The sequence below is a fragment of the Cohnella sp. LGH genome, assembly GCF_017671885.1.
GTDB classification, from domain to species: Bacteria; Bacillota; Bacilli; order Paenibacillales; family Paenibacillaceae; genus Cohnella; species Cohnella phaseoli.
Window position 1 is genome coordinate 3,684,162 of sequence record NZ_CP072117.1, and the last position, 230,686, is coordinate 3,914,847.

General features: G+C 53.5%; 229 protein-coding genes and 4 pseudogenes (2 of these 233 only partly in view). 69 read left to right on the top strand and 164 right to left on the bottom strand.

Annotated elements, in window-relative coordinates; translation table 11 throughout:
* Positions 1-179 carry the 5' portion of a peptide-methionine (S)-S-oxide reductase MsrA gene (gene msrA / locus J4772_RS15650; RefSeq protein ID WP_209076013.1) on the bottom strand. Its footprint begins 799 nt before the window's first position, so only the first 179 of its 978 coding nucleotides appear in the window; its start codon is at positions 177-179; the stop codon falls past the left edge of the window.
* A gap of 187 nt (positions 180-366) precedes the next feature.
* Here msrA and J4772_RS15655 point away from each other — a divergent pair, with 187 nt between their 5' ends.
* Positions 367-1,212 (top strand): alpha/beta hydrolase, encoded by an 846-nt coding sequence (locus J4772_RS15655; RefSeq protein WP_209076015.1) that lies wholly within the window; start codon positions 367-369, stop codon positions 1,210-1,212.
* A gap of 53 nt (positions 1,213-1,265) precedes the next feature.
* Here the strand turns inward: J4772_RS15655 and J4772_RS15660 are convergent, their stop codons facing one another.
* The 12 genes from J4772_RS15660 to J4772_RS15715 form a co-directional block, all read right to left on the bottom strand.
* Positions 1,266-2,864: a family 10 glycosylhydrolase gene (locus J4772_RS15660; protein WP_209076017.1), complete on the bottom strand. Its 1,599-nt coding sequence runs from the start codon at positions 2,862-2,864 to the stop codon at positions 1,266-1,268.
* 534 nt (positions 2,865-3,398) lie between these two features.
* A complete protein-coding gene (locus J4772_RS15665) occupies positions 3,399-3,911 on the bottom strand; it encodes a hypothetical protein (protein WP_116059698.1) in 513 nt (170 codons plus the stop codon).
* 299 nt (positions 3,912-4,210) lie between these two features.
* The gene (locus J4772_RS15670) at positions 4,211-5,032 is read right to left on the bottom strand and encodes a GNAT family N-acetyltransferase (RefSeq protein WP_209076018.1); all 822 of its coding nucleotides are present in this window, start codon (positions 5,030-5,032) and stop codon (positions 4,211-4,213) included.
* A 69-nt stretch (positions 5,033-5,101) separates the two neighbouring features.
* Positions 5,102-5,413, bottom strand: a complete 312-nt coding sequence (locus J4772_RS15675) for a DUF4870 domain-containing protein (protein WP_116059696.1) — start codon at positions 5,411-5,413, stop codon at positions 5,102-5,104.
* Between the two features lie 437 nt (positions 5,414-5,850).
* Positions 5,851-6,027 carry a hypothetical protein gene (locus J4772_RS15680; RefSeq protein ID WP_209076020.1) on the bottom strand — a complete coding sequence of 59 codons (177 nt, stop codon included), beginning with the start codon at positions 6,025-6,027 and terminating at the stop codon, positions 5,851-5,853.
* Positions 6,028-6,155: 128 nt separating this feature from the next.
* Positions 6,156-8,114, bottom strand: coding sequence for a heavy metal translocating P-type ATPase (locus J4772_RS15685; protein WP_209076021.1), 1,959 nt, complete (start codon positions 8,112-8,114; stop codon positions 6,156-6,158).
* Positions 8,115-8,378: 264 nt separating this feature from the next.
* On the bottom strand, positions 8,379-8,804 hold the full coding sequence (locus J4772_RS15690) for a GNAT family N-acetyltransferase (protein WP_209076023.1): 426 nt from the start codon (positions 8,802-8,804) through the stop codon (positions 8,379-8,381).
* A gap of 51 nt (positions 8,805-8,855) precedes the next feature.
* Positions 8,856-9,326, bottom strand: a complete 471-nt coding sequence (locus J4772_RS15695) for a GNAT family N-acetyltransferase (protein WP_247741113.1) — start codon at positions 9,324-9,326, stop codon at positions 8,856-8,858.
* 74 nt (positions 9,327-9,400) lie between these two features.
* Positions 9,401-9,679: a zinc ribbon domain-containing protein gene (locus tag J4772_RS15700; RefSeq protein WP_209076025.1), complete on the bottom strand. Its 279-nt coding sequence runs from the start codon at positions 9,677-9,679 to the stop codon at positions 9,401-9,403.
* Between the two features lie 66 nt (positions 9,680-9,745).
* On the bottom strand, positions 9,746-10,165 hold the full coding sequence (locus J4772_RS15705) for a hypothetical protein (protein ID WP_209076027.1): 420 nt from the start codon (positions 10,163-10,165) through the stop codon (positions 9,746-9,748).
* Positions 10,162-10,722 (bottom strand): GNAT family N-acetyltransferase, encoded by a 561-nt coding sequence (locus J4772_RS15710; RefSeq protein ID WP_209076028.1) that lies wholly within the window; start codon positions 10,720-10,722, stop codon positions 10,162-10,164. Before J4772_RS15710 ends, J4772_RS15705 begins: the two co-directional genes overlap by 4 nt.
* Entirely contained in the window at positions 10,719-10,940 is a 222-nt protein-coding gene (locus tag J4772_RS15715; RefSeq protein ID WP_181917508.1) for a DNA-directed RNA polymerase subunit alpha C-terminal domain-containing protein, read from the bottom strand. The genes J4772_RS15710 and J4772_RS15715 overlap by 4 nt, the downstream gene beginning before the upstream one ends.
* 217 nt (positions 10,941-11,157) lie before the next feature.
* On the opposite strand from J4772_RS15715, the gene J4772_RS15720 reads away from it, so the two are divergent.
* Entirely contained in the window at positions 11,158-11,583 is a 426-nt protein-coding gene (locus tag J4772_RS15720; RefSeq protein ID WP_116059690.1) for a PH domain-containing protein, read from the top strand.
* Between the two features lie 159 nt (positions 11,584-11,742).
* Here the strand turns inward: J4772_RS15720 and J4772_RS15725 are convergent, their stop codons facing one another.
* From J4772_RS15725 to J4772_RS15740, 4 genes are all read right to left on the bottom strand, one after another.
* Positions 11,743-12,297, bottom strand: a complete 555-nt coding sequence (locus J4772_RS15725) for an HAD family hydrolase (RefSeq protein ID WP_371822902.1) — start codon at positions 12,295-12,297, stop codon at positions 11,743-11,745.
* Between the two features lie 21 nt (positions 12,298-12,318).
* A complete protein-coding gene (locus tag J4772_RS15730; RefSeq protein WP_209071836.1) occupies positions 12,319-13,677 on the bottom strand; it encodes an IS4 family transposase in 1,359 nt (452 codons plus the stop codon).
* 600 nt (positions 13,678-14,277) lie between these two features.
* A complete protein-coding gene (locus J4772_RS15735; RefSeq protein ID WP_209076032.1) occupies positions 14,278-16,035 on the bottom strand; it encodes an S-layer homology domain-containing protein in 1,758 nt (585 codons plus the stop codon).
* Positions 15,995-16,693 (bottom strand): leucine-rich repeat domain-containing protein, encoded by a 699-nt coding sequence (locus J4772_RS15740; protein ID WP_209076034.1) that lies wholly within the window; start codon positions 16,691-16,693, stop codon positions 15,995-15,997. Before J4772_RS15740 ends, J4772_RS15735 begins: the two co-directional genes overlap by 41 nt.
* Before the next feature lie 144 nt (positions 16,694-16,837).
* Here J4772_RS15740 and J4772_RS15745 point away from each other — a divergent pair, with 144 nt between their 5' ends.
* The 16 genes from J4772_RS15745 (at position 16,838) to J4772_RS15820 (ending at position 29,838) form a co-directional block, all read left to right on the top strand.
* Positions 16,838-17,461, top strand: a complete 624-nt coding sequence (locus J4772_RS15745; RefSeq protein WP_209076035.1) for a carbon-nitrogen hydrolase family protein — start codon at positions 16,838-16,840, stop codon at positions 17,459-17,461.
* A gap of 78 nt (positions 17,462-17,539) precedes the next feature.
* Positions 17,540-18,097: a hypothetical protein gene (locus J4772_RS15750; protein ID WP_209076037.1), complete on the top strand. Its 558-nt coding sequence runs from the start codon at positions 17,540-17,542 to the stop codon at positions 18,095-18,097.
* Between the two features lie 26 nt (positions 18,098-18,123).
* Positions 18,124-18,543: a hypothetical protein gene (locus J4772_RS15755; RefSeq protein ID WP_116059627.1), complete on the top strand. Its 420-nt coding sequence runs from the start codon at positions 18,124-18,126 to the stop codon at positions 18,541-18,543.
* A 92-nt stretch (positions 18,544-18,635) separates the two neighbouring features.
* Entirely contained in the window at positions 18,636-19,094 is a 459-nt protein-coding gene (locus J4772_RS15760; RefSeq protein WP_209076039.1) for a RidA family protein, read from the top strand.
* A 41-nt stretch (positions 19,095-19,135) separates the two neighbouring features.
* A complete protein-coding gene (locus J4772_RS15765) occupies positions 19,136-19,681 on the top strand; it encodes a GNAT family N-acetyltransferase (RefSeq protein ID WP_209076041.1) in 546 nt (181 codons plus the stop codon).
* An 8-nt stretch (positions 19,682-19,689) separates the two neighbouring features.
* Positions 19,690-20,121: a DUF4362 domain-containing protein gene (locus tag J4772_RS15770; protein ID WP_209076043.1), complete on the top strand. Its 432-nt coding sequence runs from the start codon at positions 19,690-19,692 to the stop codon at positions 20,119-20,121.
* Between the two features lie 30 nt (positions 20,122-20,151).
* Positions 20,152-20,634, top strand: coding sequence for a GNAT family N-acetyltransferase (locus J4772_RS15775; protein ID WP_209076044.1), 483 nt, complete (start codon positions 20,152-20,154; stop codon positions 20,632-20,634).
* Positions 20,635-20,837: 203 nt separating this feature from the next.
* Entirely contained in the window at positions 20,838-21,713 is an 876-nt protein-coding gene (locus J4772_RS15780) for an ABC transporter ATP-binding protein (protein ID WP_209076046.1), read from the top strand.
* Positions 21,706-23,595, top strand: a complete 1,890-nt coding sequence (locus J4772_RS15785; protein WP_209076047.1) for a hypothetical protein — start codon at positions 21,706-21,708, stop codon at positions 23,593-23,595. The genes J4772_RS15780 and J4772_RS15785 overlap by 8 nt, the downstream gene beginning before the upstream one ends.
* Positions 23,592-24,248: a hypothetical protein gene (locus tag J4772_RS15790; protein WP_209076049.1), complete on the top strand. Its 657-nt coding sequence runs from the start codon at positions 23,592-23,594 to the stop codon at positions 24,246-24,248. The genes J4772_RS15785 and J4772_RS15790 overlap by 4 nt, the downstream gene beginning before the upstream one ends.
* Before the next feature lie 32 nt (positions 24,249-24,280).
* Positions 24,281-24,871, top strand: coding sequence for an RNA polymerase sigma factor (locus J4772_RS15795; RefSeq protein ID WP_116059635.1), 591 nt, complete (start codon positions 24,281-24,283; stop codon positions 24,869-24,871).
* Positions 24,868-25,695: a hypothetical protein gene (locus J4772_RS15800; protein WP_116059636.1), complete on the top strand. Its 828-nt coding sequence runs from the start codon at positions 24,868-24,870 to the stop codon at positions 25,693-25,695. Before J4772_RS15795 ends, J4772_RS15800 begins: the two co-directional genes overlap by 4 nt.
* A complete protein-coding gene (locus J4772_RS15805; RefSeq protein WP_209076051.1) occupies positions 25,685-26,332 on the top strand; it encodes an ATP-binding cassette domain-containing protein in 648 nt (215 codons plus the stop codon). Before J4772_RS15800 ends, J4772_RS15805 begins: the two co-directional genes overlap by 11 nt.
* Before the next feature lie 29 nt (positions 26,333-26,361).
* A complete protein-coding gene (locus J4772_RS15810) occupies positions 26,362-26,943 on the top strand; it encodes a DJ-1/PfpI family protein (RefSeq protein ID WP_209076052.1) in 582 nt (193 codons plus the stop codon).
* 50 nt (positions 26,944-26,993) lie between these two features.
* Complete coding sequence (locus tag J4772_RS15815; RefSeq protein WP_209076054.1) at positions 26,994-28,754, top strand: sensor histidine kinase; 1,761 nt, start codon at positions 26,994-26,996, stop codon at positions 28,752-28,754.
* A complete protein-coding gene (locus J4772_RS15820; RefSeq protein ID WP_209076056.1) occupies positions 28,729-29,838 on the top strand; it encodes a response regulator in 1,110 nt (369 codons plus the stop codon). Before J4772_RS15815 ends, J4772_RS15820 begins: the two co-directional genes overlap by 26 nt.
* Here J4772_RS15820 and J4772_RS15825 read toward each other — a convergent pair.
* Entirely contained in the window at positions 29,825-30,391 is a 567-nt protein-coding gene (locus J4772_RS15825; RefSeq protein ID WP_209076057.1) for a TlpA family protein disulfide reductase, read from the bottom strand. The two genes, J4772_RS15820 and J4772_RS15825, sit on opposite strands and share 14 nt — an antisense overlap.
* A 127-nt stretch (positions 30,392-30,518) precedes the next feature.
* On the opposite strand from J4772_RS15825, the gene J4772_RS15830 reads away from it, so the two are divergent.
* The 19 genes and pseudogenes from J4772_RS15830 to J4772_RS15920 all read left to right on the top strand — a co-directional run bounded on the left by J4772_RS15830 (position 30,519) and on the right by J4772_RS15920 (position 63,408).
* Positions 30,519-31,214: a 4'-phosphopantetheinyl transferase family protein gene (locus tag J4772_RS15830; RefSeq protein ID WP_209076059.1), complete on the top strand. Its 696-nt coding sequence runs from the start codon at positions 30,519-30,521 to the stop codon at positions 31,212-31,214.
* A gap of 359 nt (positions 31,215-31,573) precedes the next feature.
* Positions 31,574-43,609 carry a non-ribosomal peptide synthetase gene (locus J4772_RS15835; RefSeq protein WP_209076061.1) on the top strand — a complete coding sequence of 4,012 codons (12,036 nt, stop codon included), beginning with the start codon at positions 31,574-31,576 and terminating at the stop codon, positions 43,607-43,609.
* A complete protein-coding gene (locus J4772_RS15840) occupies positions 43,606-44,418 on the top strand; it encodes a CPBP family intramembrane glutamic endopeptidase (RefSeq protein WP_181917505.1) in 813 nt (270 codons plus the stop codon). The genes J4772_RS15835 and J4772_RS15840 overlap by 4 nt, the downstream gene beginning before the upstream one ends.
* Complete coding sequence (locus J4772_RS15845) at positions 44,415-45,185, top strand: CPBP family intramembrane glutamic endopeptidase (RefSeq protein WP_209076063.1); 771 nt, start codon at positions 44,415-44,417, stop codon at positions 45,183-45,185. The genes J4772_RS15840 and J4772_RS15845 overlap by 4 nt, the downstream gene beginning before the upstream one ends.
* Entirely contained in the window at positions 45,182-46,399 is a 1,218-nt protein-coding gene (gene fabD / locus J4772_RS15850; RefSeq protein WP_209076065.1) for an ACP S-malonyltransferase, read from the top strand. The genes J4772_RS15845 and fabD overlap by 4 nt, the downstream gene beginning before the upstream one ends.
* 14 nt (positions 46,400-46,413) lie before the next feature.
* The gene (locus J4772_RS15855; RefSeq protein WP_209076067.1) at positions 46,414-47,226 is read left to right on the top strand and encodes a CPBP family intramembrane glutamic endopeptidase; all 813 of its coding nucleotides are present in this window, start codon (positions 46,414-46,416) and stop codon (positions 47,224-47,226) included.
* 15 nt (positions 47,227-47,241) lie between these two features.
* Positions 47,242-52,674: a non-ribosomal peptide synthetase gene (locus tag J4772_RS15860; RefSeq protein ID WP_209076068.1), complete on the top strand. Its 5,433-nt coding sequence runs from the start codon at positions 47,242-47,244 to the stop codon at positions 52,672-52,674.
* Entirely contained in the window at positions 52,655-52,981 is a 327-nt protein-coding gene (locus tag J4772_RS15865) for a hypothetical protein (RefSeq protein ID WP_116059649.1), read from the top strand. Before J4772_RS15860 ends, J4772_RS15865 begins: the two co-directional genes overlap by 20 nt.
* Positions 52,978-53,676, top strand: coding sequence for an SDR family NAD(P)-dependent oxidoreductase (locus J4772_RS15870; RefSeq protein WP_209076070.1), 699 nt, complete (start codon positions 52,978-52,980; stop codon positions 53,674-53,676). Before J4772_RS15865 ends, J4772_RS15870 begins: the two co-directional genes overlap by 4 nt.
* A 2-nt stretch (positions 53,677-53,678) precedes the next feature.
* Entirely contained in the window at positions 53,679-55,025 is a 1,347-nt protein-coding gene (locus J4772_RS15875) for an ANL family adenylate-forming protein (protein ID WP_209076072.1), read from the top strand.
* Between the two features lie 14 nt (positions 55,026-55,039).
* On the top strand, positions 55,040-56,050 hold the full coding sequence (locus tag J4772_RS15880) for a hypothetical protein (protein ID WP_209076074.1): 1,011 nt from the start codon (positions 55,040-55,042) through the stop codon (positions 56,048-56,050).
* On the top strand, positions 56,020-56,994 hold the full coding sequence (locus J4772_RS15885; protein WP_209076076.1) for a 3-oxoacyl-[acyl-carrier-protein] synthase III C-terminal domain-containing protein: 975 nt from the start codon (positions 56,020-56,022) through the stop codon (positions 56,992-56,994). The genes J4772_RS15880 and J4772_RS15885 overlap by 31 nt, the downstream gene beginning before the upstream one ends.
* A 29-nt stretch (positions 56,995-57,023) precedes the next feature.
* Positions 57,024-57,983, top strand: coding sequence for a beta-ketoacyl-[acyl-carrier-protein] synthase family protein (locus J4772_RS15890; RefSeq protein WP_116059654.1), 960 nt, complete (start codon positions 57,024-57,026; stop codon positions 57,981-57,983).
* Between the two features lie 21 nt (positions 57,984-58,004).
* A complete protein-coding gene (locus tag J4772_RS15895; protein ID WP_209076078.1) occupies positions 58,005-59,306 on the top strand; it encodes a M20/M25/M40 family metallo-hydrolase in 1,302 nt (433 codons plus the stop codon).
* 17 nt (positions 59,307-59,323) lie between these two features.
* Positions 59,324-60,580, top strand: coding sequence for an MFS transporter (locus J4772_RS15900; protein ID WP_209076079.1), 1,257 nt, complete (start codon positions 59,324-59,326; stop codon positions 60,578-60,580).
* The gene (locus J4772_RS15905) at positions 60,581-61,318 is read left to right on the top strand and encodes a thioesterase II family protein (RefSeq protein WP_209076080.1); all 738 of its coding nucleotides are present in this window, start codon (positions 60,581-60,583) and stop codon (positions 61,316-61,318) included.
* A 70-nt stretch (positions 61,319-61,388) separates the two neighbouring features.
* The gene (locus tag J4772_RS15910) at positions 61,389-62,327 is read left to right on the top strand and encodes a hypothetical protein (RefSeq protein WP_209076081.1); all 939 of its coding nucleotides are present in this window, start codon (positions 61,389-61,391) and stop codon (positions 62,325-62,327) included.
* A 165-nt stretch (positions 62,328-62,492) separates the two neighbouring features.
* Complete coding sequence (locus J4772_RS15915) at positions 62,493-62,999, top strand: GNAT family N-acetyltransferase (RefSeq protein WP_209076082.1); 507 nt, start codon at positions 62,493-62,495, stop codon at positions 62,997-62,999.
* Positions 62,996-63,408: pseudogene (locus J4772_RS15920) on the top strand (VOC family protein). Before J4772_RS15915 ends, J4772_RS15920 begins: the two are co-directional and overlap by 4 nt.
* Positions 63,409-63,483: 75 nt before the next feature.
* Here the strand turns inward: J4772_RS15920 and J4772_RS15925 are convergent.
* Entirely contained in the window at positions 63,484-63,735 is a 252-nt protein-coding gene (locus J4772_RS15925; RefSeq protein ID WP_116059661.1) for a hypothetical protein, read from the bottom strand.
* A 188-nt stretch (positions 63,736-63,923) separates the two neighbouring features.
* Between J4772_RS15925 and J4772_RS37025 the strand changes: the two genes are divergently transcribed.
* From J4772_RS37025 to J4772_RS15945, 5 genes are all read left to right on the top strand, one after another.
* The gene (locus J4772_RS37025) at positions 63,924-64,352 is read left to right on the top strand and encodes a hypothetical protein (protein WP_247741115.1); all 429 of its coding nucleotides are present in this window, start codon (positions 63,924-63,926) and stop codon (positions 64,350-64,352) included.
* A 20-nt stretch (positions 64,353-64,372) separates the two neighbouring features.
* The gene (locus J4772_RS15930) at positions 64,373-64,864 is read left to right on the top strand and encodes a DUF4275 family protein (RefSeq protein WP_247741116.1); all 492 of its coding nucleotides are present in this window, start codon (positions 64,373-64,375) and stop codon (positions 64,862-64,864) included.
* A gap of 12 nt (positions 64,865-64,876) precedes the next feature.
* Positions 64,877-65,128: a Nif3-like dinuclear metal center hexameric protein gene (locus tag J4772_RS15935; protein ID WP_209076086.1), complete on the top strand. Its 252-nt coding sequence runs from the start codon at positions 64,877-64,879 to the stop codon at positions 65,126-65,128.
* Between the two features lie 196 nt (positions 65,129-65,324).
* Entirely contained in the window at positions 65,325-65,786 is a 462-nt protein-coding gene (locus tag J4772_RS15940; RefSeq protein WP_209076088.1) for an SRPBCC family protein, read from the top strand.
* Between the two features lie 496 nt (positions 65,787-66,282).
* Positions 66,283-66,483, top strand: a complete 201-nt coding sequence (locus J4772_RS15945; RefSeq protein ID WP_116059671.1) for a hypothetical protein — start codon at positions 66,283-66,285, stop codon at positions 66,481-66,483.
* Positions 66,484-66,575: 92 nt separating this feature from the next.
* Here J4772_RS15945 and J4772_RS15950 read toward each other — a convergent pair whose 3' ends face one another.
* Positions 66,576-68,015, bottom strand: coding sequence for a MocR-like pyridoxine biosynthesis transcription factor PdxR (locus J4772_RS15950; protein WP_209076090.1), 1,440 nt, complete (start codon positions 68,013-68,015; stop codon positions 66,576-66,578).
* Between the two features lie 222 nt (positions 68,016-68,237).
* Between J4772_RS15950 and J4772_RS15955 the strand changes: the two genes are divergently transcribed.
* The 7 genes and pseudogenes from J4772_RS15955 (at position 68,238) to J4772_RS15990 (ending at position 72,166) form a co-directional block, all read left to right on the top strand.
* Complete coding sequence (locus tag J4772_RS15955) at positions 68,238-69,203, top strand: carbon-nitrogen hydrolase family protein (RefSeq protein ID WP_209076091.1); 966 nt, start codon at positions 68,238-68,240, stop codon at positions 69,201-69,203.
* A 116-nt stretch (positions 69,204-69,319) separates the two neighbouring features.
* Positions 69,320-69,775: a GNAT family N-acetyltransferase gene (locus J4772_RS15960; RefSeq protein ID WP_209076094.1), complete on the top strand. Its 456-nt coding sequence runs from the start codon at positions 69,320-69,322 to the stop codon at positions 69,773-69,775.
* A gap of 12 nt (positions 69,776-69,787) precedes the next feature.
* Positions 69,788-70,506: pseudogene (locus tag J4772_RS37030) on the top strand (class I SAM-dependent methyltransferase).
* A 19-nt stretch (positions 70,507-70,525) separates the two neighbouring features.
* A complete protein-coding gene (locus J4772_RS15975) occupies positions 70,526-70,819 on the top strand; it encodes a hypothetical protein (RefSeq protein ID WP_209076101.1) in 294 nt (97 codons plus the stop codon).
* 49 nt (positions 70,820-70,868) lie between these two features.
* Positions 70,869-71,315: a GNAT family N-acetyltransferase gene (locus tag J4772_RS15980; protein WP_209076103.1), complete on the top strand. Its 447-nt coding sequence runs from the start codon at positions 70,869-70,871 to the stop codon at positions 71,313-71,315.
* A gap of 19 nt (positions 71,316-71,334) precedes the next feature.
* A complete protein-coding gene (locus J4772_RS15985) occupies positions 71,335-71,883 on the top strand; it encodes an NUDIX hydrolase (RefSeq protein WP_209076104.1) in 549 nt (182 codons plus the stop codon).
* Positions 71,884-71,974: 91 nt separating this feature from the next.
* Entirely contained in the window at positions 71,975-72,166 is a 192-nt protein-coding gene (locus J4772_RS15990; protein WP_116059680.1) for a hypothetical protein, read from the top strand.
* A gap of 34 nt (positions 72,167-72,200) precedes the next feature.
* Here J4772_RS15990 and J4772_RS15995 read toward each other — a convergent pair whose 3' ends face one another.
* Complete coding sequence (locus tag J4772_RS15995; RefSeq protein WP_209076106.1) at positions 72,201-73,106, bottom strand: LysR family transcriptional regulator; 906 nt, start codon at positions 73,104-73,106, stop codon at positions 72,201-72,203.
* 174 nt (positions 73,107-73,280) lie between these two features.
* On the opposite strand from J4772_RS15995, the gene J4772_RS16000 reads away from it, so the two are divergent.
* From J4772_RS16000 to J4772_RS16035, 10 genes are all read left to right on the top strand, one after another.
* Positions 73,281-74,411, top strand: a complete 1,131-nt coding sequence (locus J4772_RS16000; RefSeq protein WP_209076108.1) for an extracellular solute-binding protein — start codon at positions 73,281-73,283, stop codon at positions 74,409-74,411.
* Positions 74,412-74,414: 3 nt separating this feature from the next.
* On the top strand, positions 74,415-76,103 hold the full coding sequence (locus J4772_RS16005) for an ABC transporter permease (RefSeq protein ID WP_209076110.1): 1,689 nt from the start codon (positions 74,415-74,417) through the stop codon (positions 76,101-76,103).
* Positions 76,100-77,260 (top strand): ABC transporter ATP-binding protein, encoded by a 1,161-nt coding sequence (locus tag J4772_RS16010; protein ID WP_209076111.1) that lies wholly within the window; start codon positions 76,100-76,102, stop codon positions 77,258-77,260. The genes J4772_RS16005 and J4772_RS16010 overlap by 4 nt, the downstream gene beginning before the upstream one ends.
* A 4-nt stretch (positions 77,261-77,264) precedes the next feature.
* Positions 77,265-77,912: a metallophosphoesterase gene (locus J4772_RS16015; RefSeq protein ID WP_209076113.1), complete on the top strand. Its 648-nt coding sequence runs from the start codon at positions 77,265-77,267 to the stop codon at positions 77,910-77,912.
* Positions 77,913-77,987: 75 nt separating this feature from the next.
* Positions 77,988-78,680 carry an HAD family hydrolase gene (locus J4772_RS16020; RefSeq protein WP_209076115.1) on the top strand — a complete coding sequence of 231 codons (693 nt, stop codon included), beginning with the start codon at positions 77,988-77,990 and terminating at the stop codon, positions 78,678-78,680.
* Positions 78,681-78,726: 46 nt separating this feature from the next.
* Positions 78,727-79,188 (top strand): SDR family NAD(P)-dependent oxidoreductase, encoded by a 462-nt coding sequence (locus J4772_RS16025; RefSeq protein WP_247741117.1) that lies wholly within the window; start codon positions 78,727-78,729, stop codon positions 79,186-79,188.
* Positions 79,181-79,369 (top strand): Rossmann-fold NAD(P)-binding domain-containing protein, encoded by a 189-nt coding sequence (locus tag J4772_RS37035; protein WP_246016430.1) that lies wholly within the window; start codon positions 79,181-79,183, stop codon positions 79,367-79,369. Before J4772_RS16025 ends, J4772_RS37035 begins: the two co-directional genes overlap by 8 nt.
* 92 nt (positions 79,370-79,461) lie before the next feature.
* On the top strand, positions 79,462-80,016 hold the full coding sequence (locus tag J4772_RS16030) for a GNAT family N-acetyltransferase (protein WP_209076117.1): 555 nt from the start codon (positions 79,462-79,464) through the stop codon (positions 80,014-80,016).
* Positions 80,017-80,059: 43 nt separating this feature from the next.
* Positions 80,060-80,185 carry a hypothetical protein gene (locus tag J4772_RS37350; protein WP_256442720.1) on the top strand — a complete coding sequence of 42 codons (126 nt, stop codon included), beginning with the start codon at positions 80,060-80,062 and terminating at the stop codon, positions 80,183-80,185.
* A gap of 122 nt (positions 80,186-80,307) precedes the next feature.
* Positions 80,308-81,666, top strand: a complete 1,359-nt coding sequence (locus J4772_RS16035; RefSeq protein ID WP_209071836.1) for an IS4 family transposase — start codon at positions 80,308-80,310, stop codon at positions 81,664-81,666.
* Here J4772_RS16035 and J4772_RS37040 read toward each other — a convergent pair.
* The 26 genes and pseudogenes from J4772_RS37040 to J4772_RS16160 all read right to left on the bottom strand — a co-directional run.
* Positions 81,667-81,894, bottom strand: a pseudogene (locus J4772_RS37040) (shikimate kinase); the annotation flags it as partial.
* A gap of 45 nt (positions 81,895-81,939) precedes the next feature.
* A complete protein-coding gene (locus J4772_RS16040) occupies positions 81,940-82,410 on the bottom strand; it encodes an NUDIX domain-containing protein (protein WP_209076118.1) in 471 nt (156 codons plus the stop codon).
* 53 nt (positions 82,411-82,463) lie between these two features.
* On the bottom strand, positions 82,464-83,045 hold the full coding sequence (locus J4772_RS16045; protein WP_209076120.1) for a hypothetical protein: 582 nt from the start codon (positions 83,043-83,045) through the stop codon (positions 82,464-82,466).
* Positions 83,046-83,130: 85 nt separating this feature from the next.
* Positions 83,131-83,688, bottom strand: coding sequence for a histidine phosphatase family protein (locus tag J4772_RS16050; protein WP_116059727.1), 558 nt, complete (start codon positions 83,686-83,688; stop codon positions 83,131-83,133).
* A 107-nt stretch (positions 83,689-83,795) separates the two neighbouring features.
* The gene (locus J4772_RS16055) at positions 83,796-84,215 is read right to left on the bottom strand and encodes a GNAT family N-acetyltransferase (RefSeq protein WP_209076122.1); all 420 of its coding nucleotides are present in this window, start codon (positions 84,213-84,215) and stop codon (positions 83,796-83,798) included.
* 34 nt (positions 84,216-84,249) lie between these two features.
* Entirely contained in the window at positions 84,250-84,771 is a 522-nt protein-coding gene (locus J4772_RS16060) for a GNAT family N-acetyltransferase (protein ID WP_209077203.1), read from the bottom strand.
* A 173-nt stretch (positions 84,772-84,944) separates the two neighbouring features.
* Positions 84,945-85,256: a GNAT family N-acetyltransferase gene (locus J4772_RS37560; protein WP_209076124.1), complete on the bottom strand. Its 312-nt coding sequence runs from the start codon at positions 85,254-85,256 to the stop codon at positions 84,945-84,947.
* 421 nt (positions 85,257-85,677) lie between these two features.
* The gene (locus J4772_RS16070; RefSeq protein ID WP_247741118.1) at positions 85,678-86,001 is read right to left on the bottom strand and encodes a DUF3024 domain-containing protein; all 324 of its coding nucleotides are present in this window, start codon (positions 85,999-86,001) and stop codon (positions 85,678-85,680) included.
* A gap of 74 nt (positions 86,002-86,075) precedes the next feature.
* A complete protein-coding gene (locus J4772_RS16075) occupies positions 86,076-87,011 on the bottom strand; it encodes an ADP-ribosylglycohydrolase family protein (RefSeq protein WP_247741119.1) in 936 nt (311 codons plus the stop codon).
* 51 nt (positions 87,012-87,062) lie between these two features.
* A pseudogene (locus J4772_RS16080) lies at positions 87,063-87,488 on the bottom strand (GNAT family N-acetyltransferase).
* 2 nt (positions 87,489-87,490) lie between these two features.
* Positions 87,491-88,288, bottom strand: coding sequence for a class I SAM-dependent methyltransferase (locus J4772_RS16085; protein WP_209076125.1), 798 nt, complete (start codon positions 88,286-88,288; stop codon positions 87,491-87,493).
* Between the two features lie 132 nt (positions 88,289-88,420).
* Positions 88,421-89,056 (bottom strand): histidine phosphatase family protein, encoded by a 636-nt coding sequence (locus J4772_RS16090; RefSeq protein WP_209076127.1) that lies wholly within the window; start codon positions 89,054-89,056, stop codon positions 88,421-88,423.
* A 247-nt stretch (positions 89,057-89,303) separates the two neighbouring features.
* Complete coding sequence (locus tag J4772_RS16095) at positions 89,304-89,654, bottom strand: hypothetical protein (RefSeq protein ID WP_209076129.1); 351 nt, start codon at positions 89,652-89,654, stop codon at positions 89,304-89,306.
* Positions 89,655-89,787: 133 nt separating this feature from the next.
* On the bottom strand, positions 89,788-90,765 hold the full coding sequence (locus J4772_RS16100) for a phosphotransferase (protein WP_209076131.1): 978 nt from the start codon (positions 90,763-90,765) through the stop codon (positions 89,788-89,790).
* A 36-nt stretch (positions 90,766-90,801) separates the two neighbouring features.
* Positions 90,802-91,335: a hypothetical protein gene (locus tag J4772_RS16105; protein WP_116059616.1), complete on the bottom strand. Its 534-nt coding sequence runs from the start codon at positions 91,333-91,335 to the stop codon at positions 90,802-90,804.
* Entirely contained in the window at positions 91,332-91,670 is a 339-nt protein-coding gene (locus J4772_RS16110; protein ID WP_209076133.1) for a hypothetical protein, read from the bottom strand. The genes J4772_RS16105 and J4772_RS16110 overlap by 4 nt, the downstream gene beginning before the upstream one ends.
* 26 nt (positions 91,671-91,696) lie before the next feature.
* Positions 91,697-93,181 carry an amidase family protein gene (locus J4772_RS16115; RefSeq protein ID WP_209076135.1) on the bottom strand — a complete coding sequence of 495 codons (1,485 nt, stop codon included), beginning with the start codon at positions 93,179-93,181 and terminating at the stop codon, positions 91,697-91,699.
* Between the two features lie 240 nt (positions 93,182-93,421).
* Positions 93,422-93,970, bottom strand: a complete 549-nt coding sequence (locus tag J4772_RS16120) for a hypothetical protein (RefSeq protein WP_209076137.1) — start codon at positions 93,968-93,970, stop codon at positions 93,422-93,424.
* Positions 93,971-93,992: 22 nt separating this feature from the next.
* On the bottom strand, positions 93,993-94,583 hold the full coding sequence (locus J4772_RS16125; RefSeq protein ID WP_209076139.1) for a hypothetical protein: 591 nt from the start codon (positions 94,581-94,583) through the stop codon (positions 93,993-93,995).
* A 38-nt stretch (positions 94,584-94,621) separates the two neighbouring features.
* Positions 94,622-95,263 carry a hypothetical protein gene (locus J4772_RS16130; protein WP_116059610.1) on the bottom strand — a complete coding sequence of 214 codons (642 nt, stop codon included), beginning with the start codon at positions 95,261-95,263 and terminating at the stop codon, positions 94,622-94,624.
* 547 nt (positions 95,264-95,810) lie between these two features.
* A complete protein-coding gene (locus J4772_RS16135) occupies positions 95,811-96,152 on the bottom strand; it encodes a DUF4288 domain-containing protein (RefSeq protein WP_181917503.1) in 342 nt (113 codons plus the stop codon).
* A gap of 97 nt (positions 96,153-96,249) precedes the next feature.
* Positions 96,250-96,675: an NUDIX hydrolase gene (locus J4772_RS16140; protein WP_209076141.1), complete on the bottom strand. Its 426-nt coding sequence runs from the start codon at positions 96,673-96,675 to the stop codon at positions 96,250-96,252.
* A gap of 14 nt (positions 96,676-96,689) precedes the next feature.
* Positions 96,690-97,268, bottom strand: a complete 579-nt coding sequence (locus tag J4772_RS16145; protein ID WP_209076143.1) for a hypothetical protein — start codon at positions 97,266-97,268, stop codon at positions 96,690-96,692.
* A gap of 218 nt (positions 97,269-97,486) precedes the next feature.
* Positions 97,487-98,242, bottom strand: a complete 756-nt coding sequence (locus J4772_RS16150) for a DUF3891 family protein (protein ID WP_209076145.1) — start codon at positions 98,240-98,242, stop codon at positions 97,487-97,489.
* A 45-nt stretch (positions 98,243-98,287) separates the two neighbouring features.
* The gene (locus tag J4772_RS16155) at positions 98,288-98,767 is read right to left on the bottom strand and encodes a GyrI-like domain-containing protein (RefSeq protein WP_209076147.1); all 480 of its coding nucleotides are present in this window, start codon (positions 98,765-98,767) and stop codon (positions 98,288-98,290) included.
* A 109-nt stretch (positions 98,768-98,876) separates the two neighbouring features.
* Entirely contained in the window at positions 98,877-99,386 is a 510-nt protein-coding gene (locus J4772_RS16160) for a DUF1572 family protein (RefSeq protein WP_209076149.1), read from the bottom strand.
* 243 nt (positions 99,387-99,629) lie between these two features.
* On the opposite strand from J4772_RS16160, the gene J4772_RS16165 reads away from it, so the two are divergent.
* The gene (locus tag J4772_RS16165; protein ID WP_209076151.1) at positions 99,630-100,853 is read left to right on the top strand and encodes an MFS transporter; all 1,224 of its coding nucleotides are present in this window, start codon (positions 99,630-99,632) and stop codon (positions 100,851-100,853) included.
* A gap of 19 nt (positions 100,854-100,872) precedes the next feature.
* Here the strand turns inward: J4772_RS16165 and J4772_RS16170 are convergent, their stop codons facing one another.
* The 3 genes from J4772_RS16170 to J4772_RS16180 form a co-directional block, all read right to left on the bottom strand.
* On the bottom strand, positions 100,873-102,087 hold the full coding sequence (locus J4772_RS16170) for a TerD family protein (RefSeq protein WP_209076152.1): 1,215 nt from the start codon (positions 102,085-102,087) through the stop codon (positions 100,873-100,875).
* Positions 102,088-102,254: 167 nt separating this feature from the next.
* Positions 102,255-103,949 carry an ATP-binding cassette domain-containing protein gene (locus J4772_RS16175; RefSeq protein ID WP_209076154.1) on the bottom strand — a complete coding sequence of 565 codons (1,695 nt, stop codon included), beginning with the start codon at positions 103,947-103,949 and terminating at the stop codon, positions 102,255-102,257.
* Positions 103,942-104,967, bottom strand: coding sequence for an energy-coupling factor ABC transporter ATP-binding protein (locus tag J4772_RS16180; RefSeq protein ID WP_209076156.1), 1,026 nt, complete (start codon positions 104,965-104,967; stop codon positions 103,942-103,944). The genes J4772_RS16175 and J4772_RS16180 overlap by 8 nt, the downstream gene beginning before the upstream one ends.
* 98 nt (positions 104,968-105,065) lie before the next feature.
* Between J4772_RS16180 and J4772_RS16185 the strand changes: the two genes are divergently transcribed.
* Together J4772_RS16185 and J4772_RS16190 are read left to right on the top strand one after the other, a co-directional pair.
* On the top strand, positions 105,066-105,728 hold the full coding sequence (locus tag J4772_RS16185; RefSeq protein WP_209076158.1) for a biotin transporter BioY: 663 nt from the start codon (positions 105,066-105,068) through the stop codon (positions 105,726-105,728).
* 146 nt (positions 105,729-105,874) lie between these two features.
* Positions 105,875-106,483, top strand: coding sequence for a hypothetical protein (locus tag J4772_RS16190; protein ID WP_209076159.1), 609 nt, complete (start codon positions 105,875-105,877; stop codon positions 106,481-106,483).
* Between the two features lie 165 nt (positions 106,484-106,648).
* Here J4772_RS16190 and J4772_RS16195 read toward each other — a convergent pair whose 3' ends face one another.
* From J4772_RS16195 to sucC, 99 genes are all read right to left on the bottom strand, one after another.
* Entirely contained in the window at positions 106,649-107,134 is a 486-nt protein-coding gene (locus J4772_RS16195) for a YlbF/YmcA family competence regulator (RefSeq protein ID WP_209076161.1), read from the bottom strand.
* Between the two features lie 59 nt (positions 107,135-107,193).
* The gene (gene miaB, locus J4772_RS16200; protein WP_116059593.1) at positions 107,194-108,786 is read right to left on the bottom strand and encodes a tRNA (N6-isopentenyl adenosine(37)-C2)-methylthiotransferase MiaB; all 1,593 of its coding nucleotides are present in this window, start codon (positions 108,784-108,786) and stop codon (positions 107,194-107,196) included.
* A 231-nt stretch (positions 108,787-109,017) separates the two neighbouring features.
* Positions 109,018-109,602, bottom strand: a complete 585-nt coding sequence (locus J4772_RS16205; protein WP_209076163.1) for a phosphate propanoyltransferase — start codon at positions 109,600-109,602, stop codon at positions 109,018-109,020.
* A 102-nt stretch (positions 109,603-109,704) separates the two neighbouring features.
* On the bottom strand, positions 109,705-110,571 hold the full coding sequence (locus J4772_RS16210) for a 2-oxoacid:ferredoxin oxidoreductase subunit beta (RefSeq protein ID WP_116059592.1): 867 nt from the start codon (positions 110,569-110,571) through the stop codon (positions 109,705-109,707).
* 1 nt (position 110,572) lies between these two features.
* Positions 110,573-112,309, bottom strand: coding sequence for a 2-oxoacid:acceptor oxidoreductase subunit alpha (locus tag J4772_RS16215; RefSeq protein WP_116059591.1), 1,737 nt, complete (start codon positions 112,307-112,309; stop codon positions 110,573-110,575).
* 182 nt (positions 112,310-112,491) lie between these two features.
* Positions 112,492-113,436, bottom strand: coding sequence for a dipeptidase (locus J4772_RS16220; RefSeq protein WP_209076165.1), 945 nt, complete (start codon positions 113,434-113,436; stop codon positions 112,492-112,494).
* A 144-nt stretch (positions 113,437-113,580) separates the two neighbouring features.
* Positions 113,581-113,841, bottom strand: a complete 261-nt coding sequence (gene spoVS, locus J4772_RS16225) for a stage V sporulation protein SpoVS (protein WP_027084382.1) — start codon at positions 113,839-113,841, stop codon at positions 113,581-113,583.
* Between the two features lie 173 nt (positions 113,842-114,014).
* Positions 114,015-114,809, bottom strand: coding sequence for a TIGR00282 family metallophosphoesterase (locus tag J4772_RS16230; RefSeq protein ID WP_209076167.1), 795 nt, complete (start codon positions 114,807-114,809; stop codon positions 114,015-114,017).
* Positions 114,810-114,905: 96 nt separating this feature from the next.
* Positions 114,906-116,447 (bottom strand): ribonuclease Y, encoded by a 1,542-nt coding sequence (gene rny, locus J4772_RS16235; protein ID WP_116059723.1) that lies wholly within the window; start codon positions 116,445-116,447, stop codon positions 114,906-114,908.
* Between the two features lie 267 nt (positions 116,448-116,714).
* Entirely contained in the window at positions 116,715-117,659 is a 945-nt protein-coding gene (locus J4772_RS16240) for a regulatory protein RecX (protein ID WP_209076169.1), read from the bottom strand.
* An 81-nt stretch (positions 117,660-117,740) separates the two neighbouring features.
* Positions 117,741-118,805 (bottom strand): recombinase RecA, encoded by a 1,065-nt coding sequence (gene recA, locus J4772_RS16245; protein WP_116059588.1) that lies wholly within the window; start codon positions 118,803-118,805, stop codon positions 117,741-117,743.
* A gap of 765 nt (positions 118,806-119,570) precedes the next feature.
* Positions 119,571-120,830 (bottom strand): competence/damage-inducible protein A, encoded by a 1,260-nt coding sequence (locus tag J4772_RS16250; protein WP_209076171.1) that lies wholly within the window; start codon positions 120,828-120,830, stop codon positions 119,571-119,573.
* Positions 120,831-120,895: 65 nt separating this feature from the next.
* On the bottom strand, positions 120,896-121,474 hold the full coding sequence (gene pgsA, locus J4772_RS16255; RefSeq protein WP_116059586.1) for a CDP-diacylglycerol--glycerol-3-phosphate 3-phosphatidyltransferase: 579 nt from the start codon (positions 121,472-121,474) through the stop codon (positions 120,896-120,898).
* Positions 121,471-122,799: a 30S ribosomal protein S12 methylthiotransferase RimO gene (gene rimO, locus J4772_RS16260; protein ID WP_116059585.1), complete on the bottom strand. Its 1,329-nt coding sequence runs from the start codon at positions 122,797-122,799 to the stop codon at positions 121,471-121,473. Before rimO ends, pgsA begins: the two co-directional genes overlap by 4 nt.
* An 85-nt stretch (positions 122,800-122,884) precedes the next feature.
* Positions 122,885-123,376 (bottom strand): YajQ family cyclic di-GMP-binding protein, encoded by a 492-nt coding sequence (locus tag J4772_RS16265; RefSeq protein ID WP_116059584.1) that lies wholly within the window; start codon positions 123,374-123,376, stop codon positions 122,885-122,887.
* 104 nt (positions 123,377-123,480) lie between these two features.
* Entirely contained in the window at positions 123,481-124,347 is an 867-nt protein-coding gene (locus J4772_RS16270; protein WP_209076173.1) for a helix-turn-helix domain-containing protein, read from the bottom strand.
* A gap of 30 nt (positions 124,348-124,377) precedes the next feature.
* Complete coding sequence (locus J4772_RS16275; protein WP_116059582.1) at positions 124,378-125,148, bottom strand: DUF3388 domain-containing protein; 771 nt, start codon at positions 125,146-125,148, stop codon at positions 124,378-124,380.
* A gap of 226 nt (positions 125,149-125,374) precedes the next feature.
* Complete coding sequence (locus J4772_RS16280) at positions 125,375-125,629, bottom strand: DUF3243 domain-containing protein (protein ID WP_116059581.1); 255 nt, start codon at positions 125,627-125,629, stop codon at positions 125,375-125,377.
* Between the two features lie 119 nt (positions 125,630-125,748).
* Positions 125,749-126,483 carry an elongation factor P 5-aminopentanone reductase gene (gene ymfI, locus J4772_RS16285; RefSeq protein ID WP_209076174.1) on the bottom strand — a complete coding sequence of 245 codons (735 nt, stop codon included), beginning with the start codon at positions 126,481-126,483 and terminating at the stop codon, positions 125,749-125,751.
* Entirely contained in the window at positions 126,480-127,760 is a 1,281-nt protein-coding gene (gene yfmH, locus J4772_RS16290) for an EF-P 5-aminopentanol modification-associated protein YfmH (RefSeq protein ID WP_209076176.1), read from the bottom strand. Before yfmH ends, ymfI begins: the two co-directional genes overlap by 4 nt.
* 2 nt (positions 127,761-127,762) lie before the next feature.
* Entirely contained in the window at positions 127,763-129,046 is a 1,284-nt protein-coding gene (gene yfmF, locus J4772_RS16295) for an EF-P 5-aminopentanol modification-associated protein YfmF (protein WP_209076178.1), read from the bottom strand.
* A gap of 182 nt (positions 129,047-129,228) precedes the next feature.
* Positions 129,229-130,014 carry a spore cortex-lytic enzyme gene (gene sleB / locus J4772_RS16300; protein ID WP_116059577.1) on the bottom strand — a complete coding sequence of 262 codons (786 nt, stop codon included), beginning with the start codon at positions 130,012-130,014 and terminating at the stop codon, positions 129,229-129,231.
* Positions 130,015-130,112: 98 nt separating this feature from the next.
* On the bottom strand, positions 130,113-132,932 hold the full coding sequence (locus J4772_RS16305) for an FtsK/SpoIIIE family DNA translocase (RefSeq protein ID WP_209076179.1): 2,820 nt from the start codon (positions 132,930-132,932) through the stop codon (positions 130,113-130,115).
* Positions 132,933-132,972: 40 nt separating this feature from the next.
* Positions 132,973-133,272: a YlzJ-like family protein gene (locus J4772_RS16310; RefSeq protein ID WP_209076181.1), complete on the bottom strand. Its 300-nt coding sequence runs from the start codon at positions 133,270-133,272 to the stop codon at positions 132,973-132,975.
* Positions 133,269-134,018, bottom strand: coding sequence for a ClpP family protease (locus J4772_RS16315; RefSeq protein ID WP_116059574.1), 750 nt, complete (start codon positions 134,016-134,018; stop codon positions 133,269-133,271). The genes J4772_RS16310 and J4772_RS16315 overlap by 4 nt, the downstream gene beginning before the upstream one ends.
* 120 nt (positions 134,019-134,138) lie before the next feature.
* Positions 134,139-135,818, bottom strand: coding sequence for a ribonuclease J (locus J4772_RS16320; protein WP_116059573.1), 1,680 nt, complete (start codon positions 135,816-135,818; stop codon positions 134,139-134,141).
* A gap of 199 nt (positions 135,819-136,017) precedes the next feature.
* Positions 136,018-136,896, bottom strand: coding sequence for a 4-hydroxy-tetrahydrodipicolinate synthase (gene dapA / locus J4772_RS16325; RefSeq protein ID WP_116059572.1), 879 nt, complete (start codon positions 136,894-136,896; stop codon positions 136,018-136,020).
* A gap of 15 nt (positions 136,897-136,911) precedes the next feature.
* Positions 136,912-138,144, bottom strand: coding sequence for an aspartate kinase (gene dapG / locus J4772_RS16330; protein ID WP_209076183.1), 1,233 nt, complete (start codon positions 138,142-138,144; stop codon positions 136,912-136,914).
* A gap of 40 nt (positions 138,145-138,184) precedes the next feature.
* Positions 138,185-138,781, bottom strand: a complete 597-nt coding sequence (locus tag J4772_RS16335) for a dipicolinate synthase subunit B (RefSeq protein ID WP_116059570.1) — start codon at positions 138,779-138,781, stop codon at positions 138,185-138,187.
* The gene (dpsA, locus tag J4772_RS16340) at positions 138,778-139,677 is read right to left on the bottom strand and encodes a dipicolinate synthase subunit DpsA (RefSeq protein WP_116059722.1); all 900 of its coding nucleotides are present in this window, start codon (positions 139,675-139,677) and stop codon (positions 138,778-138,780) included. Before dpsA ends, J4772_RS16335 begins: the two co-directional genes overlap by 4 nt.
* Positions 139,678-140,061: 384 nt before the next feature.
* Positions 140,062-140,505: a dUTP diphosphatase gene (dut, locus tag J4772_RS16345; protein WP_116059569.1), complete on the bottom strand. Its 444-nt coding sequence runs from the start codon at positions 140,503-140,505 to the stop codon at positions 140,062-140,064.
* Complete coding sequence (locus J4772_RS16350; protein ID WP_116059568.1) at positions 140,468-141,748, bottom strand: M16 family metallopeptidase; 1,281 nt, start codon at positions 141,746-141,748, stop codon at positions 140,468-140,470. The genes dut and J4772_RS16350 overlap by 38 nt, the downstream gene beginning before the upstream one ends.
* A gap of 65 nt (positions 141,749-141,813) precedes the next feature.
* Positions 141,814-142,806, bottom strand: a complete 993-nt coding sequence (locus J4772_RS16355) for a polysaccharide deacetylase family protein (protein WP_247741120.1) — start codon at positions 142,804-142,806, stop codon at positions 141,814-141,816.
* Positions 142,807-142,967: 161 nt separating this feature from the next.
* Positions 142,968-145,067, bottom strand: a complete 2,100-nt coding sequence (locus J4772_RS16360; RefSeq protein WP_116059566.1) for a polyribonucleotide nucleotidyltransferase — start codon at positions 145,065-145,067, stop codon at positions 142,968-142,970.
* 221 nt (positions 145,068-145,288) lie between these two features.
* Positions 145,289-145,558, bottom strand: a complete 270-nt coding sequence (rpsO, locus tag J4772_RS16365) for a 30S ribosomal protein S15 (RefSeq protein WP_116059565.1) — start codon at positions 145,556-145,558, stop codon at positions 145,289-145,291.
* 161 nt (positions 145,559-145,719) lie between these two features.
* The gene (locus tag J4772_RS16370; protein WP_209076186.1) at positions 145,720-146,694 is read right to left on the bottom strand and encodes a bifunctional riboflavin kinase/FAD synthetase; all 975 of its coding nucleotides are present in this window, start codon (positions 146,692-146,694) and stop codon (positions 145,720-145,722) included.
* A gap of 15 nt (positions 146,695-146,709) precedes the next feature.
* The gene (gene truB, locus J4772_RS16375; protein WP_209076188.1) at positions 146,710-147,669 is read right to left on the bottom strand and encodes a tRNA pseudouridine(55) synthase TruB; all 960 of its coding nucleotides are present in this window, start codon (positions 147,667-147,669) and stop codon (positions 146,710-146,712) included.
* A complete protein-coding gene (locus tag J4772_RS16380) occupies positions 147,666-148,664 on the bottom strand; it encodes a DHH family phosphoesterase (RefSeq protein ID WP_209076189.1) in 999 nt (332 codons plus the stop codon). Before J4772_RS16380 ends, truB begins: the two co-directional genes overlap by 4 nt.
* Before the next feature lie 21 nt (positions 148,665-148,685).
* Positions 148,686-149,042 (bottom strand): 30S ribosome-binding factor RbfA, encoded by a 357-nt coding sequence (gene rbfA, locus J4772_RS16385; RefSeq protein WP_116059561.1) that lies wholly within the window; start codon positions 149,040-149,042, stop codon positions 148,686-148,688.
* A 29-nt stretch (positions 149,043-149,071) separates the two neighbouring features.
* Positions 149,072-152,266 (bottom strand): translation initiation factor IF-2, encoded by a 3,195-nt coding sequence (gene infB, locus J4772_RS16390; RefSeq protein WP_209076191.1) that lies wholly within the window; start codon positions 152,264-152,266, stop codon positions 149,072-149,074.
* Complete coding sequence (locus J4772_RS16395) at positions 152,259-152,591, bottom strand: YlxQ family RNA-binding protein (RefSeq protein WP_116059559.1); 333 nt, start codon at positions 152,589-152,591, stop codon at positions 152,259-152,261. The genes infB and J4772_RS16395 overlap by 8 nt, the downstream gene beginning before the upstream one ends.
* Entirely contained in the window at positions 152,575-152,895 is a 321-nt protein-coding gene (gene rnpM, locus J4772_RS16400; RefSeq protein WP_116059558.1) for an RNase P modulator RnpM, read from the bottom strand. Before rnpM ends, J4772_RS16395 begins: the two co-directional genes overlap by 17 nt.
* 11 nt (positions 152,896-152,906) lie before the next feature.
* Complete coding sequence (nusA, locus tag J4772_RS16405; RefSeq protein ID WP_116059557.1) at positions 152,907-154,004, bottom strand: transcription termination factor NusA; 1,098 nt, start codon at positions 154,002-154,004, stop codon at positions 152,907-152,909.
* 71 nt (positions 154,005-154,075) lie between these two features.
* Entirely contained in the window at positions 154,076-154,537 is a 462-nt protein-coding gene (gene rimP / locus J4772_RS16410; RefSeq protein ID WP_116059556.1) for a ribosome maturation factor RimP, read from the bottom strand.
* A 204-nt stretch (positions 154,538-154,741) separates the two neighbouring features.
* Entirely contained in the window at positions 154,742-159,055 is a 4,314-nt protein-coding gene (locus J4772_RS16415; RefSeq protein ID WP_209076193.1) for a PolC-type DNA polymerase III, read from the bottom strand.
* A gap of 306 nt (positions 159,056-159,361) precedes the next feature.
* Positions 159,362-160,810 (bottom strand): proline--tRNA ligase, encoded by a 1,449-nt coding sequence (gene proS, locus J4772_RS16420; RefSeq protein ID WP_209076194.1) that lies wholly within the window; start codon positions 160,808-160,810, stop codon positions 159,362-159,364.
* 47 nt (positions 160,811-160,857) lie between these two features.
* A complete protein-coding gene (gene rseP / locus J4772_RS16425; protein WP_209076196.1) occupies positions 160,858-162,120 on the bottom strand; it encodes an RIP metalloprotease RseP in 1,263 nt (420 codons plus the stop codon).
* Between the two features lie 110 nt (positions 162,121-162,230).
* Complete coding sequence (locus J4772_RS16430; RefSeq protein WP_209076198.1) at positions 162,231-163,373, bottom strand: 1-deoxy-D-xylulose-5-phosphate reductoisomerase; 1,143 nt, start codon at positions 163,371-163,373, stop codon at positions 162,231-162,233.
* A gap of 47 nt (positions 163,374-163,420) precedes the next feature.
* Positions 163,421-164,212: a phosphatidate cytidylyltransferase gene (locus tag J4772_RS16435; RefSeq protein WP_209076200.1), complete on the bottom strand. Its 792-nt coding sequence runs from the start codon at positions 164,210-164,212 to the stop codon at positions 163,421-163,423.
* 4 nt (positions 164,213-164,216) lie between these two features.
* Complete coding sequence (locus J4772_RS16440; protein WP_116059550.1) at positions 164,217-165,020, bottom strand: undecaprenyl pyrophosphate synthase; 804 nt, start codon at positions 165,018-165,020, stop codon at positions 164,217-164,219.
* Positions 165,021-165,110: 90 nt separating this feature from the next.
* Entirely contained in the window at positions 165,111-165,665 is a 555-nt protein-coding gene (gene frr / locus J4772_RS16445; protein WP_209076202.1) for a ribosome recycling factor, read from the bottom strand.
* The gene (gene pyrH / locus J4772_RS16450) at positions 165,665-166,393 is read right to left on the bottom strand and encodes a UMP kinase (RefSeq protein ID WP_116059548.1); all 729 of its coding nucleotides are present in this window, start codon (positions 166,391-166,393) and stop codon (positions 165,665-165,667) included. Before pyrH ends, frr begins: the two co-directional genes overlap by 1 nt.
* Positions 166,394-166,460: 67 nt before the next feature.
* Positions 166,461-167,111, bottom strand: a complete 651-nt coding sequence (gene tsf, locus J4772_RS16455; protein WP_116059547.1) for a translation elongation factor Ts — start codon at positions 167,109-167,111, stop codon at positions 166,461-166,463.
* 144 nt (positions 167,112-167,255) lie between these two features.
* Positions 167,256-167,954, bottom strand: a complete 699-nt coding sequence (gene rpsB / locus J4772_RS16460) for a 30S ribosomal protein S2 (RefSeq protein ID WP_116059546.1) — start codon at positions 167,952-167,954, stop codon at positions 167,256-167,258.
* Between the two features lie 356 nt (positions 167,955-168,310).
* A complete protein-coding gene (locus tag J4772_RS16465; RefSeq protein ID WP_209076203.1) occupies positions 168,311-168,901 on the bottom strand; it encodes a hypothetical protein in 591 nt (196 codons plus the stop codon).
* Positions 168,894-169,556 (bottom strand): hypothetical protein, encoded by a 663-nt coding sequence (locus J4772_RS16470; RefSeq protein ID WP_209076205.1) that lies wholly within the window; start codon positions 169,554-169,556, stop codon positions 168,894-168,896. The genes J4772_RS16465 and J4772_RS16470 overlap by 8 nt, the downstream gene beginning before the upstream one ends.
* Positions 169,540-169,860: a hypothetical protein gene (locus J4772_RS16475; protein WP_116059543.1), complete on the bottom strand. Its 321-nt coding sequence runs from the start codon at positions 169,858-169,860 to the stop codon at positions 169,540-169,542. Before J4772_RS16475 ends, J4772_RS16470 begins: the two co-directional genes overlap by 17 nt.
* Before the next feature lie 22 nt (positions 169,861-169,882).
* Positions 169,883-171,298, bottom strand: coding sequence for a flagellar assembly protein A (locus tag J4772_RS16480; RefSeq protein ID WP_209076207.1), 1,416 nt, complete (start codon positions 171,296-171,298; stop codon positions 169,883-169,885).
* A gap of 15 nt (positions 171,299-171,313) precedes the next feature.
* Positions 171,314-172,102, bottom strand: coding sequence for a FliA/WhiG family RNA polymerase sigma factor (locus J4772_RS16485; protein WP_116059541.1), 789 nt, complete (start codon positions 172,100-172,102; stop codon positions 171,314-171,316).
* Positions 172,103-172,118: 16 nt separating this feature from the next.
* The gene (locus tag J4772_RS16490; RefSeq protein ID WP_209076209.1) at positions 172,119-172,547 is read right to left on the bottom strand and encodes a hypothetical protein; all 429 of its coding nucleotides are present in this window, start codon (positions 172,545-172,547) and stop codon (positions 172,119-172,121) included.
* Positions 172,548-172,549: 2 nt separating this feature from the next.
* Positions 172,550-173,044, bottom strand: coding sequence for a chemotaxis protein CheD (locus J4772_RS16495; RefSeq protein WP_116059539.1), 495 nt, complete (start codon positions 173,042-173,044; stop codon positions 172,550-172,552).
* Positions 173,044-173,661, bottom strand: a complete 618-nt coding sequence (locus tag J4772_RS16500) for a chemotaxis protein CheC (RefSeq protein WP_116059538.1) — start codon at positions 173,659-173,661, stop codon at positions 173,044-173,046. Before J4772_RS16500 ends, J4772_RS16495 begins: the two co-directional genes overlap by 1 nt.
* Positions 173,662-173,664: 3 nt before the next feature.
* Positions 173,665-174,126 (bottom strand): chemotaxis protein CheW, encoded by a 462-nt coding sequence (locus J4772_RS16505; RefSeq protein ID WP_116059537.1) that lies wholly within the window; start codon positions 174,124-174,126, stop codon positions 173,665-173,667.
* 28 nt (positions 174,127-174,154) lie between these two features.
* Positions 174,155-176,242 (bottom strand): chemotaxis protein CheA, encoded by a 2,088-nt coding sequence (locus tag J4772_RS16510; RefSeq protein ID WP_209076210.1) that lies wholly within the window; start codon positions 176,240-176,242, stop codon positions 174,155-174,157.
* Positions 176,243-176,279: 37 nt separating this feature from the next.
* On the bottom strand, positions 176,280-177,803 hold the full coding sequence (locus tag J4772_RS16515) for a protein-glutamate methylesterase/protein-glutamine glutaminase (RefSeq protein ID WP_209076212.1): 1,524 nt from the start codon (positions 177,801-177,803) through the stop codon (positions 176,280-176,282).
* Positions 177,804-177,871: 68 nt separating this feature from the next.
* The gene (locus J4772_RS16520; RefSeq protein ID WP_209076214.1) at positions 177,872-178,744 is read right to left on the bottom strand and encodes a MinD/ParA family protein; all 873 of its coding nucleotides are present in this window, start codon (positions 178,742-178,744) and stop codon (positions 177,872-177,874) included.
* Complete coding sequence (gene flhF / locus J4772_RS16525) at positions 178,737-180,176, bottom strand: flagellar biosynthesis GTPase FlhF (protein ID WP_209076215.1); 1,440 nt, start codon at positions 180,174-180,176, stop codon at positions 178,737-178,739. Before flhF ends, J4772_RS16520 begins: the two co-directional genes overlap by 8 nt.
* Positions 180,173-182,206, bottom strand: a complete 2,034-nt coding sequence (gene flhA / locus J4772_RS16530) for a flagellar biosynthesis protein FlhA (protein ID WP_209076217.1) — start codon at positions 182,204-182,206, stop codon at positions 180,173-180,175. The genes flhF and flhA overlap by 4 nt, the downstream gene beginning before the upstream one ends.
* A 120-nt stretch (positions 182,207-182,326) precedes the next feature.
* The gene (gene flhB / locus J4772_RS16535) at positions 182,327-183,415 is read right to left on the bottom strand and encodes a flagellar biosynthesis protein FlhB (RefSeq protein ID WP_209076219.1); all 1,089 of its coding nucleotides are present in this window, start codon (positions 183,413-183,415) and stop codon (positions 182,327-182,329) included.
* A 31-nt stretch (positions 183,416-183,446) separates the two neighbouring features.
* Positions 183,447-184,232 (bottom strand): flagellar biosynthetic protein FliR, encoded by a 786-nt coding sequence (fliR, locus tag J4772_RS16540; RefSeq protein ID WP_116059530.1) that lies wholly within the window; start codon positions 184,230-184,232, stop codon positions 183,447-183,449.
* A 6-nt stretch (positions 184,233-184,238) separates the two neighbouring features.
* Entirely contained in the window at positions 184,239-184,508 is a 270-nt protein-coding gene (gene fliQ, locus J4772_RS16545; protein WP_116059529.1) for a flagellar biosynthesis protein FliQ, read from the bottom strand.
* Positions 184,509-184,539: 31 nt separating this feature from the next.
* Positions 184,540-185,286, bottom strand: coding sequence for a flagellar type III secretion system pore protein FliP (gene fliP / locus J4772_RS16550; protein WP_116059528.1), 747 nt, complete (start codon positions 185,284-185,286; stop codon positions 184,540-184,542).
* Entirely contained in the window at positions 185,283-185,825 is a 543-nt protein-coding gene (locus J4772_RS16555; protein WP_116059527.1) for a flagellar biosynthetic protein FliO, read from the bottom strand. Before J4772_RS16555 ends, fliP begins: the two co-directional genes overlap by 4 nt.
* A 24-nt stretch (positions 185,826-185,849) precedes the next feature.
* Positions 185,850-186,212: a response regulator gene (locus tag J4772_RS16560; protein WP_116059526.1), complete on the bottom strand. Its 363-nt coding sequence runs from the start codon at positions 186,210-186,212 to the stop codon at positions 185,850-185,852.
* A gap of 21 nt (positions 186,213-186,233) precedes the next feature.
* On the bottom strand, positions 186,234-187,469 hold the full coding sequence (gene fliY, locus J4772_RS16565; RefSeq protein WP_209076221.1) for a flagellar motor switch phosphatase FliY: 1,236 nt from the start codon (positions 187,467-187,469) through the stop codon (positions 186,234-186,236).
* Positions 187,459-188,460 (bottom strand): flagellar motor switch protein FliM, encoded by a 1,002-nt coding sequence (gene fliM, locus J4772_RS16570; RefSeq protein WP_116059721.1) that lies wholly within the window; start codon positions 188,458-188,460, stop codon positions 187,459-187,461. The genes fliY and fliM overlap by 11 nt, the downstream gene beginning before the upstream one ends.
* 80 nt (positions 188,461-188,540) lie before the next feature.
* Positions 188,541-189,020, bottom strand: coding sequence for a flagellar basal body-associated FliL family protein (locus J4772_RS16575; protein ID WP_116059524.1), 480 nt, complete (start codon positions 189,018-189,020; stop codon positions 188,541-188,543).
* Positions 189,017-189,250: a flagellar FlbD family protein gene (locus J4772_RS16580; protein ID WP_116059523.1), complete on the bottom strand. Its 234-nt coding sequence runs from the start codon at positions 189,248-189,250 to the stop codon at positions 189,017-189,019. Before J4772_RS16580 ends, J4772_RS16575 begins: the two co-directional genes overlap by 4 nt.
* A gap of 61 nt (positions 189,251-189,311) precedes the next feature.
* A complete protein-coding gene (gene flgG, locus J4772_RS16585) occupies positions 189,312-190,136 on the bottom strand; it encodes a flagellar basal body rod protein FlgG (RefSeq protein WP_209076223.1) in 825 nt (274 codons plus the stop codon).
* Between the two features lie 88 nt (positions 190,137-190,224).
* Positions 190,225-190,611: a TIGR02530 family flagellar biosynthesis protein gene (locus tag J4772_RS16590; protein WP_116059521.1), complete on the bottom strand. Its 387-nt coding sequence runs from the start codon at positions 190,609-190,611 to the stop codon at positions 190,225-190,227.
* Positions 190,604-191,107, bottom strand: a complete 504-nt coding sequence (locus tag J4772_RS16595) for a flagellar hook capping FlgD N-terminal domain-containing protein (protein ID WP_116059520.1) — start codon at positions 191,105-191,107, stop codon at positions 190,604-190,606. Before J4772_RS16595 ends, J4772_RS16590 begins: the two co-directional genes overlap by 8 nt.
* Positions 191,108-191,133: 26 nt before the next feature.
* On the bottom strand, positions 191,134-192,564 hold the full coding sequence (locus tag J4772_RS16600; protein WP_209076224.1) for a flagellar hook-length control protein FliK: 1,431 nt from the start codon (positions 192,562-192,564) through the stop codon (positions 191,134-191,136).
* 31 nt (positions 192,565-192,595) lie between these two features.
* Positions 192,596-193,507 carry a MotE family protein gene (locus J4772_RS16605; protein WP_209076226.1) on the bottom strand — a complete coding sequence of 304 codons (912 nt, stop codon included), beginning with the start codon at positions 193,505-193,507 and terminating at the stop codon, positions 192,596-192,598.
* 42 nt (positions 193,508-193,549) lie between these two features.
* Complete coding sequence (fliJ, locus tag J4772_RS16610; protein ID WP_209076228.1) at positions 193,550-193,999, bottom strand: flagellar export protein FliJ; 450 nt, start codon at positions 193,997-193,999, stop codon at positions 193,550-193,552.
* A 12-nt stretch (positions 194,000-194,011) separates the two neighbouring features.
* On the bottom strand, positions 194,012-195,331 hold the full coding sequence (fliI, locus tag J4772_RS16615; RefSeq protein WP_116059516.1) for a flagellar protein export ATPase FliI: 1,320 nt from the start codon (positions 195,329-195,331) through the stop codon (positions 194,012-194,014).
* Complete coding sequence (fliH, locus tag J4772_RS16620; RefSeq protein WP_209076230.1) at positions 195,318-196,160, bottom strand: flagellar assembly protein FliH; 843 nt, start codon at positions 196,158-196,160, stop codon at positions 195,318-195,320. Before fliH ends, fliI begins: the two co-directional genes overlap by 14 nt.
* Complete coding sequence (fliG, locus tag J4772_RS16625; protein WP_116059720.1) at positions 196,153-197,163, bottom strand: flagellar motor switch protein FliG; 1,011 nt, start codon at positions 197,161-197,163, stop codon at positions 196,153-196,155. The genes fliH and fliG overlap by 8 nt, the downstream gene beginning before the upstream one ends.
* 11 nt (positions 197,164-197,174) lie before the next feature.
* Entirely contained in the window at positions 197,175-198,743 is a 1,569-nt protein-coding gene (gene fliF / locus J4772_RS16630; RefSeq protein ID WP_209076232.1) for a flagellar basal-body MS-ring/collar protein FliF, read from the bottom strand.
* A 97-nt stretch (positions 198,744-198,840) separates the two neighbouring features.
* Positions 198,841-199,143 (bottom strand): flagellar hook-basal body complex protein FliE, encoded by a 303-nt coding sequence (gene fliE / locus J4772_RS16635; RefSeq protein ID WP_371822868.1) that lies wholly within the window; start codon positions 199,141-199,143, stop codon positions 198,841-198,843.
* A 54-nt stretch (positions 199,144-199,197) separates the two neighbouring features.
* Positions 199,198-199,644: a flagellar basal body rod protein FlgC gene (gene flgC, locus J4772_RS16640; protein ID WP_209076234.1), complete on the bottom strand. Its 447-nt coding sequence runs from the start codon at positions 199,642-199,644 to the stop codon at positions 199,198-199,200.
* A 3-nt stretch (positions 199,645-199,647) separates the two neighbouring features.
* Positions 199,648-200,064, bottom strand: a complete 417-nt coding sequence (flgB, locus tag J4772_RS16645) for a flagellar basal body rod protein FlgB (protein ID WP_342772460.1) — start codon at positions 200,062-200,064, stop codon at positions 199,648-199,650.
* Positions 200,065-200,331: 267 nt separating this feature from the next.
* Positions 200,332-201,105: a GTP-sensing pleiotropic transcriptional regulator CodY gene (gene codY / locus J4772_RS16650; protein ID WP_209076236.1), complete on the bottom strand. Its 774-nt coding sequence runs from the start codon at positions 201,103-201,105 to the stop codon at positions 200,332-200,334.
* Between the two features lie 82 nt (positions 201,106-201,187).
* On the bottom strand, positions 201,188-202,576 hold the full coding sequence (hslU, locus tag J4772_RS16655; RefSeq protein WP_209076238.1) for an ATP-dependent protease ATPase subunit HslU: 1,389 nt from the start codon (positions 202,574-202,576) through the stop codon (positions 201,188-201,190).
* Between the two features lie 32 nt (positions 202,577-202,608).
* Positions 202,609-203,154, bottom strand: a complete 546-nt coding sequence (gene hslV, locus J4772_RS16660) for an ATP-dependent protease subunit HslV (protein WP_116059510.1) — start codon at positions 203,152-203,154, stop codon at positions 202,609-202,611.
* A 108-nt stretch (positions 203,155-203,262) separates the two neighbouring features.
* Entirely contained in the window at positions 203,263-204,594 is a 1,332-nt protein-coding gene (gene trmFO / locus J4772_RS16665; protein WP_209076240.1) for an FADH(2)-oxidizing methylenetetrahydrofolate--tRNA-(uracil(54)-C(5))-methyltransferase TrmFO, read from the bottom strand.
* Between the two features lie 88 nt (positions 204,595-204,682).
* Complete coding sequence (topA, locus tag J4772_RS16670; RefSeq protein ID WP_209076241.1) at positions 204,683-206,779, bottom strand: type I DNA topoisomerase; 2,097 nt, start codon at positions 206,777-206,779, stop codon at positions 204,683-204,685.
* 59 nt (positions 206,780-206,838) lie between these two features.
* Complete coding sequence (gene dprA, locus J4772_RS16675; protein WP_247741121.1) at positions 206,839-208,032, bottom strand: DNA-processing protein DprA; 1,194 nt, start codon at positions 208,030-208,032, stop codon at positions 206,839-206,841.
* 140 nt (positions 208,033-208,172) lie between these two features.
* Positions 208,173-209,099, bottom strand: a complete 927-nt coding sequence (gene sucD / locus J4772_RS16680; protein ID WP_209076243.1) for a succinate--CoA ligase subunit alpha — start codon at positions 209,097-209,099, stop codon at positions 208,173-208,175.
* 31 nt (positions 209,100-209,130) lie between these two features.
* Entirely contained in the window at positions 209,131-210,291 is a 1,161-nt protein-coding gene (gene sucC, locus J4772_RS16685; RefSeq protein ID WP_209076245.1) for an ADP-forming succinate--CoA ligase subunit beta, read from the bottom strand.
* Between the two features lie 595 nt (positions 210,292-210,886).
* Here sucC and J4772_RS16690 point away from each other — a divergent pair.
* The 4 genes from J4772_RS16690 to J4772_RS16705 all read left to right on the top strand — a co-directional run bounded on the left by J4772_RS16690 (position 210,887) and on the right by J4772_RS16705 (position 215,958).
* Complete coding sequence (locus tag J4772_RS16690; RefSeq protein WP_209076247.1) at positions 210,887-211,888, top strand: ABC transporter substrate-binding protein; 1,002 nt, start codon at positions 210,887-210,889, stop codon at positions 211,886-211,888.
* Positions 211,889-212,005: 117 nt separating this feature from the next.
* The gene (locus J4772_RS16695) at positions 212,006-213,673 is read left to right on the top strand and encodes an ABC transporter substrate-binding protein (protein WP_247741122.1); all 1,668 of its coding nucleotides are present in this window, start codon (positions 212,006-212,008) and stop codon (positions 213,671-213,673) included.
* A gap of 142 nt (positions 213,674-213,815) precedes the next feature.
* Positions 213,816-215,375 carry a YifB family Mg chelatase-like AAA ATPase gene (locus tag J4772_RS16700; RefSeq protein WP_209076248.1) on the top strand — a complete coding sequence of 520 codons (1,560 nt, stop codon included), beginning with the start codon at positions 213,816-213,818 and terminating at the stop codon, positions 215,373-215,375.
* 133 nt (positions 215,376-215,508) lie between these two features.
* Positions 215,509-215,958 carry a hypothetical protein gene (locus J4772_RS16705; protein WP_209076251.1) on the top strand — a complete coding sequence of 150 codons (450 nt, stop codon included), beginning with the start codon at positions 215,509-215,511 and terminating at the stop codon, positions 215,956-215,958.
* A gap of 198 nt (positions 215,959-216,156) precedes the next feature.
* On the opposite strand, the gene J4772_RS16710 is transcribed toward J4772_RS16705, so the two are convergent.
* From J4772_RS16710 to J4772_RS16765, 12 genes are all read right to left on the bottom strand, one after another.
* A complete protein-coding gene (locus tag J4772_RS16710; protein ID WP_209076253.1) occupies positions 216,157-216,501 on the bottom strand; it encodes a YhjD family protein in 345 nt (114 codons plus the stop codon).
* Positions 216,502-216,738: 237 nt separating this feature from the next.
* Complete coding sequence (locus J4772_RS16715) at positions 216,739-217,005, bottom strand: YolD-like family protein (RefSeq protein WP_209076254.1); 267 nt, start codon at positions 217,003-217,005, stop codon at positions 216,739-216,741.
* Positions 217,006-217,010: 5 nt separating this feature from the next.
* A complete protein-coding gene (locus tag J4772_RS16720; RefSeq protein ID WP_209076256.1) occupies positions 217,011-217,472 on the bottom strand; it encodes a YhjD family protein in 462 nt (153 codons plus the stop codon).
* Positions 217,469-218,728, bottom strand: coding sequence for a DNA polymerase IV (locus tag J4772_RS16725; protein WP_209076257.1), 1,260 nt, complete (start codon positions 218,726-218,728; stop codon positions 217,469-217,471). Before J4772_RS16725 ends, J4772_RS16720 begins: the two co-directional genes overlap by 4 nt.
* Positions 218,718-218,918 (bottom strand): hypothetical protein, encoded by a 201-nt coding sequence (locus J4772_RS16730; protein ID WP_209076259.1) that lies wholly within the window; start codon positions 218,916-218,918, stop codon positions 218,718-218,720. Before J4772_RS16730 ends, J4772_RS16725 begins: the two co-directional genes overlap by 11 nt.
* 428 nt (positions 218,919-219,346) lie before the next feature.
* Complete coding sequence (locus J4772_RS16735; RefSeq protein WP_247741123.1) at positions 219,347-220,045, bottom strand: GTP pyrophosphokinase; 699 nt, start codon at positions 220,043-220,045, stop codon at positions 219,347-219,349.
* 145 nt (positions 220,046-220,190) lie between these two features.
* Positions 220,191-221,057: a protease modulator HflC gene (hflC, locus tag J4772_RS16740; protein ID WP_209076263.1), complete on the bottom strand. Its 867-nt coding sequence runs from the start codon at positions 221,055-221,057 to the stop codon at positions 220,191-220,193.
* Entirely contained in the window at positions 221,054-222,085 is a 1,032-nt protein-coding gene (gene hflK / locus J4772_RS16745) for an FtsH protease activity modulator HflK (RefSeq protein ID WP_209076265.1), read from the bottom strand. Before hflK ends, hflC begins: the two co-directional genes overlap by 4 nt.
* A gap of 156 nt (positions 222,086-222,241) precedes the next feature.
* Entirely contained in the window at positions 222,242-222,628 is a 387-nt protein-coding gene (locus J4772_RS16750) for a YraN family protein (protein ID WP_209076267.1), read from the bottom strand.
* A complete protein-coding gene (locus tag J4772_RS16755; protein ID WP_116059497.1) occupies positions 222,625-222,948 on the bottom strand; it encodes an EscU/YscU/HrcU family type III secretion system export apparatus switch protein in 324 nt (107 codons plus the stop codon). The genes J4772_RS16750 and J4772_RS16755 overlap by 4 nt, the downstream gene beginning before the upstream one ends.
* Positions 222,945-224,798: a hypothetical protein gene (locus J4772_RS16760; RefSeq protein WP_209076269.1), complete on the bottom strand. Its 1,854-nt coding sequence runs from the start codon at positions 224,796-224,798 to the stop codon at positions 222,945-222,947. The genes J4772_RS16755 and J4772_RS16760 overlap by 4 nt, the downstream gene beginning before the upstream one ends.
* Positions 224,799-224,927: 129 nt before the next feature.
* Positions 224,928-225,554 carry a ribonuclease HII gene (locus J4772_RS16765; protein WP_246016422.1) on the bottom strand — a complete coding sequence of 209 codons (627 nt, stop codon included), beginning with the start codon at positions 225,552-225,554 and terminating at the stop codon, positions 224,928-224,930.
* Positions 225,555-225,778: 224 nt separating this feature from the next.
* On the opposite strand from J4772_RS16765, the gene J4772_RS16770 reads away from it, so the two are divergent.
* A complete protein-coding gene (locus tag J4772_RS16770) occupies positions 225,779-226,153 on the top strand; it encodes a hypothetical protein (protein WP_209077681.1) in 375 nt (124 codons plus the stop codon).
* 57 nt (positions 226,154-226,210) lie between these two features.
* Here J4772_RS16770 and J4772_RS16775 read toward each other — a convergent pair whose 3' ends face one another.
* Complete coding sequence (locus tag J4772_RS16775; RefSeq protein WP_209076270.1) at positions 226,211-226,630, bottom strand: thiol-disulfide oxidoreductase DCC family protein; 420 nt, start codon at positions 226,628-226,630, stop codon at positions 226,211-226,213.
* Between the two features lie 275 nt (positions 226,631-226,905).
* On the bottom strand, positions 226,906-227,670 hold the full coding sequence (locus J4772_RS16780; protein ID WP_209076272.1) for a YheC/YheD family protein: 765 nt from the start codon (positions 227,668-227,670) through the stop codon (positions 226,906-226,908).
* A 204-nt stretch (positions 227,671-227,874) separates the two neighbouring features.
* Here J4772_RS16780 and J4772_RS16785 point away from each other — a divergent pair, with 204 nt between their 5' ends.
* Both J4772_RS16785 and J4772_RS16790 read left to right on the top strand, forming a co-directional pair.
* Positions 227,875-229,056 (top strand): acyl-CoA dehydrogenase family protein, encoded by a 1,182-nt coding sequence (locus J4772_RS16785; protein ID WP_116059491.1) that lies wholly within the window; start codon positions 227,875-227,877, stop codon positions 229,054-229,056.
* Positions 229,057-229,144: 88 nt separating this feature from the next.
* Positions 229,145-229,570, top strand: a complete 426-nt coding sequence (locus J4772_RS16790) for a VOC family protein (RefSeq protein WP_116059490.1) — start codon at positions 229,145-229,147, stop codon at positions 229,568-229,570.
* Between the two features lie 170 nt (positions 229,571-229,740).
* Here the strand turns inward: J4772_RS16790 and J4772_RS16795 are convergent, their stop codons facing one another.
* Positions 229,741-230,686, bottom strand: partial view of a discoidin domain-containing protein gene (locus J4772_RS16795; RefSeq protein WP_371822903.1) — the end only. 2,360 nt of this gene lie beyond the right edge of the window; 946 of the gene's 3,306 nt are visible here — the last part of the coding sequence; its start codon lies beyond the right edge, outside the window; the stop codon is at positions 229,741-229,743.

Sequence of the window (230,686 nt, forward strand, 5' to 3'; positions counted from 1 at the left end):
GTATGTCCGGTCGTCTCGGAGCATACTTCTTCATAGGTGGGATTGGCGACATGCCCGCCTGTATAACCGGATACGATGCCGTGAATACCCGGCAGCTCCTCGAACGGCGTCACCATGCACCAGAAGCACCCGCCGGCGAAAGTCGCTTTATGGAGCTGCGATTGCGCGTTATTTTCCATGTTGATACTCCTCCCGTTCCTTCTGTCGCTTAGGTTCTGTCTCTATTGTAATCAATATCGATGCGCGATTCCAATCCTTCCGCCTGAGGTGTAATTCTCTCGCCGATTCGCTCGATTTCGGATATGATTAACGTATAAGAACAACCCCTAGAAGGAAAAAACTTCTCTAAAGGAGGAGGCAAGGCGGATGGGCATGAACATCATGGAATGGCGGTGCAAGGATCAGACTCGTATGCACGCATACGAGTGGAGTCCGGATACTACTAACGGCAGCCCCCGGGCGGTCGTCGGTCTCGTCCACGGCATGGGCGAGCATATGGGCCGCTACGCTCATCTGGCGGAAATGCTGAACGAAGAAGGCTACGCCGTGCTGGGATTCGATCAGAGAGGTCACGGCAAGACGGAGGGCAAGCGCGGCCACGCGCCGACCTACGAAGCCCTGCTGGAGGGCGTCGATCTGCTGCTGGACGAGGCGCAGAGGAAATATACGGGATTGCCGATCTTTCTGTACGGTCACAGCATGGGCGGCAATGTCACGCTTAATTATTTGCTGCGGCGGCAGCCAGCCATTCGCGGAGCAGTCGTGACGGGACCGTGGCTGAAGCTGGCGTTTAAGCCGCCTTCGCTGCAAGCGATCGTGGGCAAAGTCGTCGAGCGGGTATATCCGTCCTACACGAATAACCGCCCGATGGTCGCGGAGCATCTGACCAGCGATCCGGCGATGATCGAACGGTACGTGAACGATCCGCTCGGACACGGGCAGATTACGGCGCGCTTCTTCTTCGGCGTGCAGAAGGCCGGACTGTGGGCGCTCAACCACGCCTACATGCTGCAGGTTCCGCTGCTGCTCATGCACGGCGGCGATGACAAGGTCACCTCGCTCCAAGCGAGCAAAGCGTTCGCAAGTCAAGCCGGCAGGAGCGTCGATTGGCGGGAATGGCCGGATTTCAAGCACGAGCTGCACAACGAGTCGCGGCGCGAGGAAGTGTTCGCCGTCATTCGCCAATGGCTGGCTCGACAATTGGGCGGATGACACAGAAGAGGCTGCATCGGGATCTTAATCGATCTCGTGCAGCCTCTTACTTCTTACTGTTGATAATATTGTTGCAGAAGCGGGATGAGTCCAAGCGGATTTCTCCGCAAATCTTTGGCGCTGAAGAAAATGTCTCCTTGCACCTCGACGACATTCTTATTGTAGATCAACTGGTTGATAATCTCTTGAGCGGTGCTCCAGCCGGCTTCTTTCGTGCCCAACTTGTAAGGCGCGTGTCCTATCAGCAATTTGACGTTCGTCCCTCTCACTTCGTTCGCCCACCAGCTGACCAATTTGTCGTAGCGGGCAACTTCAAACGATAAGCTCCAATAGATCTGCGGAACGACGTAATCGATCCAGCCCTGCTGAATCCACGTGCGAACGTCGGCATACATGCTGTCGTACGTCGTAACGCCGGCTTTCGTATCCGATCCGGTCGGGTCGTCGGCAATGTTGCGCCAGACGCCGAACGGGCTGATTCCGTAGCTTAGCTGCGGCTTCACCAGATGGATCGATTCGCCCAGTTCCTTGACGAACCGGTTAATGTTATCGCGCCGCCAGTCGGCTTTGGCGCTAAGCAAGTCCGTATTGTAGGCCGCATACGTCGCATCGTCGGGGAACGAGCCGGACGGGTAGAAGTAATCGTCCAGATGAACGCCGTCGATATCGTAGCCTCGTACGACTTCCATAATCGCATCGATAATATGCTGCCTCGCCTCGGGGATGCCCGGATTGATGTAATACTTCTTATTAAATAGGACGACCCACTCGGGATGGGTTATCGCGATATGGTTCGCAGCCAATCCCTCCTTCTTCTCGTCGACCGTCGCGCGGAACGGATTGAACCACGCATGGAATTCCATGCCCCGCTTATGCGTCTCCTCGATCATGAAGGCCAGCGGATCATAGCCAGGATCGGTTCCCTGCTTGCCCGACAAATATCGCGACCACGGAACAAGTGCGGAAGGATAGAAGCTGTCTGCAGACGGACGCACCTGCACGAATGCGGCGTTCAGCCCCATTCCCTGCAAATCGTCCAACAGCTTTATGTAATCCTGCTTCTGCTGCTCCGGTTTCCCGTAAGATTTGTCCGTTGGCCAGTCCAGATTGTACACCGTCGATACCCAGGCGCCTCTCAGAGTTTCGCTATTGCCGGAGCCGGGACCAGGACCGGGACCAGGACCGGGGCCGACCTCTCCGCCTTCCTGAGACTGGAGCAAAATCGTCCGCGTAGCCTGCTGCCAAGTTACGAGCAGTTGCAGCTGCGTGCCTACGAACCGAAGCGGCACCATAACGCGTCCGCTCACCACTTGAACGGTCGTCTCCAGGTCCGTACGTTGACCGTTAACGAGCGCGAACTTCTGGCCCATCGTCATGTCTAGGACAAGACCTTCGTGCCGAATCGTCGCCGTTTTCGTCGCTTGCGACCAACTGACGTTTGCTCCCAAGCTTTTGCTGATAACGCTCAGCGGCACCATCGTCACGTTCGTCTTCGCCGTGATGAACGGCGGAACGTCCGTCACGATCTTCTTCCCATCCAGATAAATGCCGATCTGCGGCGGCGCTTCCGCGGAAGCAGAGTGCCCCGCGATCGGGACGAGAAGGAACAAGCACAGCAAAAACAAGGCATAGCGGCGATTACGAAAAAGCATGAATCCATCCTCCGGTAAAATTTACTCATGTCGTATAGAACATTGTATCCTATTAGACGCGTTCGAAAGGATAGAGTTGCTAGTGAAGGAAAAGAATTGGACGCTAAAGCGGAAAACATGACAATGAGGCCGTCACATAAGCGACTCATAAGCGACTTATGAGCACCCTTGCTTTAAGGGTAAACTCGTTACAACGAGATCTCACGATTCCAAAGGCAAACGCTTAGCTCCTCCAGGAGATCATCCCACTGTTGTCAGGTTAGGCGAACTATGAGCGACCGCCGCAGCCATTGGGTGAGCATTAAGGCACTTTTTTGGCCTCCGCCCCCGGGCTCGGGTCAGGTCGAGGCACTTTTTTGGAATACACTCTCCGGTTCGGGTCGGGTCAAGGCACTTTTTTGGCCTACACTCTCCGGCTCGGGCCAGGTCAAGGCACTTTTTTGGCCTACACTCTCCGGCTCGGGTCGGGTCGGACTCGCGCAAAAAAACGTCTCCCGATTTTGCGGGAGACGTTCGTCGTTCGATTCATCTGACTTATGGAATAAACTGCTGAACAATCTTCGTGATGACGCCGTCTTCTATCGTCAAATGATACGGATAATCTCTCAGGTTCATTTCCCCGTTATCCGTCATCAAAGAGATGAATTTATCTAACGCGATTTGCTCGTTCCATACGACATCCGCTTCGGCTATATCGTCCGTCCGGTCGTAAATCTGCATCAGCACCTTCACGTCAGGCGCAAGCTTCAGCCGCTCGATCGCTTGGTCGTCATTCACGATGTAGTAGCCGTCCGGAGCTTCGTCCATGCCCGAATCCGCTTCTCTCTCGCGAAATATCCGGTTGGCCGCTTCCCCTTCGTACCACTCTATGAAATCCGCGTCTATATAGCAATCGCCGTCCGCCCGATAGATTGCGTCAACATATGCGACACGCGTGCTCTCGTCCACGGGAACAGGCGTGTATTCGCCGGTATTCGCTGTAATGGAACCGAACGACATGATACCGAACAACACGGCGACTATGCTGATAAGCAGTTTGTTGACCATTATGCAATCTCTCCTTCAGGGCTCGTAACCGCAGCCTTTGCTTTCCTATTACCTATTAAACGGATTAGGACAACATAAGGTTACAAATCCACGCCAAAAAAATTAAAATTTTCTCATCCCAAATTGTGCCTATACGTCAGGTTATGCCGGAGAGAAGATTTTAGTCTGGATGGACTCGTCGTAGAAGAAGAAAATTGCGTTCGGGCTGTACCTTGTTATCCGAAAGACCGGCGAGCAGGCCAGGAGCCCTGCAGCTTGCGCAAAAATAGTGGAAAGCGTAACGATTCCACCGGCCCTTCTTACCGTTCACTCCATGAAGCTCTGACATAACCGACGCTCATCCCGATACGCTCCATATTGCGATGGCTCTGCGAGCCGAAAGCGCATTGTCCGACGACCAGTTCGCAGTCGTCCGCGAACGCCTCTCCGACCCTTGTCCGCAGCAGCGCAGCATGAATGCCAAGCCCGCGATAGTCCGGCAGCGTCGCCGCGAACGTCAGCGAAGCTATCTCTCCGTTTCGATGAGATACGGCCGCTCCGGCGAGCTGACCCTCCCATAGCGCCAAATAAAACTTCCATCCCGGACGGTCATACAGCACCCGATTGTTCGCGGCCACAGGAGGAATGCCGTCGTCCGGCAAGCCGAAGCTGCGGCAGTGGACGGTCGCGTACAGCTCGAATTCATCCTCGCACAACGAGCGTATTTCCAGCTTGTCCGCCAGTGGCGCGGAATGAAGCGCAGCTCCAACTCCCGTTGTCATAGCCAACGACGTATGGAAGCCCGTCTGGCTGAAGCCAAGCGCAGTCAGCCGCTTCATCAGCTCTTGATCCACCACTCCGGGCACAAGCTCAAACAACGGCTTTCGTCCGCGGGCGCGGAAGAACTCGATAATCTCTTCAAGAGTATCCGCATCGCTGCTTCTTAAACCTTTGACTGTGTTAAATCCCGGCCAAGGCATCGTTCTGCTGTAGATGCATATCGCTCCGCCAACTCGCAGAATCTCGATTCCTTCCGGATTGCCGGGACGATCCCGAATCGCCTCCATACGATCGAGCGTATAGGCAATCTCCGAACGTTCAATCGCTTCCGTGCGTTCCGCCAATCGATTCCTCTCACTCATGACGATCCCTCCACATGCGACAGCCCCCGAACTCCGCTAGGGCTCGGGGGCTGGTCGGTTATCCTGCAATTACTTCAAAATCTCATACTTCCCGATCAGAGGAAGCGGCTTCACTTGGCCGTTCGCCGCGGCAAGAATGCCGATAATGACAAGCGCCAAAATTCCTAAGTTGACCAGCGGAAGCAACAACCATCCGATGATCGGAATAATGCTCAGTACGACGTTGGCTATTAGCGCCAGCAGGAACAGATTCAAGCCTTGTCTGGCGTGATACTGCGCAAAAGGAGACTCCTTAGCCGCAAGCAATGGAACGAAAAACAAAATGTAAGCCACTATAGCCATGCCTTTATTCTGCTGAATGTCGGATTCAGTCGGAACCATCGGTCAAACCCCTCTCCTAAATGGAATAATCCGTTCTAAATGTACCGAATTCACGACCGGTGCGCTAGCTACTTTAGTCGTATTTTTTGTCAGATTAGTCAAGGAACGGACAACCAAGCCCAGTCATTCCTCCAGTCAACCCTGACTTCGGTCTCAAAAAAGGCCGAAAATACCTTCGTGATCAGCGTCACTCGCGTCGCTCCCTGCTCGAATATCTGCCCCTTGCCTAGTTAACAGGGACCTGCTGAATACGGGCAGCACCTCCTCAATAGGGTGCGTGAGAGCAGGATGGATAGGTCCTGTTGTACAAATGTATGCACGCTAGCTCCTGTATAAGCCTCCGGGCCGTCTCGAAATCTGCCTTCGTGGGCATCTTGCGCGTAGGTAGCAACAGAGCCGCCGGGATTTCCTCCCGACGGCTCCGTATTGTCCGAACGTTATTCTCTTGACTTCCAGGCCAGGCTCGAAGCCGCCATCCTGCCCGCCGAGCGGCTATCGGAGATACTCGCCTTCCGGCCCAACCGCGCACGATCCGCATTGGACATTGCCGCAAATAGGCAAAGAGCGCCGCAAGCGATCAGCAGAATGGTCATGATCGGAAACAGCAGGTTCATCCTCGAATCTCCTCCGCAGCATAATAACGAGAATCATTATCATCATTATAGCGGTTTCGAGGGCAAAATCAAGAGGGCGGGAAGAAACGCAGCCGCAATTCGCCCGTTTCTTCCCGCCCTCTTGCCGATTAGTCGATCGCCCGGTAGCCCAGCAGTCTTAAACCGTTCAGTATGACCAGAATCGTGCTGCCTTCATGTCCAACGACGCCAAGTGGCAGTGCAATCCCCTGCGTGAAGTTGGCGACAATCAGAAGTACGATGACGCTTAACGCAAACGTCATATTTTGCTTGATCACCGTTTTCGCTTGTTTGCCAAGCACGATTGCATCCGCAATCCGGCCGATATCGTCATTCATCAGCACGACGTCCGCCGTTTCCAGCGCCGCGTCGCTGCCGGCGGCTCCCATTGCAATGCCAACGCCTGCCGTCGCCAACGCGGGAGCGTCGTTCACTCCGTCCCCGACCATTGCCACCGTGCCGTATTCGTCCTTCAGCTCTTTAATCCTCGTCACTTTGTCCTCGGGCAACAGATCGGCATAAACCCGGTCGATTCCGAGTTCGTCGGCTATCGCACGCGCGGTTTGTCCTTGGTCGCCGGTCAGCATGACGGTTTGCACGCCCAGCTTCTTTAATCTGGCGATCGCACGGGCGGCTTCCGGCCGAATCTGATCGCGCAGGGCGAATACGGCTGCCGCTCCCTGCCCGTTCATCAGCACAGATACCGTCTTGCCTTCCCCTTCCAGCCGATCGATCGTTTCCGCGATCCGTCCAAACCGCTCATGCTCTCTCAGCATAGACGCTTTGCCGATCGTCCATAGCTCGCCGCCGAGCTTCGCCTGAATGCCGCGGCCCGTCAGCGCTCCAAAATCGGAAGGCCGCTCCGGCGTCAGCCCCCGCTCTTGCGCGGCGCTAACGATCGCTTTAGCTAGCGGATGTCCGGAAAAACTCTCGAGCGAAGCCGCGATGAAGAGCGCATCGTTCTCGTCATAGTGCTGGAAAGCAGCGATATCGGTCACGACCGGCCTGCCTTGCGTTAGCGTGCCGGTCTTGTCGAAAGCGACCGCCTTCACATTCGCGAGATTTTCCAGATGCGCTCCCCCCTTGAACAGCACACCTTTCCTTGCGCCGCTCGAAATCGCCGACAGCATTGCGGGCATAATTGAAGCAACCAGCGCGCAAGGAGACGCCACCACCAGAAACACCATCGCTTTATAGAAAGCCTGCTCCCACGCAACCTGCAGCACCAGCGGAGGAACCGCGATGAGCAACGCGGACACGAGCAGAATCGCTCGCGCATAAATGCGTTCGAAGCGTTCCATAAACCTCTGCGAGGCAGGCTTCTCGCTCTGCGCTTCCTGCACGAGGCGGATAATTTTGGCGAAGAGCGTCGATTCGCTCGTCTGTCCGACCTCTACGTACAGCGCGCCTTCTCCGTTCAACGTGCCGGCATAGACGACGTCTCCCGGGGTTTTATCAACCGGAATCGATTCCCCTGTGATGGACGCCTGATTCACGTCGGATGCGCCTTCGGTCACGACGCCGTCGGACGGAATTCGCTCGCCCGGCTTAACTAGAACGAGATCTCCTGCCGTCAGCTCCTCAATCGGAACAATGCGTTCGATACCGTCGCGAATCAACGTGCCCGTCTCGGGCTTCTGGTCCATTAGCGACGAGATGTCCCTGCTGCTGCGATCCATCGTGTAGGTCTCTAACGCACCGCTGAGAGAGAAAATAAAGATCAGCACGGCGCCCTCCGTCCAGTAACCGATGCTTGCGGCTCCGATCGCCGCAACGATCATCAGCAGGTTGACGTCAAGGTCGCGCTCCCGGACAAGCGTGCTTATTCCTTCCTTCGCTTTGGCGAACCCGCCGACCGCGAATGCAGTAATATATAGGGCGACGGCCCAAGGATACGACGTCTGCTCCAGCATGTAGGCCACGGCGAGGATCAGCCCGCTCCCCAAAGCGGCCATGCCCTCCCCGTACCGGCTCAGCCAGCCGGCGGCTGCGCCTTCGGCTCGATGCTGCCGAAGCTCGCCGCGCTCGCTATGTTCCTGTCCCTTCATCGAATGTATCGCTTGGCTCATTGTAATCTCTCCCTCTCCGTTGAGAATGACTCCCATTATTACACCCCTTAAAATGACACATGCTGCTCCGATAGGGAGCAGCATGTTAAGCGAGAATAACGACTCGCCTTTGTTTATTCATTTGTGAGGTTGTTCTAAATTACGGGAGCTTCATTATTCCTTATTTATAATTATTATAATCTAAAGAACAATAAAAGTGAAGAGGAATGGACAATTTAAACACTTCGGGCATTGCCACCGTTCTTAGATTCGCTTATTTCGCGTTTAGTCCGGCTCCACGACGTAGACGCACTTGAAGCGCTCCACGCCCGGGTAAGACTCGCCTAAGCTTTCGATCTCGAACCCGATATTGCGGTAGAAATCCACCGCCTCTTCATCGGTCTCGGCAATCAGTTTTGCAGGGCTTTTCCGCTCGATCGTCTCAAGCACCAGCCCTCGCCCGTAACCAAGCCCGCGAAAATCCGGAGCTATCGCAATATGCTCGATCTTTAATTCGCCGCTCTCGTTCATACGTATGCCGATAATGCCGATGAGTTCCCCTTCGGCTTCATACCCGTATATTTCGAGCCGGTCATCCGATTTGTAAGCATCGATCGTTCTATCCAGCTTGTCAGGATCGGGGTAAACGCTGTATCCCACAATATCGCGCACGGACGGATCGTCCAGATTGTCTCTAATAGCAACTAGCATGCTCTGCCACTTCCGTTTCGTAATTGGGTCATCGCTTCAATGTATCGACATTCAATTTATGTCGTGTAGATCTAATCTCAATCTTATCATATCCAGTACGCGAATGCCGTTCTCCCAGATCGGCTCCGGGTAATGTCGAACGAAGAAGCCGGCATCCACGCCGACGATCCGAAAGCCGCATTTCTGGTACAATCGAAGCTGGTCGAAACTGGAATTGGCCGTGCCGATCTCCAGCACCACGGCTCCTGCTTCCCGAGCGGTCTCAATGGCCTTAAAAACTAGCGCTTTGCCGATGCCTTGCCCCTGACGGGACTCGTGGACGGCGACATTAACGATTTCGAGCGTGCGCGGATGCGTCGCAATAAGAACGAATTGTCCGACAAGCTCGCCGTCCTCATAGGCTAGGTAGCAATCCCCTCTAACGATATAATCGTCAACCATCTCCCGAGAAGGATCGGCGAGCAGCAGCAGTTCGTAAGGTATCTCGTCTTCGCTCGACCTTTTCCTGAAGCTTAGCTTCACTTCTTCACAGTCCTCCCTTATGCTCAATAACTTCTTCTAAGCTGTCTCTCCTCGTACGAACCGCGGGCAGCCCGTCAAGTCAGGCTCAGTCCGCACTCCGGACAAATGGGATGATGCGCTTGAACGGCATGGCCGCAGCCCGGGCAGCGGTCGTAAGCTTCCCTAATGTCCTCGAAGTCCCGTGGAGCCGGCGGAGGAGGTGTCGGACGGCTCGCGGCCTGTTCTCTCAGCAGTTGCTTGATCTCGGATAAATCCTTCGCCATCTCCGACGTGTTCAGCGCGTGCTGAATGACATTGTACAGAATAAAAAAGAATATAAACATGCCGACAAACCAAAACACGACAACAATCATCTGATATCCCCTCCGCGCGAAGATTTGATCTATTGCGCCTCTTGAACCGTTTATAATCGTTCATCCTTACGTCTGCGCATCGTTAGCTTTTCTATATTTGCTTTCGATGCGGGATAAGAGCTGGTCCAGGGCCAAATAGCCGTAGATCAACACTAATCCGCAGAGCGCCAGTTGACTGCTCGCTTTCCCTCCGATCGAAACCAGCACGCCGAGCGCAATCCCAAGCGAAGCCGCGACCAGCAATACGTTGCCGAACGCCTGCAGTGCCGGAGATCGGCCGGATCGAGCCAGCTTATCGATAAGCAGGGAGACCGGAAAAACGATGATAACAATAAAAGCGTACGCAATGAAAAAAACGGCAATAAGCTGCAGCCCTAAATTCTCTCTTATAACGGGGAAAAACACAGCGATATAGACGGCAAACAGTATGGACGCTGTAAAGGCGCCGATCATTTTGCTGGCGAGGCTGCGTTCGGTTCGCTTCATAAATCCAGCGCCTCGTTAATCAAGGTCATGTGAATGTGATCCTCCCATTTCCCGTTGATTTTCAAGTACTTGCGGGCCAGCCCCTCAGGCTGGAAATTAAGCTTCTCGACGAGACGAAGCGAAGCTCCGTTACGCGGCATAATATTCGCCTCAATGCGATGAAGCCGGAGCTCCTCGAAGGCAATCGACACAACCGTTCGAAGCGCCTCTTCCATATAGCCTCGGTTAACCTCTTCGCCATCCAGCTTATAACCCAAATGACAGGACTGAAAAGCGCCCCTAACGATGTTGCTTAAAGCGATCGAGCCGATGATTCGGTTCGGCTCTGCTTGCTTGAACAGCCAAACTTTGAGCAGTTGTTCCAGTGCCATGCTCGACTGATCGAAACGCAGCAGCTCCCGCTGCCTTTCCAACGTATAATAATCCGGCGTTCGCAGCGGCTCCCAAGGAAACAGAAACTGCTCGTTGCGCACCACGTAGTCCAGAACCTGCGGGGCATCTTTCTCGTCGAGCGTTCTTAGCTTCAGCCGGGAGGTGACATATTGTTTGACGATCATTGCTTTCTCCCTTTTTCCGCAAACGTCAATCCGATCTCCTCAAGCGCAGGATGAAGCAAACGAATCGACTTCGGCCCGAAGCCGTGCAGCTTAAGCAGCTCCGCCTTGCTATGTCCGGCCACCTGTTCCAACGTCGTTATTCCGGCACCCTCCAGCGCTCGAAGAGCCGGACGGGACATGCCGGACGGGAACGGATGGCCCTCTCTCGCTTCAGTCATCTTCATACCTCCTGAGTTTGAGCTTTTTTCCACTCTTTGTATTGTACCATAGTTCACCCTGAGACGGCCGCGAGACGCCCCGCCCCTTCGGCGTTCCTCAGCAGAACGGAATAAATATTCTATACTATTTCTCTCGGGAGGGGAATATCTTCTAGTTGTAGAATGGAGGAAATTCGATTGCAAGCTCATGAGACAGACAAAACGGGGAGGAATTTCAATGTCCTTATTCGGCGGCATACTCGGCAACTATTCGGAAGTATCGGTGCAAGAGCTGCAAAATCAATACGGCGCTTATCTCATGCCGGACGAGCACATCCACATGGGATTTAAACTCGTTCGGGACGCATTTATTTTCACCGACGACCGCTTGATCTTGATTGACCACCAAGGCGTGACCGGCCGGAAAACTAGAGTAGCGTCCATTCACTTGAATTCGATCTACGAGGTGTCGATGGAGACGGCCGGGACCGGCTTCGACGACAGCGAGATCGTGATCCACTATATTACTTCGCCGTACCATAGAGCGAATAACGTTCAGACCGCCAGCTACAAGTTCGAATTCGGCAAAAAAATGAGCGTTCAACCGATTTATGTCACGTTGATGACGATTGCTTCTCAGAACAGCAAACGGTTGAATTCATGAAAATGCGACTGTCTCATAAATAAAAGCTTCGCGGGGCATTCAAGCTCGATTCCCCCCGGAAATGTAGAAGCTTCTGTTGTCGATATACAGATTTTGGGCATCCATGTTCGCGTAATTCAGCAGCATTTTCGCTTCCTCCCGCTTTCGGAATTCCATCAATTAAAGCAGCGTCAACAGCTCTTCCAACTGACGAATCGTGTGCAAGGGACGTGCGGAAAGCTCCTCTCTCCACGGCTGATTTACCTTCATCCATATTCCGCCGATGCCGATTTGAGACGCTCCTTCCATATCGTTGACAGGATGATCGCCTACGTAGACGCACTCTTCAGGCTGAAGCCGAAGGCGCTCGAGCGCCAGCTCGAATATTCGCGGATCGGGTTTCTTGATCCCCGCCTCTTCCGATACCAGAATGAGGTCGAAGTCGTCCCTAATGCCGAGCCGATCGATTTTGCCGTATTGGATGGCCGTTTTGCCGTTTGTGATCAGACCGGTTTTGTACCGTTTTTTGAGCTCGAGCACTACTTCTCTTGCCCGATTCATAGGAATAGCGTTCCCGACATACTCTGCACCGTAAAAGCTCATCAGTTCTTCCAGTCGGGGTCTAGCTTGCCAAGGCAGAAGGTCGATCAGTTCCGCAAACAATTCGTTCTTGTCCTTATAGCCGTCCTGATCCCGTTCGATGATCGTCTCGTATATCGACTGCGGGAACTCTATGTGTCGGAAGTAGTTAGAAACTCAACTTTCGCAGCATGAAATTGGCAAACAAGCCTTGATGTAGCTGGGCAGACTGGCAATCCATTGCTGAAGTTGACGCTGAATCAAAACTGAAAGCCTCTTTCCTGCTTTCGTGGCGATTTCGCTGACAAGATCGAGCAATTGTTGTAAGGCGACTGTCCAATCCAGTGTGCCGACTTCGTCGCATAGCACATAAAACAAACCGCCGAACGTACGTGCATCAGTGCTTTGCCGATGCTGCCAGGCTAGTAGAAGGTAGCGTGAGAAGACAATTGTCGTATGGCTGATCAGCAAATCATAAGAGCGGCCTTGAAACTCCTTTTGCAAACGAAGCAGCGACTTGGTGCATTTGAAGAAAACCTCAATGTCCCAGCGAATGGCGTAAATTCGGATGACGTCCTCTACACAGAGCGTCAAATCGGTCGTCAAAACGGCGAGCCAATCATTTTTCTTCGAGCGGTTGCGAACAAACACCACATGCACCGGCGTACCGCAAGCCAGCTCCGTTCGGATCGAGCGGAGAATACTGCGCTTCTGGCTCGCTACAGGTGCGGCTGCTAAGTAAAGCTCTTTAAGCGACAGCTTCTGGCCTTGCACAAGGAATCGTTTATTGTCGTTCTTGACCATGCCGATCACATCGAGTCCGCGGGAGACGACTTCGCGAATGAGCGGCGCGTGCGTGAACCAACTGTCCATCAAGACATAAGAGGCGGTTGCTCCGGCTGCCAAGGCGCGATCCAGCATGGACGCAACGACTTGAGGAGCCGACAGAAGTGCTTCCTTCCGGCGCTTGTAACCATGTGTTCGTTTGTCGATGGATTCGCTCATGCCGGTGATTGCCGACTTGCTAGAGCTTAGCAGCGCAAAGTCCATGGGTAAGAACGTATGACCATCCGACCACCCCATCGTCAGCATGCGGAAACCTTTGTAATACGCACCCGTGGCATGATCTTTGAACCTGGCGAGCAACTCAACGGCTTTACTGCGATTGCGTTCGAACATCGAATCGTCGACGATGAAGACGACATCCCGATCCGCAGACGTCAGCGCATCCACTTTCTTCACGGTAGCCACGCTAAGCGAAGTCAGAAATCGGCGCCATGCAAAGCCGGCATGATTGAGAAAGCGATAAACCGCATCTTTGCCAGGCATGGAATCGTCCTTGCGGCTCTCAAGCAGGCGAAACCAGTTTTTCTGATGGAACAACAAAACGAAAACAAGTTGGAATAGTCGGGCACAGCTAAAGCCAAAGCGTTTACGAAATCCAGCTTGTTGCAGATGCTGCATGACTTTCAGTTCTTGGAACGCTGGTTTTAGTTCGTTAGGCAGTTGATTCAATTCGGATGGTTGGGCTATCATTAGGGTAGACACCTCTTCGGTTGAAGTGATTGCTCGACACTCTCACTTTAGCAAACGAAGCGGTGTTTTTCTATTTACAAGCCCAATACCTGATCACCTTGAAAGACTACAACGACATGCTCTCAAGATGATTTGTGCTCTGCGAAAGTTGAGTTACTTATGTATGGGGATTTGATCTTCAAGCGGATTGGGATTTTGTAAAACAAACCTGCGACATTTTCGAATCCAAAGGCGCCGAAGTTTATTATGTTGAATTGGAAGCCGATATCGATGAAAGATTACGGAGAAATAATACGCCATTTAGAATGGATCAAAAACCAACGAAAAGAAATGTGGAACAGTCGGAAGCGGATTTAATACAGACCACGGAAAGACACAGACTCAATTCTAATCCAGGGGAGATTTTAAGAGGAAATTACTTGAGAATTAATAATACAAATTTAAGTCCGGTTGAAGTCGCAAACCTTATTAAGGATGAGTTTAATTTGTAAGAGGGTTAATGAGTTAGTAGTAACTGCGATTATACGATGGGCCACTTGTAACATTTACTCAGGTGGAAGGCGTTAAGGTATTGCCCCCGCCTTCCACTCCGTTAAAATATTACTTCATCTTACTTATGCGAAGCAGCATTAAAGCTGCTTCCGCGCGGGTGGCTGCCCCATCCGGAGCGAAGCTGGTGTTGCCGCGGCCGTTGACAATGCCTAGTCGACGAAGCGACTCTACGACATTTTTCGCCCAATCCGGGATGTCTGTATCATCATTGAAACCCGTTGTCGAATAAGTATCCGTTGGCAGGTCAATCGTCTTGGCAAGCATGTAGGCCATCTCGACCCGGCTGATTGCCTTATCCGGTTGGAAGCGGCCATCCGGATAACCGGATACTAGGCCGGCTGCTGCCGCTTGCGCGATCGCTTGTTTCGCCCAATGCTCTTTGTTCGCCAGGTCGCTGAACGTAGGAGATGCCGCCGCGTCTTTCTTCGGGAAAAATCCTGTCAGCATTACGGTGAATTCAGCCCGGGTGATGATGCGGTCTGGCTTGAAGCTTCCGTCTGGATACCCTTGAATGATCTTTTTGCAGCTTGCTTCGATGATGGAGGCCTCTCCCCAATGCCTGGCAATATCCGTGAAAGGAGAAGACTTGGAGCATGCCGCCTCTGACGGAAGGTGTTCGGCATTCTCGCTTTCCACATTGCCTCTTTGTAGCATGACATGGTATGTTTGCTTGGTTCCATCTTCCGCAGTAACTACGATTTCTAACTGTTTGATATCGGATTCCAGTAAGATGTCTTGCTTCACTCTGCCTGATCCGAGTGCTTGTCCACCCAGTGATGTCGAGGCTTGTCCATGTTCCGGCAACAGGGTAGCGGTGAGGCTTTGCAATTCGGGACTGATGCGCAACGTATATTGCGTCACATCCTGGGAAAACATCGGAGTGAGCGCCCCGCCCGAGAAGAGAAGTTCCTTTAGCTTAGCATTGCTGGATTTCTCATAAAGAGTTGAGCCCGATGGAGAGCTGCTACTGTTGCTGCTGATGTTGATCTTAATAATGCGCTGCTCCGTGGCGGATACATTCCCCGCTTGATCGATTGCCGTGATTTTCAGTTGGTAGGTGCCATTGGCACCGAGTGAAATGGAATGCGTATTTCCTGGATAGGCCGCCACTGAGCTCCGTGAGTCATGTCCCATCTCAACCACAATTTCACGGATTTCGCCGAACGGATCGGAGGCGGTTGCATTTACGGTGACAGGGGCTGCGCTCCATGTATCGTTCGTATAGGGAGATAGACCAGTCATCATTGTAATGTCCAGCGTCGGCGGCGTCCTGTCGACCCGGAAGCGCTCGGAATGCCAGGAGCCTGCTCGATCTAACAGGGATCCTTGAACATGCAAGAACCAATCTCCTTCAGCGGTCTGTTCGATCTTGTCGCCCAGACCCCATAAACGCCATCCCACTTCCGGGCCGGGCTCCGTGACTGTATTCGACCAGGCATACTTCAGATTAAAGATGTTGTAGGTGGCTCCTGTCACCGTCACTTCAGCGGACTGCGACCAGTCCTGGCTGTTCGGAGAAAACTGAATATCGGGCAACGGAATCGTTGCGGCATCCATAAAAGGATAGTTGTAGGTTGTTGCAAAATGGTGCGCGGGTGAACCGGGCGATCCGATGATCGTAAAGTCGGGCGGATTGGAACCGAACGAATTGGGCTCAATCGTGTTCACGCTTGGAGGAATCACCGCAAACGCAAGCTTATTGCTATAGAACGCATCGCCATAAATCTTATTTACCGTAGACGGAATCACGATGCTGGTCAGCTCGTTATAATCGAACCGAATACCAGATAGTTTCCAAACCTTCATGTAACGTTACCCTGTTGAGCTTATTATCCCGAAATGCAAAACGCTCGATGGTTTTTACGGTTGACGGAATCTCGACTTCGGTCAGTTTATTATGCTGAAATATACCGTATCCGACTTCGGGAAGACCTTCATTCAACTTCAGCTTTGTCAGCCCGATTTCATTCAAGGCGTTCATCTCCATAAACTGCACGGTAGATGGTATTTCAATTTCTGATATGACACTCCCCTGAAATACGGCCGCACCGAGGGTCTGCAAGCCCTCATGCAAGGTCACTTTGGTCAGAGCATTATTCCTGAATGCAAAATGTCCGATGGAGGTTACGCTGGCGGGAATCTCGATTTCGGTTAGAGAGTTGGAATCAAATGCAAATTCTTCGATCGTTTCTAGGCGCTCAGGAAAAGTCACTTTCGTTAAATCCTTTGCCCGTAAAGCACGTTTGCCGATCGACGTTACGGGGAGCCCGCGCGATGTTTCCGGAATCACAATCTCCGTATCCTCTCCGCCATAATCTATAACCTCGGCATGATCCGCATAATGACTGAAATAAAAATCCGAAAGCGCCGTATCCGCTCTGGTCGTGTTCTCTAAAACGAACCACATAGAACCTGCTACACCTAAAGTTAGCGACAGTCTCTTCCAGTCGAATCCTCGCAACATGGCTCTAATCCTCCCAGCTTCCTCAGAATTTCGTTATAAGTGTATCAAAAGGCAGTGAAAGAATTATGAAAGCCTTAAGAAGTGGTAACTAGTTTGGTAAAATGAAAGATAGGGGCGTCAGTCAGCCCAGATCGGAGAGATAATATGAAGCTTCTAATTGCGCAACCTCGATTAGAGAAGGAGCTACGACAGCTGGAGCTTGAAATGATGAATCATCCAGAAGCAGATGTTATCATTTTTCCGGAAGGGTACATCAACCACAATATAGATTGCGCATGCGAGTTGGCTAGAAAATATTCAAAGATCATTATATCGGGGTACAAGAAACCAAAAGATAGGGCGGTCGTGATAGATCGTGATGGGAAGCTGCTGCTCGATCGCGCCAAGTACGAGGATACTAAACTCGTTGGGGTTGAAGGGAACGTTATTGGTGTAATGTTGTGCGATGAACTGGTCCTCCAAGGGATGAGCAATCTACAACCAACGAACATCCTATTCATTGTTCATCCTATTGGAGTGGGAATGTTTAGCGAAGAACAGTTCGCTGAATGGGTAGGGGAAGCCAGGAAGTATGCCATACAATATAAAACGGTCATCATTGGGACCAGCCATGCAGACGGATCGTTCAGAGACAGCGAAGTTTCTATCCCCATCGCCTATTGCATGGATGAAGAGGGCACGGACATCTTTATTTCCAAGAACGATACTAAGACAAGAATCGTAACTCTTGAAACAAGGCCGGGCTGCTCCGTGATTAATCTGGCTTAGGAACAGCGACAGGGAATAGTTCACCTATCATTCTTGCGGATGCGTTGGAGAATTGTACGCGAAAGGACTGACAAGCGATTGAAATATAAAAAGAGATATAAAATCTGTGTGACAATAGCTTTGGTTATTTGCGTATTATTTGTCTCTACGCGATATATAAAACCATACTATACCTATAAAGTTGAAGATGATGAAAATGCCATTGCCCAATCCATAAGCCAAATGGTGAAGTTGCCTGTTCAGATCAGGCTAATGGAAGATGCAGACGACAAGAAAATCGTTCTTTTTACAATTGAGTCACAATTTGGCGAAGCGGAGCTTACAAAGGGCCCTAACCATAAATACAAACTTGATTTCACGGGGCATGGAACAAATGAGATCCGACCTAGAATTATGGAAACGGGTAAGGGACAGTATGTTAGAATTCTGGGCCGGAATACGGAAGGGATTTCTAAGATACTTACGTTGATTGATGGCGAAAAATATGAATTGCCGGTGCAGGAGGGAGACTTCTTTATTGCCATTTCTCCGTTAACCGGGAGTACGGAAAGTAAATTCCCCTCAGGATCAGTATTGTACGACAGCCAAGGCAATGAAATCAGAAGAATAGGGATATCTGAAGATTATATTTTATGAACAAATTACTCTGGGAGGCAAACTCAATGTCCAAAAGTATGAGATTAATGCTGGCGTTTCTATTAATTACAGTTTTCTTAGGGCAATCCGTATCTGCTGCAACTGCGAAGACGACCAAAATAAAGGTAACCCTTGTCAGTGTTGAATTAGTGGAAAATAACCATGTCGGTAATGAATGGTATACCGCAGGCTATGTTAACGGTAAAGAAATTAAAGAAGGCTCGACAGTCACTTTAAACTTAAAATCATCGGAGAGTGTAAAATTAAAAGCATACGCAGAAGAGCAGGATAAGATTCCCGATGTAGGAACAGCCAATTTGTCCATTAAAGCATCCTCGATTTCTAAAACTATGAATAAATCGCTTACAGTAAAGGTCAAAGAAAATCGCGGCAGATATTCGGGCAACACGGCAGAATGGAAGTTTACATTTAAGATTCAAAAGTAAGACTGGGCTTGTAATAGATCGAATTATTCATTGACCTTTCAAGTTAATAGGAGTACAATCTTCCCAATATTTATGATATTGGGGGTTTTTGTATGTCGGGAAATTCGATTGAAGAACGATTGCAAGCACTAAACGTTCTGCTTCCTTCTGCAAGTCAGCCGGCTGCAAAGTATGCAAATTACGTGATCGTCAATGATATGATTTATGTTTCAGGTAAAGGTCCTTCCGGAAACCCCACAGGAAAATTAGGACTAGATTTCTCGACTGAAGAAGGCTACGCTTTCGCAAGATCGACCGCGGTTGAAGTGCTTGCCGTATTGAAATCTGCTTTAGGATCTTTAGACAAAGTGAAAAGAGCTGTGAAGGTACAGGGATTCGTGAATGCAAGCGCCGACTTTGAAGAGCATCATAAAGTGCTGAATGGATTTTCTGACTTGTTGGTCGAAGTGTTTGAGGATAAAGGGAGCCACGCTCGTTCTGTTTTCGGGGCGGTCTCCGTAAGAGATAACTTGCCAATCATTGTGGATTCCATTTTTCAAATAGAGGTATAAAAGCGAAATAAATGATATCATGCAGGAGGCTAACGTGCTCTATGATACTTGTTAATAAAGATGAAATTCGGTTGCGGACACTGGAGTCGGAAGATTCCTATTTATTAGTGAAGTGGCTTTCGAATCCAGTAGTGTTGGAGTTTTACGAAGGCCGCGATCGACCGCATGATCTGGAGCTTGTAAACAAGCATTTTTATGAAGATAGAGAAAACATAACGCAATGTATAATCGAATATAAGGCCCAAGCAATCGGGTATTTGCAATTTTATGAGATAGATGATGAAGAACTCGAGGTGTACGAACTTAAAGAGTTTACCGGAGTCGTTTATGGAATGGATCAATTCATTGGCGAACCGGACTATTGGAATCGCGGGATCGGGACGAGAATCATTCAAGAGACTGTAAATTACTTGGCGGAACACAGAAAGGCAAGCAAAATCGTTATGGACCCGCAAACATGGAATACCAGGGCATTAAGAGTGTATGAAAAGCTAGGATTTACGAAGAAGAAGTTATTAGAGAAACAGGAGTGGCATGAGGGCGAATATAGAGACTGCTGGCTTATTGAATACGAAGTCAAATCTTGAGGTACATCATGAAAAACTTCACATTTATAATTATTCTATTCCTAGTTATTGTAGTATCGGCATGTGGCTCCGAACCGTACAGCTTTGATACGGCGATGGAAAACGGCGACGTTGTAGACTTACATGGCAACGTGAAGAACGCGGAACGACTCGAGGCATTTTATCAGAACTCATTAACGAAAACGGAAGATAAAATTAGAATTACCAGGTTTACGATAGAAGGAGATCCGATATTTTACGACCTAGTATTTAACGGAGCGGAAGTACAATTTAAGTATGACAATTCTAAAGATAAACATGGAACAACCAACATAAGAACCGCGAGCTGTAAAACCCTAACTCTTAATACGGTTGAAAATGGAAAGGAATATGAGCTTCAAGGATGTTACGGGAAAAATAAGGAGCTGGGAGACGGCTTTAAATTTGAAGTCAGGAACTAGTAGGTGTTTTATGAAGGAGGGGGCGACCCATTGAATATTTCTTTACTCAAATCGGATCTGAGTCAGGCATCGCTCATCTACGAAATGCAAATTAAAGCATTTACGCCTCTGTTTAATAAATACCAAGATCACACAACCAGCCCTGCTAATGAATCTATAGAACGAATAATAGATCGATTAAATGAATCATCTACGGATTACTATATTATAAAAGATTTCGAGGTCCACGTAGGTGCGATTAGGATTGTAAGGAAAGAGAATAAAGTGTATCGCGTCAGTCCGGTATTTATTGTACCCGAGCACCAGGGAAAAGGGATTGCTCAAAAGGTATTCGCTATTATCGAAGATAAATATAAGGATGCATTAATTTGGGAGCTGGACACCATATTGCAAGAGCAGGGCAATTGTTACCTCTATGAGAAGCTAGGCTATCGAAAGACGGGGCAAACCAAACAAATTAACGATAAAATGACAATTGTGTTTTATGAGAAACGTATGACGCCTAGCAAATGAACGCGACATAATTACTTTCAATCAAATAAATAAAGCCGTTCCAGACAGTATAGGGACGGCTTTGTTCTAGTTCCATACACTTCGGAGGAAATTTTGCTCGTGGAACCGAGATACGGCGCATAAGTCTTTTTTTATTTTTCGACCAAACTTTTTGCGGACATGGCCGTCATACTCCGTAAATCAAGCTTTTAGGCGGTGAAGACATGAACATTCAGATTCAAGCTTTAAGCAAAACTTACAATGGAAACAAACAAGCGTTACGCGAAATCGATCTATCAATCGGCTCGGGAATGTTCGGGTTGCTCGGTCCGAATGGGGCGGGCAAAAGCACGCTAATGCAAATTCTGGCGACTCTTATTCCGCCGACCGGCGGCAAAGTACAAGTCGGTCCTTACGTGTTAGGCAAGGATGATCACTGTATTCGGCAGTGCCTGGGCTATTTGCCTCAAGCGTCAAGGTTTTACGATAAATTAACCGGGGAAGAATTTCTTCATTATGTCGCGGCCATTAAAGGAATGAAATCGGCGAAGGAACGTCGCGCAGCAGTAGCTACCCTTTTGGAAAAGGTGAACCTTCAGCATCACGCCAAGCGCAAGCTTAAAACATACTCCGGCGGCATGAAGCAGCGGATTGGCATTGCTCAGGCGCTAATCGGCGATCCCCGTGTATTAATTGTAGACGAGCCGACGGCCGGACTTGATCCGGAGGAGCGGATCCGGTTTCGCGAGCTGCTGGAGGAGTTGGGACAGGAACGAATTATTGTGTTATCGACTCATATCGTAGCGGATATTGAAGCGAGCTGCCGTTCGTTGGCCATTTTGGATCAAGGAAGTATGAGGTATCACGGAACGATGGCCGATCTTCTGGCTAAGGTGCAAGGTCGTGTGTGGACAACGTATGTTCATGAACGAGATCTGCACAGGCTGACAGGGGAGTCCGTTATTCGTCGGCGGAAAACAATTGAAGGCTACGAGCTGAGGATGATCTCCAGCACTTGTCCATTGCCGGATGCGGTTCCCGCATCTCCCAGCCTGGAGGATGCTTATTTGCATTTAACGAGAGGTGAATCCGATGAGTGAATGGCGAGCGCATTTTGCAACGGAATGGAAGCTTCTCCTGCGTGGGGCTCACTTTCGGATTCTGATGCTGGTCGGTGTTGTTCATGCTTGGCTTGTTCATAGGGCAAACGAATGGACGGAGCATGCCGGCTACTATCTTCATCAATTTGAATTTATGTACTTGGGCGCGATTACGATATTGGCCATTTTGTCAGGGGTATACGGAGCAAGAAGCCGCCAAGCTGCCGGGGAAGCGCAATTGATCGGGAGCCTCCCCTATCGTTCGATACGGCGATGGTCGGCGCAACTGACCGTTTTTTTGCTTCCCTTTTTCATTTTCACATGTGTTCCGGTTTTCATTTACCTTTGGTTGCGAGAGACGATGTACCCGGGGGCAAGCTTGTATCCGGCCTGGTTTTTATTGTCCACGTTTATTCCGATGCTGTATGCGATGATTCTGGGCTGGCTATTGGGCGGGTTGTTTAAGAGCAAAATAGGCTATGCGGCAGGGTTTTTGCTGTTTTTTCTTCATATTTATGGCGGACTCTTATTGCTCACGCCCCGTCTTCCGATGCCCACCCGACTTCTTCCCAACTTTTTATTATTCGACTTCAAGTCGATGGGATATTTTGACGACCAGTTTGGATTTTCGCGCGAAATGTCTTTTTGGACGCATCGCGGGTTTTATCTCTTTTTGGCTTTTGCTTTATTTATTTTGTTTATTTACATCAAAGCCAAAGCCAGAAGAGAGCCGGGAGTCCGAATGCAGGCGACAGGTCTTATTCTTGCCGCCTGCTTGGCAGCCGGATTGCTTGCGGGTCATGTATCGCAGAAAACCGTTCAGATGAATCAAGTGGCGATTAGGGAAATCTCGAATCTGGAGTCCGTCAAGCCAGCCAGACTATCCGGATTGAGCTATGACCTGGATATGAGGCCATACAAAGACGGCGGGCTCGCTGTAAAAGCAACAATTCAGTTCACGAATGAAGAAGCGGCGACACTCCCTCTTGCTTTTACGCTGAATGAAAGATTCGAGATGACCGAAGCGCGTCTCAATTCGGAGTCGGTTCGCTTCAGCAGGGACGGGAATCAGATTCAGATCGAGACGGGAGACATACGTCCGGTCACCTTGGTTTTGCACTATCGAGGAAAAATAGCCGACCATAAAGTGACGGAGGAGGGGACGATGACAGCCGTTCATATGGCCGATCGCTGGAACGTGAACCTCCCTATGGAATTAGCCTGGCTCCCGCAGCCTCTGTTCACAGAAGGCGCTGCGCCAAGCCGAGTCACCGTTCGTTATCCCGATACGATCCGGCTGTACAGCAACTACCGCACACTCGAAAAAACGACAAATGCCGGCGTACAGACGATTCAATTCGAAGCGTCCAATGAAGCCGAGTCCGGTTTCAATTTATGGGGCGGATCGTTAAAAGAAGTCGCGGCGGAAACCGGCGGAATGACAACGAAAGCCATCGTTAACGAATTGTTCAATGACGACTACGTTTCGCGATGGGTCGCATTATTTCATGAAGGAAAACGGCTGATGCTTCAATTGAATCCGGAAGTCCAAGTTCGTGAAGCCGATACGCTGATCGCTATGGACAGAATTCGTTTCAATCAACGGGAAATAGCTAAAACAGGCAGCGGGATTATACAAGTGCCGTCCTACTTCTTCCAAGGGCTGTACGACGATGAAGAGGTGGTTGAGCAAATAGCCGAGTTTTGGTTTGATTCCTCGGGAGCGAAGGGGGAACGGGCCGATCCGGGCAAACGGAAGCAGTTCATAAGAGAACTTTCCGCTTATCTGATTAAGCTGGATAATAAGAAGCTGCTAGCGGCGAATGCTGGCGATAGGCACGTTCAAGAGCTGCGGGATAACGATTTAGGGGAGGCGTCATGAACAGGCTGTGGCTAAGCTTGAAGCTCGTTTGGTCGTCTTTCGTGTGGGCCGCTTTGGGGGTGACGGTACTGCAGGTCGCGGCAGTCGCCGTGCTTCAGCCGTGGCACTTCGTTGAGAAAATCGAGTTGATTCATATTCAAGTCCTATATGAATATACATTGCCGTTTATCGCCAGTTTGATCATGTGCCAGCTTTTTGTGGCGGAGCTGGATAAGGAAACGAGCGGTTGGTTTATGTCGCTTCCGTTTCGAAGTCCGCTTTTCTTCGGTACAAGGTGGTTGTTGGGCACAGCAACGATATTTATACTTTATTTAATGGGAATTGCCGCCATTCACCTGTTAGTTCTTCCCATTCCGCTGCGGACTTTTTCCTATCATGTGCTTCCGCCTGCGTTATGGCTAGGTCACCTTGCGCTGCTTGGCAGCTTGATTGGAAGAACCTATATCGCGGGAATTTCGGTTTCCTTATTTTATTGGGTGATGGAATCCTTAACGAACGGGGCGATTACGGACAGGCTTTACTTGTTTTCGGGAAGCCTGCAGGAGGGGGCGGAGCTGGTCTGGAATCGCAATGCCTTGCTGCTCGGCAGCCTCCTTGCTTTTATACTCTGTATATTCGTATTTGGACGACGCACATTTTTTGTTAATAGATAGTTAAGGATGATTCTACCGGAAGGGAGAAGCGAATGACCGACGAACAATTAATGCGGCAATTCGCCGACGGAAACGCCTCTGCTTTGGAAACTCTCACCTATCGTTATCATGCGGCTATTCATAAATATATTCATCGCATGATGCAATCGCGAGTGCTGGCTGAGGATTTAACGCAGGAATGCTTCGTGCGTGTCATGCTTTCTGCGCGGGAGGGGCGCTATCCGCAATCCTTTCGGCCATGGCTGTACAAAATAGCGACGAATCTGTGCCGAGACCATTGGCGCCGATCGCACGTCTGGGCGAAAGCGGTCCCGGATCTGGAACGGAATGCCGCCGCCGCTTCGGATAACGTGTCGCAAATTTACGAGAAACAGGAAGAACGGGCGCTTGTTGTGCAGGCGCTGAATCAGCTGTCTGCCATCCGCAAGGAAGTCATTATTCTTCGTTTCTACCAGGAGCTGCGGCTGGATGAAATTTCCGATGTTCTGGATATTCCATTGAGCACCGTCAAGAGCAGATTATATGAAGCAATCCGTGTGTTAAACGGACTTTTAAGCGCTGGAGGAATTAAGGGAGAGACGGAAAGACGGGCTGCAGCTCGTAAAGGAGGGAGGGAAATATGATGGGCGAAAATGGAAATCGGCAAAGTAATAAGCAGGATTTGGCTGAGGAAGAGGCGAAATTAAAGGAGTATTTGGGTCGGTATACCGTGGAGGAACCTTCGCTCAAGGATACGGCTCAATTCGCCGCCATGCTGACTCGTCAATGGGAAGAGTCGCAAGCCGCTCCGCCGCATCGGAAGGAACGGGCGGTTCAACTGCTTATTCCGCTTATTCGGTCGCATCTACGATTGTTTAATTGGAAATATGTGCTGCTGTCCTTGGCGCTATCCGCTTTGGCCTTTGTGGCCGAGTTCATCATTGCGGATGAAGTGGCCATACGGCCTTTCCTATTTACCGCTCCGCTGCTTGCCGCATTAACGGTTTGTTTGGGCTTTCGCTCCTACGGAACGCCGATGTTCGAGTTGGAGCTTTCTATGCCCGCGAATCCATTATTATTGATCTTTAGCAGATTAACGTTGATCGTCGCCTATTACCTCGTTTTGGGCAGCGTTCTTACCGTGCTTCTGCCTGATTTGCAGCATCGCATGGGGGCGCATATGATCAGTTGGTTGATCCCATTGGGGATTTTCAGCTTGGTCGCCGCCTTGCTGCTCTTTTATTTCGGTGTGTTTGCGGGGCTGTACGGATCGGTCGTTTGTTGGATCGTCCAGCTTTTGCTTAACAAGCATTTAGGAATTTTATTTTGGTTTAGCGAAGTAACGAGCCCTCAGCGGCAGCAAAGCCAAATGGTCGGCTTAGTTTTCATTCTGCTGCTTTCCCTGTTGTTGATCCATCGGGTCCGGAGGATGAGCGGCCGAAGAGGATGGCTGCGTTATGAGAATTAGAATTCGATCGGCGACGGTATTCGGCGACTCGGGACAGGCGCTCGGCCCGCTCAGCTTGGAGCTGTACCCGGGCTTGATCGGCTTGATCGGTCCTAACGGATCGGGCAAAAGCAGATTGATTAAATTGCTTGCGCATGTCGTTCCTCTTAACTCGGGCAGTATTGGATATGAGCTTGACGGAGTTTCTCTGTCGCCCATCCAGGCAAGAAAGGAAAGCGGGTATGTGCCGCAGGAGATTGCCATTTACGAGCGATTTACAGTGCGGGAATACTTGGCTTACATTGCCGGAATAAAGTTTCTTGGGAGCGAGGAGGCCGATAACACGGTGGCGGAGCTGGGCGGTTTTATGGAAATTGCCCCGTTGCTGGACAGAAAAATGGGAGAGCTATCCGTAGGCCAGCAGCGTCTTGCGATGATCGCGCAAAGTATGATTGGCTCGCCGAAGTTTTTGTTTCTCGACGAGCCGTTCAACAATCTCGACGTTCGACAACGCGACCGCTTGCTGGAGCTTCTCTCCGTCGTATCGCGCCAAGCGATCGTGCTTGTATCGAATCATATTGTGGAAGAGATGAGCGGGTACAACCAGACGATTGCCATGCGAGACGGCATGATTGCCGAGATTTCTCCCTATGTCTGAAAAGGGCAAACGAAACGGAGGGCATTGCGATGAAGATCGGGTTTGTCGTGTTTAACGGGATTACTTTTCTGGATTTGATCGGTTTTTACGATGTGATCTACCGTTTGAATTTGTTCGAACAGACAAAAGGGACGACATGGGACTTCTGCGGACTATCCGAGGAAATTACCGATGAATTGGGATTAACGATAAAAGTGAACAAGATCAGACCGGAACTCTCGGCCTATGATCTTATTTTTGTTCCCGGCGGAATGGGGACGAGGAAGCTGAGGTTTAAAGAAAATTTCATCGGATGGCTTCGTCAAGCCGCCGATGTGCGCTATATCGTATCTGTCTGTACCGGATCGTTGTTAATCGGAGCAGCGGGATTTCTGACGGGGAAAAAAGCAACGACGCATCCCAGTGCATATGAGCTGCTGGAACCCTATTGTCAAGAAGTAATGAATGCTAGAATTGTGAAAGACGGCAATTTGATTACGGCCGGAGGCGTTTCGACATCAATCGACCTGGCTTTGTATCTTGTCGAGCTTTTTGTGAATAAAGAGGCCGTCGAGACGGTCAAGAAACAAATTGACTATCCGTACGAAATACAAGGAATTGTTGAAGTGTAGCTTCCTTACGAGAATAGACGAAATCGCATGCAGAAAGGGTACATAGCCGGATGAACGCAGCATTATTCTACACAGGCATGGTCGTGGCCGCTATTCTGATGGGAGTTTCGTTGATATACGCTGTCATTTATCGGCGCGAGCGTGCAGTTCGTTATTTCGTTTGGCTAATGGCCTGCCGATTGATTTATGCAGGTGGAGTCATTATGGAGCTGCAGGCGGACGCTCTGCCGGGCAAAGAATGGTTTCGCAGCATTCAGCAGATTGCGCTCGTACTCAGCGTGCCATTATTTATTCTGTTTGTGTTGGACTTGTACAACAGGGATAAGTGGCGTAGGTTTTCCTCTCATCTGATCATTTTCGGTCCGTTTGTCGGATGGGCGATCGTCGTCGCGACCGATTTTCGAACAGGGCTTATCTATGCCAGCAAGCAGCTCGTTAACGGACATTTGGAGACGGTCAGAACACCGCTTGCGCTGAGCGTTAATCTGCTTTGTTTTACGATTATCGCGACAGGTCTCGTATTCGTCGTTCGATATATTCGCAGCGCTCGGCCCGAGGTGCGCAAAGCAGGCATGTGGGTGCTCGTCTTATGCTGTATTCCCGTTCTGTTTGAGCTGGCCAAGCTCACCGTTCCCGACTTGCAGGTTTGGCTGCTGCCGATTTCGGTATATACCGGCTTCCTCGGCATGATTATGCTGTGGTTGGTCGTTCGCAATCGACTCTTCTCGATCGTTCCTATGGCGAGGCAGCAGATCATCGACACTCAGCGGGAAGGCTTTCTGATTGCCGATCACAACGGGCGCATCGTCGATCATAACGGTTACGTTCAGCCCTTGCTTCTCGATTCGGAGGACGGCTCGCTTATCGGACTGTACATCAACGATGTGCTGAGCGGTTGGCCGGAGTGGAAGGAAGCTTGCTTACAGATGCGGACGGAGAGAATGGAGATTCGCGGCGGCGGCCGTCTTCCCGATCGCGTCTTTATTCTGGACGTATACCCGCTGCTCTCTCAGAGAGGACGCAAGCACGGCACAGTCAGCGTCCTCTTCGACATTACGGAGAAGCAGCGGCATCTTGAACAGATCGCCTCGCTTAATCAGCTTAAGGATCAGCTGTTCACCGTCGTCTCGCACGACATTCGCGATCCGCTGGCTCTTCAGGTCAGCTTGATCGAGCTGTTGGAGGAATCCCGCCACTCGCTGCAGTCGGACCAACGGGAACTGGTGGATACATTAAGCGAGCAAATTCGCAATACGTATACGATGGCCGAAAATTTGCTGGAATGGTTCCGCGTGCAGAAGGAAGGTTTCTCTCTTCGCGCCGACGGATTCGACCTGTCGCAGATCGTGCGCGAAGCTTGTCGATCCTTGACGCTGCGCAGCGAAGTCAAGCAGGTTCGTCTAGTTAACGAAGTACCCGACCATTTCCGAATTCATGCGGACAGGGAAGCGATTCTGCTGATCGTGCGCAATCTGCTCTCGAATGCGATCAAGTTTTCGCGCAGAGGCGGTACAGTGCTCATCCGCGCACAGGAGGAAAAGCGCGAATGGCTGCTGGCCGTGCGCGACGACGGGATCGGGATGGACGATACGCAGCTGCGCCTTCTGTTCGACGATGCCAGCTTGGATACTCTTCCGGGCACCGAAGGAGAGAAGGGAGCCGGTCTGGGGCTGATGGTCAGCCGCCGGTTTCTACAACTGAGCGGCGGGCGTCTGCGCGTCGAAAGCGCGCCCGGGAAGGGCAGCACGTTTTATATCCATCTGCCGAAGGAGGGGGGTCGAAGCAATGAAGGTGCTGATCCTGGACGATGAACGAGCGATGCACACGATTATGAAGCAGATGCTGGCTCGAGTAGAGGGGATTGAACGAGTCGAATGCTTTTTGGAGCCGGCAGAAGCAGTGGAGTATGCACGCAAGGAGGCCGTCGATGTCGCCTTTATCGATATTAAGATCGGGAGAGAGAACGGCTTGCAGGCAGCCGCGCAGCTGCGCGCGCTTGCGGGCGGACTGGACATCGTCTTTGTCACCTCCCATAAGGAATATGCGTTGGAATCGTTTGAGACTTATCCGCTCGACTACATCGTCAAACCGATCTCGCGCAGCCGCCTGGAGCAGACTATTGCCCGGGCATTCGAGCGAAGAGCGCAAAACGCTGCAGACAAGCAAGCAGAACCGCGCTTACAGGTTCGCGCTTTGGGCGGGTTGGAGATATCCGGGGTGCAAGGCGGACGCGTGCGTTGGATTTCGCGCAAGAGCGCCGAGCTGTTCGCTTATCTGCTTCTCTGTCGGGGACAATTTGTCGCTAAAGGTCGAATTATCGAAGATATTTTCTTGGAAATGCCGATCAAGAATGCCGAAATTTATATGAATACGGCGGTTTATCAGCTTCGCAAGGCGCTCACGCCGCTGGGGATGAAGGCGATTGTGCAATCCGCCAATGAGCAGTACCGTCTGGAAATGAGAGAGGTAGCCGTAGATTTTGTGCATTTTGAGGAGCAGGTCAATCAATGGAACAGGGGAGCGGATTCCAGGGCCGAGCTGGACGAAGGCATTGCTTTGGAGCAGCAATATACAGGGGCTCTGTTTGAGGATAACGCCTACCAATGGTGCGCCGCGGAGCAGTACAGGCTGGAACAGCTGTATATGAGCTTCGCCAAGCGTCTCGCCCGCGAGTTGGCCGAGCATCGAAGATACGAGCAGGCTGTTATCGTGCTCAGGCGGATTTTGGCGCTGGCCGAGCTGGACGAGGAAGCGAACTTACTGCTGCTGCACGCCTATCGGGAGCAGAAGGATCGACTTGCGCTCCAAGCCCATCTCCGCCATTACGCCGACCTGTATGAGCAGCAGCTTGGCCTGCCCCTGCCGGTCGAAGCCACTTCTTTTATGATCCTTTAATATTTTTGAACGCCTCTTCGATCAGCTCGATATCGGCGGAGCCCACGATCGCATCGGCTACTTCCCCGCGTTCGTTAAAGAAATAGAGCGAAGGAAAACCGACGCCTCCGAACTTGTTGTAGATATCGCCGGCTTCGTCCAAAAGAACGGGATATTCAATATGATGCCGCTGCACATAATCTCGCACATCCTCCAGGTTGTCGCGAGCGGCAACATTGATGCCGTACACATTAATCTTGTCCTTGTACTTCTTTTCCAATTGGACAATTTTCGGCGCATCCTCATTGCAGTACGGACACCAAGAAGTAAAGAACAGCAGCACGGTCGGCTTTTCGGCAAAATGAACGTCAACCGCAGCGGTCGCCTCCGACAAACTGTTTAAAGTGAAATCGTTGGAGGTTTGTCGCATCTTGTCGACCGAAGCGTCGGATAAAGATGTCTCATTCGTGGCCGTATGTCTCGGCTTTTCCTCGCGATTTGCCAATAGATAGACAATGAGGATGGCAGAAACAACCAGAAGAAGGCTCGTAACCGCAACCTTTAATTTATTCATCGTATCCCCCTAACTTTCCAATTCGTTACAGCGATGATATTCTATTTTCAATAAAAAATAAAGAAAATATACGCTATTGAAGTTGGGCATTTGGTTCAGCTTGCATAGCTCATAAGGGGACGGAGATTTGAACGAAATCCGGCTGTATGTCGTTTCAGTCAAAGACGGATTCGAGCTCAGCAGGCTCGATCGGGGGCTTGCCTTGTTGGATGAAGAGGAACTGCAGGTCTACCGCCGCTATCAGGTCGACTTCAAGAAAGTGGAGTTCGCCATTGGTCGCATCTTGTTAAAGACGCAGCTGGCGCAGCGAATCGGGGCCGACCCGCGATCGATCCGATTTCGCAAAAATCAGTACGGCAAGCTCTACCTTTCGGAACAAAACATGGGAACAACGAGCGAACAAGTCTTTTTCAATCTGTCTCACACGGATAAATTAATCGTTTGCGCCATGACGACATTAGGCGACATCGGCGTGGACGTTGAGCATATCGCCCGGGATCATTTGACTATTATGCCTCGCGTTTTTAACGAATCGGAGATCGAGTACGTAAACGCACATCAGGGCGAGGAGGAAAAACTAGCGGCATTCTATATGATTTGGACGAGGAAGGAAGCGTATATGAAGGCCAAGGGAATGGGCTTTTCTCTACCGCCTTTGTCGTTTGCCGTTCCTGTTCGGCCTGGTCGAGCGACGCATGGGGAATGGGAGTATAACACCTGCCGTCTTCTTGAGAAATATATGCTCTCGACCGCGCTGCATAATCCGACAGGATACGACATTCATTACCGCATTCAAGAAATAGATTGCGAGCAGCTCGAGTAATTGTCTCGGCCAATCCCCTCCGGCAAGGCCGATAACCTGACCCGAAATCCGCAAACCCGCCAGTTCCGGCGCACATAACCCGTGGAGCCCACAGGAGCTTTGCGGGTTTCTTTGACATTCCCGAATTCCTGACAAACTCCTCTTTTTTCTGCCGTACTCTCTCGAAAAAATTTGGATATTAGTGAAAAGTATCCCTGGATAAAGAATCTTGGCACTTGCTGGCCAATGGAAAATTTAAGTAATCTTTAAGTAATCTATCTTTACAATTTTGTGCAAATGCACAGACGTTACACAAATTAACTAAAAGAGGGGAATAGCGCCTGAACGCGAGATTAGATGACTAGGAGGTAAGCTGGGCGATGCATAAAGGAGATACGCTAGTCGAATTGCTCTCCGTAAATCGAACGAAGCATAAAGGAATCACGTTTGTTCACAAGAAACAAGAGCATCACGTATCTTACGATCAACTGTACGAACGATCGATGGCTTATCTCGGCGATCTGCAAAAGAAAGGGCTGCGCAAGGGAGATCGCGTCGTCTTGCTGCTCCAAGAGAACGAGGCCTTTCTTCTTGCCTTCTGGTCATGCTTGTTGGGCGGAATCGTTCCGGTTCCGATCCAGTATGCGACGACGGAAGAACAGACCGTTAAATTTTTCGAAGTATGGCGGATGCTTGATAATCCCAGTCTTATTACCGACTCGGAGCAGCATGAGCATCTTCGACAGTTTGCGGATCGGCAGGGGAAATATCCGTTAACGGACCGCGAACGCATCGTCATCTACGACGAGCTGATCCAGGGCAAGCCGGGGATTATCCCCGACATTTCTCCCGGGGATTGCGCCTTTATCCAGTTTTCTTCGGGGTCTACAGGACAGCCTAAGGGCGTTGTGCTCACACACGAAAATTTGCTGACAAATATTCGTGCGATCGTCGGCGGGTGCGGAGCTACGGAATCCGATTCGTCGATCAGCTGGCTGCCGCTCACCCATGACATGGGCTTGATCGGGTTTCATCTCGCGCCGGTGTATGCATCGATGAACCAGTGGATTATGCCTTCGACCTTGTTCATGATGCAGCCGATGCAGTGGATGGAACTGGTGCATCGGAAGCGAATTTCCATGCTGTCGTCCCCCAACTTCGGGTACCAGCATTTTCTCAGACATTTCAAGGAGAAGGCGGCTGGCGAGTGGGATCTTAGCTGCGTCAGACTCATCTATAACGGAGCGGAACCGATATCGGCGCATATTTGCGAGGATTTTGTGGATCGCTTGGCTCCGTACGGATTGCGACGAAACGCGATGTTCCCGGTTTACGGATTGGCGGAAGCAAGTCTGGCCGTCACGTTCCCGCCGGTAGAAGAAGAGGTTGTTGCGATTCATCTTTCCAGGCGAGCGCTGCGAATCGGCGAACCGCTGGCGATGAATCCGGACGACGAAGAGGATCGAGTCACATTTGTAGATGTAGGATTCCCTGTAGCGGATTGCGAGGTGAGAATTAGCGGAGACGATCATGCTGAGCTTCCGGAAGGAACGGTTGGACATATCCATATTCGCGGAAAAAACGTAACGTCGGGATATTACCGAATGCCGCAAGTCAATGCGGCGTCATTCACACAAGAAGGGTGGTTTATTACGGGAGATATCGGCTTTATGCGCGGGGGGAGGCTTTGTGTCACAGGCAGACATAAGGACATTATTTTTGTAAACGGGCAAAATGTGTACCCCCACGACATAGAAGGAACGATTGAAGCTTTGGAAGGCATTGCTCCGGGCCGAACGGCGGCCTGCGGCGTCTATAATGAGCGGCTGGGGAGCGAGGAAGTGGTTTACTTTGTATCTCATCGCGGGGAGCCGGAGAAGTTCGCGGATCAGGCGGCAAGAATTCAACGCGCCTTAAACGCACGCATGGGCATCGACGTGAGAAACGTGCTCCCCGTCAGAGCCATTCCTAAAACGACAAGCGGCAAAACGCAAAGGTACAAGTTGGCGGAGCAGTTCAGGGCGGGCGAATTCGCCGAGCTTGCGCAAACGATGACGGAGCTCTTGCAGGCGAACCTCCAACACAAAGCGCATAAATCGCCGCAGAACGCTACCGAAGCCAAGCTGCTGGCCATTTGGCAGGAAGTTCTGGAGAGAGAGCGGATCGGCACGGACGACGCTTTCTTTGAAATCGGCGGACAGTCCTTGGGCGCTTCGCACGTTCTTGCTCGGATCGAGCATGAATTCGAGGTAGAGGTCCCTATCCAGAGACTGTTTGAGCTTGCGACGATTGAAGCGATGGCCGAGTATATCGATCGGGCGGAGAAAATTTGCATCCAGCGGATAGAGCCGCTTAGGGAGCGGAGAGAAGCGTATCCGGCGACGTTTGCGCAGCAGCGGATGGTAATGGCGGAGCAGAACGAAGGCGTTCACACCGCTTATGTCATTGCAGGCGTCATGAAAATTGCCGGTACATTGGACAGAGACGCAATCGCCCGCGCCTTCGGCGAACTCGTCGCAAGACATGAAGCGCTGCGCACCTCGTTCCATACGCGGGAAGAAGGGATCGTGCAGATCGTTCGCGACCGCGTGGATATTGCCGTGGATTGGCGGGATGTCGCCGCGGAGCCGTCGGAGGCTCAGTTGCAAGCCGCTATACAAGCTTTTGATTTGTCGGCGCCTCCGCTGATGAGGGTACAGGTGTGGTCCTGGGCGGAAGATCGGCGGGCGGTGGCCGTCCATATTCATCATAGCGTGGCCGACGGTTTGGCGATGAACGTATTAATGGCGGAGTTCATTAAGCTTATTCAAGATCAGCCGCTGCCCGACCTTGCGCTGAGGTACAGCGATTTCGCATGCTGGCAGCAGGGCGGGATGAAAGCCGAAACGCTGGAGGCCGGACGGCAATATTGGATGAACGCTCTGCAAGGCGAGCTTCCGGTAACGGAGCTGCTGATGGACCGGCGAAGACCTGCCGTCAAGAGCTATGCCGGGTCAAGCGTGAAGATCGGCCTGGACAAGGAGGACGTCAAGGCGATCCAAGAGCTTGCGCAGCGGTCGAACGCAACGCTGTATATGGTGCTGCTGTCTGCTTACTCGATTTTGCTGGCGAAGTACTGCGGGCAGGAGGATGTCCTCGTCGGATCCCCAATCGCGGGAAGAAGCCATAACGGGCTGGAGCAAATGGTCGGAATGTTCGTCAATATGTCCGCGTTGCGAAGCTATCCGGAAGGGGATAAAACCTATCTCGATTACTTAGCCGAGACGAAAGAGGCGGCGCTGGGAGCGTTCGCTCATCAGGATTATCCGTTCGAATTCGTGGTGGAACAACTGGGCATTCAGCGCGACCCGAGCCGGAATCCGCTATTCGAATACGTATTTGTGTTGCAGGAGCGGCTGAACGTATCCGGAGCGGCCGGAGGACTGAGCTTCGAAGCCGACTTCGTCGAGCCGGCCGCGGTTCCGTTTGATCTGACGTTGGAGGCGTTGGCTGACGGCGATGATCTGGCTTTTACTTTCCGTTACGCGACGGAACTGTTCCGAGTATCCACGATAGAGCGAGTGGCGGAGCACTATATTCGTATCCTGCAGGACATCGTTAAGCATCCGGGCAAGCAGCTGAAGGACATCGAACTGCTGACTGCGGAAGAGAAGCAATGGCTCACGAGCGGCTGGAACTTGGCGTTTGCCCCATATCCGAAGGAGCAGACGATTCCTCAGCTGTTCGAGCGGCAAGCCGAGAAGTACCCGGAGCGAATGGCCGTGACGTTTAACGGAAGCTCTCATTCCTATCGGGACATCAACGAACGAGCGAACCAACTGGCGCACGCGTTACTGGCCAGCGGGGCAGGTTCCGGCTTTGTCGCGGGATTGATGGCCGATCGCTCGGTGGAAATGATCGTCGCCATTCTGGCGATCTTGAAGGCCGGAGGAGCGTATCTGCCGATTGATCCGACGTTCCCGGCGGAGCGCACGGAGTACATGATGAGCGACAGCCGGGCAATCTGCATGCTGACGATGGGCAAATGGCAGGAGCGCTGCTCGCGCTTGGGCCATGTTATGCTGCTGGACGACGGCTCGTACGATAGCTTCAGCCGCGAGAATCTTCCGCCTCGTAACGAAGCTGGCGATCTGGCTTATATCATGTACACGTCGGGCTCGACCGGGAACCCAAAAGGGACGTGCACGACGCACGCCAACATCGTTCGGGTCGTGAAGGACACGAACTATATCGCCATCACGGAGCAAGATACGCTGCTGCAACTGTCCAACTACGCTTTCGACGGCTCGACATTTGATATTTTCGGCGCATTGTTGAACGGGGCGAAGCTCGTACTGGCCGATGCGGATACGGTCGGCGATTCGAATCGGTTAAGCGAGCTGCTGACGGCGGAAAAGGTAACCGTATTTTTCGTAACGACGGCGCTGTTTAACGTCATCGTGGAGGAATACATCGACGCGCTCGCGCATGTGCGCAAAATATTGTTCGGCGGGGAACGGGCTTCGGTCTCCCATGTTCGCAAGGCGTTCCAGGCGCTTGGACCCGGAAAGCTCATTCATGTGTACGGGCCGACGGAAACGACCGTATTTGCGACATATTACGAGATCGAGCAGTGGGAGGAGCAGGCGAGCGGCGTTCCGATCGGTAAGCCGATTAACGGAACGGGACTGTATGTTATGAACCGCTACGGACGTCCGCAGCCGATCGGCGTGCCGGGAGAACTGTGGATTTCCGGGGACGGGCTGGCCCGGGGGTATCTTAACCTTCCGGACGTCACCGCCGAGAAGTTTATCCCGCATCCTTACGAGGCGAACGAACGGGTGTACCGGACGGGGGATTTGGTGCGCTGGCTGCCCGGAGGCCATATTGAATTTCTGGACCGAATCGATCAACAGGTTAAAATTCGCGGCTTCCGCATCGAGTTAGGCGAGATTGAAGCTTGTCTGCTGGCTCATCCGCACCTTCAAGAAGCATGCGTGATTGCTCGCGCTGCGGAAGGAAGTCCGTCTCTATGCGCCTACTATGTCGCGAATGAAGCCGTAAACGGGGAGGAGATCAGAGCTTACTTATCCGAAGCGCTGCCCCTGTTCATGGTTCCCGCCGATTTGATCGCACTGGAGGCGATGCCGTTAACGTCGAACGGGAAGATCAACAAGAAGCTGCTGCCCGCTCCGGATCTGTCCCGTGGAAGCCATAAAGCCTATGTACCGCCAACGGACGAGCTGGAGCGCGCGCTTGCCGCGCTGTGGGAAAACCTGCTGCAGCGTCAGCCGATTGGAAGAGACGACCATTTCTTCGAATTGGGAGGGCATTCGCTTAAGGCGACCATCCTGTTGGCCCGGATCTACGAGCAGTTTCATGTGAAGGTCCCTTTTCAGCAGTTTATGCGAATGCCTACGATACAAAACTTGGCCGCGCTAATCAAACAGGGGGGAGTGAAAGCGTTTACTCCCCTGGTCTCGCGAGAAAATGCGTCGGGCGAGTATCCTGTCTCCCCCGCGCAGCAACGGCTGATGATCCAGGAGCAATTGGAGGCGATGGGCACCAATTACAATATGCCGATCGTTCTGAAGGTGGACGGCTATCTTGACCCGCGTCAGGTGGAAGCGGCTTGGGAGCAGTTGGCCGCAATCCATGAACCGCTGCGTACCTCGTTCGTCTGGCGGCAGGGAGAGATGCGGCAAATCGTTCACCCGAACGCCCGCATACGCGTTCATGCCGAAACGGCGGAGCGGGAGCAGGCGGAGGAACGGCTGCGAAGCTGGATTCGACCGTTTGATTTAGCGGCGGCTCCGCTGGTGCGAATCTATCTGCTGCAGATTTCCGCCGAAGAACAGTATTTGCTCATCGACATGCATCACATCATAGCGGACGGCGTCTCGGTTCAGCTCCTCCTTAACGAGATGTTCCGAATGATGGGGGGTTATCCGGCGTCTCGGCCGCGCCTGCAATACAGGGACTACGTGCAGTGGTTGGATGAGGAGCGGCATTCCGCCTCGTTCCGGCGGCAGCAGCAGTATTGGCGGGAGCAGCTGGCCGGCGAGCTTCCCGTGCTGAACATGCCGCTGGACTTCCCACGCCGGGAGCATAAGACGTATCGCGGCGAGACGCTTCGCTTTACTGTGAATGCGGAAACGGGAGAGCGGATCCGTGCAGTCGCGCAGCGGGAGAACGTCACGGTTCATACTGTATTGTTCGCCGCGTACAGCGCGCTGCTGTACAAGCTCAGCGGTCAGGACGACTTCATCGTCGGCTCCCTCGTTGCAGGACGCAGCCATCCCGAAGTTCAGGACATGGTCGGCATGTTTAACAATTTCCTGCCGATCCGCTGTCGTCTGCCGGAAGCGCAGACGTGCGGAAGCTGGATGCAGCAGCTTCATCGTACGCTGATGGAGGCTTACGAGCATCCGGATTTCCCTTACGATCAGATGATCGCGGATACGGGCGCTTCCGTCGACGCCTCCCGGAATCCTTTGTTCGATACGATGCTGGTCGTGCACAGTCAGATGGAATCCCCCGATGCTTGGCAATTCGGGGAGTGGCGATGCTCGCGCTACGAGCTTGAATTGGGGCAGGCCAAGCTCGATTTCAAACTGGATATTTACTTGGTGGAGGACGGAACGCTTCGCTGCGACCTGGAATTCAATACGGATTTGTACGCCGGGAAGACGATGGAACGGTTCGTCCGGCACTTTCAAATCGTGGCGGAGCGGCTGGCGAACGACCCGGATGTATCCTTGGCCCAACTGGACGTGCTTACCGAGCGGGAGCGAGAGCAAATTTTGTGCGAATTCAATTCGACGTTCCGGCCCTATCCGAGCGAGCAAACGCTGGTCGAGCAATTCGAGCGGCAGGCCCAGCTCACGCCCGATCGGATTGCGCTTACGCACGGCGAACGGAAATGGACCTTCCTTGAAGTGGATCGTTTGGCCAACAGGCTTGCCAGAACGTTAAGAAGGCTTGGCGTACGGCGGGAGGAAATTATCCCGATTGCGGCGGAACGATCCTTGGAGATGATCGTCGGTATTTGGGCGATTCTGAAGGCCGGCGGCGCGTATTTGCCGCTGGACCCGCATTATCCGCAGGAGCGGAAACGGTACATTCTCGAAAATAGTCAGGCACAGAGGATTGTGACGCAAAATCAAGGGATAGCTTCTCTGGCCTCAATTCATGCGGAGCTGCCGATTATCGATCTGGACGACGCGACTAATTACGATGCGGACGACCGGCCGCTCACTCCGGTGAACGAAGCGCGGGATTTGGCCTATGTCATTTACACGTCGGGATCGACGGGACAGCCGAAGGGGGTGCTCATCGAGCATCGCTCCGTCATTAATCGTTTGAACTGGATGCATAGAAGCTACCCGATCGATGCCGAAGACGTCATTTTGCAGAAAACGCCGTACACGTTCGATGTGTCCGTATGGGAGCTGTTTTGGGGCGCTACGAAAGGGACGACCCTGCATTTACTGGCGGCGGACGGGGAGAAGGACCCGAAGCAAATTGCGGAAGCGATTGGGCGCCACCGGGTGACGACGCTGCACTTTGTACCTTCCATGCTGCAAATCTTTTTACTGCACCTGGAACAGCATCCCGAAGACGTCGCGAAGCTGGCCGGCCTCCGGCAGGTTTTTGCAAGCGGCGAAGCGCTGCATCCGCATCAGGTTCGGCTGTTCCAGTCGCTGCTGTACGACCGATTCGGAGTCCGGCTTGTGAATTTGTACGGTCCGACCGAGGCGACGGTTGACGTATCCTGCTTCGACTGTTTTGCCGAACCGATGGGCCAGCTCGTGCCGATCGGCAAGCCCATCGACAATATCCAACTGCTCGTCATGAACGATCATTTGCAGCTTCAACCGATCGGGGCGGCCGGAGAGCTGTGCATCGCGGGGGACGGTCTGGCCAGAGGGTATCTCAACCAGCCGGAATTGACCGCGCAGAAGTTTGTCGACCATCCCTTTGCCGACAAGCAGAAGCTGTATCGCACCGGGGATCTCGTCAGATGGCGCGAGGACGGTCATATCGAATATTTGGGCCGCTTGGATCATCAAGTGAAAATTCGCGGCTATCGCATCGAGTGCGAGGAGGTCGCTCATCAGATGGGCTCCGCTCCCGGGGTACGGGAGGCGATCGTCGTCGCCCATCGGGACGCGCGGTCGGAAGCTTACTTGTGCGGCTACTATATTTCCGACCATGAGATCGGATTGGCGGAATGGCGCGCACGGTTAAGCGAGACGCTGCCGGATTATATGATTCCCGGCTTCTACGTTCGCCTGGATCAATTTCCGCTCAGCGCGAACGGAAAGCTGAATCGCAAGGCGTTGCCGCTGCCCGAAACCGGCATCCGAGACGAGGCGGCCTACGCAGAGCCAAGCAATGAGATCGAGAGCAGGCTTGCCGCGATCTGGCAGGAGCTACTGGGCGTTCCGCGGATTGGCGTGGAGGACAACTTCTTCAGCCTGGGAGGACATTCCTTGCGGGCGGCCCATCTCGTGACGAAAATCCATGAGGCGTTCCACGTATCGATCGCCTTAAGAGAAGTGTTCCAATCGCCGACGATCAAACAATTGGCGCAACGCATCGTCTCGTCGGAGCGGGAACGGTTCGAATCCATCCCCCCGGCGGAGCCGAAGGAAGCTTACCCGCTGTCCTCGGCGCAGAAGCGATTGTACGTTTTGCATCAGATGGAGGAGGCGAATACCGCTTACCATCTGTCGCAAGCGATTCGAATGACCGGAGCGCTCGATACGGCAAAGGTGGAGGCCGTCTTCCAACGGCTTATTGCACGCCATGAATCTTTGCGGACGAGCTTCGTATGGACGGAAGGCGAACCGATGCAGCGCATCCATCCGCAGGTGGATTTCTCGCTCGAATTGGCAGATGCAGAGGACGAGCGAGCGCGCATTCGTTCCTTCCTGCGGCCGTTCGAGCTGACGCAGGCCCCTTTGCTTCGCGTCGTGCTCATTCGCAAGTCGGCGGACGATCATGTGCTGCTGTTCGATATGCACCATCTGATTGCCGACGGCTTGTCTACCGTACATTTGGCGAACGAGTTCATCGCGCTGCACGAAGGGAAGGAATTGCCGCCGCTTCGCATCCAGGTCAAGGACTACACGGAATGGCAAAATCGCTGGTTAAGCGGGGAACAGGCCGCACGGCAAGAGCGGTTCTGGCTTGGGCAATTCGCCGACGGAGTTCCCACGCTGCAGCTTCCGACGGATTTTGTGCGGCCGTCCAGAAAGACGACGGAAGGAGACCGGATCGTCGCGCAACTGAGCGAGCGGGATTCCCAGGCGGTTCGCGATTTGGCCGCACGGCATGGAGCGACCCCGTACATGGCGCTGCTGGCCGCATTTAATGTGCTGCTGCACAAATATGCCGGTCAAGACGAGATTGTTGTAGGCACGCCGGTATCGGGCCGAACCCATAGCGAGCTTCAGCCGCTGATCGGAATGTTCGTCAATACGCTGGCTCTGAAAACGAAAATCTCGGCGGACGGAAGCTACAGCGAGCTTTTGGCCGCAACGAAGGAGCTAACGCTTGAGGCGTTCCAGCATCAGGACTATCCGTTTGAACGGTTGATTGATCAGTTAAAGCTGGAGCGGGACCTGTCTCGCAACCCACTGTTCGATGCGATGTTTATCGTACAGAACATGGGCTTGCCGGAGCTGGAGCTGGACGAAGTCGCATTCGCGCCCTATACGCTGGACAATCCGACCGCCAAATTCGATTTGACGCTGGAGGTCGTGGAACATGGAACGGCGTTGACCTTAAATCTGGAGTATGCGACATCGCTCTTCACGCCGGAAACGGCCGAACGAATGCTGCGGCATTATATCCGTATCGTGCAGAGCGCCTGCGAAAGCCCGGATGCGCCAATCGCCGAGACGGCGTGGATGAGCGAAGAGGAGAAGCAGATGATTCTTGGCGACTTTAACGCGACGCGCAGAGCTTATCCGGAAGATCGCACGCTGCTCGATTTCTTTGAGACGCAGGCGGCGAATAGAGCGGAGCAGGTTGCGGTGCAGTGGCTGGACCTGAGCCTCGGCTATAGAGAGCTGAACGAGCGCGCGAACCGTCTCGCCCGCACGCTGCGCGAGTACGGCGTGAAGCCGGATAGCTTCGTTCCGCTGCTGATCGAGCGTTCGCCGGAAATGTTGGTCGCCATCTTGGCAATCTGGAAGGCCGGAGGGGCTTACTTGCCCGTCTCGCCCGATTTTCCGGCGGAGCGCATTCAGTACCTGCTTCAGGACAGCGGGGCCGGCATCGTAGTCGGCAGAGCGAAATATTGGCTTCCGCTGCAAGAGAGCATAAGCGAGCTTCAGTCCGTAACGGGAATCGATGTGGACAGCGAATCGTCGTACGCGGACGATCGCAGCAATCTGCCCCGCGCGCATACGAGCCGTCATCTGGCGTACGTCATCTATACGTCGGGCTCGACCGGGCGGCCGAAAGGAACGATGATCGAGCACCGCTCGGTCGTGAATCGCCTGCTCTGGATGCAGGAGCAGTATCCGCTGCTGCCGGACAGCGTCATTTTGCAGAAAACGCCGTTCACTTTCGACGTCTCCGTATGGGAGCTGTTCTGGTGGATGATTCCCGGAAGCCGGGTGGCGCTGCTGGAAAGCGGGGGAGAAAAAGATCCGGCGCTAATCGTCAAGGCGATCGAAAAATACGAAGTAAGCCATATGCATTTCGTGCCTCCGATGCTGAAGCTGTTTTTGGAGCATTTTCATCGCATGGGGATGACGGCCAATCTCAATCGCCTCGCCTACGTATTCGCCAGCGGCGAAGCGCTGCAAGCGCCGCAGGTCGAACAATTCCAAGCGTTGAACGAGCGCTTCGGAACGCGATTGATCAACCTGTACGGCCCGACGGAAGCGACGGTCGACGTCTCCCATTACGAGTGCGGCTGGACCGAGCCGCCGAGCAGCGTTCCGATCGGGAAGCCGATCTACAATACGTCCTTGCTGATCTTGAACGACCGCTTCCAACTGCAGCCGATCGGCGTTCCCGGGGAGCTGTGCATTGCCGGAGACGGCTTGGCCCGAGGCTACGCGAACCGACCGGAATTGACGGCCCAATCGTTCGTGGACCATCCCTTCCTCGCCGGCCGGAAGCTATATCGTACGGGAGATTTGGCGCGCTGGCTGCCGGACGGGAACATTCAATACTTGGGAAGGCGAGACAATCAGGTCAAAATTCGCGGCTTCCGCATCGAATTGGGCGAGATCGAGCAGGTGCTTCTGAAGCACGAGCACATTCGCGAATGCGTAGTTGTCGTGAAGCGCAATAAGCAGCATGAGGATTATCTTTGCGGCTACATGGTGGCAAGTCAGCCTCTGTCGGGCGTCGAAGTGAAAGCATGGCTGCAGCGCAAAGTGCCGGAATATATGGTGCCCGGCTACATCGTGCAATTGGATCAGATGCCGCTCAGCTTTAATGGGAAGCTGGACCGCAAAGCGCTTCCCGAGCCGCAAGGGGCAGGAGAAGGACGAGGCGATGCTTCGACGCTGCCGAACAACGAAATCGAGCGGCGGCTGGCCGCTATCTGGCAGGAGCTGTCGGGAACGGAAACGTTCAGCGTTCACGACAACTTTTTCGACATCGGAGGCAATTCCTTGCTGCTTGTCAGGGCGCAGGCGGAAATCGACGCCGTGTATCCCGATCTGGTCAAAGTAACCGACTTGTTCACCTACTCGACGGTATTCAAGCTGGCCGAACATATTCGATCGCGCAAGAAGCTGGTTGCAGCGGAGAAAATCGCGTTGATCTCGTGGCCGCTAGTCGATTTTGGCTCCTCTGCCTCGCAGCAAGCGGCAAGAGAATATCGCTATACTCCGGACAAGAAGGCGATCGATCAACTGACCTCTATCGCCGCGCGGCTAGGCGTGGAGATTCGCGACATCTGGCTGGCGATATATGCCTACTTGCTTCACGAGCGTTCCAAGCAACAAGAGATTACGATACAAGTCGTTCGCCAACCGGGATTCGTCATCGAGCTGCGGCAAAGCTTCGCTCAGGTGAACCATTTTGGACAGTTGATTGCGAGCATCCATGAAAGCCTCCGCACGGATTCGGCATCAGGCATTGCGCTGTCCGAATGGCGCGCGAGAGTTGTAAAAACGAGAGAAAAAGGAACGTTATTGCCCGTATTTTCGCTAGATGGGCCGCATTCTCTCGCAGGAGAGAGCGACTACGACATTTGCATTGGCGCGAGCTTGTCCGCTCAGCGCGAAATCCAGCTCGTGCTGCAATTCAACGCGCAGCGCTTAAACTCGGACAGAATGAAGCGGCTGCTGCAATCCTTCGTCCAGATTATGCATCAAATCATCGAGGCCTTTGCCGCGGATGCGAACGCGGCTGTAGCAAGAGAAACTTCCCGCAACTCAAATGGAGGCGAAACCGAACAATGAAAAAAACGACTTCTAAAAGCTTGTTCAACATCGTGTGGATCATCGCCGTTTATTTTGTTTTATTCTATGGCCTAATTCAAGTTTACTCGCGGTTTGTGTATCCCACGTCCGGCTGGTTTGAGGACAATCCGATCGCCTTTATCGTCTTTAACGACATCATTCAAATGCCGCTACTCTTTTTCATCATGCTGAAGGTTCGCAAGGTTCATATTTTCAAAGAGGCCGGATTTACCAAGCTCGGCATGCCGCAAGTCGTCACCATTGTCTCGATCGGTCTGCTGATGGGCTGGTTTACCGATCTGCTCTTTAGTCTGAGCTGGATAAAGGTCCATTTCCCGCAGTTCGAGGAGATTCTGGCCTACCTCAACGACGGCTCGAGCGTGCTGGTGTTCCTGGCCTTCCTGCTGTACGGCAATATTTACAAAGAAATGCTGTTCCGCGGCATGATTTTTAAGGAGCTGCGCAGGCTGTCGCCGCTGACGGCCGCCATCATTATTCAAGGAATCCTGTACGGCGGATTATTTTTCAGCTTTGACATTCCGTTAACGGTGTACGGATTTCTGGGTGCGGTCGTGTTCGCCCTTCTGTATGTTCGTTATCGTTCGATCTGGGCGCCGATTCTTGCGCAATATGCCTGTCAAGGCAGCCAATATGTATTCAGAAGATCGGAGACGCATGTCGCCGACCCGAATATGCAGTACCTCTTCCTGGCGATTACAGGAATCGCGATCATTGCTTTGCTTATCGTCATCTTCAACAAGCATCGGGGATTGCAGGCCAATGCGATTGGCAAGGAGGGGGCGGCGTGAAAATCGTTCGGGCTATCGGCTTCATCGTGCTGTATTTGGCGATCTATGTCGCCGTTCAGCTCGTCAGCCAAAGCGTATTGTCGCAACTGTCTCTTCAGGTGTCCTTTATCGTCAACAACGTCTGTACGCTCGCGATTTATGCGCTGCTGATGAAAGCTCGCAAGCGGTCGCTGCCGATCTTCTGCCGAGTGAAGGCGATTTCGACCAAGGCGCTGCTCATCGCTCCGTTGATCGGAATCGCGCTAGGAACCGTCATCTACAGCGTAGCCAACCTCCCGGTCATTCGGGAGGATTGGCCGCAAATTTACAATCTGGTCGAGTTCGTCGGCGGGGGGAGTTCGATTGCGCTGACTTTATTGGGTACGGTGCTGGTCGGTTCCTTGTTTGAAGAAGTGCTGTTCAGAGGGCTGATTCTAAATGAAGTTCGCGCCGTATCCCCGGTCTATGTCGCGGTTCTTGTTCAGGCCGTTCTATTTGGAGTCATCCTGATGGATCCGATTTTAGGAGGCTTTGCCGCCTTAGGGGCGCTCGTATACGGGCTTGTCTACTGGGCTTCCGATTCCTTGTGGGCTTCCTTGATCACGCACGTATTCAGCAGCGGAACGGTGATGGTTTGGTTTCAAATGGGAGACTTGTCGACGGCCGTATCCTCTTCCGCAGTCTTCTGGACGAGTTTGTCCGTGCTGCTCGTGTTGTTAGCCGTTCATCTTCAGTTCGTCGCCAGAGGGCGTGGAGCTGCATCGTTAGCAAGCGGGGTGAGTCCATGAAAAAGGTAGCCTTACTGTTCCCGGGACAAGGCTCGCAAATGACGGGCATGGGAAAATGGTTTTACGACCGTTACCCGATCGCCAAACGAACGTTCGAAGAAGCCGACGACGTGTTGGGCTGGAAGGTAACGGACGCCTGCTTCCACGGTCCGATCGCAGAACTGACGAGCACCGATGTGGCCCAGCCGGCGCTTCTGACCGCCTCGATGGCGATGTATCGCGTGTATATGGAGGAGATCGGCATTCGTCCCTTTGCCGCGGCGGGACACAGCCTCGGCGAATATTCGGCTCTTTGCGGCGCGGGAGCGATTTCCTTCGCCGAGGCATTAAAGCTTGTACATTTTCGAGGGCAAACGATGAAGGCGGCGGCAGAGCTGGGAACGGGCACGATGCTCGCCGTCGGCGGAATCGATTATTTATCGACAGAGGAACAATTGGCCTACTTTGCGTCAAGCCGTGAGGAAATCTGCATCGCTTGTTACAACGGGTCTGACCAAATTGTCGTCTCCGGAACGTTTCCGGCGATGGAACGAGTGGAATCTCATTTCCGTAAGCTCGGTGCGAAGGTAACCAATTTGCAAGTCGGAGCTCCTTTTCACCACCCGCTGATGCAGTCCGCCGCCGAGGAACTGAAGTGTCGGCTTGAGCAGGTCGCGTTCAAACCTTTGCAATACAAAGTGCTATCGAACGTCACGGGGCACGCGATTGACGCAAGCAAGCAAAGTCTGGTCGAGGAGCTGACCCGGCAAATGACGCAACCCGTGCAGTGGCACAAATCGATGAACGTTCTGCACTACTGGGGAATCGAACTGGCGATCGAGTTAGGTCCGAAAACGGTTCTGAAGCAGCTATTGAAAAGTCACGACGCGATCGATGCGTATGCCTACGACGTCGCGGAGGATCGCAGTAGGCTGGCAGGCAATATCTCCGTTCAAGCCGGAAACCCGATTCGCGGCGATCATCCGATCGCCAAGCTGGTGGCCATCGCCGTCTCGGAGCCGAATCGCCATCCAGACGATCCGGAAGCTCGGCAAGGCGTCTTGGAGCCATACCAACAGCTCCTCGATCTTCGCGGCAGGCTGGCACAGCAGAATAAGCAGCCTGATCCGGAAGACATCCGTCAAGGCCTGCAATGGCTGCGAACGATTTTGTACAGGAAAGGCGTTCCGCCGGAGCAGCAGCTGAGCCGGCTTGCGGAAGCGAACCTTATTTAACGGAGGTGTGCGCGATGAAAAAATATTTGGCGACAGCGGCGAACGTAATACTTTATTTTGTCGTTTTCTATTTCACCATGTTTGTATTCGGGCGCCTGCTGGCCATCGAAGCTTATGGGAAGCTGATTGAGGCGAATCCGCCGCTTCATCTCGTTTTCATTTTCGGTGTGACGATGCTGCTCTACTGGCTGCTGTTCAAGCTGAATCTAGTGGTTAGCAATACGGAACGTCAGTCGTTTGTACAGGTTGTGAAGTTCGTGAAGCTTCCGTCTAGATTGGTCGTTTTCAGCTTTCTGATCGGACTCGCAGGAGCTCTGGCCAGCCTTGGCCTATTAGAAATCGTCTCCTTAAAGGAAGTGTTTCCGGATTTGGAGGCCAATGTCGATTCGATGATGGGCAGCGGGAACTTCTTGCTCATTATTGCGGCGCTAGGCATTCTGTTTCCGGCGCTTGAGGAAGTAATCTTCCGGGGGCTGCTGTTTAACGAGTTGAAAAAGGTGATGCCGTTGTGGATAGCGGTCGTATTGCAAATGATCGGTTATGTGGCCGTTCAGCCGAGCGCCGGCTTTATGCTCATTTCGGTCGTGACGGGAACGGTTTATTGCCTCATCTATATAATCGCGCGTTCCTTATGGGCGCCGATCATCGTGCAGATTACGGCGATGAGTTTGTTCTTCATCGGCTATAAGCTGGATGTCGGAAAAGGATGGATGAACAGCGACCCGGCGGCCATCGCGATTACGTTGGTCGGCGTCGTCGGCATGATCGCACTGACGATTTGGCTGAATAGGAGGAATAGAGACGCTCGGCCGGCAACGACATTTTAGACGAGGGGGAGCAGCATGCTGCAATTTCAATCGATCCGCTTGAGGGACGAAGAAGAAGACGCGATTGAGATTTCGGAAGTATCGAATAGAGACATCGCGATTATCGGTATGTCCGCGAAGCTGCCTCATGCGAGAACCCTGGAGCAGTTTTGGGAGAACTTGGAGCAAGGCTTGGACTGTATCGGTCCGCTGCCGGAGAACCGGCTGCGGGACATTGAAGATTATATGCACAGACTGCGCCTCGATCGGAATTCCGCGAAGCTGCTGGAATGCGCTTATTTAGATGAGATTAGCTCGTTCGACTATAGCTTTTTCCGCCTGTCTCCCAAGGAAGCCAGCCTGATGAATCCCAATCAGCGGCTATTTCTGCAGACGGCTTGGCAGACGATCGAGGACGCGGGTTACGGCGGGGAGGCGTTAAGGGGAAGCAGAACCGGGGTGTTCCTCGGGTATAACGCCGACAGCTTTCACGATTATAAACGGATGATCGAAGCGCTGGATCCGCAATCGCTCGGGCTGGCCATTCCCGGCAACCTTAGCTCAATGATCGCTAGCCGGATCGCCTATTTGCTGGACTTTAAGGGGCCGGCTCTTATGGTGGATACGGCGTGCTCGTCCTCGCTCGTTGCCGTGCATCTCGCCTGCCAGGCGATCCGCAGCGGAGAATGCGAGCTGGCGTTAGCGGGCAGCTCCAAGCTCTATACGTTTCCGGTCGATCTCGGCATCAGCGTCGGGATCGCGTCGGCCGACGGGCGGGCCAAGCCGTTCGACGAGCGCGCGGACGGAACGGGCGGAGGCGAAGGCGTCATCGGCGTGCTGCTGAAGCCGCTGCAGCAGGCGATCGACGACGGAGACAGCATCTATGCCGTCATTAAAGGCAGCGCCACGAATCAGGACGGCAGCTCGGTCGGCATTACCGCGCCGAACGCCGCCGCGCAGGAAGACGTCATCGTACGGGCATGGCGAGATGCGAATGTGGAGCCGGCAACGATCTCTTGCATCGAGGCCCATGGAACAGGCACCGTGTTGGGGGACCCCATTGAGATTGAAGGGATCACGCGGGCATTCCGAAATTCGACGGAGGCGAATCAATTTTGTGCAATCGGTTCGATAAAAAGCAATATGGGTCATTTGGACCATGCAGCAGGGATTGCCGGTTTATTGAAAGCTGCGCTCTCCTTGAAGAAGCGTACAATACCGCCAACAATTCATTTTACGCAACCGAATTCGGCCATCGATTTTATTCGTTCTCCCGTATACATCAACGATCGCGCAAGAAAATGGGAGGCGACTGACGGGCCTAGAAGAACCGGAGTAAGCGCTTTCGGCATGAGCGGCACGAACTGTCACGTTATTTTGGAGGAGAGCCCGCAAGCGAGGGACGAAGCCCGCCCGGACGAGACACAGCACAGCTCCGTGTTCGTCCTGTCGGCCAAAAGCCGCGATTCGCTCCTCCGAATGATCGGAGACTATATCTCGTTCCTCTATCAAGAGAGTGCGGAGCGCTTGTCCGTTCGGGATATTTGCTTCACCTCCAGCGTGGGAAGAGGGCACTATGATTATCGGATCGCCTGCGTTGTGCAGGACGTGCTGGAATTGCGCCGTAAGCTGGAGCAGATACAATTTATGTCGTCCTCGCCGGCGGCATCGGTCAATTTGGCCCAAGCGGCAAGCGTAAGGGGCATTTATATCGGGTCAAAGCTCCGGACAGCTTGGGAACTTCCGGACGATTCGGAAGAAGCAGAAGCAGAGACAGGGCTAGCGGAAGCGGCGACGGAAATACGGCTAGCGCGGAAATACGCGCAGGGCTCGGACATCGATTGGCCCAGTGTATACGCCGGCGAGCAAAGGAAGCGGCTGCACCTGCCGACGTATTCGTTCCAACCGCATCGCTGCTGGATCCAGCCGAGCGCAGCGGGCGCCGACTTGAACCCGACCGTTCTCGCGCCGGTGGCGGCGACGGCCGCTGCGGAGACCGAAACGGCGGCGCAAGCCTCGGCGAGCCGAGTTAAGCTCGCAGGCAAGGATTCGGGAGAATATGAGCCTTTGGAGGATAGCATCGGACAAATCGTCGGCAAAATTTTAGGCTTTGAAACAATCGATGTTACCGAACACTTCTATCAGCTTGGCGGCGACTCGATTATCGCCATGCAGGTCGTTCATGAAATAGAGCGACTGTTGGGCGTTCCGATTACAATCACAGATGTTTTGCAGCAAGGAACGGTGCTGAACTTAGCCCGATTCGTCCAACAGGACAAGAGCGACTCCGCGAGTGCAGATAAGCTTCAGCCCTTGGCTCCGGCGGACGCACAGATGGCCTATCCCGTCTCTTCCGCGCAGAAACGGCTGCTGCTGTTGGACCGGCTGCAGACAAGCAGCACCAATTATAACTTATCGGAAGCGCTGCGGCTGCGAGGCAAGCTGGATCGCGGGCGACTGGAGAAGACGCTGCGGCTGCTCGTCGCCCGGCACGAGAGCTTGCGCTCAAGCTTTCATTTTTACGGCGGCGATCCGGTTCAGCGCATCCATGACGAGATTACAATCGAGATCGCTTGGGAGGAAGCCTCGGAGGACGAGATCGACACCCGGATTCGGCAATGCATTCGGCCCTACGATTTAAGCGGCGCGCCTTTGTTCCGCGTGTTTGCATTTGAGCTGGGCCGCGAGGAATACATGCTGCTGCTCGACATGCATCATATTATCTCGGACGGCACGTCTATGGGGATATTGATTCGGGAATTCGTCGCCCTGTACGACGGACGGCAGTTGTCGCCGCTGCCGCTGCAGTATAAAGATTATTCGGTCTGGGAGCAGCAGGCGCTGCAATCGGTCGAGCTGGACAGGCAAAAGCGGTTCTGGCTGGAAGCTTTATCGGGAGAGCTCCCGATTCTGGATCTGCCAACGGACTTTGTTCGTCCGCCGATCAAAAGCGAGAGAGGGCATACGATTTTTTTCGAAATCGAGGACAAGCTTGCGCAGCAGTTGAAGCAGTTCGCTCGCGAAGCCAATACGTCCTTGTTCATGGTCATGATGAGCGTCTATCAAATCCTGTTATCGAAGTATTCCGGCAATGGGGAGATTGCCGTCGGCACTCCGATCGCGGGACGGCTTCATCCGGATTTGGGCGCGCTCGTCGGGATGTTCATCAATACGCTGGTGTTCATGAACAAGCCTGCACCCAAAAAGACGTATGAGCAGTTCCTCGGCGAGGTCAAAGCTTATTCGCTGCAAGCGTACCGGAATCAGGATTTTCCTTTCGACGACCTGGTGCGGGAGCTGGGGTTCACGGATTTAAGCCGCAATCCGATCTTCGACACGATGTTTATTATGCAAAATTTGAAAATGCCGGGGATGACGGGAGAGCACTTCGAGCTGAGCTCGCATCCGATTGTCTCGAGTACGGCCAAGTTCGACTTGATGGTACAGGCCGTGGAACGGGGCAATTGTATAGAGCTGATCGTGGAATACTGCACCGACTTGTTTAAGCAGCAGACGATTGAGCAAATGATGGAGCACTATATCGAATTGCTGAAGCAATGCAGCGCGTATCCGCAGACGGCCATCGGCGAGCTGAACATGCTGACGGAGCGGCAGTGGCGACGAATGACGCTGGAATTCAACGAGATGTCGGGGGAATATGACGAGAGCTTAATGATACACCAGATGTTCGAGCGGCAGGCCCGGTTGAATCCGACTCAGCCGGCCGTCGAGCTAGAGGCACGGAGCATCACCTACGGAGAGTTGAACGAGAGGGCCAACCAGCTTGCGCGCCTGTTAAGAAGCAAGGGCGTTCAAGCGGACGAGGTCGTCGGTGTGCTGACGTATCCGTCGCCGGAAATGATGATCGGCATCATGGCCGTGCTAAAGGCCGGAGGCGCGTACTTGCCGATCGATCCGGAATATCCCGAGGCGCGCAAGTCGTTCATGCTGAACAATTGCCGGGCGGGAATTGTGCTGACGAACGCTGCAGAGGCATGGAATCCGGGCGAGGACAAGGAAGTGCTGAATTTGCTGGACGACAGCCTGTACGATGGGGACAAGAGCGACCTGCAGCCGGTGCAAACCGCCAGCGATCTCATGTACGTCATCTACACTTCCGGTTCGACGGGAGATCCGAAGGGCGTCATGATCGAGCATCGGTCCTTTCACAATTTTGCCTACACGATGAATCGGCATTGCGGCGAGACGTTCGGTCCGCACGATCGCGGCCTGAGCGTAACCAACATTTCCTTTGACGTCAGTGTATGCGAGCTGTTTATGCCGCTTGTGTTCGGTGGAACGCTTGTGCTGTACGATATGCGCAATTTCGTCAACGTTAAACCTTTGGTCGAGACGATGGTGAATAAGCAGATTACGTTTGCGTACATTCCCCCGACCATTTTGTCCGCCGTAGCCAGAGGCTTGGCCGAGCAGCGGGACAAGGTCAGGCTGAATAAAATGCTGGTCGGCGTCGAGCCGATCAAGGATACGGTGCTGGAGCGATTTATCGAGCTGAATCCCGCCATGTCCGTCGTTAACGGGTACGGCCCGACGGAAACGACGATCTGCTCCAACATGTATGTGTATCGCTCCCGTTCTCCCGAAGGGAAAAACGTGCCGATCGGTCGGCCGCTGTACAACAACCAGGCTTACATCCTGGGAGCCGGGGACCTGCCCGTTCCGATAGGCGTCGCCGGGGAGCTGTGCATCTCCGGTAAAGGCCTGGCGCGGGGTTACATTCACCGGCCGGACCTCACGGCCAGCAGCTTCGTCGAACATCCCTGGATTCCCGGCGAGCGAATGTATCGCACCGGCGACTTGGCGAAATGGCTGCCCGACGGCAATGCGGTTTATTTAGGTCGAATGGATCGTCAGGTGAAAATTCGCGGTTATCGGATTGAACTGGGAGAGGTCGAAATCCAACTGTTGAAATGTCCGTCGATTCGAGAGGTTGTCGTGACGGCGGAAGCGGAAGAGGAGGGGGCGGGATACAGTCACCTGTGCGCCTACTTTGTCGCCGACGCCGAGCTTTCCTTGAACACGTTGAGAGAAGCCGTGCTGAAGGATTTGCCTGGCTTTATGATCCCGTCGTATTTTGTACAGATCGACGAGATGCCGTTAACGTCGAATGGCAAAATCGATCGCAAAGCTTTGCCGCATCTGGAAGGGAGAAAGTCTCATCTGGAGAGCTACGAGGGACCGACGAACGAACTGGAGGAGCAAATCGCGGCGATCTGGCGGGAAGTGCTGAACCTGGACAAGATCGGCATCAACGACAGCTTTTTCGATCTGGGCGGCCAGTCGATTCAAGCCGTTCGGGTGCAAATCGAGTTGGAGGACAGAGGCTTCCCGATGGACGGCTTGAACATCGTCGAGCACAACACGATTAAAGCGCTGGCTACGCATATGGAACAGCTAACAAAATCGCAAGAAGGAAAGGAAGAGCGCCATGACAACGAATACGAATAAGCCGCAATCTATGGAAGCCATTTTGGGGGACATCGTTTATCCGGCTCTAGAAGAGATTTTAAGCATGAAGGAAACCGCAATCGAGATCAGCGAGACGACAGTGCTGTTCGGCGAGGGAGCCGTATTGAATTCGCTGGAGCTGGTCAGCTTTATCGTGCTCGTGGAAGAACGAGTCAACGACAATCTTGAATCCGGCGGCATCACGTTAACGAGCGAAAAGGCGATGTCCAGATCTTCCACGCCATTCAGAACGGTAAGGACGCTTGCCGAGTACATCGACGAGCTGCTGGAGGAGGAAGCGGTATGAGCGCGCCGGTTACGGTCATTACGGGCACGCGCAAAGGAATCGGCCAATATCTCGCTCAGTATTATGCCGATCTTGGTCACCACGTCGTCGGCTGCAGCCGGAACGAAGCGGACTGGGGGCACGACCGCTACGACCACATCGTTGCCGACGTGGCGGAAGAAGCGGATGCGAAGCAGGTATTCAAGCATGTCAAGAAAAAATACGACCGGCTGGACAATATGATCAACAACGCCGGGATCGCTTCGATGAATCATAGCTTGCTTACGCCGTTATCGACGGTGAAGAGCATCTTCGATACGAACGTAACGGGGACGTTCCTCTTCACGCGGGAGGCGGCCAAGCTCATGATGAAGCATCGCTACGGCCGTATCGTCAATTTCTCGACTGTGGCGTATCCGCTGCAATTGCCCGGCGAATCGATCTATGCGGCGTCCAAGGCCGCGGTCGTATCCTTCTCCGAGATTGCCGCCAGAGAGTACGCCGAGTATGGCATTACAGTCAATTGCGTCGGACCGACTCCGGTCATGACCGATCTGATTCGCACGGTGCCGCGCGCGAAAATGGACGAGCTCATCGCCCGTCAGGCGATTCGGAGAATGGGCACATTCGAGGACGTGGCCAATGCGGTGGATTTCTTTATTCGCAAAGAGAGCGATTTTATTACAGGACAATGTCTCTACCTGGGAGGGGTGTAAAATTGCATACTCGCTTCCTGCTTGAGAGATTTCGAGCTTACGGGTCGAAAGAAGCGATGATATGGAAAGGCGAGCCTTACAGCTATGCGCAGCTGCTGGAAAGCATCGAAGCGAGCCGGTCGTTTCTGGACCGGTATCGGGTTCAAGCGGGGAGCGTAGCGGTGCTTGAAGGCGATTTTACGCCGGGGACGCTCGCGCTTATGTTCGCTCTGATCGACCGGGAGTGTCTGATCGTTCCGCTGACAAGCGGCATGGACAGTCGGAAGGAGGAGATTTACGAGATCGCCCAGGCCCAGCTCGTCCTAACAATGGATGCGGAGGACCAAGTATCCGTGGCCTCGTTTCCGACGCTTACTTCGCACGAGCTGCTAGTCTCGCTTCAGCAATGCGAGCATCCGGGCCTCATTTTGTTTTCCTCCGGTTCCACCGGCAAAAGCAAAGCGACCGTCCACGATTTTACCGTCATGCTGAAGAAGTTTTCGACGGATCGCGTCAGAGCGGGCAAACGGATTATGGGCTTCCTGTTTTTCGATCATATCGGAGGAATCAATACCGTTCTGAATACGCTGTCGAGCGGCGGCTGCATCGTAGCTCTGGAGGATCGTTCGCCGGATCGGGTATGCGCCGCGATTGCCAGACATAAAGTGCAGGTGCTGCCGGCGTCGCCGACGTTTCTGAACCTGCTCTTGCTCAGCGAGGCGTACAACCGGCACGATCTGAGCAGTCTGGAGCTGATCAATTACGGTACGGAGGCGATGAACGAGCATACCTTGATGCGTATTCGAGAGATTTTGCCGCAGGCCGGTTTGCTGCAAAGCTACGGCATGTCGGAGATCGGCATTATTCGATCTTCGTCCCGTTCCCCGGACTCTCTATGGATCAAATTCAAGGGCGAGGATTACGAGACGCGTGTTGTGGACGGGCTGCTGGAGGTTAAATCGGAATTTACCATGCTGGGCTATCTGAACGCCGAAAGCCGTTTTACGGAGGATGGCTGGTATCGAACGGGGGACGCCGTAGAGTGCGACGGAGAGTATTTTCGCATTAGGGGACGGCAGTCGGAAATGATCAACATCGGCGGGGAAAAAATTTATCCGATCGAAATCGAAAACGTCCTGCTGCAGATGGACGAAGTGATCGAGGCTTCCGTTGTCGGCGAGAAAAACCTTATAACGGGCACGATGATTACGGCCACCTTTCAACTGCGGGATCAGCTGCCTGCCGCCGAATTTAGAGCGCGCATGAGAGCGTTCTGCCGCGACAAACTGCCAGCATGGGGAATTCCGCAGAAATGCGTAATCGTCGAAGAGCTTGCTCCCGGAAACAGACTGAAGAAAAAAAGATCGTGATAGGGGAGAAAACGATGAAATATTCGAATCAGATCAAGCCTTTTGACGAGTTTTGGATGAATTGCATCCTAAACCAAATGTTCTCCGTAGCCTGCACCTATGAGCCGAGCTATCGCTATGCCGCCTACTTGAATTCCTATCAATATTTTCGCTGGGAGGCGGCCACCGATCCGTTGTTCAGATACCCGACGATCGATTCGATGTATTATTTGGACTTTCTGTATCGGAACGAAGGGCAGAAGAACCATGACTTCTCCCTTTCCCGGGTATTTGGTCCGCTCGTTCTTCATCATTTCCCGGATCGGGACAGTTACTTGCACGAAATTCGCGAGCTATGCAGGGCCAACCAGATTTTCAGCCTGAACGTCGATTTATTTTACTGGATTCCGAATAGCATGGCCTATCAGAAGTTCCATTGGTACCATTACTCGCTGTTTAACGGATACGATGAGACCGCGTCTACCTACTATGTGATCGACGACAACCTTGACGGATATATGGAGCATGGCATTCCGGAAGAAAGGCTGATCGTGTCTTACGAAAATTCGGAGTACCGCACAAACCCCGATTATGTGCTGCCGCCGGTTTTGAAGTACAGCATCCGCGAGGAGATTCCTCCCTACGAGCTGACGCTGCGGGAAGTATGCTTCCATGCGGACCGCTTGATTCGCGAGATTCGCAGCTTCTCGCTGGAAGGACAATGGAATGTAGAACTGGACGAAAGCAGATTAAACGATTATCTCACCTACAGCGTCGTTGGCATTAACATTATCGCTAACCGGCACAAGGCTAACGAATCGTTGATTCGTTCGTTGCGCGAGCTGTCATTGATCCCGGCGGAGACGTTCGAGCGGTTGCTGGCGCAAATCCAAGAAATTCGGAGCGGCTGGGATTTAGTCAAGCAGCTTTTCATGAAGGCTTCCATCCAGCGCAAGCTGGACCGGCCGCAGTGCTATAAGCTAGCCGAATCCTTGTTCGCCAAGGAGGTGGCGTTATGGGAAACGCTGTTGCAGACCAAGCATTAACCGGGCTGCAGAACAAGCAAGCGCATTTTTCCATCGCCGATCTTTCGCACTATATCCCTGAGCCGCAATTTTCGGTTCGCGACGGCGTGGCGCATTTGCGGCGGCAGGGAATGACGATTACGGAAGCGCAAATCGAAGCTTTTCAACGGGACTACGGGTTTACGCAAGCCCCGTTCGAAACGGAGCTGTCCGTGGAAGAAATGATAGCTGCGGCGTGCACGCCCCTGCTGGACAGAAATTCGCTTCCGATTCAAGTGCTGATGTTCGTCAACGGAGGCAACTGGGGGCTGCAGCACAACTTGTTCAAGCCGTTGATAGACAAGTATGACACTCTTCGGGGTACGGACATCTACTCCATCGGGAAACAGACGTGCGCTTCGTTCCATATGGCCTTGCGGATGGCGACTCATCTGTTTGACGCAAGCCGCGACGAGGGAGCGATTCTGATCGTTGCCGTAGACAAATTAAGCGTCAATTCGCACAAGCTTACCGAATTTTATTTGTGCGGCGACAGCGCGTCGGCCTGCTTGCTCACGCCGTATGGCGCAGGCCACAAAACCTATGAAGTGTTTAATCAAGACGGGTATGTGTACGATCAGTCGAACGTGGAGGGCGTGGCGCTCTTCAACACCACCTTTTTCCTGGGCATTCGCGGCGCGATCCAGTCCATTCTCAAACAGGCGAAGCTGTCGCTGGACGATGTCAAGCTCATTATCGGCTCGAACGTCAGCTTGAAGGCTTGGGAGACGGTCGCTTATCTGCTGCGCGCCCCATTGGAGAAGTTCTACGTGAAGACGCGCGAGGTCGGGCATCTGCCCAGCTCGGATATTCAATATAACCTTTCGCAGGCGATTGCGGAGGGGGCGCTTAAGCAGGGAGATTATTATATTACGATTAATGTGGGCTACGGCGGATTTATGGGCTGCGCGCTCCATCAATATTGAACTGATTATAAAGCGAGGTAGAGCGATTCGTGAGCAACCTATACTTGTCGATCAGACAGATGGATGTGCCAACGTCGCAACAACTTTCATGCGACGACGGGAGGAGCGGCGATTCCGATTCATCGGACGAATTCAGCGAGATATTCTTTCCGACTCCCGAGCATTACCGCGAATTTCGCGCCGGGATGCGGGAGCGGACGGTCGATTCGGCAGCGCCGGAAATCCCCGTGTTTGCTGAATCCGGCAGTCAAGTGGCGATAAGCGCCATTCAAGCGTTGGGCATGAATGCGGCGAAGCTGGGCTACTTGTATTACTGCCATGAGACGCTGGAAAAAGAGTACGTTCTGCCTTCTCTGAAAATCAAACGCCAATTCGAAATGAACGACTGCATTTCGCTCATGTTCAGCCAATGCGGCAGCTTATCCAGCCTAAGCGCTCTGCGTCTGGCCAATTCGGCTATGCGGAAGCAGCCGGACAAGCTTGCGCTGCTGGTCTTGGCGGATCGAGTGGAGTTTGCCGAGCTTCGTTACCAATTCTCCGGTTATTTGCGCGGGGACAGCGCTTCCGTCATGGCATTGTCTACCTCCGCCGGAGATTATCGGATCGTCGAGGCGCGGAAGTTCGCCGACGGCATTCCTCCGTCGTATCCGCTCTGGAAGAATGAAGATTACCGTCTTGCTGAGCAATTGATGAGCGATCATGGAGAGAGGCTGCTTCAGCAGGCGTTGTTGCTTCATGGCCGCATCGATTATGTGCTGTGCCATCGGCTTTCGAACGCTTTTTGCCAGGCGGTGGCAGCGAAATGCCGACAAATATCGTCCGAGTTTTACGAGAGACGGCAATGGGCGGACGTGAACTTGCTAGGCAATGATCCCTACGTAAGTCTGCGGCAGCTGGAGCAAGAGCGCGAGATTCCCGAGGGAAGCAAGCTGCTGCTGCTGTTTGCTGGAATCGATTTTGGTGTGGGCTATCTGGTACTGCAAAAGTAAACATCCACAGTGGAGGCGCAAATGGAGAACAGGCATGATCCGGTAGCCATCTTGCAGAAGCTGCTCTCATTTAATACGACGAATCCGCCCGGCAATGAACGGGAATGCATTATGTACATCGAGGATTTGCTTCGGAGCCATGGAATCGAGAGCAATCTGCTGGCTCTTGACGCCAATCGCCCCAACTTAATCGCAACCATTCGCGGCACGGGACAGGCACCTCCTCTGCTGCTCTATGGACATGTAGACGTCGTGCCGACCGAAGGGCAAAGCTGGAAGCTGCCCCCATTCAGCGGCGACATATACGACGGCTATGTCTGGGGGCGCGGAGCCTTGGACATGAAAGGCGGCATCGCGATGCTGCTGTCCGCTTTCCTGGAGGCCAAATCGCGAGAGCATGAACTGCCGCGCGATATTGTCCTTACGATCGTGTCCGACGAAGAAGCGGGAGGAAGATTCGGTTCGAAATTTCTCGTCGAGCATCATGCCGAGCGGTTCACGGGTATACGGCATGCGATCGGAGAATTCGGCGGCTTCTCGTTTTATGTCGGGAAGCAGAAGTTTTATCCGATTATGGTCGCAGAGAAAAGATTGTGCTGGTTGAAGACGACGATCAAAGGCTCCGGAGGCCATGGCTCGCAGGCGAAAGCTAAGAGCGCGGTCGCGATGCTCGGCGATATCATTCAGCGGCTGCGCCCGCTTCGGTTTCCCGCGCACATCACTCCGGCGGTGCGGACGATGATCGAGGCGATGGCGAATGCCATGCCGCAGACTCAGAAGCGGATGTTCCGACAACTGCTGCACCCCGGATGGACCTCGGCGATTTTGAAATTGCTGGGGGACAAGGGGACAACGCTGGCGCCCTTGTTCTACAATACGGCCAACATTACGGTCATACAGGGCGGATTGGCCGTTAATGCGATCCCTGAGCAGATCGAACTGAAGATCGACGGCCGCTTGCTGCCGGGATTCGAACCTGCCGATTTAATGAAGGAATTGAACAAAGCGATCGGGTACGAGTTGGAATACGAGGTGCTGCTGCACGATCCATTCCCCGACGCCGTAGACATGGAGCTGTTCCCGAAGCTGGCTGAAATTTTGCGCGAACAGGACCCGCAAGGCGTTCCGATTCCCTTTGTCTTGACCGGATCGACGGACAGCCGATTTTTTGCCGGGCTGGGCATTCAAACCTATGGATTTTTGCCGATGAATCTGTCTAAGTCCTTTGCCTTTACCGAGTTTATTCATGCCGCGAACGAAAGGATTCCTATTCAGGCGCTGCAGTCGGGGGCGCAGGCGATCAGTCGGTTGCTGTTTCGCTAGAAAGGAGAGCGCACGCCGTGGAAATCTTGAAAAATCGCAATTTTACCCGCCTGTTCTCGGCTTCCTTGACCTCGCAAATGGGCACGATTTTGGGTAATATGGCTTTTGTGTTCTATTTGCTGGATCGCTTTAGCGATCAGCCGGGTTATGCGACTGCGGCCGAGCTGATGTCCGCGCTGCCGAGCGTGTTCGTGTTCTTTATTGTCGGAGTCGTCGCCGATCGGTTCGACCGGGCGAAAATCGCGGAGAACTCGGATTGGATACGGACCGGCCTTACGCTGTTTATTTTAGGCGCGCTCGCGTTGGACCTGCTTGCTCTCGTATTTGTGCTTTTATTTCTGCGCAGCGCCGTTTCCAAATTTTTTGTTCCTGCTCAGCTCTCTCTCGTGCAGGGGATTCTCGGGGAGAAGCAGTTGATGCAGGCGGCGGGTCTAAATCAGATGGTGTCGGGGGTATTTATCGTATTCGGCATGGGACTGGGTGCGGCGGCTTATTTGTACTTGGGCATTGTCTGGGCGATCGTGATCGACGGAATCAGCATGATCGCGTCCGCTCTGCTTATTCGCTCCTGCCGCATTCCGCTGGATGTTAGATTGCCGAATGGGCGTTCGGAGTGGCGGAGCCTGGGGCTTAAACCGGTCATGGCCGACTTTACGGTCGGCATGAAATACATTCTTCGCTATCGCTTGCTGCTGTCGATTATGCTGGGCTATTTGGTTTTCGGCTTGATTAACGGCACGCTGGCCGTCATTCCGATGTTCACCCTGAAGTATAAACTGGTTCCGGATCAGTACGAGCAATATATGGCTTTATTCGCGATTTTCCTGGGTGTCGGTTTCTTCCTGGGCAGCATCGTCGGCTCTTGGGCGCTGCAGAAGCTGAAGCCGCATCTCGTCATCAACGCCGGGCTGCTTCTCATCAGTCTATTGGCCGTCGTGTTCGCGATGATTGCCGACATCTGGACGTACTTGATCGGCGTTACATTGGCCGGCATGTGCATCGCCCCCGTTAACGTCGCGCTCGGGGGCTGGCTCCCGCAAATTGTGGATGCCGACAAAATGGGACGAGTGGCGGCGTGGCTGGAACCGATCATGATGCTGGCGCATTCCATTGCGTTAGGATTAGTGCTTGCATTTTACCCGCAGGTCATCAGTTTGGAGAGCGCTTATTTCGGACTGGCCGCCATTACGTTCATCCTGTTCGTATACTATAGCTGGAGCCTGACCAAATGGGCGCCGGAAACGGCAGCAGCGCAAAAAGAGGTTGAGCTATAGATGGACAATATGGTCAAAGTATTTAATTATTCCGCGGCTAGTCGCAAGCGCCTGATTTGTATTCCTTATGCGGGAGGCTATTCGGCCGCCTTTAAGCCTCTGGAGACCGAGCTTCGAGGCGACTGGCAGGTCGTATCGGTCGACCCTCCGGGACACGGCTCCAATCCGGAGCCGCTGTTGAACAAGCTGGAAGAGCTCGTACAGCTATATCTGGACCGGCTTCGCACCTATTTTAAACCTCCGTTTGTACTGTTCGGACATAGTATGGGAGGAAAAATCGTCCACCGTATGGCGCAGCAGCTGGAATTGGCGGGAGTGTCTCCCGCCGCGGTCATCGTGTCGGGATGTCCCGCTCCGGATTGTCCGCCCGCCGTGTACAAGGACGATCAAGCTTTGCTGAAGCACGTCGCTTCGTTCGGCGGCATCCCGGAGGAGCTGCTTCGTTACGGTCCGTTTATCGACTACTTCCTCCCGATTCTACGGGCGGACTACGATGCGATCGCAACATATATATGTCCAAGCGAACAACGGCTGAAAGCGCCTCTTCATGTCTTTTACGGGACCGAGGACAGCGTATTTACACGAGAGGATGCGGCCGCTTGGTTGAAATGGGCCGAGAGGGTAGAGGCCGCAGCCTTCGCAGGCGGGCATCTGTTTGTTCAGCATCAGGCCGACGAGCTGGCGGGTCGGATCAGGATCATTTTAAACTACGTTAAGGAGGGGATACCGACGAGATAACAGGCGTGGCCGACGAGTCGAGCGATAAGCTCATCTGCGTCCCATATTAATCATAACGTTAGGGGTGGATATGATGAACACGCTGAACGCGATGCATACGCTGAACGCTACGTTATTCGAGTACGAGGAGAACTATTTTAATTGCCGCAATGCGCAAGTCGTCTCGTACCTGAGATCCAAAGGAGTTCCAGTCGATTATTATTTCTATAATACATTGGAAAATACGAAAACCGTATACGATCATTTATTTACCAAAAATCAAAATCGCTGGCTGTACGATACCGGCTGTCTATGCAAACAGGATGATTTCCAACTGCTAGGCGTCAAAATTGTCGATCAAAGGTATTCTAAGTTTCAATCGGCGAAGGAGCAGATCGTTAAGCTGCTGAAGGAAGAAACCTCCGTGTTTTCATGGCTGTGCAATTATTACATCCCGCATCGGGAGCATTATCGGAAGTATAGATCCTTTCATTCGTTTATTATTCATGAGCACGTTCCAGGCAAAGAGGCCAAATATGTCGTTCAGGATCCGCCGGTGTTTTACGGAGAGATGAGCGAAGAGATGCTAGGCAAGTCGTTTAACTCGGCACCGGGAGCGGCAAGAGGAATTACTTATGCGGACCTTAGCGGCGTTCATGTGGATAAAAAAATGCTGATGGACAAATATGCGGAATGGTTAAACGGTTTTTCCGACGATCTTACCACGTTTGCAATCGTTAAAGAGCAGCTGCCCAAGCAATTGCAGGCGGATCAGGAGAAGTTCAGGTTTTTCTTCGCCATTATGTTCGGTTCTCGGATGCTGTTTTCCAGGTTTCTGGAGGCGATGGCGTTCGACGCATCCCTTGTTCGTGCCGCGGCCGAGTGCTCCGCTATTTCAGAGTCGATCCATTATGTGCTGAAACATTCGGAATGGGACAATATAGACGTTGAAAAAATCGTTCGTCAGGTGACGGAGCTTACGGAGAAAGAGATGCATTTCATTCAAGCCTTGAAAAACATGCAAATCTAAGAAGAGCAACTCTGCAGCCTTAGTTCGGGATTCGAAACCGGACTAAGGCTGTTTCAATTCAGGAAGTTGTCAGACAACTCACTTCGGATAAGCGCAACTAGAAAGAATGGGTTATAATACCAGTAAGCTGGGGAAGAAAAGCGGCTAATCGGAAAGGGGAGGAAGATGTCCACATACCGTTTCTATCCGATGACCAAGGAAATGGCAGCTCGGATCACATCCTGGAAGTATGAAGAACCCTATTCTTTGTACAATATGGACGAAAACGAGGATGGCATCTCAGAGCTGATGAACGGGGATTATTATTACGTAGCGGATTGGCAAGATAGGTTGGTGGGGTTTCTGTGCAGCGGCGACTCGGCTCGCGTTCCAGGCGGGTATGCGGCTAATTTATATAATAATGGAGCTTTGGACATTGGATTCGGTTTGAGGCCTGATCTGACAGGGCGAGGCAAAGGGCAGAATTTTTTGACTCAAAGCATAAGTTTTCTGCAACGTCAATTTAAGACGCAGAATTTTCAGCTTGTCGTAGCTGAATTTAATGAAAGAGCCGTAAAAGTATATGAACGAACGGGCTTCGTGAAAGGAAGCAGCTTCAAGAGCAAAGTTAACGAGCGCGAGGTTGGATTTCAAGCAATGAATTATTCCGTACAAGGGGGCTCCGTAGGATGAAGCCGAGGATTACGGTAATTACATTGGGCGTGGACGATTTGGAGAAATCATTGAAGTTTTACCGCGATGGCTTGGGATTTCCCACAGAGGGAATCGTCGGTCAACAATTTGAGCATGGCGCCGTGGCCTTTTTCGATTTACATGAAGGCTTAAGACTCGCGATTTGGAAGCGAAAGGATATTGCCTTCGATACAAAGCTCAAGCTTTCCGCACCCAGTCCGACGGAATTTTCTTAGGCCATAATGTGGGTTCGAAAGTCGAAGTCGAAAACATTCTGGAACAAGCGCAAAGGGCTGGCGCAGTGATAACGGTTCCGGGTCACGATACATTTTGGGGCGGTTATTCGGGCTACTTTCAAGACCCGGACGGTCATCTGTGGGAAGTCGTCTGGAATCCGCAATGGGAGTAGAAGCAAAATGCCCCCTGGATCGCAATCATCCAAGAGGCATCTATACAATCGTATGGGTATCGACCGAACGCTGGACTATGCAGCCGAACCGGAGGGTTTCGGTTCATCGTTGCTGATATCGTCGGCGACAGGCTCGTCATCCGCGACATGGTAATATTTTTCGTAGACCCGGACGGGAACTAACAAGCAGAAACCTACGAGTATAATGCAGAAGGTGAAAAATCCATATGTGCTCATGAAATCGGCAACCAGTTGACCGCCCTCCGAAGCCATTTTCGCTACGCTTTCTCCGACAGGGGGCAGGTTGGACAAAAATTGCATACTCATGGACGTAACCTCCAATAAAATGAATTTGACGGGCCGCTCCCAGGAAGCGCTGCGGCTCATCCTCATTGAGTTTGTGAACGACGTTCTTTCTGATTTCTATATTAAAACGTCCTGCTTTGGATTAATGTGATAAATATCACAATAATGAAAAACAGTTGAAATCCGCCGGAAAGAACAGGAGGGACAGGATGAAAGTTCAATTGCCCAAAAGAATTTTTACTTCTATTTTAACCGCGATCCTGTTGGCGATTGTCGCAAGCCTCATCGTTATGAACGATTCCTATGGGTTCGGCTTTTACGTCATCGCCTTTTTGACTTACGGCACTTTGCCCGTACTTTTTATCGGCTTGCCGTTCTCTATCCTAATAGATTGGTTAATGGCGCGAATGCAGTTCAAAAACAAGCCGTTAGTATGGGGCGCTTATGCCGTGTGCTACGCAGGAGCCGGTTTAGCGGGAGCATGGCTGTACTTGCTTGTACTGACCGACTGGGATTTTGCCTCATTCGCTTCGAGGGAAGTCGGCTTTTTTTCGATTTTCGGAGTGCTGGCAGCGTTGCTGTTCGCAGGGCTTCATTGGATCGTAAACCTGTTGTTCAGAGGCAATCTGCAATCGTGACTGAAGGGAGCAAGCGAACGGTGAAAAATAAATTAATCGAATTAGTGAATCAGCTTCCGGACAGCGATCTGGAAAAGCTGTATGGGTCGGTTGAATTCCTTCATCAAAACTACTTGTACAGAAAAAGCCTGCAGGACAAAGGCATCATTTTGACAGAACGCTTCGGGTTGGAAACGCAACAGATCGTTGAGCAATGGGACGCCGCATTTGCCGGCGAGATTAGCGACAAAACCAAAGAAGAGATCTATTTCTCAGAGTTTAAGTGGCACATGTTTAGCTATAAGAAAAAAGACTGCTTGACGGCTGAGGCCGCAAGGGAAGCTTTCGATGGGGCAGCTAAAGATGAGGTGTACGTCTTTTATCAAAACTCGAATCAGGTATGGGTATATACAAATGCCGCTGGGTTGCGCTCCACGGATTTCGACTCTCAGCAGGACGTTTATATTTTTGACAAAGCCTTGAAATGGACCTATGTTCATACTCACGAGTCGTATTGCGGTCCGTACTTTTGAATGGGGGAGCTGGTGCAGCCTGTAGACTTCAACGAACTGGTCGAGCGTTTTTCGGATATTTTGGCGGAAGATATTAAGGCATGGCAGTTTGGCGGCAAAAAAGTAAAGAGGATTGGCATGATCACCGGAGCCGGCGACAGAACCGATTGTCTGCACAGCGCCAAAATAGGGATGAACTTAATCGTCGGCAGTCATACTTTTACCGAAATATTCGGAGTTAAAGCTCTTGCTCATAAATATACGAAGGAAAGAAGAAGGGAGTAGCCGTTCATGTTGAGAAAAAACAGGACGGTTATTTCGATTGGTGTGGCTTATTACTTGCTTCCTTTTTTTATACGCTACGAACATAGAAAATGGGAAACGCCAAGGCTGTTATCGATTTCGCCCGTTTAGGCTAACGAAAGTTATAGGTGAGTATCCCGACAGTGCAGGGCGACAGGGACAGAGGAGAGAGAAACATATGGTTACCGTAACAACGCGAGTCGAAATTGATGCGCCTATTCAGCTGGTTTTCGACTTGGCGAGAGATATTGATGTACATACTCGAACCGTGTGGCCGCATACGAAGGAAAAGGCGGTTCGAGGCGTAACGAGCGGAAGAATCGGACACGGTCAGACGGTTACCTTTGAAGCGAAACATTTGGGAGTCAGGCAGCGACTGACGTCCTTAATTACCGAATACCGCGAGCCGTATCTTTTCGTGGATGAGATGCAGAAAGGCGCGTTCAAGACATTAAAGCATACCCACGAATTCGAAGAGATTAACGGCAAAACGGTAATGACTGATACTTTATGCTTTGAAGCGCCGTTTGGAATCATCGGTAGGTGGGTGGAGAGGATCATCTTAAAAGAGTACATGAGAAAGTTTTTGGAGCATCGCAATAACCAGTTGAAAAAGGTGGCCGAGGCGGGGGATGCTTAGTCGCAGTTGCACAGGCGAGGGCCTGGCAGTTAAACTGGCAAAACGATCGTTTGCGCGCTGCTGATCGCTTGGGCGTGCCCGATGCTTTACGATCCTGAAATCCGAAGGGTACGCCCGTGATAGGGTAATTTCAGGACCGTATGAGGCCGTCTCCAGACTATGCATGACCCACAACACTTCCAGATAATTCCCAGAAGTTATTCGTATAATTATCGAAGACACTAGCTCATGTGTGCAAATAGATCCGTCGTAAAAGTTTAATATCCGATAAATTGGAAACGTTGTGGGTCATGATTAGGTCTCCAGAGGATACATGCACTATTTCTTGATCGATCATCTTGTACGACCCTACTTACGAGACAGCCCCTTTTTATAAATTTTAAATTGGATGGGCATAAAAAAGCGGAAATGGTTGGTTTGCTTCGGCGGACGGTTTATTATAATGGGAATAGGAACAGCAGCAGAGTACTCATCATTCCCTTGGCAGGTGATAAACATGGCATGGCTGATGGCTATAGTCATTATCGTTATGGCAGCGGGATTGGTCGCGACATTGATCATCGGTCAATCGAAAAGCAATAAAGAAGCGGACCCCCGCTACTCGCAAAATACAGGAAAGAAGTGGCTGCGACTCGGCGGAATTTATGTCGTCGGCATGATTATAGTGGCCGCTATCGTAATCGCCTTGAACAATTGAGGCGCGAAACTTATTCCTGCTAACAACCTATGCGCCTAAGAATAGATAGAGCTGCCCCTGAGATTGCTTGAAGGGCAGCTCTATTTCGTCGTTTAACCGTCGGTTGTTGCACGAAGCGCTTCCGCAAACCGGGCAATTCCCGATGGTATATCCTCCGTTCTCGCTCTGGCAAACGTAAACCGGACAAAGCCGGAATCCGATCCGTAGACGCTGCCAGGTACGAAAACAACGCCCCTTCGCACGGCTTCCTCCAGAAGCTTGCCGTCATGGATGTCCGGCGTCAGCTTGCACCAGAGATGCAGTCCCCCTTGAGGAATCTCGAAACGAATGAGATCTCCCAGCTCTCTATGGAGCGATTCAACCAGCAAGTCCCGCTTGAACAGCAGCTGCATTCTCAATCGTTCCAGATGAGGCTCGAAATAGGCGGAATTCAGAAATTGCGCGGCGACCTGCTGCGGAATAACGCTAAGGCCGAAATCCATTTGCTGCCGCGCGTCGGCCAGCCTCTCCGCGATCGCTCGCGGCGCCACCATCCAGCCGATCCGCAGCCCGGAGGCGGCGATTTTGGAGAACGAGCCGATGTACAGCACCGAGCCGATTTCATCCATCGCCTTCAGCGGCGTCGGGGGCGCTCCATCATACGAAGTCAGGCTGAACGGATCGTCTTCCACGATCGGCAGCGCCAGCTCGCTTGCTACGTCCAGCAGACGCTTTCGTCTCTCGGCAGCCAGCACCGTTCCCGTGGGATTTTGAAAGTTAGGGTTCGTGAACACCATCTTGATGCGGTGCTTCTTGTACAATGCCCGCACATCGTCGGGGTCGATGCCGTACCGGTCGACGGGAAGACGGAACAACCGCAAGCCCGCGGACTGAAACATTGGCAGAGAGTAGCAGTACGACGGATCTTCGATGGCTACGGCGTCTCCCGGCGACAGCAGACACTGCGTAATCAGATACAGCGACTGCTGAGAGCCCGATGTCACGAGCACCGACGCCTCGGTCGTGCGGATATTGCGATGGGCCTCCAAATAAGAGACGAGCGCTTGGCGAAGCGGAATATAACCTTGCGGGTTATCGTAGCCGAGGTACGACGTATAGCGATGCTCGCTCATCAGCGCGGCGATTTCGTCGTTGGGCGCAAGATCGCCGGCCAGCTCGCCGCTGGCGAAATCGATCAGCTCGGGATTATGGGCCAGAGCTTCCCGGATTTTGCGCATAAAAGGCAGGTTGGGCAGGAAGCCGCCGCCCTCCGAATAACGCTTCCAGTTCGGCGTATGCTTGGGCGCAACGCCCCATTTGGTCGCGCTTACGCGCGTGCCGCTGCCTGTCCGGCTTTCGATGATTCCGGTCGATCTAAGCTCGGCGAAGGCCATGATGACCGTACTGCGATTGACTCCAAGCTGCTCGGCCAGCTTTCGTTCCGAAGGCAGCAGGCTGCCGGGCGGAAATTCGCCGTAGGAGATACGCTGCTCCAGATGATCGGCGATCTGTTCGTATAGCGGTTGTTGGCTGTGACGGTCCGGCTTCCACATCTATATCGACTCCCGTTATTCAATCGGACTTAGTGAAATTTTATCATACCACCGTTCGGCGGAAAATAAGTCTCCGTTTTTCAGAATAACGAGGTCAGATTGTCACGATTTGTTGAACGTGGATGGGGAGAAGAATGGCGAACTGGAGGGTCAACTTTCGGTCCGTTTTTGATATCATAGTGATCCAGGATGTTAAATCGGAATGAGGAGTGACGACTCAAGATGGATAATCGTTACGTCAAAGTTGCCGTTGTTCAAGCTGCGCCAATACTGTTCGACAAGCAATCCGCAATGGACAAGATTGCGAGCATGACGAGGCAAGCAGCGGCTCAAGGCGCGAAGTTGGTCGTTTTTCCGGAGGTATTCCTGCCCGGGTATCCCCGGGGCTTGGGATTCGGCGCGCGCGTCGGCAGCCGTACGGAGGAAGGAAGACAGCATTGGCGGCGCTATTGGGCAAGCTCGATCGACATCCCCGGAGCGGAGACGGAGATGTTGGGGGAACTGGCCAAGGAGCTCGGGGTGTATTTGATCGTCGGATCGGTAGAGCGGGATCGGGAGTTCAGCAGAGGCACGCTCTATAACACGATCGTTTATTTTGGACCGGACGGGGACCTTCTGGGCAAACATCGCAAGCTGGTGCCGACGGGCTCCGAACGACTCTTATGGGGGCAAGGGGACGGCAGCACGTTAACCGTCATCGATACGCCCTACGGCAGAATCGGCGGCTTGATCTGCTGGGAAAATTACATGCCGCTCGCCCGCGCCGCCATCTATGCTCAAGGTGTCGATATTTACATTGCGCCGACCGCCGACGCCCGGGATTCATGGCAGGCGACGATCCGGCATATCGCCTGCGAAGGCCGCTGCTACGTGCTGTCCAGCAATCAGTATGCGACGAAATCTTCCTATCCCGCAGATTTGGCCGGGCATGAAGACCTTCGCGAAGACGACGAGGTTTTGAGCCGGGGAGGCAGCGCCATCGTCGGACCTCTCGGCGAATATGTCGCGGAGCCGCTCTACGGCCAGGAAGGGCTGCTGTTCGCCACGCTGGATCTCGATCAGGTCGCGCAAAGCCGCTTTGACTTCGACGTCGTCGGGCACTACAGCCGTCCGGATATTTTTCGACTGATCGTGAACGACGCGAAGCAAGAAATCGTGCAGAAATCTTCGGATCTTGTGAGAGAATAATTAACGAGTAAAATATCAAAGTTGTATTGAACATTTTACCAAATTTATGTTGTGAACTATAATGATAGGAAAAAGAGCGAGGGGATGAACCTCGTCCGAGTGAAAGGATGTCCGGAATGCCGACGATTACCCGTGCGAACAAAGCGAATTTCCCGGAAATTCTCCGGCTTCAGTATGCCGCCTATCAAAGCGAGGCCGAGATCTACGACGATTATATGATTCAGCCGCTCACGCAAACTTTGGAACAATTAGAACGCGAAGCGGAGGAATGGATCGTTTTCAAAGCTGAACTCGCTGGAAGAATTGTCGGCTCGGTCAGAGTTCGCCCGGGAGAAGGGCAATGTACGATCGGCAAATTAATCGTGCATCCGGACGTCCAGAACCGCGGAGTCGGCAAGAGGCTTATGAAAGCAGTGGAGGATTCCTTTCCCGATGTGAAGACGATCGAGCTGTTCACTGGGCATAGGAGCGAGCGGAATATTCAGTTTTATAGCAAGCTGGGTTACGAGATTTTCAAGGAGGAGGAGGTTAACGACCGTCTGATTTTGGTCTATTTTCGTAAGGAGCTTTAGGGGGGATCTGTGATTGAAAATCTAGGAGGCAGACTTCAGGAAATCAGAGAAGAAGAAAGAAAATATCACGAGGCGCTGTACGAAAATCAAAAGCTGTTTGCTAAGGGCTCTTGGCTGGCGAAGCCGGTGCGTACGGTGATGGAGGCCTTGGAGAGCTTTGCGGCGTACGATTATGTGCGGGTGTTGGATCTTGGCTGCGGAGTCGGGCGAAACAGTATCCCGATCGCTCAATTTCTGCAGGCCCGCTCGGGAGAAGTCGTATGCGTCGATCTGTTGGTTTCGGCTCTGTCCAAGCTGGAGGTTACAGTCGAGAATACGGAGTCGGAGAGCAGATCAGAACCATGCAATCCGACATCGGCGACTATGCGATCCCCCCAGACGAATATGACTATATCGTCGCCGTATCTTCCCTTGAACATGTAGAGTCTGAGAGAATGCTTGTGTCGGTGCTGGGCAGAATGGCGCGGGGGACACGCCGATGCGGCGTCAACTGCATTATCATGAGCGCGAACATTCGAGAAACGGACGCATTAACGGGGGAGAAGCTAGAGCCGTATATGGAGCTGAATTTGTCGGAAGAACGGCTGCGGCAGATATTATCGTCTGCCTATCCGGGCTGGGGGACGCTCTATACGACGACTAAAGCGCTGCAGTTCGAAATTGAAAGAAACGGACGGGACATTTTGCTGACAAGCGATTGTGTTACCTTCGTCGTACGTAAGGAGAGTTAGACGACAGGGGCGAAGAGGGTTGAAAATACGATATGTAATCGAAGGCCTGCTGTTTGGGCTGATGGTTTATGCGGGTTATATCGGATGGGCGATCCTCTCGGGATTGATGCTTACGCGTAGTTATGTTCCGGACATTGCGGAGCGTTATGAAAGCGTGGAGGAGCTCGAGCATAAAGTATCATTCGGAGTGATTATCGAGCCGAATTGGTTGATTCTTGCGGGCAGCTTTGTTTTGTTGGCTGTGCTGTATTACGTCGTCAGGACCTGGGCTGCCAAGCGTTCGGCGGCGAGGAAGAATTCAGACGGCAGATAAGGCAGGACCTCTTGAATTTCATTCCATGCATTTAAGGGGGAGGAGCCCAATGGAGATTCGCTTAAGAGCTGCATCTACGAAGGATGTCGGCTTATTGGCCGATATGAATAAGCGTTTGATTGAAGACGAGGGCAGCTCTAATCCGCTGGACCGTGAGCAGCTTCAAGCTCGCATGCGGAACTGGCTCGAAGCCGACTGGAAGGCCGATTTTCTGATCTGCGGGGAAGAAACCGCCGGATACGCGCTCTATCGTTTCAAAGAAAACGACTACCATCCGGGAATAAAAGAAGTATACTTAAGGCAGTATTTTGTCGGTCGCGAGTATCGAGGCAAGAGGCTTGGGTTGCAGGGAGTAGCGCTGTTGAAGGAGCTGCGGTTCAAGGGCGTCGCGACGATCGAGATCGATGTGCTGGAGGAGAACCGGCTCGGCAAGAGCTTCTGGTTACGGGCGGGCTTCGAGCCTTACGCCTGCAATATGAGAATGAGAAATACATAAGTCGGAGAGAGCGCAAAACATGATCAAATACAACATTTGCTTTATTAGACGCGGCGACGAGCTGCTGCTGCTGAACCGGAACTTCGCCCCTTGGATGGGACGTTGGAACGGAGTGGGCGGCAAGCTCGAGGCGAACGAGACGCCCCGCGACGCGATGATTCGTGAAATTCGCGAGGAGACCGGAATAAAGGGGTACGGGCTGGAGTATAAAGGGATGATCACTTGGAATGACGACGACGCCAGCTTCGGCGGAATGTATCTGTACGTGGCGGAAGTGGAGGGAAGCTTCGACTACGCGACTCCGCTTGAGACGGACGAAGGCATCCTGCATTGGCGGCCGATCGACTGGATTATGGACGCCAATAATGGCGGCGTCGTATCGAATATTCGCCGGTTTCTGGAAGCGGCCTTGCAGGAACCGCAATGCTATGAGCATCATTGCTACTATCGCGGCGACGAGCTGGTTTCCTTCCAATCCAGCCGAATCAGTCCGTTGACGGAAAACGATGCTCGGCTGCGGGAGGCTTGTCTGAGAGAGGCGCATAGCGAAATTTTGTCTGTCAAATAAAAATAAGGGGTGACTTCATCGACAATGCCCCGACCGGGTACAAGCATTATTTTTACAAGAAAGATCTCTGAGCACATAGGGGGGATTGCGCATGGACGCTATACTCATCGCTACTGTATTGCTCTTGATTCTGCTGTTCATCGGTCAGAGCAGGAATGCCGTCCTACTGAAGAAAAAGCTGGAGAACGACGAAAGAATTATCAATCGTCTCGATCTAGTATTGCAGGAAATGAAGCGGAACAGCACCGACGGCAACAGCCCAGAGCGCGGAAATAAGCCGTAATCAAACGCAGCCGAAACCGAATCATCGTCCGGCGTCATTCCGCAAGAACGGACATGCTGGACCTGGCGAAGCTCAAAAACTGGCGCAAATGGGGGGACAACGTTTCCTCGTCCCGAAGCGCAAGACAGATGAACCGGTTATTGCGATAACGGGGAAGCGGACGCTGGATTAATTCGCCGGACTGCTTTTCCCGGATTGCGCTTCTCCATGGCAGCACGCCGATGCCCATATTGCACTTCAACCCCTCTTTGATCGTCTCGATCGCTCCCATCTCCATGGCCGAATCCAGTTTTAGTTCGACCTGCTCCGCCCATTCGTCGGTGAGCTGCCGCGAGGTCGTACCGGACTCATGCAGCAGAAACGTTTCCCGATGCAACTGCTCCACCGCGATTTCCTCGAAAGAAGCCAGCGGATGTTCGGGACATAGGAACAGTCTCAGCCCGTCCTCCGCCAACCTGTAGACAACAAGCCCTTCAGCGTCCTCCACTTTCTCGGGCAGCGATACGATCGCCGCATCGATCTCGTAATTACGCAGCATGGCCAGCGTCGATCTTGCTTTTTTGACGGTCAACAGAAGTTGCACGTCGGGATGCAGAACGCGGAACTGCGCCAGATACTTGGGGATAAAATAGGTCGCGGGCGTGTGGCTTGCCCCGATTCGAAGTCTTCCGCCTTGTCGGTTCCTCAACTCGCTCATTCGTTCCTCGGCTTCATCCACCAGCGCGACAATCCGCCGGGCGTAGGGCAGAAGCTCGAATGCGTCGCTTGTCGGCCGGAAGCCCCGCGCGTTTTTGCGCCATAGCGTAAGTCCGAGCGTCTCTTCCAGCTTTCGCAGATGGAAGCTGACGGTGGGCTGCTTCAAGCCCAGCTGTTCGGCCGTCTCGATCAAAGTTTGGCCGTCGCATACCGACAAGAACACCTTTAACTGCTGCACGTTCATCGTATTCCCTCCGCTTCTTCGTTTCGAGTAATTATAGATATAATCTTTATTTATATCAATATAAATAGATTTATTTAACATAAATAGCGGGCGGAATTAACATCTCTTGTACAAACCGATGTTACTTTTTTAGTAGAGCATTTCACACTAGATTGGTGGAGGGTACAAGAGATTATGAAAAATACGAAAACGAAGTTGACGGGAATTTCACTGCTGCTGGCCATTGCGATGACGGTGATGTCGGCGTGCGGGGCTAACGGCAACAATGCAGCGAACAGCGGCGCTCAACCGACGGCGTCCTCTTCGGCAGAAACGGCGTCTCCGTCGGCCGAGACAACGCCCGCTAGCGAGGAGCCGACTCCCGAAACGCAAGACGAAGGCACGTTAACCGTATACCTGAACGATTTCGACGATATTATCGGTCCGATGTTCGAAGCGGCAACCGGACACAAAATCAACCTCGTCAAGGGCAATGGAGCGGAGATCATGTCCCGGATTCAAGCGGAGAAGGGCAATCCGCACTGGGACGTCGTCTGGCTGGATGCGATGCCGACCGTCTACGGCATGGGAGAGGATAACCAACTGCTGACGGACTGGGTGCCGGACAATGCAGCCAAGCTTAAGGATACGTATCAAGCTTACGTTCCAGCTAACAAGTCGTTCTATCCGACCGGCGCTCACGCTGCGGGAATCATCGTCTATAACACGAATGCGTACACGGCCGATCAGGCTCCCAACTCTTGGGACGACTTTGCGAAGCCGGAATTCAAGGGCGCGGTCGGCATGGCCGATCCGGCCATCGCAGCTCCCGCGTTCCCGTTCGTCGCACGTTTCTTCAGCGAGAAGCAGCTTGACGGCGGCAAAACCTTCTTCGATTCTCTGTTCGCCAACGGTTTGAAGGTATATCCGAAAAACCCTAACGTTGCAGCGGCGCTCAGCTCCGGGGAGATCAAAGCGGCAGCGCTGCAGGAATCCAATGCCTACGGTTTGGTGAATTCCGGCGAGCCGATCGGCATCATCTGGCCGGAAGACGGCGCTCCGGCTTCCGTACGCGTCGCCGCGATTCAGAAAAACACGAAAAACCCGAACGCGGCCAAGGCGTTCGTCAACTTCCTGCTCGACCCGGCCACTCAGCAGCAACTGATCGATCAAGGCGATGAGAGCTACTTCGAGCCTTCCGTTCCGGGCGTTAATCCGAAGGCGGATCGGGCGGCCGATGCCAACCTGGTTGCTGCAGACGCCGCATGGGCGTTCGAGCACGAAGCCGAGATCAAGCAATGGTTCGCCGACAAAGCGGTGAAGTAAGCCATGCTGAAGCCGAGGCTTAATCAGAATCGCCTCGGATGGTTTGTAAGTCTCGCCCTGTGCATTCTGGTCCTGTTCCCCTTGGCGGCAGTCATCGTTCAGGTGCTGCTGCCGGGGGTTTTCTTCGGAGATTGGAAGCTGGGAGACTTGCGGCTCTTGCTGGAGCTGTTTAACCGTCCGTTATGGCTGAAGTCGTTGGAAAATTCCGTGCTGCTGGCAAGCGGAACGACGCTGCTTGCTACGCTGCTCGGCGGCATGCTGGCTATGGCGCGAGCGACATGGCGTTTCCCGACCGCGCGCCTGCTCGATGCGGCTGTCTGGGGGCTGCTGATCACGCCCTCGTTTATTTTAGCGCAGGGGTGGGTCATGTTTGCCGCAGGCGGCGGCTTGGCCGTCAAGCTGCTGGGCTGGAGCTGGATTACGCCTGCCGTATTCCAGCCGGCGGGGCTGATCGTCGTTATGACGCTCAGCAAGTTTCCGCTCGCTTATTTAAGCGTTCATGCCGCGATGGAGTGGAAGGTGGAGCAGCTTGCCGAAGCGGCCAGACTGTGCGGCGCATCCGCATGGCGGGTCTGGCGCACTGTACAGGCGCCGCTGCTGCTGCCCGCGTTTCTGGCTGGCGCTGCGCTCGTGTTCATGGATACGGTCGGGGATTTCGGGCTGCCGGCTTCGATCGCCGCCGTCTACCGGTTCCCGACGCTTCCTTACTCGATTTATTCCGCGCTGTACACGTCGCCGATCCGCTTCGATATGGCCGGAGTGTTGTCCTTTTATCTGGTACTGCTCATATCGCTGGCGATGCTGCTGCAATTTTACGTCATGCGGCGTTCGCGCTTCGATTTTCTGTCGGCGCGCGCTATCCCGTCTGAACCGAAGCCTGCCGGCCGGATGACGCCGCTCCTGACGATCGGCAACCTGTTGTTCCTCCTTGTCGTAGTCGGCATTCCGATCGGCACGAACGTGCTGATGTCGCTGTTCCGGACGCAATCCGGCGGGTTCACGCTCGACAATCTGACGTTCACGCATTACGTCTCGCTGTTTGCGGACCACAGCCAGCTGTTAGCGGGATTGGGCCGGTCCTTGCTCATCGCTTCCGTCTCCGCACTGGCGGGGCTCGCGCTGGGCGTCGCGGTGGCGTTCGTGCTCACCTACTCCCGTTTCCGCTTTAAGCGCTGGATCGAAGTGATGTCGCTCGTTACGCTGGCCGTTCCGGGCGTCGTGCTGGGCATCGGCTACATTTTCGTCTGGAATCAAGCCTGGCTCGAATCGATCGGATTGCTGCTGTACGGCAAGCCGGCTATTCTCGTGCTTGCTTCCGTCGCGGGCGCCGTTCCCGTCATTACGAGAATTATGGTGGGCGCGATGGCGAAGGTGCCGGGTACGCTGCTCGACGCGGCGCAGATGCAAGGAGGCTCCTTGCTGAACCGCGTAAGGCTCATTCTGGCTCCGCTCATTCGCGGCGCGTTGCTGTCGGCGGCTCTCGCCGCTTTCGGCTCAAGCGTATTCGACCTGGCGGTAAATGCGATTTTGTTCCCGCCGAACTTCTTTACGCTTCCGGTTTCGATCAACAAAGCTTTCGAGGATTTGAACTTCGGCTATGCGTCCGCAGCCACAATGCTGGGCGGAGGAACTGTTATTCTGATTATTCTGCTGCTGGAGATGCTCCTGCGGCGAAAGGTGGCCCGCACATGAACGGAGCTTCTCGCGAACGACCGCTTCTGGAAATTAAAGACGTTGCCAAGCGCTACGAATCCCATCAAGCGCTGGGGGGCGTCTCTCTCGATATGCGCAAAGGAGAAATCATCAGTGTCCTGGGACCGTCCGGCTGCGGCAAATCGACGCTGCTGCAGCTCATAGCCGGACTCGCCCTTCCGGACGGCGGCGAAATCCTGCTTGAAGGTGCAGTGATCTCCTCCTCTCGCGGCATGCAGCCGCCGGAGAAGCGGGGAGTCAACATGGTGTTTCAAGATTATGCGCTTTGGCCGCATTTGAGCGTGTTCGACAACATTGCATACGGGCTGAAGAACCGGCGCATGGATCGCGCCGACATCCGCAAACGCGTCGGCGAATTGCTGGAGATGCTGCAGCTTGTCGGACTGGAGAAGCGGCTTCCGCCGCAGTTGTCCGGCGGTCAGCAGCAGCGGGTCGCGATCGCGCGCGCATTGGCGACGCAGCCCCGGCTTCTGCTGCTCGACGAGCCGCTGTCCAATCTCGACATGCGGCTGAGAATTGAAATGCGCACCGAAATGGCCTATTTGTTCCGGCATCTCGGCACAAGCGTGTTTCATGTGACGCACGATCCGGAGGAAGCGTTCGCCATGGCCGACCGGCTGCTCATTATGCGCAGCGGCGCGGTCGATCAGATCGGGACTCCGGCCGATTGCTACGCGCTGCCCGCGAGTCGTTGGGCCGCTTCGCTGCTTGGCGCGATCAACCGGATCGAAGGGACGATCGTCCGAACGGCTCGCGGCGTCGGTCTGAGAAGCGGCTCGATTGTGATCGAGGGAGTAGGAGCCGAAGCTGTCGCCGAAGGCAGCGAAGCGGAGCTGCTCTTTCGTCCGGACGACGTCGTCTTTCACGGTTCCGGCGAAGCGGAGATTACCGTTGCCGCCGAGACGGCCGCAGCTTATGAAGGTGGCCGGCGGCAGGGAGACGATCGGACGACGTTTGGTCTGACCGTGCGGCACAGCACCTTCGAAGGCAAACGGTGGCGCATCGTCGCCAATACCGATGCCGGACAGAAGCTCTATCTGCTTGGAGAGCGGCAGTTGCCGCCGGGGACGCCTATTACCGTCTCGCTGCCCAGATCCGCAGCTTACATCTACGACAAGTCGCAGGAAAGGGGTTAATCCGTTGAGCATTTCCCAACGTCCCCGTTTGTTAGCCGTATCGGATATACATGGACACGAAGAAGGTCTGTTGCTGCTGCTCGATACGGCCGGCTATAAAGCGGGGGAGGACCGGCTGGTGCTGCTAGGAGATTACGTGAACGAAGAGCCGGAATCCTGGGACACCTTGAGAACGATTAAGAAACTGTCCGATCAAGGAGCCGTAGCGCTCCCCGGCAACACCGACCTGATGGTGGCGGGGGTGGATACAGCTCCCGCGCAGCTTGCGCCGCTGCTGGAATGGTTGAAGTCTCTTCCCTCTTATTGGATCGCGGACGATTATCTGTTTGTACACGCCGGCATCCGTCCGGGAATTCCGCTCGACCAGCAATCGCTGCGAGATCTGACGGAGATCCGCGAGCCGTTCTGGAGGGAAACCGTTGACGTTCCGTACACCGTTATTTTCGGTCACACGCCCACCTACAAGCTCGGCGCAGAAATCGGGCGAATCTGGTGCGATGCCGGACGATTAGGCATTGACACTGGGGCAAAACACGGCCAGCGCCTGACGCTGCTGGATGTCGGGCAGCGGCGGTGCTACTCCTGCTCGACCTCTCCGCTGAATCTATACCAAGACATTCGCGTCGATTTCGTGTATAATTCTGGAAGATAACTCAAACGAACATGACCCTGCCTAAGATAGGAGCTATCTATGGCGGGGTCTTGTCTATTGACGGGAGGGGAGAGTATGTACAAAGCGATCATTTTCGACTTGGACAATACGCTGCTGGATTATTCGTTCAGCGAACTGGACGCCATGAAGCGAACGCTTGCCGATCATCGCCTGTTTGTGGATGAAGAGGAGCAATGGGAAGCGTTCTGGACCATTTTCTCACAGCATAACCTCCGGCACTGGATGGATTTCGTCAACAATCGCGGCCCTCACAGATCGATTCAAGACGTGTTAATCAGTTCCTTCCGCGACTCGCTCGAAGCTGACGCGTCCCAGCACGAACGGCTTACGGCGTCCTACTGGGACTATTTTTGCAACACTTGTTATTTCGAAAACGGCGCGAGAGACGTACTCGATTTTGCGAGAGCTCGCTATAAGCTGGGCATCATCTCCAACGGAATCGGCGAAGCCCAGAGACTCAGGCTCGCCGCGGGGGAAATTTTCAACCTATTCCATTCGGTCGTCGTATCGGACGAAGTGGGCATCCGCAAGCCGCGGAAAGAGATTTTCGAATACGCCCTGGAGGAGCTGCGTCTCGCTCCGCGTGACGTTCTCTTTGTTGGCGATTCGTTAACCGACGATTATGAAGGAGCCCGTAATGCCGGCATCGACTTCTGCTTCTACAACAGGGGGAAGAAAGAGCTCGTGGATTCGCACAGTCCGAAGTACGTGATTAGGGAAATGCGCGAATTGCTGGAATGTCTTTAAGCGAGAAAATGTAAGGATGATCTGTAAAACAGGAGAGTGCGACGGGATGGGTCAAGGACACTTTATCATTACGGGGACATCCAGAGGAATTGGCCGTCGATTGGCAGAACTGCTCTTGGAAAGAGGCGACTACGTATATGGAATCTCTAGAGGGCCGGTCGGCGAGCTGGAACGATACGAACGTTATCTTCATAAGCGGTTCGATCTGAGCGAAGTGGATGAGCTTGAGCCGTTGCTTGACCACTTTGTCGGCCGTATCGATACGTCCGATACAAATATGGTTTGTCTAATTAACAACGCTGCAGTACTTGAGCCGCTGAAGCACGCCAAGCGTTGCAGCGCCAAGGAATTGAATCGCAGCTTGCAAACGAGTTTGCTAGCGCCTATGGTCCTCTCATCCCGATTTCTTAAGCTCACTGAAAGTTTTACCGCAAGACGTAAAATAATCAATATCTCTTCGGGATCGGGAACGTCGCCCATTCCCGGAATGAGCGCCGGGCATGGTTGACACGGATATGCAGACCGCGGCCAGAGGGCAGGATGAGCGTTTCTTTCAGATGGCGGCTTTTTTCCAGGAAGCCTATCGGGAGGGGCAATTAAAGACAACGGATGAAGTGGGGGAACGTCTCCTCTCCATTATCGATACAAGATATGAGTCGGGACAAATCCTTAACTGTCTGGACATTTAACCCGGAGGATAGACAGATGACTGACAGACCTCAGCTCGTTCTGGATGTGGCGGGCGTAATCATTAGATTGACCACATAGAGAGGAATGGCTAATGGAAATTAAGCGGCTCACAGCTTTGTCTGGAGAAGAGTTTCATGAGCTTGGCGTATTCGGATACACATCGATGCAGAAATACGAAGCGATAACTGAAGAGACGGAGGATGCCTTTCATCTTCGCTTGAGTTTGGTTCAGTTAAAAGCCCCCTTTATCAAGCAAGAGTTAAATAATGACGAAGATATCGAGAACTACAGGAAAATGGTTAAGTTTGGCCACTCCCTCGGGCTGTACGCAGACGGTCGATTGGCTGCGCTGGCCATAACGGAACCGCAGACATGGAACAACACATTGATGATCTGGCATTTTCAAGTGCATGAGGGCTACAGGCGGCGGGGGTTCGGCCGGCAACTGCTTGGCGAAGTCGTCGAATTGGCTCGCCGGCGCGGTTTCAGGGCCGTAACGTTGGAAACGCAGAATACGAACAGCGCGGCGATCCGATTTTATCGGCAATGCGGTTTTACCATAGAAGGAATCGACCTTTCGCTGTACGCGAATCGGGGAACAGGCAGCGAAGAGATTGCTTTGTTTATGAGAAAAAATACGACCTAGAGCAAGCTCGTTACAACGGATGTCTTGCAGAGAGGGGCAAGCCATGAGTTCGATTAAAGCCGTTCTGTTCGATCTGGACAATACGATATTGGACCGAACGAGAACGTTCAGCAATTTTACACATGCTTTTATTTCTAACTCAACTTTCGCAGAGCACAAATCATCTTGAGAGCATGTCGTTGTAGTCTTTCAAGGTGATCAGGTATTGGGCTTGTAAATAGAAAAACACCGCTTCGTTTGCTAAAGTGAGAGTGTCGAGCAATCACTTCAACCGAAGAGGTGTCTACCCTAATGATAGCCCAACCATCCGAATTGAATCAACTGCCTAACGAACTAAAACCAGCGTTCCAAGAACTGAAAGTCATGCAGCATCTGCAACAAGCTGGATTTCGTAAACGCTTTGGCTTTAGCTGTGCCCGACTATTCCAACTTGTTTTCGTTTTGTTGTTCCATCAGAAAAACTGGTTTCGCCTGCTTGAGAGCCGCAAGGACGATTCCATGCCTGGCAAAGATGCGGTTTATCGCTTTCTCAATCATGCCGGCTTTGCATGGCGCCGATTTCTGACTTCGCTTAGCGTGGCTACCGTGAAGAAAGTGGATGCGCTGACGTCTGCGGATCGGGATGTCGTCTTCATCGTCGACGATTCGATGTTCGAACGCAATCGCAGTAAAGCCGTTGAGTTGCTCGCCAGGTTCAAAGATCATGCCACGGGTGCGTATTACAAAGGTTTCCGCATGCTGACGATGGGGTGGTCGGATGGTCATACGTTCTTACCCATGGACTTTGCGCTGCTAAGCTCTAGCAAGTCGGCAATCACCGGCATGAGCGAATCCATCGACAAACGAACACATGGTTACAAGCGCCGGAAGGAAGCACTTCTGTCGGCTCCTCAAGTCGTTGCGTCCATGCTGGATCGCGCCTTGGCAGCCGGAGCAACCGCCTCTTATGTCTTGATGGACAGTTGGTTCACGCACGCGCCGCTCATTCGCGAAGTCGTCTCCCGCGGACTCGATGTGATCGGCATGGTCAAGAACGACAATAAACGATTCCTTGTGCAAGGCCAGAAGCTGTCGCTTAAAGAGCTTTACTTAGCAGCCGCACCTGTAGCGAGCCAGAAGCGCAGTATTCTCCGCTCGATCCGAACGGAGCTGGCTTGCGGTACGCCGGTGCATGTGGTGTTTGTTCGCAACCGCTCGAAGAAAAATGATTGGCTCGCCGTTTTGACGACCGATTTGACGCTCTGTGTAGAGGACGTCATCCGAATTTACGCCATTCGCTGGGACATTGAGGTTTTCTTCAAATGCACCAAGTCGCTGCTTCGTTTGCAAAAGGAGTTTCAAGGCCGCTCTTATGATTTGCTGATCAGCCATACGACAATTGTCTTCTCACGCTACCTTCTACTAGCCTGGCAGCATCGGCAAAGCACTGATGCACGTACGTTCGGCGGTTTGTTTTATGTGCTGTGCGACGAAGTCGGCACACTGGATTGGACAGTCGCCTTACAACAACTGCTCGATCTTGTCAGCGAAATCGCCACGAAAGCAGGAAAGAGGCTTTCAGTTTTGATTCAGCGTCAACTTCAGCAATGGATTGCCAGTCTGCCCAGCTACATCAAGGCTTGTTTGCCAATTTCATGCTGCGAAAGTTGAGTAAGTAAAAATAAGCCCATATTGATTACTATTAGCGAAAGCTTCAAAAAACTCTCTCCTTAAAAGGTTGGCCAACCTCCATGTCTCGCTGCCGAAACCAAAAAAGGGATGAAATAGTTCGATAGACATGTGATTATGGAACAGCTTTAACTCCGTTATTTTCGTCAACTCGTGACCGATCGTCATTTTCCCAACAGCCTGAGGGCCAAACACTAAGACGAACTTCAATCCAGTCACTCCCCATATTACATCTCTTTGCGCCGATTTCCGTATTCACGATCCGTATTTCTTTAATCTGCATTCCTCAATTAGCTCGATATTTCTCTTGTTTTTCGCGTATTCCTTTATTTCATCCTTAATGTTCGGATAGAGTACGATCTCTTCTAATTTCTCTAGTTCAATCCATTTTACATTTGTTTGATTGAGGTCCGGTTTCTCGGGCAATGAAGGGCGACCGCTCGTAATTCGACATTCAAACATTAAACTTAAGCTATGTCCTTTTCCGTAAATATAAGAATTAAAATGCGGAGCATATTCATAAGCAAAAGCCAAAGGCCCAACCTCTACTTCGACATTGGCCTCTTCTCGTGCTTCGCGTTTTACCGCTTCAATAATCGACTCTCCCGGTTCGGCTCCCCCGGCAGGCAAATTAAAATGAAGTCCATTTTCATCATCAAATTCCACTAACAGAATCGAGTTCTTCTCTATAATTAGCGCACATGCCCTTACTCTAATGTGGTACACCGGTCAACCTCCAAAATTGATTCCTTCTATTCCGGCCTTTCCTTACCCATCCTTCATTTCTTATTCCAAGCGTTCAAATACAGATTCGTTAATGTAATTTGTAGTTTTCCCGCTCCATCTGAAGTTTTTAAAGGATAGATGGAGAAAGAGAAATCATCTCCATCTCTATAGTTCAATCCGCTCATTCCAGTTCCCGATACCGAGTAATTTGTAGAATCGTCCTCTGCAGTCATTACCGCAGACATTTCACTGGCAAATGAAATGTTATTCACTGTATAATGTCGCACTCCAGAAATTAGCGTTGCCCCATTGAGGGAATAATGCCCCATCGATCTGAAACTAATCGTTATACTGTCATTTATTGTTTTCTCAACGGAAGCAACTACAATTTTATGAGTACCGTCATTATAAAGCTCTTTGCCCCTATTGCTATTCAAATCTGAAAGATCAATAGATAAAGAGTGACGACCTTGTATTTTGTGACCCTCTCTATCACTATACTTTTCTGTATTATTTGCAATATATGCGATTCCGTCTTTCCATAATCCAAGTAGTCCAACTTGCCATAAGACGATCAGAGCAATAATGCATAATAAGAGTAAAAGTGAACTCAAACTTTTTAGCTTTTTATTCATTTGCTCTCCCCTCAAATATATCCATCCCCTACAGTTGCCCAATGGATATATAAATTCGTTCACTATTCATGAGACGGCCTCCAAGCTACATCCACATTCTCTTTACTTCAATGAGTCTTTTCCCTTCAACTCTCACCTTGTAAATATCAGGCATTGTCATCGATTTCCAAAAAGCATACCCGTATCGTTGATCAAAGTAATTCAACATCAGTGTCATAATGTCGCCGTGTGTTCCAATTGCAATTTTCTTGCCTCTAGAGATTTCAATATGCCTTGTTATGACCTCCATCGCTCTCTTCTGTGCAGCCTCACTTGACTCTCCGCCTGGATAAGATTCGTTAAAGTCTTCGTATACAACACGTTTTGCCTCCCAAAATGATGCTGGAGCAAAGTCGCCGATTGTTCTTTCCCGCAAATCCTCCTCTAAATGTATCTCTCTACATTGTTCTTCCGCCAATAAACGAATCGTCTCTATCGCTCTCTCATATGGACTTGAGACAAATATGTCGATGTTTTGGGACCTTAAAATATCACTAACCTTCCGTGCATCCTTCATTCCTTGTTCAGATAAACCTCTAGTTCTTTCTCTACCTTCTTCGTAAACAGACTCTGCATGTCTGACAAAATACAGTATTGTTTCCACTACGGCCAAGTCACCACTTTTGTTTCAGTTTATCTATGACTTCATTCAGTTCAATGAATGCCATTCTATCTACGCTTTAATATCGGAGCTTTAAATTGGGTATGCCCTTAAATTTCTTTAGCAAAAAACAACTCTCCAATATCCCCGTCATTGATTCCATTTATGATTCCGCATTCCTGAAACCCCATTTTCCTATGCCACTTTTGAGGATCAGACTCATTTGCTTGAGAAGAGCTGTATATTTTCTTCATCCCTTTTTTCCTTAAGTGCGCTTGAGCAAACTCTAGAAGCCCTTTTCCCAGGCCGTTGCCCCTATAATCAGGATGAACAATGATAAGCCCAAGATATGGATACTTAGACCACAAATACTCTAGCCTGAGATATCCAACTAAGTCAGCCTTATTCTTGGCTATAATGATTTCTTGATTTTGTAATTTCCACAATAAAAGGTGAGGTGGCACATGTTGATCCCCATTGCTTACATCTTTCAAATCGTTAATATCTCCAAATCTAATTGTGATGGACATCCGCATATGGCTCCCTATTTCAACTATATTGTTCTTAAGTTCTAATCCAGTATCGCTTAATTACATTGCCGTCTTCTTCAAGAAAATCAACGTCGGAAATACCGCCATTTCGGATAATCGTTCTTTCGGATGCTATATTCCCCTTATCACAAACCACTAATGCTTGATCTATTCCTAACTTCTTAGCTTCTACTAACGCTAATTTTAGCAACTGCGTCGCGTAGCCTTTTCTTCGTTCAGACGGTCGTATTCCGTAACCGATATGTCCGCCCCTATCCATTAAAAATTTAGTCAATTTATGCCTAATATTTACTGCTCCTACGATCCTGTGATCGTCAGCAACCAACCAGAAGGTTGAATCGGGAACCCAGCCCTCCTGCAGATTCACTCCGTTCTCATGATCTTCAAGCCATCTGATCATCTGCTCAAAATCTGAAGGGTCTCTGCTCACGACCCATGGAACTATATCTTCCCCGCTATCTATCCATTCTTGATAGAAATCCAAATATTCATCCTTCAAATTTATTGAAGGTCTCGACAAATAAATATTCTCCATTGATTTAGCCTCCAAACTTCCCGTCAAAATCAAAAACCCCCTGCTTCAACAGGTCCTCCCCACAGAACACCTCATTCTACAATCGTTACAAAATCCTGCGGGTTAGACCGGATAAAGGTACTGATTTTTTTACCATTTGGCAAGCAGATCTCCTGCCGAACAATGGACATCTCCTATCTTGCTATGGAGTAAAACCATTCGCCATTACAATGACTGAATTCTTGAGGTAAATCCTTTAGAATATGTTCGAAGCGAAAACCTAGTTTTTCAATGATCCTCTTCGAGGCGATAAACGATTTCATGGCCTCGAAGGCATACCCTTTACCCCAATGATCCCGTCCAATCAGGTAATACACTTCCTTGTCTGGTTTACTAAGATCAACGGTGCCAATCCCGCACCAGCCGATAACCTGATTCGTTTCCTTCAAAATAATCGCAAATGAATACTTAAATTCGCCTTCATAGCTTACCTCGTAACTCTCCATCAGCCATTGAAAAAGGCCTTGATATTCCTCATAGGAAAGAACATCGAATCATCGAATTCAAGAAAATGATAAAGCTCTTTGTCCTGCATTAACCGATACGAAGGTTCTAAATCATTCGCATTATAGGGGCGAATAATCAATCGTTTCGTTTCTATCAATAAATTTTTAACCATCTAGCTGTTCCTCGCTTTGCAAAAATCTCTTAATGGCCGTTAGTTCACAAGCTTTTATTTGGTATTATAACCCATGTTTTCAAAATGCGCTCTCCTTATAAACGAAAAATCGTATAATTAGACGAATAATAGATACTCATCTGAATCATACGATTAGACAAACCTTATAGGCTGCTATGGTACTGCCGCTCCTGAGCTTCCTATGTACTGACCCGTTTCATGTGATGAGAAGCCATTGCCATCCTCGCCTAGGCCCAAAAAATATCATTTTCATCAATTTCCTTTAATTGCTTTTCGAAGTCCGTATCCGGCTCAATATCATCGACAAAATGCCATCTATTTTTACTATCTTGCCAATACACCTTCCACAATGCTTCTTCATTTCTGAGTTGAGCAATTGGGTATACAAATCGCCTCCCCATATAACCTGGTCTCTCCTGGCTTAACGTGACGGTTTTGCCCCTAAATTTATAATGAATCTGAACTTCATTTTTGAGATGTTTCGGGATTTTTTTATCTATATAATTTTGCAGTACTTTTTCTATTCTCTTTTTTGTAAAAGCATCTAGCACTTTCATCCCTCCGTAATTTAATAGTTCAACTATAAGATAAAGATGGTTGTCTGAATACTAAATTTTTCTCAAATTTAAATGTTAATACTGTTTTCAAATCTTCTGCACAATTCAACTATTTCATCGATTCGCGCAATCTGCTGTACCCACTCATCAGGGATACTCTCTATTCCATAAATCAGACCCGCCAATCCCCCTGTAACGGCCCCTGTTGTATCGGTATCTTCTCCTAAATTTATGGACTTTAATACCGCCTCTTTATAGCTGACCGACGTCAGTAAGCTCCACAAGCTCGCTTCCAAAGTGTGCACAACATATCCTGTGGAATGAATATCATTCACTTTAATGTCCGATAGGTCTTCATTAAGTATTCTTTCGAATTGAACAATCTCACTATGGCCGGAAAAATGTCTATTAACAACTAGCTTCATCTCGTTTATGCTGGTTTTCAAATCCAGCCCGTCGATTAAGTTGATGGCAACCTCTGTATAAATAACACATGCAATGATCGAGATAATATGACGATGTGTAATGGACGAAACCTGCGTGATCGCCGAAACACGTTCTTCAACATTTCTTTTTCGCAGCAGAAAGGCTAGAGGCAGAATTCTCATTAACGATCCATTTCCATTGCTGTATTCATCTTGGCCACCGGCGAAGTCCGGCCTAATCAACTCGTGATTCAGCCTATCAATCGCTTGCTTTGTGGCGATACCGACATCAAATACCTCTCCATACGGCGTCCAATATCCTTCCCATAACCACTTTTTGAATTTGTCGGCAATATCAAACAAATCAATTCGCTTACATTCGGCTATACTGTCCATTAAACAAAAAGTTAATGAACTATCATCAGACCAAGTACCAGGAGGTTGGTTGTACGTTCCATAGCCGATCATGTCTAAGACCGGTTGTCCTGACAGAGCTCCGCGCGACCTGAATTCTACGGGCACGCCGAGTGCATCACCGATACAAAGCCCAATTATTCCATTCATTATTTTTGAATTCAAAGGAAATCCCTCCAAGGCAGACGAACACTCATAAAATTGTTTAGTGTTCATTCACTTCAATAAATCTTTCTTTAAATAATAATGAGTATACCCTCCGGCATTCTCAATTGTTCCATAGATCTGAAAACCTTCTTTAAGATAAAAATCCAATGCTTGAAAACTTAATGTATCCAGCTTAATAAAATCGCACTTTTTATCTCGAGCCATTTTCTCGGCTTCCCTGAGAAGCGATTTTCCATTTCCTGATTTCCGATGCGCCGGATCAACAAATAAATATTGAACCTCCAGCCAATTCCAACAAAACTCCCCTACGATACCGCCCAATATTTCTCCATCCTCATTCACTAAATGCAAATTTAACTCTTAATATCGACCTTTAAGCTCGTCAGGGAAGTGCATTAAATTAAACTCTATCATCTTATTTCTGACGTAATCCTTGTTTATTACATTTATATTATTGGAAATCTTCAATGACATATTTATCTCTCCGTTTTGTCCTGCAGAGCATATTTTAGAATCACGATTGAAAATTGATGAGGAACATTCAGTATTTCATGGTCATCACATAATTTATTTAATAATTCTCTGGTTACCTTCATTCGTTTGCTCTCATCTATGTTTGTTAACCATGATACGGATCTCATTTTCCCGCACCATTCCTCGTGAGAATACTTGCCTTCGTAATCTTGCTGCCATTCGCCTACTACATGGAATGAATGGTTCTGCCACTCATCAAACCAGTTCACCGGAAACCCGTTTCTTCTCTCTTTAGTCTCCGCGTTGGAGCCAGCTGGCTTAAGTTCGATGCCGTTGTTGATTAACACTTCAAATGTTTTTTGAGCAATATCGGAATCCGGTTTGAAAACAGAGTTAATGACTATTAGATGCCCATGCGGTTCCAAATACCTTTTTATATTCTCAATAACATTGATGCGCTGAAACCAATGCCACGCTCTAACCGCTGTGAACATCGGATATGTTCTCGAAAGTGTAAAATCTTCAGCTTGAGCTCGAACATAGCTAATATTATTTATTCCTAAGGATTGATCAATCCTCACTGCTTCTTTAATTAATTCATCTGAAGGCTCGATACCGATGACGCGGGCACCGTGCTTATTCAAATCTCTACTGAAAATGCCACTGCCCGAGCCAAGGTCAATCACGTCCTGATCTTTGAAGCGGAATCCTTTGTTAGCTAATTGTTCAAATAGGATTGCAGGCAGACGATCACGATATTTTGCATATTCGGACGCCACTTTACCAAAGTCGGCTCTCATTCTTAATCACCTCAATCGAATGTTACAACAATACCCAAATAAGGTGAAAACAATTAAACCGATCAGGAAGATAACAAACTTTTATCTATAGATTCGATCCACATTCATCTTAATGCTCTTGGACTTCCGCTTTCAACTCTCAACCGCCTCTTCCTTATAGTGTGTAATATCCCCGTGCAGAATAATTGAGTGCCGATCTTGGCTAATTTCAATCTTGCATAAACAGGTAGGATGAATATACGGCGGGTTCCACAGATCTTTTAACTCGCGTTTTTCAAAATAAGCCATGATCAGCTTTACGACAACTGTGTGAGTGACAAGCAAAATCGACTTACCTGAATTTTCGGTTATAATTTGTTGTAATTTATTTACTGCGCGCGTTGAGACCTCTTGGAACGTTTCGCTTTTTTGAACTTTAAAGCTATTCGGATCATTCCAGAAATTAGAAAACTGAAGAGGATCTGAATTCTTTGCTTCCTCTTGGTTTAAACCTTCCCAGACCCCTAGATTGAGCTCCATCAACTCATCACAGGCTTCAATGGGAATGTCTCTTCCTTCGGCTAATAATTCGGCTGTTCTAAGAGTCCGAAGGCTGGAACTCGAATAAATCAAATCTATCTTTTCATCCCTAAGAGCTTCTCCCAGCCACTTTGCTTGTTTAATCCCCAGTTCTGTGAGAGCAGAGTCATTATGACCTTGAAATTTTTTTAGAATATTCCACTCCGTTTGACCGTGTCTTGTGAGAAAAATAGTTGTGATATCGCTCATGCACTTTCCTCTTCCTTATATTGTGACTTGATTCTTCCACGTTCTCCTCAGCCTGAGATTGTCCTTGAAAATTGAATCTTACTCATAGTGTACCCTCTAATTCCTCATAGTGAATTACAGAAGTTTCTGAAAACTCGTCAATCATTGCAGGGAGTGACAGCGCCAGTCTTCCGAATGATTCGTGAACATTATCGTTCATTGAGCCTCCTCCGGGTTTGTAGTCATTCATAATATAACCCTGCGTTATTTACGACTTTTCTCTTTCTTGCATAAGTCTTTTCAAATTTATAAAACTAAATCCATTTCGTCTTCTATCATTATTTGACCAATTGTTTTGACCATATATGTTTGATGCTAGTATCCTAATTAGTTCTGCCTTATCTTTATTGAATACTTTAAGAAAATAATAAATTTTTTTAAGATCTGAATTTTGCTGTCCGAAGTGGAGTATATCTTCAAAATACGGTTTAAAATTATCTTTATCATCATATTCTTTAATAAAACAACAATAATCGCCATGTGAGAAAACCCATCTATAGTAGCAGCGCACAGACTTAATCGTAATTTCATTTTCGATAAGTGCCGATTTAGGTGGCATTAGGTATCACCGAATTCGTTAAATTTTATTTATAGAGAATCTCCACCAAACGATGAAGCGGACCACCCGCTAATTAACTTTCAGAGCGTTTTGTATATGCAATAACGTTATGGCTATACCCATTTTTCTCAAATCAATCATTGAATATGTCCTCAAGTATCGACCAATGGTTACCTACCCACATTAACTCCTCCGCAAATCTCCTTAAAGTTCTGAACTCTTCAGATTTAATATTTAACCAAGCCGATTCTTTCCACCAAGTTAACTTGATTGACCGAACTAGCTTTGATACAGGTAGCGGAGCATTTTCACGGTAACCATCAACAAATGCCTTTGCAGACTCCAAATTGATCTTATTATTCAAGATGGTCCCTGACAATATCGCTCGCGATATGTCGAATTCAGGATAGATAAAATGCATTCGGTCAAAATCTAAAATTGCAGAAACATGATTGGAACGAAACAAGATATTGTCTACGAAGAGATCCCAGTGAACCCAGCCCTCCTCACAAGATTGAAACATTTCCAGATCTATTTTTTCCGCAATTTTTCTTTGAAGCTCAAGAGCTGCAATATATTTATCTGATCCAGCACTATGCGCTTGATGCCAATTCGTCAACCATTGCGTTAACATCTTTTCCTTTGAAGCAGGTACCCAATGCAAATGCAAGGACGGTGGAGCATGCTCATTTAACCACCTGTGCATCCTTCCAGTCACTTGGCCCAAATGATACATCTGATCTTTATTCACTTCACCAGGGCCGACCATATGGCCATGACAAAATTCGGTTAACATGAATCGTTCGCCGGACGATGTTCGTTGAATATACGAACCTTTATGGGGGAGTATCGTTGGGCAAGGAATGCCTGCTTCCTTGTTTAATCTGTCTTGTAGACCTAGAGCCACTTCGACATGACTTAATAATTCATCTGTATATCTCTCTGAATTATATTGCTTTACAAAGAATATACCTGCATCCGTATCAATCTTCCATTTCAGATTTGCGAATCCAAAGTCATTAGCTTCAGCATTTCTGACGATTAGCCCATAATTAAGTTTAAGTTCCTCGGCAATCTCGTATAATATTTGATCTGGTGATTTAGTTGGCACAAAAACAAAGCTCCTTTAATCTAGATTTGCACTGGCTCACCAAAATCTATTAATTGTTTCTTCGTCCCAGATCTGAACTTCAATATACCTTTCCGGCCCTTTTTCTCCATCCTTGTTCCACTCCTGCGGCAAACCCCATTCTGCTATTAACGTAACGATTTCCGCTTTGGTGAAGATCTTCCTCCGATAAGGTTTATTATCTGGATATCTCATAGTCGGAAACAGATCACCGTACGTGAAACTAATTGAGTCTTCTAAAAACTCATTCCAGTCGATAGCAATCATTTTCGGGTTCTTATACCATGACTCTAACCATCTGCATTCCCCTAAAGTCATATAATGAGGGAATCGATTTTTCGGCTTACCGCCTTTATTAATAAACTGATTTCGGGCGATTTCCTCCAATCCTCTTCTAATCGTCATATATTCTTCTGATCGTTGGCTTGCAAAAGACCTACCTTCAAGTCTTATTTGTTCAGATACCTTGCTAGCTTCCTCAATCGACAAACTAGAGAGGTTTCGAAATGGCCCCTGTTCTGCTTCATAATAATGGTACAAGGTATAAGTCATTTCATTAGTTCCTTTGGTTTGGGGTTATCGTACTCACTCCAAATATCATCTAAAGTTGCCGTATTCACGGTGTCCTCGTCATTATTTCCACCTGTTAATGCAATATGATAGTCCCAAAAAGGAATTGAGCTTTTGCTCCCTGCCGAACAAACAATAGGATACCTTGTACTCAGAAAATGATTAACGATTGAAGATACCTCTTCTGTTGCTAGTTTTTTTTCTACACTAACGGAGTACCGTTTGGCATTGTGAATTACTATACAATAAGGAACGCTTGAAATATGATCTTTGAATTTGGCAACTAAGCCTTCCCTAAGAAAAATCGGACCTATCAAGCCCTCCCCTCCTATAACGTAAATTTTCAGACCGGATCGAGAGGAGCAAAACGGTACTTACTCGCTTGTTCATAGGCGTAGGCAAGTCGGAAAAGAGTTGGCTCGCTGTAGGCGGTCCCGACGAAGGTGATCCCCTGCGGCCCTTTCGTCGTATAGCCGCCTTCTGCGATGATGCCTGTCTCCGCATACCCGCCTGGTACGGTTATGACAGGATACCCAGCTCGCGCGGATAGATCGAGCCCATCCTCATTGCCCAGGAACAGCAACGCGTCAAGTCGATATTCGCCAATTGCGTGATCAATGCCTTGCTCCCGGGACATTTCACGGTTAAGACGCAAACTCTCGACGTACGCCGGTTCAGTTAATGTGCCGCTTGTTTCATTCGACCAGATCAGCGTGTCTTGCCCGTATTTCAGCGCGACGTCACGATTCGCTTCGTTATAGGCAATGAGTTCATCTAACGTCCGGACCGAAGCGCCGGGCCCTGCTTTGGCAAGATAATCGTTCAGACCCTTTTTGAATTCGTACTGCATCACGTCCCAGTCCCACTCTGCACTCTCGCAAGGCAAAGATACCGGATCGACAATGATCGCTCCGCGTTCCTCGCAGAGAGTGATTGCCCGCTCGAGAATCTCCGCACGGGCTTCGTCCAATCCACTATAATAATGCCGCGGAATGCCAATCCTCGCGCCTTTCAAACCTTCCGGGTCTAAGAAGGGCGTATAGTCCGTATAGGCTATTCGCCCATTCCCCTGCATGGCCGTATCTTCCGGATCTACAGCAGTCATGGCTCCGAGCAAAATTGCGGCGTCTTTAACCGTACGCGTCATCGGGCCAGCCGAATCTTGGCTTTGCGTAATCGGAATGATGCCTGTACGACTGATGAGTCCAATCGTCGGCTTCAGGCCGACCAGACTATTTTGCGAGGCTGGGCTGATGATCGAACCCGAAGTTTCTGTGCCGATGGCTGCGGTACACAGATTCGCTGCAACCGCTACGCCGGAGCCTGAACTTGAGCCGCCCACGAACAACTCTCCGGGACCGTAAGGGTTAAGCGTCAGACCTCCCCTGGAGCAATACCCCGCCCACATCGTACCTGACATGAAATTAGCCCATTCCGTCATATTTGCCTTGCCGAGAAGCACAGCGCCGGCCGCCCTTAGTTGCGCAGCAACTGCCGAATCCGTCAGAGCGAAATGTTCAGCAAGAGCGATCGAACCGGCACTCGTATGCATGCGATCCCCTGTATCGATATTGTCCTTGAGCAAGATCGGAATGCCGTGCAGCGGACCGCGAACTCCGCGTTCCTGCCGCTCTGCGTCAAGCGCCACTGCGATCGTGATCGCGTCCGGATTGACTTCCAGGACCGCTTTCAGCTTCGGATTTAGCCGTTCGATCCGCTCCAAATACCAACGAACGCAAGCTTCGGATGTTAATTCTCCCGATTCCATCGCTAACTGCAGCGAAATGATGTCTGCCTCTATTAAACTATCATCTGTTATTCTACTCATTTAGAGAGATTCTCCCTTTTCAATGTATTCATAATATCTTTTAGCCCAACTAAATAAACATGAGCATGATCGATTAGCAGCAGCTTGTCGCCTCTAAAATCCCGAATACTAGACTCAATCTTATCCCCGTCCTTGTTAATAAACTCTATAGAATATTGTTCCTTAAATGATCCTGCTTTAAGTAACGAATAATAATCGTGCTTACCGTATCCTTTATCAAATAAAAAATAACTATCATATTTAACAAAACCAGACGAACCAGATATCATCATCTGAGATTACGTTTAATGCATAACAGTCGCAGATATCCGCTTTTGAATTCCTAAAAATTTGTTCACCGTTGATATTCCAAGCAATCAAACCTGCAGCGCCGATCGGAGAATCCCAACCATAGTTGCCGAATACGCCTTCATCAAAATACCCCGTCCATATCGTGCCGTTCTTTGAAACTTGAAGATTCTGAATACCGTCTACCAATAGGATTTCTTTTAACAACACCCCATCTAGATCAAATAACTTCCCATTAAGCTCATACTTTTCTTGATTGAAGAATCTTGTTCTCGCCCCAGCTAAAAGCAACTTGTCGTTTTGAAATGGCTGAACAAAATGATAATTAAATCTCTGATTATATAGTAATAATTCGCTGACAAAGTCTTCCCCTGCGGTTAGCACTTTATAGGTGTGAGCATTTTTTGTGTTGCTTTGAACGGAAGTCCCATTTATTCTTTCAGGAATTTCATCTATAAGTAAAATGTATATGTTGTCATCAAAGCCTATTGAAGCCGACACGACTTGGAATCCATTCCTATATTCACTTTGAAGTTGCCACACACTCCCTCACAGTTTTTTCAAGAACGGCAATCACTTCAGAGAAGTTAAGAATCTCCAACTCTTGTTCCTTAGCTTCGTCTTTCATTGCAAAATCGACTTCCAAATTCTTCATCAATTCTGGGAGGTACCTATAATCGATTTCTTCAATCTCAACTAACTTAACTGCCAACGGTATAATTTCTAATGAGTAATAATCAATGAGTTTGCCATTCAATCTCCAGAAATCCCTATAATACATTAATTGTGCTTCCTTTTTATCGGGTTGTGGCAGCCACTTTATTTTCTTGTTATAGATCTCTTCTACCCAAACAACATCAGATATTAAATGGTAAAAATAACCTAAGTAAAATGGATCTTTCATATGATTCAGATATTTTTCACTGAAACCAATGTAATCAGCAAAAAACTTTCCATCGCGATCTGCTCTTATAAAATGAGAAATACTTTTAGGTGCATTCATATTTTTATGAACATCCGGTGCTATCCCACCCAGTAGAAACTGATCATCGTCAATTTGTAGCTCCTTAGCGAGCAATGATGTTATGCAATAATGCATGACTCTTGATCCCATGATCTTCTCCTTTACTTAGGCCAATATAGTCTGCTTAACTATTCGAATATTTTGCTAGTTCCATTCACTTCCAATTCAAGTTTAAACCTATTTACTGCTTCCTGATAACCAGTTTCATTTCTTTGAGTTCCATAAAATACGGCTCCAAAACCGACTTTAGCATGCGGGGTTATTGAAACGGTCATCTTCTCAAACTGGATGTTCGCAGACGAATCTAATAATAGGGGTCTAACGGTTAATTGATCTGCACTTCCATAATTAAATATCGTAATAGAGCAATTAGCCATAATTTGATCGCCTGTAGTTTGCATGCTGCACCGACTATCCTTTTTCAATAAATCGATTGACTTTATCCCTTCTGCATTATGCCTAAATAGAAACATAGCCTTCTCAGTCGCCAATGGGTAAAGAATTACAAACGCGATACAGCAAATATAAATTCGGCTTCGAATTTTAGGGTATCTCGGGCTGTAATATTTAACGCTTCCAATGATTCCTGAAATAAGAATAATTAGTCCCAGAATAACAGGCAAATGAAATCCGTTTTGATTTCCCCTAGTCCACGGCGCTATTCCAATTGACTCAAAAATTAGATCTCCAAGAGAGTAATGTAGATGAGTATTAGTTAAAACAATTAGAGCAAAAAAGATGGCGAAAATAAAAAGAGATTCTTTCTTCATCGTACACCCCATTCTTGGGAGAACTCATCTTCGAAATTAAGTAGCTACAGCTCTTGTTCTGTGATTTCCCTATAATACATTAATTGTGCTTCCGATCATGTTCTTGTACGAAACTTATATATTTCTCGTCATTATGATCGGTCTTCCATCCAAATGAAAATGAAAATATTAAATGAATAAGAATCGTTACCGCTAAAACTGACATAAAAACTACTTCTTTGCTTTTTCTTCTGGAACTCAAAAAAATCATATTATAAGTCATCATAATAATTCCATTTACTATAAAACTTAAAATGAGAGCAAAACTTTGACCTACTACTACACTCAAACTACGCGATTCTGAATGAAATATATACATAAGTGTCAAGAAAGACGCCGCAATTATTAGCATCATCAACACTTCCGCAAATGCAATCAGCAGTTTGTAACCTGTCTTTAATTCCATTTTTGCAAGTGATGCTAGATTAAGAATATATACAAGAACGATTATACCAATCACTACTTGTATAATAGTTTCGATATGAATTGCTCCTTTTTAATTATTTAATCATTCTTCTTGATAATAATGCTTTAGAACTTCAGGTGTACTTGAGGGTTTCGGTACTAACAAGTATCTAGAAAACACTTCAACTCCCGATTTTAGTTCTTCCTCTAGAATTTCGAAAATATCAATTACTTTAATAAACTTCCAAGTAAGTTCTTCATTATATAGATTCTTATAGCTAACCTCTTCTTCCTTACCTTTATTTTCAGCAATTATATGAGCCTCATCTTTAGAATTGGCCATTATTACGAATATCTGTTCCTCATATGTTTCTGAATCATGTTTGACTAATTCTTCATGGATTACCGCTTTAAATAACAATTGTATCGAATACCATTTACTCAAGGAAACCCAACCTCCTAAATAACTAATATTACATTCAAGATAGCAGTTCCCTCCATTTTTTGATGCTTGAGCTTTAGGACTTTGTCATCTGACTTGTTTAAATATTCTTCTTATCGTTAAACTCAACGCAAAAAGGTTGCATCTCAGGTCTTAAACAGTACTCTATTCTTTGCCTGAAATCTTTCCACTCCACTTTTTCTAGAGCCTCTTGAATCGGGAAAAATCCAGACTCCAAGCTTTCCGGTGTCTGAATTAGCTCCCCGCCGATTGGCTTCCCCAAGAAGAGTGTGTTACAAATTGAATTTCCGACATTTTGAAAAATACCGCAGAATCTGATGATTTCAATGTCAATTCCCGCTTCCTCTTTCGTCTCTCTTATTGCTGCATCGCTTAATGATTCCCCTTCTTCTACTTGTCCGCCAGGCATTTCCCAGCCTCTTCTAGGCCCCTTGATCAGTAATATTTCGTTGTTTTCATTTATTACTATCGCAGCCGCCGAAACAATATGCTTTGGTGGGGTCAACGCTTTACTCCTCCTCAAACCATTTTTATCCCTTTGTTTATCACTTCACTTGAATTTTCTTTATATTCTGCTTGAACATACTCATAAGATACCCACTTATAGTTGTCTAACCTTAAAAAGCCTGCGATTTGATTCACGGGATCCCTTTCAAAAAATTCCTCAAAATCCGAGAAATAAAAAACCTTTGTAATATCCAACGGTGTTACCACCGACAATTTATTAGTATTTTGATTGATGAGTTCAACCATACGTTCTCTATTATATTCGTCTTGGTTTATTTCAACCTCTTCTTCCCAGGCGCATTCAAAATGAAAAGCTCTTTTATTCCCATCGTAGACACTAATTGACCATCCATGATCTTCGGCATTAATTAGGTGGACTAATGTGCCTTTATTACTATTGATCAGCCGTTTATTTGGTTTGAAAATTTTTCCTTTCGGAGCAATAGTCACCCAATGGTTGCTTGCCGGATAAACATACCCCCGAAGCCAGGCCCGCTTCAACAACTCAACGCCATCGTTCTGTTCTGTTGAAAAAAGATGATAGCTCTCACTAAATTCGCTCATACTTGCCCCTTCCTTCCGCTTGATCATGTATTCATAATCCCATTCCGTTCAAAACCTTGATCCATCAGCTTAATCCTCATCAAATGCCTACTTTTCTAATTCCATGTCCGTCATTATTTTCCTTTCTCTTCCTGAGCATTTTGTCATTAAATAGCGAAAAAGCCGCGATTATTCGCGGCCTAAACGCTTATATTCTTATTCGGACTTAATTAAATCCAGTACAGACAATGGGAAAAAACTGGCGTCTAACGCCTAAAAATTACCCTTTGATCTTCCCATTTAATCTTTTCCGCATGAATCACACCAGAATCGACATGTTCCTTTGAAACTCTGCTATACCTTATCCAAGTCTCAAACTCATCCGTAAACGGGAATCCCGCAACTTGCACTTCGTAGTCGCTCATCCAGCTCGTTCGGATCGGCATGTTGCCGGAGGGATTTATGCTTTCCGAATGGCTAATTCCTTCCCTATACCATTCATGTTCCTTGTTTTTCGGCACCCCTGGATCATTGAGACAAACGTAAAGCGACAATCTGTCGCAGAATTGAAGAATATTTAGATGAGCCTCGATCACGTTTCGATCCACATGGCCGAGTTCCGCGAGAATCTTAACCTGCCTTTGTTTTTCCTTCTCTATAAAAGACTTACTTTCAGGTGGACTCCAATTGTCGAAAAACGATACATAATGCAGGCTACACAACAACCCCGCGTATTTATTGATCTCTTCCGTCTCATCCAGCCCTTGTGTGTAGGCAATGATTTTTTCTTCTAGCGGATAATCTTGAAAAGAATAAGGGCTATGAGTGTCCGGATTCACTTGATATTGCGGGTCCAACCGAATCCAGCTTCTATCGTGTTCATAAACGGCAGTTACTACATCTGGAATATTCGCATTAAGAAATAGCTCCTTATTCATATTGCTGCATATGTCACCTGATAATTTTGCGTGCTCATGCTGATGGATAAGAATAAATTCTTCTTCATGTTTGCGAATAATCATGGGCTTCACCGCTTTCTCGCATTCGGTATTTAAATCATCAGTACATTAAGCTCTTTCTATTGGAAAATACAACCACAACCCCTCGTCAGTTTCACCCGGCTTATAAAATTCATGAACCGCTCCGACGATTGAATAATTATTGCTTGGGAGATACTCCGTAATCATGTATCTAAATTTCTCGTCATATGTGTCCAGATTGCATTGAATGATTGCATACTTGTAAGCAGGAATTACCCATCTCGCCCATCCCGCTGGAGCATTGCAGTTATCTACAACTTCACAGCCAGCCAAATATTTCCCTTGATCCGTCCATCGCTCAAAACTTTCCGAAATATCGCTCATCGCTCCCCATAGTCCAACTAGATTTCCTTCATTGTCCTTCTTCGCTAAATCACGAATCTCATCAAAGTTATGATTGGCCTTCTCCCAAAGAACAGGAATCCACTTACCACCTTCAGCAGCAAGACCTTCACCCAGCTTCCCGATAACCGAAAACGAATCTCTATATTCAATTTGAACAGGCACCTTCTTGCCTCCTTGATCTCTTCTACATCCTGGTATTCATCTATCCAAAGATCATTAAGTTTATAATCTCCTTCTTTTCTTTAGATGGGAATAACCCAGTACACTGATTTTAATCGTATCGCCACGTAAGCTGCCCTTTTCTTATTTTCGCTGCATATATAATTTGTCCGGTATGGTAATGAATCTCTCTAACCATCGCTATCATCAGATCCAGAACCGTTGTCTCATTATTTACTTGACTATGTGTTAGGGGCGGCCGCTCGATAAAAGGCTGAGATAACAACAAATCCGGCTTCGCTCTCAGATGTTCAAGATATTGAATTATGATATCGAATGCTTCCTTGGTCATGCCGTAAGCCTGCTCGTTGGACATTTTCAGCCCGCGTTCAAATTCCCGATCCCTGTCCCTGGTATCCGGGATATCCCGAAAAATAGTTTCGATTCTTGAATGAACGCACCCGTGAATATGAGCAACCAAATTCGCTATGCTATTGCTATCCGCGTTTGGAGACCACATTATATCCTCATCCGTCAGCTGCTCAATCGCTTGAAGAGTCCATTTCCTTTCCGACTTAAATTTAACCAGCATACTCTCGATTACTTCGAACGCTATTTCCATAGGCACACTCCTAAAAATGATAAATAACTTCCGTTAATTGCCGTCATCTTATTTTACCAAATAACCCTAAACATAGGTGAAAATAAAAAAAAGGCCTATCCTATTGATTGCCCCATTCTCTCGATGCGTTACCTTCCTATGCGTTACACTCTTCCCATCCCACTAAGAATCCGTTACATTAAGAAAGGGTCCAAATAACACGCACTTCGTAAAAATAACCCCTTCAGGAGGACTTCCGCAACGATGCACCCGAGATCCGAATTGACGCAACAGTTACAGCAGCGACAAGACGAACCGTCCGTCCGAAGCAAGCACCTCATCTTCGCGGTCGCGACGATTCTGTATTGGACGACTCTGTATATATACGTGCCGATCCTAAGTCCTTATCTCCATGAACGGGGATTATCGTTGGGCTGGATCGGCTTTATTCTTGGCAGCTACGGCATTACGCAGATCATTATCCGGTTTCCTCTCGGCATTTACTCGGACGCGATGACTCGCCGCAAACCGTTTCTGATTATCGGAATGCTGGCGGGGCTCGTTAGCTGCCTCTTTTTTCTGCTGCCGGGGACATGGGGCGGACCTTTAGCCGGACGGTTAATGGCGGGCGTATGTGCAGCGGCTTGGGTTCCTTTTACCGTGCTGTATGCTTCCTATTATCCGTCCAACCAGACCCATCAGGCGATGGGTACGCTTAGCTTCCTGACCGTATTCGGTCAGCTCACCGGGATGAGCCTTAGCGGATGGCTCGCCTACTCTGGCGGCTGGGATACCGCTTTTCTTTCCGGAGTTGGCGTTGCCGCGGTCGGTACACTGGTCGCACTCTTCGTCTACGAACCGCAAGCGCAGTCGTCAAAACCGGCCAAATCCGCCGCCGCGACAATCGATAAAACCATCGTCGCCAAGGTGCTGCGTTCACGGTCGCTATGGCTCGTTTCGACCCTTTCCGTGCTCGCGCACGGCATTCTCTTCATTACGATGTTCGGCTTTACACCGCTGCAAGCGGTCGAACTGGGCGCCAGCGAAGCGCAGCTTACCGGCATCGTCATTGCGTTTATGGTTCCGCACGCTCTTGTCTCGCTCTGGAGCGGACGCTATCTCGCTCCCCGCTTCGGTACGCGCGCTACCCTTGTCATCGGCTTCCTGCTCGCTGCCTTCTTTACTGCCGTTATCCCATTTACTCAGAGCCTCGCCGTTCTGGCTCTGACGCAGGTGCTTAACGGATTCGCCCAGGCGATGTATTTCCCGCTCCTGCTCAGCTTGGCCATCCGGAGCTTTCAAACCTCCGAACGAGCGACCGCTATGGGACTGTATCAGTCCGTTTACTCGCTTGGCATGTTCCTCGGCCCTTATATCGCAGGCGGACTTAATGCCATTGGCGGCCTGCAAGCAGGCTTTCTTTTCGGTTCGGCCCTTGGCGTAGCAGCGGCTCTCATCGTACTGCTGAACAAACGGCTTGAAGACTAGCTTCAAGCCGTTACGCTCTCTATCTCCAGCTCTTGAACTCGGCCTTGCCCACGTTCATCTTAAATGACCCGTCCTCATAGAGCAGCGGGCTTTTTTCCGTGAACCGTTTGGAATATTGCTCTACGTGGCTGACTTTCATCTCCGACGGGGACGTAAAATCGATATGCGCGATAGCGACCCAATAAGCGTAGTTGTTTTTCTCGTACAGGGAAGACACGACTTGCTGCCCTTGATGGTTATCGACGACAGCTCTCGCTTTCATGGAATAGAAGCTGCCGATTCCATTGCTAATTGCGCTATACGCGGCGAACAACACATATTTCAGCTCTTCCGGCTTATGGATCGTAATCGTTTCTTGGCCTTTTCCTTTAGAATCTCCATCGAGCTGAATGTACGGAGATTTTTGCGGCGATCCCATGTTGCGATAATAAATCTTTCCTACCTCATTGTTTGCCGTCACATAGAAACAATAGAGATCCAAATCTTTGGCGGATTCCCACTCCAACCTTGCCGTAACCTTGCTCGATTTCCGAATGTTTACGCTGCCCTGTTTCTCCAAGCTCACCTTACTAAGCTGTACAGGAGAAGAGCTCCCTGCCGCAGGTGCAGGTTTGTGAACAGGTTCCGAAGGCGATTTCTCGATCGGAGCCGCCGGTTTTGTCACGGGTTCCGCTGCAACCGCAACCTCCTCTTCGACCTCCAGTCCGAAATTGGTCACCAGCTTTGGCAACCCGCCGTTAAACCCGCTGCCCACCGCATTGAACTTCCAATCGCCTTTATGTAAGTAAAACTCTCCCACAACAATCGCGGTTTCCAGACTAAGGTCCTCGCCAAATCGAAAATCGCCCAACTGCTCGCCGCTGCCGCAATCGATAATCGTGCACGCCGCTTCGGACACCAGACCGAAGGATTTTCCGATTATTTCGCCGTCATGAATCGTCAGCGTGATCGCAATCCGCTCAATATCTGCCGGAATCCGCGAGATGTCGATCCGGATTGCTTCGCGAATGTCTCCCGACTGCTGGGCGTGAACGACAGCCCCATTCCGGCTCTCTTGTTGCCCGTAGAAAATGAAATCCTCGTCGCGGACGCACACTCCGCCTGCATTTAACAGAAATGCCGAGGCGTTAATATCAATCTCCGAATCTGCGGAACGCCAGCTCAGTCCAAATGAAATCGCGCTAACGCTTCTTCCCTTGGTGAGATCCGCTTTTTGACCTTTGGCTAGCCTCAATTCTCCTTCTCTCCTCCCGGATAATCATCACTCTATTACCAGATTATATCATACGTCGTACTCTCATTTCGTATTTTACGAGCAATTCCGACAACGAAAGAGACCGTCTCATCTGCAAAAGCCAAGTTGCCTTTGCCAATGAAACAGTCTCTTTCGTCTCTTAAACGTTAACGCCCTAACAGCCACAGTCCACAAGCGAGCAGCGCGCCTACAGCCGCCAACCCATAATCCCGGAGCCGCCATTTCATTTGCTGCGTATGAACAACGGCCTTCCCGTCTCCTACGCCCCTGCTTTCCAGCGCAAGCGTCACCTCGTCCCCAAGGCGAAACAATGCCAGTAAAAAAGGGAGAGCAATATCTCGCAGTCTTCGGACAAAAGCGACGGGATTTCGCGCCATTTTTTTGCCGCGGGCTCGGATTATTTTGGCGAAGCGTTCCCATAGCTCCAACAGCACCGGCACGAAACGCATCATAAGCGTCACCGCCAAAATCCCTCTCTGCGCCCATAGCGGGCTCGCGTTTCGAAACGAAGTCATTCGCTCCAGCGACCGTCTTAACGACAAGGGCGACATCACCAGCGGGATGGCCAAGCCTAATAGCAATATCAACAGGGTACGTGTAAAAGCAAACGACGTATCGGCAAAAGCTTCCCCGCGCAGCGCCCAATCTCCTCCCGCACCCGAAGCAAAAATTGCCGAAGTGAGGATCGAGAAAATCGCGTAGTTGGCAATTACTCCTCGCCAGCGACGCAACGACACGCGGCCGGCGAGCAGCAAGGCGGCAACCGCTGCTGCCCCAATCGCGATTCCGCTCCAATCCCGCAATGTAAAAAGCCCGACGCTGATCAGCACGTACGCCAGCCAGATCGAGCGGGGATCGAACCCCGCCAGGCGATGCCGAATTCCGCGCTCACGACTTGGCGAGTCGGCTACAGGAGACTGAACCTCCACAGCAGCAGCGCTCTCGGCCGCTTCACCGCGTTCGTTCTCGGAAGGCCACGCCATTGCTGCCGCTAGCGGGTCTCCCAGCCGGTCCAGCCGCGCCCCGCTGAGCCACAGCCGATGGACCGTCCGCAGCCATGCCGGCACGCGCATTCCCGCTTCCGCCAACCACTCGGGATGCTGGATCAACTGCTCCCGGGAACATAGCCGCAGCATCCCTGAACAATCAAGGAGCAGCACCTCGTCGGCGAGCGGCAGCGCCCAGTCGGAATCGTGCGAGACAAGCACGACTCCGCTTCCCTCGGAACGGAGCTCCTTCAGCTTGCGCGCAATAACCAGATGTCCCGCGCCGTCCAGCCCCGCCGTCGGCTCATCTAGCAGCAGCCACGGCGCGGGAGCGGCGAACACCGCGGCCAGCGCCGTTCGGCGCCGCTCTCCGCCGCTCAGTAAATACGGATCTCGAGCCAACCATTGCTCGCTCTCCCAACCTACCGCACCAAGCGCATCTCCTCGACGCTCCGCTTGCACCTCCGGCGGCAGCCGATACGGTCGCAGCGAATAATCGAGTTCGTCGCTAATGCTGCGTGCGAACAGCCCCTCTTCCGGCGACTGGCTCGCATAGCTGTAGCAGAGCAGAGCCCGCTCGTTCAGGCGCAGCCGACCTCTGCCTATCCCGCGGCGTCTCATCCAAAGGGCCTCCTGCCCGTAGGTTGCCTGCAAGCCTTCCGGGGGGCGCAAGCCGGCGATTTTCTCAAGCAGCGTCGATTTGCCCGCGCCATTCGCTCCCATCAGCAGAACGATTTTGCCCGGAGTTAAAGTCAACTCTTCCAGACGGCCCTCTCCGGCCCCTTCCTCGCCGCGCCGCCAGCGAATCCCCTCCAGCCGAAGCGGAATTCCGTGCGGCTTTATAACCTTAGCCATGACCCGCGTTCCCCCACACTTGTTCCCATTCCCGCTCCGTCATCGGCAGCGGATCGCGCAGCTTGCCCAGCTTTCTCAGCTCTAGCGCCAGTTCCATCAAATAAGGCAATCTAAGTCCAGCCCTGAGGCACGGGGATAATGGCCATAAGGCGCTGTCGGCATGCCCCATATCACTCTCACTGGCCCCGCCCCCCTCCATCCTCTCGCCGTCCTCGGCTTCTTCTGTCCCTAGCCAGCCTCCCTCAGCTTCTGCCCTCGCCGAACCATACAGAAACTCGCGTCCGTCGCCATCGTACACAATACGGCCTTCTTGAACCGCGACGACGCGATCGTCCGGACTGAGCTCGTCCAGCCTCTGAGTCACCCAGACAACGGCGGTTCCGCACGAATGAAGCTCTCTGGCCCTGCGCATGACTGCATCCCGATTGTCCTCATCCAGCATCGATGTGGCTTCGTCCATAACAAGAAGCGGCGAAGAGAAAGCCGTTGCCGCCGCGAACGCAGCCATCTGGCGCTGCCCCCCGGATAGCCGCTCCCACGATTCATCCGCCAGAGCCGTCAAACCTGCGCTACGCAATGCCTGCTCCGCGGCCTCAACAATCCGTTCCGCCGGAACGCTTCGCCATTCCAATGCGAATACAATCTCTTCGCGCGGTGTTTCACCGAACAGCTGAGCCTTCGGCTGCTGCAGCACGATTGGGCTGACTCCCTCGCCTGCGAACCCGCGCCGGATAACGCCGCTCATTCGTTCGGGCAACAGCCCCGCCAGCAGTCGAGCCAGCGTCGATTTACCGCTCCCGTTTACGCCGACAACGGTCAGCCATTCCCCGGCCTTAAGCGTCAACGACGCTGCCCGCAACCGTACACCCTGCTCATCGGTCTCGTCTTCTCCATAAATCGTAACGCGGTCTATTTCAAGAGGCTCAATCCCCTGTCCATACTCAATCCGGCCAGGCCTCGAATCCTTCTCTACTGTATTCGCAATTACCGCATTCCACACCGGACGGTTCTCGCTCACGTAAAAATCCCTCTTTTCAACCTGGACATCCCGTGCTACAATCTCAATTGTTAACCACAACCGCAAATCAAGGTTAACATTTAGGAGGCTTTTTGACAATGTCGAATTCATCAACATCATCATCACCCGCTTCATCCGAAGCTGCAGGCGCAGCTGTTACTCGCCGTTCAAATTCCTGGATCCGCGGAATCGTCTACATCGCCTTATTCGGCGCGCTATTCATCGCCGGCAGCTTCGTCAAGATCAATCTTGGCTTCACGCCGGTTCCGATTTCTCTGCAGCAATTCGCCATCATGCTAGCCGGAGGCTTGCTCGGCGCCGCTTACGGATTTTGGAGCATTTTCCTTGTCGTCGCCTTAACCGCCATCGGCTTGCCGCTAATGAACGGCTCCGGCGGGATCGCTCAGATCACCGGTCCTACCGGCGGATTTATCTGGATGTTCCCGATCTCGGCCTTCCTGGTCGGTTGGGCAACCGACCGGATTTACGGCACCGCGCGCAAAATCAGCCGCTCGCGCCAAGCTCTGCTGCTCGTCTCGGTGTTTGTTTTCGGTTCGTTGATCGTGTACATAACCGGCGTCCCTTGGCTCGCGCATGTCGTAGACAGCGGGAAGTACGACACGTTTGCGGGAGCGCTGCGCGCCGGCATGTTCCCTTATTTACCGGGAGACGCCATTAAAGCCGTCGCGGCCACCCTCGTTATCGTCGCGCTTCGTCCCGTCTTGCCGCTTGTGCGCCCTTCCGGCAAATCCAAACGCTGATTCCAGCAAGAACTCCCCTCGCCGCGCGTGACGGGAGTTCATTTCCTTTTCCTCTCGGGACGATCATACAAACAGGCATCTCCTTCCTCGCATACAGTGGAAGGATTCATTTAGTTTTTTTGTCCTGAAGGAGAGTGCCCTATCTTATGGCAAGCGGTCGACTCGATTTATTTATCGCCAAGCTGCCTCTTCATACCGTCGTACTTACCTTGAATTGCTCGGAGAAGGCCTCCGATCTGCTGTCGATTCCCCGCAATACGAAGCTGACGTTAAAACGGGGCGGCATCAAGCAGCAAATTCAACTGCAATTTCTAGAAGGTCGGGAATGCTTCGCCGACTTCATGGAGATGAACTACGCGCTTGCTCGCCGATTTCGGCTTACCGCTCTGCGCAGATACACGCTTGATTACAATCCGAACGATCAGTCATTAACGATCAACCCCGCTCCTCTCAGCGAGACGGTAGCCTTGATCGCTTCCGGATCGATCGCCGCTGGCAGCTTGTCCGTCGGATACGAGCTGTTGTCCAGGCTCGGCATTCCCGAGCGCCAGGGCTCCATCATCAAAGTCCGCAGCGGCAAGCACCTCGTGAAGCTTCATCTGCATGTTCCGGCCAATCTGTCGGACGATCGACTCCGTCTGTCTTCGCAATGGCTGCAGAGGTGGAAGCTCGCTCCGAGCCAGAACCACATGCTGCAATTCGATCAGCGTACTTTCACGCTGAGCATCGCCTCCGCTTCAAGCATCGGTCGTTGACCGCCCAGTATAGTCGTAAATAACGGGGCTCGAAACAACATCGGTCGAAGCCCCTGAACAAACAAATGGCGGCACAAGGATTTCCCTAATGCCGCCAATTTCATCAACCTATTTTTTTCGCGCCGTTAGATGCCATTCAAGCCATCTGGCCCTGTCGCCCTGCGATCAATCGCACTGTTCCGGCGCTTCCGCAGGCTTCGCCGCTTCCACGTCGATTTTCTCCGACACGGTATCGCGAATAATCGAGATAATCGACTGAAGCATATAGTTAACGTCCACCTGACTCTGCTGGAACTGCTGCACGATAGGTATGCCGTCCAACTCGTCCTGAAGCACGCTGATTTCCGCTTCGATCTTCTCGACCATCGCCGGATTTTTGAACGTATTCTGGAACGCCACGAGTTCCTTTTGCTTTTTCTTGATTTGGACAATCAGTCCCTGAACCCGTTCATGCGATTGAATCCGTTTCTCCGCTTGCTGGTAGACGTTAACTTCTTCCGCCGTCGTAATCAGATTGGCCAACTCGCGGGCTCTGTTCAAAATATCCTCGCGAAGAATCAGCTCCCGATTGTCAAACGACGGCATGGAGCAAGCCCCTCCGTGGTGATCGTGGTCGTGGTCATGTTCGTGACCGTGTGCATGTGCTGACATATCCTTCTTCCTCCCGGCTTTCGTCTCATCTCTCGCTTAAGTCTCGTTTAAACCTCGGTTTATCCCGCTTGGCTTGGCATCGCAGGTTCCGCTACAACTTCCGCTTTTAAGTACCAAGTCTGCGCATACGTAATTTTCACTTGGACAAACTGTCCGATCCATTCCTTATTCCCTTCAAAATGAATCAGCTTGTTCGAGCGGCTGCGACCGGACAACACGTTCGCCTTGTTCTTGCTTTCTCCCTCTACAAGCACCTCGATCACCTGGCCGACAAGAGATCGATGATGCTCAAGCGACAGCTCTCCGATAACCTCGTTCAGGCGGGCAAGCCGCTTCTGCTTTGCCTCGTAAGGCACGTTGTCGAGCATATCGAACGCCGGAGTCCCTTCGCGTGGCGAGTAAATATACGTAAAGGCCGACGTGATTCCCGCCTCACGCACAAGAGACAGCGTCTCCTCGAACTGCTCTTCCGTCTCTCCCGGGAACCCGACAATAATGTCGGTCGTCAGTACCGCATTCGGAATGTTCTGCCGAATCCGCAACGCCAGATCCAGAAAACGCTCTCTCGTATACTTGCGGCTCATCCGCTTGAGTACCTCCGTGCTTCCGGACTGCATCGGCAGATGAATATGCTCCACCAGATTGCCGCCTTTGGCCAGCACTTCGATCAAGTGATCGTCGAAGTCGCGCGGATGCGAAGTCGTGAACCGAATACGGGGAATATCGATTTTGCGAATATCGTCCATCAAATCCCCGAACCGATAATCCCGTTCCTCAAAATCTTTGCCATAGGCGTTGACGTTCTGCCCCAGCAGCGTAATTTCCTTAAAGCCCTGGCGTGCCAGGTCGCGCACCTCGGCGATGACATCCTCGGGCAGCCGGCTCCGCTCTTTCCCCCGCGTATACGGCACGATGCAGTACGTACAGAACTTGTCGCAGCCGTACATAATGTTGACCCAGGCGCGCAGCCCTTCGGTCCGCTTCTTTGGCAGGTTTTCGATGATGTCGCCTTCCTTGGACCAGACGTCGATCACCATCTCCTTACCGAAGTGAGCCTCCTGCAGCAGATGCGGAAGACGATGAATATTATGCGTGCCGAAAATCAGATCCACATGCGAATGCTTCTGCATAAGCCGATTCACTACCGACGCTTCCTGCGACATGCAGCCGCACACGCCGAGAATCAGCTCGGGACGTTGCTGCTTCAGCACCTTCAAATGTCCGAGCTCGCCGAACACCTTATCCTCCGCATTCTCCCGTACCGCGCACGTATTAAGCAGAATGACATCGGCGTCCATCCGCTCCTCCGTCGGCTCGTAGCCCATCTCCTCGAACAAGCCGCGCATCACTTCCGTGTCGTGCTCGTTCATCTGACAGCCGTACGTATAGATCAAATATTTTCTCCCGAGACCCAGCGTCTTCAGCTCGTCCGGCACGGCGTTCTCGTAAAGAACTTTGACCTCTTCCTTGCCACGCTGCTTCTCCTGCCTGTAGTCCGGTTCGGAGACGATATGAATATCCCTTCCGTTCAGACGGATCGTTCGGCCGCTGGCATCTTCGGAAATGACTTTGGCGCCGGAGAAGTCAAAGTACTTGCTGTAATCTTTGGCTTGATCTGCCGACTTCGGCTTGTTGGAGGCCTCCTGCGTCATGAGCGTTCCCACTTCCTTTAGTAAAGGTGATTCAAAAATTCCGCCGAACCTCTGAACTCACCATATAATCGATTCCGCATTTGAAGACGTAATGAAATGAAAGCATCAATAAAAAATTATAGCACAATGCATCACTTGAATCCATGCACTTGCGAGAAGACCTTCTCCCTGAACGAAACAAGGGGAAGGTCTTCCGCTAGGCTATTCCGCTTTCACCGGCTTCAAAGTCGATTAGTCCACGATTTCCCCGAAATCGCCGGTATTCACGCCTGCCGCGTTGCCCTCGTCGGTATCGATATGCATGTCCAGCGCGAAGCTATCCGAGACGCGGGCCACCACCTGCTCGAACACAACGCCCCTCTCTCCGCCGACTCGCACTTTCAGAAGCTGCTTATCGCCAATGCCCCAACGTTCCGCATCCGACGTATGAAAATGAATATGGCGCGCTGCCACGATCACGCCTTGATCGACGGTTACTTCGCCTGCCGGCCCAACGATGCGAATGCCCGGGGTGTTCTCGATGTTGCCGGACTCCCGTACAGGCGGGTTTAAGCCGAGCGAGAAAGCGTCGGTGCGAGACACTTCCAGCTGCGTCGCTTTGCGGGCCGGTCCAAGAATGCGCACTTTAGGAAAAGAGCCCTTCGGCCCGAATACGGCAACCGTTTCATTCGCGGCGAATTGTCCTGGCTGCGACAGCGGCTTGAACTCCGTCAGCTTTGCTCCAGCTCCGAACAATACCTCCACATGCTCCTGGGACAAATGAATATGACGCGCCGATACGCCTACGGGTACTTTTTTGCTCTCCGCTTCGCTCATGAACAACCAACCTTTCTCACAAACTAGGATATAACCCCAGTATAACGCAAGAAACGCGCGGGACAAACCCGCGCGCCTCTTCCGAGCGGCCCAAAACGGGCCTTATTTGAATTCCGCCAACAATTTGTCAAAGTCTTCGTGCGACAGGGTCAAATCCTGCTTCGCCAGCGCCTCCGTACCGAACCCGACCGCCAAATCCTCGTACGACTTGCGTTCCTTGTTCTGATAGATCAAACCGGTCAGCATGCCGTGCGTTTCCATGATCTTGTTCATTGCGGCAACCCGATTGGACGGATCGTAGTCCGGGAACTGGTCGAGATTGACGATGTTCTCCTTGAACCAGTCGTAAGTATTGATCTTATTGAAGGTGACGCAAGGGCTGAACACGTTGATCAACGAAAACCCTTTATGGGCAAGTCCTTGCTCAATCAAGGAAGTGAGCTGCTTCAGATCGCTTGAGAACGACTGGGCGACAAACGTCGCACCGGCCGACAGCGCAATCTCCAGCGGCGACAGCGTCGTCTCAATCGAGCCTTCCGGCGTCGACTTCGTCTTAAAGCCCTCGGCGCTGCGCGGAGAGGTCTGGCCCTTCGTCAAGCCGTAAATCTGGTTGTCCATGACGATGTACGTGATGTCCAGGTTGCGGCGGATCGCATGTACCGTGTGACCCATGCCGATCGCGAAGCCGTCTCCGTCGCCTCCGGAGGCGATGACCGTCAACTCGCGGTTCGCCAGCTTAACGCCTTGAGCGATCGGCAGCGCGCGTCCATGAATACCGTGCAAACCATAAGCGTTAATATATCCGGAAATTCGACCCGAACAGCCGATTCCCGAGATGACCGCAAGCTGTTCCGGCTCCAGGCCGACATTCGCCGCAGCGCGCTGGATCGCGGCTTGAACGGAGAAGTCTCCGCAGCCCGGGCACCAGTTCGGCTTCACATTGTTGCGAAATTCTTTAAATGTGGCCATCTTAAATCAGCTCCTTGCACGCTTTGTGGATTTCCGAAGGCAGGAACGGCGTTCCGTCGTACTTCAGCATATTGCGGATTTTATCGTGATAGCCGAGATTCAGCTTAATCAGATTGGCAAGCTGCCCTGTCGCGTTGTTTTCCAGAACGACAATCTGCTTCGCCGCATCGAGATGAGGCTTAAGCTGCTCGCTCGGGAACGGATGCATCTGGCGCACCATCATCTGATTCGTCGTAATGCCCTCCGCCGCCATACGGGAACGAGCTTCCTCGACCGTTCCGCCCGTCGATCCCATCGAGACGATAAGCAGTTCGGGATTCGCATGAGCGGCATCGACCTTCACCGCGTCCGTGATGCGCAAATTTGCGATTTTGCCAAGACGTTTGTCCATCATTTTCTCACGGTTATGCGCGTTCTCCGATGGCCGCCCCTCCTGATCGTGCTCGACGCCAGTGACGTGGTGAAGTCCATGCTTGGCTCCCGGAAGCACGCGAGGAGAAATACCGTCCTCCGTAAACTCGTACCGTTTGAACAGACGGTTATCTTCGTTAGGCGGCAGTTCCTCGGCGACGAGCTTGCCGCGCTTGATGGCAATTCTCTCGTAGTCAAGCCGCTCGGACGTCTGCTTGCCGAGCGAGAGCTGCAAATCCGTCGCGACAATGACAGGAATCTGATACTCTTCAGACAGGTTAAAAGCTTCGATCATATCGTAGAAGCATTCCTCAATCGTGCTCGGAGCGACGACAAGCTTTGGAATTTCCCCGTGCGTGCCGTTGATCAGAGCATTGATGTCGGATTGCTCCTGCTTCGTCGGCAGACCTGTGGAAGGACCGCCGCGCTGCGTATCGACGATTACGAGCGGCGTCTCCGTCATTCCGGCCAGGCCGATCGCCTCCATCATCAGCGACAATCCCGGACCCGCAGAAGCCGTCATCGTGCGAACGCCCGCATAGTTAGCGCCGATCGCCATCGTCACCGCAGCGATTTCGTCCTCCGTCTGCACGACCGTTCCGCCGAACTTCGGCAGCTTTTTGATCAAATATTCCATAATTTCGGACGCAGGAGTAATCGGATATGCCGACATCAGGCGGCAGCCGCCCGCGATCGAGCCGAGCGCCAGCGCCTCGTTGCCGATCATGAACAGCTTGATCTTGCCGTCCGCGTCCTCCAGCTTGAACTCGTCAAGCGGACCTCCCGCCTGCTCCAAAATAAACTCGGCTCCGCGCCGCACCGCCTCCACGTTTTTCTCCACGACGGCCGGCCCTTTGCGTCCGAATTCTTCTTCCACCGCTTTATTAAATACTTCCATGGGCAGGCCGAGCAGCCCCCAGGATGCCCCGGAAGCAACCATATTCTTCATGAGAGAAGTGCCCAACTCTTCTGCGATAGCCGTAATCGGAACTGCGAACAGACGCGCTTGCACGCCTTCCGGAATCGTTGGAGAGAACTTCGCATCCGCGACCACGACGCCGCCGGGACGAAGCTCGCCCGCGTTCAGATCGATCGTCTCTTGGTCGAAGGCAACCAAAATGTCCAAATCGTCGGATATCGCCCGAATCGGCTTTGTGCTGATCCGAATTTTGTTGTTCGTGTGTCCGCCCTTGATCCGCGAGGAAAAATGCCGGTACCCGTAAAGGTAGTAACCCAGACGGTTGAGGGCAGTAGAGAAGATCCGGTCTGTGCTTTCCACGCCTTCCCCTTGCTGGCCGCCAATTTTCCATGACAGTTGACTGATCACAGTGCCCATCTCCTCTTAATCTCTGGTTCGTCCAATTTCGACAGATTTACCCAATGATATTTTATTACCCGTATAAATCTTATGTTTTACGAACGTAAAATGCAAGACATATTCGCTCAGCCGACACATAACAGTTTGCGATGAAAACGTTCCCAAATAGAGAACGTTTTACCTCGAACAGTTCAATTAGGTAGATTTGTTGTCAAATACCGGATGGCATTGTCCTCCAAAATGCCGCGCACAAAGGTTTCCGGGTAACGTTTCAGCATCGCTTCTATCAGATCCGGGTAACAGCCGGGATGCTCAAGTCCCTGAACATAGCTGGAAATGCCGTCAAAATCCGAACCCAACGCCACATGCTGTTCGCCGCCCAATGCGCACATATGATCGATATGGCGAAGAACGTCCTCAATTCGAGCCGGATCAGTCTTCGCAGCAAACCACGGCACAAAGGTGATGCCGATAAGCCCATCCGCGGCAATAAGCGCCCGAATCTGCTCGTCGGTCAAATTCCGCGGATGATCTACGATCGACCGGGCATTCGAGTGCGAAGCCAGGAATGGACGGGTTGCGCGCTCGGCCAACTCCCAGAAGCCGCGGTCGGAAAGATGGGACACATCTAATAGGATGCCCAGATTTTCACATTCCGTAATCAGTTGCCTGCCTGCTTTCGTAAACCCGCCTCCTCGCGGCTCCAACGCTCCGTCGCAAGCCCAGTTCGCGCCGTTCCAGGTCGGTCCGAGCAACCGCAGCCCCAGCCTGTGAAGCAGCCGCAGCATCCACATCTTGCCCTGCAAAGCCCCGACTCCTTCCAAGGAAAACAACGCGCCGATCCGCCCCTGCTGACCGGCCTCCGCCAGATCGGCTGCGCTACGTATCAACTTAAAGCCTTGCTTCGCGAGAACGTCGCTCCAAAACAGCTCCGCTCCGTGGAATAGCGCTTCCGGATTTTGCAGTTCCTCCGGCAGGAACAAGGGAAAAACTTGCACGGAGACGCCCGCCTGCCGCAGCCTTCCCGGAGTCGCATCGAACGGCGTCCGCTCCCCTGGCTTCGGGTCTTTCCACTCTATACCGGGGTTCTCAAGCAGCTTGCACAGGACATCGGCGTGCAAATCCACGATTCTCATTTGTCGTTCCTCCCCAACCCGTCATTGTCCGTACATGCCGTACGTGCACAAAAAAACCTGTCGCATCGATCATGCTCCGCCTCGGCGCTTCCGCCGAATCGCTCGCATCATCAAACAACAGGTCAACAGCTTCTCGTCGGCGGATTATCTCGGCTCTACGATCAGCTTAATCGCCGTCCGGTCTTCTCCGTCGATCACAATATCCGTGAATGCCGGGATGCAGATCAGGTCCACTCCGCTCGGCGCCACGAATCCGCGGGCGATCGCTACCGCTTTGACCGCCTGGTTAAGCGCTCCGGCACCGATCGCTTGCAGCTCGGCAGCGCCTCGCTCGCGAAGTACGCCCGCCAGTGCGCCTGCTACGGAATTTGGATTGGACTTTGCGGAAACCTTTAATACTTCCATGACCAGTACCTCCTCTTATGACAACCCGCCTATCGGCTCATCGGTTGCATCGGGAATTCATCGGAAATCGAAGGATGGGCCCACTAAGGCATACTTATTCGTTAACCCTTTCAATAATTCCTTCTTTTCCCGCACGGTACGATCATGAAATCGCCTAAAGCGGCTCTCGTCGGTTAAACGGCGATCCAGGAATCCTCGTCCACGCTAATATTTTGCACCTTAACCGCTTTGCCGGTCGCATCGTCGATATCCACAAATACGCCGTTCAGCGTCCATTTTCCTTCGGCCACCGTAAAGCGGCCCGGCATGCCGGTAATAAAGCGACGCAGCACCGTTTCCTTCTCCATGCCAAGCACGCCGTCGCGAGGTCCGGTCATACCGGCGTCGGTCAAATAGGCGGTTCCTTCGGGCAAAATTCTCGCATCGTTCGTCTGAACATGCGTATGCGTGCCGACGACAAGAGATGCGTAGCCGTCCAGATGCCAGCCCATCGCAATTTTCTCGCTCGTCGCCTCCGCGTGAAAATCGACCAGCACGCACTTCGTTTGGCGGCGCAGAGCTTCGATCTCCTCGTCCGCGGTTCGAAACGGGCATTCCGCCGGCGGCAAGAACGTTCGGCCGATCAAATTCACAATGCCAAGCTCCTTGCTTCCGACCTTAACGATCATGCTTCCGCGCCCTGGCGTACCCCGCGGCAAATTAGCCGGCCGAACGATGCGCGGCTCATCGTCGATAAACTCGAAAATATCGCGATTATCCCATGTGTGGTTGCCCATCGTGATGCCGTGTACACCCCACTCGTACAGCTCTCGCGCGATCGCCGTGTTGATGCCCCGTCCGCCCGCTGCGTTTTCCCCGTTGGCAATGATGATATGCGGTTGATACTTGTCTTTAATCCATGGCAGCAGCCGTTTGACTGTATCTCTGCCTACATTGCCGACGATATCGCCGATAAATACGACCTTCATTTCTTTCACGCTCTCTTTCCGTAACTCCGTATAAAAAGGGAAAAAGCGGCTGCGTGTTGTCGCAGCCACTTCTCCGCCTTCCCTGCATTTCGCGCCTTATTTGGCGTATTCGACCGCACGGGTCTCGCGAATGACCGTAACTTTAATGTGCCCCGGATAATCCAGTTCACCCTCGATCTTCTTCGTAATATCCCGAGCGAGACGGAACGCCTCCGTATCGTCGATTTTCTCCGGCTGCACCATTACGCGAACCTCGCGTCCGGCTTGAATCGCGTAAGACTTCTCGACGCCTTCGAAAGACTCCGAGATCGCCTCCAGCTTCTCCAGCCGGCGAATGTAAGTTTCCAACGTTTCGCGACGGGCTCCCGGGCGGGCTGCGCTAAGCGCATCCGCGGCTCCTACGAGCATCGCGATAACCGAAGTCGCTTCCTCGTCGCCGTGGTGAGACGCGATACTGTTAATGACTACAGGATGTTCCTTGTATTTCTTGCCCAACTCCACGCCGATCTCGACATGCGAGCCTTCCACTTCGTGGTCGAGCGCTTTGCCGATATCATGAAGCAAACCCGCGCGCTTGGCAAGCGTGATGTCCTCTCCCAGCTCCCCGGCCATCAAACCGGTCAAATAGGCGACTTCCATCGAATGCTTCAACACGTTCTGTCCATAGCTCGTCCGGAACTTCAAGCGGCCGAGAATTTTGATCAAATCCGGATGCAAACCGTGAACGCCCACTTCGAACGTCGCTTGTTCGCCATACTCCCGGATCCGTTCGTCCACTTCCTTGCGGGACTTCTCAACCATTTCCTCGATGCGGGCCGGGTGAATCCGCCCGTCCGCAACCAGCTTCTCTAGCGCAGTTCTGGCGATCTCCCGACGAATCGGGTCAAAGCCCGACAGGATAACCGCTTCCGGCGTATCGTCGATAATCAGATCGATACCGGTCAACGTTTCCAGGGCGCGAATATTACGGCCTTCCCGACCGATAATTCGTCCCTTCATCTCTTCGTTCGGCAGGGCGACGACGGATACCGTCGTCTCCGCCACATGATCCGCGGCACAGCGCTGGATCGCGAGCGAGATGACGTCGCGTGCTTTCTTGTCGCCTTCTTCCTTCGCCTGCTGCTCGATTTCCTTGATCATCTGCGCGGTCTCGTGGCGCACTTCCTGCTCCACGCTCGACAGAATGAGCTGCTTGGCATCTTCCATCGTCAGATTGGATATCCGCTCCAACTCGGCAATTTGCTGCTTATGCAGCGCTTCGATCTGGTCTTGAATCTCTTCGACTCGCTTCTCTTTGTTGGCGACTTGCTCCTCTTTGCGCTCCAACGCTTCGAGCTTGCGATCCAGCGACTCTTCCTTCTGCAACAGCCGCCTTTCAAGACGTTGAATTTCGTTGCGGCGCTCGCGAATGTCGCGTTCCGCTTCGTTACGGAGTTTGTGCACCTCGTCTTTGGCTTCCAGCACCGTTTCCTTGCGTACCGCTTCCGCTTCTTTTTTAGCCGCTTCCACGATCTGTACCGCAGCCGCTTCGGCGCTGGAGATTTTGGCTTCCGCAATGGATTTGCGTACGACATAACCGATCCCAAAGCAAAGGACGCCAACAACGAGAACGATCAAGATCCAGATCCATGGCTCCATCATGGTCTTTCACCTCCTCGTTGCATCACCAAGGCAACCGCTTGGGGATACTTATTCAATTGATTTCCGGTTTCCAAACCGTCTAAATACGTGTGAACAAAGCAAAAAGTGTCGTAAAAACGCGCTCCGAATCGCTTCTTGGAAGGAAAAAGCGGCCGGAGTGGGAAGATGGAATACAAAATCATTTTATCTTTTGCGAAAATGGATTGTCAAGCAACGTCCGAATGCAAATACACATTTGTTACAACTTGGCCCCTTCGGGGTCCCTTATTGTTCCAGATCGTAATCCTCATAAAAATCATCTTCATCCATTCCGTCCGACTGCGCCTCGCCTGCCTCCGCCGCCGCTTGCTGCGCCGCCATCCTTGCAAGACTGTTCGGAAAGCCCCTTCGAAGCAGCATTCCCATCAGTTTCATCTGGCGTTCCCGGTCATTTCCTTTGGTCGACGGCCATCGCTTGCGGGCCAGTGCCAGCGCGGCTTCCCGCTCTACATCGCCATCCAGCTCGCCAATCGCTTGCTCCACATCTTGACGATCGACGCCTCGCTGCAGAAGCTCCTGCCGAATCAGCATCCGCCCTTTGCGCTGCCCGACCGCTCGCTGCTCCGTAAACCTTTTGGCGTAGGCCGAGTCATCCAGCATTTTCATCTTCCTCAGACGCTCTGCGCACGCCTCTGCGACCTCCGCTGCATACCCTTTCCGCTTTAATGCCATCATCAACTCCGCAGTCGTGCGCGCCTTCCTCTCCAGCATGAGCAGAGCAGCTCTGTAAGCCTCCTCCTTCTGCTCGTCCTGCCTGAGCACCTCCACCTCTTCCGCCGTCAGCCTACGCCCCCTCAGCAGTCGTCGGCTCACCAGCGTATCCTCGTGTATGGTAAGCACCGTCTCCTCATGTAAGGGACGGGCCGTCGCTTCATTCCAAGTAGCTGCGCTTTCTTCAGACTGGACCAAATCCGTCTTCTTCGCACGCTTCGCAGTCTGCGCCCCGACAATTAGCGCATCGACCTCCGAGTTCCAATCCCCATATCTTTCATCGGCATCCGCATTTTCGTGCGCAGTTTCTCCAAAGTTATCTTCCGTTTCCAGTCCCGGTTCCGTGCCAAAATCGAGCTTAAGCGTTACACGGTACATATGAGGTTTCTTCGGGTGCGCCTCTACACCCGTCACGACCGCTCCTGCAATTGGCAGTTCTATGTGCTTGTCCTTATCCATCGGTTGCCCCTCCCTCCAAACGCAAAGGGCGGCATCCAATGTGCCGCCCTCGGTTATATTCGATTAACCCGCTTTCTCATCTTACTGCTCTTCCGCAAATTCCTCATCATCTTCGTCTTCGTCGGCGGAGAACGAAGTTGCGGATTGGTTGACCACAGCCGCCGGACTAAGCAACAGATCACGAATCTGCTTTTCGATTTTGTCGGAAATTTCCACATTATCCTTCAAATACTGCTTCGCATTCTCGCGGCCCTGACCCAAACGTTCGCTATTATAGGAGAACCAAGCGCCGCTCTTCTGAATGATTTCCTGCTCGGTCCCGATGTCGACGATGCTGCCGACCTTGGAGATCCCTTCGCCGTACATGATGTCCACTTCCGCCTGCTTAAACGGAGGAGCCACCTTGTTTTTCACGACCTTGATCTTTGTCCGGTTGCCCACTACGTCGTTGCCTTGCTTGATTGCCTCTACGCGACGCACGTCAAGACGTACGCTCGCATAGAACTTCAGCGCCCGTCCGCCCGGAGTAACCTCCGGATTCCCGAACATAACGCCAACCTTCTCGCGCAACTGGTTAATGAAGATTGCCAGACACTTCGACTTGCTGATGGCCCCGGACAGCTTCCGCATTGCCTGAGACATCAAACGCGCCTGCAAACCGACGAACGAATCGCCCATGTCTCCTTCAATTTCCGCTTTCGGAACGAGTGCAGCTACCGAGTCCACAACGATAATGTCAACCGCGCCGCTGCGTACGAGAGCTTCCGCGATTTCCAGCGCTTGCTCCCCCGTATCCGGCTGAGACAGCAGCAACTCGTCGATGTTGACGCCCAAATTTCTCGCGTACGTAGGATCGAGCGCATGCTCGGCGTCGATGAATGCCGCCGTGCCGCCCGCACGCTGAACTTCCGCAATGGCGTGCAGCGTCACCGTCGTTTTACCCGATGATTCCGGACCGTACACTTCTATAATCCGCCCGCGCGGATAACCGCCGATGCCGAGTGCGATATCGAGCGCCAGCACACCGCTGGATACTGACTCTACCGCACGCTGAGCACTTTCTCCCAATTTCATAACAGAACCTTTACCGAATTGCTTCTCGATTTGACGCAAAGCCATGTCTAATGCGGCGCGACGATCCGACAACACACCCACATCCTTATCTCTTTTGATAGTTTTATCATACCGCTTTTCTATTCGTTTGCCAAGCTTTTTAAGAACATTTGTTCGATAAATTTGCAAAAAAGAACCGCAGCAAAGTAATCTTCGCTACGGTTCTTCCGCAACTTTCTAGTAAACTTTAACATACCGGTCCGAAGATTGACAACCCTCGACAAAAATCTGTCACAATTTTTCCCGCCGTTCCGGTAGGTCAGGTAGCTCCGGCAGCTCGCGCAAGTATCCCGTCTTCATCAGCTTATGGCCATTATCCCCGCGGCTCAGATAAGGATACCATTCTCCGTACCTCTCTCTTCTGCCCGCCGGCAAAAGTAACAAGCTTGGACTGACACCCTCGCCTGAAACTAAGCAACGGAACACATATACCCTTTCTGAACGAACGGGATATTGACGAAAGAGGCTGCAAATCGACAACCTGCCTCGACCACGGTCATCCTGACCGAACGGGATAATGACCATAAGGCGCCTATAACACGTCTACCACGCCCCATACACACAGCCATCCTGACTGAACGGGATATTGACCATAAGACGCCTAAAACACGTCTACCACGCCCCATAACACAGCCATCCTGACCGAACGGGATAATGGCCATAAGACGCCTAAAATACGACTACCGCGCCCCACACACGGTCATCCTGACCGAGAGGGATAATGGCCAAAAGAGGCGTAATTAACGCCCCCCCTTACCCGCCTGCATTCCCAACTCAGCCACTCAGCCGCCAAGCAACTTAATCTCGCCGTTGTCCCGACAAAGACTGCCACAGCATATATAGAGCACGTTTCGTCGCCCGAAGTCGAATGCCCTCCCGATCGCCGGACAGCTGCAGCTTCTCCACCCGGGTTTCGCGCCCGCGCTCGGCCAAGCCGACGTAAACAAGACCAACCGGCTTATCCTCTGCGGCAGCCGGCCCCGCATTGCCGGTAACCGACAGCGCAAAGTCCGTATCGAGGGCCGACCGCGCGCCTTCCGCCATCGCCAAAGCCGTTTCGGCGCTAATCGCTCCGGGAGCGCCATCTCCCTCCAGCAGTTCCCGAGATACGCCGAGCTGCCTCATTTTTACCTCGTTGCTGTACGAAACGATGCCCCCTCGGTACACCACAGCGCTTCCTGGAACCGTCGTGACCAGCTCCGACACCATACCGCCGGTGCAGCTTTCCGCAAGCGCCAGCGTCCTCTGCTGCGCCGTCAGCAGCCTCACCACGGCCGCTTCGATCGGCACGTCCTCCTCAGCGAACAAATAGGCCTCCGTGCGATCACGGATCTTCACAAGAGTCGGCTCCAGCTTAAGCGCAGCCTCCTCGATGCTCGCCGCTTTCGTCGACACGCGAACCGCGACCTCTCCTTCCTTGGCGTAAGGAGCGATCGTAGGGTCCTGCTGCGCCTCAATCAGATCAAGCAGCAGATCCTCCAGCATCGACTCGCCGATTCCCGCAAATTTCAACATAACGGAATGCAGCGAATACGCCGGTCCTAATTGCTCGCGCAGCCACGCAGAGCCGTCGTTGTCGAACATCGGCTTCATCTCCCGCGGCGGGCCCGGCAGCAGCAAATAAAACGTTCCGTCCGCGTTAAGGGCGTTGCCGACCGCCAAGCCCGTATCATTGCGCAGAGGCGTGGCCCCTTCGACCAGCAGCGCCTGGCGCCGGTTGCTTTCGATAAAGGCGCCTCCCCTGGCCGCGAACATTTTCATAATCTTGTCCATCGTCGGTTCGTGCAGCTCGATTCCTCTGCCCAAATATTCGGCAAGCGCGTCCCTGGTCAAGTCGTCCTGAGTCGGCCCCAAACCGCCCGTGAACACGAGCAGGTCCGCTCTTCCGCGCGCAATGCCGATTGCTTCTATCAACCGCCGTTTATTGTCGCCTACTACGGTCTGGTAATAAACATCAATGCCCAGCTCTGCCAAACCTCGCGACAGATACTGGGCGTTTGTGTTTACGATTTGACCGAGAAGCAGCTCCGTACCTACGGCAATAATCTCTGCTCTCATAAAACCGCACCTCATGCAGTCCGGGGCGAATCCCGATACGTAGACGAACTCGAAGGCCGCCTCGCTCAGTCCGAGACCGGAATCAAATTTTTGTTTTTCAGGAAGTAATCGATGCCCGAATAGACGGTAATCAGCACGGCTGCCCACACGACAACAAGGTCGATGCGAAGATCGATGAAGTTAAACGGAAAATTGTTAAGCAGCAGCACGATAATCATCGTAATCTGGATCGCCGTCTTCCATTTGCCCCATTTGCTTGCGGCCAGCACAGCCCCTTCCAGCAGCGCGACCTGCCTGAGACCGGTTACCGCCCATTCCCGGCTAATAATGATGATCGCCACCCAAGCGCCGAGCTTCTCCATCTCTACAAGGGCGATCAAGACGGCGGCCATTAGCAGCTTGTCTGCGAGCGGATCGAGCAGCTTGCCGAGATTAGTTACGATTTTGCGCTTCCGCGCGATATAACCGTCCAAGCCGTCGGTGCTAGCTGCGATAATGAACAGCAGCAAAGCGCACACCTGATTGTACGAAATCGAATATTCGCCGATCGTGAGCGATCCCAGGTCCAGCTTAACCAACAGGAAAATCGTGACGATCGGCACGAGAAAGATTCTGGCAAGCGTGATCCGATTCGCGAGATTCACGCGATTCCCTCCCCTGACAAATCGTACTCGTATGCATGCGTAATCCGCACCTTGCTCATTTGCCCAATCTCCACAGGGCAGTTCGTAATGAACACTTCCCCGTCCACTTCCGGAGCGTCGTATTGGCTGCGGCCGATGTATACATCGCTGCGCCCGTCGTAACGCTCAACCAACACGTCCATCGTCCGGCCGACATATTTTGCAGCGTTCTCCTTGGCAACCTCCCGTTGAATTTCCATCAACGTATTGGCGCGGAATTGCTTCACCTCGTCCGGCACCTGGTTCGGCAGCCGGTTCGCCGGAGTATCCTCTTCCTGAGAATACGTGAACACGCCCAGCCGGTCGAACTTGATCTCGCGCACAAACTCGCACAGCCGCTCGAATTCCTCCTCCGTCTCTCCGGGGAAGCCGACAATCATCGATGTGCGCAGCGCCACATCCGGAATTCGGGAGCGAATTTTACCGACCAATTCGCGTACGTCGCGCTGACGGCCAGGCCGGCGCATTCTTTTCAGAATCGCATCCTCGCTGTGCTGCAGAGGCATGTCGATATAGTCGCACACCTTAGGGTTGGCGGCGATCGTCTCGATCAACTCGTCCGTGAAAAAGCCCGGATAGGCATAATGCAAGCGCACCCACTCGATGCCCGGCACTTCGCTTACCCGATTGAGCAACTCTGGCAACCTGAAGCCTTCGTACAGATCGGTCCCATAATTCGTAGAGTCCTGTGCAATCAGGCTGACTTCCTTAACGCCCTGCTTTGCAAGATTGTCTACCTCGGCCAAAATCGATTCGATCGAGCGGCTGCGGAATTTCCCCCGCATAATCGGAATGCTGCAGAACGTGCAAGCGTTGTCGCAGCCTTCGGCAATTTTGACGAATGCCGTATGACGCGCCGTGCTCAAAATTCGCGGCATCGCTTCTTCGTAGTTGAACACGGGGTTGCCGACATAGACCGGCTTCGCTCCCCGAAGCGCTTCATCGATAATATCGTTGATCCGGAAGAAATCGCCCGTTCCGACGATTCCGTCAATCTCCGGCATCTCATCCATCAGTTCCTTCTTGTAACGCTGCGTTAAGCAGCCCGACACGATGAGCGCCTTAAGGCGAGCCGTCTCTTTCAACTCTGCCAAATTCAAAATCGTATTTACCGACTCTTCCTTAGCCGCGTCGATAAACCCGCACGTATTTACGATAACGACTGTCGCATCCTCAGGCTTCTCTACCAGCTTAAAGCCTCTTTGGTGGACGAGTCCCGACATAATCTCGGAGTCGACCAAATTTTTCTCGCAACCCAGCGTGACGACACTGACCTTCTCTACCATCGATGACTTCCCCCAAACGTACGTCCGTTGTGATATCCACAACAGTATAAACGAACCCGCTGAACGGTGTCAAAAACAGACGCAGTTAACGATAATTCGTAAATTGCAACTCCAACGGCAATCCCGCTCCTTTAAGCAGCGCCATGACCGATTGCAAGTCATCCTTGCTTTTGCCCGTAATTCTGAGCTGTTCGCCTTGGATTTGGCTTTTGATCTTTAATTTGGAGTCGCGAATCAATATATTGATCTTCTTCGCGTTCTCCTGGTCGATTCCCTGCCTGAGCTTGATTACCTGACGCACCGTGCCTCCGGAAGCCGGTTCAATCTTGCCGTAATCTAGATTAAGAATCGGCACGCCGCGCTTGATCATTTTCGATTGCAGAATATCCACGACGCTCTGCAGCTTAAAATCGCTATCCGACACCACGATCAATTGATCGTTCTCCAGCTTGATGTCGCTCTTGCTTCCTTTAAAATCGAAACGAGTTTCAATTTCTTTCAAAGCTTGCTGAACCGCGTTGTTCATTTCCTGCATATCCACTTTCGATACGACGTCAAACGAGTATTCCGATGCCATCTGATCCTCTTCCTCTCATCATCTATTGCCCATTTATAGCTTTATTATATCATGATTGCTCACTAGGATTAAAACAAAAAGCCCTCCGCAGAAGGCTTTTGCTTCTAATCGTTTCCTTGCGTTCCGGCCGTCGAGCCCTCGACAGGCGTAAAAATATACTTCGTCGAGCCTGCGGCATTACCGTCGTCGAACGTTGCATCGTCCACATAGAATGTCACCAAATCCGTTCGGCCCACGTTGACATAGAGCGGCTTGGTCAGCTCGAACGTCAGCGGCGAGTCCGTTGCAGCTGCGTTTTTGGAGAACAATACCTTTCCGTTCCGGTTGTCCTCACGCACCTCGACCCAAGCTCGTCCAGCGACCTCCAACTTCAGCTTATGTCCCGCTCCCGATGTAACGTCATAATAATTGATGCTTCCGACCTTCTTCACAAAAGTCAGTGCGACCGGATCGGCCGAAGGCGTCAAAGACGGAGTTGAAGAAGGCGTAACGCTCGTCGTCTCGGAAGGCAAGCTTGGAGTGGTCGTTTCCGTCGAAATCGGAGGATTGGAGTTGAGTTCCGGCGTATCCGGCTCTTTATTGTTGGTCCAATACACATAAATAACGGCGGCGATCAAGATTGGAAAAGCCCACATCAAGATCGAGACCGCGACTTTGCCCCATCGATCGTTATGCTGCACGCTTCGGCGTCTCGGCTTGATCATCGGCTCGGGAATTACCGTCTCCGACGATGGCGGCTGCGGCAGCTCCTTTTGATAAAGGCGAAGCACCTCTTCGGCATCCAGCCCCACCGTCTCAGCGTACGTTTTCACGAATGCACGGACGTAAAAAGAACCCGGAAGCACTTTGTATTCGCCCGTTTCAATCGCTTCCAAATATCTTTTGCGGATTTTCGTGTACTCCTGAATATCGTCCAGCGAGTATCCGCGCTGCTCTCGCGCTTTGCGCAGCAAAGCGCCCAAATCGGACATGCGTCTCACCTCCCGGCATCATCATATACTCTAGAAATCGTCGCCTAACCCGGCGGTTGTAAACTTCTCGTATGTAATCTCTTCGTCCGGCGTATTGCGCAGCTCCACGATACAGTCGAACACGTCGTAATCGAATTGGGATTCTCTAACAAAAATGTCCGGGTGCTCGATGACCTTCGTCGACGGCATCGCCATAATCTCCTGCAGCAGCGTATAATGCTTCTCGTTCGAACGGATCGTGCTCACGATTCCGTCAATAATGAAGACGTTGTTCGGGTTCATCTCATCTTCGGACAGTTGGCTTCTAACCGTCTGTCTGAGCAACGTCGATGAAACAAATGCCCAGCGTTTGTTCGCGCATACGCTGCCCGCGATGATCGATTCCGTCTTGCCGACCCGCGGCATGCCCCTGAGCCCGATTGTCTGATTGCCGTCTTTTTTGAAAATCTCTCCGAGAAAATCGACCAAAAGTCCCAGCTCGTCTCTGGTGAAACGAAACGTCTTCTTATCGTCCGAATCGCGCTCGATATAACGGCCGTGACGCACCGCCAATATGTCGGTCAGCTTGGGCTCGCGAAGCTTGTTGACGGTAATGTTATCGACCTTGCGAAGCATCTTGCCCAGCAACTCGATCTTCTCATCGTCATCGGTTTGCAGAAGCATCCCTCGCGTCCGATCCTCTACGCCGTTAATCGTTATGATGTTGACTTCCAGCATCCCAAGCAATGAAGCGATATCGCCTAGCAACCCCGGGCGATTTTTATGAATTTTGTATTCCATGTACCATTGTTTGGGTTCCATCTTACACCTCATTATAAATTACGGAAAATAATGCTGAATATAGCAATCTTAGGCGACGGCTGTTCCTGTTCGTCCGCCCTTCTCCCTTATTCTACAACGCTCCTCAATATCCTGCAAAATAAAACCGATTATTAATCCAAAAGTCCTATAAAATTCGAAAAAACGATAAAAGCCCGTATGGACAGAAAAGCCTCCACACGGAGGCTTTCCCGAGCTATGGCTCGGCTTAAGTGCTGCTGTCGGCGAGTTTCACCATCATCCGGGCCATCGTCTTGCGCTCGGTTTCGTCGCCTACATCCCAAAGCTCCTTCAGAATCCGCTGCTCGTCGTTTTTCGGATCGACCTTCTGATCCAAAAACTCGCCGATTTCATATGCCAGCTTGGAGATGGCATCCTCGCTGATTCCAAGCTTCTTGGCCGCCTCCACGCGATCGCCCAAAAACTTCTTCCATGCATCGAAATTACTGAGTACGGTTGACATTGAGCAGCCTCCTTGCGGGGTTGGAATAAAATCGCCCAATGGTAATGTACCCGCAATTCGGGGGTTTCATGCGTTCTGCTGTCCCGTTCACCATTTCGGCAAACCGTTCCGCCAGCCGCCTACATCCGCCAGCCGCCGTTCAGTCCTAACGTCTGTCCAGTGACGTATCCGGCTTCCTCCGATACGAGATAACGTACCAGTTGCGCCACTTCTTCCGGAGCACCTAATCTGCCTGCCGGGATTTCCTCGCACAGCGCCCGCTTGTCCTCGGGATCGAGCGCAGCCAGCATATCAGTCTCGATCGCGCCCGGGCTGACGGCATTAACCGTCACCCCGGCCGAAGCCCACTCCCGGGCCAGCGATTTTGCCAGCGCGTTTAGCCCGCCTTTGGTTGCAGCGTACACCGCCTCGCCGGCAGCGCCGCTCTCGCCCCAGATGCTCGAGAGCAGCACGAGTCTTCCCCATCTGGCCCATCTCATCGATGGTCCGAAATGACGGGCAAGGTCGTATGCGCTTTTTAAATTCACGCTCATTAGATCGTCCCAGACCTGCTGCTCCGTATCGTCAAGCAACCCGTAATGAGCCAGGCCAGCGCAGTGTACAACGACATTCGGCTTCCAGCCCAGACCGTCCAGTCGCTCCTTTAGCTCTGCGACCGCCGCGCTCGAACGCAAGTCTGCTTGCAGAACCGCAGCTTGGACGCCGAAGCTGCGGCATTGCGCAGCCACCTCTTCCGCAGCGCCCGCAGCCGCGTGGTACTGCAGAGCGACGTCTGCGCCCTCCGCCGCCAATTGCCGGACAATCGCGGCGCCAATGCCGCGAGAGGCGCCCGTCACAAGGGCAATACGCTTCAAGTCGTACCGCTTTGTACGACGGAGACGGCGCGCCGTTCGGAACGGGCGTGCTCCTTGGCGCGTTCGTTAATTTCGTCCAACGTCAGGCTCTCGTACGTCTCGACGACCGTAAACAGATCACCGCCCCGATGGCGGTATCGGGTAAATTCACCGGCGATCGCTTCCGGGCTGTTCATCATCCTCAGGAACGCCCCGATCTTCTTGCGGCGCGCACGCTCGAAAATTTCCGCAGCGATTCCCTCGTTAGCTGCCGCATACAACGCATCGCTGACGCGCTTCACCATTTCGTCGGGATCGCGCGTCTCGCCTCCGATCATCGAGAACGCATAGCCCGGTCCCGTATTGTACTCGTGACCGAACCCGTCGGAAATTAGATTTTCGTCATACAGCTGCTGGTACAACGCCGTACTCGAGCCGAGCACCGCCTCCAGCATCAGCTTGGTGGCAAGCTCGCGACGCATCGCCTCGTTGCTGTCGTGAGGCTCATCCTTGAATCCAAATAAGCATTTCGGCAGCGAGACGGGCAGTTGCAGCTCTTTCCGTTCCTGCTTCACCTGCGGAGGTTCCGACTCGAAATGACGCTTGATCTCCCCGCCGGGAGGGAACGTTTTGCCGGCCTGATCCTTCTTGACGCGAGCCAGCGTCTCTTCCGGATCGACTCCGCCAACGACAAAGAGCGTCATGTTCGACGGATGATAAAACGTATTGTAGCAATCGTACAGCATTTCCTTCGTAATCGAGCGGACGGAATCGGCCGTTCCCGCAATATCGATATGCACCGGATGACGATCGTACATCGCCTCGATCAACCCGAAGTAAACGCGCCAATCCGGATTGTCCTTGTACATATCGATCTCCTGCACGATAATGCCTTTTTCCTTTTCCACGTTCTCGTCCGTAAAATAAGGATTTTGCACGAAGTGCAGCAAGGTGTCCAAATTCGCTTCTACCTCGCCGGTCGCCGTAAACAGATATGCCGTCCGGTCGAAGCTCGTGTACGCGTTAGCTGAAGCGCCCTGTGAAGCGAATCGGGTGAAAATGTCGCCCTCCGGCTCTTCGAACATCTTATGCTCGAGAAAGTGCGCTATGCCGTCCGGCACCTTAATCGTCTCGCCGTCAGGACGCGTAAAATGATTATCTACCGAGCCGTACTTCGTCGTAAATATCGCGTACGTCTTTGTAAAGCCAGGCTTAGGCAGCACGAACACTTCCAAGCCATTATCCAGCTTCTCGTGCCACAGCGTCTCCTGCAGCTTCGGATAAGCTTGCTTTGCCATGCTCACCCCTCCTCCTTCCGGTCGCGCAGGAAGTAGATCGTGTCGAGCGCAACGCCTTGCGCCGCTTCCGTCGCCATCTGCGGCGTTACCGCCATAATCTCCGCGATAAAGCTTTCTCCCGTACGATTGGCGCCTGAAATCACGTTGCTGAAATCGAAAGCGATTCTCTCGAACGCCGAGTCCTGTATTTCCCGCAGTTGACCTACGATCATGGCTTGCGTCCGTTTCAGATCCTCTTCCGCAAAGTCGCCTTTTTTCATCGCTTCAAGCTGCTCCTTAATGATCTGCACCGCTTTCTCATAGTTGGCGATCTCAATGCCGGATTGCAGCGTCATAATGCCTTTATGGCCGTCCAGCCTTGAAGAAGCATAATAAGCGAGACTCGCTTTCTCCCGCACGTTCACGAACAGCTTCGAATGCGGAAATCCGCCCAGCAGCCCGTTGTAGACGAGCAGCGAAGCGTACTGATCGCTGCCGTACGTCGCCCCGACGCGCAACCCCATATTCAGCTTGCCCTGCCCGACGTCCAGCCGCTCGACGATTGTCTGTACTTCCGAACGAGCCTCTCTGAGCTCGGGTTTGGCATAAGCCGAAGGCTCTCCCGCCGGAAGCCGGAACGCTTTCTCGGCCAGAGCCTGCACCTCCTCCAGCGTCGTATCGCCCGATACGTACAAATCAAAGGAAGCCTCCTGAAGCCAGCTTTGATAAGCCTCGTATAGCTTGGCGGCATCGTAATGGGCCAACTGTTCTTTTTTTCCCAAAGCCAGCAACCGGAACGGTTCGTCCTTGCACATCTCCTCGACGCAGCGTTCTGCCGCGTAACGGATTTTATCGTTGATAATCGCGTCGATTCGTTTGGCGACCGTCGTTTTCTCCGCTTCTACGTACTTCGCTTTGAAGTGCCCCTCCTCCTGAGCCGGCGCGGTCAACACTTCGCCAAGAAAAGCCATTGCCTCCCCGAGCAGCGACTCGGAAGACGATACGAAGCGATCATTGATCATGTCCAGTCTGAACTGAACGATCTGATGGTCGCCTCTCTTGTACAGATCGAAGCCGAAACCGGCCCCGTACAGATCGTCCAACCGTTCCCGAAAGGAAATCGTCTTCGGATAAGAGCGCGTTCCGCGTCTAAGCACGAAAGGAGTCAGAGCGACGGAAGTGACGCGGTCTTCCGACAAGGGAACGCCCGCGAACAACGACAATGCGAACGTTTTAAAACGTTTCGTGGGCAGCACATGCAGCCGCAGTCGCCCCAACAAGCCTCTTTGGAACTGTTCGGACATCATCTCATGCTCCTTTAAACGACATAATTTCAACTCGCTGCAAACCGCAGCTTTCCAGCCCCATTCTACCTGATTGGACGAACAGGAAGCAAATTCCTATTCCGCGCCGCCGAAAAAACAACAACCAACCGCGTCGCTGCGGGCGCCGGTTGGTTGCCATAAACAAATCGTTGCGACGACGGCGGCTATCTGCAGAAAATATGCTTGCCGATCGTCTTGTATTGCGGACGCGACCAGATCCACTTGGAAGTCGCCGTTACGGGATTAAAGTAATACAGGCAGCCGTCGCTAGGATCCCACCCGCTAATCGCGTCCTTAACCGCCTTGAAGGCTTTTTCGTTAGGTTCCAGATAAATCTGTCCGTCGGCTACGGCCGTGAACGCTCCCGGCTGGAAAATAACGCCGGAGGCCGTATTCGGAAACTCCGACGACTTGACGCGGTTCAGAATAACCGCGGCTACCGCAACCTGTCCTTCATAGGGCTCGCCGCGCGCTTCTCCGTATACCGCATTGGCCATCAGCTTCATGTCCTTCTCGGTCAAGCCCAAATTGTTCGAAGCGGGAAGATTGTTGTTGCCCCCCGAGGAGCCTCCGCCGCCGCCGGTTCCTCCTTGGCCGCCTGTCGCTCCTTGCGGCGCTTCTTCGGCGGTCGGCTTCCAATCCTTCGTCGCCTGCCACAGCTTCAGCTTTGTTTTCGCTCCGACAACTCCATCCGACTTCATGCCGAACTTCCACTGGAACCAGGTAACCGCATTTTTCGTTTTTGGTCCGAAATCCCCGTCGACTTTGCCGTTATAGTAGCCAAGAGCCTTCAATCGCCCCTGCAGCTCGTAAATATCCTTGCCGGAGGAGCCTTGCTTCAAAATCGCATTGCTGAACGTTTCTTTCGTTTGGGTGTGTTGCTGCAATGTATATAACCCCAGCAAGCCGAATACGACGCATACGGTTACGATCACGAGACGATAACTCACCTAAGGTCACGCCTTTCTGCATACATGTTAGGTCTTCGACCGTTAGTATGAGAAAGGCGTTAGCCTCTTATACCCATTTTTGTTGCATCGCTTCAAAATCAGGACGGAATTCGCTGCTGATACTGCTCCATCGTCATCAGCACCTCGCGCGGCTTGCTTCCTTCGTAAGGGCCGACGACGCCTTTGGCCTCCATCGTATCGATCAGCCTCGCGGCACGCGTGTAGCCGATGCGCATGCGCCTTTGCAGCAGCGATACGGAAGCCTGCTTTGCTTCCAGCACGATCTGCACCGCTTGATCGAACAATTCGTCGATGATTTCGTCAGCGGCGTCTAAGGCGCTGTCGTCAATTTCCGGCACCAGCTCTTCGTTATACTCCGCTTCCGCTTGACCGCGGCAGTAGCCGACGACCGATTCGACCTCGCCGTCCGACAGGAACGCTCCTTGTACGCGGATAGGCTTGGACGCGCCCATCGGCAGGAACAGCATGTCCCCGCGACCGAGCAGCTTCTCCGCCCCGACCATATCGAGAATCGTCCGCGAATCGACCTGGGACGATACGCCGAACGCGATCCGGCTCGGAATATTCGCCTTGATGACGCCGGTAATGACGTCAACGGACGGACGCTGCGTCGCGATAATCAGATGAATGCCCGCAGCCCTCGCCATTTGCGCCAAGCGGCATATCGCATCCTCGACGTCCCCGGCCGCCACCATCATCAGATCGGCGAGCTCGTCCACGATAACGACGATATAAGGCAGGACCGCATCTGGATTGTTGCCGCCCAACATGAGCGAGTTGTAGCCTTCAATGTTGCGCGTGCCGGATTTGGAGAATTTCTCGTAGCGCTTCTCCATCTCCACGACGATTTTCTTCAGCGCGAGCGAAGCTCTGCGCGGGTCCGTCACAACCGGAGCCAGCAGATGCGGAATACCGTTGTATACATTCAGTTCGACCATTTTAGGGTCGATCATCAGAAACTTAACTTCCTCAGGCTTCGCCTTATACAGCAAACTCGTTATAATGCCGTTAATACATACCGACTTGCCAGATCCCGTCGCTCCGGCTACGAGCAAATGCGGCATCTTAGCCAGATTGCCGACGATCGGCTGGCCCGAGATATCGCGGCCGAACGCAATCGTCAACTTCGCCTGCGATTCCTGAAACGGCTGCGTCTCCAGCACTTCGCGCAGCGTCACGACGCTGACCTCGTTGTTCGGCACCTCGATGCCGATTGCCGACTTGCCCGGAATCGGCGCTTCCATGCGAATGTCCTTCGCTGCCAGCGCCAATGCAATGTCGTCCGTCAGACTGACGATACGGCTTACTTTTACTCCCGTATCCGGCTGCAGCTCGTAGCGGGTTACGGCCGGGCCTCTGGCCACATCAAGCACCTTCGCCCGGACGCCGAAGCTTTCCAGCGTCGCTTCCAGCTTGCGCGCCGTATTCATATAATCGTTCGGGTTGCCGGATTTCCCTCCGCCGTTAGGCTTGTCTAGCAGATTAACAGCCGGGAGCTTATACGGCTTCGGCACCTTCTTCACCGGCTTGGGAGCTGCCTCGACGGACCCAACGCTCTCGGCAGCAGCCGGTAGATTCGGAGCCGCGCCGCCCTGAGCTTCTTCGCGGTCAAGCGTTTCCGAAGCCTCCCCTTCTCCATTCGCCCACTCAGCCTCGGAAGCGGGATCAATCTCATCCGCGCCTTCCCCGTAGACTCCGGGCATCGCCAGCGCACCCTCGTCTTCGTATTCTCCTATTGTCTCGCCCTCTGCAAATTCGGGCTCATCCACATATGCCTGCGCCGTAAAATCTGTAAAGCGCGGCATATTCACCTCTTCGGCCGGCTCTTCTGCCTCGTTCATTTCCTCGGTCTCCGCTAGAGAAGAAGGATTAACGAGAACAGGCTCTTCCGAGACAGGCAGGTTCGTTCTGCGATGAACGCCCGTTCGCACTTTGAACGTTCTGCGCGACAGTGTATCCTTCGCAGAGAACGGCAGCGCTTCCTCTTCCTCCCAGTACTCATCCTCCTGGGTTGGCTCGTATTCCTTCTCCGACTTGCCGTGAAACAGTTGGAAAAACAGCGGCGTTTTCTGCGGGACCGGGATAAGCGCCGGTTCCTCCATTCCGTCGTCGGCTATAATCGGCTTCTGCGGCCGTGAACCGCTAGCGGATTCGGCCGGCTCCGCTACCGCCACGGTGCCTCCTCTTCCTTTTCGCCCGGCTCCTTGAACCGGAATCGCTTTGATCGACAACAGCTTGCGACCCGAAGAGAGTCTAGCAGCCAGCAGCGGGGCCGCCCTCATGACGAATAAGCGCACCGAGCGCCCGATCTCCACATAAGAACGGTTCGTCACAAGCATAAACGCAATCGCGATCTCGATAATGAGCACAAACTTGGCGCCATAATAGCCGAACAGCCAATAAAGCACCGAATACTGCATAGCGCCGACCATTCCTCCGCCGACATCGGCGTTAAACACCTTTATATTGTCCAGTGAAGGCGCTTGCCATAGCAGCTCCTTCAACTGATTCATCGTCTGGCTCACAATGCCGGACGGCGTAATTGCATCCAGCGCCCCGAGACTGCTATCGATCGAAGCCATTGCGCTCCACAAAGTCATAATTAGCGAGACAAGCACAAACCCCGAGCGTCTCGCCGTCCATCCGCGCGGCCATGTGCGTTTAACCATGACATAGAGGCCGAACCAGATGCCAGCCAACGCGAGCAAATAGTAGTGCTTGCCAAGCAGGAACCCGAACAGCTTCGATAGCGAGCGTCCTACTGCAGCTTCCCCGGAGATGGCAATAACAGATAAAGTGATCAGAACGATGCCGTATATTTCATATTTCAAGCTTGACGCGAACGATGCCCGCTTCTTCTTGCGCTTGGCCAAATTTGCCACCTCCCGGTTCAACATTATATCACAGTTGAAGGGAGGTTGGCATGAACGCTCCGACCTACATGCCTAAGTCGGCAGCGTCGGAGAGGCTCGAACCTGGGAGAATAGGCGCGCCTGGAGGCGCTTGGAATGTTTGCGGCGTGTGTGGCGCGTAACCGAGCAGTTGGCCGGGCGCATACTCGGGCATTAAATAATAGTCCAACGGAGCGGACAGCAGACGGACGATCCGGCCGATTCCCGGAGCTACGGGAACGAGTTGAACCGTCGCTCCTTTGACCGTCGTTTCCACAAAAGGACCGGGCTCGTTGTGAAAGCCGTCGAACACCAACTCCAGCGGCATTGCCGTATACATCGTCATCTCGCGTCCGCTCCTCCCCCTGCTGCAGGCCTGCGATCCCGGATAAGGCGATTCAGCTCGCGCAGCGCTTCGCCGACACCCCCTACCGAATCGATCAGACCGTGCTTCACCGCATCCTGACCGATTACCGTTGTCCCGATATCGCGCGTCAACTCGCCGGTTTTGAACATCAACTCTTTAAACGTTTGCTCCGAAACTTTGGAATGCCCCGTGACGAAACGCGTAACCCGCTCCTGCATCTTCTCCAAATAATCAAACGTCTGCGGCACGCCAATAACGAGACCGTTCATTCGAATCGGATGGATCGTCATCGTCGCCGTCTCCGCAATATAAGAAACGTCGGCCGACACCGCAATCGGCACGCCAATGGAATGACCTCCTCCAAGAACAAGCGTTACCGTCGGCTTGGTTAGCGACGAAATCATCTCCGCGATCGCCAGCCCCGCCTCTACATCCCCTCCGACCGTATTCAGCACGATCAGCAGCCCTTCGATTTTGGCGTTTTGCTCGGCCGCGATCAGTTGAGGAATGACATGCTCGTACTTTGTCGTCTTGTTTTGCGGAGGCAAAATCAAATGGCCTTCGATCTGTCCGATGATCGTTAAGCAGAAAATATTGCTCTCGGCCGTAGGAACGGTCGTCTGGCCAAGCTGAACGATCGCCTCCGTAGTCGATGACTTGCGCGCTTCCTCAGATGGCGGGCCCGGCTGCTCCGACGGTTGGTCCGGTTTTTCCTTATCGCTCATCACATCAGCCCCTTGTCAGCTTAACAGCATGACTAGTATCGGCTTTACGCACAAAAAAAACCGTCTCCCGGCCGCCGAAGCGGTGGGAAACGGTTTTTCGATGAGTGTGGGTTCGTTTTTCTATACTTCCATGATGATCGGCAGGATCATCGGTCTTCTTCTTGTTTGCTCGTACAGGAAACGGCCAAGCGCATCCTTGACGTTTGTCTTCAGCGACGCCCACTCGTTCACATTGTCGTTCATTAGCTTATGCAACGTGTTTGTCACGATACGGTTCGCTTCTTCCAGAAGCCCTTCCGATTCGCGTACGTAGACAAAGCCGCGCGAAATGATGTCCGGGCCGGACATAATCGTGCCGTCCTGCTTGCTTAGCGTAACGACGACGACGAGGATACCGTCCTGAGACAGCAGCTTGCGGTCGCGAAGCACGATGTTGCCGACATCTCCGACGCCAAGGCCGTCGATCAGCACATTGCCCGCCGGAATTTTGCCGCCTTTGCGCGCTGTTCCGCCCTGAATTTCGACCGTATCGCCGTTGTCGATCAGGAAAATGTTTTCTTTCGGAATGCCGACCTGCTCACCCAGCAAGCCGTGGTGGCGAAGCATTCTGTATTCGCCATGAATCGGAATGAAGTATTCCGGCTTCATCAGGTTTAACATCAACTTCAGCTCTTCCTGGCTTCCGTGACCCGAGACGTGTACGCCCGAGATTGAACCCGGACCGTAAATCACGTGAGCTCCGAGTCTCATCAGTTCGTCGACCGTTCTGCCAACATACTTCTCGTTGCCTGGAATCGGAGTTGCTGCGATGATGACCGTATCGCCCGGCAGGATGTCGACCTTGCGATGCGTGGAACGAGCCATACGCGTAAGCGCAGACATCGGTTCGCCTTGGCTTCCCGTCGACAGAATGACAACGCGGTCAGCCGGCAGCTTGTTCACTTCCTCAGGCTCAATAATCATGCCTTCCGGAATGGTTAAGTAGCCAAGCTCCGAAGCGATGCCGACGACGTTCACCATACTGCGTCCGATAACCGTCATTTTACGGCGAGTCTCCGCCGCAGCGTTAATCACCTGCTGAATCCGATGCACGTTCGAGGCGAACGTCGCAACGACCACGCGCTGCTTCGCGCTGCGGAACAGCGATTCGAACTCTTTGCCGATATTGCTCTCGGACGGCGTAAAGCCCGGACGCTCCGCGTTGGTGCTATCAGACAGAAGAGCCAGGACGCCCCGGCTTCCGATCTCTGCCATTCGTTGCAAGTCGGCGAATTGGTCGTTCACCGGCGTGTGGTCGAATTTGAAGTCGCCCGTATGGACAACGTTGCCTTCCGGCGTTTCCAGACATACCCCGACCGAATCGGGAATGCTGTGGTTTGTGCGGAAGAAGCTTGCTTTAATCGTTCCGAACGTCAGCGTCGTTTCCTCGTTAATCAGGTGACGCTTCGTATCTCCGAGCAGTCCGGCTTCCTTCAGCTTGTTTTCGACCAAGCCGAGCGTCAGCTTCGTGCCGTAGATCGGCACGTTTAATTGCTTAAGCACGTAAGGCAGTCCGCCGATGTGATCCTCGTGACCGTGCGTGAGCAGAATCGCCCGCACTTTGTCCCGATTATCAAGCAAGTATCCGATATCAGGGATAACGACGTCGATGCCGAGCATTTCCTCTTCCGGGAATTTCAATCCGGCATCAACGACGATAATGTCGCTGCCATACTGGATACAATACATGTTTTTGCCGATTTCGCCGACTCCGCCGAGCGCGAAAATCAGTAATTTATCTTGGTTGTTTTTCTTTGACACTACTAGTACCTCCTAGATCATTCGACGCACCCGATCGATATGAAGTTTTCAATTTGCTTTAAAATTTGCCGCACCCAATCACTCTCAATCATTATACATGAAGCAATTCAGGAAAAACAAGAAGGTTATGTAACACGAAAACCGATGTCCGGAGGACATCGGTTCCCTAACAAATCCAAGCGACCGACAAACCTCGTTATTATCCGTCCAGCAGGTTTTGCAGAAACTTCTTCTCCGCTTCGGTCGCTTGTACGAGAGGCAGACGAACGCCGCCTACCGGCAACCCCCGCAGCGTGAGCGCATACTTGACCGCAACCGGATTAGGCACCGGATTCGGACAGTTGAACAACCCTTTGAACACGGGGAACAACTTCGCGTTCAAAGCTTGCGCCTCCTGCACTCTGCCTTCCAAATAGGCCGCAATCAAATCTTTCATTTGCGCGCCGACGATATGACTGGCCACGCTGATGATTCCGTATCCACCGACCGACAGCGTCGGCAGCGTTACCCCGTCATCGCCGCTATACAGCACGAAGTTTTCCGGGGCGTTCGCGACAATCTCGGTCATTTGCTCCAGTGAAGCGCATTCCTTCGTTGCAACAATATTCGGAATTTGCGCCAGGCGAAGCGTCGTCTCAGCCGTTACGCTGACTACCGTGCGGGAAGGCACGTTGTACAAAATAACCGGCAGCGTCGTCGCTTCGGCAATTGTGCGGAAATGCTGATAGATGCCTTCCTGGCTTGGTTTGTTATAGTAAGGGGCAACGAGAAGGATGCCGTCCACTCCGACTTCTTGGGCTTTTTTCGTCAGTTGGACAGAGTGAGCCGTTTCGTTGCTGCCCGTTCCGGCGATAATTTTGCAGCGCCCTGCTGCGTGCTTTACCGAGAAGCTGAACAATGCGACTTTCTCGTCATCCGTCAGAGTCGGAGATTCTCCTGTCGTTCCGGAGACGACCAAGCTGTCTGTTTTTTGCTCATCAATCAAATAGTCGATCAATTTCGCCGTCGTATCCCAATCGATATTCAAATTTTCGTCAAAAGGAGTGACCATTGCAGTAATCAAACGACCGAAACTCATTCCCAATTTCCTCCTCTAATTTCCCCCGACCGGAGAGAGATGAAGCCCGAATGCCGTGTGCAGAGCCTGAAGCGCAGCTGCCAAATCCTTCTGAGGAATGAGCACCCAGATTGTCGTGTTGGAATCCGCTGATTGCAGAATCGGAATTCCCGAGCCGGTCAAAGCCTCCACAATAATGGCCATTACCCCCGGTTCGCCGTTCATTCCGCCTCCGATAACGGACACTTTGGCGCATTCCCTGCGCACCCGAGGTTCGAAGCCGAGCTCCCGCAGCAGCTCTACCGCCAGCGGCGCATCGTTCTCGGCAACGGTATAATGCACGCCTGTCGGCATTACGTTAATAAAGTCTACGCTGATTCCGTGCGACGCCATTGCGCGAAAAACGCGCAGCTGCAAATCCGCCGGCCCGTCGAGATCGGTCACCGCCAACTGTGTAACGTCGCGAACGTGTGCCAGACCGGTTACCGCCTTATCGTACCAAATGCCTTGGCTTCGCAGCGCCTGCGCATGGGTGACCAACGTGCCTTCCCCGTCCGAGAACGTCGAGCGGACGCGCACGGGAATGCCCGCTTTCATCGCAAGCTCGACGGCGCGGGGATGAATGACTTTCGCTCCGTTCTGCGCCATGTTGCAGATTTCCTCGTAGCTTACTGCCGCGAGCGGACGCGCGTTCGCCACCCATCGGGGATCAGCAGTCAGAATCCCGTCCACATCCGTATAGATATCGACAATATCCGCCCTTAGCGCCGCGCCCAGAGCCGTCGCCGACGTATCGCTTCCGCCTCGGCCAAGCGTCGTTATCTCGCCGTCCTTCGTCCTTCCTTGAAATCCGGTAACAATAACGACCTCGCCAGCGGTTAAATGCCGATGAACGCGAGCGCAATCTATCTCGACAATTCTGGCCGAGCCGTAACGATCATCTGTCACAATTCCGGCCTGTCCTCCCGTCAAAGCCACGGAAGGAATCCCCTCGGCCAGCAGTAGACTGCACAGGACGGCAGCTGAAATCAACTCTCCGCAGGAGAGCAGCAGATCCTTCTCCCGCGGAGCCAACGCATCGCCGTTGCGGCGAATCAACTCTAGTAAAGAATCGGTCGCGTAAGCGTCTCCGCTTCTTCCCATAGCCGACACGACCACGACAACTTTGCTGCCCGCCGCAAATTCCCGGATAATATGACGGAGGACGTGGCTCCGACTTTGCTCATCGGTCAGCGACGTCCCGCCGAATTTCTGCACGACCAGTTCCATCTTGTTTCCTCCGTGGACCAGACGTTGCGGTAATTCTATCTCAAACGTGCGTAAAACGCTCTATGAGCAAAGGTTGCAATTGCTTGCCTTGCAGTGCAGCCTCGCATGTCTCCATCACGAGATCCATTCTCGCGACGAGAGAGTTCGGCTTGGCGATCGGATTATCCTGTCCGAACGGCACGAAGTAAATATTCTTCATGATGAGCAGCTTGGCGATATTCGCGGCGTTAAGACCGAGACCGTCGTTCGTCGAAATCGCCAGCACAAGCGGACGCTGGTTGCGCATCTGCGCCTTCGCGGCCATCAGCACCGGACCGTCCGTCATCGCGTTTGCCAGCTTGCTCGTCGTGTTGCCCGTACAGGGGGCAATCGCTAGAACGTCCAGTCGTTTGGAAGGTCCCAACGGCTCGGCGTCTACTATAGAAGATATGATCTCGTTGCCTGTAATTTGACGCAAAGTTTGCTGCCAATGGCTCGAAGTTCCGAATCTCGTATCCGTCGTCATAATCGTCGTCGAGACAATCGGCACGACATTGGCGCCCGCATCCACGAAACGCTTGATCTGCGGCATAATCTCCTCAAGCGTGCAATGAGAACCGGACAGCGCATACCCGACCGTGATTCCTTGCCAGTTCATGGTTGATTCCCCCGTAATCGGTTGTCTCCCAGAATAACCTGGGTCAGACTGTTCGCGATGATTCGACCGGCCGTCTTCGGCGCCACAATTCCGGGCAGCCCCGGAGCCAGATGAGCCTTGATTCCACGCTTCTCCGCGAAGCGAAAATCGGTTCCTCCGGGCTTCGAAGCCAGGTCGATAATACATGCGCGTTGGGGGAGTTGTGCGATCACTTGCGCTGTGATTATCATAGTCGGAATTGTGTTAAAAATCAAGTCGATATTCCCCGCCTGACGCGCCAAATCAGACATGTAGAAGGGCTCGAAGCCCATCTCGAAGGCGCGGGCGAACATCTCGTCGCGGCGCACTCCGACCTTCACTTTGGCCCCAAGAGCCTGCAGCGTACGAGCCATTGTAAAGCCCGTTCTCCCGAGCCCGAGCACGATACAATTCGAGCCGTGAATCGTAATATCCGTATTCTGAATAGCCATCATCAACGCGCCTTCCGCAGTCGGTATCGAGTTGTAGATAGCAACGTCGTCCCTCTCAAACAGCTCGACAAGCTCGATTCTGTGCTTCTCGCACAGCTTGCGGAGATAGGGCTTTGCCATGCCGGAAATCACCTTGCTTGCCTTCGGCAGCGCAGCCACGTGAGCGTCCGTCAGCCTAAGCTCCGCATCCGTGAACAACGCCGGAATTATCCCCTCGTCATCTGTGCCGACTGCAGGCAATATGAGAGCATCCGCCTCGATCAGCAGCTCCGGCAGCCACTCTCCTTTCGCGGCCCCGCTAAAGGAAGTGTCCAACCTGTCGAAGCCGACGATCGTCAACGAGGCGTCTTTCTCCGTTAGCTGACGGATCACTTCCAACTGCCGGGCATCTCCGCCCGCTAGCACGATTTGAACTCCCGTAAGTATCGCAGCCCCCTCCTCTCGGCATACTTCGCATAGCACATCGTATGCAACCGCCTAAGCGGGGGTGCCGACCAAATTCTCCTTCAGGTATCCCGTGTAGTCAGAACGCCCCTGACGTAGCTGCATCTTTTTGCCGCCTATGGTCATTATCCCAACAACTCAGCTCTCCACTTCCCCCGAGCCTTCTCATAGCACTATCCTACTTTTCAGTGAAGAACAAAAAAAGAACCAAACCAAGTCCCCTCCCCCCATAAAAAGGAAAAAACCGGTTTGGTTCTATAAAAATCAAAGCCCACGTCAGCGATCCAATAAGCGCCAGAGCGGCCTCTATTAGAGGCCGTTAGGAAGGGGCGACCACACCTAAGCGCTGCGCTGTAAGGCGCCTTATTACTTGCCTGTGTGCCCGAAGCCGCCCTCGCCGCGAGAAGTATCGGACAACTCCTCCACTTCCTCAAGACTCACCTGAGGAACGCGCTGGAATACCATTTGGGCGATACGCTCTCCGCGCTCGATCGTGAACGCCTCCTGCCCGAGGTTAATGAGCAAAACCTTAACTTCGCCGCGATAATCGGCGTCGATTGTGCCCGGCGAGTTCAGGCAGGTGATTCCGTGCTTATAGGCAAGGCCGCTGCGAGGGCGAATTTGCGCCTCGAGCTCTCTAGGCATCGCCATCGCAAAACCGCTTGGAATTAATGCCCTTTCTCCTGGAGCAAGAACGACAGGCTCCGATACCGCGGCATGTAGATCGAAGCCCGCGGCCCATTCTGACATTTGACGGGGCAGAGAAATATCCTCATTCCCCGGAAGTCTCTTCAACTGAATTGGATACAATGAATTCCCTCCCGATTCCGGACAACACTTTATTGTCTGCTCCAACTAAAGCGACCGCGCAAGGTTGCGCCATCATGGAGACCATAATTTCATGAAGGTCGGATAGCTCTACCTGATCGATACGCGCCAGCATTTCATCCAGCGTATAATGACGTCCGAGCATCAACTCGTTTTTTCCCAAACGATTCATGCGGCTGCTCGTGCTCTCCAGACTCAAAATCAAATTGCCTTTAAGCTGCTCTTTGCCTCTGTGCAGCTCGGCTTCGCTCAGCCCTTGAGCCGCAAGCTCGCCAAGCAATTCCATCGTGATATCGTATACTTCCTTCGTTTGCTTTGGCGCGGTTCCCGCATATACGGTAAACAAACCGCTATCCGCATAAGAAGTATGGTAGGAGTAAACCGAGTAGGCCAACCCGCGCTTCTCGCGAATCTCCTGGAACAGACGCGAACTCATGCCGCCGCCAATCGTATTGTTGAGCAGAATCATCGCATACAGGTTCGGAGCTTTGCTAGAGAAACCGGGAAACGTTAAGCAAAGATGGTTCTGTTCGGTTTTCTTGCGATGAAACAGCGCACGGGAATGGAACGCCGGAACTTCAAGCTCCGTGTCTTGACCTACGATATCGAACCGCCCGAAATGCTGTTCCAACAGCTCGAGCACCTCTTCGCCGACATTGCCGGCAATGCTGATGACCGTATTATCGATCCGATACCTCTCCCGCATATACTTCCGCAAATGATCCGGCCCCATCGGTTCCAGACTGTCTGCCGTGCCAAGTATGGAGTAGGCAAGCGGATGATCGTTATAGGCGGCGCGGGACGCCAAATCGTGTACCGTGTCGTCCGGAGTATCCTCATACATCGAAATCTCTTCTAGGATGACATTTTTTTCTTTGGCCAGCTCTTCCTCGGCCATCTGCGATTCGAAAAACATATCCGATAAGATATCAACCGCAATCGGCAAATGCTGATCGAGCACTTTGGCATAGTAGCACGTATACTCTTTGGACGTAAAGGCGTTCACATTGCCGCCGATTCCGTCAAAGCGATCTGCAATATCCTTGGCGCTGTGCCGGCTCGTCCCTTTGAACAGCATATGTTCAATAAAATGGGAAGTCCCGTTAGTTTCGAGATTTTCATACCGGGAACCGGTCTTGACCCAGATGCCGAACGAAACCGAACGGTACGTCGGAATCGATTCGATCATCACGCGAAGCCCATTCTTCAGCGTATATTTGTTCATCCGACTCCCCCCTTTTCATATGGATAAATGAACAGTGATACCACTATAACAAATTCCGACAATCGTCACAACCGATCCTCAAGCCGTTCGGGCGAAAGCGTCTGCGATACGGTCCCGGGAATATAGCCTCTGGCTTTGATCGCCTTGATCATGCCCCGCAGCGCTCCTGCTGTAGTGGACGTCGGATGCATCAAAATTAAACTGCCCGGCCCGACCTTTCTCGACACTTTGGCCACGACGGATTCGGGAGCGGGTTTCTGCCAATCAATCGTATCTAGCGTCCACAATACCGTTGTCAGTCCGTATTCCGCAGATACGCGGATCGTCTGGTCGTTATAGCTCCCGGAAGGAGGTGCAAACCATACGTTCTTCACGCCAAGCTGTTTAAGCAACTGCTCTGTCTTGCCGATCTCCTGTCTTTGGCGCTCGGCGCCAAGCTTGCTCATATCCGGATGGGTATATGCATGGTTGGATGCCTCATGCCCCTGTGCGATCATCTTTTTGGCCGTATCCATGTTTTTGGACAACCAGGTGCCATCGAAGAAAAAGGTAGCCTTAACGCCTTCCTCCTGCAAAATACGAAGAATTTCCGGCAAATACTCTTCTCCCCATGCCACGTTGATCATTAGCCCGACAGCCGGCTTGGCGGCATTGCCCCTGTAAATCGGATGGGTCGGCAAGTCCTTAAGAGACACCTTCGGCCGAACGATCCGATATACCCAAGGAAATCCTTCTCCTGAATTGGGAGCGGAACCGATCAGCTTCGCCTTCAAGTAGGTTGCCCGAATGTCGACGATCCGCCCCTCGTATTCCGGGATCGCTTTCCATACCCGGTCAATGACTGCGTCAATCGGCGGCTGGCTGCGTTTGGCCGCCTCGGCTTCGATCCACTCCAGCAGCTTGTCTCCTTGCTTATCGCCCGTCAGCGCCTCCATCGCAGCCGCCTGCTTGACCGTATGAACGAACGGTCCGATCGGCCCGTATGTTCCGGCCAGCAGCACCGCAGCCAAACATACCGCCATAGCAGCCAGCAGGTCTGCCGGGATTTTTCTCGCCACGATTCGCTCACCCCGTCTTGTCCGATTCCTTGCCTTCATCTTATGCCCGGAAAACGGCTTTTATGAGTGAGCATCCCATAGTATGCGATGATCTATACAAACAAAAAGAGACCTTCGCTTAGGAGTCTCTTTTGTCCATCATATGGCGTTATCGCGTTTGATTACACCGACACTTGTTCGGAATTCAACAGCGCTTTGCGCGACAGATTGATTCGGCCCATATTGTCGATCTCGGTCACCTTGACTTCAATCTGATCGCCGATGTTGACGACGTCTTCGACTTTAGCCACGCGCTCGTTCGCCAACTGGCTAATGTGGATCAGCCCGTCCTTGTTCGGCAAAATTTCCACGAAGCAGCCGAACTTCTCGATACGCTTGACCGTTCCGGTATACACTTCGCCAACGACGACTTCCCGAACGATGCCCTCGATAATCGCGCGGGCGCGTTGGTTCGCCGCTTCGTCCGTCGAAGCGATGTACACGGTGCCGTCTTGCTCGATATCGATTTTGACGCCGGTATCTTCGATAATTTTGTTGATGATCTTGCCGCCGGAACCGATAACGTCGCGAATTTTGTCCGGGTTGATCTTGAGCGACAAAATTTTCGGAGCGTATTTGCTCAGCTCTTTGCGTGGCTCGGTGATCGTCTCAAGCATTTTGCCGAGAATGAACATCCGACCCTCTTTGGCTTGATCCAGAGCTTCCGTCAAAATGGAGCGGTCGATGCCGTCGATTTTGATGTCCATCTGAATCGCCGTAATACCGGCAGATGTGCCTGCAACCTTAAAGTCCATATCGCCGAGATGGTCTTCCATCCCTTGAATATCGGTCAGAATCGACGTATGGTCGCCGTCCTTGATCAAGCCCATCGCGACGCCTGCTACCGGCGCTTTGATCGGTACGCCCGCATCCATCATCGCCAGCGTGCTTGCACAAATGCTCGCCTGAGACGTAGAGCCGTTCGACTCCAATACTTCCGACACAAGGCGAATCGTGTACGGGAATTCCACTTCCGAAGGAAGCACTTTAAGCAGCGCGCGTTCGCCTAATGCGCCGTGACCGATTTCGCGGCGTCCTGGCGGACGAAGCGGGCGAGCTTCCCCGACCGAGAACGGCGGGAAGTTATAGTGATGCATGAACCGCTTCGATTCCTGCGGACTGATGCCGTCGAGAATCTGAACTTCTCCAAGCGGTCCGAGCGTACATACGCTAAGCGCCTGCGTCTGTCCGCGCGTGAACAAGCCAGATCCGTGAGTCCGCGGCAGAATCGCGGTATCCGAGGAAATCGGACGAATCTCCGATAGTCCGCGGCCGTCCGGACGCACCTTGTCGTGCGTAATCAAACGACGAACTTCGTTCTTGACGATGTCGTACAGCACTTCTTTAACGTCGCCCAGCTTCTCCGGCGCTTCGGCATACACTCCGGTGAAATGCTCGACCGTTTCGGCGTTGATCGCGTCAATCGCTTCCTGGCGCGCATGTTTCTCGGCAATTCGTACAGCTTCGACCAGTCGATCCTGCGCGTACGATTTGACTGCGGCTTCGACATCGGCGTCCACGCTGTGCAGCTTCACTTCCATCTTCGGCTGGCCGGCGACCTCTACGAGACGATCGATCGTATCAACGATCTTCTTGATCTCATCATGGCCGAACATGATCGCTTCCAGCATGTCCGTCTCGGAAACTTCGTTCGCTTCCGCTTCAACCATCATGATCGCATCGCGGGTACCCGCTACGACGACGTACAAATCGCTGATCACTTCCTGCTCCTGCGTTGGGTTTACGATAAATTCGCCGTTGATTCTTCCGACGATAACGCCTCCGACGGGTCCGCTAAACGGCACGTTGGAGATCGACAGCGCTGCGGAGGTTCCGATCATCGCCGCGATTTCCGGAGAGCAATCCTGATCCACGCTGAGCACCAGGTTAACGATCTGAATGTCATTCCGGAAGCCTTCCGGGAACAACGGACGAATCGGGCGGTCCGTTAAACGGCTGGCCAATATCGCCTTTTCGCTCGGTCTTCCTTCCCGTTTAATGAATCCTCCAGGAATTTTGCCTACCGCGTACAACCGCTCTTCATAGTTCACGGTCAACGGGAAGAAATCCAGATCCTTCGGCTCGCTGGAAGCCGTCACGGTAGAGAGTACTACCGTTTCACCATAACGTACAACGACGGCGCCATTGGCCTGTTTGGCCAATCGTCCGGTTTCCAAAGAAAACGGGCGGCCGCCAAGCTGCATATCCACGCTTTGTTCCAAAACCAATTCCCTCCTCTAAATGCGAGCTTGCGCTCGTCACGTCTTGCAATCCTATGTACTTTCGACACTGTTCCCACTATTTCCTGCCAAGCCTTGTCTTAGGCATCATGTTCATTGTTTCATTGTTTCCCCGCTCATATATAGGGAAAAAGCAACCTGAGCGCCTGTTAGGGCGATAAGCCCCGTACGAAGTGGCCAGGTTGCTTTCATTCGAATACAAATTAACGACGCAGACCCAATTTGGCAATCAGGGCGCTGTAGCGGCTAACGTCTTTCGCTTTCAAGTATGCCAGCAGCTTACGGCGTTGACCAACCATCATAAGCAGACCGCGACGGGAGTGGTGGTCTTTCTTGTGTTCCCTGAAGTGTGCTGTCAGATTGTTGATGTTCTGCGTAAGGATAGCGATTTGAACTTCCGGCGAACCGGTGTCCGTAGCGTGCAACTTGTGCTCTTCGATCAATTCTTGTTTGCGTTCTTGCGTCAATGCCATCCTTGTTCACCTCCTTCTTAAAAATCGCCTGTAGCCGAGCTGACGTCGGTGAGAACGTTTCGCCAAGCTAAGGTTCACATTGCGTGTCGCAACGATAGGCGGCTGCCTCTCGACGACAACGTTGTATATTATAACACAACTTAAAGTACATTCACAATGCATTAATCGCGAGCTTCCACCGAGAAGATCTCGCGCGCCTTCGCCGAATCGCTGGCAATTTGCTCAATCAGTTGGTTGATCGATTCGAATTTTTTCTCGGGACGCAGGAAGGAATGAAATCGCAACGCCAAATGTCGACCGTACAAATCGCCGTCGAAGTCGAACAGATGCGCTTCCAGCTTCAGTGCGCCTCCCGGGGCGTCAAACGTAGGCCGATAGCCCACGTTCAACACTCCGTTATGACGGCTTTCCGCCGTTCCCGCATCGGACAGCACATCGATTTCAATCGCATACACGCCCCGTTGCGGGATTACATACGGTTGGATCAGCTCCAAGTTAGCCGTCGGATACCCGAGCTGACGGCCTCTCGCATCTCCGTGAACGACAAGTCCCTTCAGCAGGTAAGGCCTGCCCATCAGCCGGGAAGCAGAGGAGCAATCCCCTTCTTCAAGTCGCGCGCGAATCCGCGTGCTGCTCACTTTGCTGTCGTTCAAAAACACCGGAGAAACAACTTGTACCTGAAGCTCTCCGACATTCCTGAGAGTCTCCGCTTTGCCTTGACCGCGATGACCGAACGAAAAATCAAACCCGACGATGGTCTCCCTGACGCCAAGAGGAACAATGATCGATTTCACAAATTGCTCGGCGGTTACCTCGGAGAACTCGCGATCAAAACGAATAACGTAAGCCGTATCCACGCCCAACTCGGCGATGAGAGCCAGCTTGTCCTCCAGAGGGGTTAACACTCCGTCGTATTGCGAGCCGTGCCCGAGAACGACTCTCGGATGCGGATCGAACGTCATGACGGCCGACGCCCAGCCGTTCTCCCTCGCCGATGCAACGGCCTGACGAATCACTTCCTGATGTCCCAGATGAACGCCGTCGAAAAAGCCGATTGCGAGCGAGAGTCCGTTTTTGGCCGCACCTTCGGGCAAGCCTTCCGTTACATTCGCAACTGATAATTGAATCCGTTCCACCTGATGCCCTCCTGCTTAATCGGACTGACTGTCATGCGGCTGATCTTCCGAAGGATGAAACACCTTAACGGGGCGGATCCACTCCGTCGTCTCGTCCACGGAAAACAAACCGAGAAAAACGCCGTCCGAGCGGTAGAGCTTCCACAACCCTTGCCGGTCCGGAACGGGCCGCAGCCGCTCAGTCCGAATTCCTTTGCCTTGAAGCGCGTATCGCGATTCCTGCTCCGCGGCGCTCGTTGAAGGCAGCTGAGTAAGCAGCCTATCCGCTGCAAGCAGCTTGCCGTCCATCTCGCCCTTCTCGATCAGCCCCGGAATCTCCTCAAGCGTTACGCAGTGCTCCTGGCTTATTCCGGCGCTTTCAAGGCGAACGAGCTCCGCCATCACCGCCGGAACGCCGAGCTTCCGTCCGATGTCCACGCATAATGTACGAATATAAGTGCCTTTGGAGCAGGCGACCGTAAACGTCACTTCGGGCTCGTCCGTGCCGGCTGTCACCTCGTCCACGTCGATTCGGTGAATGGTTACCCGGCGAGCTTTGCGCTCGACGGTTATCCCCTGTCTGGCCAGTTCATACAGCCGTTTGCCGTCGACCTTTACGGCCGATACCATCGGCGGAATCTGATCGATCTCGCCGACAAAGGAAAGCACGGCTTCCCTGATCGCGGGTTCGGTCAGGAACGAAGCGTCCTTCCGTTCGATAATTTCGCCGCTCAGATCTTCGCTATCTGTCGCAATGCCGAATCTGAGTTTGGCCCGATACGTTTTGGGCGCTTCCTGCAAATATTCGACCAGACGGGTCGCACGACCGACGCACAGCGGCAGAACCCCTGTGACGGCCGGATCCAGCGTTCCCGTATGGCCGATGCGGCGCTCGCGTAGCAGCCGCCTCGCTTTGGCGACAACGTCGTGCGACGTCCAGCCGGCAGGCTTCCAAATGGCAAGAACGCCTTCCCAGTTCCGCTTGCCGTCCGTCATAATGCCTCCAACGCTTTCCGCACCTCTTCGATCGTCAGTCGGATAACCTCCGGCAACGGATCCGTGAACCTGCATCCCGCAGCGCGGACATGGCCGCCTCCGCCGAAACGTTGGGCCACTTCCGCCACGTTCACCTTGCCGGCGGATCTCATACTGACTTTAACCGATTGCTCTCCATTTTGTTTGAAGAGCAGACCGACCTCGACGCCTTCGATATTGCGCGGATAGTTAACGAGACCTTCCAGATCTTCATTCGTCGCTCCGGTCTCCTCCAAATCCTCCGAAGTGACCCAGAGCCAGGCGATTCGCTCGTCCTCGCTCAGCTCAAGTCTGGACAGGCCGCGCTGCAATATACGCAGTTGTCCAGGCGTCATCCGCTCCAGCAGATGTTCCGCCAGCTCCGGCCCGTTCGCGCCGGCCTGAAGCAGCCGCGAAGCCATCGCCATGACGAGCGGAGACGTACTGGAATAGCGGAAGCCGCCAGTATCCGTCAGCAAACCCGTATAGATCGCCGTCGCCACATCGGCGTCCGGCTCCATTCCCAGCTCATCCAGCAGCTCGAATAAAATTTCCGCTGTGGCGGCCGCATGGAACTTCATCAGATTCACTCGGCCGAAGCCGTTGTTCGTCGGATGATGATCGATATTGAGCAGCTCGGCGTCCGGAGCGAACCATGTCTCCGTGCGTCCAACCCTCGCATAATCGGCGCAATCGACGCAAATGACGTTCCGATACTGTCTGACCGGCGAATTTCCTTCCGGCTGGTCGCTGTTGTCCATTGCATGGATGTCAGAGCTTTTCCATAGAAACCGTAGCCGGGAAGGCACGGCGCCCTCGTTCAGCATCGTGTACCGCTTCCCCAGCTTTTCCAGCATCCAAGCTACGGTTACCGTCGAGCTAATCGCATCGCCGTCGGGTTGCACGTGAGAAACGATCAGAAAGTCGTCCCTATCGCGGATAAAAGCGGCCGCTTCCTTTAACTGCTCGGCCCACATGCCGTTCCCTCCCCTCGGGCTTTAAGACTCTTGAGATTGTTGATTGATCTGCTGCAGCAAATCTTCAATATGGCTTCCATACGCGATGGAGCTGTCGAAGCGGAACTCGATCGCCGGCGTATGACGCAGCTTCACCCGCCGCCCCAACTCCGAGCGCAGAAATCCGTTCGCGCGGCCGAGCGCCTTCAGCGTCTCTTCCTTCTGCTCCTCGCTGCCGAGAATGCTCAAATAAACTCGGGCAAGGGAGAGATCGTTGGTTAGATCCACTCCCGTTACCGTTATAAAACCAATACGCGGGTCTTTCAGCTCCGTCTGGATGACGTTGCTGATTTCTTTTTTAATTTGTTCGCCGACCCGTCCGACTCGAAACTTAGCCATTCAGATCCCACCTTCACTTGCTGCTGGGATTAACGCTCAACGGACTCCATGACGAAGGCTTCGATAACGTCGCCCAGTTGAATGTCATTGAATTTATCAAGCGTAATTCCGCATTCATAGCCTTCCGAAACTTCCTTCGCGTCATCCTTGAAGCGCTTGAGCGAGTCGATCTTGCCCGTGTAGACGACGATTCCGCCGCGCAGCAGGCGAGCTTCCGCGTTCCGCAATATTTTGCCGTCGGTGACCATACAGCCGGCAATCGTGCCCACCTTCGTCACCTTGAACATATCGCGAACTTCCGCGTGACCGGTCACCTTCTCCTTGAAGATCGGATCGAGCATTCCCTTCATCGCGTACTCGATCTCTTCGATCACTTTGTAGATGATCGAGTGCAGTCGGACGTCGACCTTCTCCTGCTCGGCGATCGATTGAGCACGCGGCTCCGGACGTACGTTAAAGCCGATGACGATTGCGGAGGAAGCCGATGCAAGAATAATATCGGATTCCGTAACCGCGCCTACGCCGCTGTAAATCGTACGAACGCGAACGCCTTCGATCTCGATTTTCTCAAGCGAGCCTTTGAGGGCTTCCAGAGAACCTTGAACGTCGGCCTTGAGGATAACGTTGAGCTCCTTGATGTCGCCTTCTTTGATTTTGCTGAACAGATCTTCCAGCGTAACCGCCTGGTTCGCTTTCATCTGCGATTGACGAGTCTTGATCGAACGCTTGTCGGAAATTTCCCGCGCTTTGCGCTCGTCCTCGAATACCATGAACGGATCGCCTGCTTGCGGCACTTCCGTCAAACCGGTAATTTCCACCGGGGTTGACGGTCCCGCTTCCTTGATCCGGCGTCCGCGGTCATTCGTCATGGCGCGAATTCGACCAAAGCAGTCGCCTGCGACAAACGCATCGCCCACTTTGAGCGTACCGTTCTGAACGAGGATGCGGGCAACCGGCCCTTTTCCTTTGTCCAGCTCGGCTTCCATAACCGTACCGCGCGCCCGTTTGTCCGGGTTCGCCTTGTAGTCGTTCACCTCGGCGACGAGCAGGATCATCTCCAGCAAGCCGTCCAAGTTCAAGCGCTGCTTCGCGGACACTTCGACGAAAATCGTGTCTCCGCCCCATGCCTCTTGTACAAGACCGTACTCGGTCAGCTCTTGCTTGACTTTATCCGGGTTGGCGCTCGGCTTGTCGATCTTGTTGACTGCTACGATAATCGGCACGTTGGCCGCTTTCGCGTGAGCGATCGCCTCTACCGTCTGCGGCATGACGCCGTCGTCGGCAGCAACTACGAGAATCGTAATATCGGTAACCTGCGCTCCGCGGGCACGCATCGTCGTGAACGCTTCGTGACCCGGCGTATCGAGGAACGTAATTTTTTTGCCATTGATTTCGACTTGGTAAGCGCCGATGTGCTGCGTAATTCCGCCGGCTTCGCCGCTTGCAACTTTCGTCTCGCGAATCGCGTCGAGCAATGTCGTTTTACCGTGATCGACGTGACCCATGATCGTAACGACAGGAGGACGGTTAACGAGATCGTCCGGATCGTCGTTCTCTTCGGTCGTCTCGAACTGCGTATCCTCGACGACGATTTTCACTTCGGCTTCGACGCCGTAATCGGAAACGACGAGCAGAACCGTATCCAGATCCAGATCCTGGTTGATCGTGGCCATAACGCCCATCAGCAGCAGCTTCTTGATCACTTCGGAGGCGTCCTTGTGCAGCAGCTTCGCCAATTCGCCTACCGTCATATTGCCGCGAACGATAACCTTCTTCGGCGTATTGTCGATTTTCTCGCGCGGAGGCTGGTTGCTCTTGCGAGCGTTCTTGCCGCCTTTGCCTCTCGGTCCTCTGAAATTCGTTCTGCCGTCGTCGAACCGGTTGTTTTCTTTACGTTTGAAATCACTCTCGCCCGGACGCCCTTTGCCATCGCGGCCCGCCGGTCTGCTGCTGTCTCCCGGGCGACCGCCTCTGGCCCCCGCAGCCGATGGAGCCGGACTGCGGCCTGCGCCGAATCCTTGGCCCGGACGCGTCGCCGCGCCGCCTTGACCTCCGCTTTGCGGACGATTGCCGAAGCTGCCGCCTTGACCCCCGCCTTGCGGACGGTTGCCGTAGCCGCCTTGGCCTCCGCCTTGACCGCTGCCTTGCGGACGATTGCCGTAGCTGCCGCCTTGACCTCCGCCTTGCGGACGGTTGCCGTAACCACCTTGGCCTCCGCCTTGACCGCTGCCTTGCGGACGGTTGCCGTAGCCACCCTGGCCTCCGCCTTGACCGCTGCCTTGCGGACGGTTGCCGTAGCCGCCTTGGCCTCCGCCTTGACCGCTGCCTTGCGGACGGTTGCCGTAACCTCCCTGGCCTCCGCCTTGCGGACGGTTGCCGTAGCCGCCTTGACCGCTGCTTTGCGGACGGTTGCCGTAGCCACCCTGGCCTCCGCCTTGACCGCTGCCTTGCGGACGGTTGCCGTAGCCGCCTTGACCTCCGCCCTGCGGACGGTTGCCATCGCGATTGCCGTACCCACCTTGGCCTCCGCCCTGCGGACGGTTGCCATCGCGATTGCCGTACCCACCTTGGCCCCCGCCCTGCGGACGGTTGCCATCGCGGTTACCATAGCTGCCTTGGCCTCCGCCCTGCGGGCGGTTGCCATCGCGATTGCCATAGCCGCCTTGGCCTCCGCCTTGCGGACGGTTGCCATCGCGGTTGCTGGAGCCGCCTTGACCGCTGCCGCCCTCGCTTTGCCCTTGTGGACGCGACTCAGACTGCGGATGTTGTGCGGACGAAGAAGCGCTCGTATCCTGCGCAGGCGCCGAAGACACCTTAGCCGTTGGCGCTGCCGACTCTGAAGCTGCCGGAGCTGGCGCCGCAGGACTTTGTTGCGGCGTCGAAGCTTGAACCGGAGCCGCAGGACGCGGTTGCTGTTGCTGCTGGCTGCCAGAAGCTGCGCTCTGTCCGCTCGGCTGCGAACGACGCTCCCGCTCAGGAGCGGGAGCCGCCGCCGGCTTGGCGGAGGCTTGGGCCATTTTCGCGGCCGCGTTCGCTTTAATATCGCGGAAGAACTTCTCCACCGCGCCCGTCATGCCGTCTTCCATCACGCTCATGTGATTGTTAACCGGCATGTTCATTCTTTTCAAAATCGTAATAACTTCCTTGCTGCTCATATTGAGCTGCTTGGCGTATTCGTAAACCCTTAGCTTATCCTTGTTATCCGTTTGATCTTGCTTACTCAATATTCTCCACCTCCGAGTGTTGATTCCAACCGGCGGCCAGCATATCGGCGAATCCTCGATCCGTTACCGCGAACAGGACGCGTTCGGGTTTGCCTACAGCCGATCCCAGTTCGAATCGCGTAAAACCGACTAGCAATGGTACACCGTAACTGTTGCATTTATCAGTAACTTTTTTTCTCGTATTATCCGAAGCGTCGCCGGCGAGCAGTACAAGCTTGGCTTCGCCCGAGCGGATCGCCTTCAGCACAATCTCTTCCCCGCTGATCAGCTTGCCCGCCCTTGTCGCCAGACCTAACCGGGACAACGCCTTATTGGCCATCTTCATCGTCGCCCACCAGCTCCTTGTTCGCCTGGAATTCCTCTTCCACCTGAATGAAGTCGGCTTCCAAACGATCGTAGATATCCGCGCCGACCGGCGTCTTCAAGGCGCGCTCGAACGCTTTCGACTTCTTCGCCAGCTTAAAGCAAGCGACCTTGCCGCACAGATATGCGCCGCGGCCCGGCTTTTTGCCGGTCAGATCGATGTGGATCTCTCCCTCCGGAGAGCGCACGATTCGGATCAGTTCTTTCTTCGCCATCATTTCCTGACAAGCGACGCATTTGCGCTGCGGAATTTTCCTTGGTCTCACGGCGATCCCCCTCAGTCGATGGATACGCTGTCCTGGTGCATCGTAGCTCCGCTCGATTTCGGACGTCCGTATTCCTGCTCAGCCTGCGTCTCGCTCTTAATATCGATTTTCCAGCCGGTCAGCTTCGCAGCCAAACGAGCGTTCTGGCCCTTAATGCCGATCGCGAGGGAAAGCTGATAGTCCGGCACGATTACCCGCGCCATCTTCTCCGCTTCGAACACGATAACCTCCAGCACCTTGGAAGGGCTGAGCGCGTTCGCCACATATTCGTCAATCGCTTCGGACCAACGGACAATGTCGATTTTCTCGCCTTTCAGCTCCGTGACGATCGACTGTACGCGAGTGCCGCGCTGCCCGACGCAGGAGCCTACCGGATCCACTTCCTCGTTGCGGGAGTATACGGCGATCTTCGAACGGAAGCCGGCTTCCCGCGCGACCGAACGAATTTCGACCGTGCCATCGAAGATTTCCGGAACCTCGAGTTCGAACAGCCGCTTCAGCAGGCCGGGATGAGTGCGCGACAAAATGATCTGCGGGCCTTTGCTCGTGTTTTCAACCTTCGTAATGAAAGATTTGACGCGATCCCCTTGCTTGAACTTGTCGGTCGGCATCAGCTCGGTGATCGGCAGCGCCGCTTCGACCTTGCCAAGATCGACGTAAAGGTTGCGCAAGTCCATCCGCTGCACGATTCCGGTAACGATGTCCTGCTCTTTGTCTACGAACGCATGGTAGATCAATCCGCGCTCCGCCTCGCGGATGCGCTGCGTGACGACCTGCTTCGCCGTCTGCGCGGCAATCCTTCCGAAGTCGCGCGGCGTCACTTCAATCTCGGCGATGTCGTCGATCTGATAGTGCGGATTGATCGCTCTGGCCGTCTCCAGAGAGATTTCCATGCGCGGATCCAGCACCTCTTCCACGATCGTCTTGCGCGCGTACACTTTAATCAAGCCCGTCGTCCGGTTGATGTCCACGCGAACGTTCTGCGCCGTATTAAAGTTGCGTTTGTAGCTGGAGATAAGTGCCGCTTCGATAGCTTCGATCAGGACATCCTTGCTAATGCCCTTATCTCGCTCGATTTCGGACAGCGCCTCGATAAACTCCATGCTCATGGGTCCCTAATTCCTCCTCAATATACGCGGCTGCCGCAGCTATTGCTGCAGCCCGCGTCCTCGTTAATAGATTAGAAAACGATGGCCAGCCTTGCGGAAGCCACTTTATCGTAAGGGATCGCCTGCTTGCGGCGTCCGACCGTCACAATCAATGTCGTGCCGTCGAATTCCTCTAGACGTCCTTCAAACTCCTTGGCTCCGTCAAGCTTCTCGTAGGTCGTCACGAAAACGTGCTTGCCTACCGCCTTGACGACGTCCTGCGCGTTCTTGAGCGGACGCTCCGCGCCGGGCGAGCTGACCTCCAGAAAATACGCGTCTGTGATCGGGTCCAGCTCATCCAGTTTAACGCTGATGAATTCGGAAAAACGGCCGCAATCGTCGATGTCGATGCCGCCTTCCTTATCCACGTAAATACGCAAAAACCAGTTGCTTCCCTCTTTCACGTATTCCACGTCCACCAGTTCCAACCCGTTCTCCTCCAGGTAGGAGGTCGCGCAGTTTTCCACGATGGATTTGATTTGCGGTGAATTCAAAAAGGTATACCTCCCGATGTTCCAAATGGATGGCCGCAGCCTTCCGCGACGTCCTCGCAGCCTTACAGACCCGTAGACAAAACGGAAAGAGTGGGTTTCCCCACTCTTCTGCAGACAGTGTTATCCACATGATTACCAAAAATAATATAACATAACCTTACAGCCTCTGGCAACCACAACTTTCCTGAGCGCCCGCCATCGTCCCTAGAACAGACTAAGCTGGTTCGACTCCGGCAGCCCCCGGAACGCGCCGAGTCCGGTCAGCAGCTCGACGATCGTTTTACTTGCCCGGGAACGCTGCTGGAAGTCCTCGATCGACAGGAAATCGCCATCTTCGCGCGAAGCGGCAATATTTCGCGCCGCGTTCTCGCCGACGCCGGGAATGGCGCCGAACGGAGGAATCAAGCTGTCTCCGTCAACGATAAAACGAGTCGCTTCGGAGCGGTACAGATCGACCGTTTTGAACTTGAAGCCCCGCGCGGTCATTTCCAGCCCCATCTCGAGTATCGAGATCATGTTCTTCTCTTTCGTCGTTGCCTGGAAGCCCTTCTCCTCGATTTCGAGCAGCATTTTCAAAATCGCATCGTAACCTTGACAGAACAGCTCGACGTCGAAGTCGCCCGCGCGCACCGAGAAGTACGTCGCATAATATTCGATCGGATAATACAATTTGAAGTAGGCCGTTCTCACTGCAGAAATAACGTAGGCCGCGGCGTGCGCTTTCGGGAACATGTACTCGATGCGCAAGCACGAATCGATGTACCACTGCGGCACCTTGCAGCGCTTCATCTCCTCGATCCACTCCGGAGTAAGCCCCTTGCCCTTACGCACGCTTTCCGTAATTTTGAACGCCAGCGAGGCGTCCATGCCCGCCTTATAAATGAGGAAAAGCATAATATCGTCGCGACAGCCGATAACCGTCTTGATCGTACACGTATTGTTCTTGATCAGCTCTTGCGCGTTGCCGAGCCACACGCCGGTTCCGTGCGACAGCCCCGATATTTGCAGCAGGTCGGCGAACGAGGCCGGCTTCGTCTCTTCCAGCATCTGGCGCACGAAGCGCGTTCCCATCTCCGGCACGCCGAACGTCGCCACGGGCGAACGGATCTGCTGCGGCGACACGCCGAGCGCTTCGACGGAATTGAACAGGCTCATGACCTTCGGATCGTTCATCGGAATCGTCGTCGGATCGACGCCGGTCAAATCCTGCAGCATCCGCATCATCGTCGGATCGTCGTGTCCCAGAATATCGAGTTTGAGCAGATTCGCGTCGAAGGCGTGGTAATCGAAGTGCGTCGTTTTCCACTCCGCGCTTGTATCGTCGGCCGGGTACTGCACCGGCGTAATATCTTCCACTTCCATATAATCCGGCACAACGACGATACCGCCCGGGTGCTGTCCGGTGCTTCTCTTAACGCCTGTGCAGCCCGCTGCAAGCCGGCCCACCTCCGCGCCGCGCCACGACTTGGCGTGCTCTTCCTCGTATTTCTTCGTAAATCCATACGCGGTTTTCTCGGCAACCGTGCCGATCGTGCCCGCGCGGAACACGCTTTTCTCACCGAACATGACCTTGGTGTAGTTGTGCGCATTCGGTTGATACTCGCCCGAGAAGTTCAAATCGATGTCGGGCACCTTGTCCCCTTTAAAGCCAAGGAACGTCTCGAACGGAATGTCCTGCCCTTCCCCGCGCATCATCGTGCCGCAGTTCGGGCACGCCTTGTCCGGCAAGTCGAAGCCGCTGGGCACGCTGCCGTCGAGAAACCATTCGCTGTGCTTGCAATCTGGAACGCGGCACAAATAATGAGCCGGAAGCGGGTTAACCTCGGATATGCCGAGGAATGTCGCGACAATCGACGATCCGACGGATCCCCGCGATCCGACGAGATAGCCGTCTTCATTGGATTTTTTGACGAGTCGGGCCGAAATAAGATAGTTGGCCGAGAAACCGTACTTGATAATCGGCACAAGCTCCTTCTCGAGCCGAGCCGTCACGACCTCCGGCAGTTCGTCGCCGTACATGCTGCGCGCCGTGGCATAACACGTATTGCGAATTTCGTCGTCCGCGCCTTCGATAATCGGCGTAAACAGCTCGTCGGGGAACAGCTTGATCTCCTCGAACCGGTCGGCCAGCTCGGACGTGTTGGTGACGACCACCTCGTAAGCTTTCTCGTCGCCGAGAAACTTGAACTCCTCCAGCATTTCCGTTGTCGTGCGGAAATGAGCGTCCGGCTTGCGCTGATCCTTCAGCGGACTGAAGCCGGTAATGCCGTGAATCGTAATATCGCGGAAAATTTTGTCCCGTGGTTGCAAATAGTGAACATTGCCCGTTGCAATGACCGGCTTCGTCAGCTTCTCGCCAAGCCGGACAATACGCCGCAGCGCCTCTTCCAGCGAAGCTCTGCTGCCGACAAGCCCTTTGTCCAGCAAGTGCATATAGAAGTCGAGCGGCTGAATTTCCAGCACATCGTAGAAGGCGGCGACTTCCTCGGCTTCTTCAATCGATTTGTTCAGCACCGTCTCGAACAGTTCGCCCTTCTCGCAGCCGGAGATGATCAGCAGTCCTTCGCGGTATTCGATCAGCTTGCTCCGCGGAATACAGGCCACGCGATGAAAATATTCGGTATGAGACATCGAAATCAGCTTATATAAGTTCTTCTTGCCGACCGCATTAAGCGCGTAGATGCCGCAGTGGAACGGACGCGTCGTCTTCCAGCCGTTCTCGTTGAGGCCGTTGAGCGTGTTTAACTGATTGATGCCGCGGGTTTGAAGATCCTTCAGCAATCCGTTCAAAATTCCGCCGAGCGCGACCGTATCGTCGATCGCCCGGTGATGATTTTCGAGCGATACCTTGTACAGCGAAGCGAGTGTATTGAGCCGGTGGTTTTTCATCGTCGGATGCAAATACCGGGCCACCTCAAGCGTATCCAATGCGGGGTTGTCCAGCGGCGGCAAACCGAATTGTTTGCAGGAATGCTGGATAAAGCCGATGTCGAAGCGGGCGTTATGAGCCACAAGAATCGCACCCCCAACAAATTCGATAAATTCCTTCAGCTTCGGCTCCAGCTCCGGCGCGCCTCTGACCATGTCGTCGGTAATGTTCGTCAACTGCTGAATGTTATACGGAATCGGCTCGTGCGGATCGATGAACGTCTCGAAGCGATCAAACTCCTGACCGTTCTTCATCTTGACGCCGGCCAGCTCGATAATTTTGTTGTCGGTGACCGAAAGTCCTGTCGTCTCGATATCGAACACGACGTATTCCGCATCCTCAAGCGTCTGCTCTCGCGGCTGAATGACCATACCGACCGAATCATTAACGACGTTGGCTTCTACGCCGTACATAACCTTGATTCCGTGCTTCTTGCCGGCTTTCGCCGCATCGGGATAGCACTGCACGTTGCCGTGATCCGTTACCGCAATCGCCTTATGGCCCCACTTGGCCGCTGTTTTGATATATACGTCGACTGGCGTAACCGCGTCCATCGTGCTCATCGTCGTGTGCAGGTGAAACTCAACGCGCTTCTCTTCGGCCGTATCCTTCGGCTCCGGCGGAGAGGGCATTTCGCGAATATCGTTGGGGAACATGACCAGCTCCGGAGGATTGAGGAAACGGTCGTATTCGATTTTCCCGCGCATCTTCACCCACTTGCCGTTAGCCAGCAGGTTGAGCATCTTGATATCTTCTTTGTTTTTGCCGAAAATTTTGATCGAGAGAGAATCGGAAAAATCGGTAATCGAGCAGGTGAACAGCGTGCTGCCTGTCCGCAGTTCCTTCGTCTCCAAGCCGAAAATGACGCCTTGCACCGTCACCTTCTTCTCTTCCTCGCGAATTTCCTGGATCGGCACCGGCGGCTCCTTGATCTCGTAGCCGTGCTGCAGCACCTGCGGCGCTTCGCCCTCTTCGACCGCAGGAGCTTCCTCTCGGGCGCTTGCCATAATCTGCTCAATCGCGGCCCGATTTTCTTCCTCGATCTTCTGCGTAAATTCCGTATACGTATCGGGACTCGTCTCCCCGACGATCATCTTTACGCGAAAAGAACGAAGAAACCGCCGCTCGAAAAACTTGACCGCATAGGTGTCGATTTCTTTCTTGCGAGCCAGCGCAAGGTTCGTCTCATTCAGCAGCGCGACGTTCAAGACGTCCCCCTCCACGCCAACGTTCGCTTTCGCGAGCCAGCCGTTAACGGAAGCGACTTCCTTCTGCATCCGTTCCACAAAAGCGAGCCAATACTCCTTGACAATGCTGTCCGTTGTAACCTGCGCTTCGTAATTCATAACGAGTTCAACGTCAGCGATATGTCCAAGCTTGGCCTTGACTCGCTCTAACGTGCCTATGTATATGTTTCTTGGAAGCAGCGTTTCCTTGCCGATTGTAATCGTCCATCGTTTGCGCGACCGGCTGATTTCCACTTGCTCAATGTGCCCGTCCCGAAAATGCTGCCCCAGCCACTCGGTCGGGAGCTCGGCCTGCTGCAGCAGCACTTCGAACCGTTTGCGCCTATCATCCGTCAGCTGCATTCCCACGTTCCTCTCCTTGCGTTATGGCCCTGAAATATAAAAGCTTCCGGGAAAAGGGCCGGCGCGGATAACCGCATCCGGACACCGTCTTCCATCAGAAGCTGACGTTGCGCTTTCTATTTATTTTACTAGAAGGCTATCAATCGGGCAACACTTTGTCTGTCGGAAATTGTATCCGTGCATATATCTCCCTCCGATGCTATACGCCCCAGAAATCTGAATAGGTAAACCCGTGATAAGGTGATTTCAGGAGCGTATGAGGCAGTCTCCGGGAGATATATGCACTTCTTCAACTGTTTCAAACCATCAATACGCCCGAGCGAACACCACAGTGTGCTCGGCCGCGTCGCCGCACACGAGACATTTGCTCTTCTTCTCGGCCGGCTCGAACGGAATGTTCCGGCTTGTCGCGCCGGTCTCTTCCTTCACCTGCTTCTCGCAGGCGTCGGAACCGCACCAGCCGGCGAGCGCGAAGCCGCGCTTCTCTTCCATCGCCGCTTTGTATTCGTCCAGCGTATCCACCGAGAAGAAGTTCTCTTCGCGGAACGATTGCGCGCGCTCGTACATGTCCGTGTGGATTTGCTCCAGCAGCGCCTGCACTTCGGCGACAAGATTGTCCAGAGCGACCGACTTCTTCTCGCCGGTCACGCGGGAGACGAGCACGCACTGACCGTTCTCCAGATCGCGCGGGCCGAGTTCCAGACGGATCGGGATGCCGCGCATCTCGTATTCGTTAAACTTCCAGCCCGGCGACACGTCGGCGCGGTCGTCCACCCGCACGCGAATGCCGGCAGCCTTCAGCTGTGCGTACAGCTCGTCCGTCTTGCCGATCACGACTTCGCGCGTCTTCGGCGGGCCGATCGGAATCATCACCACTTGCGTCGGCGCCACCTTAGGCGGAACGACAAGGCCACGATCGTCGCCGTGCACCATAATCAACGCGCCGATCAGACGCGTGCTGACTCCCCAGGAGGTCGTATGGCAATATTGCTGAGTATTCTCGCGATCTAGATACTTGATGTCGAAAGCTACAGCAAACTTCGTCCCGAGATAGTGCGACGTTCCGGCCTGAACAGCGCGTCCGTCCTTCATCATCGCTTCGATGGAATACGTGTCCACCGCTCCGGCAAAACGCTCCGAAGGCGTCTTCTGTCCTTTGATGACCGGAATCGCCAATACGTTCTCCACGAAGTCGGTGTACACGTCGAGCATCTGCATCGTCTCTCTGCGCGCATCCGCCTCGTCCTCGTGCGCCGTATGGCCTTCCTGCCACAAAAACTCGCTTGTCCGCAAAAACGGCAGCGTTCTTTTCTCCCAGCGCACGACGTTGGCCCACTGGTTGATCAGCAACGGCAGATCGCGATACGAGTTGATCCACTTCGAGTACATATGGCCGAACATCGTCTCCGAGGTCGGACGAATCGCCAGCTTCTCCTCAAGCTGCTCTCCGCCCGCTTCCGTCACGAAAGGCAGCTCGGGGTTAAAGCCCTCCACATGCTCCTTCTCCTTCGTGAAGAAACTTTCCGGAATAAACAGCGGGAAATACGCGTTGCGATGCCCCGTATCCTTAAACCGCCGGTCCAACTCCTTCTGCATGTTCTCCCATAGTTCGTAGCCGTCCGGACGGAACACGATGCAGCCGCGCACCGGCGAATAGTCCATCAGCTCCGCTTTTTTAATGACATCGATATACCAGCGGGAGAAATCCTCCTCTTGAGGCGTAATCTCCGTTACGAATCCTTTATCCTTCGACATGACGGTCCTCCAACTCCTGATTAGGCTTGCGAAACGCTTTGCACGGCTTAATTTTTGACCAATCCTACGATATCGTTATACGTAACTACGATCATCAGCAGCATAAGCATGGCGAATCCGACGAGATGAACCATGCTCTCTCGGTTTGGATCGATCGGCTTGCCGCGGATCGCCTCCAGTCCAAGGAACAGCAGCCGGCTTCCGTCCAATGCCGGGATCGGCAGCAGATTAAAAATGCCTAAGTATAGGCTGAGAATGCCGGCCCACAGCGTCAGCTGCGCCAGTCCCTGCTGCGCGATTTCCACCGTCACCTGCGTCGTCTTGACCGGGCCGCCCAGGTCGTCCAGCTTGAACTCTCCGAAAATCAGCTTGCGGAACCCTTCGAAAATGACCTGTGTCATCTCCACCATGTTATTCCCTGCGAAGCGGATTGTCTCCACTGCGCCGGGGCTGCGCATCTCCCCGATCGGATAAATGCCGATTTTCCCGGTCTCCGGATCGGGCGTCACCTTGATCGGCAGCTCCACGCCGTCCCGATCGACGACCAGATTAAGCGGTTTGCCCGCCGACTCGTTGATTTTCTCCACCATAGTGTTCAAATCGCCGCCGACAGGCTCTCCGTTAATCGACTTGACCCAGTCGCCCTTTTCAATGCCCGACTGAGCGGCCGGTGCGCCTGCCACCACCTTGGAGATGAACACCTTCGAAGAGTTCTCGACAGGTATGCCCTGCAGCACAAGGTACAGCGCGAACAGCACGAAAGCCAGCACGAAGTTCATCACTGGGCCTGCGAATATCGAGAGAGCTCGCTGTCCGACTGTTTTATGTCCGAACTGGCGATCAAGCGGCGCGATCTGCGTCTCTCTGCCTTTGGCGATCACTTGCGCCTGAGGGTGGACGGCATAGCGCTCGATGTCGCCATCGATGTCCAGCGTGATGAATAAATGCTTCTCCAGATCGAGCGCCGTCACTTCTCCGCGCATGACGTCCGAACGTTCGTCCAGACGATCCAAATAAATGCGCGTCGCCTTATCGTCTTTCACTCGCAGCGCAACGGTCTGCCCAGGCTGCACCTCGACGATCTCGGGGTCTTCCCCGGCCATGCGGACGAAGCCGCCGATCGGAAGCAGCCTCAGCGTATAGCGAGTTTCCCCTCGCTTCACGGAGAACAGCTTAGGGCCGAAGCCGATCGCGAACTCGCGCACGAGAATACCCGCCCTGCGGGCAAAGTAGAAGTGCCCCCATTCATGCAAGGAAACGAGCAAGAAAAACATTAATATCGTCAGCAGCGCAACCTGTAAATTTCCCATCTGTCCAACCCCTTTGCGATTCGAAAGCAACCGTCCGGGCGTATCGCTCCGGCTCGGCTGATCTTAGATTAACATTATTGTCCGAGCCGTTACAAGCGAGCCCGCAGGGGTCAGCCGACCGCTTCCGCTTCCCGCCGCGCCCAAGCGTCCGTCTCGAGAATCGCCTCCAGGCTCGGAGACGGTAACGAGACATGCTTCGCGAGCGTGCGCTCAATCGTTTCCTCGATCGCCAGGAAGGAAATTTCGCCACGAAGAAACCGTGCGACGGCAACCTCGTTCGCCGCGTTAAACACCGTCGTTGCAGTGCCTCCCGCTCTACCGGACTCGTAAGCGAGACGCAAGCAAGGATAACGTTCGAAGCTCATCGGCCTGAAATGCAGAGCGCCCTGCTTCAGCAGATCAAGCGGCGAAGCTGGGGAAAGGGCGCGCTCCGGATAGGTAAGCGCGTATTGGATCGGCACGCGCATGTCGGGATTGCCGAGCTGCGCGATAACGCTCGTGTCGACGAATTCGACCATCGAATGGACGATGCTCTCCGGATGCAGCACTACGTCAATCTGATCGTACGGCAGATCGAACAGCCAGTGGGCTTCAATCACTTCAAGCCCTTTGTTGGCCATCGTCGCCGAATCGATCGTGACCTTGGCGCCCATACTCCAGTTCGGATGCTTCAACGCGTCCTCGACCGTGACGTTCTTCAGTTGTTCGCGCCCGAGATCGCGGAAGCTTCCTCCGGAAGCGGTGAGCATCAGCCGTTTGATCGCCTTCGCCGGTTCCCCGTTTAAGCACTGGAAAATCGCCGAATGCTCGCTGTCGACCGGCAGAATGGAGACGCCCTTCTCCCTCGCGCGGCTCATCACGAGATGCCCTGCCGTCACGAGCGTCTCTTTGTTGGCCAGACCGATATCCGCGCCCGCCTCAATTGCCGCCAGAGTCGAAGTCAGCCCAAGGCTGCCAACTAGCGCGCATACGACGTAGTTGGCGCCCGATTCGCCCGCAATCTGCCGCAATCCTTTCTCTCCGTGCACGACGCGAACGTCCGAAGGCGCTTCCGCCCTGACCTGCGCGGCCAGTTCCGCAGTGCCGGCGGACACCCAGCGCGGCTTAAATTGCTGCACCTGCTCAAGCAGCAAGCCGATGTTGGCTCCAGCCGCCAGACCTACGACCTCGTAATCCTCCGGACGACGCGAGAGCACGTCGAGCGTCTGAGTACCGATCGAGCCCGTGCTGCCGAGTACGGCTATTTTTTTCATAGTCAACCTCCGCTGTCCACTCTATGTTTATGTAGTCGATCGCCGGATTATCCTGCCAACAGCCCAAGCAGATGGACGAGCGGAAACACGATCAGCCAGCTGTCCGTTCTGTCCAGCACTCCGCCGTGTCCCGGCAGCAGTTGGCCGGAATCCTTCACGCCGCGGAACCGCTTGTACGCGGACTGGATCAGATCGCCCAACTGTCCGGCGACCGCTGCCGTCAGGCCGATCAACGCCGCACGTCCGTAGCCGAGCCATTCCGGCTGTGTGTAAGCGAAGATCAGGCCGACCAGGACTGCGATCGCAAGGCCGCCAAGCGCGCCCTCGATCGTCTTGTTCGGGCTGATCGAAGGCCACAGCTTCGTCCGCCCGATCGCCTTGCCTACGAAATACGCCCCAGCGTCGGACGCCCAGATACAAGCGAACGCAAGCGCCGACCAGAATATGCCGTGCTCCAGTTCTCTCGTCGCCGCCATGTAATGAAATCCCATGCCCACATAGACTGCTCCGAGGAACAGCACGCTGGCATTTTCGAGCTGAATACGATTTTTGCTGAATACCGTTGCGGCCAGCAGCACGAACATGAGCAGCCATACGGTCGTCCCCAGCGGCGGCAGTTCGCCCCCGAACGGAAGACCGGGCAAGGCGATCAGCAGCGTCGCTACGAAGCCGACCAACACGTCCGGACGCGTCCATGCCTGCCCGTTCAGCCTTGCGAATTCCCAGTATCCGATAATCGCCATGGCCAATAGCAGCCCGCTATAATACCAGCCTCCCGCGACCAATAAACCGATGAATATCGCCCCGGCGACGACGCCGGTAACGATCCGCTGACCCATACCGTCACAGCCCTCCGTAGCGGCGCGCGCGCCGCTGATATTCTCTGATCGCCTCGTACAGATGCCGCTCGCTGAATTCCGGCCAGAACACGTCGGTGAACCAGAATTCGCTATAAGCCGCCTGCCACAGCATAAAGTTGCTGAGCCGCAGCTCGCCGCTCGTTCGGATCAGCAGATCCGGATCGGGCAGCTCGCTGCTCAATAGTCGGCTCGCGAAATCGGCTTCCTGCAGCTTTTCCGGGTCGAGCTGCCCGGCAGCCGCCTGACGGGCAATCTCCCTGACCGCCTCCAGCATTTCGTGCCTGCTTCCGTAGTTCAGGGCAAAGTTCAGAATGAGACCCGTATTGTGCGCGGTCCGTCGGACCGCTTCTTCGACCGCAGCCACCGTATGAGACGGGAGCTGCCCGCGATCGCCCATCATACGAACCTGAACGTTGTTCTCGATCAATTCCTCCAGCTCGATCGACAGAAATTCCTGAGGCAGCTTCATCAGAAATTCGACTTCGGCCTTCGGCCTTTTCCAGTTTTCCGTGGAGAAGGCGTACAGCGTCAGCACCTCAATGCCGGCGCGGTCGGCGGCTTTCGTAATGCGTTTCACGGCCTTCATTCCGTTATGGTGTCCGGCAATCCGGGGAAGTCCTCTCATCTTCGCCCAGCGGCCGTTCCCGTCCATAATGATCGCTACGTGTTTCGGAATATTGTCGCCCGACGGAAACTCGCCGTCTTCCGACCGTTCCCGTTCCGCAACTTTTTCTGCCGTGAACGCCCCGACGCGCAGCTTACGGAGCCATTCTCCGAACAAACCCATCTTTGCTTCCCCCTAAGTAGCGACACCTCATCCTGCAGCCAATCAAAAAGAGAATAACCCCCCCTTGCGGAGGGGTCGTGCGCTTACCCTTTACACTTCCATAATTTCTTTTTCTTTAGCGGCCAAAATTTTATCTACTTCAGCAACGAACTTGTCCGTCAGCTTCTGCACGTCGTCCTGATGGCGACGCGACTCGTCCTCGGAAATTTCGCCTTTTTCTTTTTTCTTGATCTCGTCGTTGGCATCGCGGCGAATGTTGCGGATCGCCACCTTCGCCTCTTCGCCGAACTTCTTCGTCGATTTGGCCAGCTCAGCGCGGCGTTCCTCCGTCAGCGGCGGAATGTTCAGCCGAATGATCGAACCGTCGTTCGCCGGCGTGAGGCCTAGATCCGATTTCAGGATCGCTTTCTCGATGGCGGACAGTGCCGTCTTATCCCATGGCGTAATTGTAAGCGTACGGGTATCCGGCGTATTGATCGCGCCCATCTGATTGATCGGAGTAAGCGAGCCATAGTAGTCGGCTTGTACCCGATCCAGCATTGCGGCCGACGCGCGGCCCGCTCTCAGAGTCACTAAGTCGCGCTTTAACGCGCCCAACGCCTTCTCCATGCGTTCTTCGGCGTCTTTTTTAATCGCTTGCGGCATTAGTTCATGCTCCCCTTTACGATCGTGCCGATTTTCTCGCCCATGACGGCACGTTTAATATTGCCTTGCTCCGTAATTGCGAATACCAGAAGCGGAATATTGTTATCCATGCATAATGAGGATGCTGTCGAATCCATGACGCCAAGGTTTTTGTTGAGCACGTCCATGTAGGTGAGCTGCTCGTACTTCTCCGCGCCTGGATCTTTGAACGGATCTGCGCTGTAGACGCCATCGACTTTGTTCTTGGCCATCAGAATGACTTCGGCCTCGATCTCCGCCGCGCGAAGCGCCGCAGTCGTATCCGTCGAGAAGAACGGATTGCCCGTTCCAGCAGCGAAAATGACGACACGTCCCTTCTCCAGATGCCGGATGGCGCGTCTGCGGATATACGGCTCCGCGATCTGCTGCATGGCGATTGACGTCTGCACGCGACTCGGCACGTCCATCTGTTCCAGCGCATCCTGCAGCGCCAACGAGTTCATAACCGTAGCGAGCATGCCCATGTAGTCCGCCGTCGCGCGATCGATCCCCTTCTGGCTGCCCGCAATGCCGCGCCAAATGTTGCCGCCGCCGCAGACGATTGCCACTTCGACGCCCAGCTCGATCACTTCCTTGATCTGCTCCGCGATCGACAGAATCGTCGCCGCGTCGATGCCGTAACCGTTGTTGCCAGACAGAGACTCGCCGCTCACCTTTAATACCACGCGTTTATAAACGGGACGTTCCAACGTTTTGTACCTCCAGCATGCATATTTAAAAAAGAGGGAACACGCCGTGTTCCCGGATCGATAAATCTTATTGGTTGACTTGCGCCATAACTTCTTCCGCAAAGTTTTCCGTCTTCTTCTCCAAACCTTCGCCCAGCTCGTAGCGAGCGAATCTGCGGATGGAGATTTTCTCGCCGATTGCCGCGATTTTCTCGTTCAGCAGCTCAGTGATCGTTTTCTCTTGGTCCTTAACGAACACTTGCTCCATCAGACAGTTTTCTTCGTAATATTTGTTCATGCGGCCTTCGACCATTTTGTCGACGATTTTTTCCGGCTTGCCTTCGTTCAGCGCTTGGTTGCGAAGAATTTCTTTCTCTTTGTCCAGCTCTGCTTGAGACACTTCTTCGCGAGCCAGGAATTTCGGGTTAGCTGCAGCGATTTGCATCGCGATGTCTTTCACGAATGCGCGGAACTGGTCCGTCTTTGCTACGAAGTCGGTTTCGCAGTTAACTTCGACAAGAACGCCGATGCGGCCGCCAGCGTGGATGTAAGATTCTACGACGCCTTCAGTCGCAATGCGGTCGCCCTTCTTAGCTGCCGCTGCAAGACCCTTCTCGCGAAGAAGCTCGGATGCTTTCGTCAGATCGCCGTTTGCTTCCTCCAGCGCCTTCTTACAATCCAACATGCCTGCTCCTGTTCTTTCGCGGAGCGTTTTAACGTCTGCTGCACTAATTGCCATGGGAACTCCTCCTGAATATAGGCTCCCCGCGCCTGCAAGCGCAGGTGAGGCTGATCATTTTTTTTGGAAAAAAAGGGCGGTGAGAAGTTACCCTTCTGACCACCCTTCGATCGTAACTGTATGTTCGAACCGGAATTTTCTTGATTAAGCCGTCGTCTCTTCGCCTTGACGGGATTCGACGATCGCGTCGGCCATCTTGGCCGTCAACAGCTTAACCGCACGGATCGCGTCATCGTTACCAGGGATAACGTAGTCGATCTCGTCCGGATCGCAGTTCGTGTCGACGATGCCGACAATCGGGATGCCCAGCTTGCGAGCTTCCGCAACCGCGATGCGCTCTTTGCGCGGATCGATGATGAACAGGGCGTCAGGCAGTCTGCGCATGTTCTTGATACCGCCGAGGAATTTCTCAAGACGCTCCATTTCCTTGCGGAGAATGATAACTTCTTTCTTCGGCAACACTTCGAACGTGCCGTCCTGTTCCCACTTCTCGAGTTGGTGCAGACGATCCGTACGCTTCTGGATCGTGGAGAAGTTCGTCAGCGTACCACCCAACCAACGTTGGTTGATGTAGTATTGGCCGCTGCGCTCCGCTTCTTCCTTAACGGAGTCTTGCGCTTGCTTCTTCGTTCCTACGAACAGCATCGTTCCGCCGTTCTCTGCGAGTTGACGCACGAAGTTGTACGCCTCGTCGACTTTCTTAACCGTTTTCTGCAAATCGATAATGTAAATGCCGTTACGTTCAGTAAAGATGTACTTATCCATCTTCGGGTTCCAACGACGTGTTTGGTGACCGAAGTGCACGCCCGCTTCGAGCAATTGCTTCATGGAAATAACTGCCATCTTCCTGCACCTCCTAATGGTTTTTGGTGAATCATCCGCCGCTTCTCGCGTTTTCCGCCAAAACTCGTCCGCATTCGCCGAACAAGCACCGTTGACAGAATTGAAAAGCGTGTGTTTTTTACACCGAGAAATAATATACCATATCGCCAACCGTCGCGCAATGGTTCGACGCGTTGCGCCGGCAATTTTCTTATATCAAAATTGGGAAGGTTGGACGAAGACCGGTGATGAGGAAGCGATCGCCAAGCGTAGTAGCTACGTGAGTACCGGAAGATCCGGCTGAGTTCAAGATTCGATGTCGAATCCGCTTCCTGACATCACTTCGTGATCAAAATCGGACTTTTTGAACTACCTTATCACTTTTTGCGTACGAGTTCGTCCATAATCTCCTGATAGGTTGGTCTCCCCTTAAGTACGATCGTCCCGACCCTCATCTTCGCGGCCACCGGGCGCGTCTCCTCAATAAACTCCTTAACGTCGTCGATTGCGCCCAGCTTTTGCAGTTCTTCTCCGACTTCGGTCAAGCTCATCCCGTAGCTAACGTATAAAGATACCTCCTGCGGCTCCGTTTCGCTAGCGGGATTCGCCTCGTTCTGTCCGGCGGATGGCGTCTCGGAAGCCGGCGCGTTCGACTCCGAGGCTTCCGGTTTCTCTGCGACCGGCTGTTTCTCCGAGGCGTCGTCCGGCTGGCCTGAGGCGCCTTCCTGCCCTTCGGCTCCGCTTCCGTTGGCCTCCGCCCTCGCCTCGTTGACGCGGGCGTCCAACTGCTCCGGCGTCAACAACAGCAAACCTGCCTTCTTCGCTTCGTCGGCAAGCTCCTCCGCTTTCAGCGGCTCTTTGGCTAGAGGCGCATCCTGCTTCTCGGCGAACAGAATCATCTGCAGCATAATCGCGCCGACAATCAATCCGATTCCGAATCCCATCAGCCAGCTCCGATGTTTACGCATGCTGCTCCTCCCGTTTGACCAATTGCAAAATGAGCTGTACTTCGCCCTTGTTCATACCGGTCGCCTTGGCGATTTGCTCGACGGACTTGCCCGTCTCGTGCATGCCGAGCAGTTCCGCATACCGCCCGCGAATCGTCGTCGGCGCGTATTCCGGCTCAGAATCGTTCACTAGTTCCGGCTGCGCCGCTTCCTCATCGGAGACGGCGGTTGGCGAAGCGGCCGAATCGTCTTTCAATGAAGCTTCCTCAAGACTGTACGCATGGATCTGCTGATCGGATAACGCAGAAGGAGGCAAAGCCGTGGGGGTGAAATCCGCTGGCGCTTCGGAGTATCGGGGCTGTTCCGACAACGACTTCATCTGCTGCTCCAGCTCGACGATTCTGCGTCCGAGCTTCTCGACCGTGCCGTCATGCTCGCGTTTGAACTTGGCGACCGCGTCCAGCAGCTCGCCGTTCTCCACCTCCAGATCCTCGAGCAGTCGGTTGTACGATTCTTCGGTGACGAACTCCTGCTTGGGACCGGCGTCGCCGGATTTGGGCGTCATCCACGCAAACCCGGCAATCGCGGTTCCGAACGCAACAATATAAAACCACGGTTCCACCCTGAATTCTCCTCTCGCCTTGCCGTTCCAGTTGCCGTCAGCCCATAAAATCAATATGTTTTCCCTTATACGGGTGCTCCGGGACTTTGCTTTCCTCTATGGCCTGATCCTGGGACGAATTTTTCTTCGCTCCGCGGTCGCGTTTGTTTCTTTCGCGAGGGTCGCGCTCCGAGATGGTTCCGCCCTCCGCCGCTTCCGTCTTCGCGCTTCTCGCCGCGTTCTGCTCCGCCGTCTTCATCGCCTGCTGACCAAGCAAGCTCTGCTCCGTAGCCGAGCGCTGCTGCTGATGGTGCTGCAGCGGCGTCATCTCCACGGAACGAGGCATAGACACTTGCATATCGATCGGTTTGTAGCTCACGCCGCATCACCTCATCTTGGGATCAATAGAAAGGAACCATGGCGATATCCCCGTCCGAAAACCGAAAAGTGACTCTTTGGCAAGCATCCTTCACGAATCGCGTATATCTTCCGATCACGATTTTCGTACCGCCCCATAGTGTATGAACCGCATCCACCCGCGCCGACGTCGCGTCTTCCAGCGTCTTCTCGATTTCCAGCACGCGCTCTTTGGCCTGCTGCAGATCCTCGGTCGTCTGACGCTTCGTCGCCGTCAGCTTAACCCGCAGCGCCAGCTTATCTCCGCTAAGCTGACCGGCCGCGGCCATCTGATCCAGCATAGACAGCGCTTTCGCCGTCTTGTCCAAGTTCTCGGATTGCTGACGCATCGTCGCTCGCAATTCTCCGAGCTCCTGACGAAGCTCCGGCCTAACGCCCACCTCGACGACGGTCGCCGTCGACATCGAATTGCCGATCATTCTCGCCGTTACCCGTTCTCCCGCCTGAATCGTGCCGCCTACGATCAGCCCTTTGGCTCCCAGACATTTGACCGATTTGCCGGCGCGGACGTTCGAGTGCATAATGCTCTGGGTCACCAGAACGTCCTCGCCGGCAATGACGTTCCCTTCCTGAACAAAGGAACAGCGAACGTTGCGACCGGCCTTCACAAATCCTTTGTTCGATCCGATAATTCCGCCGGTCACTTCGATCGAACCGTCGGACTCGACCTCGGCGCCTTCGATGCCGCCCGTTACCCGAATGTCCCCCGAAGCTTTGACGCGAAAGCCGGTCAAAATATTGCCGCGGACGACGACTGTGCCGACAAAGTCGATATTGCCGATATTGTAGTCCACGTCGCCGTTCACTTCATAAACGGGAAATACGTTCAGCTTGTCCTTGTCCGTCTTCGTCACGAGGCCGTCGATCGCCGCATACATCGCGATTTTCTCGGGATTAACGACGACGTTTTTGCCGATTTTGAAGTGAACCTCCTTGCCGTCCTTCGGAGGAATTTCCTCTCCGGTGACGGTTTTGCCCGGAACGCCCGGTTCGGCTGGCACTCTCTCGGCAATCAGCTGCCCCGCCTTCACGTTGGCAAGCTTGGTGACCTGCTTGTAATCGACGCTTCCGTCCTCGCGCTCGACGGGACTTCGGCTCTCTTCTTCCTCTTCGCCGAACATCTGCTTGATATAGCCGTCTTTGCCCGGCGCCGGCGGCTTGCCGACAGCGACGACGTTTTGCGAAAAATAGAAGTCCTGCGGCCGTTGCGAGATCAAGTAGATCGCGTCCGACTGCAGCCCCGACTTAACGCCCTGCGACGCCAAGTATTGCTCCAGATCGCGGGCGGTAAACTTCGGGTCGCTTTCCACTCGCTTAAAAACTAGAAATGCATTCATTTTGTCATCGGAAATCGTAACTTGCAGCCCCTCCTCCATGGAGAAGCTTCCAGTGTCAGACATCGTCAATGCCCCCTATTATCCGTTTTGAAGCAGTTGTTCCTTATGTTTCGCGAGCGCTCCGCGAAGCCTCAAAATCGCTTTGGAATGCAATTGGGATATTCTCGATGGCGACAGGCACATCACTTCAGCGATCTCGCTTAAAGACAAATCTTCGTAATAGAACAGAGAAATGACGATCCGTTCTTTCTCTGTGAGTTTCTCGATGCCGTATTTCAGAGAGTCTTTCAAATACGTCTCGTGAACTTTGGATTCCGGGCTGACCGCTTTGTCGTCGACGAGCAGCGACAGACGGGTCTCGGATTCTTCTTCCCGGATCGGATCTTCGAGAGAAAATACGGCCGCGACTGCAACCTCCTGGAGCATTTGCTGAAACTCTTTGTTGCTAATATTCAAAAAGTCGCATATTTCGTCATCCGAAGCAGATCTTAAATGCTGCTGCTCCAGCACCGCATAAGCGTCCTCGATTTTTTTCGCTTTGTCACGAACCGAGCGGGGCACCCAATCTCCTTGCCGAAGCCCATCGATGATCGCCCCTCTGATTCTCCATGAAGCATACGTCTCGAATTGCAAACCGCGCCGATAATCGAACTTCTCGATCGCGTCGATCAGTCCCATGGCCCCATTACTCGCCAGGTCGTCTTTCGTCACATTTTTAGGCAAACCCACCGCCATACGGCTTGAGACGTAATCTACGAGCGGCAAATAGTGTTCGATCAGCTTTTTTCTCGCATCCGGGTCCGCGTCGTCTTTCCATTGCTGCCACAAATCTTGATGGGATAACCGGGAACGTGTTTGATCGACCATTTTAGCCTCACCATCCTTATTCGTCCGTCAGGCGCCGTATCGCCTGAGCCACTTCCTCCGGATTCGGATTATCGAGCGACACCACCCGCTTGGGCTGCAGAGGCTGGAAGCTCATGGCCTCCCCGTCTGTTGCCGTTGCCGACTTGCCGTCCGCCCATTGCTCCTTCATCATCTCCGACAAGGCTTCTCCTTCGTCCGGAATCGTCAGATCGAGCACGCTGCCGCGGTCGGACGGAACCTCGGCTCCGCTTGGCGCCGGCTTGCCAGTAGCAAGCAGCTGCCCAAGCACGAAGCCGACAAAAAGCGCCAATGCGGCAAACGCCAGAAAAGCGTATAGGCCTCTGAGCAGCGACGTTCCCAGCGGATTGTTCGATAATGAGAGCAAGCAGATGAGCAGCGCTCCGAACGCTCCGAATCCGATTGTGAATCGCCAGGAACCTTTCATCGTTAAATCTCCTTTACCCCATGCTGTACGCTGCGAATAAGAAAAATCCCGTTATGACTGTACAATTCCACCGTTCGGCCATAGTTGCCACCGGTGTCTTCGGACAAGAGGCGGATCGAGAATCGATCCAGTTCATGCTTCGTCGCTTCCACGTTGCGCGGCCCGATTCTCATCGTATCCGTTCCGCCCATGAAGGCGAACATTTGCGCGCCTCCGGCCATTTTGGCGACCATCCGATGAAGCGACGCGCCCTTGCTCTGCAGCCTTCGCACAAGCTCCGGGACTGCCGTATCCGCGTATTTGGCGATATTGAGTTGACCTTCGCGGGCAATGTCGGAGGACGGCAGCATAATGTGCGCCATTCCGCCGATACGCAGCTCGGGGTCGAATAGCGTTAAGCCGACGCAAGATCCCAACCCTGTCGTCTTAAGCACTGCTCCCCCATCCGCGATATTCAAATCAGCCATTCCGACTTTAATTAAAATGCCTTCGGCCATTAGATCGGCACTCCTAACGCACGAAAGAGCTTCTCGAACGACTCCGGGTCCGGTATAAGGAAGAAATGGCCTTCGGCCTCCTGCTGCCCTTCCAGAAACGTCGTCTCGATGAGCAAAGCGTCGTCGCCCATCGTGCCGAATTGAAGTAGTCCGTAGCTTAATATCGCCCCGGCCATGTCCACCGCGAGCGACGGAACCGTCGGGGACATCCGCAAGCCGGTGAAATCCGCCAGCGAGGACAAATACGAACCGGCCAAAATGTTGCCGATCTCGTTCAGCGCCGACAGCTCCAGCTCGCTGTATTCTTCGTTCTCGCCTGCGCTAAAGCCGAGCAAATCCCGCAACAGCCGTCGCGCCTGCTCTCGGCTGATAATGAAAAACATATTGCCGGGCGCGTCTCCCTCTACGCGGAGGAAGATCGCAATTACGACCGCTTCCGAGCCGCCGACCCGCTCGGCGATCGCTTCGAACGGAAGCAGATTTACGGTAGGAACCGCCATGTCCACCGGTTTGTTCAGCAGCGTCGATAGCGCGGTAGCCGCATTGCCTGCGCCAATGTTGCCGACCTCTCGGAGCACGTCCAGCTTAAAAGCCTCATCGTTTCTAAACAGCTTCACGGCTTATTCCTCGAACTGTTCCAATTGAATGATTTCGTTGCGGTTAAGCACTTCCGGCAAGTTCAGCAGGATGAGCAGGCGGTTCTCCCCGATCTTGGCCACTCCGCTCAAATATTTCGCCTTCACTCCGCCGACCACTTCCGGAGGATTTTCGATCGCATCGCTCATCACGTCCAGCACATCGTTCGCCGAGTCGACGATAAAGCCGACTTCAAGCTCGCTTGCCGCAACGATAATAATGCGGGAATTCTCGGTGTAGTCCGACTCGTTCAAGCCGAAACGGCCGCGCAGATCGATGACCGGAATGACGACGCCTCTTAAATTGACGACGCCCTTCACGAACGCCGGCGTTTTCGGGACGCGAGTGATCGGCATCATCCGCTCGATCGTACGCACCTTGTCGACCTCGATTCCGTACTCCTCCTGCGCCAGCGTGAAGACGATCACTTTCAATTCTTCTGCCATGAATGATTCCTCCTTAGAGTCCGGACTGTTATTTAATAATGGAGTTAGGATCCACGATCAAGGCGACTTGCCCGTCCCCGAGTATCGTCGCTCCCGAAACGACGCCTTTGACGCCGGCCAAATATTTGCCTAGCGGCTTCAGCACGATCTCGCTCTGGCCGATGAACTCGTCGACGAGAATGGCCGCGAGCTTGTCCCCTTTGCGGACGACGAGCATTTCGGTTTCGCTCTCGTCGTCGTCGCGATAATCCGGCGAATCGATAAGCTGCGACAACGAAATGACGGGGATGATCGATTGGCGATAATCGATCATGCTGCTGCCGTGCAGGCTGCGTATGTCCGAACGCTTGATCGAGCCCGTCTCGACGATTGAAGACAGCGGGAACGCGTATTTCTCCGAGCCTTGCTTGATCAGCATCGCCGCGATAATCGAGAGCGTTAGCGGCAGTTGGATCGAGAACTTCGTCCCTTTGCCCAGCGAAGACGTCACGCTGACATTGCCGCCCAAGGAAGTTATCTTCGACTTGACGACGTCGAGCCCGACGCCGCGCCCGGAGATGTCCGATACTTTGTCCGCCGTACTGAAGCCGGCAGCGAATAACAGCATGTTCGTCTCATCGTCGCTGAGCGCCTTCGCCTCTTCCGGCGTAACGACGCCTCGCTTGATCGCTGTCTCGAGCACTTTAGGACGATTGATGCCTTTGCCGTCGTCCTCGATCTCGATAAATACATGATTGCCGCTGTGGAACGCCCTCAGCACGACAGTTCCCGTCTCCGGCTTGCCCTGCGCCAGACGGTCCGAGATCGATTCGACGCCATGGTCGACCGAGTTGCGAATCAAGTGCACGAGCGGATCGCCGATCTCATCAATGACGGTGCGATCGAGCTCCGTTTCGGCGCCGACGACGACCAGATCGACTTTCTTGTCCAACGATTTCGCCAAATCTCTAACCATGCGAGGAAAACGGTTAAAGACGCTCTCCACGGGCACCATGCGCAGCTTAAGCACGATGTTCTGCAGGTCGGCGCTGACGCGAGCCATATGCTCCACTGTCTCCGTCAAGTCGTTGCGGCGGATTTCGAAGGCAAGCTGCTCGAGGCGGACGCGGTCGATAAGCATTTCGCTGAACAGGTTCATCAGCGTGTCAAGCCGCTCGATATCGACCCGGATCGTACGGGGAGCTGCGCTGCCGGATGATGCCGCCGGAGCCGCCGGACGAGCCGCGCTCTTGTCCGGAGCGGGCGCGGCTTGCGGCGCCGCCGTCTGAGCGGGAGCCGCAGCAGCGGCCGCTTCCTGCGCGGCGTCGCTCTTCCCCGGAGCTCGCAAATTGTTCTCCATCTCCTGAAGGGAGGCTTTGTCCACCAGGTTCAACGTGACGGCTTCAATCTCCGATACTTTGGAAAGCTGCTCCTGCAGCGTCTGTTCTTGCGTCTGGGTGATGTAGTAGACGGAGAAGCTGCGGTCGAATTGCTCCTGCTCGATCTCTTGAACGGAAGGGTAGGACTTGACGACCTCGCCGTTTCTCTCGAGCACGTCGAACACCATATAAGCTCTGGCCGCTTTCAGCAAGCAATCCTCGCGCACCTTCACCTCGATGAAGTAGGCGCTATGCCCGCCCTCGATCGATTGCGCGAGAACGGACAGCTGATATTGATCGAGTACGAGCGAAGCGGGCAGCGCTGCAGCGGCTTGAGCCGACGCGGACGTCCCGGATGCCGGCGCAGCGGCTCCGATATCGCCTTTGACGATGCCTTTCAGCCGTTCGACCAGTTCGCCGACTTCCCCTTTGCCCGTTCCTCCGCCGACAATGTCCTGAACCATCGCTTCGAGCGCATCCAGACATTTGAACAACGTATCGAAAATATGACCGTTCATGCTGAGCTTCTCGTTGCGAACGAGATCAAGCACGTTCTCCATCTCGTGGGTCAGCGAGGCCAGATCCTCGAACCCCATTGTCGCGGACATCCCTTTTAACGTGTGCGCGGAACGGAAGATGACCTGCACGATGCCGATATCCTCCGGCTGCTGCTCCAACCGAAGCATATTTTCATTTAGCGCTTGCAAGTGATCGTTGGACTCGTCGATAAACATGGACATGTACTGATTCATTTCCATGGCCGGACACCTCCTTGTTGGCTGAGCTTTCAGCGCGCTAGGTTTTGCGCGATTTCAATTCCTGCACGAGCAGCGGAGCGATGCTCTGGAGTGGCACCTGATGCGTCGTAGCCCCGAGCTCGACCGCCGAACGGGGCATCCCGTACACGACGCAAGTCTGCTCGGCCTCGGCGATCGTCGTCTGCGCTCCGTCGTCGAGCAGCGCCTTCATCCCTTTCGCTCCGTCGCTGCCCATTCCGGTCATCAGCACGGCATAGCGTTTCAGCTGCCGATGACCGATCAAGGATTCGAACAGAACGTCGACCGAAGGCATATGCCCGCTGCGGGGGCCCTCGTTCGTCAGCTTGACCCGATATTTGCCGAAGGCGTCTTTCGTCAGCGACATATGCTTGCCGCCCGGAGCGATATACGCGGTTGCGGTTTCGATCTGCTCCCCGTCCGTCGCTTCCCTGACGTGGATGCTGCAAAACGAATCCAGACGCTGCGCAAGGGAATGCGTGAACTTGGGCGGCATATGCTGAACGACGAGAATCGGCGCGGGGAAATCCGCCGGAATTCCGGTTAGCACTTCATGCAGCGCCCGCGGTCCGCCCGTAGAAGTTCCGATCGCAACGATCTGCGTGAACGAAGTCGTCGGCTTCGGTTCGGCTGAAATCGGCGGCACGACAGCAGCAGAAGCGGCAGGCGGCGAAGCGGCAATCGCAACGCCGGGCTGCCGAACAGGCGGCTTGGCATCCTTCTTGGCCGATGCAGCCGGCGAACCGGCGTCCGGCGGCTTGACCGGTTTCCGCAAGCTGTCCGGACGATCCAGTGCTTGCGGAAGCTTGCGCGAGGCTGACGCGGACGGCCGTGCTGGCGGCTCGTTCCTGCGAACCTCCGTCTCCCGTCGCGGTAGTCTTGGGGCTTTATCGATTCCCGATAACGCGGAGGCCGGCTTTTCTTTGACAGGGTGTTCCATGGCAGCGGAAGCCGCTTTGCCGGCCGATTCCTTGTCTAGCGGAGGCTCAGCGGTCTCAGCGGCCATCCGCTCAGCCTCCTTCGCTTCCTCAACCGACTGTCTGACCGGCGAAACGAGCGGAGCAGACGACGCCAACGATGGCGAAGCCTTCTCCGCAGCCTTCTCCACGACCGCGGGCAGCAGTCGCAGCGGCCCTTTATCGATCGTCTCCGCGACGATGCGCAGCTTCTCCAGCAATTGCTCGCCAACCTGCCGAATGTCCAGCTTTACGGCTCCATCCGGCTTGCGGATGAAATCGATCGCGCCGAATTGGAGCGCCCTGATCGTATCTCTGGTGCCATTGTCCGTCACCGCGGACAGCATAATGACGGGAGTCGGTCTCGTCTCCATAATTTTCTGCAGCGCTTCGATCCCGTTCATGCGCGGCATTTCCAAATCCATCGTAATGATGTCGGGCATTAGCTCGATCGTCATCTTAACGGCTTCCTCGCCGTCGCATGCGGTTGCCAGCACTTGGAAAGCGGAATCCATGTCGACAACGTCGCTGAACACTTTGCGCATAAAAGGGGAATCATCCACGATGAGCACTTTTAACTCCGTCATAGGGCATCCTCCTCGTTATCTAGTTGTTTAATCGTTTTGCGCTCGCATGCCCGCCGACTCGCGTTCGATCAGCTCCACAGCTTTTTCATTCTCTGCATGAACCCCGACAACCCGCGCGTCGTCTTCTGTTCTTGCGATCGCTCCTCCATTAGAAATCGGGAAGCGATCCGATCGATGCCTTGCATCGCCTCGCTGTTCGGAAAAGCGACCGACAGCGGCGTCTGCCGCCTGACCGCCTTCGAAACGCTGACGTCGTCGGGAATGAAGCCGAGAACCGGAATATCGATGCCGATATATTTGCTGGCCACTTGACGTATGTTGTCTGCGGTCTGCGCGCCCTCTCGATCGTCCGCCACCCGATTGACGACGAGGCGAAACGGAACCTGATGCCCCATGGAGTGCACCATTTTGATCAGAGCGTAAGCATCCGTAATCGACGTCGGCTCCGGCGTCGTCACGACGATCGTCTCCTCCGCCGCGGTGATGAATTTGGTCGTCTCCTTGGATAGGCCAGCGCCCGTGTCGAACAAAATAAAATCGACATGGCCATGCAGCTTGCCGATCTGTTCGGCAAAATACTCCAGTTCCTGCTCTCTTAGCCGTACCAAATCTTGAAATCCCGAACCGCCGGCGATGAACTGCAGGCCGCTCGGGCCAATCTGAATAATCTCCCAGATCGACTTCTCGCCCTTAAGCAGGTGAATGAGGTTGTACTTGGCAGGCGTCCCCATCAGCACGTCGATGTTCGCAAAGCTGATATCCGCATCGAAGAGAAGCACGCTGTATCCTCGATTTTGCAGCGCCATTCCTAAGTTCAGGCTGAAATTCGATTTGCCTACCCCTCCCTTGCCGCTTGTAACCGTCACGACCTTGGTGGTCTTCGCCGACAGCAAATCCTTGGAATGGACCAAATGACGAAGCGCCTGAGCCTGATCAATCATCGACGGACTCTCCCAGCAGCTTGCGAACGATTTCTTCCGGATCGAACGCCTTGATATCGTCCGGCACCGTCTGCCCGCAAGTGTAATAGGAAATGCGGAAATCGAATTCCTTGACGAGATTGACGACGGCGCCGTACGATTCGGTCTCGTCGAACTTCGTGAGCAGAAGCTGACGGACTCCATACTTCGAAAATTGCGAGGCTACCGCCTTCATATCGGAATACTTGCTCGTCATGCTCAGAACGAGAGTCGACTCCGCCCCCTCCGCCAGCGAGAGAAGGCTGTTCACTTCCGAGACGAACAGCTCGTTGCGATAATTCCGGCCGGCGGTATCCATGAACAAGAGGTCTCGATCGGCCAGTTTATGATAGGCCCGCGTTAATTCCCCGGGCGAAAACACGACTTCGAGCGGCACGTTCAAAATGTCGGCATACGTCCTAAGCTGGTCCACCGCCGCAATTCGGTAAGTGTCCGCCGTAATGAATCCAATGCTTCGGCGCTGTCCGAACGACTGATCCGCAGCCAGTTTGGCGATTGTCGTCGTTTTGCCGACACCGGTCGGTCCGACGAAATGAACGATGCGAGTCTCCGGGGCGATGCCTTCTCCCTTGGCTTCGTTCAGCCAAGCGAGCAGCACGTCCCGCGCGGCTTCGTAAGCTTGACCGTCCTCCGCGCCCGACTTCAGCCTGGCCCCGACCGCCTCTGCAAACTGCTCGACGTACGCGGGCTCGACGCCTTGCGACGCCAGCCGCTTGCTCCAATTGAGCACGGACTCGGGAATGGAGCGGGTCGTCTGCTGCTTCGTCATGATCGTCATCATTTCACGAAGGGAACGAAGCTCTTGAAGCACCACGGACGTTTCGTCCCGGATCTCGCTGTCGCGAAACGAATCCGGCTTCGGCTCCGCGGCCGCAAGCGCGTCCGACTTCAGCCTGTCGGCGATTCCCGACCGCAGCCGATCAAGCGGGTCGATCGGATTGGGAGCGGCACTCGCCGCCAGCTCCTCCGCCGGCTTGTTCAACTCGATCTGGGTGAGCCGTTCGGCCTGAGGTTCTTTCACAGCGGCGGAAGGCCCGCCGGTGATCGGCTGCCGGCCGCTGTCCGAGAACGGCGGCTGCGTGTACCTCTCCCGAACGGCGTTCGAAGGGATCGGCCTCGCCGCAGATTCGCTTATCGCGGCGGCGATCGCCCTCGCTTCCGGCTTCGGCATGTTCTCAAGCACTCTCGTCAGCGCAGGAGCTCTTGCCGGAGCTTTGCTGACCGTCTCGTCGACGGCCGCGATGACTTCCATTCGTTTTTGACGGAACATGCCAAGAAATCCGCCTACGCGGATTTCTTTCGTATTCAAAATAACGGCGTCGGAGCCGAGCTCGGCACGAATCATCTGCACCGCTTCCGGCACGTCGTCTACTATGTATCGTTTGACCTTCATGCGCTCACCACCCCAACGCTTTGCACTTCGATGCTAGGCTCCAATTCGCTGTACGAGATGACGGGAATATCCTGCAGGCTTCTTTCTAGCAGCTGCCGCAAATACATGCGGATCGTCGGAGAAGTCAGGATAATCGGCTGCTGCCCCGCCTGTACAAGGCGGTTCACCTGCTCCGTCAGCCGCTGGTAAATCGCTTGGGAAGAAGCCGGATCAAGGGCGAGATAGCTTCCCTGGTCGGACTGCTGCACCGCCTCCGCAATCTTCTTCTCTACCGACGGGCTCACCGTTATAACCTTAAGCGGCTCCATCGGCGACGCATACTGCTGTGTAATCTGCCGCGACAAGCTCTGTCTCGCATATTCCGTCAAGACGTCCGGATCTTTCGTGTACTTGCCGTAATCGGCAAGCGTCTCGAAAATCGTCACAAGGTCGCGGATCGAGATTTTTTCCTTCAACAGCTTGGACAGCACCTTCTGAACGTCCCCGACGCCGAGAATCGACGGAATAAGCTCTTCGACCAGCGCAGGATACGTTTCCTTGACGCTGTCGACCAGAGCTTTCGTCTCTTGGCGGCCGATCAGCTCGTGCGCGTATTTCTTGATCACTTCGGTCAAATGCGTGGCAACGACAGATGGCGGATCGACGACCGTATATCCGGCCATTTCCGCTCGTTCCTTCGTTGTCTCGTCGATCCAGAGCGCCGGCAACCCGAACGCAGGTTCCTGGGTCTCAATACCTGTTACGGAATCGTCATCGAACCCTGGACTCATTGCCAAATAGTGATGAATAAGTAATTCGCCGCGCGCTACCGTATTTCCTTTCATTTTTATGACATATTCGTTCGGTTTTAGTTGAATATTGTCGCGAATACGGATGACGGGAACGATAAGTCCCATTTCGAGAGCGCATTGACGTCGAATCATGATGATTCTGTCGAGCAAATCCCCGCCCTGCTGCGTATCCGCCAGCGGAATCAGACCATAGCCGAACTCGAACTCGATGGGATCGACCTGAAGCAAGCTGATGACGCTCTCCGGGCTGCGAACCTCTTCGATCTGCTTTTCCTCGACGAGCATTTCCGCCTCTTGCTGCTCCCGATGCAAATTCTTCTGCAGCCGATATCCGGCGATAGCCAAAATCGCCGCATAGGGGAGCGTGCTGAGGAGCGGAATCGGCGTGGCAAGTCCGAGCAGCGCCACCGTCCCGGCAACAATGTACAGCAACCGCGGGTAACGCAGAAACTGCTTGCTCATATCGTCGGCCATGTTGCCGTCGGAGGCGGCTCTCGTAACGATGATGCCCGCCGCCGTACTGATAAGCAGCGCCGGGATCTGGCTGACGAGACCGTCGCCGATCGACAGCACGGAGTATGTCTCCAGCGCGGTCATCACGTCCATGCCGTGAATCGCCATGCCCACGACAAAGCCCGCGATCAGGTTGATCAGCACGATGATGATCGATGCGATCGCGTCCCCTTTAACGAATTTGCTCGCCCCGTCCATTGCTCCGTAGAAATCCGCTTCCTTCTCGATTTTCTCACGGCGCTCGCGCGCCTGCTGTTCGTTGATCATCCCCGCGTTCAAGTCCGCGTCGATGCTCATCTGCTTACCCGGCATCGCGTCGAGCGTAAATCTCGCTCCGACTTCGGCGACACGCTCGGAACCTTTTGTAATTACGATGAATTGCACGATGACCAGAATGAGAAACACCACAAAACCGACGGCAAGCTGTCCCCCGGCTACGAAGCGTCCGAACGTCTCGACGACGTGGCCTGCGTCCGCTTTGGACAAAATCAGCCTCGTCGTGGAGACGTTCAGCGCGAGTCGAAACACGGTTGTAATGAGCAGCATCGTCGGGAATATGGAAAAATGAAGCGCATCCTGGGTGTTCATCGCAATCAGCAAAATCATGATCGCCACAGATATATTGATGATGAGCAAGACGTCCAATAGCCCTTTGGGAATCGGAACGACCATCATCAGAACGATGCCGATGACGCCGATTAATATGCTGAGGTCCCTGATTTTCATGACGCCACCCCCACTCCTATTAAAGAGGTTCAATTTTGATCGCGAAGCGTTCCAAGAAGCGGATTCGACAGCCAACATGAATTCAGCCGATTGTTCCGATACTCTTGTTTCTTCTATCTTCTACCTTCGGCCTTTGAGCCGATATACGTATGCCAGCACTTCCGCGACCGCCTGGAACAGATCGGCGGGAACGCTTTGTCCCACTTCCGTTCTCTCGTACAATGCGCGGGCGAGCGGCTTGTTTTCCATCGTTATGACTTCGTTCTGCTTGGCGATCTCCCGAATTCTCAATGCCAGATAGTCCTGACCTTTGGCCACCACCGTCGGGGCGTCCATCTTCTCCGAGTCGTATTCCAGCGCGACTGCGAAGTGGGTCGGGTTCGTAATGATGACGTCCGCGCTCGGCACTTCCTGCATCATCCGCATGAGCGCCATTCTGCGCTGGCGTTCCTTGATCTTCCCTTTGATCAGCGGATCGCCTTCCACGTTCTTGTACTCGTCCTTAATATCCTGCTTGCTCATTCGCAAGTTTTTCTCATACTCGTAACGCTGGTACATAAAATCCCCGATTGCCAGTATGAACAGCAGCACGGCGATAAACAGGCCCAAACGAACCGTCAAGCTGGTGACAAAGGCGAAAATGTCCTGCACGGGCAGATGCGCCAAATCCAGCAGCCTCTTCTTCTCCGACCATAGCACCATAAATACGATAAGTCCGACGCAGACAAGCTTGAGTCCGCTTTTCAGAAATTCGACCACCGTGCGCATCCCGAACAGGTTTTTGGCGCCGTTGATCGGATTCAGCTTGTTGAATTTCGGTTTGAGCGGCTCGGTTGTGAACAGCCATCCGATTTGCACGTAGTTGGCCGCGAACGCGATGACGACAACAATGACGAATACCGGCGCCAGCAGCACAAGCATTTCGATCGCGTAATGATTAAACAAGGAAAGCACGTTGCTGTCGGTAACCTGCATGTTCAACCGATACAGAAACGCGTCCCCGATCAAGGAAAGCAGCTGCCGCTCCAGAAACGGGCCGAGCATAACCAGAAAGCTGATGCAGGCGAGCAGGATCAGCGTGCTTGGAACTTCCGCGCTTTTGGCAACCTGCCCTTTCTTTCGGCTCTCTTGGCGTTTCTTCGGCGTTGCCTTCTCCGTCTTCTCGCCGGAGAACAGCTGCAAATCCATCCTTAGGCGCTTGCGGAGCATGTCAACACCTCCCGAATGGCACCCGCGGCGGTCAAGATGAGGTTTTCACAATGGTGAACAACTGTTCGATCGCTTGAAACATCCGATCGAAAATGATTTGAAACAAAGGACCGAACCCAGGGATCAGCAAAATAAGCAGCGCAAGTCCGATCAGCAGCTTTAGCGGCAAACCGATCACGAATACGTTATATTGCGGAGCCGCCCGGGCAAGCAGAGCCAAACCGAAGTCGGTCAAGAACATCGCCACGACGATCGGAGCGGAAATCTGCAATGCAAGCAAAAACGTGCTGGCAAACGTATGCGTCAGAAACTCCGTAACGCTGCCGCCGTAATAAATTTGAAATAGATTGTTGTCCAACGGCAACCACTTGTAGCTGTCCATTATGGCGGCAAGCAAGTAATGATGGCCGTTAATAGATAGAAATACGAGAATGAGCACCATAAACTTGAAATTTCCCATGATCGGTGCCGACACTCCGGTAACCGGGTCAACGATGTTGGCCATCGCCAAACCCATCTGCATATCCATCAAACCCCCGGCGGTTTGCACGATCGTAAAAAATAGATACGCTACAAATCCGATCAGCAGGCCGGCGAAAACTTCGCGAATAATCGCCAGTATATACGTCGCATCCGCCGTTACTTTCGTATCGAAGCCGACGTTCAAAAATACGATCACCGAAACGAAAAAACCAAGTCCGATCTTGATGACAGTCGGGAAACTGCGTGACGAAAACACAGGCGCGACTACAAAAAACGCTGTAATTCGACAAAGAACGAGCAGAAAAGCAGGGAAGACCTGCATGATCATATTCATATCAAGTCACCCAATGTATTTCTCTAAATTTCCTAGCAGGTGGGCCGTAAAATCGACCATGATGTTCAAAATCCACGGACCGAAAATCAATAAAGCGAGGAAAACGGCGATAATCTTGGGAACGAAGGCGAGCGTCTGCTCCTGAATCTGGGTCGTCGCCTGAAAAATGCTGACGCTGAGGCCGACGACAAGCGCGATAATCAGCATCGGCGCGCTTACCTTCAGTACGGTAAACAGCGCCTGGCCTGCAAGGCCGATAATAAACTCGGATGTCATTGGCTTCCTCCCCCTTTTGCGCTCGGCCGGTTCAAGGGCTAAAGCTGGTCAGCAGCGACTTCACGACCAAATACCAGCCATCGACGAGCACGAAGAGCAAAATTTTGAAGGGCAGCGAGATCATCACCGGCGGAAGCATCATCATCCCCATCGCCATCAGCGTACTGGCGACGACCATGTCGATCACAAGAAACGGAATGAAAATCATAAAGCCCATCTGGAATGCCGTTTTCAGCTCGCTTATCGCATAAGCCGGAACGAGAACCGTAATCGGTATGTCTTGAAAAGTAGCCGGCTTTTCGGTTTTCGTATACTTCATGAACAGGAGCAGATCCTTCTCCCGCGTATGCTTGTACATGAATTCCTTCATCGGCACCGAAGCTTTCTCCAGCGCGTCCGTCTGGCTGATCTCTCCGGCCAAATACGGTTTAAGCGCCGTTTCGTTCACCTGCGAGAAAGTCGGAGCCATCACGAACAGCGTCATGAACAACGCCAAACCGATCAGCACCTGGTTCGGCGGCATTTGCTGCGTGCCCAGCGATGTGCGAACGAAGCCGAGCACGATGACGATTCTCGTGAAGCTTGTCATTAGCACAAGTATTGCCGGAGCCAAGCTCAGCACGGTAATGAGCAGCAGCAGGGACAACGAGGACGTGCCCATGGGCTCCGAGCCGTCGCCCAGCGTCACCCCGATAATGGGTTCGGCAGAGACGGAGGCTTGCAGCCCCAACAGCAACGCCTGCAACATCAGGAAACTATATGTAATCTTTTTTCTCATCGCTCATCTGTCCGATCTTCGGAACGGTCATCCAGCAGTTCTTCCGCCCGCTGTCTTCTCTCGGAGAGTTGACGGAGCCGGGTTTCCAACGATTTCTCGAAGCTGGAGTCGGAGCCGCCGGATTTGGAGCCCGTCTCCTCGTTCCGCAAATTGTTGCGTTCGGTCCACTTGCGAAGCCATTCCGGCAGAGCCGGTCCCGTATCGGCCAATCCGGCTTCATGTTCCGCCAGCAAGGCGTCCACGATGTCCGAATCGGTGATCGCTTCCAGCAGCGTAATGTTCTCGCCGACGCCGAGCACGTATATCCGCCCGTTCCATTCCACGATCTGCATTGACTTGTTCGTGCCTAGAGGAAATCCTCCAAGCGAGCGCAGCGAGCGGTTCATCCCCCACCCTCTGCCTCGCTTTGCCAAAAACCGCAAAACAAACACGATCAAGCCGATGATCAGTCCGAGAACAGCAAGCACCTTGAACAAGTCCCATACCGAACCCCACGACGACACATCCGGCAATTCATCGGCAAGCCCGTAGGTTCGCATAAGCTTCAACGCTCCCGACTTCGCTTAACCGAGCGTTTTTTTGATCGCTTCAATAACGCGGTCCGCTTGGAACGGCTTAACGATGAAGTCTTTAGCGCCCGCTTGAATTGCATCGATAACCATCGCTTGCTGACCCATGGCCGAGCACATGATCACTTTTGCGTTGGAGTCCAGCTTGCGAATCTCTTTAAGCGCCGCAATACCGTCCATTTCAGGCATCGTAATATCCATCGTGATCAAGTCCGGCGTCAGTTCCTTGAACTTTTCTACCGCTTGCGCGCCGTCCTGCGCCTCTCCTACTACCTCGTACCCGTTCTTCGTTAAAATATCTCTGATCATCATGCGCATAAATGCTGCGTCGTCAACGATGAGAATGCGGTTTGCCATTTCTGTTTCCTCCCGATTAGCTTATTGGATTTTTTGGACGCGGTCCCATTGACTGACGATATCGGTAACGCGTACTCCGAAATTTTCGTCAATGACAACGACCTCGCCTTTGGCGATCAATTTGTTGTTAACCAAGATGTCGACGGGTTCGCCGGCCAGCTTGTCCAGCTCGATAATCGAGCCCTGGGACAGCTCCAAAATATCCTTAATCTGCTTCTTCGTACGCCCGAGCTCCACCGTAACCTTTAAGGGAATGTCGAGCAGCAGATTAAGATTCGTTTCGTCCGCCTGCGCGTATCCGCCGCCTTGGAAGTTGGCGAACTGAACCGGATTGACGTTGACGTTTCGATTCATGCCGCCTCCGCCCAGAGACTGCGGGTGGCTCGGCATCGGCGCTCCATAACCGGGCGGCACGGCAGCCATCGGCGGAGCTTGATGCATCGGCGGCGGCGTAGGAGCCTGCGGCGGCGGTGTCGGCGCAGGCGCCGAGTGCGCGGCCGGTTGGGCCGGTGCCGCCGGAGGCGCTACCGCAGGCTGCGGAGCCGGCTCCGATACAGTGCCCATCAAAGAGCTTACCAGCTCTTTGGCGAATGGCACCGTGAGCAGCTGCATGATCGAGGAATCGATCAGATCGCCAATTTTCAAACGGAAGGAAATTTTGGCGAACACTTCCTCTTGCGGCAAATTGCTGACGCCGGAGTTGTTCTTCACATCCATAATATCGATGCCCGGAGGAGAAATATTGACCATCCGGTTAAAGATCGTCGACATCGAAGTCGCCGACGAGCCCATCATCTGGTTCATCGCTTCCTGGACGGCGCTAATGTGAATTTCGTTTAATTCCTCGGTCGTTACATTGCCTTCGCCGCCCAACATCAAGTCAGCGATCACCTGCGCGTCGTGAGACTTGATTACGAGCGAATTGATCCCTTCGAAGCCGTCGACATAGCTGACGTGAACCGCCACGTGCGGCTTCGGAAATTCGGCCTCGAACCGATCTCTGGCAATGGCGGAGACGGTAGGCGTCGTAATGTCTACCTTCTTGCCGAGCAGCGTCGACAACGCCGTAGCCGCGCTTCCGAACGTGATGTTTCCGATCTCGCCAAGAGCATCCTGCTCGAGCGGAGTCAAGTATTCATCAATCGACGGCGCAACGTCGGCCGAAGCCGGAGCAGCCGGAGCATCGCTCCCTCCGCCGGAGGATTGGTTAAGCAGCGCGTCGATTTCCTCTTGGGATAAGTAATCTTTACTCGTCATTGATTTCATCTACTCCTTCGCTGACGATTTCATCAATTTGAATCGCCATTTTATCTCGCAGCGTGCCAGGGCTCGCGATAAACTTTACATTATCCCCGACCTTGACTTCAAGACCTTCCGTCGTTTGGCGGTTCAGCGTAATGACGTCTCCAGCCGCCAAATTGAGAAACTCCTGGATGGAAATATGCGAGGAGCCCAGCTCGGCGACAATCGGCAGCTTCGCTTTTTGTACCCGCTGTTCCAGAATGTGCTGCTCTTCGGGAGCGCGCGTCTTCTTCTGCGAGACAAACCAGTGATGAACGGACAACCTCGACATAATCGGTTCGATAACGACATGAGGAATACAGAGGTTGATCATCCCCGTCGTCTCTCCGATTTTCGTGCTGAGCGAAATCAGAGCGATCGTCTCGTTCGGAGATACGATCTGCATAAACTGCGGGTTCGTCTCCAGCGCTTCCATACGCGGCTGCGTGTCGATAATCGTCTTCCAGGCTTCTTGAAGACTATCGAGCGCGCGGCTGAATATTTTCTCCATAATGATCGTTTCGATTTCCGTCAGACTGCCGATCTTGCTCGGGGCGCTTCCGCCTCCGCCCAGCAACCTGTCCAGCATCGCGAAAGCGACGTTGGGATGTACTTCCAGAACCATGCGGCCTTCAAGTGGCTCCGCCTCGAAAATGTTCAAAATCGTCATCTTGGGGATGGAGCGGATAAACTCGTCGTAAGGCAGCTGCTCGACTTGAACGACGCTGATCTGGACGAACGTTCGAAGCTGGGCGGAAAAATAAGTCGTTAAATATCTTGCGAAATTTTCGTGAATCCGGGTCAAGCTGCGAATATGATCCTTGGAAAAGCGGGTCGCGCGTTTGAAGTCGTAAGCGCGAACCTTTTTCTGCGTATCTTCCTTTTTGAGCTCTTCCGCATCCATTTCGCCAGAGGACAGCGCCGCGAGCAACGCGTCTATCTCATTCTGCGACAGTACATCTACCAAATCTCTCACCCCTTTCTCGAGCCTCCGCGGAACGATCGCTCGAACCGCCGGCCTGACTGATGTTCCGGACTTCTTCTATATTAGATAGGAGTCATGACAAATCCTTTAATTCCGACTTTAAGCAGCTTGCCTTCCGTAATCACGGAGTTGATCGAGTTGATCAGTCCTGCGGCCAGCTGATCTTTGCCTTTCGTTCCGCTCATCTCCTCCGGGGTCATAACCCACAGAGCGCGATTGATGATCGGCTTGATTTCATTCTCCTTGATCTTGTCGAACTCTTCCTTAGCCTTCTCGCTGTCGAATTGGAAAGACAAGCTGATTCTTACTATGTAGTCCGTATCTGCCAGGTTGGTGCTAATATCAATTAATTCGGATGTGACCTTGACCATTTCATCCGCAGATATTGGCTCTAATTGCACGCTCTCCGTAGCTTCCTTGACCGCCTGATCGGGATCCTTGTTTTTGTCCCCGAACAGATTGTTCCAGAAGATAAACGCAACAACGACAATCAACGTAATCGCCAATAATAGCGAAACGAGCCATGGCAACAATTTTCTCATGACGTAGCTCCCTCCGATTGCGGGTCTGCAGGATTCGTAATCGCCGCCAACACGCCGATACTGCGCAAGTAATGCCGGATCGCCCGGATTACATCCGAAGAATTTTCGATAACAATAAATTTTCTTCCTGTCGTAAGCGTAATGATCGTGTCCGGCGTTTCCTCCACCGTCTCGATCAACAAAGCGTTCAGGTGAAACTTCGTGCCGTTCAATCGCGTGACTTGAATCATCGCTGGGCCTCCCCCAGACCGCCGGGAGAAGAGCCTTGGCTCCTCCCCGGCAGGAAATCAATTACCGTTTCAGGTTAACAACCTCTTGGAGAATTTCGTCCGAAGTCGTAATGATTCTCGAGTTCGATTGGAACCCGCGCTGCGCGACGATCATTTCCGTAAACTCGTTCGTCAAGTCGACGTTGGACATTTCAAGCTGGCCGGAGATGATGGCTCCGGAGCCGGTCTCGGGATTTGAAGCTTGTCCTAATTCATCCAGCTCTCCGTCAGGATTCGCGTTCGGCGTCATGCGGTACAGGTTTCCGCCGACCTTCTCCAGACCGCCCGGATTAGCTACAACCGTAACGGCGATAAAAACTCCGGTCGGCGCAGCCAAACCGTCCGCTCCGATGGAGATGATCTCACCTGTTTGGGAGATCGAGAACGCCGTCACTTCTTCATCGAGTTGGATGATACCCCCGCCGGAATCCAATACGAACATGCCGTCGGCGTTGACGAGCTGGCGGTTCGCATCCAGATCAAAGTTGCCGGCGCGAGTCAAGTATACCTGCTCTCCGTCTCCTCCCGGACTGACCGCGAAAAATCCGTCGCCGTCAATGCGCAAGTCCGTCGATTTGCCCGTCGTCATTGCGCTGCCCGGTGTGTGCAGCGTGTCGATCGCGGCCACCGTGACGCCGAGACCGATTTGCTTGGCGTTCACTCCACCCTGCTCGCCTTCGGCCGAAGCGGTAACGCCCGACATCGACTGACTTAGAATGTCCTTGAACATAACTCGGCCCGCCTTGAAGCCAACGGTGTTCACGTTGGCAATGTTGTTGCCGATGACGTCAAGCTTCGTTTGAAACCCTCTCATTCCGGATACGCCGGAATACATTGAACGCAACATGTAGTGCCTACCTCCATTAAGGTGGATTAAGCCGCTTCAATCGGTCCGCGGCTGCGGGCTTCCTTTGCAGGACCGGCCCTGTTGTTCGTTAGCTGACGACAACGGCGCTGTCGATTTGCGTGAAAATATGCTCCTTCATCGAATGGCCGTCCATTGCGGTTACGACGGTTCGATTCGGCACGCTGACGATCATCGCGATGTCTTGGAACAGCACCAGCGAATCTTTGGCGCCTTTGGCGGCAGCCTGATCGACGGCGCTCGCGATTCGTTCGAGCTGGTCCGGCTGCAATTGAATGCCCCTCTGCTGCAAGCGCTGCTCGGCATGATGGCTGAATTTCAACTGCTGCTGGCTAAGCAGCTCCTGAAAAGACACTCCGTCAGAATTTGTCTGCCTGTTCCGATCCGACGGCCGATGGCCTTGAATCGGGCCCGTACGTCCCGTCGTCAGATGACCGACGAGCATCGGGTTATTCATCTTCCGTCACCTCCGGCTGCTGGCTTTCGCCGGCTCCGGCTCCGTCGTCCTCTGCGGCAGGCTCGGAGATTGAGATCACTTTGTCGATCGGAACGGCCAGATCGCCAACTTGCGCATACTGTACGCCGCCTGTCCAAATGATCGAATCGACCTTGCCCCGCTGCACGATGCTTTCTCCGCCAGCTTCGACGTTGTCCGCATACCATTCGATCTGCTTGCCGATGAGTCCGGTTGCCATTCCCGCCGATTGCTTCAGCGCTGTAATTTCCTTGGTCATGTTCATCATTTGCTCCAAGGAAGAGAACTGCGCCATCTGGGCGATGAATTCCTTATCCTGCATCGGCTGCATCGGGTCCTGGTAACGAAGCTGCGTGACCAGAATTTGCAGAAACTCGTCTTTGCCGAGCTGCTTGACCGGTTCTCTAGCGGCGGCCTGTACGTTCTGGGCCGAATAATACGGCCAAATGTTCTTAGTGCCGCCGACGCTGTCAGCCACAACACTCACCTCCTCTTGCTCCAACGCTATGCCGTTACGTTAATCGAGCTTCCGTAGCCGATCTCCTTCAACGAAGAATTGCGTTCCAATTCGGCTTCGAATACGGCATCTTCGCCGCCTTCGCCGCCGCTCCGTCCGTCGGAGCTTCCGTCTCTGCCGGATTTCGAATTGCGGTGCTCCTGATTGTGGAACGTTGCGCCGCTGGAAGCCGAGGACGGCTGAACGACCTCAAGCCGTTCTACCTGCAATCCCTGTCCGCTTAGCGAAGCTCTGAGCTGCGCCATCTGGTTTTCCAGCATTTCTCTTGCCGCCGGACTGTCCGCGATAAACTGTGCGGTCAGCACTCCGTTGTTCATGACGATGCGAATGTCCACTTGCCCGAGATGCTCTGGAGTCAGCTTCAGCTTCGCCTCGGATATTCCGTTTCCTTGCGTCAGTTGGAATTGCTTGACCAAGTATTTGCCAATCTGGTCGGCGAATTGCTGAACCGGAACCGGATTCGGAACCGGAGCTGTCGCTTTGGCAGAGGCGCTGTCCACGTTGGTCAACCGGTCGTTCTGCAGCAGCGTCCATATCGGTTTGGATTCCTGCGAGCCCGTCTGTTCGGCGGCGTCGCTTGCCGGTGCTGCTGTCTGCTCACCCGTTTCGGAAGCATCCGCAGCTGCGGACATCTGGAAACGCCACACCGGATCGCGAAGCGCCTGAGCAGGTCGACGCGTTTCTTGGGTCGTGGACGTCTGTGCGAGAGCTTCCTTAACGCCGGCTGTCTCTCCCGCTGAAGCGTTATTTGCTTTGCCGGAAGCTTTGGCGTTTTCAGCTTCTCCCGTCTTCGTTTCGCGGATGGCCGCGGAAGCCGAAGTAATCGCCGTCAATGTATCGAGAGCCGCTTGGATCCGCCCGCCGATTGCAGGAGCTTGCTCCTCGCCCTCCTTCGCGGATGCGATCGCTTCGGTCAACTGCTTCACGACATCGCGCAGCGATTGGACGATCGGCTTGGACAATTGCGTATCCAACGCAACGTCCACGGTCTGTCCGGCGTCGGACGTTTGCGCAAACGCTGCATTCGCCGTCGGCTGGGCTGTGCGAAGCTGATCCAGCAAGCTTTGCAACGCAGCTAACATCGCCGCAAGCTGCTCCTGCGCATCAGGCGTAAGCTCAGCGCCCGTCTGATCGAGCTGTTCCAGTTGCTCCGCGAGATTCGATAGCATCGCCAGCAGATCCTGCGTTTCGCTTTCGCCGCCCGACGCTCCGACCGTTCCGATGAGCCCGGCCAATCCAACGGGAAGGGACAGACTGCCGCCTTCGCTTGTCGTCGCCGAAGCGTTGCCGCCGTCGATCGCCTGCACGAGGGCGCCTGCGAATCCGTTGCCGCCTTCGGAGGAACCTTGAGCCGCTCCCGTAGCCGAAGCCAACGCTTTGCCCGCTGCGGAAGGCGCGGATGAAATCATCATGTTCATCTTGTTCTCACCTCCTTTCGCAAATCGATCGTTACGGGTTTGCCGGCATCAGCTTGCTGACCAAGCTAGCCGCGGCTTTCTTGTCCAGCGTGGACAGTTCGTTAAGCACTTTGGCCCGCGCTTCATTATCAAGCGCATCCAGAATACGCAAAGCTTTGCTCTGGCTTGTCTTCGACATCTGCAGCAGCAACTCCGCCGCTTTCTTCGAATCCATGCTGGAGAAGGTGCGATTCAATTCCGCCGTATCCAGTGCGGCGGTCGTGTCCACCGGACGGCTTTCCAGCTCCTTGATTCGCGACTGCAGCGCAGCGATCTCCCGATCGTCCACCGTTTCGGAATCCTTCAGCTTCACCGTTACGTCGGCCGCCCGCTTCGGAGTCATTCGCTGCATCACGCGACCGCGCTCGGCTTCCGTCATCGCCCCCAGTACGAGAGCCGACTCCTCCAGCGTCATGCTTTCCAGAATCGGAGCCGCTTTGCTCGGAGTCATTTTCCCATACATGTTGGCAAGTCCTTTAATGCGCGACTGATAGGCTTCGCCCGTAATCGTGCGTTCCTCTCCCGCCTTGGACAGCTCGTCCAGCTTAAGCTGCAGCTCGTCCAGCTTTTTCTTCTGTTCTTCGCCAAGCGCCGTCGCTTGCTTCAGCGCCGTTTCCCGATCTGCAAGAAGCGCGTTCAGTTCGTCTAACTTCGCTTTGGCGTTGTTCACTGATAATGTTTCGTCCGTCTGCGTTTCCGGAGTCTGCGGGCTGTCCGGATTCGGCAAAATCGACCGGATCACCGGTATTTTATTGCCGATCTCCAGCGCCGCATTGCGCCAGTCCGCATTGAACATCAGCAGCAATACGCCCAGCAGCACTGCCGTAAACAAAATCGGGGTAATAAAAAAGAGAAATCGCTCGAACCCGCTGTAACTGCTTTTTTCCACATCCGCGCTCGCCACGAATTTCCCTCCCTTCTCCTGCAATCCGGCCGCGGATCTCCATTACCTTCGCGAGGAGGAGGAGGCAGCTCTTACGATCGCGATTTCATCGAGTTCGTTTTGTTCCTTGGCCAAGCGGTCGCGCCTAAAGCGCTCCAATGCGCGGTCGCGCGCGTTCAGCCATACTTTTTCGTCCACCATTTTGTCCGTTAACTGACCTTGACGCTTGCGCACCTGGTCTTCGGCGACGCGAACCCCTTCGTTCTGTCGGCGGATTCTCGCATCGACAACCTGCATATATCGCTCGGTTGCCATCAGCTCGGTCAGAGGCGTCGGCCTTTTGGCGGCACCCAACAGCTCATCCTCCAGACCGCGGCGTTCTTCATGGAGCTCTCTCAACCGCTCCTCCTCGGATCTAAGCTTGCCGAGCGAAGCGGCGTATTCCCATTCGGCCATCGATTTCTCGCTGCCCTTCAAATCTACGATTTTCTGCAAAGGATATCGGAATGACATCGTCGCTTATCCTCATCTCTTGTAAAAATCGATTATAAGCCGCTCCTGCGCTTCCTGCAGCGTCACTTTTTCGTTCGTTCTCTGCTGCGTGTAGTTGCGGATCAGATCGTAGTACTGGATTGCTTTGTCGATCTCGGCGTTGGAGCCGCGCTGATAAGCGCCGATGTTGATCAAATCCTCGGAATCCCGGTAGACGGCCAGCAGTTTCTTAAGCTGTTCGGCGGCGCCTTGCTGATCTTCGCTGACGATGTCCTTCATGACACGGCTGACGCTCGACAGCACGTCAATAGCCGGAAAATGTCCCTTGTTTGCCAAATTCCGGTGCAGAACGATATGCCCGTCCAGAATGCCGCGCACGGCGTCCGCGATCGGCTCGTTCATGTCGTCGCCATCTACGAGCACGGTATAGAAAGCCGTTATCGAACCCGTCGGCCCCGTCCCCGCACGCTCCAGCAGCTTGGGCAGCGCTGCGAACACGGAAGGCGTATAGCCTCGCGTCGCCGGCGGCTCGCCGATGGCCAGCCCCACTTCCCTCAGCGCCATCGCGTAACGAGTGACCGAATCCATCATCAGCATGACGTTCATGCCGCGGTCGCGGAAATATTCGGCGATCGTCGTCGCGATCAGCGCGCCTTTCATTCGAATGAGTGCGGGCTGGTCGGACGTTGCGACGATAACGACGGAGCGGGCCAGCCCTTCCGGGCCGAGATCCTTCTCGACGAATTCCAGTACCTCGCGTCCCCGTTCTCCGATCAAGGCAATGACGTTAACGTCTGCGGAGGTATTTCTAGCGATCATGCCAAGCAGCGTACTCTTTCCGACGCCCGAGCCTGCAAAAATGCCGATCCGCTGTCCCTGACCGACCGTCAGCAATCCGTCGATCGCCCGAACTCCGACGCCAAGAGGCGTCGTCACTCGCGGACGGCTGAGCGGATTGCCGGGTGCGTTATGCGTGGAATAGTGCGGCATGCGCACGGACAGCCTTGTTCCGTCAAGCGGCCGACCGAGGCCGTCCAGCACTTTGCCGAGCAGCTCGGATCCAACCTGCACTGTAAGCGGACTGCCCGTAGCAACAACGTCGCAGCCGGGACCGATGGCATGCAGTTCTCCGAGCGGCATCAACAGAACGCGATTATCGCGGAAACCGACGACTTCGGCAAGCACGGGCTTGCCGCCTTTCATCGGATAGATCGAGCAAACGTCGCCGATGCTCGCATCCGGCCCTTCGGACTCGACCGTCAACCCGATAATTTGAATGACTTTGCCGTTGACCCGCACCGGATCGAAATCGCGAAGCGTATCCGTATAACGACCGATATCAAGGAGCGCCATACGGTTCGCTCCCCTCGCTGCGGTGGGCCGCCACTCTTAGCAACTGCTCGCGGATCGCTTCAAGCTGCGTATCGACTCTTGCATCAATGCTGCCGAAAGGCGATCTGACGATACATCCACCTTCTTTAATCGAAGCATCCGGGACGACCCGCAGCTCTGCCTGCGCGTCCAGCGCAAGAGCAAGCTCGTCCTTTGCCGCCTGTACGTAAGCAAACTGCGACGGCGATACGCATAGCACGATAACGCCTTGTTCCTTTCTTCTGGACAACGCCTTCTCGAACAACGCTTTCGACATCTCCGGTGCCTGATCCAACTGGGATTGCACGATCTTCTCCGCAATTGTGCAGCTTAGCTCGACGAGAAAGACTTCGCCTTCGGTTATGATCGATTCCTTCGCCGCATAGGCCTGGATCACGATCGCCTCGGCCTCCCGTAGCCTCTCCTCGTACTGAAGCTTAAGCTGCTCTTCCGCCTCCAGCGCGCCGGCGCGATAGCCTTCTTCGTGCCCCTGCCTGCTCGCCTCTTCGCGAATTCGGTCGTCTTCCTCGCGGCGCGATTGCCACCACGATTCCGCGTCCCGCTCTACAGCCGCCCTAAGCTCCGCCGCATCGGCTTTGGCCTGCTGCATAATCTGCTCGGCCGTCTGCTCCGCATCGGCAATAATGCGTTCCTTTAATGTTTGAATTTCGACATCAAGCGTCTGATTTCCTTCGCCATCCATGCCGGAACCTGAAATATTTTGCGAAACGGGCGCGGTTCTCTGAATCAATTCCAATCGCTTTAGATCGTCCAGCGACACGACATGCGAAGATTTGATGAGATTAGACAATGATATCGTCTCCTCCGCCGCGAGCGATAATGATTTCTCCGGCCTCTTCCAATCTGCGAATCGTCGCTACGATGCGGGTTTGCGCCTCCTCTACGTCGCGCAGCCGCACCGGCCCCATGTATTCCATCTCTTCCTTGAACGTCTCCGCCATCCGTTTCGACATATTCCGGAAAATCGATTCCCGCACTTCGTCGCTGGCCACCTTGAGCGCAAGCTGCAAATCGGCGTTTTCGATGTCGCGAATGATGCGCTGGATCGAACGATTGTCGAGATTGACGATATCCTCGAATACGAACATCCGCTTCTTGATCTCTTCCGCCAGCTCCGGATCCTGAATTTCCAGGGAATCCAAAATCGTACGCTCCGTACCTCGGTCTACGCCGTTCAAAATTTGCACGATCGCCTCGATGCCGCCGGCATTCGTGTAATCCTGAGTAACCGTCGAGCTGAGCTTCTGCTCCAACACCCGTTCGACTTGCGCAATGACTTCCGGAGAAGTGCTGTCCATGAGCGCGATCCTTCGCGCCACCTCCGCTTGCTTCTCCTGCGGCAAGGACGAGAGGACTGCCGACGATTGATCCGGCTGCAGGTAGGAAAGCACGAGCGCGATCGTCTGCGAATTCTCGTTCTGAATGAAGTTTAAGATTTGCGAAGGCTCGGCCTTGCGTGCGAAATCGAAAGGCCGAACCTGCAGCGTTGCGGTCAACCTGTTCAGGATATCCATTGCTTTCTGCGAACCGAGCGCCTTCTCCAATATTTCTTTGGCGTAGGTAATGCCGCCCTGCGTAATATACTCTTGCGCGACGCAAATCTGGTGAAACTCGCCGAGAATAAGTTCTTTTTCGCTCGCGTCCACCTTGCGCACGTTGGCGATTTCCAGCGTCAACTGTTCAATCTCGTCATCGCGCAAGTGCTTGAACACTTGCGCGGATACTTCCGGTCCAAGGGTGATGAGCAGAATGGCCGCCTTCTGCCTCCCGGACAATTGAATCCCCTTCGCCACTGCCGCCACCTCTATTCATCCACTAGCCAAGTCCGGAGAAGATTAACGAATTCATCCGGCTTGCGCTTGGCCAAGCTTTCCAGTTGCTTGCGCACCTGGCTTTCGTTCGAAACGTTGTCGATATCGATCGTCGGCATTTCCACGCGCGGAGCGTCTTCGATCGCTGCCGCTTCTTGCGCCGCTTTGCGACGACGATAAATATAGTAGCCCCCGCCTCCGAGCAACGCCAGCGCCAACAATCCCGCTGCCGCCATCCACAAAGTCGAATTCGACGCGCTGCCAGAGACCGCTGCCGTGCCGTCGAAGGATTGCGACAAAACCGAGACGCGTTGCGTCAAAGCTTCGTCCGACAAATCCAATCCCGATTCGTTCAGAAGCACTCTTACATTATTAACAAGCATGCTCTGGATCTCGGCCAGTCTCTCGGGCGTCATATTCGCGGAATTTACGCCGACATTTATCGATAAGTCCTTCACTTTATAAGGGCCGTAGTCGATATTATTAGTAATGCGGTTTACATCGTAGTTAATCGAACTGGAAACCTTCTCGGACGTAGATGAGCCCGAGTTGCCCCCGGACGGATAATTGGTGACGTCGGTTTCTCCCGTCCCCGCTACTCCTCCGGCTTGCCCGTCCTGGCCTTGGTACGTCTCGCTCGTCTCTTGTCGGCCGATTTCGATCCCTCTATTGTCGTTATCCGGCAAGGGCTGCACAAGCTGTTCCACAGACGATTTCTTATCGAAATTCAAGGAAGACACGACGCTGACGACCATGTTGTCCATGCCGACAATCGGGTTCAGAAATTGCTGGATGTTTCTTTTCAGCGTATTCTCGAACTCATTCTGAATGGCGAACTGGGTCTCGTAGATCGCTCCGCCCACTCCGGCTCCTCCGCCCAACTTCGTGGACGGGGTCAGTTCGCTCGTGCTGCTGCTGATCGTAATATCTTGAATTGCCAGATTCGGCACGGCCGATTTGACCAGATTGTAGTAGCTGTCAATTTCCTCTTGCTTCGGCCGAAAGCCTGGCTTAAAGGTGATGATGACAGCGGCAATCGCCTTTTCCTTGTCCGATTCGTTCAAGAATACCGAATCCTCCGGCAACGTTACGAGCGCTTTTACTTGTGCAACGCCCTGCTTTCTGAGCAACAATTGCTGGACTTCTCCGTTAAGCGCATTACGAAACTTGACGTCAAACTCTTGATCCGTCGTTCCGATCGCCGATGAAGCTTTGCTCAGTTCCGGAAACCCGATCGAGCCGTTCTCGATGAGTCCCTGCGATCCGACCGCCACCTTGACCTTGGAGGCGGAAGCGCTCGGCACGAAGATGCTTGTCCCGGCGTCGCCAAGCTTGTAGCTGATCCCGTTGCCGTCCAGGTATTCCATAATGGCGGCGGCATCGGTGCTGTCCAGGTTCTGGAAAGCAAGCTCGTACTCGGTTTTGGTGAATAAATAAGTAAGTAATATGATGGCAAAAAGCAACAAGGCCGCTGTTGAGGCGAGCACCCACTTTTGCGTCTTGCTGTACTGGTTCCAGAAACCGGACAGCTTTTCTCGAACCTGTGCCCACTTCTCGTTCACGATTTCACCCCACCTGCGGTTAGAAGAGCAAAGAAGGCGGAGAACCTCCGCGCCTTCTTCCCTTGATTATGTTTTACTTGTAGTTTCCGCGTCAGGATTACAGCTGCATCCGCATAATTTCCTGATACGCCTCGATGACTTTGTTGCGGACCTGCCCTGTCAGGGAAAGACTCAGCTCCGCCTGCGTAGCAGCAATGATGACCTGATTCTCGTCGACTTCTCCAATCAGAAATTGATCGTTGAGCTTATGTACGTTCTGTTCTTGAGCGGCCACTCCGTCAAGAGCGTTCTTCAGGAACGAAGCGAAGCTTTCCGTCGCCTCCGCCGGCGTCGCCTTTATCTGATTCAAGTTTGGCGCTGTCACTGCTTGAACGGGATTAAACATCGTATTCGTAATCAAGCTAACACTCCTTCAGGTTGATTGGATTCAATTGGCGGCGTTTGCTTTGAACGATCAACGACGTCCCATTTCCAGCGCCTTCATGAACATCGACTTTCTTGCGTTCAGCGCCGTTATGTTCGCCTCGTACGACCGAGAGGCCGCCAGCAGGTCGACTTGCTCCTTCAGCATATCCACATTAGGCATATAGACCATACCGCTCGCATCCGCATCGGGATGCGTCGGGTTGTACACCTGTTTAAACGGCGCGGAATCTTCGCGAATGGACGCCACCTTGACGCCCTGCGCCGACATTCCGTTCAACTGCTGGCCAAGCACGTCCTGGAACTTAGGCTGTGCCGCCTCCATCACGACGACTTTGCGGCGGTAAGGGACGAAGTTTCCGTTCACGTATCCGGCGCGCGTTGTCTCCGCGTTCGCAATGTTGGCCGAAATGACGTCCATGCGCAGCCGTTGGGCCGTTAGCGCGGAAGCGCTGATATCGAATCCTCCGAGCTTCATTCGTTACGCACTCCCTTGAATTCCGATTCTCATCATCTTTGCTTCATGATTGACCTGCTGCGTCATCAGATTGTATCTGAGCTGGTTCTCCGCAAGGAGCGCCATTTCTTTCTCTACGTCTACGTTATTTTTGTTATTGTTGATTGCCGTCGATTCGTCCGTTACGACTCTTGGCGCCGGCAACGGGTAAGCTCCGTTAATCGGAAAATGTCGAGGGTCGGTCGGCTTGCTCGCAAATGCGCGCGTCCCCTGCGCTCCGATCGCTTGCGTCAGCAGCTCTTCGAATACGACATCGGATCGCTTGAAATATGGCGTATCGTTATTGGCAATATTGTTGGACAGCACGCGTTGTCTCATCGCCGCGGCCTGGATGGCGTTCTCCAAGCGCAGAAATGATGCGCCGCTTAACAACTCCATCATTAGTCGCCCCTATTCATGAGATAATCTTCATTTTTCTTCATTTTTCGCACTCAATCGCATTTCGCTTTGACTTATTTCCACGCAAATCTCTTAAATTCCTGCTTGAAGCGACAATACTTTTGCTCATTCTACAAAAAAAGAATCGCAATCCGACATAATTAGAATTTTCTAAGATACATCATCTACGACAACGCTGTGCGTGACAATAAGAAAAAAGCCCTAATCTTCCAATGGAAGATCGGGCTTACTTATCTATTGGCGTCGCGCTTATGCGTTTTTGCGATGCTCCAGTTCCCGCAGAAGCTGCGCATTGAGAATGCGGATATAAGTTCCCTTCATCCCGAGAGAGCGGGTCTCGATCACCCCCGCGCTCTCCAGCTTCCGGAGCGCGTTAACGATAACCGAACGAGTGATTCCAGCCCGGTCCGCAATCTTAGAAGCGACGAGCAGCCCTTCTTTTCCTTCAAGTTCTTCAAAAATCTGCTCAACAGCTTCCATCTCGCTGAAGGAGAGCGAATTGACCGCAACCGTGACGATCGCCTTGCTTCTGGCCTCCGCTTCCCGCTCGTCGATTCTTTCTCTCAGAATCTCCATGCCGATAATTGTCGAGCCGTATTCCGCCAAAATCAGATCGTCGTCTCCGAACGATTCGTGCTCACGAGACAGGACTAAAGTCCCTAATCTGTCACTTCCACCTATGATCGGAACGATTGTGACAATTGCGTTGGCAAAAGCCGCTTCGATCGGCGTCAACGTTTCCTCGTTGGAAGAAACGTTCGCGGCCGTCTCCGAAATTCGCAGCAAGCGATCGTTCGTCTCGGAAGGGAAGCGCAGCCCGTCCGCTTCTTCTCTGCGCAGCCACATCTCGGGAAATCCAGCGGAATGCGCCGAGCCCAGCACCTTTCCTTTTCTGCTCAGCACAAATACATCGCCTTGCATCGTCTCGCGCAGCCCCTCCGCCATCTCGCGGAAGTTGAGAGGCTTGCCCGCCGCTTCCTGCAGCAGCCGGTTAAGCGTTCGGGTTTTCATCAACAGCGTCATGATTGTGCTTCCTCCTAATACGACAAACAAGTACAACGATTCCGCCGTCCGGGGACGGCGGCATCCGTTCGGCTAAGAGCCGTTATAGAATATATTGACTCAAATCGCGATTGCTTGCAATCGTCGATAATTTCTCGCGGACATATTCCGGCGTAATGACCATTTCCTCAAGCTGCAGCTCCGGCGCTTCGAAGCTCAAATCCTCGAGCAGCTTCTCAAGCAGCGTGTGAAGTCTGCGAGCGCCGATGTTTTCCGTATTCCGGTTAACTTCCTGCGCCATGCGCGCCAGCTCGGAGATCGCCGCCTCCGTGAAGGTAACGTTGATGCCCTCCGTCTGCAGCAGCGCCGTGTACTGCTTCGTCAAGGCGTTCTCCGGCTCGGTCAGAATGCGGATGAAGTCTTCGTCGGTCAAGCTGCTGAGCTCGACTCGGATCGGGAAGCGCCCCTGAAGCTCGGGAATCAGGTCCGAGGGCTTCGCGACATGGAACGCTCCGGCCGCCACAAACAGGACGTAATCGGTTTTAACCGGCCCATACTTGGTCACGACCGTCGAACCTTCGACGATCGGCAGGATGTCCCTCTGCACGCCTTCGCGCGAGACGTCGGGCCCTTGCCCGCGTCCTTGGCTAGCGATCTTGTCAATCTCGTCGATAAAGATGATGCCCGACTGCTCCGCCCTGCGCACGGACTCAGAGGTGACTTCGTCCATGTCGATCAGCTTATTGGCTTCCTCCACGATCAGCACCTTGCGCGCTTCCTTAACGGTCAGTCTGCGCTTCTTCCGGCGCTTCGGCAGAAATTGTCCGAGCATTTCCTGCATGTTGCCGAACTGCTCCTGACCCGGTCCGCCTAGCATATCGAGCATGGTCGGCGAGTTGTCCTCCACCTCGATTTCGACGGTCTCGTTCTCCAGAAGTCCGGCCTCAAGCTTAGCCTTCGTGTCTCTTCTCTTGTCCTGCAATCCCGAATCGACCGGATCGGGCTCGTCGTTAGGAACCGAGTTTCCTCCGAACAGCATCTCGAGCGGGTTTTTCTGCGTCTTCGGACGCGCCGGGGAAGGGGCAAGCAGAGCGACCAGCCGTTCATTGGCCGCCCTCTCGGCTTTGTCCTTCACCTGCTCCGTCCGCTCCTCTTTCACCATACGAATCGCCGTTTCGACCAGATCCCGAACCATCGATTCCACGTCTCTGCCGACATAGCCGACTTCCGTAAACTTCGTCGCCTCAACCTTGATGAACGGAGCTTGAACCAGCTTCGCCAGCCGCCGCGCGATTTCCGTTTTGCCGACGCCGGTCGGTCCGATCATCAGAATGTTCTTCGGCACGACTTCATCGCGGATTTCCTCCGGCAGGCGGCTGCGGCGATAGCGATTGCGCAGCGCTACGGCAACCGAACGCTTGGCAGGCTTCTGCCCGACGATGTATTTGTCGAGCTCAGCAACGATTTGACGGGGCGTCAGTGCATCGTTCATGCGATCCTCTCCCTTACGTTTGTCGAATGTAATCATTCTATCTCCTCAACGACCAGGTTATTGTTGGTGAATACACAAATTTCGGATGCCGTTTCCAGCGCTGCGCGGGCGATGTCGCGGGCTTCCATGGCCGGAGCGTGACGCTTGAGCGCCCGCGCCGCAGCCAGCGCGAAGCTGCCGCCCGAACCGATCGCCAAAATTCCGTCGTCCGGCTCGATTACTTCTCCATTGCCGGACAACAGCAGCATACCTGTGGCGTCGACAACGATCATCATCGCCTCAAGTCGGCGCAGAACCCGGTCGGAGCGCCAATCCTTGGCTAACTCGACCGCGGCGCGCTGCAGGTTGCCGTGATGCTCTTCAAGTTTGCCTTCGAATTTCTCGAACAGCGTAATCGCGTCCGCGACCGAACCGGCAAACCCGGCAAGCACCTGGTTGCGGTACAGTCTACGTACTTTTTTGGCCGTATTTTTCATCACCATGCTATTGCCGAAGGTGACCTGGCCGTCCCCTGCGATCGCGCCTTTGCCGTTATGGCGGATCGCGCAGATCGTCGTGGCGTGGAAACTCATATCCATGGGCTGTTCCTCCCGTTTGTTTTGATCGCGAATCTCGCATCTTTGAAACTTCGCCTAGAGCCGGAAAAGCAGCGGCTTAGGTCTTATACGCAGCCGCTGCTTCATTGGTTACAGAACGGAGCTTGCCCGAAGCTCGGGACGCAGCGCATCGATCGCCTCCAGGGCGCGCGCGGCGATAGCGTCGTTCTTGTCCTTCTTGCTTTTGACGCGATAGCCCAGCGGCGGGAACAAGCCGAAGTTCGCGTTCATCGGCTGGAAATGCTTGAAGTCCGCTGTCGTAATATAATTCGACATGCTGCCCAACGTAGTGTGCTCGGGAAGCGTCAGCGGCTCTCGGCCTCCGGCCAACCGCCCTGCGTTCAGACCGGCGACCAATCCGGATGCGGCCGATTCCACATACCCTTCCACCCCGGTCATCTGACCCGCGAAAAACAGCGTCTCCCGTCCGCGGAGTTGATAGGTCGGATGGAGCAGCTTCGGCGAGTTGATAAACGTATTGCGGTGCATCACCCCGTAACGGACGAACTCGGCGTTTTCCAATCCCGGAATAAGCGAGAACACCCGTTTCTGCTCGCCCCACTTCAGATGCGTCTGGAAACCGACGATGTTGTACAGCGTGCCGGCAGCGTTGTCTTGACGCAATTGAATAACCGCATGGGATTTGGCGCCCGTCCGAGGATCGATCAAGCCCACCGGCTTCATCGGCCCGAACAGTACCGTCTGCTTGCCGCGTTTGGCCATGACTTCAATCGGCATGCAGCCTTCGAAATACATATCCTTCTCGAAGTCTTTCACTTCCGCCGTCTCTGCGTTGATCAGCGCTTCGTAGAAGACGTCGAACTCGGCCTCCGTCATCGGACAGTTCAAATAAGCCGCTTCCCCTTTGTCGTAACGGGAAGCGAGGAACACTTTGTCGAAATCGATGGAGTCCTTCTCAAGAATCGGCGCAGCCGCATCGAAAAAGTAGAAGTATTCTTCTCCGAGCAGCCGCTTGATGCTATCGGACAGCCCGGGAGAAGTGAGCGGTCCCGTCGCGACGACGACGATCCCGTCCTCCGGAATTGCGGTAACTTCCTCGTTCACGACCTTGATGAGCGGATGCTCTCTCAGTCTCTTCGTCACTTCGGCTGAGAAGCCTTCGCGATCAACTGCCAGCGCGCCGCCGGCAGGAACAGCGTGCAGGTCGGCGCAGTCCAGAATGAGCGAATCGAGCCGCCTCATCTCCTCCTTCAGTACGCCGACAGCGTTCGCTAAGCCATTCGCCCGCAAACTGTTGCTGCATACGAGCTCGGCAAAGCTCGCCGTATGATGGGCCGGCGTCTGTCTGACCGGCCTCATTTCGTATAACGTGACAGGGATACCCTGCGCGGCGATTTGCCAGGCGGCTTCGCTGCCTGCCAGCCCCGCGCCGATAACCGTCACGGATTGATCTTGCTTCAAAACGGTTGCCCCCACCCCGTCGCCTCCGCGAGCCGCCCTGCCGAAGCTCTTCGCCCCGGCAGCGGCGTCCCGCTTGCGGCTTATTCGATTATTCCGCCGCTTCCTCGGCTTCTTCGGCAGCTTCCGAATGGCTGCATACCGTACAATTCAGTTGAGTCTCGCCTTTGACCCGCTTCTCGACCATTACCCCGCCGCAGCTCGGGCACGGCTTGGCAACCGGCTTATCCCAAGAGACGTAATCGCAGCCGGGATACAGATTGCACCCGTAGAATACGCGCCCCTTCTTGCTGCGCCTTTCGACGATCTGACCTTCTTTGCACTTCGGGCACGTTACGCCGGTATCTTTAATAATCGGCTTCGTATTCCGACAATTCGGGAAACCCGAGCAAGCCAGAAACTTGCCGAAGCGTCCCATTTTATAGACCATCGGGCTGCCGCACTTGTCGCACACTTCGTCCGACGGCTCATCCTTGATCTCGATTTCCTTCATTTCCTCTTCGGCGACCGCCAGCCGCTGCTCGAACGACTTGTAAAACTCGCCAATGACGTTGACCCAATCTTGCATGCCTTCCTCGACATGGTCAAGATCGCCTTCCATGTTGGCGGTAAATTCGACGTCGAGGATTTCTGGAAAAAACTCCTCCATTAATTGGATGACGAGCTCGCCCAGTTCGGTCGGAGTAAACTTCTTCTCTTCCAAGGCGACATAATTGCGCTTTTGGATCGTCTCCAACGTCGGAGCGTACGTGCTTGGGCGGCCTATGCCCAACTCCTCGAGCGCCCGCACGAGTCGGGCTTCCGTGAAGCGCGGCGGCGGCTGAGTAAAGTGCTGCTTCGGCTCGATGTCCTTCGATTCCGCCTTGTCTCCCACAGCGAGCGGGGGCAGCAGCCGATCCTCATCCGTCGTGCCGTCGTCGTTGCCTTCGACGTACACCTTCATAAAGCCGGGGAATTTCAGCTTCGAACCGTTGGCCCGAAACACAGCCGGCCCATTCTGCAGATCGACGGTCATCGTATCGAGCACGGCCGACGACATCTGGCTGGAGACGAAGCGCTCCCAGACCAGCTTATACAGTCTGAACTGATCCTTGGACGTGAAAGCCTTGACCGATTCCGGATCGCGCAGCACCGACGTCGGACGAATCGCTTCGTGCGCGTCCTGCGCGGAAGCGTTCTTCTTCGTGTAAACCCGAGGAGTTTCAGGCAAAAATGGATTGCCGTACTTGCCCTCGATATACTCTCTGGCTTCCTCCTGCGCAACCGGCGAGATACGAGTCGAGTCGGTACGCATATACGTAATGAGACCGACCGTCCCTTCCTTGCCCAGATCGACGCCCTCGTAAAGCTGCTGCGCGATCTGCATCGTCTTCGAAGCGCGGAAGTTCAGCTTACGCGCGGCTTCCTGCTGCAGCGAACTCGTAATAAACGGCGGAGACGGGTTGCGCTGGCGCTCCTTCTCCTTGACCTCTCCGACAGTGAACTGCGCTCCGGTTAGCTGTGCCAGCACTTCCTTAACCTCAGCTTCGCTGTGCAGCTCCTTCTTCTCGCCATGAACGGAATGGAACTTCGCCTCGAACGCCGCTTTGCCCTGCGTCAAATGAGCGGTAATGCTCCAATATTCTTCCGGAACGAATGCATTGATCTCGTTCTCGCGGTCGTTGATCAGCTTAACGGCGACCGATTGCACGCGGCCGGCGCTGAGTCCTTTCTTGACCTTTTTCCACAGCAGCGGGCTGATTTTGTATCCGACGAGCCGGTCGAGCACCCTTCTCGCCTGCTGGGCGTTCACCAAATCCATATCGATCGGTCTGGGCGACTTGAAAGCGTCCTTGACCGCTTGCTTCGTAATCTCGTTAAAAACGACGCGGCAATCTTCCTTCTCGTCCAGCTCCAGATAATGGGCCAAATGCCACGCGATCGCTTCGCCTTCCCTATCGGGGTCAGCTGCGAGATAAACTTTTTTCACCTTTTTGCTGGCATCGCGCAATTCCTTCAAAACGTTGCCTTTGCCCCGGATCGTGATGTACTTCGGCTGAAAGCCGTTTTCCACCTCGACGCCGATCTGGCTTTTCGGCAAATCGCGAATGTGCCCCATGGACGCTTTGACGATAAATTTGCTTCCTAAATATTTGCCGATCGTCTTCGCCTTAGCCGGCGATTCCACAATCACTAGCGAGTCCGCCACGTCCATCCTCCTCTCCTACGGTCGACAAGTCCTCGTGCCTATTTCTTATGCCTTCATTATTAAAGGACATGATATACGAAACCGGTTCGTTGTTCAATTCGTCGTTTCATTAGTAAATTTAGCAGAACGGAGTGTAAATGTCCAAACGTCATCCCGGAAAAGGTCGCCAATTCATCGACGGAAGCGGGCCGATCGAGGATTAAACGGTAGACGAGCAGTTCGTCTTCGCTCAGCCCCTCCTCCCCTGCGGAAGCCCCGGACGCCGCGCCGTTTGCGGGTTCCGGCCCTGTGAAGGAAGGCAGTCGATACTCATAATATTGAAAAATATCGGAAGCGTCCAGCGCCGGATGCGCCCCTTTGCGAAAATATTCGAGCGCGCCCAAACTTCGCGGAGAAGTCACCTGCCCCGGTATAACGAACACATCTCGATTGTAGCCGAGCGCCAAATCCGCCGTAATCAGCGCGCCGCTCCTGTGCGCGGCTTCCACGACGACGACGCCGTAAGAAAGGCCGGCAATGATGCGATTGCGCAGAGGAAACAATCCGGGGTGAAGAATCGTATCCGGAGGACTTTCCGCCAGCAGCAGCCCTTGCACCCCGATCTCGCGATACAAAGCGGCGTTCTCCGGAGGATAACATCGATCGACGCCGCCGGCAAGCACCGCTATCGTCCCGTATGCGGCGGATACGGCGCCTCTGTGGGCCGCCGCGTCAATCCCCCTAGCCAACCCGCTGACGACCGTCATGCGCCCCGCACAGCCCTCACCGAGCCCCTCCGCCATCTTGCGCCCGTAACCTGTGGCAAGTCTGGTGCCGACAATCGCAATCGCCGGATGCCTTAACAGCTCCAGTCTCCCCCTGCAATAGAGCACCCAAGGGGGGTCGGCGATCTCCCGCAGCAGGGACGGGTAATCGTCGTCCAGATAGGTGACGACCTCCATCCTTCCCTCCGCGTAACGAACTTGTCTGCGCTCTCTCGCAGCGAGGCGCACGCTTCGCTCCGCAGCCAGCGCCTGCCTTGCGCTCAGCCCCATGTCCCGCCAATCGCCGGCGAGAAAATCTCCCGAATCCCGTAAGGAGCCCGGCCCCTTCATGACGCCGTACAGGAAAACCGTCGCAATCGTCACCCGCCCGATCCCGTCGGACTCATGCAGCGCGATCAGCACCTCTCGCGTCATGCCTGTCTCGAGTGCCTCCGCCAGCGATACGACCCTGACATTATCCTTTTTCTTATTCTCCTCGTTGTCCAGCATCTCCTCAAACCCTCCCCAGGCTCATGTACGACAAAAAGCCTTCCACTCCCTCGAAGAGGGCGCGGAAGGCTGCTTGCCTTGCCGTGCGCGGAAAACGAATGGTTTTCCGGCAATTATTTTATCCTACTGCTACTGTACCATTAACCTTTGCACTTTTCCAGCAATCCTTTTTCCTCAAGCACGGCGACAAGCGTCGCGCCCATGTCGGAAGGCGTCGGAGCGACGCGAATGCCGTTGGCTTCGAGCACGGAAATTTTCTCCGCAGCCGTGCCTTTGCCGCCGGAAATGATCGCGCCCGCATGTCCCATCCGTTTCCCCGGAGGCGCCGTTGCGCCGCCGATGAAGCCGACGACAGGTTTCGTCATGTTCGCTTTGATCCATTCCGCCGCTTCTTCTTCCGCCGTACCGCCGATTTCGCCGATCATGATGACCGCATACGTATCGGGATCTTCGTTAAACAGCTTCAGAATGTCGATGAACTCGGACCCTTTGACCGGGTCTCCGCCAATGCCGACAGCCGACGATTGGCCGATGCCGCGAGTCGTCAATTGGTGAACCGCCTCGTAAGTGAGCGTTCCCGAACGGGAAACGACGCCTACGTGGCCTTTTTTATGAATATAGCCCGGCATGATGCCGATTTTGATCTCTTCCGGCGTAATGACGCCCGGGCAGTTCGGCCCGATCAGACGAGTTTTCTTGCCTTCCATAAAGCGCTTGACTTTGATCATGTCCATAACCGGAATGCCTTCCGTAATACAGATGACCAGGTCCAGCTCCGCATCGACCGCTTCCATGATGGAATCCGCCGCGAACGGAGGCGCGACATAAATAACGGATGCCGTTGCGCCCGTTGCCGTCACCGCATCTCTAACCGTATTGAAGATCGGCAACGTGATTTTCGTCCCGTTCTCCAGATCGAAATCGATCGTTTGGCCGCCTTTGCCCGGCGTTACTCCGCCGACCATCTGCGTGCCGTATTCCAAAGCACCTTTAGCATGGAACGACCCCGTCGCGCCCGTGATGCCTTGGGTGATCACCTTGGTGTTCTTATCGATCAAGATACTCATGATTATACACTCCCCGGTAAGTTCTCCCTTGTCACTTCACAAGCGAAACGATTTTTTGCGCGCCGTCGGCCATCGAATCCGCGGCCACGATATTCAGACCGGAACCGTTCAAAATTTCTTTGCCCAGATTCACGTTCGTGCCTTCGAGGCGAACGACGAGCGGTTTGTCGAGACCAAGCTCGCGAGCTGCGGCGACAACGCCTTCTGCGATGACGTCGCACTTCATGATACCGCCGAAAATATTGACGAAAATCCCTTTGACATTCGCGTCGGACAGGATGATTTTGAACGCTTCGGTTACTTTTTCTTTCGTCGCGCCGCCGCCAACGTCAAGGAAGTTGGCCGGAGAGCCGCCGTAATATTTGATAATGTCCATCGTGGCCATAGCCAGACCTGCGCCATTAACCATACAGCCGATGTTGCCGTCGAGCGCGATATAGCTCAGATCGAACTTGGAAGCTTGAATTTCCTTCTCGTCTTCCTCGTCCAGGTCGCGCAGTTCGACAATATCCTTATGGCGGAACAGGGCGTTGGAGTCGAAGTTCAGCTTGGCGTCAAGCGCCATCACGTCGCCTCCGCCGGTTACGACGAGCGGATTGATCTCGGCGATGGAGCAATCTTTTTCCTCGAACGCTTTGTATAGAGCCAACATGAACTTGACCGCTTTGTTGACCAGCTCTACCGGAATATGGATGTCGAGCGCCAATTGACGGGCTTGGAACGTTTGCAGTCCGACAGCCGGATCGACGACGACTTTAATGATCTTCTCAGGGGAATGCTCGGCGACTTCCTCGATGTCCATGCCGCCCTCTTCCGAACCCATCATAACAACGCGTCCGGTCCCGCGGTCGACGACGACCCCGAGATAGTATTCCTTCTTGATATCGCAGCCTTCTTCGATCAGAAGACGCTTGATTTCCTTGCCTTCCGGTCCCGTTTGGTGCGTGACCAGCACTTTGCCGAGCAGCTCCTTGGCGTAGCTCGCGACGTCGTCCAGGCTTTTGGCGATTTTGACGCCGCCGGCTTTGCCGCGTCCGCCCGCATGGATTTGGGCTTTAACAACCGTTACCGAGCTTCCGAGTTCTTTCGCTGCGCTAACGGCTTCGTCGACGGTAAACGCCACTTTGCCGCGCGGCACGTTAACGCCATACTGCCTCAAGACTTCCTTGCCTTGATACTCATGAATATTCATGGTTCTGGCATCCTCCCGTTGTGCGCTTAATATCTGGTGCGGCCGATCGCTTCGGCGCGGAATCGCCGGGCGGGGCCGTCACAGCTTGACCCATGTTAGCGATGAGTTCACCGCTAGCAGCCGTTACACATTCCTTTAAGAGGTTGTTCAATAAGTTCGCTTTTGATCACGAAGCCTCACTTGATAGCAGACTCGACGTCGAATCCTATGAACGCGCATGTTAAACAAATATGTAACAAAACCTTCATCATTGTATCACTAATTGCCGAATGCTTCCTTATCTTTTCAACAAATTATCAGTCTTCTTTGGCAATGATTTCATCGAATTTTGAGATGGAATTGCCGGAAATGCATCTCTTAATTGCGATAAGTAGATCTCGGCTTGCAGTTTCGCTTTATTTTGTCCAATGCCGCAAAACTCATGCCCCAACCGTGCGACCCGCGCCTCCCCCTTTATGTTTGTACAAATTCGATTGTCCGATTTATTTTTGTCCATTGAGCGGAGCTGCGCCATCTTCTATACTTTCACTGACACGAATCGATAATGATTATCATTATCTAATGATCACATTGAAACTACGGAGGAATCAAATTCATGAGCAAGAAAATGAAAATCGTCTTAACTCTTGGCACGATCGCGCTGTTTGGAACGTTATTGGCGGCTTGCGGGAGCAGCGAAAAAAACAATGCCGCATCCAACGGGAGCACCCCTGCCGCCAGTCCGTCCGCAACAGTCTCGGCATCCCCCTCTTCCGATCCTGCCGCTTCGGTGCGTAAAATAACGGATTACATCGGCCACGAGATTGAAATTCCAGTCTCCCCCGAGCGCGTCGTTTTCGTCGGAGAAACGTTCAGCGACTTGTTAGCGTTGGGCGTTAAAGCGATCGGAACTTCGACCAGCATGGCTTCGGAAACCGTGTATGAAGATCAACTGGCCGGCATTGAAGACGTAGGCTTCCCGATCAATCTGGAGAAAATCATCTCGCTCGCGCCCGACCTCGTTATCATCGCCGATACGGATGAGAAAGTCTACGAACAGCTTAGCAAAATCGCGCCGACAATCGTATTCGATACGTTCGCTCCGCTCGAAGAACGCTTGCCGCTGCTTGGAGACGTCCTGGGGAAAAAGACGCAAGCGGAGCAGTGGCTGGCAGAGTATAACAAACAAGAGGATCAAATGTGGAAGGAACTGCAGGCAGCGGGCTTGAAGCCGGGGGAGACGGCCTCCGTCTTTACTTATTATCCGGGAGAGCGACTGTTCGTGATGGCGCGAACCGGGCTATCCCAAGTGCTGTATACCCCGGACGGACTAAAACCGACGGAACCCATTCAGAAAGTATTGGATAGAGGATTCGAACAAATCTCGACCGAGATGCTGCCCGAATATGCCGGAGATCGGATATTCATCCTTAACCCGGCTTCCGAGTTGAAGGACGCCATTCAATCTACCGAAGATTTATTGAAGAGCCGGATCTGGCAAGACCTGCCCGCTGTCAAAGCAGGCCATGTCTATCGGCTCGATATCAAACAATCGGGAAGCGATGCCCTTAGCAGGCAGTGGCTAATCGAGCAGCTTCCGAAGTTGATGGCCAAATAGGCAACATGACATGACTTTAAAACTTAGAAGACGTTTTCGACGAAACCGTTGAAATACGTCTTCTTTTTATTATACAATCGACGTTAATGAGAATGGTTATCACTTCAGGAGGATAGCATGATGAATGGTTTAAGCTCCGACTCCGTCAGCGTTCCCTTAAGCTCCCTGCTCTTCCATTTCGTCGATATCGAACGGATTGAACATAACGCTGCATGGTATCCCCATATGTACGAAACCGATCTGTACACGCTGCTGATCGTAACGGACGGGCAAGGCAGATTGTTTCAAAACCGCGAGCTTACAAAGATTGCGGCCGCCAAATGCTACTGGCTGAACCCCGGAGTCCCGTTCAGGCTCGTCAATGAATGCGACGCGATACGCTGTTATAGATTGACCTTCGCCGCCGTTCAAATCCAAGGCGGCGAATACGCAAAATATGACGGAGAGATTCTGCCGGAGGGGAGCGAGCTCGCCGCCCTCCCCTTCACTCGGCTCTCCCGTTTGGCCGACATTTTGTATGAGGGCAGACGATCGCACGGAGGCGCCGAGGGTTTGACTCGTCAAGCGCAGTTTAATGAAATGCTCGCCGTTTTGTTCGAGCACAACGTGCGCGCCGGGCATTCCTCCAACCCGCTTCAGGCTATTGAATTAACGATTAGCTATATGCGCAACAACTACATGTACCCGATTACCGTAAAACAGCTTGCTGAAATCTCGCAGCTCGTTCAATGGCAGTACAGCGCGGCATTTCAAAAGCTTACCGGCAAAAAACCGCTTGATTACTTGACCGATGTTCGAATCGGGCATGCGAAGGAATGGCTTCGTCTGACTGCGGAGCCGCTGCGGGAAATCGCTCGCCGGGTCGGATTCGCGGACGAATATTACTTCAATCGCCGATTTCGTCAATCTACCGGAATGACGCCCAGACAATATTCGCAATCGACCCGCGGCAAAATCCGCGTGAAGGATTGGACAGGCCACGAAGTAGATATTCCCGCAAGCCCGCAGCGGATCATCTATCACGGGGAAACGCTGGGCGACTTAAGCGCCTTGGGCATTCGGGCGATCGGGACCAGCGACAGCTTCAAAAACAACGGCTTTCTCGAAGAACGCGAGCGCGGCTTCCTCGAAGTGGGAATGCCGATCGATCCCGGCAAGGCCCAAGCCCTTAAACCGGACCTGATCATTTTCGCGAACGCGGACGAGAATCAATATAACGCCTTATCCAAAATCGCGCCTACCGTTACCTTTAATACGTTTGCTCCGCTGGAGCACCGTTTGCATACATTAGGACAATGGCTAGGGCGCAAACGGGAAGCGGAGCAGTGGCTTTCCTCCTTTAACCCCAAGGCGGCGGCTATGTGGAACAACCTACGCTCCGTCGTTCGACAAGGTCATACGGCTTCTGTATTCGTCTACGAGCACGGAGAGCATTTATTCGTCATGGGAGCTTCCGGCTTATCCTCCGCGCTCTATCACCCTTGCGGCTTTCAGGCCGCAGATGGAATTCGCGACATCGTCGAAGCCGGCGTAGGATTCGCGGAGATTCCCCCTGACAGACTGCCCGAATACGCGGGAGACCATGTTTTCATGCTGCTCTCCGAGAACGAACAATCGCGCCGCGCCGCGCTAGCGATGATGGAAAGTTCGTTATGGAGAAGCTTGCCGGCCGTTCGCAGCGGCTGCGTTTACGTGCTCGAAGCCGACGCCTGGAACTATAACGACGCCAAATTTCAAGAGCGTCTGCTCAATATGCTTCCGCTGGTTCTCAATCGAATTTCTTAAGCGAGGCTCAGCGGAAAACCGTTCGCGCTGCCGTTGACAGGGGCTTCGCCGGCGTGTACACTTATTTCAACCGCAATATTTCGGAGAGGAAGCACCTTTCCCGTTCACTATGATCTTGGACGGAGGAGGGTGTTTTTTTGTTATGTATGCGAAAATGATGAGCGCCAGCGTGCTGGGGATCGAAGGTCGCCTGATCGAGGTCGAGGTGAACATTAGCTCGGGCCTGCCTATGGTAAACGTCGTCGGGCTGCCCGATTCGGCCGTGCGGGAATCGATCGACCGGGTGAGGGCCGCGATTCAAAACGCAGGGATGAAATTCCCGCTCGACCGGGTGACGATCAACCTTGCTCCGGCCGATCTTCGCAAGGAGGGCAGCGCGTTCGACTTGGCTATCGCGGCAGGCATTCTGTGCGCGAGCGGACAGCTTGAACCGGGGATGCTCGCCGATACGCTGTTAATCGGGGAATTGTCGCTGAGCGGCACGATCCGCAGCGTGCCCGGCGTGCTGCCGATGACCGAGCTGGCTCGGCGCTGCGGCCTGCGCCGCATCGTCGTTCCCCGCTCCGCCGCGGCCGAGGCCTCCCTCCTGCCCGGCATCGAAGTGCAAGGAATTTCTTCGCTTTCGGAATGGCTCAACGGCGAAGACGGCGCCGAGCCGGACGATCCGCCCGGGGCTCCCCGCGGCTTCGGAAGCAAGCGGCTGCGAGACTTGATCCGGTTTCAAGACAGCTCCGACAACGGCGAGCTCGACCTGGCCGACGTCGTTGGCCAGGAGCAGGGCAAGCGCGCGCTGCTTGTCGCGGCGAGCGGCATGCATAACCTTGTCTTTATCGGCCCTCCGGGCACCGGGAAGACGATGCTGTGCCGCCGCTTGCCAACGATTCTTCCCCCTCTGAACGACGAGGAGGCGCTGGCCGTAACGAAAATCTTCAGCGTCTGCGGCAAGCTCGGAGAAACGCGCGCCGGATTAATTCGCAGCCGCCCTTTTCGCGCTCCGCATCATACGATTTCGGGAGCGGGCCTCGTCGGAGGCGGCACGATCCCCAAGCCGGGAGAGGTGACGCTTGCTCACCACGGCGTTCTGTTTCTTGACGAATTGCCGGAGTTTTCCCGCTCCTGCCTGGAGACGCTGCGTCAGCCGCTTGAGGACCGTCAGGTGACGATCGGACGGGCCAGAGCCGTATGCCGTTTTCCGGCAAGCTTTATGCTCGCGGCCTCGATGAATCCGTGCCCCTGCGGCGGCGAACCAAGCGGCCTGCCCTGCGCGTGCTCTCCGGCTGCCGTCTCCAGATACCGCGCCCGCATATCGGGGCCTCTCGCCGATCGCTTGGATCTTCAGGTCGAGCTCGCGCGTCAGCCGCTGCAAGGACTGTCCTCCGGCGGGGGGCTCTCCTCCGCGCAAGCGCGGGAGATCGTCGCCGACGCCGCCGCAAGGCAGCTTGCCCGCTATGCCAAGCACGGCTTTCAATGGAACAGCCAGCTTCAAGGAAGCCATCTGCGAAAGTACGCCAAGCTCTCTTCCGATGCCGAGACGCTCCTTCAGCAGGTTTACGACCGGCTGGGCTTAAGCTTCCGGGCGCACGACCGCATTCTGCGAATTTCCCGCACGATCGCAGATCTGGCCGACAGGGAGAACATTCGCACTGAGGACGTAGCCGAGGCGATCAGCTATCGCTGCCTGGACCGAGCCGCATCTCCTTAAGCGCGACGATCAAATTTCGATTGGATTTGAAAAGAATAAAAACAAAAATATACCAGAATTGTATTTACAATAACATACTAAAAAGGTATGATGATGTAGAAAAAAAATAAAATTAAGAGGAGATGATGTATTTATGAAAAAAATTACGTCTACTGTATTGGGGGCTATTTGCATACTTTTTGCAAGTATTACCCCCGCTTTTGCCGCTAACGTGAATGAATCCGAGCCTAACAACACCTTTGCGACCGCTGACACTTTTAGTTTGGGAGATACCCTTGTAGGCGCCATTAGCTCAGGTACCGACACCGACCATTTTTACGTTTCCATTCCAAGCGATAAATACCTTGCGTATAATATTAATTTTAAGATGTCTGGCGGAGATTCAAGCGTAACTTACAAAGTTTCCGTTTATAAAAGTACCGATACAACGACAGCGGTCGATTCCTTTACTTTCACCGGCGGGGGCCCCTACTCGACGCGATTGGTCAGCATGAAGACAGACGCTTCGTACTATGTGAAGATTTCTTCCAATGACGGCACTAGTTCTTCAACGACTAAATATAACGTTTATATTTACAAATAACATGTTTTAAAGGATGAGGGCGAGATTGAATAAGCACCTTTGCCGTCAGTATTGATTATGACGGGGAAAGGTGCTTATTTCATTCGAAGCAACGATAACTGATCGCTTTCGCGACGTCTTCCTTTGTAATCCGCTCGCGGCCTACGATCGTGTCCGATAAAGAGAATATTCGCACATAGGACGCAGCAGCCGAGGCGATCAGCTATCGCTGCCCGGATCGGGCCGCCGCGCTTCCTTAAACGACGGATACAAAATGTCCGCGCAATATTTGGCCAGTCGGATGCCAATCTCCGAGCGCAGCGCTTCGCGCACGATGGAGAACCTGTCTTCATACCCGCGGCAGGAGTAGCGGTGATAGATGATCCCGTCGAGCGTCTCATCGTCGAACACTTTAATGTTCCGCCCTCGCAGTTCTCTGCGGAGAGAGAACAGTTCCCGGCTGATTTTGTCCATGACGATTTGGATGAATTCTCCCAGCGGCTGCTTGAGCAGATTCGGCGTCCGCCGCACCTCTTGTAGGCTTTTATCGCACATCGTAAGCATGTTTGTAATCTTTGGACACCGAAAGAATCAAGTGGACAGAATCAAATAATGGCGCGGGTTTTGAGCATTTTTAACTATACATTAGTGGACACAAAGATACATGATTTAACACGTTGGTTGTGGGTAATGTGTGGGTAATAGAATTAGGACAAAATGAGCCCCGACTAATCGGGGCTTTCCCCTCTCTGTCCGTACCAACCTCTTGGAGCTTCGCCATAATCCGAATAATGCCCGCGGTTACATCGGGTTGCTCACTCTCATAATATCCATAAACGGCACTTTTACTGTATCGCCGTTCCGGTAGACGTGAACAAGTGTCGTCCTAGAGTCCATCTCCGTGATTATCCCGTGCACTGTCTCCTCCATCCCCCAAACGGCCAATACGACATCGGTCTCTTCCCTCTTGGCTTCAGTCAATTGGTCGGCCAATTCCTCCAGTTCAAACTCATCTCTTGTCGGCCTCTTCACCTTATATGTCTTTTCGGGCTTAGCTATTGCCGGCATGATGTTCACTCCTTTGTTGGTTTAAGTATGCTTTCAACAGCTTTAGCAAGATGACTACTGATTTCCGCCCGCATGATCTCCCGCGTCATCCCAAATTTGTCTTCGTATCCTCTACAGAGATAGCAAGTGTATACGATATCGTCCTGCGTCTGATCGGACAGAATCTTGATATTTCGCTTTTTTAGCTCCCGGCGAGCGTTGAAGGATTCAAGACTTACCCGGTCCAGTAGCACCCTCATAAAACGCCCCATTACATTATGCATGGATATTTGCGACCGATTAACCTCGTCGATCGATCTTTGGAGCATCGTCATTAAGTGCGGGAGCAGTATGGCGTCCCTGATCAACCTCATCTCATCAGACGTGGCCTTCCCGCTTATTGTTTGTTCCCGTCTACCGTACTGCTCCTGATGCTCGGTCAGGAGCATTTTGCCTCCCCAACGTCCGTTACCTTCGAGCTTACTCATTTATAGTGACCCCCGATCTGTCCGGCTCTTTCTCGTGCGATTCCTGTCCCTTGTAAGGATGACGCCCGCATGATAGCTGCGCTACCGTATCGATCTTTAATCTCATCCGTTGCTCGCTCAAGGTCATATGCCTTCGATCGGTCATCAAATAGCGCCAGTTGCGTTACGTTATCGTCGGACAGATGCGTTATGGATACATACAGGTAGGATACCGGCATTCCCTGCCAATACTCCCTAAATAGCCGCAGGGCTGCAGAGTATATTTCGTGTGTAAGCGACGTAGCGTGTGGGAGTGTTGTTTGCCGCCCAAAGCGGGCAGCTCGCTCACCGTCCGATTCCCCAAGCCCTACCGATAATACTCTCCCTTGCTTGCCAAGCCGCCGCGCCCGCCGGCAAACCTCGATCACCAGTTCCTGTAGCACAAGTTCGATGTCAGCCTTTTTTGTATAGAGACTAGCCCTCAATGTCTTTCCGTGGCTGACCGACTTAAGTTCGTTTCGTATCGACGGTACGACCGGGCTTGGATCGATGCCTCGGGCCGTCTGCCAATAATACTCCGCCTGAATGTCTGATTGTTTGCCCATCCGGAGTCGCATACGACGCTTAAACTCAGGTAATGGCGTACGGGCGATGTCGCCGATTGTCGGGAGCCCCATGATCGCAAAGTGAGTCGCCATTTTCGACGCAACCATAAACATTTGGTGTACTGGAAGTGGCCATAACGTCTCCTCGATATTGTTGTAGTCGAGACGGAACACGCCGGTATCGTTTTTTTTCGCGAAATTGTCAGTTGCCGTCTTGGCCATAATTTTCGATGGACCGATTCCTACCCTACTCCAGACGCCCGTTGACAACAGCACTTCTTCTTGGATTTGCTTTGCGAGTTCCTCGGCAGACTTATATCGCCCCAAACTCCCAGTTACATCCAAAAACTGTTCATCAATACTAAAGGGTTCCACAAGATCCGTATAGCTCTCAAAAATCTTCGTTATCATTAACGAAATCTCAATGTATCGTTGCATCCGAGGGCGTATGATGACCAACTCGGGGCACTTGGCGAGCGCCGTAAAATTGCGCTCAGCAGTCGTCACGCCACGAGCCTTGGCGATTGGACATGCGGCCAGCACGATCCCTGATGAGCGGCTCGGGTCGCCAACTGCAACAGGCCTATTGCGGTACTCTGGATGTGCAGCTTTTTCACATGAGGCGTAGAACGATTGGCCGTCCACCAGGAAGATCGTGCGTTCAGGAGGCATGTACAATCACCGGCTGCGCCGCCAAAATCCGCTCGACCGCGAATCTTCTCGGCCCGTTGCAGGACGTATCGAACGCATACACCGTCCCCGCATCGATGCGGATTACCCGGATCGTCCGCTTGCTGATCCGCTCCTTTTTGTCCATATACACGATCACAATCGTCCGACCAATATACTTGGCTATGGACATCTCTCTCGCCTCCACAGAACGTTTGTTCTTATCATAATACGAACAATTGTTCCCGATCAATACTCAATTTATTCCTGCTCGTCTGCAAACATGCCGCAAAGCTCCTTACGGTCGTCGGAACGCAAAAAAACCCGACAATCCCGCTATGCGGGATCGTCGGGGCGCGCTTCGCCACTCGAGTTAAAAAACGGGGGAGAATCTCGCTCCGGTTATAAAATCCGGTTTCAAGCCGCCGTTTAGGGCAAGTTGTGCGATAAATCGTATAAAAATCAACCTTTGTCGGTCACCCTCGGCCGATTTGGATGACGCATCGTACAAATTCAAAAATTCGGCGCTGCGAGAACCTGCCTTTGTATGGAGAAACGTACAAAATGTCCCCGTTCTCCTCAAGCAAGAGCAGCTGCTCCCGTTCTTTTACGACGCCTATGCTATTCTTTTCCTTGCACGCCGTCGATCAGTTGAAGAAACGCCGCAGGAATCGGATACTCCTGGTCGCGGATAATGATTCGCTTGGTGCCTTCCGGCGGCGCGGCGTTTTCCATCCGGTTCTCCTTAATTTCGAGCACTTCATTGTGCAGCCGTTCCATTTGCTTGTCGAGCGCAGCGGCCGAATCGGCAGCCTCCTTCAGCTCGCGGAGCAAGCTTGGAGGAACGGACTCGTTGTACTTGTAAAAAATTTTATGCTCCAAGCTCGCCCAGAAATCCATCGCGATCGTGCGAATCTGTACTTCGACGCATACCTGCTCCTGGCGATCGGACATATATACCGGCACCTCCACGATCAGGTGCAAGCTCTGGTAGCCGTTAGGCTTCGGATTGCGAATATAGTCCTTCGTTTCGACGATTGTCAGATCGCTTTGAATTTGCAGCATCTCGGCGATCCGATAGATGTCGGAGACGAACGAACACGTAATTCTCAATCCGGCGATGTCCTTGATGCTGTTGCGAATGCCCGGAAAGGAGATGTCGCAACCTTTGCGATACATTTTGTTCAGAATGCTCTCCGGAGATTTCAACCGCGATTTCGTATGCTCGATCGGATTGTAGTCGTGCAGAAAATGAAACTCTTCCTTCAAAATCTCGATCTTCGTCTCAAGGGAGTCGAGCGCAAACTTGTACATCATCATAAAGCGAGTGATTTCGTCCTTGAAACGTTTGAATTGCTCCATCGGTAGCGGTAAATTATTCAGAATGGCTCACCTTCTGCTCCAGGTCAAGCAATGATTTTGGAGACTGCCTCAAAATTAAGGTCGCTAACTTCGCTGCAGTTCCTTACTTGCCCAATAATATGCGAGTGTACGGCGAATCGATAGGCAGCAATATGACCGGCTCGTTGTTCAGCGTCGTCACGTAGCTCTGCAAAGTCCGATAAAAGCTGTAAAACTCGGGATCTTTGCCGTAGGCCTGGTTGTAGATTTGCGCCGCTTCCTGCTCGCCCTGCGCGACGATCTTCTTCGCGTCCGCCTCGGCTTGGGCTAACAGCTCGGTAGCGGTACGGTCGGCCTTCGACGTGATTTTCCGCGATTCCTCGTCGCCTTCGGACAAGTAGCGCGCGGCGATCGCCTGACGGTCGGAAATCATCCGGTTGTAGACGCTCTCCTTGTTGCTCTCCGGCAAATCCGTCCGCTTGATGCGCACGTCGACGATCTCGATGCCGTAATTGTCGCGGATGATCGCGTCGGCTACGTCTTTCGTAATATCGTCGTTAATGTTGCCTCGCGCCGTATTCTCGCTAATTATATTATCATAGTTGACCTCTGAAAGCTTGCGCCGGACGGAATTGTACACCGCTTCGTCAATTCGCTGAATGCCCCCGCCGACCGTCTGGACCGTTTTCAGGAAGTTTTGCGGATTGCTGATTCTCCATACGGTGTAGTTGTCGACGATAATCGGCTTCTTGTCCTTCGTCAAAATCGAGGTCGGGTTGCTCTCGTACGTCATCTGGTATTTCGGCAGCGGAGAGACGTCCTCGATAAACGGAATTTTGAGATAAAGGCCCGGACTGCTTTCCACCCGCACCGCCTCGCCGAACTTCAGCACGACTTTGTACTCCCCTTCTTTGACGACAAAGAGAGAACCTCCGACGAGAATGAGGGCAAGAATGATCGACCCCGCCCAAATCAAGAGTTTTTTGTTCATGGCGACGTTCCTCCTTGCTGCTGTGCGCCCGCCGAGCCGGAAGCGCCCGAAGCGGAGCCGGAGTTCCGAAGCAGCTCGTTAAGCGGCAAATATTTGACTGTATCACCGGACGCAGAGTCGGAGATGATGATCTTCGCTTTAGGCAAAATTTTCTCCAGCGTCTCCATGAGCAGACGGCTTTCGGTAATGCCTTTGTTTTTCGCGTACTCCGCGTAAATCGCGTTGAATTGGGCGACGTCCCCTTGCGCGTTCAAAATCCGCGACTTCTTCACCGCTTCCGCGTTCTCCAACTGCGCCTGGGCTTCGCCGCGCGCTTTCGGAATTTTGTCGTTCTCGTATTTCGCCGCGTTGTTGATCTTCGTATTCTTCTCCTCGCGGGCGTTCGTAACCGCACGGAACGCTTCCTCTACTTGGCCGCTGGGAGGCTCGATATCCTGGAACTTGATGTCGATGATCTGGATGCCGGTGTGGTATTTGTTTTGCAGCTCCAGCAACTTCTCACGCACTTTGTCCTGGATTACCGTCTTCCCGTCCGTAATCGCGTAATCGAGCTTCTCCGAGCCGATGACGGAACGGATGGAGGAGCTGGCCGCGTTGCGCAAAAATTGCTCCGGATCGCTGATATTGTACAAATAATCGCGGACATTGCTGATTTTCCACTGGACGACGGCGTCCGCGGATACGATGTTCTCGTCCCCGGTAATCATCATCGCCTCTTCCTCTACCGGCGTCGAGACGTCTCCGTTTACGCGATAACCGATATGAATGCGCTGCGTCAGCTCCGCCGGCACGATGACGACCTTCTGGATCGGATAAGGCCATTTGAAGTGCAGCCCTGCCGTCGACTCCCCCGTATATTTGCCAAATGTCAGTATGGCGGCGCGCTCCTGCTCCTGTACCGTGTAGAAGCTGGAAGATCCGATCACCACGGCGACTAGCGCAACGACCCCGATAATGATCTTCTTCAGCATTCCCGGCGGCAGGTTGAGCGGATTTTCTTGCCGTTTCGGTATTTTTACCAGTTCCATGCGGCTTTGTTCCTCCTCGTCGGTTTTCAAAGTGTCTTTATTTGTTACGTGTTAGGCGGCTGTTACGTTTCAACTCATTTTCCAATCGGGGTTCGGGGGTAAGCCGCGAACAAAAAAACGCCCCGAAGGGCGGGTGTTTTTGCTGCGGCGGAGACGTCAAAAGGCGTTCGGAATGTGGCGGATTTCCGACACGGAGCCGTCGCTGCGGAAAGTCACGGCCACGACGTCGAAGCGCACGGTATCCGCGGCGTCCGCTTGCGTTCTCAAATAAATCTCCGCCAAGCCGCGCACCTGGCGGCATTTGCGCGGCGTTACCGCCTCAATCGCCGTACCGAAACGGGAAGCGCCTGTCCGCGAACGAACCTCCACGAAGACGACAATATCTCCGTCCCGGGCGATCAAATCCAGCTCGCCGGAACGGCAGCGCCAATTGCGCCGCTCCACGATCAGCCCGGCCTCGGCGAGATAGGCCGCAGCCGCCTCCTCGCCGGCGCGGCCGACGGCCGCCCTGCCGTCCTTCGCCTCGCCGCCATTCTTCTTCATGACCCGCCCTCCCCGCCGCCCTTGGCTTTCAGGCCGGCGCGACGATCGGAGCGGTACACGAAGCTAAGCACCTCGGCGACCAGCCTGTACAGTTCCGGCGGAATTTCCTGATTCAAATCGAGCTTGGAAAGCACCTCCACCAGAGAAGAGTCCTCCTGCAGCGGAACGCCGTGCTCCTGCGCCCGCCGCATGATCTCTTCCGCGATTACGCCTTGGCCTTTGGCGATCACGACCGGGGCCGAGCTTTTCTCGGGCTCGTATTTCAGTGCGACGGCTTTTTTCGGAATGTACTTTTTGTTGTCCGGACCCGCCTCGTTCATGCTCTATAGTCGACTCCCTTATACGGTTTGGCGGCGTAAGCTCCGGCGGCTACCGCTTTATGCGCGGAATCGACCGTTTGGGAAGCGGCGATCGAGCCGAGTTTCCACTGCGGCAGCGGAGACGAAGTCAGCGACAGCAACTGGAAGCCGGCAGTTGACATTCCCTCCGCCAGTTCCTCCCTCGCGCCTTCAATCAGATCCGCCATGCCGGGAAAATCGCTCAGCAGCTTCAAGGACACGATCCGATCGACGACCTGTACGTCAACGACAGTACCCCCAAGGTAACGCATGCGCAGGTCGAACAGCAGATGGCAGTTGTCGGTATCCCACTCGCCGCGGCGTCCCCGCCTCGTCTGCACATGGACGGTTGCAGTCGTGTCGCCGTCCGATCCGCGCATGGGAACGAACAGCGTCATATGGCTGAAGGGCGCCGCCATGCCCCGATCGGAGGAGAGCAGCAACTGCTGGCCGGTCACCTGGCTTGCCAGCGTCTGCGCCGCCTCGCGCAGCGCCGGCGGCACGTCGTCTCGCGCCGCAAGGGCAAGCAGCGCGCCCTTGAGCGTCTCCGCGGCCGGCCGCGCCTCCTGCCCGGGGGCGTCAGCCCCCGCAGGCGTCCCTGCCGCGGCCGGGTTAGGCCCGGCGTCCGGAAGGCCGCCGGGCAATCTCGCATCGGCGGCGTGCAGGAGCTGACGCTCATGCCCGACGCCGAGCCATTGCAGGAAGCGGCCGATCCACGCCGCTTCCGGCTTTGCCGCCGCCGACGCCTGCTGCTGTCCCGCAGCAGCGGCGTCGGCACGGCCATCGGCGCGGCGGCCGTCCGCGCCGTCTTGGGCAGCGGGGCGGCTTCCCGCCGCCGCTGCCCGCTCTTCGGCCGCCGGGAGCCGGGCGGCGGCCGCAGGATCTGCAGCCGGGCGCGAAGCTTCCGGCTGCATCTGCGCAGGCGCAGCCTGCGCGCCGCCCCTGCCGGCTAGCGGCGGAGCGGCTGCTCTTCCCGCGGCTGCGGCTCCGTCGCCGCGAGCAGGGGTTGCGTCGGCCGCGGCTCTGCCCGGCTCGCCTCCAGCACGCGCAGCCGCGGCGGCGTCGCGCGGCGCTGCGCCTGCTTCCGCCTTGGCGGCCGCTTCGCCTTTGCCCGCTTGAGGCTCGCTCGTCAGCAGCGCCTCTCCCTCCGCCAGAATAGATGCTCCCTGCGTCAGCAAAGCGGCTAGCCGCTGTCCTAATGCCGCCGCTTCCGGGGAGGCCGCCTTGCCCCCTCCGCTGTTTATCCAGCCGTCCAGCGCCGCGCGAAAGCTCGCCAGCTCCTCGTGAATCGGCGGTCCGGACAGCGCTTGCCTGAGCGACGCCAGCGTCGTCTCTGTCGGTTTCAATCCACGGCGGAACGCAACGTCCGCCGCGCTCGCCCACGATTCCGCGTCGACCCCGGACGGCTTCATGGCCATCGCCGCATTAAAGTTCGCAGCTGTATCCTTCCCGATCGGATACCCGTCCCGCTTCAGCCCGCGCACCAGCTCCATCGCCCACTTCTGATCCGACAAGCCGAACGATTTCAGCACGTCCTTCAAACCTTCTTCCGGCAGCGCGTCCGTGGCGTCGTTCAGCGGCTTCAACGTTACAAGGCCCCCGGCCCCGCCGGGCTGAACCTGCAGCAGCGTGCCCCTGCCGAGCGGCATTTCGGCGTCCAGCTTCGCTCTCACCTGCACGCCGTTAATATTTAGGAGAGCCTCCTCGTTGTCCAACATTTCCAGAAGCACGCCTCTGACGATTTGACCGATTCTCAGCTCCAGCGAACGGCTGTCCGTCGGCACGGCATCGCCCATTAACGCCCGCAGCATCGGACCGATGTTCATGCTCATGTCTTTCCCTCCCCGCAAACACCCTCCCCCTTAAAAAAAGGGGTTCAAAAAGTCCGCTTTTGATAATCCTCTATACTCGTACTTTATGTATCGGCACCCGGAAAGCCTTTCGTGAATCGCGTTCCTTGCTTAGAACAGCACTTGCTGCTCGACGCTTAGTCCCTTCAGAAAGCTCCGTCGATGCAGCGGCGTCGGCCCTAAATCCAGCAATGCCTGACGATGCGTTTTCGTCCCGTAGCCTTTATGTACCGCGATACCGTAGCCGGGATACAGCGCATCCCACACTTCCGCGCACAGCCGATCCCTCGTGACCTTAGCAACGATGGATGCCGCCGCGATCGACTGGCTTAAGCTGTCTCCTTTAATAATGGCCGTCTGGGCAATGTCGAGATCGATGCTCTCCGCATCGACGAGCAGATGCTCGGGCGCAATGCCGAGCCCCAATACCGCCTGCTTCATCGCCAGCCTCGACGCCTGTCGTATATTGATTTTATCGATGACGGACGGCTCGACTCTCGCCACCGACCACGCCAATGCTTCCTCTATAATCAACTCGTAAAGCCTATCCCGTTTTTTCTCGCTAATTTGCTTCGAATCGTTGACTTCCTCCAGTACGAGCCCGACAGGCAGCACGACCGCGGCCGCCACCACATCTCCGAACAGACAGCCCCGTCCGACCTCGTCCACGCCGGCTACGGCCGTCAATCCCCGCGACCACAGCTCGCTCTCGTAGGACAATCGGTTGAATTGTTCCATTGCATGTTCCTCCCCAAACCTCTTCCTTCCCATTGTCCGTTATCGCCGCCTATATGCCAAGCCTTTTTTTGCCCCCGCTTCCCTGTCGTTCGTCTCTCTCCCAACCCAATCCGCCTTGCAGATTCCCTTCATTTCCGGTATACTTTAAACACAGCACATACGTTCGTATTCACAACTCATTTCATATTGAATCTCTTTTATTTGCCGAAAAGGGGGCAGGGCTCGTGAGCGAGGCGAAGCTGGATCTTCTGTTAAGCAAGATGAACGACTTTCAACTTCAGCTAAACAGTCAGGGAGAGCACATTCGACAGTTGATCCACATTGTCGGGGCAACCAATGCGAAGCTGGAGGAGCTGACAGAGGAAGTTCATCAAGTTAAGGAAGACGTAGCTATTCTTAAAGACGACGTTTCTTTCCTCAAGCAAGACGTAACCATTCTCAAAGACGATGTTTTTATCCTCAAACAAGACTCAAGTCAACTCAAATCGGGCCAACAAACGTTGCTTGACATTCAGAAGGAGCAACAGAAAATTTTGGAGCGCCTATCCGTTCGTTCCATCTCCCATGAGGCGGATATTGCCGAGCTGAGAAAAATATAATCAAAGGGGATATGTACCGGACAAGCCCGGCACATATCCCCTTTTTTCGAGACGCAGCTACTCCAGAAACCGCGAACGCATATCCGGGGTCGGCAGAAGGCAGCTCTCGCTGCGGCCAAACCAGCGATAGCGCCGGCGCGCGACAAAGCGATATACCCGGTCGCGCACGAAACGCGGCACGACGATCGCCGGATAAGCGACAGACCACGGCCAGCCCAACTTCCTGCCGATTCGCAGCGCCGCCGTTGATTTCGTATAATACTTTCCGTTATCGACCATGACGAACGTTTCCAGCGCGTCCTCCGGCATGCCGCCCTCCTTCAGCAAGCGTCGTCCCAATTCCGACTGCAGCGAAGCAAAGCGAAAAACCGCACGCTTGTCCCGGCCCACGACAAATTTGGCAAGACCGTGGCACATGTTGCAGTGTCCGTCTATTAGCAATACGATCGGCTCGGATTGATTGCTTGTGCGCTTCATGACCACCGTCCCCTTTCTTGCTTTCATTGTACCTCTATTTTCCGCTCCCGCACAGACCAGGGCAGGCCAAGCAGGCCGTAGATCAATCTAGCCGCGGCGTACGGCGTCTGCGCATCACAAGCTTCTTATGCTCTCCGTGATCCCAACACAATTTCCTCCACCCAAGCGTCTCCGCTTTACCGAAAGCCACCCCAAGCTTCTCTGCTCTCCCGAAAACCGCCCTCAGTTTCCTTCTCTCCCGAAGCTTCCTATTCCCATTTCCTATTTTCTATTTTCTATTTCCTTCTACCTTTAACCCGTCCGTACTTTTTGGCATAGTCGATTATGCGTCGGTATGCCGATCTGTCCACGCTTTTTAAAGGATAATACTGCGGCCGCGTATTCGCTTCGAGGACCCAGTAACGACCCGCCTTGTCGACCGCCACGTCGAGGCCGATCTCGCGAAAACCGTCCCGATGGCGATCGAAGCATTGGCCCGTCGCTTCGCCGATCTGCCCCAGCTTTCGCTGTGCTTCGCCGGCCGAAGATTCCGAGTAACCGGCCCCCTTCATCGTTTTCTTAAAGCCGGCCACTTTCCCTCCGCTATGATAATTCGTAACGACCCTCCCTTTTTTCCCGATTTTGGCGAACAGCGCCGTCGTAACCCATTGGCTTCCGTCCTTCTGAACCATGACGCGAAGATCGAACGGCTTCCCGCCGGTATGCGCCAGATCAATGCCTCGCTGCAGCAAGTACTGCTTGCCGCCCGCGAGCGACTTCAACCGTGCGTACAGCTCGTCCGCCGACAATCCGCTTCGATTCCCGCCCGTCCCCTTTAAGCGATAGCTTCCCGCCTTGATCCGTTCAATGCGCGAGATCTTTTTCCCCCCGGTTCCTCTTGAGGGTTTGAAATATACGACTGCGTATCGGCTTAACATCGCCTCCAAACTTGCTCTTCCGAATAACCGGGTCTCCGGAACGAAAGGCCGCAAACTCGAATCGCCCAGCATCCATCCGGTTTTTCTCCACTTGCTTGCGATCGACTTGCTGGCGTACTTCACTTGCCTCCCCTCCTTTTTTCGCTTACTCCTGACAAAATAGAATATGTAAACCTGCCGGCTGCCCGTCACAGCGCAAGCGTACTTTTCAATACGAATCGGAAGGAGAATATTTGCCTGAATGGCTCCTCCGGGATGACCGTTCGGCTCCCCGACAGGTATAATTAAGAAAAGCGATACTGCGGCATAAAGGAGAGCGACCAGCCGATGACATCATCATGGCAAGATCCCTATATTCGAAACGACGAGGAGCAGGCCCTCGCAGCTTGGGCGGAACAATTGGCGTCCCGGTTCGCGACACGAGCGGAGCGACATGATCGGGAGGGCTCGTTTCCCTTCGAAAACTTCGCGGAGCTGCGAGAAGCAGGCTATTTGAAAATCACGGTTCCGAAGCGTTACGGAGGCGACGAATTGTCGCTGTACAACCTTGTTCAGCTGCAGGAACGGCTGGCATACGGCGACGGCTCAACCGCTCTCGCCGTTGGCTGGCATATCGGCCAAGTGCTTCACTTTCGTTCAAGCGGCAAGTGGCAAGAACCTCTCTTCGCCGAGTTGTGCCGTTCCATCGTCTCGGACGGAAAGATGATCAACACTTTTGCGAGCGAAGCGGCATCGGGCAGTCCGAGCAGAGGCGGCCGTCCCGAGACAATCGCCGTTAGGACCGATGGCGGCTGGCGCATTACGGGACGCAAAACGTTCAGCACGCTGTCTCCGATTCTCGATCGTTTTGTCGTGACCGCCTACGTGCCTGATGAAAATTGTCCGGGCGAATTTCTCGTAGAACGGACGGAGCGGGTAAGCATCGTCGAAACCTGGGATACGCTCGGAATGCGGGCGACCGGGAGCCACGATGTCGTGCTGGATGAAGTATTCGTCGGAGAGGATCGCAGAATTGCCGGCAAAGCCGAAGACGACGGAGGGGGCTGGCTGCTGCATATTCCCGCCTGCTATATCGGCATCGCTCGCGCGGCTAGAGACTATGCCCTGGAATTTGCCCGCACGTACCGACCGAATACGTTAAGCGAGCCCATCTCCTCCCTTCCTACCGTCCGGCACACAATCGGCGAGATGGAAGTCGAGCTAAGAACGGCCCGCGCGCTGCTGTACGAAGCGGCGGAGCGTTGGGATCGCGAGCGGAGTCGGCGGCCCTCGTTAAGACCGGAGCTTGGCTTGGCCAAGTATGCCTCCGTCAACAGCGCTATCCGAATTGTGGACTTGGCGATGCGAATCGTCGGAGGCGGCAGTCTGTCCCGCCGTTCGCCGCTAGAGCGCTATTATCGCGACGTACGCGCCGGCCTGCACAATCCGCCGATGGACAACGTTGTGCTGCAATTGCTGACCGACTCCGCTCTCGGGGAAGCTGTCGCAACGACGCCCCCGAGCGCTTAATCGCCCCAAACAAGAACGTACGTTTGCTATAGGACAACAATTATGATATGATTCCTTTCGAACCCCATTTCGATAAGGAGTGAGCTGTGTGCCGTTAAATGCCTACTTGAATTTCGACGGAAATACTCGGGAGGTCGCGCTTTTCTATGCCGAGGTGTTCGGCCTTGAGGAGCCCGTCATTCAGACGTTCGGCTCGATGCCTGCCGATCCCAACTATCCGCTTCCTCCGGAAGCGCAAGATCGGGTCATGCACACGTTTTTGAACATCGGCGGCAGCATGTTGATGTTCTCCGACACTTTTCCTGGAATGCCTTATCAACAGGGAACCAACCACTTCTCGCTGGCTCTCGTCCTCGACGACGAAAATGCGATCAGAGACGCCTTCCACAAGCTGAAAGTAGGCGGATCCGTCATGATGGAGCTTCAAGAAGTGCCTTGGAGCAAGGTGTACGGCAGCTTGACCGATAAGTACGGCATCTCTTGGCAGTTCTCCTTGGTGAGCGAACAAGCTTAAACTAAGCGACTTCTTCGCCTTCCTTGGAAGCAGCGCAACATCCGCAGACAGTTCAGCCAACCATAGATGATTTCGCCAAAACCAAAAGGATCGCCGGGGGACCTCTTCCCTGACGATCCTTTTGGTTTTTGGCAAACCGCCGTTTGACGATCTAGACCGACCTAGTCGAGTTAGGCCGCGCGAACTTCAAAATCATACAGCGAATAACCGTAAGGCGTGCCTCTCTGGGTACCATAGATTCTTACGTATTGCGCATCCATCGCGGCAAACGTAATTTCATCTACTCCCCCGTCTCCGGACGAAGTGCTATAGGCGTCCGTCCAAGCGCTTCCGTCCGTCGACAGTTGCACCTTGTAGCTCTTCGCGTATGCTGCTTCCCATACAAGCTTCACCTTGCCGATGCTGTGTACGGCTCCCAGATCGACCGCGATCCATTCCGGATCGGAGCCTTCCAAGCTCGCCCAGCGGGTCGTTCCGTCACCGTCCACCGCTTTGGCCGCCTCAAACCCCGAACCCTCGATCGAGCTGGACGTAATCGACTTTCCTAGCGCCAGGTCCGTGTTCGGCGAGCCTTGCAGCGTGGTCGCGCCGACTATGTCGCTGACCGCCGATTCGTTGCCCGCGGCATCATAGGCCGACACCGTATAGCTGTACCCGGTCAGCGGAGTCAGCCCCGTGTCGCTGAACGTCGTACCCGCTGCCATACCTACCTGAACTCCGTTGCGGTAAACCTTGTAGCCGGTCACCCCGACATCGTCCGTCGACGCCGTCCAGCTCAGATCGATCTGCGAGCCGGATACCGCCGTCGCCGTCAGCCCGGCCGGCTGCGTTGGCGCCTGCGTATCGGTATTTCCGTTCTGCGACGATAAAACGACCGGATCGGAGTTGTTGCGTACGCCAACCGCCTTGATGACCAGATTGTAATTTTCGGCGGAGTTGACGTTGCTGATCGTATAGGAGTAGGAGACCCGATTTTGTTCAACCGGAATATACGCGCTCCAATAGGCTTTACCGGTTACGCCGTCCAGCTTGTTGGTCTGCTCGTAAATTCGGAATCCGCGAACCGGCTCGCCGGTTGACGGCAAGCTCCAGGTAAGCGTCAACTGATTGCCGCTT

What these genes read in the sequence shown, in the direction of transcription:
- J4772_RS15655 (WP_209076015.1), top strand. Translation starts at nt 367, where the DNA reads ATGGGCATGAACATCATGGAATGGCGGTGCAAGGATCAGACTCGTATG.
- J4772_RS15660 (WP_209076017.1), bottom strand. Translation starts at nt 2,864, where the DNA reads ATGCTTTTTCGTAATCGCCGCTATGCCTTGTTTTTGCTGTGCTTGTTC.
- J4772_RS15665 (WP_116059698.1), bottom strand. Translation starts at nt 3,911, where the DNA reads ATGGTCAACAAACTGCTTATCAGCATAGTCGCCGTGTTGTTCGGTATC.
- J4772_RS15670 (WP_209076018.1), bottom strand. Translation starts at nt 5,032, where the DNA reads ATGAGTGAGAGGAATCGATTGGCGGAACGCACGGAAGCGATTGAACGT.
- J4772_RS15675 (WP_116059696.1), bottom strand. Translation starts at nt 5,413, where the DNA reads ATGGTTCCGACTGAATCCGACATTCAGCAGAATAAAGGCATGGCTATA.
- J4772_RS15680 (WP_209076020.1), bottom strand. Translation starts at nt 6,027, where the DNA reads ATGAACCTGCTGTTTCCGATCATGACCATTCTGCTGATCGCTTGCGGC.
- J4772_RS15685 (WP_209076021.1), bottom strand. Translation starts at nt 8,114, where the DNA reads ATGAGCCAAGCGATACATTCGATGAAGGGACAGGAACATAGCGAGCGC.
- J4772_RS15690 (WP_209076023.1), bottom strand. Translation starts at nt 8,804, where the DNA reads ATGCTAGTTGCTATTAGAGACAATCTGGACGATCCGTCCGTGCGCGAT.
- J4772_RS15700 (WP_209076025.1), bottom strand. Translation starts at nt 9,679, where the DNA reads ATGATTGTTGTCGTGTTTTGGTTTGTCGGCATGTTTATATTCTTTTTT.
- J4772_RS15705 (WP_209076027.1), bottom strand. Translation starts at nt 10,165, where the DNA reads ATGAAGCGAACCGAACGCAGCCTCGCCAGCAAAATGATCGGCGCCTTT.
- J4772_RS15710 (WP_209076028.1), bottom strand. Translation starts at nt 10,722, where the DNA reads ATGATCGTCAAACAATATGTCACCTCCCGGCTGAAGCTAAGAACGCTC.
- J4772_RS15715 (WP_181917508.1), bottom strand. Translation starts at nt 10,940, where the DNA reads ATGACTGAAGCGAGAGAGGGCCATCCGTTCCCGTCCGGCATGTCCCGT.
- J4772_RS15720 (WP_116059690.1), top strand. Translation starts at nt 11,158, where the DNA reads ATGTCCTTATTCGGCGGCATACTCGGCAACTATTCGGAAGTATCGGTG.
- J4772_RS15730 (WP_209071836.1), bottom strand. Translation starts at nt 13,677, where the DNA reads ATGATAGCCCAACCATCCGAATTGAATCAACTGCCTAACGAACTAAAA.
- J4772_RS15735 (WP_209076032.1), bottom strand. Translation starts at nt 16,035, where the DNA reads ATGAAGGTTTGGAAACTATCTGGTATTCGGTTCGATTATAACGAGCTG.
- J4772_RS15740 (WP_209076034.1), bottom strand. Translation starts at nt 16,693, where the DNA reads ATGTTGCGAGGATTCGACTGGAAGAGACTGTCGCTAACTTTAGGTGTA.
- J4772_RS15745 (WP_209076035.1), top strand. Translation starts at nt 16,838, where the DNA reads ATGAAGCTTCTAATTGCGCAACCTCGATTAGAGAAGGAGCTACGACAG.
- J4772_RS15755 (WP_116059627.1), top strand. Translation starts at nt 18,124, where the DNA reads ATGTCCAAAAGTATGAGATTAATGCTGGCGTTTCTATTAATTACAGTT.
- J4772_RS15760 (WP_209076039.1), top strand. Translation starts at nt 18,636, where the DNA reads ATGTCGGGAAATTCGATTGAAGAACGATTGCAAGCACTAAACGTTCTG.
- J4772_RS15765 (WP_209076041.1), top strand. Translation starts at nt 19,136, where the DNA reads ATGATACTTGTTAATAAAGATGAAATTCGGTTGCGGACACTGGAGTCG.
- J4772_RS15770 (WP_209076043.1), top strand. Translation starts at nt 19,690, where the DNA reads ATGAAAAACTTCACATTTATAATTATTCTATTCCTAGTTATTGTAGTA.
- J4772_RS15780 (WP_209076046.1), top strand. Translation starts at nt 20,838, where the DNA reads ATGAACATTCAGATTCAAGCTTTAAGCAAAACTTACAATGGAAACAAA.
- J4772_RS15785 (WP_209076047.1), top strand. Translation starts at nt 21,706, where the DNA reads ATGAGTGAATGGCGAGCGCATTTTGCAACGGAATGGAAGCTTCTCCTG.
- J4772_RS15790 (WP_209076049.1), top strand. Translation starts at nt 23,592, where the DNA reads ATGAACAGGCTGTGGCTAAGCTTGAAGCTCGTTTGGTCGTCTTTCGTG.
- J4772_RS15795 (WP_116059635.1), top strand. Translation starts at nt 24,281, where the DNA reads ATGACCGACGAACAATTAATGCGGCAATTCGCCGACGGAAACGCCTCT.
- J4772_RS15800 (WP_116059636.1), top strand. Translation starts at nt 24,868, where the DNA reads ATGATGGGCGAAAATGGAAATCGGCAAAGTAATAAGCAGGATTTGGCT.
- J4772_RS15805 (WP_209076051.1), top strand. Translation starts at nt 25,685, where the DNA reads ATGAGAATTAGAATTCGATCGGCGACGGTATTCGGCGACTCGGGACAG.
- J4772_RS15810 (WP_209076052.1), top strand. Translation starts at nt 26,362, where the DNA reads ATGAAGATCGGGTTTGTCGTGTTTAACGGGATTACTTTTCTGGATTTG.
- J4772_RS15815 (WP_209076054.1), top strand. Translation starts at nt 26,994, where the DNA reads ATGAACGCAGCATTATTCTACACAGGCATGGTCGTGGCCGCTATTCTG.
- J4772_RS15820 (WP_209076056.1), top strand. Translation starts at nt 28,729, where the DNA reads ATGAAGGTGCTGATCCTGGACGATGAACGAGCGATGCACACGATTATG.
- J4772_RS15825 (WP_209076057.1), bottom strand. Translation starts at nt 30,391, where the DNA reads ATGAATAAATTAAAGGTTGCGGTTACGAGCCTTCTTCTGGTTGTTTCT.
- J4772_RS15835 (WP_209076061.1), top strand. Translation starts at nt 31,574, where the DNA reads ATGCATAAAGGAGATACGCTAGTCGAATTGCTCTCCGTAAATCGAACG.
- J4772_RS15840 (WP_181917505.1), top strand. Translation starts at nt 43,606, where the DNA reads ATGAAAAAAACGACTTCTAAAAGCTTGTTCAACATCGTGTGGATCATC.
- fabD (WP_209076065.1), top strand. Translation starts at nt 45,182, where the DNA reads ATGAAAAAGGTAGCCTTACTGTTCCCGGGACAAGGCTCGCAAATGACG.
- J4772_RS15855 (WP_209076067.1), top strand. Translation starts at nt 46,414, where the DNA reads ATGAAAAAATATTTGGCGACAGCGGCGAACGTAATACTTTATTTTGTC.
- J4772_RS15860 (WP_209076068.1), top strand. Translation starts at nt 47,242, where the DNA reads ATGCTGCAATTTCAATCGATCCGCTTGAGGGACGAAGAAGAAGACGCG.
- J4772_RS15865 (WP_116059649.1), top strand. Translation starts at nt 52,655, where the DNA reads ATGACAACGAATACGAATAAGCCGCAATCTATGGAAGCCATTTTGGGG.
- J4772_RS15870 (WP_209076070.1), top strand. Translation starts at nt 52,978, where the DNA reads ATGAGCGCGCCGGTTACGGTCATTACGGGCACGCGCAAAGGAATCGGC.
- J4772_RS15880 (WP_209076074.1), top strand. Translation starts at nt 55,040, where the DNA reads ATGAAATATTCGAATCAGATCAAGCCTTTTGACGAGTTTTGGATGAAT.
- J4772_RS15885 (WP_209076076.1), top strand. Translation starts at nt 56,020, where the DNA reads ATGGGAAACGCTGTTGCAGACCAAGCATTAACCGGGCTGCAGAACAAG.
- J4772_RS15895 (WP_209076078.1), top strand. Translation starts at nt 58,005, where the DNA reads ATGGAGAACAGGCATGATCCGGTAGCCATCTTGCAGAAGCTGCTCTCA.
- J4772_RS15905 (WP_209076080.1), top strand. Translation starts at nt 60,581, where the DNA reads ATGGACAATATGGTCAAAGTATTTAATTATTCCGCGGCTAGTCGCAAG.
- J4772_RS15910 (WP_209076081.1), top strand. Translation starts at nt 61,389, where the DNA reads ATGATGAACACGCTGAACGCGATGCATACGCTGAACGCTACGTTATTC.
- J4772_RS15915 (WP_209076082.1), top strand. Translation starts at nt 62,493, where the DNA reads ATGTCCACATACCGTTTCTATCCGATGACCAAGGAAATGGCAGCTCGG.
- J4772_RS15925 (WP_116059661.1), bottom strand. Translation starts at nt 63,735, where the DNA reads ATGAGTATGCAATTTTTGTCCAACCTGCCCCCTGTCGGAGAAAGCGTA.
- J4772_RS37025 (WP_247741115.1), top strand. Translation starts at nt 63,924, where the DNA reads ATGAAAGTTCAATTGCCCAAAAGAATTTTTACTTCTATTTTAACCGCG.
- J4772_RS15940 (WP_209076088.1), top strand. Translation starts at nt 65,325, where the DNA reads ATGGTTACCGTAACAACGCGAGTCGAAATTGATGCGCCTATTCAGCTG.
- J4772_RS15945 (WP_116059671.1), top strand. Translation starts at nt 66,283, where the DNA reads ATGGCATGGCTGATGGCTATAGTCATTATCGTTATGGCAGCGGGATTG.
- J4772_RS15950 (WP_209076090.1), bottom strand. Translation starts at nt 68,015, where the DNA reads ATGTGGAAGCCGGACCGTCACAGCCAACAACCGCTATACGAACAGATC.
- J4772_RS15955 (WP_209076091.1), top strand. Translation starts at nt 68,238, where the DNA reads ATGGATAATCGTTACGTCAAAGTTGCCGTTGTTCAAGCTGCGCCAATA.
- J4772_RS15960 (WP_209076094.1), top strand. Translation starts at nt 69,320, where the DNA reads ATGCCGACGATTACCCGTGCGAACAAAGCGAATTTCCCGGAAATTCTC.
- J4772_RS15980 (WP_209076103.1), top strand. Translation starts at nt 70,869, where the DNA reads ATGGAGATTCGCTTAAGAGCTGCATCTACGAAGGATGTCGGCTTATTG.
- J4772_RS15985 (WP_209076104.1), top strand. Translation starts at nt 71,335, where the DNA reads ATGATCAAATACAACATTTGCTTTATTAGACGCGGCGACGAGCTGCTG.
- J4772_RS15990 (WP_116059680.1), top strand. Translation starts at nt 71,975, where the DNA reads ATGGACGCTATACTCATCGCTACTGTATTGCTCTTGATTCTGCTGTTC.
- J4772_RS15995 (WP_209076106.1), bottom strand. Translation starts at nt 73,106, where the DNA reads ATGAACGTGCAGCAGTTAAAGGTGTTCTTGTCGGTATGCGACGGCCAA.
- J4772_RS16000 (WP_209076108.1), top strand. Translation starts at nt 73,281, where the DNA reads ATGAAAAATACGAAAACGAAGTTGACGGGAATTTCACTGCTGCTGGCC.
- J4772_RS16005 (WP_209076110.1), top strand. Translation starts at nt 74,415, where the DNA reads ATGCTGAAGCCGAGGCTTAATCAGAATCGCCTCGGATGGTTTGTAAGT.
- J4772_RS16010 (WP_209076111.1), top strand. Translation starts at nt 76,100, where the DNA reads ATGAACGGAGCTTCTCGCGAACGACCGCTTCTGGAAATTAAAGACGTT.
- J4772_RS16020 (WP_209076115.1), top strand. Translation starts at nt 77,988, where the DNA reads ATGTACAAAGCGATCATTTTCGACTTGGACAATACGCTGCTGGATTAT.
- J4772_RS16025 (WP_247741117.1), top strand. Translation starts at nt 78,727, where the DNA reads ATGGGTCAAGGACACTTTATCATTACGGGGACATCCAGAGGAATTGGC.
- J4772_RS37035 (WP_246016430.1), top strand. Translation starts at nt 79,181, where the DNA reads ATGGTTGACACGGATATGCAGACCGCGGCCAGAGGGCAGGATGAGCGT.
- J4772_RS16030 (WP_209076117.1), top strand. Translation starts at nt 79,462, where the DNA reads ATGGAAATTAAGCGGCTCACAGCTTTGTCTGGAGAAGAGTTTCATGAG.
- J4772_RS37350 (WP_256442720.1), top strand. Translation starts at nt 80,060, where the DNA reads ATGAGTTCGATTAAAGCCGTTCTGTTCGATCTGGACAATACGATATTG.
- J4772_RS16035 (WP_209071836.1), top strand. Translation starts at nt 80,308, where the DNA reads ATGATAGCCCAACCATCCGAATTGAATCAACTGCCTAACGAACTAAAA.
- J4772_RS16045 (WP_209076120.1), bottom strand. Translation starts at nt 83,045, where the DNA reads ATGAATAAAAAGCTAAAAAGTTTGAGTTCACTTTTACTCTTATTATGC.
- J4772_RS16055 (WP_209076122.1), bottom strand. Translation starts at nt 84,215, where the DNA reads ATGTCCATCACAATTAGATTTGGAGATATTAACGATTTGAAAGATGTA.
- J4772_RS16060 (WP_209077203.1), bottom strand. Translation starts at nt 84,771, where the DNA reads ATGGAGAATATTTATTTGTCGAGACCTTCAATAAATTTGAAGGATGAA.
- J4772_RS37560 (WP_209076124.1), bottom strand. Translation starts at nt 85,256, where the DNA reads ATGGAGAGTTACGAGGTAAGCTATGAAGGCGAATTTAAGTATTCATTT.
- J4772_RS16085 (WP_209076125.1), bottom strand. Translation starts at nt 88,288, where the DNA reads ATGAGAGCCGACTTTGGTAAAGTGGCGTCCGAATATGCAAAATATCGT.
- J4772_RS16090 (WP_209076127.1), bottom strand. Translation starts at nt 89,056, where the DNA reads ATGAGCGATATCACAACTATTTTTCTCACAAGACACGGTCAAACGGAG.
- J4772_RS16095 (WP_209076129.1), bottom strand. Translation starts at nt 89,654, where the DNA reads ATGCCACCTAAATCGGCACTTATCGAAAATGAAATTACGATTAAGTCT.
- J4772_RS16105 (WP_116059616.1), bottom strand. Translation starts at nt 91,335, where the DNA reads ATGACTTATACCTTGTACCATTATTATGAAGCAGAACAGGGGCCATTT.
- J4772_RS16115 (WP_209076135.1), bottom strand. Translation starts at nt 93,181, where the DNA reads ATGAGTAGAATAACAGATGATAGTTTAATAGAGGCAGACATCATTTCG.
- J4772_RS16125 (WP_209076139.1), bottom strand. Translation starts at nt 94,583, where the DNA reads ATGGGATCAAGAGTCATGCATTATTGCATAACATCATTGCTCGCTAAG.
- J4772_RS16130 (WP_116059610.1), bottom strand. Translation starts at nt 95,263, where the DNA reads ATGAAGAAAGAATCTCTTTTTATTTTCGCCATCTTTTTTGCTCTAATT.
- J4772_RS16145 (WP_209076143.1), bottom strand. Translation starts at nt 97,268, where the DNA reads ATGATCAAGCGGAAGGAAGGGGCAAGTATGAGCGAATTTAGTGAGAGC.
- J4772_RS16150 (WP_209076145.1), bottom strand. Translation starts at nt 98,242, where the DNA reads ATGATTATTCGCAAACATGAAGAAGAATTTATTCTTATCCATCAGCAT.
- J4772_RS16160 (WP_209076149.1), bottom strand. Translation starts at nt 99,386, where the DNA reads ATGGAAATAGCGTTCGAAGTAATCGAGAGTATGCTGGTTAAATTTAAG.
- J4772_RS16165 (WP_209076151.1), top strand. Translation starts at nt 99,630, where the DNA reads ATGCACCCGAGATCCGAATTGACGCAACAGTTACAGCAGCGACAAGAC.
- J4772_RS16175 (WP_209076154.1), bottom strand. Translation starts at nt 103,949, where the DNA reads ATGGCTAAGGTTATAAAGCCGCACGGAATTCCGCTTCGGCTGGAGGGG.
- J4772_RS16185 (WP_209076158.1), top strand. Translation starts at nt 105,066, where the DNA reads ATGTCGAATTCATCAACATCATCATCACCCGCTTCATCCGAAGCTGCA.
- J4772_RS16190 (WP_209076159.1), top strand. Translation starts at nt 105,875, where the DNA reads ATGGCAAGCGGTCGACTCGATTTATTTATCGCCAAGCTGCCTCTTCAT.
- J4772_RS16195 (WP_209076161.1), bottom strand. Translation starts at nt 107,134, where the DNA reads ATGTCAGCACATGCACACGGTCACGAACATGACCACGACCACGATCAC.
- miaB (WP_116059593.1), bottom strand. Translation starts at nt 108,786, where the DNA reads ATGACGCAGGAGGCCTCCAACAAGCCGAAGTCGGCAGATCAAGCCAAA.
- J4772_RS16205 (WP_209076163.1), bottom strand. Translation starts at nt 109,602, where the DNA reads ATGAGCGAAGCGGAGAGCAAAAAAGTACCCGTAGGCGTATCGGCGCGT.
- J4772_RS16210 (WP_116059592.1), bottom strand. Translation starts at nt 110,571, where the DNA reads ATGGCCACATTTAAAGAATTTCGCAACAATGTGAAGCCGAACTGGTGC.
- J4772_RS16220 (WP_209076165.1), bottom strand. Translation starts at nt 113,436, where the DNA reads ATGAGAATCGTGGATTTGCACGCCGATGTCCTGTGCAAGCTGCTTGAG.
- spoVS (WP_027084382.1), bottom strand. Translation starts at nt 113,841, where the DNA reads ATGGAAGTATTAAAGGTTTCCGCAAAGTCCAATCCAAATTCCGTAGCA.
- J4772_RS16230 (WP_209076167.1), bottom strand. Translation starts at nt 114,809, where the DNA reads ATGAAGGTCGTATTTATCGGCGATATCGTCGGCAATGTAGGCAGAGAT.
- rny (WP_116059723.1), bottom strand. Translation starts at nt 116,447, where the DNA reads ATGGAGCCATGGATCTGGATCTTGATCGTTCTCGTTGTTGGCGTCCTT.
- J4772_RS16240 (WP_209076169.1), bottom strand. Translation starts at nt 117,659, where the DNA reads ATGGATAAGGACAAGCACATAGAACTGCCAATTGCAGGAGCGGTCGTG.
- J4772_RS16250 (WP_209076171.1), bottom strand. Translation starts at nt 120,830, where the DNA reads ATGAGAGCAGAGATTATTGCCGTAGGTACGGAGCTGCTTCTCGGTCAA.
- rimO (WP_116059585.1), bottom strand. Translation starts at nt 122,799, where the DNA reads ATGGTAGAGAAGGTCAGTGTCGTCACGCTGGGTTGCGAGAAAAATTTG.
- J4772_RS16265 (WP_116059584.1), bottom strand. Translation starts at nt 123,376, where the DNA reads ATGGCATCGGAATACTCGTTTGACGTCGTATCGAAAGTGGATATGCAG.
- J4772_RS16270 (WP_209076173.1), bottom strand. Translation starts at nt 124,347, where the DNA reads ATGTCCGATTTGGGCGCTTTGCTGCGCAAAGCGCGAGAGCAGCGCGGA.
- J4772_RS16275 (WP_116059582.1), bottom strand. Translation starts at nt 125,148, where the DNA reads ATGGAACCCAAACAATGGTACATGGAATACAAAATTCATAAAAATCGC.
- J4772_RS16280 (WP_116059581.1), bottom strand. Translation starts at nt 125,629, where the DNA reads ATGTCAACCGTACTCAGTAATTTCGATGCATGGAAGAAGTTTTTGGGC.
- yfmH (WP_209076176.1), bottom strand. Translation starts at nt 127,760, where the DNA reads ATGGCAAAGCAAGCTTATCCGAAGCTGCAGGAGACGCTGTGGCACGAG.
- yfmF (WP_209076178.1), bottom strand. Translation starts at nt 129,046, where the DNA reads ATGATGTCCGAACAGTTCCAAAGAGGCTTGTTGGGGCGACTGCGGCTG.
- J4772_RS16305 (WP_209076179.1), bottom strand. Translation starts at nt 132,932, where the DNA reads ATGTTGAACCGGGAGGTGGCAAATTTGGCCAAGCGCAAGAAGAAGCGG.
- J4772_RS16310 (WP_209076181.1), bottom strand. Translation starts at nt 133,272, where the DNA reads ATGACGATGTATACGGCAATGCCGCTGGAGTTGGTGTTCGACGGCTTT.
- J4772_RS16315 (WP_116059574.1), bottom strand. Translation starts at nt 134,018, where the DNA reads ATGAGCGATAAGGAAAAACCGGACCAACCGTCGGAGCAGCCGGGCCCG.
- dapA (WP_116059572.1), bottom strand. Translation starts at nt 136,896, where the DNA reads ATGAGTTTCGGTCGTTTGATTACTGCAATGGTCACTCCTTTTGACGAA.
- dapG (WP_209076183.1), bottom strand. Translation starts at nt 138,144, where the DNA reads ATGGAACTGGTCGTGCAGAAATTCGGCGGGACGTCGCTGACCGATGAG.
- J4772_RS16335 (WP_116059570.1), bottom strand. Translation starts at nt 138,781, where the DNA reads ATGAACTGGCAAGGAATCACGGTCGGGTATGCGCTGTCCGGTTCTCAT.
- J4772_RS16350 (WP_116059568.1), bottom strand. Translation starts at nt 141,748, where the DNA reads ATGAACAAATATACGCTGAAGAATGGGCTTCGCGTGATGATCGAATCG.
- rpsO (WP_116059565.1), bottom strand. Translation starts at nt 145,558, where the DNA reads ATGGCATTGACGCAAGAACGCAAACAAGAATTGATCGAAGAGCACAAG.
- truB (WP_209076188.1), bottom strand. Translation starts at nt 147,669, where the DNA reads ATGACGGACGGCAAGCGGAACTGGGAAGGCGTTCTTGCCATTTGGAAG.
- J4772_RS16380 (WP_209076189.1), bottom strand. Translation starts at nt 148,664, where the DNA reads ATGTGGGCCGAGCAGTTAAAGGAAGCGGCCGCTTTTATCCGCGATAGG.
- rbfA (WP_116059561.1), bottom strand. Translation starts at nt 149,042, where the DNA reads ATGGCTAAGTTTCGAGTCGGACGGGTCGGCGAACAAATTAAAAAAGAA.
- J4772_RS16395 (WP_116059559.1), bottom strand. Translation starts at nt 152,591, where the DNA reads ATGAAGATGGCCAATAAGGCGTTGTCCCGGTTAGGTCTGGCGACAAGG.
- nusA (WP_116059557.1), bottom strand. Translation starts at nt 154,004, where the DNA reads ATGAGCATGGAGTTTATCGAGGCGCTGTCCGAAATCGAGCGAGATAAG.
- J4772_RS16415 (WP_209076193.1), bottom strand. Translation starts at nt 159,055, where the DNA reads ATGCAGCTGACGGATGATAGGCGCAAACGGTTCGAAGTGCTGCTGCAG.
- proS (WP_209076194.1), bottom strand. Translation starts at nt 160,810, where the DNA reads ATGTCGAAGGATAAAGGATTCGTAACGGAGATTACGCCTCAAGAGGAG.
- rseP (WP_209076196.1), bottom strand. Translation starts at nt 162,120, where the DNA reads ATGGGAAATTTACAGGTTGCGCTGCTGACGATATTAATGTTTTTCTTG.
- J4772_RS16430 (WP_209076198.1), bottom strand. Translation starts at nt 163,373, where the DNA reads ATGAAAAAAATAGCCGTACTCGGCAGCACGGGCTCGATCGGTACTCAG.
- J4772_RS16435 (WP_209076200.1), bottom strand. Translation starts at nt 164,212, where the DNA reads ATGGGTCAGCGGATCGTTACCGGCGTCGTCGCCGGGGCGATATTCATC.
- J4772_RS16440 (WP_116059550.1), bottom strand. Translation starts at nt 165,020, where the DNA reads ATGGGTTTGTTCGGAGAATGGCTCCGTAAGCTGCGCGTCGGGGCGTTC.
- frr (WP_209076202.1), bottom strand. Translation starts at nt 165,665, where the DNA reads ATGCCGCAAGCGATTAAAAAAGACGCCGAAGAACGCATGGAGAAGGCG.
- tsf (WP_116059547.1), bottom strand. Translation starts at nt 167,111, where the DNA reads ATGGCAATTAGTGCAGCAGACGTTAAAACGCTCCGCGAAAGAACAGGA.
- rpsB (WP_116059546.1), bottom strand. Translation starts at nt 167,954, where the DNA reads ATGGCAGTTATTTCCATGAAGCAATTGCTCGAAGCGGGCGTGCACTTC.
- J4772_RS16465 (WP_209076203.1), bottom strand. Translation starts at nt 168,901, where the DNA reads ATGCGTAAACATCGGAGCTGGCTGATGGGATTCGGAATCGGATTGATT.
- J4772_RS16480 (WP_209076207.1), bottom strand. Translation starts at nt 171,298, where the DNA reads ATGTCTGACACTGGAAGCTTCTCCATGGAGGAGGGGCTGCAAGTTACG.
- J4772_RS16485 (WP_116059541.1), bottom strand. Translation starts at nt 172,102, where the DNA reads ATGGTCGATCAAACACGTTCCCGGTTATCCCATCAAGATTTGTGGCAG.
- J4772_RS16490 (WP_209076209.1), bottom strand. Translation starts at nt 172,547, where the DNA reads ATGAAAGGTTCCTGGCGATTCACAATCGGATTCGGAGCGTTCGGAGCG.
- J4772_RS16495 (WP_116059539.1), bottom strand. Translation starts at nt 173,044, where the DNA reads ATGGCCGAAGGCATTTTAATTAAAGTCGGAATGGCTGATTTGAATATC.
- J4772_RS16505 (WP_116059537.1), bottom strand. Translation starts at nt 174,126, where the DNA reads ATGGCAGAAGAATTGAAAGTGATCGTCTTCACGCTGGCGCAGGAGGAG.
- J4772_RS16510 (WP_209076210.1), bottom strand. Translation starts at nt 176,242, where the DNA reads ATGGAAATGAATCAGTACATGTCCATGTTTATCGACGAGTCCAACGAT.
- J4772_RS16515 (WP_209076212.1), bottom strand. Translation starts at nt 177,803, where the DNA reads ATGACGGAGTTAAAAGTGCTCATCGTGGATGATTCCCCTTTTATGCGC.
- J4772_RS16520 (WP_209076214.1), bottom strand. Translation starts at nt 178,744, where the DNA reads ATGATTGATCAGGCTCAGGCGCTTCGTCATTTGGTCCATTCCAAGGAT.
- flhF (WP_209076215.1), bottom strand. Translation starts at nt 180,176, where the DNA reads ATGAAGGTCAAACGATACATAGTAGACGACGTGCCGGAAGCGGTGCAG.
- flhA (WP_209076217.1), bottom strand. Translation starts at nt 182,206, where the DNA reads ATGAAAATCAGGGACCTCAGCATATTAATCGGCGTCATCGGCATCGTT.
- flhB (WP_209076219.1), bottom strand. Translation starts at nt 183,415, where the DNA reads ATGCTCCGCAAGCGCCTAAGGATGGATTTGCAGCTGTTCTCCGGCGAG.
- fliR (WP_116059530.1), bottom strand. Translation starts at nt 184,232, where the DNA reads ATGAATATGATCATGCAGGTCTTCCCTGCTTTTCTGCTCGTTCTTTGT.
- fliQ (WP_116059529.1), bottom strand. Translation starts at nt 184,508, where the DNA reads ATGACATCCGAGTTTATTATCGGCCTTGCAGGCCAGGCGCTGTTTACC.
- fliP (WP_116059528.1), bottom strand. Translation starts at nt 185,286, where the DNA reads ATGAGAAAAAAGATTACATATAGTTTCCTGATGTTGCAGGCGTTGCTG.
- J4772_RS16555 (WP_116059527.1), bottom strand. Translation starts at nt 185,825, where the DNA reads ATGCGAACCTACGGGCTTGCCGATGAATTGCCGGATGTGTCGTCGTGG.
- J4772_RS16560 (WP_116059526.1), bottom strand. Translation starts at nt 186,212, where the DNA reads ATGGCAAACCGCATTCTCATCGTTGACGACGCAGCATTTATGCGCATG.
- fliY (WP_209076221.1), bottom strand. Translation starts at nt 187,469, where the DNA reads ATGACGAGTAAAGATTACTTATCCCAAGAGGAAATCGACGCGCTGCTT.
- J4772_RS16575 (WP_116059524.1), bottom strand. Translation starts at nt 189,020, where the DNA reads ATGAGAAAATTGTTGCCATGGCTCGTTTCGCTATTATTGGCGATTACG.
- J4772_RS16580 (WP_116059523.1), bottom strand. Translation starts at nt 189,250, where the DNA reads ATGATTCAAGTCACGCGATTGAACGGCACGAAGTTTCACCTGAACGCT.
- flgG (WP_209076223.1), bottom strand. Translation starts at nt 190,136, where the DNA reads ATGTTGCGTTCAATGTATTCCGGCGTATCCGGAATGAGAGGGTTTCAA.
- J4772_RS16590 (WP_116059521.1), bottom strand. Translation starts at nt 190,611, where the DNA reads ATGAATAACCCGATGCTCGTCGGTCATCTGACGACGGGACGTACGGGC.
- J4772_RS16600 (WP_209076224.1), bottom strand. Translation starts at nt 192,564, where the DNA reads ATGAACATGATGATTTCATCCGCGCCTTCCGCAGCGGGCAAAGCGTTG.
- fliJ (WP_209076228.1), bottom strand. Translation starts at nt 193,999, where the DNA reads ATGTCATTCCGATATCCTTTGCAGAAAATCGTAGATTTGAAGGGCAGC.
- fliI (WP_116059516.1), bottom strand. Translation starts at nt 195,331, where the DNA reads ATGGCGCTCCTTGATATCGGTCGTTATACGGATACGCTTCGCGATTTC.
- flgC (WP_209076234.1), bottom strand. Translation starts at nt 199,644, where the DNA reads ATGAAGCTCGGAGGATTCGATATCAGCGCTTCCGCGCTAACGGCCCAA.
- flgB (WP_342772460.1), bottom strand. Translation starts at nt 200,064, where the DNA reads ATGATGGAGTTGTTAAGCGGCGCATCATTTCTGCGCTTGGAGAACGCC.
- codY (WP_209076236.1), bottom strand. Translation starts at nt 201,105, where the DNA reads ATGACGCTGTTGATGAAAACCCGAACGCTTAACCGGCTGCTGCAGGAA.
- hslU (WP_209076238.1), bottom strand. Translation starts at nt 202,576, where the DNA reads ATGAACGATGCACTGACGCCCCGTCAAATCGTTGCTGAGCTCGACAAA.
- hslV (WP_116059510.1), bottom strand. Translation starts at nt 203,154, where the DNA reads ATGGATATGAGTTTCCACGCCACGACGATCTGCGCGATCCGCCATAAC.
- dprA (WP_247741121.1), bottom strand. Translation starts at nt 208,032, where the DNA reads ATGCTGGACAACGAGGAGAATAAGAAAAAGGATAATGTCAGGGTCGTA.
- sucD (WP_209076243.1), bottom strand. Translation starts at nt 209,099, where the DNA reads ATGAGTATCTTGATCGATAAGAACACCAAGGTGATCACCCAAGGCATC.
- sucC (WP_209076245.1), bottom strand. Translation starts at nt 210,291, where the DNA reads ATGAATATTCATGAGTATCAAGGCAAGGAAGTCTTGAGGCAGTATGGC.
- J4772_RS16690 (WP_209076247.1), top strand. Translation starts at nt 210,887, where the DNA reads ATGAGCAAGAAAATGAAAATCGTCTTAACTCTTGGCACGATCGCGCTG.
- J4772_RS16695 (WP_247741122.1), top strand. Translation starts at nt 212,006, where the DNA reads ATGATGAATGGTTTAAGCTCCGACTCCGTCAGCGTTCCCTTAAGCTCC.
- J4772_RS16700 (WP_209076248.1), top strand. Translation starts at nt 213,816, where the DNA reads ATGTATGCGAAAATGATGAGCGCCAGCGTGCTGGGGATCGAAGGTCGC.
- J4772_RS16705 (WP_209076251.1), top strand. Translation starts at nt 215,509, where the DNA reads ATGAAAAAAATTACGTCTACTGTATTGGGGGCTATTTGCATACTTTTT.
- J4772_RS16710 (WP_209076253.1), bottom strand. Translation starts at nt 216,501, where the DNA reads ATGCTTACGATGTGCGATAAAAGCCTACAAGAGGTGCGGCGGACGCCG.
- J4772_RS16715 (WP_209076254.1), bottom strand. Translation starts at nt 217,005, where the DNA reads ATGCCGGCAATAGCTAAGCCCGAAAAGACATATAAGGTGAAGAGGCCG.
- J4772_RS16720 (WP_209076256.1), bottom strand. Translation starts at nt 217,472, where the DNA reads ATGAGTAAGCTCGAAGGTAACGGACGTTGGGGAGGCAAAATGCTCCTG.
- J4772_RS16725 (WP_209076257.1), bottom strand. Translation starts at nt 218,728, where the DNA reads ATGCCTCCTGAACGCACGATCTTCCTGGTGGACGGCCAATCGTTCTAC.
- J4772_RS16730 (WP_209076259.1), bottom strand. Translation starts at nt 218,918, where the DNA reads ATGTCCATAGCCAAGTATATTGGTCGGACGATTGTGATCGTGTATATG.
- J4772_RS16735 (WP_247741123.1), bottom strand. Translation starts at nt 220,045, where the DNA reads ATGATGATGTACAAGTTTGCGCTCGACTCCCTTGAGACGAAGATCGAG.
- hflC (WP_209076263.1), bottom strand. Translation starts at nt 221,057, where the DNA reads ATGAACAAAAAACTCTTGATTTGGGCGGGGTCGATCATTCTTGCCCTC.
- hflK (WP_209076265.1), bottom strand. Translation starts at nt 222,085, where the DNA reads ATGGAACTGGTAAAAATACCGAAACGGCAAGAAAATCCGCTCAACCTG.
- J4772_RS16750 (WP_209076267.1), bottom strand. Translation starts at nt 222,628, where the DNA reads ATGAAGAAGAATGGCGGCGAGGCGAAGGACGGCAGGGCGGCCGTCGGC.
- J4772_RS16755 (WP_116059497.1), bottom strand. Translation starts at nt 222,948, where the DNA reads ATGAACGAGGCGGGTCCGGACAACAAAAAGTACATTCCGAAAAAAGCC.
- J4772_RS16760 (WP_209076269.1), bottom strand. Translation starts at nt 224,798, where the DNA reads ATGAGCATGAACATCGGTCCGATGCTGCGGGCGTTAATGGGCGATGCC.
- J4772_RS16765 (WP_246016422.1), bottom strand. Translation starts at nt 225,554, where the DNA reads ATGGAACAATTCAACCGATTGTCCTACGAGAGCGAGCTGTGGTCGCGG.
- J4772_RS16775 (WP_209076270.1), bottom strand. Translation starts at nt 226,630, where the DNA reads ATGAAGCGCACAAGCAATCAATCCGAGCCGATCGTATTGCTAATAGAC.
- J4772_RS16785 (WP_116059491.1), top strand. Translation starts at nt 227,875, where the DNA reads ATGACATCATCATGGCAAGATCCCTATATTCGAAACGACGAGGAGCAG.